Annotated in this window: 218 protein-coding genes, 4 tRNA genes and 1 pseudogene (1 of these 223 cut by a window edge); 116 read left to right on the plus strand and 107 right to left on the minus strand. The window is 66.4% G+C overall.

The annotated features are described in order from the left end of the window. Nucleotides 1-114: 114 nt before the first annotated feature. Nucleotides 115-831, plus strand: a complete 717-nt coding sequence (locus QNN98_RS13215; RefSeq protein ID WP_283997741.1) for an EAL domain-containing protein — start codon at nt 115-117, stop codon at nt 829-831. A 42-nt stretch (nt 832-873) separates the two neighbouring features. Then, nucleotides 874-1440: a GrpB family protein gene (locus QNN98_RS13220; RefSeq protein ID WP_283997744.1), complete on the plus strand. Its 567-nt coding sequence runs from the start codon at nt 874-876 to the stop codon at nt 1438-1440. Nucleotides 1441-1453: 13 nt separating this feature from the next. On the opposite strand, the gene QNN98_RS13225 is transcribed toward QNN98_RS13220, so the two are convergent. Further along, the gene (locus QNN98_RS13225; protein WP_283998009.1) at nt 1454-3343 is read right to left on the minus strand and encodes an AfsR/SARP family transcriptional regulator; all 1890 of its coding nucleotides are present in this window, start codon (nt 3341-3343) and stop codon (nt 1454-1456) included. A 104-nt stretch (nt 3344-3447) separates the two neighbouring features. Here QNN98_RS13225 and QNN98_RS13230 point away from each other — a divergent pair, with 104 nt between their 5' ends. After that, nucleotides 3448-4239, plus strand: coding sequence for an SDR family NAD(P)-dependent oxidoreductase (locus QNN98_RS13230; RefSeq protein WP_283997745.1), 792 nt, complete (start codon nt 3448-3450; stop codon nt 4237-4239). A gap of 52 nt (nt 4240-4291) precedes the next feature. Here QNN98_RS13230 and QNN98_RS13235 read toward each other — a convergent pair whose 3' ends face one another. From QNN98_RS13235 to QNN98_RS13250, 4 genes are all read right to left on the minus strand, one after another. Next, entirely contained in the window at nt 4292-4750 is a 459-nt protein-coding gene (locus QNN98_RS13235) for a MarR family winged helix-turn-helix transcriptional regulator (RefSeq protein WP_227913026.1), read from the minus strand. 138 nt (nt 4751-4888) lie between these two features. Further along, nucleotides 4889-5962: an alkene reductase gene (locus tag QNN98_RS13240; RefSeq protein WP_283997748.1), complete on the minus strand. Its 1074-nt coding sequence runs from the start codon at nt 5960-5962 to the stop codon at nt 4889-4891. A gap of 105 nt (nt 5963-6067) precedes the next feature. After that, nucleotides 6068-6808, minus strand: coding sequence for an SDR family NAD(P)-dependent oxidoreductase (locus QNN98_RS13245; RefSeq protein WP_283997749.1), 741 nt, complete (start codon nt 6806-6808; stop codon nt 6068-6070). A gap of 150 nt (nt 6809-6958) precedes the next feature. Further along, nucleotides 6959-7981 carry a CE1758 family FMN-dependent luciferase-like monooxygenase gene (locus QNN98_RS13250; protein WP_283997751.1) on the minus strand — a complete coding sequence of 341 codons (1023 nt, stop codon included), beginning with the start codon at nt 7979-7981 and terminating at the stop codon, nt 6959-6961. A gap of 207 nt (nt 7982-8188) precedes the next feature. On the opposite strand from QNN98_RS13250, the gene QNN98_RS13255 reads away from it, so the two are divergent. Continuing rightward, complete coding sequence (locus QNN98_RS13255) at nt 8189-8803, plus strand: CE1759 family FMN reductase (protein WP_283997753.1); 615 nt, start codon at nt 8189-8191, stop codon at nt 8801-8803. A 159-nt stretch (nt 8804-8962) separates the two neighbouring features. Here QNN98_RS13255 and QNN98_RS16545 read toward each other — a convergent pair whose 3' ends face one another. From QNN98_RS16545 to QNN98_RS13265, 3 genes are read right to left on the minus strand one after another with little or no spacing between them, the layout of a single operon-like run. Then, a complete protein-coding gene (locus QNN98_RS16545) occupies nt 8963-9118 on the minus strand; it encodes a class I SAM-dependent methyltransferase (protein WP_502864744.1) in 156 nt (51 codons plus the stop codon). Further along, nucleotides 9072-9641: a YdeI/OmpD-associated family protein gene (locus QNN98_RS13260; RefSeq protein WP_283997755.1), complete on the minus strand. Its 570-nt coding sequence runs from the start codon at nt 9639-9641 to the stop codon at nt 9072-9074. Before QNN98_RS13260 ends, QNN98_RS16545 begins: the two co-directional genes overlap by 47 nt. Further along, nucleotides 9634-10602, minus strand: coding sequence for a helix-turn-helix transcriptional regulator (locus QNN98_RS13265; RefSeq protein WP_283997757.1), 969 nt, complete (start codon nt 10600-10602; stop codon nt 9634-9636). Before QNN98_RS13265 ends, QNN98_RS13260 begins: the two co-directional genes overlap by 8 nt. 108 nt (nt 10603-10710) lie before the next feature. On the opposite strand from QNN98_RS13265, the gene QNN98_RS13270 reads away from it, so the two are divergent. From QNN98_RS13270 to QNN98_RS13285, 4 genes are all read left to right on the plus strand, one after another. After that, nucleotides 10711-11178 (plus strand): VOC family protein, encoded by a 468-nt coding sequence (locus QNN98_RS13270; RefSeq protein WP_283997759.1) that lies wholly within the window; start codon nt 10711-10713, stop codon nt 11176-11178. Between the two features lie 57 nt (nt 11179-11235). Next, nucleotides 11236-12072, plus strand: a complete 837-nt coding sequence (locus tag QNN98_RS13275; protein WP_283997761.1) for a PhzF family phenazine biosynthesis protein — start codon at nt 11236-11238, stop codon at nt 12070-12072. A gap of 82 nt (nt 12073-12154) precedes the next feature. Next, nucleotides 12155-12496, plus strand: a complete 342-nt coding sequence (locus QNN98_RS13280) for a PadR family transcriptional regulator (RefSeq protein WP_283997763.1) — start codon at nt 12155-12157, stop codon at nt 12494-12496. Continuing rightward, a complete protein-coding gene (locus QNN98_RS13285; RefSeq protein ID WP_283997765.1) occupies nt 12493-12960 on the plus strand; it encodes an HAAS signaling domain-containing protein in 468 nt (155 codons plus the stop codon). The genes QNN98_RS13280 and QNN98_RS13285 overlap by 4 nt, the downstream gene beginning before the upstream one ends. On the opposite strand, the gene QNN98_RS13290 is transcribed toward QNN98_RS13285, so the two are convergent. The 5 genes from QNN98_RS13290 to QNN98_RS13310 all read right to left on the minus strand — a co-directional run bounded on the left by QNN98_RS13290 (nt 12953) and on the right by QNN98_RS13310 (nt 16113). Further along, nucleotides 12953-13741 carry a hypothetical protein gene (locus QNN98_RS13290; protein WP_283997767.1) on the minus strand — a complete coding sequence of 263 codons (789 nt, stop codon included), beginning with the start codon at nt 13739-13741 and terminating at the stop codon, nt 12953-12955. The two genes, QNN98_RS13285 and QNN98_RS13290, sit on opposite strands and share 8 nt — an antisense overlap. A 223-nt stretch (nt 13742-13964) precedes the next feature. Continuing rightward, nucleotides 13965-14537, minus strand: a complete 573-nt coding sequence (locus tag QNN98_RS13295; protein WP_283997769.1) for a Clp protease N-terminal domain-containing protein — start codon at nt 14535-14537, stop codon at nt 13965-13967. 4 nt (nt 14538-14541) lie between these two features. Then, the gene (locus QNN98_RS13300) at nt 14542-14757 is read right to left on the minus strand and encodes a helix-turn-helix domain-containing protein (RefSeq protein ID WP_283997770.1); all 216 of its coding nucleotides are present in this window, start codon (nt 14755-14757) and stop codon (nt 14542-14544) included. Nucleotides 14758-14963: 206 nt separating this feature from the next. Next, complete coding sequence (locus QNN98_RS13305; RefSeq protein WP_283997772.1) at nt 14964-15608, minus strand: MBL fold metallo-hydrolase; 645 nt, start codon at nt 15606-15608, stop codon at nt 14964-14966. 145 nt (nt 15609-15753) lie between these two features. Further along, nucleotides 15754-16113 (minus strand): winged helix-turn-helix transcriptional regulator, encoded by a 360-nt coding sequence (locus tag QNN98_RS13310; RefSeq protein WP_283997774.1) that lies wholly within the window; start codon nt 16111-16113, stop codon nt 15754-15756. A 134-nt stretch (nt 16114-16247) separates the two neighbouring features. Between QNN98_RS13310 and QNN98_RS13315 the strand changes: the two genes are divergently transcribed. Both QNN98_RS13315 and QNN98_RS13320 read left to right on the plus strand, forming a co-directional pair. After that, nucleotides 16248-16730: a nuclear transport factor 2 family protein gene (locus tag QNN98_RS13315; protein WP_227913042.1), complete on the plus strand. Its 483-nt coding sequence runs from the start codon at nt 16248-16250 to the stop codon at nt 16728-16730. Nucleotides 16731-16800: 70 nt separating this feature from the next. Further along, nucleotides 16801-17244, plus strand: a pseudogene (locus tag QNN98_RS13320) (DinB family protein); the annotation flags it as partial. Nucleotides 17245-17448: 204 nt separating this feature from the next. Here the strand turns inward: QNN98_RS13320 and QNN98_RS13325 are convergent. From QNN98_RS13325 to QNN98_RS13340, 4 genes are all read right to left on the minus strand, one after another. After that, nucleotides 17449-18921 carry an amino acid permease gene (locus QNN98_RS13325; RefSeq protein ID WP_227927168.1) on the minus strand — a complete coding sequence of 491 codons (1473 nt, stop codon included), beginning with the start codon at nt 18919-18921 and terminating at the stop codon, nt 17449-17451. Nucleotides 18922-19125: 204 nt separating this feature from the next. Then, nucleotides 19126-19695 carry a TetR/AcrR family transcriptional regulator gene (locus tag QNN98_RS13330; protein ID WP_283997777.1) on the minus strand — a complete coding sequence of 190 codons (570 nt, stop codon included), beginning with the start codon at nt 19693-19695 and terminating at the stop codon, nt 19126-19128. After that, on the minus strand, nt 19688-20521 hold the full coding sequence (locus QNN98_RS13335) for an alpha/beta fold hydrolase (RefSeq protein ID WP_283997779.1): 834 nt from the start codon (nt 20519-20521) through the stop codon (nt 19688-19690). The genes QNN98_RS13330 and QNN98_RS13335 overlap by 8 nt, the downstream gene beginning before the upstream one ends. A 117-nt stretch (nt 20522-20638) precedes the next feature. Beyond that, the gene (locus tag QNN98_RS13340) at nt 20639-21697 is read right to left on the minus strand and encodes a hypothetical protein (protein WP_227927165.1); all 1059 of its coding nucleotides are present in this window, start codon (nt 21695-21697) and stop codon (nt 20639-20641) included. Between the two features lie 64 nt (nt 21698-21761). On the opposite strand from QNN98_RS13340, the gene QNN98_RS13345 reads away from it, so the two are divergent. After that, nucleotides 21762-22346, plus strand: a complete 585-nt coding sequence (locus QNN98_RS13345; RefSeq protein ID WP_283997782.1) for a TetR/AcrR family transcriptional regulator — start codon at nt 21762-21764, stop codon at nt 22344-22346. A gap of 13 nt (nt 22347-22359) precedes the next feature. Here the strand turns inward: QNN98_RS13345 and QNN98_RS13350 are convergent, their stop codons facing one another. Then, nucleotides 22360-23052 carry an SDR family NAD(P)-dependent oxidoreductase gene (locus tag QNN98_RS13350; protein WP_283997784.1) on the minus strand — a complete coding sequence of 231 codons (693 nt, stop codon included), beginning with the start codon at nt 23050-23052 and terminating at the stop codon, nt 22360-22362. A 101-nt stretch (nt 23053-23153) separates the two neighbouring features. On the opposite strand from QNN98_RS13350, the gene QNN98_RS13355 reads away from it, so the two are divergent. Continuing rightward, entirely contained in the window at nt 23154-24020 is an 867-nt protein-coding gene (locus QNN98_RS13355; protein ID WP_227927162.1) for a helix-turn-helix domain-containing protein, read from the plus strand. Between the two features lie 31 nt (nt 24021-24051). Here the strand turns inward: QNN98_RS13355 and QNN98_RS13360 are convergent, their stop codons facing one another. From QNN98_RS13360 to QNN98_RS13375, 4 genes are all read right to left on the minus strand, one after another. After that, nucleotides 24052-25125, minus strand: coding sequence for a DNA polymerase IV (locus QNN98_RS13360; RefSeq protein ID WP_442860337.1), 1074 nt, complete (start codon nt 25123-25125; stop codon nt 24052-24054). Nucleotides 25126-25195: 70 nt separating this feature from the next. After that, the gene (locus QNN98_RS13365) at nt 25196-25924 is read right to left on the minus strand and encodes a GAF and ANTAR domain-containing protein (RefSeq protein ID WP_227927161.1); all 729 of its coding nucleotides are present in this window, start codon (nt 25922-25924) and stop codon (nt 25196-25198) included. 178 nt (nt 25925-26102) lie between these two features. After that, on the minus strand, nt 26103-26231 hold the full coding sequence (locus QNN98_RS13370) for a hypothetical protein (RefSeq protein WP_269439735.1): 129 nt from the start codon (nt 26229-26231) through the stop codon (nt 26103-26105). A gap of 131 nt (nt 26232-26362) precedes the next feature. Beyond that, complete coding sequence (locus QNN98_RS13375) at nt 26363-27379, minus strand: NADPH:quinone reductase (RefSeq protein WP_227927160.1); 1017 nt, start codon at nt 27377-27379, stop codon at nt 26363-26365. Nucleotides 27380-27512: 133 nt separating this feature from the next. Here QNN98_RS13375 and QNN98_RS13380 point away from each other — a divergent pair, with 133 nt between their 5' ends. Continuing rightward, nucleotides 27513-28061 carry a hypothetical protein gene (locus tag QNN98_RS13380; protein ID WP_227927159.1) on the plus strand — a complete coding sequence of 183 codons (549 nt, stop codon included), beginning with the start codon at nt 27513-27515 and terminating at the stop codon, nt 28059-28061. A gap of 83 nt (nt 28062-28144) precedes the next feature. Further along, nucleotides 28145-28750, plus strand: coding sequence for a class I SAM-dependent methyltransferase (locus tag QNN98_RS13385; protein WP_227927158.1), 606 nt, complete (start codon nt 28145-28147; stop codon nt 28748-28750). A 21-nt stretch (nt 28751-28771) separates the two neighbouring features. Here QNN98_RS13385 and QNN98_RS13390 read toward each other — a convergent pair whose 3' ends face one another. Next, entirely contained in the window at nt 28772-29008 is a 237-nt protein-coding gene (locus tag QNN98_RS13390; protein ID WP_227913055.1) for a YbjQ family protein, read from the minus strand. 542 nt (nt 29009-29550) lie between these two features. Then, the gene (locus tag QNN98_RS13395; protein WP_227927157.1) at nt 29551-30480 is read right to left on the minus strand and encodes an RHS repeat-associated core domain-containing protein; all 930 of its coding nucleotides are present in this window, start codon (nt 30478-30480) and stop codon (nt 29551-29553) included. 231 nt (nt 30481-30711) lie between these two features. Between QNN98_RS13395 and QNN98_RS16550 the strand changes: the two genes are divergently transcribed. Continuing rightward, a complete protein-coding gene (locus tag QNN98_RS16550; RefSeq protein WP_227913339.1) occupies nt 30712-30915 on the plus strand; it encodes an Lsr2 family DNA-binding protein in 204 nt (67 codons plus the stop codon). A 176-nt stretch (nt 30916-31091) separates the two neighbouring features. Beyond that, a complete protein-coding gene (locus QNN98_RS13400) occupies nt 31092-31823 on the plus strand; it encodes a DUF2511 domain-containing protein (protein ID WP_283997790.1) in 732 nt (243 codons plus the stop codon). 1221 nt (nt 31824-33044) lie between these two features. Here the strand turns inward: QNN98_RS13400 and QNN98_RS13405 are convergent. Beyond that, nucleotides 33045-33866 (minus strand): DUF1883 domain-containing protein, encoded by an 822-nt coding sequence (locus QNN98_RS13405; protein ID WP_227913058.1) that lies wholly within the window; start codon nt 33864-33866, stop codon nt 33045-33047. Nucleotides 33867-34009: 143 nt separating this feature from the next. On the opposite strand from QNN98_RS13405, the gene QNN98_RS13410 reads away from it, so the two are divergent. Then, entirely contained in the window at nt 34010-34720 is a 711-nt protein-coding gene (locus QNN98_RS13410; RefSeq protein ID WP_227913059.1) for a DUF3800 domain-containing protein, read from the plus strand. 469 nt (nt 34721-35189) lie between these two features. Here QNN98_RS13410 and QNN98_RS13415 read toward each other — a convergent pair whose 3' ends face one another. Continuing rightward, nucleotides 35190-35531 (minus strand): helix-turn-helix transcriptional regulator, encoded by a 342-nt coding sequence (locus QNN98_RS13415; protein WP_227927156.1) that lies wholly within the window; start codon nt 35529-35531, stop codon nt 35190-35192. 427 nt (nt 35532-35958) lie between these two features. On the opposite strand from QNN98_RS13415, the gene QNN98_RS13420 reads away from it, so the two are divergent. After that, a complete protein-coding gene (locus QNN98_RS13420) occupies nt 35959-37464 on the plus strand; it encodes an MFS transporter (protein WP_227927155.1) in 1506 nt (501 codons plus the stop codon). Between the two features lie 61 nt (nt 37465-37525). Here the strand turns inward: QNN98_RS13420 and hxlA are convergent, their stop codons facing one another. The 4 genes from hxlA to QNN98_RS13440 are packed head-to-tail and all read right to left on the minus strand — an operon-like array spanning nt 37526 to nt 40962. Next, nucleotides 37526-38149 (minus strand): 3-hexulose-6-phosphate synthase, encoded by a 624-nt coding sequence (hxlA, locus tag QNN98_RS13425; protein ID WP_227927154.1) that lies wholly within the window; start codon nt 38147-38149, stop codon nt 37526-37528. 45 nt (nt 38150-38194) lie between these two features. Next, entirely contained in the window at nt 38195-38770 is a 576-nt protein-coding gene (gene hxlB, locus QNN98_RS13430; protein WP_227927153.1) for a 6-phospho-3-hexuloisomerase, read from the minus strand. A gap of 5 nt (nt 38771-38775) precedes the next feature. Further along, nucleotides 38776-39441 carry an SDR family NAD(P)-dependent oxidoreductase gene (locus tag QNN98_RS13435; protein ID WP_227913064.1) on the minus strand — a complete coding sequence of 222 codons (666 nt, stop codon included), beginning with the start codon at nt 39439-39441 and terminating at the stop codon, nt 38776-38778. A 36-nt stretch (nt 39442-39477) separates the two neighbouring features. Continuing rightward, the gene (locus QNN98_RS13440) at nt 39478-40962 is read right to left on the minus strand and encodes an MFS transporter (protein WP_283997796.1); all 1485 of its coding nucleotides are present in this window, start codon (nt 40960-40962) and stop codon (nt 39478-39480) included. 55 nt (nt 40963-41017) lie between these two features. Here QNN98_RS13440 and QNN98_RS13445 point away from each other — a divergent pair, with 55 nt between their 5' ends. Then, entirely contained in the window at nt 41018-41602 is a 585-nt protein-coding gene (locus tag QNN98_RS13445; protein ID WP_283997798.1) for a TetR/AcrR family transcriptional regulator, read from the plus strand. Between the two features lie 103 nt (nt 41603-41705). Here QNN98_RS13445 and QNN98_RS13450 read toward each other — a convergent pair whose 3' ends face one another. The 10 genes from QNN98_RS13450 to QNN98_RS13495 all read right to left on the minus strand — a co-directional run bounded on the left by QNN98_RS13450 (nt 41706) and on the right by QNN98_RS13495 (nt 53350). Beyond that, the gene (locus QNN98_RS13450) at nt 41706-43823 is read right to left on the minus strand and encodes an FAD-dependent oxidoreductase (protein WP_283997800.1); all 2118 of its coding nucleotides are present in this window, start codon (nt 43821-43823) and stop codon (nt 41706-41708) included. Between the two features lie 65 nt (nt 43824-43888). Then, nucleotides 43889-44107 (minus strand): Sec-independent protein translocase subunit TatA, encoded by a 219-nt coding sequence (tatA, locus tag QNN98_RS13455; RefSeq protein WP_283997802.1) that lies wholly within the window; start codon nt 44105-44107, stop codon nt 43889-43891. Next, nucleotides 44104-45093 (minus strand): alpha/beta hydrolase, encoded by a 990-nt coding sequence (locus QNN98_RS13460; RefSeq protein WP_283997803.1) that lies wholly within the window; start codon nt 45091-45093, stop codon nt 44104-44106. The genes tatA and QNN98_RS13460 overlap by 4 nt, the downstream gene beginning before the upstream one ends. After that, nucleotides 45090-45767 (minus strand): N-acetylmannosamine-6-phosphate 2-epimerase, encoded by a 678-nt coding sequence (locus QNN98_RS13465; protein ID WP_283997805.1) that lies wholly within the window; start codon nt 45765-45767, stop codon nt 45090-45092. Before QNN98_RS13465 ends, QNN98_RS13460 begins: the two co-directional genes overlap by 4 nt. Continuing rightward, the gene (locus QNN98_RS13470) at nt 45760-46716 is read right to left on the minus strand and encodes an ROK family protein (protein WP_283997807.1); all 957 of its coding nucleotides are present in this window, start codon (nt 46714-46716) and stop codon (nt 45760-45762) included. Before QNN98_RS13470 ends, QNN98_RS13465 begins: the two co-directional genes overlap by 8 nt. A 5-nt stretch (nt 46717-46721) precedes the next feature. Continuing rightward, the gene (locus QNN98_RS13475; protein WP_227927147.1) at nt 46722-47654 is read right to left on the minus strand and encodes a dihydrodipicolinate synthase family protein; all 933 of its coding nucleotides are present in this window, start codon (nt 47652-47654) and stop codon (nt 46722-46724) included. A 55-nt stretch (nt 47655-47709) separates the two neighbouring features. Beyond that, on the minus strand, nt 47710-48528 hold the full coding sequence (locus QNN98_RS13480; protein WP_227913074.1) for an ATP-binding cassette domain-containing protein: 819 nt from the start codon (nt 48526-48528) through the stop codon (nt 47710-47712). Continuing rightward, the gene (locus QNN98_RS13485) at nt 48525-50702 is read right to left on the minus strand and encodes a dipeptide/oligopeptide/nickel ABC transporter permease/ATP-binding protein (RefSeq protein ID WP_283997810.1); all 2178 of its coding nucleotides are present in this window, start codon (nt 50700-50702) and stop codon (nt 48525-48527) included. The genes QNN98_RS13480 and QNN98_RS13485 overlap by 4 nt, the downstream gene beginning before the upstream one ends. A 3-nt stretch (nt 50703-50705) precedes the next feature. Next, a complete protein-coding gene (locus QNN98_RS13490; protein WP_227913076.1) occupies nt 50706-51665 on the minus strand; it encodes an ABC transporter permease in 960 nt (319 codons plus the stop codon). A 71-nt stretch (nt 51666-51736) separates the two neighbouring features. Further along, complete coding sequence (locus QNN98_RS13495) at nt 51737-53350, minus strand: ABC transporter substrate-binding protein (protein WP_283997812.1); 1614 nt, start codon at nt 53348-53350, stop codon at nt 51737-51739. Nucleotides 53351-53561: 211 nt separating this feature from the next. On the opposite strand from QNN98_RS13495, the gene QNN98_RS13500 reads away from it, so the two are divergent. Together QNN98_RS13500 and QNN98_RS13505 are read left to right on the plus strand one after the other, a co-directional pair. Next, nucleotides 53562-54299, plus strand: a complete 738-nt coding sequence (locus QNN98_RS13500) for a FadR/GntR family transcriptional regulator (protein ID WP_227913078.1) — start codon at nt 53562-53564, stop codon at nt 54297-54299. Next, entirely contained in the window at nt 54296-55027 is a 732-nt protein-coding gene (locus tag QNN98_RS13505) for a glucosamine-6-phosphate deaminase (protein WP_283997815.1), read from the plus strand. The genes QNN98_RS13500 and QNN98_RS13505 overlap by 4 nt, the downstream gene beginning before the upstream one ends. A gap of 165 nt (nt 55028-55192) precedes the next feature. On the opposite strand, the gene QNN98_RS13510 is transcribed toward QNN98_RS13505, so the two are convergent. Beyond that, nucleotides 55193-56215 carry an isopenicillin N synthase family dioxygenase gene (locus tag QNN98_RS13510; protein ID WP_283998012.1) on the minus strand — a complete coding sequence of 341 codons (1023 nt, stop codon included), beginning with the start codon at nt 56213-56215 and terminating at the stop codon, nt 55193-55195. A gap of 159 nt (nt 56216-56374) precedes the next feature. Here QNN98_RS13510 and QNN98_RS13515 point away from each other — a divergent pair, with 159 nt between their 5' ends. After that, nucleotides 56375-56875, plus strand: coding sequence for a glutathione peroxidase (locus QNN98_RS13515; RefSeq protein ID WP_283997817.1), 501 nt, complete (start codon nt 56375-56377; stop codon nt 56873-56875). A gap of 25 nt (nt 56876-56900) precedes the next feature. Here the strand turns inward: QNN98_RS13515 and QNN98_RS13520 are convergent, their stop codons facing one another. Then, complete coding sequence (locus tag QNN98_RS13520; protein WP_229960365.1) at nt 56901-57800, minus strand: Cof-type HAD-IIB family hydrolase; 900 nt, start codon at nt 57798-57800, stop codon at nt 56901-56903. A gap of 136 nt (nt 57801-57936) precedes the next feature. On the opposite strand from QNN98_RS13520, the gene QNN98_RS13525 reads away from it, so the two are divergent. The 3 genes from QNN98_RS13525 to QNN98_RS13535 all read left to right on the plus strand — a co-directional run bounded on the left by QNN98_RS13525 (nt 57937) and on the right by QNN98_RS13535 (nt 59725). Continuing rightward, nucleotides 57937-58236, plus strand: a complete 300-nt coding sequence (locus QNN98_RS13525) for a type II toxin-antitoxin system VapB family antitoxin (protein ID WP_227904874.1) — start codon at nt 57937-57939, stop codon at nt 58234-58236. Then, nucleotides 58229-58921 (plus strand): LytR C-terminal domain-containing protein, encoded by a 693-nt coding sequence (locus QNN98_RS13530; RefSeq protein ID WP_227927140.1) that lies wholly within the window; start codon nt 58229-58231, stop codon nt 58919-58921. Before QNN98_RS13525 ends, QNN98_RS13530 begins: the two co-directional genes overlap by 8 nt. 87 nt (nt 58922-59008) lie before the next feature. Then, nucleotides 59009-59725: a 4'-phosphopantetheinyl transferase superfamily protein gene (locus tag QNN98_RS13535; protein ID WP_283997822.1), complete on the plus strand. Its 717-nt coding sequence runs from the start codon at nt 59009-59011 to the stop codon at nt 59723-59725. Here QNN98_RS13535 and QNN98_RS13540 read toward each other — a convergent pair. Next, on the minus strand, nt 59722-60897 hold the full coding sequence (locus QNN98_RS13540; RefSeq protein ID WP_283997824.1) for a heparan-alpha-glucosaminide N-acetyltransferase domain-containing protein: 1176 nt from the start codon (nt 60895-60897) through the stop codon (nt 59722-59724). The genes QNN98_RS13535 and QNN98_RS13540 overlap by 4 nt on opposite strands. 303 nt (nt 60898-61200) lie before the next feature. On the opposite strand from QNN98_RS13540, the gene QNN98_RS13545 reads away from it, so the two are divergent. From QNN98_RS13545 to QNN98_RS13570, 6 genes are all read left to right on the plus strand, one after another. Beyond that, a complete protein-coding gene (locus tag QNN98_RS13545) occupies nt 61201-65388 on the plus strand; it encodes a Pls/PosA family non-ribosomal peptide synthetase (protein WP_283998014.1) in 4188 nt (1395 codons plus the stop codon). Beyond that, nucleotides 65385-66365: a 4-hydroxy-tetrahydrodipicolinate synthase gene (gene dapA, locus QNN98_RS13550; protein ID WP_283997826.1), complete on the plus strand. Its 981-nt coding sequence runs from the start codon at nt 65385-65387 to the stop codon at nt 66363-66365. The genes QNN98_RS13545 and dapA overlap by 4 nt, the downstream gene beginning before the upstream one ends. Before the next feature lie 25 nt (nt 66366-66390). Continuing rightward, a complete protein-coding gene (locus tag QNN98_RS13555; RefSeq protein WP_283997828.1) occupies nt 66391-67848 on the plus strand; it encodes a heparan-alpha-glucosaminide N-acetyltransferase domain-containing protein in 1458 nt (485 codons plus the stop codon). Next, the gene (locus tag QNN98_RS13560) at nt 67848-68906 is read left to right on the plus strand and encodes a hypothetical protein (protein ID WP_283997830.1); all 1059 of its coding nucleotides are present in this window, start codon (nt 67848-67850) and stop codon (nt 68904-68906) included. Before QNN98_RS13555 ends, QNN98_RS13560 begins: the two co-directional genes overlap by 1 nt. A gap of 76 nt (nt 68907-68982) precedes the next feature. After that, entirely contained in the window at nt 68983-69162 is a 180-nt protein-coding gene (locus tag QNN98_RS13565; protein WP_283997831.1) for a hypothetical protein, read from the plus strand. Between the two features lie 119 nt (nt 69163-69281). Further along, nucleotides 69282-70679 carry a M1 family metallopeptidase gene (locus tag QNN98_RS13570; RefSeq protein ID WP_283997833.1) on the plus strand — a complete coding sequence of 466 codons (1398 nt, stop codon included), beginning with the start codon at nt 69282-69284 and terminating at the stop codon, nt 70677-70679. On the opposite strand, the gene QNN98_RS13575 is transcribed toward QNN98_RS13570, so the two are convergent. From QNN98_RS13575 to aceA, 3 genes are all read right to left on the minus strand, one after another. After that, the gene (locus tag QNN98_RS13575; RefSeq protein WP_227913090.1) at nt 70676-71329 is read right to left on the minus strand and encodes a DsbA family oxidoreductase; all 654 of its coding nucleotides are present in this window, start codon (nt 71327-71329) and stop codon (nt 70676-70678) included. The two genes, QNN98_RS13570 and QNN98_RS13575, sit on opposite strands and share 4 nt — an antisense overlap. Before the next feature lie 125 nt (nt 71330-71454). Next, nucleotides 71455-73086, minus strand: a complete 1632-nt coding sequence (aceB, locus tag QNN98_RS13580) for a malate synthase A (protein ID WP_283997836.1) — start codon at nt 73084-73086, stop codon at nt 71455-71457. A 98-nt stretch (nt 73087-73184) separates the two neighbouring features. Then, nucleotides 73185-74483, minus strand: coding sequence for an isocitrate lyase (gene aceA / locus QNN98_RS13585; protein WP_227927132.1), 1299 nt, complete (start codon nt 74481-74483; stop codon nt 73185-73187). Nucleotides 74484-74630: 147 nt separating this feature from the next. Here aceA and QNN98_RS13590 point away from each other — a divergent pair, with 147 nt between their 5' ends. After that, complete coding sequence (locus QNN98_RS13590) at nt 74631-76148, plus strand: helix-turn-helix domain-containing protein (RefSeq protein ID WP_502864746.1); 1518 nt, start codon at nt 74631-74633, stop codon at nt 76146-76148. A 31-nt stretch (nt 76149-76179) separates the two neighbouring features. Further along, nucleotides 76180-77064 carry a DNA-formamidopyrimidine glycosylase family protein gene (locus tag QNN98_RS13595; RefSeq protein WP_283997838.1) on the plus strand — a complete coding sequence of 295 codons (885 nt, stop codon included), beginning with the start codon at nt 76180-76182 and terminating at the stop codon, nt 77062-77064. Nucleotides 77065-77102: 38 nt separating this feature from the next. On the opposite strand, the gene QNN98_RS13600 is transcribed toward QNN98_RS13595, so the two are convergent. After that, nucleotides 77103-77360: a transposase gene (locus tag QNN98_RS13600; protein ID WP_283997840.1), complete on the minus strand. Its 258-nt coding sequence runs from the start codon at nt 77358-77360 to the stop codon at nt 77103-77105. 240 nt (nt 77361-77600) lie between these two features. Between QNN98_RS13600 and QNN98_RS13605 the strand changes: the two genes are divergently transcribed. Then, entirely contained in the window at nt 77601-78068 is a 468-nt protein-coding gene (locus QNN98_RS13605; RefSeq protein ID WP_283997842.1) for a nuclear transport factor 2 family protein, read from the plus strand. A 70-nt stretch (nt 78069-78138) separates the two neighbouring features. After that, a complete protein-coding gene (locus tag QNN98_RS13610) occupies nt 78139-78696 on the plus strand; it encodes a TetR/AcrR family transcriptional regulator (protein ID WP_283997844.1) in 558 nt (185 codons plus the stop codon). Nucleotides 78697-79311: 615 nt separating this feature from the next. Here the strand turns inward: QNN98_RS13610 and QNN98_RS13615 are convergent. Together QNN98_RS13615 and QNN98_RS13620 are read right to left on the minus strand one after the other, a co-directional pair. Next, on the minus strand, nt 79312-83130 hold the full coding sequence (locus QNN98_RS13615) for a S8 family peptidase (protein ID WP_283997846.1): 3819 nt from the start codon (nt 83128-83130) through the stop codon (nt 79312-79314). Between the two features lie 332 nt (nt 83131-83462). Continuing rightward, nucleotides 83463-83585, minus strand: a complete 123-nt coding sequence (locus tag QNN98_RS13620) for a ribosomal protein bL36 (RefSeq protein ID WP_227927128.1) — start codon at nt 83583-83585, stop codon at nt 83463-83465. 286 nt (nt 83586-83871) lie between these two features. Between QNN98_RS13620 and QNN98_RS13625 the strand changes: the two genes are divergently transcribed. Next, nucleotides 83872-84366, plus strand: coding sequence for a carboxymuconolactone decarboxylase family protein (locus tag QNN98_RS13625; RefSeq protein WP_283997849.1), 495 nt, complete (start codon nt 83872-83874; stop codon nt 84364-84366). Nucleotides 84367-84501: 135 nt separating this feature from the next. On the opposite strand, the gene thiD is transcribed toward QNN98_RS13625, so the two are convergent. Then, entirely contained in the window at nt 84502-85347 is an 846-nt protein-coding gene (gene thiD, locus QNN98_RS13630) for a bifunctional hydroxymethylpyrimidine kinase/phosphomethylpyrimidine kinase (protein WP_227927126.1), read from the minus strand. A 116-nt stretch (nt 85348-85463) separates the two neighbouring features. Continuing rightward, entirely contained in the window at nt 85464-86117 is a 654-nt protein-coding gene (locus QNN98_RS13635; protein WP_283997851.1) for a TetR/AcrR family transcriptional regulator, read from the minus strand. Nucleotides 86118-86386: 269 nt separating this feature from the next. On the opposite strand from QNN98_RS13635, the gene QNN98_RS13640 reads away from it, so the two are divergent. From QNN98_RS13640 to QNN98_RS13650, 3 genes are all read left to right on the plus strand, one after another. Then, complete coding sequence (locus tag QNN98_RS13640) at nt 86387-87124, plus strand: queuosine precursor transporter (protein WP_227927124.1); 738 nt, start codon at nt 86387-86389, stop codon at nt 87122-87124. An 83-nt stretch (nt 87125-87207) separates the two neighbouring features. After that, nucleotides 87208-87414, plus strand: a complete 207-nt coding sequence (locus tag QNN98_RS13645; protein ID WP_227927123.1) for a hypothetical protein — start codon at nt 87208-87210, stop codon at nt 87412-87414. Nucleotides 87415-87426: 12 nt separating this feature from the next. Further along, nucleotides 87427-87651, plus strand: a complete 225-nt coding sequence (locus QNN98_RS13650; RefSeq protein WP_283997854.1) for a hypothetical protein — start codon at nt 87427-87429, stop codon at nt 87649-87651. Here the strand turns inward: QNN98_RS13650 and tgt are convergent. Continuing rightward, nucleotides 87648-89033: a tRNA guanosine(34) transglycosylase Tgt gene (gene tgt / locus QNN98_RS13655; RefSeq protein ID WP_502864748.1), complete on the minus strand. Its 1386-nt coding sequence runs from the start codon at nt 89031-89033 to the stop codon at nt 87648-87650. The genes QNN98_RS13650 and tgt overlap by 4 nt on opposite strands. 119 nt (nt 89034-89152) lie before the next feature. On the opposite strand from tgt, the gene QNN98_RS13660 reads away from it, so the two are divergent. After that, nucleotides 89153-90178: an FUSC family protein gene (locus QNN98_RS13660; RefSeq protein ID WP_283997856.1), complete on the plus strand. Its 1026-nt coding sequence runs from the start codon at nt 89153-89155 to the stop codon at nt 90176-90178. Here QNN98_RS13660 and QNN98_RS13665 read toward each other — a convergent pair. Then, the gene (locus tag QNN98_RS13665; RefSeq protein WP_227913102.1) at nt 90159-91025 is read right to left on the minus strand and encodes a DUF6707 family protein; all 867 of its coding nucleotides are present in this window, start codon (nt 91023-91025) and stop codon (nt 90159-90161) included. The genes QNN98_RS13660 and QNN98_RS13665 overlap by 20 nt on opposite strands. A gap of 84 nt (nt 91026-91109) precedes the next feature. Then, entirely contained in the window at nt 91110-91649 is a 540-nt protein-coding gene (locus tag QNN98_RS13670; RefSeq protein ID WP_227913103.1) for an NUDIX hydrolase family protein, read from the minus strand. Nucleotides 91650-91776: 127 nt separating this feature from the next. On the opposite strand from QNN98_RS13670, the gene QNN98_RS13675 reads away from it, so the two are divergent. Together QNN98_RS13675 and QNN98_RS13680 are read left to right on the plus strand one after the other, a co-directional pair. Continuing rightward, on the plus strand, nt 91777-92403 hold the full coding sequence (locus QNN98_RS13675; protein WP_227913104.1) for a YdeI/OmpD-associated family protein: 627 nt from the start codon (nt 91777-91779) through the stop codon (nt 92401-92403). Between the two features lie 67 nt (nt 92404-92470). Next, on the plus strand, nt 92471-93343 hold the full coding sequence (locus QNN98_RS13680; RefSeq protein WP_283997860.1) for a class II glutamine amidotransferase: 873 nt from the start codon (nt 92471-92473) through the stop codon (nt 93341-93343). A gap of 34 nt (nt 93344-93377) precedes the next feature. Here the strand turns inward: QNN98_RS13680 and QNN98_RS13685 are convergent, their stop codons facing one another. Then, on the minus strand, nt 93378-94505 hold the full coding sequence (locus QNN98_RS13685; RefSeq protein WP_283997862.1) for a glycoside hydrolase family 76 protein: 1128 nt from the start codon (nt 94503-94505) through the stop codon (nt 93378-93380). 135 nt (nt 94506-94640) lie between these two features. On the opposite strand from QNN98_RS13685, the gene QNN98_RS13690 reads away from it, so the two are divergent. The 4 genes from QNN98_RS13690 to QNN98_RS13705 all read left to right on the plus strand — a co-directional run bounded on the left by QNN98_RS13690 (nt 94641) and on the right by QNN98_RS13705 (nt 97694). Further along, on the plus strand, nt 94641-95414 hold the full coding sequence (locus QNN98_RS13690; RefSeq protein WP_283997864.1) for an SDR family NAD(P)-dependent oxidoreductase: 774 nt from the start codon (nt 94641-94643) through the stop codon (nt 95412-95414). Between the two features lie 5 nt (nt 95415-95419). Further along, complete coding sequence (locus QNN98_RS13695; protein ID WP_283997866.1) at nt 95420-96631, plus strand: acyl-CoA dehydrogenase family protein; 1212 nt, start codon at nt 95420-95422, stop codon at nt 96629-96631. 229 nt (nt 96632-96860) lie between these two features. After that, nucleotides 96861-97313 (plus strand): hypothetical protein, encoded by a 453-nt coding sequence (locus QNN98_RS13700; RefSeq protein WP_227913109.1) that lies wholly within the window; start codon nt 96861-96863, stop codon nt 97311-97313. A gap of 75 nt (nt 97314-97388) precedes the next feature. Then, nucleotides 97389-97694: a hypothetical protein gene (locus QNN98_RS13705; RefSeq protein ID WP_227913110.1), complete on the plus strand. Its 306-nt coding sequence runs from the start codon at nt 97389-97391 to the stop codon at nt 97692-97694. A gap of 44 nt (nt 97695-97738) precedes the next feature. Here QNN98_RS13705 and QNN98_RS13710 read toward each other — a convergent pair whose 3' ends face one another. After that, entirely contained in the window at nt 97739-98641 is a 903-nt protein-coding gene (locus tag QNN98_RS13710; protein ID WP_229960493.1) for an RluA family pseudouridine synthase, read from the minus strand. 79 nt (nt 98642-98720) lie between these two features. Between QNN98_RS13710 and QNN98_RS13715 the strand changes: the two genes are divergently transcribed. Then, nucleotides 98721-100262, plus strand: a complete 1542-nt coding sequence (locus QNN98_RS13715) for a SulP family inorganic anion transporter (RefSeq protein ID WP_227913111.1) — start codon at nt 98721-98723, stop codon at nt 100260-100262. A 41-nt stretch (nt 100263-100303) separates the two neighbouring features. Here the strand turns inward: QNN98_RS13715 and QNN98_RS13720 are convergent, their stop codons facing one another. The 4 genes from QNN98_RS13720 to QNN98_RS13735 all read right to left on the minus strand — a co-directional run bounded on the left by QNN98_RS13720 (nt 100304) and on the right by QNN98_RS13735 (nt 103048). Continuing rightward, nucleotides 100304-101221 carry a serine/threonine-protein kinase gene (locus QNN98_RS13720; RefSeq protein WP_283997868.1) on the minus strand — a complete coding sequence of 306 codons (918 nt, stop codon included), beginning with the start codon at nt 101219-101221 and terminating at the stop codon, nt 100304-100306. Nucleotides 101222-101329: 108 nt separating this feature from the next. Beyond that, nucleotides 101330-101878 carry a MarR family winged helix-turn-helix transcriptional regulator gene (locus QNN98_RS13725; RefSeq protein ID WP_229960322.1) on the minus strand — a complete coding sequence of 183 codons (549 nt, stop codon included), beginning with the start codon at nt 101876-101878 and terminating at the stop codon, nt 101330-101332. Nucleotides 101879-102054: 176 nt separating this feature from the next. Further along, the gene (locus QNN98_RS13730; protein ID WP_283997871.1) at nt 102055-102447 is read right to left on the minus strand and encodes a GNAT family N-acetyltransferase; all 393 of its coding nucleotides are present in this window, start codon (nt 102445-102447) and stop codon (nt 102055-102057) included. A gap of 4 nt (nt 102448-102451) precedes the next feature. Beyond that, nucleotides 102452-103048, minus strand: a complete 597-nt coding sequence (locus QNN98_RS13735) for a LysE/ArgO family amino acid transporter (RefSeq protein ID WP_283997873.1) — start codon at nt 103046-103048, stop codon at nt 102452-102454. A gap of 69 nt (nt 103049-103117) precedes the next feature. On the opposite strand from QNN98_RS13735, the gene QNN98_RS13740 reads away from it, so the two are divergent. After that, complete coding sequence (locus QNN98_RS13740; protein ID WP_283997875.1) at nt 103118-103984, plus strand: LysR family transcriptional regulator ArgP; 867 nt, start codon at nt 103118-103120, stop codon at nt 103982-103984. Between the two features lie 5 nt (nt 103985-103989). Here QNN98_RS13740 and QNN98_RS13745 read toward each other — a convergent pair whose 3' ends face one another. The 4 genes from QNN98_RS13745 to QNN98_RS13760 all read right to left on the minus strand — a co-directional run bounded on the left by QNN98_RS13745 (nt 103990) and on the right by QNN98_RS13760 (nt 111140). Next, nucleotides 103990-104787, minus strand: coding sequence for an Fpg/Nei family DNA glycosylase (locus QNN98_RS13745; RefSeq protein WP_283997877.1), 798 nt, complete (start codon nt 104785-104787; stop codon nt 103990-103992). A 35-nt stretch (nt 104788-104822) separates the two neighbouring features. Beyond that, nucleotides 104823-109721 (minus strand): ATP-dependent helicase, encoded by a 4899-nt coding sequence (locus QNN98_RS13750; protein WP_283997879.1) that lies wholly within the window; start codon nt 109719-109721, stop codon nt 104823-104825. Nucleotides 109722-109789: 68 nt separating this feature from the next. Continuing rightward, nucleotides 109790-110455 carry a DUF4232 domain-containing protein gene (locus tag QNN98_RS13755; RefSeq protein WP_283997880.1) on the minus strand — a complete coding sequence of 222 codons (666 nt, stop codon included), beginning with the start codon at nt 110453-110455 and terminating at the stop codon, nt 109790-109792. A 112-nt stretch (nt 110456-110567) separates the two neighbouring features. After that, complete coding sequence (locus QNN98_RS13760; protein WP_283997882.1) at nt 110568-111140, minus strand: TetR/AcrR family transcriptional regulator; 573 nt, start codon at nt 111138-111140, stop codon at nt 110568-110570. Between the two features lie 46 nt (nt 111141-111186). Here QNN98_RS13760 and QNN98_RS13765 point away from each other — a divergent pair, with 46 nt between their 5' ends. Next, nucleotides 111187-112248, plus strand: a complete 1062-nt coding sequence (locus tag QNN98_RS13765) for an NAD(P)-dependent alcohol dehydrogenase (RefSeq protein WP_283997885.1) — start codon at nt 111187-111189, stop codon at nt 112246-112248. A 63-nt stretch (nt 112249-112311) separates the two neighbouring features. On the opposite strand, the gene QNN98_RS13770 is transcribed toward QNN98_RS13765, so the two are convergent. The 3 genes from QNN98_RS13770 to QNN98_RS13780 all read right to left on the minus strand — a co-directional run bounded on the left by QNN98_RS13770 (nt 112312) and on the right by QNN98_RS13780 (nt 114311). Beyond that, on the minus strand, nt 112312-113040 hold the full coding sequence (locus QNN98_RS13770) for a YcnI family copper-binding membrane protein (RefSeq protein WP_283997887.1): 729 nt from the start codon (nt 113038-113040) through the stop codon (nt 112312-112314). Between the two features lie 66 nt (nt 113041-113106). Then, entirely contained in the window at nt 113107-113733 is a 627-nt protein-coding gene (locus tag QNN98_RS13775; protein ID WP_283997889.1) for a hypothetical protein, read from the minus strand. A gap of 122 nt (nt 113734-113855) precedes the next feature. Next, complete coding sequence (locus tag QNN98_RS13780; protein ID WP_227913123.1) at nt 113856-114311, minus strand: 23S rRNA (pseudouridine(1915)-N(3))-methyltransferase RlmH; 456 nt, start codon at nt 114309-114311, stop codon at nt 113856-113858. A gap of 155 nt (nt 114312-114466) precedes the next feature. Here QNN98_RS13780 and QNN98_RS13785 point away from each other — a divergent pair, with 155 nt between their 5' ends. After that, the gene (locus QNN98_RS13785; protein ID WP_283997891.1) at nt 114467-115333 is read left to right on the plus strand and encodes a patatin-like phospholipase family protein; all 867 of its coding nucleotides are present in this window, start codon (nt 114467-114469) and stop codon (nt 115331-115333) included. A gap of 27 nt (nt 115334-115360) precedes the next feature. Here QNN98_RS13785 and QNN98_RS13790 read toward each other — a convergent pair whose 3' ends face one another. Further along, nucleotides 115361-115675, minus strand: coding sequence for a hypothetical protein (locus QNN98_RS13790; RefSeq protein ID WP_283997893.1), 315 nt, complete (start codon nt 115673-115675; stop codon nt 115361-115363). Nucleotides 115676-115828: 153 nt separating this feature from the next. Between QNN98_RS13790 and QNN98_RS13795 the strand changes: the two genes are divergently transcribed. Beyond that, the gene (locus QNN98_RS13795; RefSeq protein ID WP_227927102.1) at nt 115829-116710 is read left to right on the plus strand and encodes a manganese catalase; all 882 of its coding nucleotides are present in this window, start codon (nt 115829-115831) and stop codon (nt 116708-116710) included. A 114-nt stretch (nt 116711-116824) separates the two neighbouring features. On the opposite strand, the gene QNN98_RS13800 is transcribed toward QNN98_RS13795, so the two are convergent. From QNN98_RS13800 to tadA, 4 genes are all read right to left on the minus strand, one after another. Further along, entirely contained in the window at nt 116825-117139 is a 315-nt protein-coding gene (locus tag QNN98_RS13800; RefSeq protein WP_283997895.1) for a hypothetical protein, read from the minus strand. Nucleotides 117140-117260: 121 nt separating this feature from the next. Continuing rightward, a tRNA-Ser gene (locus tag QNN98_RS13805) sits at nt 117261-117350 on the minus strand. Nucleotides 117351-117424: 74 nt separating this feature from the next. Continuing rightward, nucleotides 117425-117910: a pyridoxamine 5'-phosphate oxidase family protein gene (locus QNN98_RS13810; RefSeq protein WP_227913128.1), complete on the minus strand. Its 486-nt coding sequence runs from the start codon at nt 117908-117910 to the stop codon at nt 117425-117427. Between the two features lie 75 nt (nt 117911-117985). Further along, a complete protein-coding gene (gene tadA, locus QNN98_RS13815) occupies nt 117986-118456 on the minus strand; it encodes a tRNA adenosine(34) deaminase TadA (protein WP_227913129.1) in 471 nt (156 codons plus the stop codon). Nucleotides 118457-118544: 88 nt separating this feature from the next. On the opposite strand from tadA, the gene upp reads away from it, so the two are divergent. The 3 genes from upp (at nt 118545) to QNN98_RS13830 (ending at nt 121206) form a co-directional block, all read left to right on the plus strand. Next, complete coding sequence (gene upp / locus QNN98_RS13820; protein WP_227913130.1) at nt 118545-119177, plus strand: uracil phosphoribosyltransferase; 633 nt, start codon at nt 118545-118547, stop codon at nt 119175-119177. Nucleotides 119178-119728: 551 nt separating this feature from the next. After that, nucleotides 119729-120598: a winged helix-turn-helix domain-containing protein gene (locus QNN98_RS13825; protein ID WP_283997899.1), complete on the plus strand. Its 870-nt coding sequence runs from the start codon at nt 119729-119731 to the stop codon at nt 120596-120598. Between the two features lie 83 nt (nt 120599-120681). Further along, on the plus strand, nt 120682-121206 hold the full coding sequence (locus QNN98_RS13830; RefSeq protein ID WP_229960277.1) for a SixA phosphatase family protein: 525 nt from the start codon (nt 120682-120684) through the stop codon (nt 121204-121206). Between the two features lie 31 nt (nt 121207-121237). Here QNN98_RS13830 and QNN98_RS13835 read toward each other — a convergent pair whose 3' ends face one another. The 4 genes from QNN98_RS13835 to QNN98_RS13850 form a co-directional block, all read right to left on the minus strand. Next, complete coding sequence (locus QNN98_RS13835; protein WP_283997901.1) at nt 121238-123313, minus strand: YhgE/Pip family protein; 2076 nt, start codon at nt 123311-123313, stop codon at nt 121238-121240. Next, the gene (locus QNN98_RS13840; RefSeq protein WP_283997902.1) at nt 123310-123960 is read right to left on the minus strand and encodes a heme ABC exporter ATP-binding protein CcmA; all 651 of its coding nucleotides are present in this window, start codon (nt 123958-123960) and stop codon (nt 123310-123312) included. Before QNN98_RS13840 ends, QNN98_RS13835 begins: the two co-directional genes overlap by 4 nt. Before the next feature lie 152 nt (nt 123961-124112). Then, nucleotides 124113-125534: a dihydrolipoyl dehydrogenase family protein gene (locus QNN98_RS13845; protein WP_283997903.1), complete on the minus strand. Its 1422-nt coding sequence runs from the start codon at nt 125532-125534 to the stop codon at nt 124113-124115. Nucleotides 125535-125660: 126 nt separating this feature from the next. After that, nucleotides 125661-125736 (minus strand) — tRNA-Arg (locus tag QNN98_RS13850). Nucleotides 125737-126067: 331 nt separating this feature from the next. Here QNN98_RS13850 and QNN98_RS13855 point away from each other — a divergent pair. Then, nucleotides 126068-127951 (plus strand): phosphoenolpyruvate carboxykinase (GTP), encoded by a 1884-nt coding sequence (locus QNN98_RS13855; RefSeq protein ID WP_283997904.1) that lies wholly within the window; start codon nt 126068-126070, stop codon nt 127949-127951. 102 nt (nt 127952-128053) lie between these two features. On the opposite strand, the gene QNN98_RS13860 is transcribed toward QNN98_RS13855, so the two are convergent. Next, nucleotides 128054-128506 (minus strand): hypothetical protein, encoded by a 453-nt coding sequence (locus QNN98_RS13860; RefSeq protein ID WP_227913207.1) that lies wholly within the window; start codon nt 128504-128506, stop codon nt 128054-128056. A gap of 4 nt (nt 128507-128510) precedes the next feature. Next, complete coding sequence (locus QNN98_RS13865) at nt 128511-129917, minus strand: phosphomannomutase/phosphoglucomutase (protein ID WP_283997905.1); 1407 nt, start codon at nt 129915-129917, stop codon at nt 128511-128513. 160 nt (nt 129918-130077) lie between these two features. On the opposite strand from QNN98_RS13865, the gene QNN98_RS13870 reads away from it, so the two are divergent. Next, nucleotides 130078-132228, plus strand: coding sequence for a RecQ family ATP-dependent DNA helicase (locus tag QNN98_RS13870; RefSeq protein ID WP_283998018.1), 2151 nt, complete (start codon nt 130078-130080; stop codon nt 132226-132228). Between the two features lie 18 nt (nt 132229-132246). Here QNN98_RS13870 and QNN98_RS13875 read toward each other — a convergent pair whose 3' ends face one another. The 3 genes from QNN98_RS13875 to QNN98_RS13885 form a co-directional block, all read right to left on the minus strand. Next, on the minus strand, nt 132247-133824 hold the full coding sequence (locus tag QNN98_RS13875) for a phenylacetate--CoA ligase family protein (protein ID WP_283997906.1): 1578 nt from the start codon (nt 133822-133824) through the stop codon (nt 132247-132249). Further along, nucleotides 133821-134861 (minus strand): nitroreductase family protein, encoded by a 1041-nt coding sequence (locus QNN98_RS13880; protein WP_283997907.1) that lies wholly within the window; start codon nt 134859-134861, stop codon nt 133821-133823. The genes QNN98_RS13875 and QNN98_RS13880 overlap by 4 nt, the downstream gene beginning before the upstream one ends. A 127-nt stretch (nt 134862-134988) precedes the next feature. Then, the gene (locus QNN98_RS13885) at nt 134989-135831 is read right to left on the minus strand and encodes an alpha/beta fold hydrolase (protein WP_283997908.1); all 843 of its coding nucleotides are present in this window, start codon (nt 135829-135831) and stop codon (nt 134989-134991) included. A gap of 97 nt (nt 135832-135928) precedes the next feature. Between QNN98_RS13885 and QNN98_RS13890 the strand changes: the two genes are divergently transcribed. Beyond that, nucleotides 135929-136498: a TetR/AcrR family transcriptional regulator gene (locus tag QNN98_RS13890; protein WP_227913217.1), complete on the plus strand. Its 570-nt coding sequence runs from the start codon at nt 135929-135931 to the stop codon at nt 136496-136498. 102 nt (nt 136499-136600) lie between these two features. Further along, a complete protein-coding gene (locus QNN98_RS13895) occupies nt 136601-137188 on the plus strand; it encodes a hypothetical protein (protein ID WP_283997909.1) in 588 nt (195 codons plus the stop codon). Here QNN98_RS13895 and QNN98_RS13900 read toward each other — a convergent pair. After that, nucleotides 137173-138003 carry a crotonase/enoyl-CoA hydratase family protein gene (locus tag QNN98_RS13900; RefSeq protein WP_227913221.1) on the minus strand — a complete coding sequence of 277 codons (831 nt, stop codon included), beginning with the start codon at nt 138001-138003 and terminating at the stop codon, nt 137173-137175. The genes QNN98_RS13895 and QNN98_RS13900 overlap by 16 nt on opposite strands. An 88-nt stretch (nt 138004-138091) precedes the next feature. Here QNN98_RS13900 and QNN98_RS13905 point away from each other — a divergent pair, with 88 nt between their 5' ends. Then, complete coding sequence (locus QNN98_RS13905; RefSeq protein WP_283997910.1) at nt 138092-138598, plus strand: hypothetical protein; 507 nt, start codon at nt 138092-138094, stop codon at nt 138596-138598. Nucleotides 138599-138611: 13 nt separating this feature from the next. Here QNN98_RS13905 and QNN98_RS13910 read toward each other — a convergent pair whose 3' ends face one another. The 4 genes from QNN98_RS13910 to QNN98_RS13925 all read right to left on the minus strand — a co-directional run bounded on the left by QNN98_RS13910 (nt 138612) and on the right by QNN98_RS13925 (nt 142661). Next, the gene (locus tag QNN98_RS13910; RefSeq protein WP_283997911.1) at nt 138612-139643 is read right to left on the minus strand and encodes an aldo/keto reductase; all 1032 of its coding nucleotides are present in this window, start codon (nt 139641-139643) and stop codon (nt 138612-138614) included. A gap of 35 nt (nt 139644-139678) precedes the next feature. Then, the gene (locus QNN98_RS13915; protein ID WP_283997912.1) at nt 139679-140227 is read right to left on the minus strand and encodes a GNAT family N-acetyltransferase; all 549 of its coding nucleotides are present in this window, start codon (nt 140225-140227) and stop codon (nt 139679-139681) included. A 112-nt stretch (nt 140228-140339) separates the two neighbouring features. After that, a tRNA-Ser gene (locus QNN98_RS13920) sits at nt 140340-140430 on the minus strand. Nucleotides 140431-140537: 107 nt separating this feature from the next. After that, nucleotides 140538-142661, minus strand: a complete 2124-nt coding sequence (locus QNN98_RS13925; protein WP_283997913.1) for a prolyl oligopeptidase family serine peptidase — start codon at nt 142659-142661, stop codon at nt 140538-140540. A 91-nt stretch (nt 142662-142752) separates the two neighbouring features. Here QNN98_RS13925 and QNN98_RS13930 point away from each other — a divergent pair, with 91 nt between their 5' ends. Then, on the plus strand, nt 142753-144762 hold the full coding sequence (locus QNN98_RS13930; RefSeq protein WP_283997914.1) for an FAD/NAD(P)-binding protein: 2010 nt from the start codon (nt 142753-142755) through the stop codon (nt 144760-144762). Nucleotides 144763-144880: 118 nt separating this feature from the next. On the opposite strand, the gene QNN98_RS13935 is transcribed toward QNN98_RS13930, so the two are convergent. Beyond that, nucleotides 144881-146374: an aldehyde dehydrogenase family protein gene (locus tag QNN98_RS13935; protein WP_283997916.1), complete on the minus strand. Its 1494-nt coding sequence runs from the start codon at nt 146372-146374 to the stop codon at nt 144881-144883. 213 nt (nt 146375-146587) lie between these two features. Between QNN98_RS13935 and QNN98_RS13940 the strand changes: the two genes are divergently transcribed. Both QNN98_RS13940 and QNN98_RS13945 read left to right on the plus strand, forming a co-directional pair. Further along, a complete protein-coding gene (locus QNN98_RS13940) occupies nt 146588-147277 on the plus strand; it encodes a hypothetical protein (protein WP_227913234.1) in 690 nt (229 codons plus the stop codon). 78 nt (nt 147278-147355) lie between these two features. Further along, entirely contained in the window at nt 147356-148258 is a 903-nt protein-coding gene (locus QNN98_RS13945; protein WP_283997918.1) for a DUF2382 domain-containing protein, read from the plus strand. Nucleotides 148259-148344: 86 nt separating this feature from the next. Here QNN98_RS13945 and QNN98_RS13950 read toward each other — a convergent pair whose 3' ends face one another. The 5 genes from QNN98_RS13950 to QNN98_RS13970 form a co-directional block, all read right to left on the minus strand. Then, on the minus strand, nt 148345-149229 hold the full coding sequence (locus tag QNN98_RS13950) for an alpha/beta fold hydrolase (RefSeq protein ID WP_283997920.1): 885 nt from the start codon (nt 149227-149229) through the stop codon (nt 148345-148347). A gap of 123 nt (nt 149230-149352) precedes the next feature. Continuing rightward, a complete protein-coding gene (locus tag QNN98_RS13955) occupies nt 149353-153849 on the minus strand; it encodes an ExeM/NucH family extracellular endonuclease (protein ID WP_283997922.1) in 4497 nt (1498 codons plus the stop codon). 351 nt (nt 153850-154200) lie between these two features. Next, nucleotides 154201-154647 (minus strand): septum formation family protein, encoded by a 447-nt coding sequence (locus tag QNN98_RS13960; protein ID WP_227913241.1) that lies wholly within the window; start codon nt 154645-154647, stop codon nt 154201-154203. A 120-nt stretch (nt 154648-154767) separates the two neighbouring features. After that, on the minus strand, nt 154768-156666 hold the full coding sequence (locus tag QNN98_RS13965; RefSeq protein ID WP_283997925.1) for a glycoside hydrolase family 2 protein: 1899 nt from the start codon (nt 156664-156666) through the stop codon (nt 154768-154770). 118 nt (nt 156667-156784) lie between these two features. Next, nucleotides 156785-157777 carry a LacI family DNA-binding transcriptional regulator gene (locus QNN98_RS13970; protein WP_283997927.1) on the minus strand — a complete coding sequence of 331 codons (993 nt, stop codon included), beginning with the start codon at nt 157775-157777 and terminating at the stop codon, nt 156785-156787. 169 nt (nt 157778-157946) lie between these two features. Here QNN98_RS13970 and QNN98_RS13975 point away from each other — a divergent pair, with 169 nt between their 5' ends. The 5 genes from QNN98_RS13975 to galK are packed head-to-tail and all read left to right on the plus strand — an operon-like array spanning nt 157947 to nt 163560. Beyond that, nucleotides 157947-159269: an extracellular solute-binding protein gene (locus tag QNN98_RS13975; RefSeq protein ID WP_227927077.1), complete on the plus strand. Its 1323-nt coding sequence runs from the start codon at nt 157947-157949 to the stop codon at nt 159267-159269. Nucleotides 159270-159279: 10 nt separating this feature from the next. Then, the gene (locus tag QNN98_RS13980) at nt 159280-160227 is read left to right on the plus strand and encodes a carbohydrate ABC transporter permease (protein WP_283997930.1); all 948 of its coding nucleotides are present in this window, start codon (nt 159280-159282) and stop codon (nt 160225-160227) included. A 1-nt stretch (nt 160228) separates the two neighbouring features. After that, complete coding sequence (locus tag QNN98_RS13985) at nt 160229-161185, plus strand: carbohydrate ABC transporter permease (RefSeq protein ID WP_227927075.1); 957 nt, start codon at nt 160229-160231, stop codon at nt 161183-161185. A 45-nt stretch (nt 161186-161230) separates the two neighbouring features. Then, nucleotides 161231-162331 (plus strand): galactose-1-phosphate uridylyltransferase, encoded by a 1101-nt coding sequence (gene galT, locus QNN98_RS13990; protein ID WP_442860341.1) that lies wholly within the window; start codon nt 161231-161233, stop codon nt 162329-162331. Beyond that, nucleotides 162328-163560, plus strand: coding sequence for a galactokinase (gene galK, locus QNN98_RS13995; RefSeq protein WP_283997933.1), 1233 nt, complete (start codon nt 162328-162330; stop codon nt 163558-163560). The genes galT and galK overlap by 4 nt, the downstream gene beginning before the upstream one ends. A 42-nt stretch (nt 163561-163602) precedes the next feature. Here galK and QNN98_RS14000 read toward each other — a convergent pair whose 3' ends face one another. Then, nucleotides 163603-164073, minus strand: a complete 471-nt coding sequence (locus QNN98_RS14000) for a MarR family winged helix-turn-helix transcriptional regulator (RefSeq protein WP_227927072.1) — start codon at nt 164071-164073, stop codon at nt 163603-163605. 228 nt (nt 164074-164301) lie between these two features. On the opposite strand from QNN98_RS14000, the gene QNN98_RS14005 reads away from it, so the two are divergent. The 6 genes from QNN98_RS14005 to QNN98_RS14030 all read left to right on the plus strand — a co-directional run bounded on the left by QNN98_RS14005 (nt 164302) and on the right by QNN98_RS14030 (nt 170182). Then, the gene (locus tag QNN98_RS14005; RefSeq protein WP_283997936.1) at nt 164302-165279 is read left to right on the plus strand and encodes an NAD(P)H-quinone oxidoreductase; all 978 of its coding nucleotides are present in this window, start codon (nt 164302-164304) and stop codon (nt 165277-165279) included. A gap of 168 nt (nt 165280-165447) precedes the next feature. Then, on the plus strand, nt 165448-167742 hold the full coding sequence (locus tag QNN98_RS14010; RefSeq protein ID WP_502864756.1) for a carbon starvation CstA family protein: 2295 nt from the start codon (nt 165448-165450) through the stop codon (nt 167740-167742). Continuing rightward, nucleotides 167739-167939: a YbdD/YjiX family protein gene (locus QNN98_RS14015; RefSeq protein ID WP_283997938.1), complete on the plus strand. Its 201-nt coding sequence runs from the start codon at nt 167739-167741 to the stop codon at nt 167937-167939. Before QNN98_RS14010 ends, QNN98_RS14015 begins: the two co-directional genes overlap by 4 nt. 158 nt (nt 167940-168097) lie before the next feature. Beyond that, nucleotides 168098-168769, plus strand: a complete 672-nt coding sequence (locus tag QNN98_RS14020; protein WP_283997940.1) for a bacterial proteasome activator family protein — start codon at nt 168098-168100, stop codon at nt 168767-168769. Nucleotides 168770-168779: 10 nt separating this feature from the next. Beyond that, the gene (locus QNN98_RS14025) at nt 168780-169241 is read left to right on the plus strand and encodes a hypothetical protein (RefSeq protein WP_283997942.1); all 462 of its coding nucleotides are present in this window, start codon (nt 168780-168782) and stop codon (nt 169239-169241) included. Between the two features lie 104 nt (nt 169242-169345). Continuing rightward, nucleotides 169346-170182, plus strand: coding sequence for an aldo/keto reductase (locus QNN98_RS14030; RefSeq protein ID WP_283997944.1), 837 nt, complete (start codon nt 169346-169348; stop codon nt 170180-170182). Nucleotides 170183-170257: 75 nt separating this feature from the next. Here QNN98_RS14030 and QNN98_RS14035 read toward each other — a convergent pair whose 3' ends face one another. The 4 genes from QNN98_RS14035 to QNN98_RS14050 are packed head-to-tail and all read right to left on the minus strand — an operon-like array spanning nt 170258 to nt 173438. Next, a complete protein-coding gene (locus tag QNN98_RS14035) occupies nt 170258-170644 on the minus strand; it encodes a flagellar assembly protein FliW (RefSeq protein WP_227927068.1) in 387 nt (128 codons plus the stop codon). Next, entirely contained in the window at nt 170641-171528 is an 888-nt protein-coding gene (gene flgL / locus QNN98_RS14040; protein ID WP_227913257.1) for a flagellar hook-associated protein FlgL, read from the minus strand. The genes QNN98_RS14035 and flgL overlap by 4 nt, the downstream gene beginning before the upstream one ends. A 4-nt stretch (nt 171529-171532) precedes the next feature. Further along, complete coding sequence (flgK, locus tag QNN98_RS14045) at nt 171533-172933, minus strand: flagellar hook-associated protein FlgK (protein ID WP_283997948.1); 1401 nt, start codon at nt 172931-172933, stop codon at nt 171533-171535. 19 nt (nt 172934-172952) lie between these two features. Next, entirely contained in the window at nt 172953-173438 is a 486-nt protein-coding gene (locus tag QNN98_RS14050) for a flagellar protein FlgN (protein ID WP_283997950.1), read from the minus strand. Between the two features lie 282 nt (nt 173439-173720). On the opposite strand from QNN98_RS14050, the gene QNN98_RS14055 reads away from it, so the two are divergent. From QNN98_RS14055 to csrA, 30 genes are all read left to right on the plus strand, one after another. Beyond that, a complete protein-coding gene (locus tag QNN98_RS14055) occupies nt 173721-174602 on the plus strand; it encodes a sigma-70 family RNA polymerase sigma factor (protein WP_227913264.1) in 882 nt (293 codons plus the stop codon). 136 nt (nt 174603-174738) lie between these two features. Next, entirely contained in the window at nt 174739-175575 is an 837-nt protein-coding gene (locus tag QNN98_RS14060; RefSeq protein ID WP_283997953.1) for a flagellin N-terminal helical domain-containing protein, read from the plus strand. 184 nt (nt 175576-175759) lie between these two features. Beyond that, nucleotides 175760-177094 (plus strand): flagellar filament capping protein FliD, encoded by a 1335-nt coding sequence (fliD, locus tag QNN98_RS14065; RefSeq protein ID WP_227913267.1) that lies wholly within the window; start codon nt 175760-175762, stop codon nt 177092-177094. A 2-nt stretch (nt 177095-177096) separates the two neighbouring features. Then, the gene (gene fliS / locus QNN98_RS14070) at nt 177097-177534 is read left to right on the plus strand and encodes a flagellar export chaperone FliS (protein ID WP_227927061.1); all 438 of its coding nucleotides are present in this window, start codon (nt 177097-177099) and stop codon (nt 177532-177534) included. Then, nucleotides 177524-177868, plus strand: a complete 345-nt coding sequence (locus tag QNN98_RS14075; protein ID WP_227913270.1) for a hypothetical protein — start codon at nt 177524-177526, stop codon at nt 177866-177868. The genes fliS and QNN98_RS14075 overlap by 11 nt, the downstream gene beginning before the upstream one ends. A 187-nt stretch (nt 177869-178055) precedes the next feature. After that, entirely contained in the window at nt 178056-178397 is a 342-nt protein-coding gene (locus QNN98_RS14080) for a flagellar basal body rod protein FlgB (RefSeq protein WP_227913271.1), read from the plus strand. Continuing rightward, nucleotides 178397-178789: a flagellar basal body rod protein FlgC gene (gene flgC / locus QNN98_RS14085; protein WP_227913272.1), complete on the plus strand. Its 393-nt coding sequence runs from the start codon at nt 178397-178399 to the stop codon at nt 178787-178789. The genes QNN98_RS14080 and flgC overlap by 1 nt, the downstream gene beginning before the upstream one ends. After that, a complete protein-coding gene (gene fliE / locus QNN98_RS14090; protein ID WP_227913273.1) occupies nt 178789-179094 on the plus strand; it encodes a flagellar hook-basal body complex protein FliE in 306 nt (101 codons plus the stop codon). The genes flgC and fliE overlap by 1 nt, the downstream gene beginning before the upstream one ends. Next, a complete protein-coding gene (gene fliF / locus QNN98_RS14095; protein ID WP_283997958.1) occupies nt 179094-180683 on the plus strand; it encodes a flagellar basal-body MS-ring/collar protein FliF in 1590 nt (529 codons plus the stop codon). The genes fliE and fliF overlap by 1 nt, the downstream gene beginning before the upstream one ends. After that, nucleotides 180680-181756: a flagellar motor switch protein FliG gene (gene fliG / locus QNN98_RS14100; RefSeq protein ID WP_227913276.1), complete on the plus strand. Its 1077-nt coding sequence runs from the start codon at nt 180680-180682 to the stop codon at nt 181754-181756. The genes fliF and fliG overlap by 4 nt, the downstream gene beginning before the upstream one ends. Then, nucleotides 181746-182351 carry a FliH/SctL family protein gene (locus QNN98_RS14105; RefSeq protein ID WP_283997960.1) on the plus strand — a complete coding sequence of 202 codons (606 nt, stop codon included), beginning with the start codon at nt 181746-181748 and terminating at the stop codon, nt 182349-182351. Before fliG ends, QNN98_RS14105 begins: the two co-directional genes overlap by 11 nt. Continuing rightward, nucleotides 182348-183679, plus strand: a complete 1332-nt coding sequence (locus tag QNN98_RS14110) for a FliI/YscN family ATPase (protein ID WP_227913282.1) — start codon at nt 182348-182350, stop codon at nt 183677-183679. Before QNN98_RS14105 ends, QNN98_RS14110 begins: the two co-directional genes overlap by 4 nt. Next, entirely contained in the window at nt 183679-184110 is a 432-nt protein-coding gene (locus tag QNN98_RS14115; RefSeq protein WP_283997962.1) for a flagellar FliJ family protein, read from the plus strand. The genes QNN98_RS14110 and QNN98_RS14115 overlap by 1 nt, the downstream gene beginning before the upstream one ends. After that, entirely contained in the window at nt 184110-184763 is a 654-nt protein-coding gene (locus QNN98_RS14120) for a C40 family peptidase (RefSeq protein ID WP_227913284.1), read from the plus strand. The genes QNN98_RS14115 and QNN98_RS14120 overlap by 1 nt, the downstream gene beginning before the upstream one ends. Continuing rightward, a complete protein-coding gene (locus QNN98_RS14125) occupies nt 184760-186307 on the plus strand; it encodes a flagellar hook-length control protein FliK (protein ID WP_283997965.1) in 1548 nt (515 codons plus the stop codon). The genes QNN98_RS14120 and QNN98_RS14125 overlap by 4 nt, the downstream gene beginning before the upstream one ends. Before the next feature lie 14 nt (nt 186308-186321). Beyond that, complete coding sequence (locus QNN98_RS14130; RefSeq protein WP_283997967.1) at nt 186322-186798, plus strand: flagellar hook assembly protein FlgD; 477 nt, start codon at nt 186322-186324, stop codon at nt 186796-186798. Between the two features lie 38 nt (nt 186799-186836). Then, a complete protein-coding gene (locus QNN98_RS14135) occupies nt 186837-188039 on the plus strand; it encodes a flagellar hook protein FlgE (RefSeq protein WP_227913289.1) in 1203 nt (400 codons plus the stop codon). 177 nt (nt 188040-188216) lie between these two features. Continuing rightward, nucleotides 188217-188528, plus strand: coding sequence for a flagellar FlbD family protein (locus QNN98_RS14140; protein ID WP_227913290.1), 312 nt, complete (start codon nt 188217-188219; stop codon nt 188526-188528). After that, a complete protein-coding gene (locus QNN98_RS14145) occupies nt 188528-189331 on the plus strand; it encodes a motility protein A (RefSeq protein WP_227913291.1) in 804 nt (267 codons plus the stop codon). Before QNN98_RS14140 ends, QNN98_RS14145 begins: the two co-directional genes overlap by 1 nt. Continuing rightward, entirely contained in the window at nt 189328-190140 is an 813-nt protein-coding gene (locus QNN98_RS14150; RefSeq protein WP_283997971.1) for an OmpA/MotB family protein, read from the plus strand. The genes QNN98_RS14145 and QNN98_RS14150 overlap by 4 nt, the downstream gene beginning before the upstream one ends. A 128-nt stretch (nt 190141-190268) precedes the next feature. Then, on the plus strand, nt 190269-191084 hold the full coding sequence (locus QNN98_RS14155) for a flagellar motor switch protein FliM (protein WP_502864757.1): 816 nt from the start codon (nt 190269-190271) through the stop codon (nt 191082-191084). 2 nt (nt 191085-191086) lie between these two features. Further along, a complete protein-coding gene (fliN, locus tag QNN98_RS14160; protein ID WP_227913296.1) occupies nt 191087-191788 on the plus strand; it encodes a flagellar motor switch protein FliN in 702 nt (233 codons plus the stop codon). Further along, entirely contained in the window at nt 191788-192276 is a 489-nt protein-coding gene (locus tag QNN98_RS14165) for a FliO/MopB family protein (RefSeq protein ID WP_283997975.1), read from the plus strand. Before fliN ends, QNN98_RS14165 begins: the two co-directional genes overlap by 1 nt. Beyond that, nucleotides 192273-193124 (plus strand): flagellar type III secretion system pore protein FliP, encoded by an 852-nt coding sequence (gene fliP / locus QNN98_RS14170; protein WP_502864758.1) that lies wholly within the window; start codon nt 192273-192275, stop codon nt 193122-193124. Before QNN98_RS14165 ends, fliP begins: the two co-directional genes overlap by 4 nt. Further along, nucleotides 193124-193399: a flagellar biosynthesis protein FliQ gene (fliQ, locus tag QNN98_RS14175; RefSeq protein ID WP_227913300.1), complete on the plus strand. Its 276-nt coding sequence runs from the start codon at nt 193124-193126 to the stop codon at nt 193397-193399. Before fliP ends, fliQ begins: the two co-directional genes overlap by 1 nt. Next, nucleotides 193400-194158 carry a flagellar biosynthetic protein FliR gene (locus QNN98_RS14180; protein ID WP_283997978.1) on the plus strand — a complete coding sequence of 253 codons (759 nt, stop codon included), beginning with the start codon at nt 193400-193402 and terminating at the stop codon, nt 194156-194158. Next, nucleotides 194159-195286, plus strand: a complete 1128-nt coding sequence (locus QNN98_RS14185; protein WP_227927051.1) for an EscU/YscU/HrcU family type III secretion system export apparatus switch protein — start codon at nt 194159-194161, stop codon at nt 195284-195286. After that, nucleotides 195283-197340 (plus strand): flagellar biosynthesis protein FlhA, encoded by a 2058-nt coding sequence (locus QNN98_RS14190; RefSeq protein WP_227927050.1) that lies wholly within the window; start codon nt 195283-195285, stop codon nt 197338-197340. Before QNN98_RS14185 ends, QNN98_RS14190 begins: the two co-directional genes overlap by 4 nt. After that, the gene (locus tag QNN98_RS14195; RefSeq protein ID WP_283997980.1) at nt 197315-198331 is read left to right on the plus strand and encodes a hypothetical protein; all 1017 of its coding nucleotides are present in this window, start codon (nt 197315-197317) and stop codon (nt 198329-198331) included. The genes QNN98_RS14190 and QNN98_RS14195 overlap by 26 nt, the downstream gene beginning before the upstream one ends. A gap of 101 nt (nt 198332-198432) precedes the next feature. Further along, nucleotides 198433-198684: a carbon storage regulator CsrA gene (gene csrA / locus QNN98_RS14200; protein ID WP_227913311.1), complete on the plus strand. Its 252-nt coding sequence runs from the start codon at nt 198433-198435 to the stop codon at nt 198682-198684. Between the two features lie 118 nt (nt 198685-198802). Here the strand turns inward: csrA and QNN98_RS14205 are convergent, their stop codons facing one another. From QNN98_RS14205 to tmk, 6 genes are all read right to left on the minus strand, one after another. Continuing rightward, a complete protein-coding gene (locus tag QNN98_RS14205) occupies nt 198803-199138 on the minus strand; it encodes a hypothetical protein (protein ID WP_227913313.1) in 336 nt (111 codons plus the stop codon). 148 nt (nt 199139-199286) lie between these two features. Then, nucleotides 199287-200090, minus strand: coding sequence for a hypothetical protein (locus QNN98_RS14210; RefSeq protein WP_283997983.1), 804 nt, complete (start codon nt 200088-200090; stop codon nt 199287-199289). A 241-nt stretch (nt 200091-200331) separates the two neighbouring features. Continuing rightward, nucleotides 200332-200407: transfer RNA gene (locus QNN98_RS14215), tRNA-Thr, on the minus strand. 109 nt (nt 200408-200516) lie between these two features. Next, nucleotides 200517-202094, minus strand: coding sequence for an alpha/beta hydrolase (locus QNN98_RS14220; RefSeq protein WP_227913317.1), 1578 nt, complete (start codon nt 202092-202094; stop codon nt 200517-200519). Nucleotides 202095-202170: 76 nt separating this feature from the next. Then, nucleotides 202171-203313, minus strand: a complete 1143-nt coding sequence (locus tag QNN98_RS14225) for a DNA polymerase III subunit delta' (protein WP_227913318.1) — start codon at nt 203311-203313, stop codon at nt 202171-202173. Then, entirely contained in the window at nt 203310-203957 is a 648-nt protein-coding gene (gene tmk / locus QNN98_RS14230; RefSeq protein ID WP_227913319.1) for a dTMP kinase, read from the minus strand. The genes QNN98_RS14225 and tmk overlap by 4 nt, the downstream gene beginning before the upstream one ends. A gap of 97 nt (nt 203958-204054) precedes the next feature. Here tmk and QNN98_RS14235 point away from each other — a divergent pair, with 97 nt between their 5' ends. Together QNN98_RS14235 and QNN98_RS14240 are read left to right on the plus strand one after the other, a co-directional pair. Beyond that, nucleotides 204055-205200 carry a trans-sulfuration enzyme family protein gene (locus QNN98_RS14235; protein ID WP_283997986.1) on the plus strand — a complete coding sequence of 382 codons (1146 nt, stop codon included), beginning with the start codon at nt 204055-204057 and terminating at the stop codon, nt 205198-205200. An 18-nt stretch (nt 205201-205218) separates the two neighbouring features. Then, a complete protein-coding gene (locus QNN98_RS14240) occupies nt 205219-205539 on the plus strand; it encodes a DUF2516 family protein (protein WP_227927238.1) in 321 nt (106 codons plus the stop codon). Between the two features lie 39 nt (nt 205540-205578). Here QNN98_RS14240 and QNN98_RS14245 read toward each other — a convergent pair whose 3' ends face one another. Then, nucleotides 205579-206373 carry a class I SAM-dependent methyltransferase gene (locus QNN98_RS14245; protein ID WP_231708776.1) on the minus strand — a complete coding sequence of 265 codons (795 nt, stop codon included), beginning with the start codon at nt 206371-206373 and terminating at the stop codon, nt 205579-205581. Between the two features lie 137 nt (nt 206374-206510). Here QNN98_RS14245 and QNN98_RS14250 point away from each other — a divergent pair, with 137 nt between their 5' ends. Then, nucleotides 206511-207263 carry a phosphoglyceromutase gene (locus QNN98_RS14250; protein ID WP_227913321.1) on the plus strand — a complete coding sequence of 251 codons (753 nt, stop codon included), beginning with the start codon at nt 206511-206513 and terminating at the stop codon, nt 207261-207263. Between the two features lie 108 nt (nt 207264-207371). Here the strand turns inward: QNN98_RS14250 and phoU are convergent, their stop codons facing one another. Continuing rightward, on the minus strand, nt 207372-208034 hold the full coding sequence (gene phoU, locus QNN98_RS14255) for a phosphate signaling complex protein PhoU (RefSeq protein WP_227913322.1): 663 nt from the start codon (nt 208032-208034) through the stop codon (nt 207372-207374). 185 nt (nt 208035-208219) lie between these two features. Between phoU and QNN98_RS14260 the strand changes: the two genes are divergently transcribed. Next, nucleotides 208220-209380 carry a sensor histidine kinase gene (locus QNN98_RS14260; protein WP_227913323.1) on the plus strand — a complete coding sequence of 387 codons (1161 nt, stop codon included), beginning with the start codon at nt 208220-208222 and terminating at the stop codon, nt 209378-209380. Then, nucleotides 209377-210057 carry a response regulator gene (locus QNN98_RS14265; protein ID WP_283997992.1) on the plus strand — a complete coding sequence of 227 codons (681 nt, stop codon included), beginning with the start codon at nt 209377-209379 and terminating at the stop codon, nt 210055-210057. The genes QNN98_RS14260 and QNN98_RS14265 overlap by 4 nt, the downstream gene beginning before the upstream one ends. Nucleotides 210058-210145: 88 nt before the next feature. Here the strand turns inward: QNN98_RS14265 and QNN98_RS14270 are convergent, their stop codons facing one another. Beyond that, nucleotides 210146-210730 carry a hypothetical protein gene (locus QNN98_RS14270; RefSeq protein WP_227927044.1) on the minus strand — a complete coding sequence of 195 codons (585 nt, stop codon included), beginning with the start codon at nt 210728-210730 and terminating at the stop codon, nt 210146-210148. A gap of 245 nt (nt 210731-210975) precedes the next feature. Here QNN98_RS14270 and QNN98_RS14275 point away from each other — a divergent pair, with 245 nt between their 5' ends. From QNN98_RS14275 to glgX, 6 genes are all read left to right on the plus strand, one after another. Further along, nucleotides 210976-211458: a CarD family transcriptional regulator gene (locus tag QNN98_RS14275; protein ID WP_227913326.1), complete on the plus strand. Its 483-nt coding sequence runs from the start codon at nt 210976-210978 to the stop codon at nt 211456-211458. Between the two features lie 87 nt (nt 211459-211545). Next, entirely contained in the window at nt 211546-212322 is a 777-nt protein-coding gene (gene ispD / locus QNN98_RS14280; protein ID WP_283997995.1) for a 2-C-methyl-D-erythritol 4-phosphate cytidylyltransferase, read from the plus strand. 1 nt (nt 212323) lies between these two features. Next, nucleotides 212324-212812, plus strand: coding sequence for a 2-C-methyl-D-erythritol 2,4-cyclodiphosphate synthase (gene ispF, locus QNN98_RS14285; protein WP_227927042.1), 489 nt, complete (start codon nt 212324-212326; stop codon nt 212810-212812). A gap of 52 nt (nt 212813-212864) precedes the next feature. Then, complete coding sequence (gene cysS, locus QNN98_RS14290) at nt 212865-214295, plus strand: cysteine--tRNA ligase (protein WP_283997997.1); 1431 nt, start codon at nt 212865-212867, stop codon at nt 214293-214295. A 95-nt stretch (nt 214296-214390) separates the two neighbouring features. After that, nucleotides 214391-215380, plus strand: a complete 990-nt coding sequence (gene rlmB, locus QNN98_RS14295; RefSeq protein WP_227913330.1) for a 23S rRNA (guanosine(2251)-2'-O)-methyltransferase RlmB — start codon at nt 214391-214393, stop codon at nt 215378-215380. Between the two features lie 34 nt (nt 215381-215414). Continuing rightward, complete coding sequence (gene glgX / locus QNN98_RS14300; protein ID WP_283998001.1) at nt 215415-217565, plus strand: glycogen debranching protein GlgX; 2151 nt, start codon at nt 215415-215417, stop codon at nt 217563-217565. 50 nt (nt 217566-217615) lie between these two features. Here the strand turns inward: glgX and glgP are convergent, their stop codons facing one another. Continuing rightward, nucleotides 217616-220243 (minus strand): alpha-glucan family phosphorylase, encoded by a 2628-nt coding sequence (gene glgP, locus QNN98_RS14305; RefSeq protein ID WP_283998003.1) that lies wholly within the window; start codon nt 220241-220243, stop codon nt 217616-217618. 171 nt (nt 220244-220414) lie between these two features. Here glgP and QNN98_RS14310 point away from each other — a divergent pair, with 171 nt between their 5' ends. Next, complete coding sequence (locus QNN98_RS14310; protein ID WP_283998005.1) at nt 220415-222466, plus strand: alpha-1,4-glucan--maltose-1-phosphate maltosyltransferase; 2052 nt, start codon at nt 220415-220417, stop codon at nt 222464-222466. Next, nucleotides 222466-223741, plus strand: the 5' portion of a protein-coding gene (gene treS / locus QNN98_RS14315) for a maltose alpha-D-glucosyltransferase (protein ID WP_227913333.1). Its footprint extends 494 nt past the window's final position; the window shows 1276 of its 1770 coding nt (coding positions 1-1276); its start codon is at nt 222466-222468; the stop codon falls past the right edge of the window. The genes QNN98_RS14310 and treS overlap by 1 nt, the downstream gene beginning before the upstream one ends.

The following is a 223741-nucleotide window of genomic DNA, read 5'->3' on the forward strand; positions in this document are numbered from 1 at the left end:
GGGGGGGGGGGGGGCGAAATCGCCGTACTATTCGGAGGACATATTCACTGAGGGGGAAACCACATGGCCTGCGCTGGCTGCAGTACAGCTTCGAAACTCGACTTCGATTTCAGTATGGCTTTCCAGCCGATTTACGACGCCGACGCCGGCCGCGTCTGGGGTTACGAGGCACTGGTGCGGGGACTGGCGGGCGAAAGTGCGTACGAAGTCCTATCCAGGGTGTCGCCGGAGCAGAAGTACCGTTTTGACCAGGATTGCCGGGTCAAGGCCATCGAGCTGGCCGCGCGCCTTTTCCCTGCCGGCGAGGAGCTGATGCTCTCCATCAACTTCATGCCGAAGGCGGTCTACGAACCGTCCGCCTGCCTCCGCGCGACCTTGAATACCGCCCGGCGGTGCAATTTCCCGATGTCCTCGATCATGTTCGAGTTCACCGAAAACGAGGAAGTGTCGGACACCGCCCACCTCACGAACATCATCACCGAATACCGCAAGCATGGGTTCACCACCGCCGTGGACGACTTCGGCGCCGGACACGCGGGGCTGGGCCTGCTGGTCGACTTCCAGCCCGACCTGATCAAAATCGACATGAAGCTGGTCCGGGGAATTGATACCAGCCCGGCCCGCCAGGCCGTCCTGGCCGGCATCATCGGCATTGCCCGGGATCTGGACATCACGCTGCTCGCGGAAGGAATCGAGACTGAGGCCGAGTTCCGGGTACTCAAGGCGGCGGGCATCCGCCTGTTCCAGGGTTACTGGTTCGCGAAGCCGGCCTTTGAAGAACTTCCGCCGGTACGTATGCAGCCTGTCCCCGAGGCCGCCGCAGGGTTCTAACGACTGCACAGAACAGGTACTTCGTCCTGAGAGGATGAACCGGTGAGCATCAACCGAAAACCGCGACGGCCCGACGTGACGACAGTGGAGCTGGTCGGCGGCCCTGAGCGACTCGAGCTTGAGCTGCACGACTACGACGACGGGTGGCCGGCGGTGTATCTGACCCACCGTCACCGGATCGAGGCCACCCTCGCACTAATCAGCGTCGACATTGAACACATAGGCTCGACGTCGGTGCCTGGGCTGGCCGCGAAGCCGATCATCGACATCGTGGTTGGCGTGGAGGACATCACCGCCGAAGAGGACTACCTCGAGCCGCTGCTGGCAGCCGGATACGACCTGCGGGTACGTGAACCGGGGCACCGCCTGGTCCGCACCCCTGACCGGGATGTGCATGTGCATCTGTACGAACGGGATGATCCCGCCGTGGAGGAGTACCTCCTGCTGCGCGACCATCTGCGGGCGGATGCGGAGGACCGTGCCCTTTACGAGGCGACCAAAAGAAAACTGCTCAACAGGCGGTGGGATGACATGAACGACTACGCCGACGCCAAAACCGACGTCATTTCCGCGATCAAGGCCCGGGCGCGGGCGGCCCGGGCGGTCTAGCTGCGGCGCCCGTCTAGCGGAGCCGCGCCAGCAGAAGACGAATCGGTCCCAGATCGATTGCCGCGCTGCCCGCAGCCCGTTCCCCGGCCGCCGGCAGGAGGGCGCGATGGGCGCGGCGGACCGCATCCCGGTGACCCGTTTCCACGGCCGCGAGCCCGGTCAGGAACCAGAACACTTCCAGGAGCAGGCCCCGCGGAGGCTCGGGCAGGACGTCCAGGGCAGCACGGGCCTGGGCCAGCCGGCCGGAGCGGGCCAGCAGCAGCGCACGGACCCACGGTTCATACGGCCCGAAGTCCCCGTCCGGCAGCTCGGTTCCCGCACGGACGGCAGCAGTAAGTTCCGCCAGGGCAGGCAGACCGGTCCGGAACCCCGGCATCTCGTCTCCATCCGGTGGCGGCGGGCCCTGACGGAAAGTCCAGCGGAACCAGCCGGTAAACACCATCGCCAGGCCCCGGTCGAAACGGACGGCCAGCGCATCGATCAGGTCAGCCTCCTGCTCAGCCGCCGCAAGGTCATCGAGGGCGCAGAGCGCCTGCATCCGGATCAGCCGTCCCTGGATCTCGAACGTTGGCAACTCCGCCTCCACCGCCAGCGCCGCAATTTCGGCGCCGATCCGGGCCCGGGCAGCGGCCAGCCCGGCGGTGGAAAACGTCTGCTGGTACCGGGCGCTCAGTGCGAAACACAGCAGGGCGGGATCGTTCAGCTGCCGGGCGATCTGTTCCGGTTCAACGGCCTCCGCCAGCCGGTCCGCCGTGCCGCGGGATTCCATCGCAATGGTGGCCAGCAGCCGCGCCCGCACCCGGGCAGAGGCCCCGGAGGGCAGGATCCGCAGCGTCCGCAACGCGGCGTCGACGACGGCGGCCGACTGTGCCGGATCGTCAGAACGGGTCCAGCTCCCGGGCACCTCAAAGCCGCCGATCACGCGCGCCGCCAGCTCCGGATCGCCGAACTGCTCGGCGGCGGCAATGGCCGCCAGCCGCTGCTCCGCCGCCAACCGGACAGATCCGGACACCGCCAGCACCGGCAATAGGCCGGCCACACTCTCCAGCTGTGCACGTGTGCCGGTTCCCGAAGCGGCGGCGGCGGTCCGCGCCAGGAGCGAGCCGCCGTCGTCGGGCGCCGCGTCCGCACCGGGCACCGGCCCGGACGCCAGATCCAGCGCCGGATCCTGGCGCAGGATGCGCTGTTCCAACTCGGCCAGCCGGTGCCCGGGGTCCAGGCCCAAATCCTGCCGCAGCGCCGCGCGGGCCCGGGACAGCAGGGCGAGGGCGTCGGCCTGCCGTGCCGTGCGGTAGAGCGCCAGCGCGAGCAGCCGCCATCCCTCTTCGCGCCACGGATGCTCGCCGATATGCGCATCCAGCAGGGCAAGGACCTCCTGCGGCCGGTCGAGCTGCAGCCGGGCGTCCGCCAGCTGCTCCACCGTAGTTGCCCGCAATTCCGCGATCCGCGCCCGCTCGGCCATTGCCCACGGACGGGTGCCGAACTCTTCGAAGGCGGTGCCGCGCCACTGCCCCAGCGCCGCGGCCAACACTCGTTCGCGTGCTGCCGGCTCCAGTCCTGCCGCGGCCTCCGCATCCTGTTCAACCCGCCAGAGGTCGACGTCGTCCGCCCCCAGCCGCAGCGAATACCCGCCGCCAACGGTCAGCAGGACCGTCGGGGGAGTGCGGGGCGGGCGGTCCGGCTCCAGGATCCGGCGCAGCTCGCCGATGAAGGTGCGGACGGCCCCCACGGCGCCGGACGGGGCGTCCTCCCACAACTCATCGACCAACCGCTGGGTGGAAACGGTGCGGCCGCGGGCGGCGGCCAGGATGCCGAGCAGTTCGCGGTGCCGTGACTTGGACAGGCGCAACGGGGTGCCCGCGAGCTCGGCGCCGATGGGGCCAAGAACGCGGATCCGCAGCATACTCACCAGCTGATTCTAGTCGGCAGGGCCGCGCTGATCGGGTGCTGATCCGGGCGGGGGAGTGTGGTTGTATCCACCCCGTACGGCACGAAGGAGCACCACCCATGGATCTGCAGCTGACCGGAAAGACCGCGTTCATCAGCGGTTCCACCGAAGGGATCGGCTACGCCGCCGCCAGGACGCTGGCCCGCGAGGGTGTGGGCGTGACGCTCAACGGCCGGGACGCCGCACGGCTGGCCGCCGCGGTTCAAACCCTGCAGCGCGAGGTCCCGGGAGCGGCGGTGGACGGTGTGGCGGCCGACTTCGCCGTGCCCGACGACGTCGAGCGGCTCTGCGCGGAACTGTCCGACGTCGACATCCTCATCAACAATGTCGGCCTCTTCGAACTGAAATCGTTTACGGAGATCACCGCCGACGAGTGGCATCGGTATTTCGAGGTCAACACCCTGAGCGGGGCGCAGCTTGCCCGCCGGCTGATGCCGGCCATGCTGGCCCGCGGCTGGGGCCGGGTGGTCTTCATCAGCAGCGAATCCGGCGTCAACGTGCCGGCCGACATGATCCACTACGGTGCGTCCAAAGCCGCCATGCTCGCCCTGGGCAACGGGCTGGCGAAACTCACCAAAGGCACCGGCGTGACTGTGAACTCGGTCCTGGGCGGGCCCACGTATTCCGACGGCGTGGCCCGCACCGTTCAGGCCCTGGCCGCCTCGACCGGGCAGTCCGAGGAAGCCATGAAGCAGGCGATCATCGGGACGAACTCCACCTCGCTGCTGGAGCGCTTTATCGAGCCCGAAGAGATTGCCGCGATGGTGGCGTTCCTGGCCAGCCCGGTCGCCTCCGCAACAAACGGCGCCGCGGTGCGCGTGGACGGGGGAGTGCTGACCACGGTGGTCTAGTGCGTGCGGCGCGGGTTTCTCCGCTACTCACGCATTAGTGGCAGCCGGATGCCTACTCAAGATTGGGGAGGATCTTCGCAACGAGTGACACAAGCTGATTCTTCTCGTCTGCCGACAATCCCTCCACCGTCCGGCGCTCCAACTCGGCCCAGATCTCCAGGACGGGTTCCTTAAGAGCCCGTCCGGCGTCAGTGAGGAAAACCAATGTCACCCTGCCGTCCGCGTGGGATTTCTCCCGCCGCACCAGCCCGGCATTCTCCAGGCGCCGGACCGACTTGGCGATCGTGGAATGGTCGAACCGCTGGGTCTGGCCAAGGGCCTTCTGCGATTGACCGTCCTCATCCCACAACTGCATGAGAATTAGCTCCTGGCTGGGGAAGAGCCCGACTGCAGCCAACTTGGAAGCGGCCAGCGCGCGGTGGGACCGCGCGACGCTGAAGATGGCCCAGCTCGCGGGGAAATCGATCGCCGTCGAGAGCTCCGTCTCCGCAGTTCGTTGTGAAGCTTTCATGTCTCACTCTCTGGTGGGTGGTCTCGAGAGAAACAGCTTCACGCCGCATCTCGTGCGCGGCCCGAGCGCATCCACTGTACCAGTGGCACGCCTGGAGGTCCCGGACCGGGCCGACCCGGTCCGGGACCTCCCAAGGCGTTAACCGACAGCGGCCGGGTGCACGGGGGGGGAGTCCGGGTTTACCGCTGCGCCTCCGCCGTAGAAGGTCGTCCGGTCTCCTTCGTTGAAGTCCGCTCCGGTTCGGAGACGTTCCACAACGTCCGGGTTCGCCAGCGCCCATGATCCAATCGGGGCAATGTCAGCCAAACCAGCTTCAACGTCCTTGGCCAGGTCGGCACGTGCTCGTCCGGGCCGCAGCACTAGGAGTGCGTTGGGCCAGATCCTCCGGATGTCCCGGAGCAGCTCTTCGTCTCCGGAGTGCATCAGGTGAACATAGGCGAGGTTGAGCGGAGCAAGCTCCCTGACGAGGTGCCGGTAAAGATCCGCGCTTCCCGGCCCTTCATTCAGCCCTCCGATCTTTGCAGCGGGAGAGATGCGGATGCCGGTTCGTTCCGCCCCGATTTCCTCCACCACTGCTGCGGCCACTTCAAGGGCGAACCGGGCCCGGTTCTCGACAGAGCCCCCGTACTCATCGGTCCGCTCGTTGGCGTTGGGCGCGAAGAACTGGTGGAGCAGGTAACCATTTGCGGCATGGATTTCGACGCCGTCGGCTCCCGCGCGGATTGCCGCTGCAGCGGCGGTTCGGAAGTCCTGCACCGTTGACTGGATCTCTGTAACGGTGAGTGCCCGAGGGGTGGGGGCGTCCTGCATCCCCTTCGCAGTGAACATTGCAAGGCCGGGTGCGATCGCTGAGGGAGCCACGGGGGTGCGGTGGTGCGGCGTGTTGTCCGGGTGGGACATGCGGCCCACATGCATCAGCTGCAGGAAGACCGCCCCTCCCGCGCTGTGAATTGCGTCGGTCACGGGCTGCCAGCCCGCTACATGCGCGTCGGTGTAGATGCCGGGGGTATTGATGTACCCCTGCCCGTCATCCGAGGGCTGCACACCTTCGGTGATAATCAGGCCGAGCGAGGCGCGCTGGGCGTAGTACTCGGCCGTCAGCTCCCCCGGGGTTCCATCGGCCTGAGCACGGCTCCGGGTCATTGGAGCCATGGCGAGACGGTGGTTGAGGTGGACATTGCCGACGGTGATGGGGTCCCAAAGAGTGGTCATGATTTTTCCTGTTCTTGTTTTTGGGTGGTGCATTTTTCTGCTGGTTGCAGCGGTGGCCGCGGGGGTTGCCCAGACGGCCGCCGGGATAGCGAGGGGGACTGGAGGTCAGTACATGTATGCACCGCCGTCCACGTTGAGGGTCTGCCCGGTAATGAAGGCCGAGTCCTCCGAGGCGAGGAAGAAAGTCGGCCCGACGAGATCCTCGGGGGTTTCGTCGCGCTTGAGCGCACGGGCATCGCGCTGTGCCTGGAGGATCGATTCGGGGAAGCTGTCGCGGACGGCCTTCGTGACGGTCAGCCCCGGGGTAATGACGTTGACGGTGATGCCGTAACCGCCGATTTCCCGCGCCAGGGACCGGGAAAACCCGACAACCCCCGCCTTGGCAGCGACATAGTGGGCTTGTCCCGCTGTGCCGTCAAACACGGATCCGGAGCCGTAATTGATAATCCGCCCCGAACCGCTCTCTTTCATCAGGGGAAGAAGTGCCTGAGTGACAAGGAAGGTTCCGGTGAGGTTGACGTCGACGATTCGTCGCCATTGCGCGGCGGTCATCTCCTCCACCCGGGCGAAAGGGAAGAATCCGGCGGCATTGACCAGTACATCGACGCGTCCCGTGCTCGTGCGGGCGAACTCGGCCAGACGGGCAACGTCCTCGTCGGTGGAAATATCGCCCGCAATAGTGAACAGTCTTGCGTCGGCATCCCACCGCTCACGCCAAGCCGCCAGGACGTCCTCACTGGCGTCAGCGGCGATGACGGCATCGCCGTTGGCGAGGAACCGTTCAACGAGGACGGATCCGACTCCACCGGCGGCGCCGGTGATAACTACTACTCGGTTAGAGTTCATCATTTCTCCCTATAAGTTGCCGACCACATTTTGAATGGTCGATTTGGGTTGGTTACTCCGAATGCATGCCCTGCCTTCGGGGTGCCGGCTCAGCACCGGCGGCGGCGGCCTGCGATTACTCAGCGCAGCCGTTCGTTCAGATGGGAATAGTCAGGCCGACGCGGCGGCCAGCTCTTTCCGGAGGACAGGAACGACGTATTCCCCCAGCATGTCGATCTGCTCCAGGGTCGTCTTCAAGGGAACCCCTCCGACTTCGAGGGCGAACAGGATGCGCTGCACGTCACCTGTGTAGCTCCGGAAAGACAGGGTCTTCTCAATGACTTGCTGCGGGCTTCCGACGATAGTGGGGGTCTGCGACATGTAGTCGGACAGTGCCGAGCCGCCCGGGAACATCGGCGCATTGTCAAAGTACGGCAAGAACTCACGGACTGCGTCCTGTGAGTTCTTGCGGATAAATGCGTGCGCACCGATGCCGACTATCGCCTGGTCTGCCGTGCCGTGTCCGTAGTGTTCGAACCGGCCGCGGTACAGGTCAATCATGCGCGCCGTGTGCTGGGGAGGGCCGAAAATATGGTTCGCGAAGTACCCATCACCGTAGTAGGCGGCCTGCTCGGCGATTTCCGGGCTGCGCACCGAGCCGTGCCAAACAAAGGGGGCTTTGCCGTCCAGGGGCCGAGGTGTGGATTGGAAGTTCTGCAGCGGTGTGCGGAACTTTCCCGCCCATGTGACACGCTCCTCGTCCCACAGGCGGCGCAGCAGTGCATAGTTCTCAACCGCTAGATCGATGCCGTGGCGGGGTTCCTTCCCGAACCAGCCGTAGACGGGGGCGCTGTTGCCGCGCCCGAGCATCAGGTCAAGACGGCCGTCGGACAGGTGCTGGAGCATCGCATAGTCTTCGGCAATTCTTACCGGGTCGTTCGTTGTGATCAGGGTCGTCGACGTCGACAGACGTAGGGTGCTTGTCCTGGCTGCGATGAAACCGAGGAGGGTCGTGGGTGAGGATGCGATGTATGGAGGGATGTGGTGCTCGCCGGTGGCAAACACGTCAAGCCCTGCCTGTTCGGCCCGAAGCGCCAGTTCAACGGTTCCTTTGATCCGTTCCTGTTCAGTAGGTGCCCGGCCCGTTGCCGGGTCAGCACTGCGGTCGCCGACGCTGAAAATGCCTATCTGCATGATCTCTCCCCTCGAAGTAGCTTCATCCCTTTCGCGGCCATGGTCACGGTGGGTGGAGCAGTATGAATTTATGTTGCCAACCACGTAACTGGGTGGAAATGAAATGTATTCCCACCACCTGGATGCTTCGGGCTGGGAATGAACGGACCGGAGGTACCGTTCAACTATGTGCCCGGCAACATAAAATGGCAAGTAGAAGGATTAGCAATGACACAACTAATGGTCGTAACCGCTGGCCTGGGAGATCCCTCCTCGAGCAGGATGCTGGCAGATCAACTGTCGGAGACCGTGGTCCGGATAAGCCCACCGGGCACTTCACCCGAAGTGGACACCGTGGAACTGCGTGATCACGCCCTGGACGTCGCGGGCAATTTCATCACCGGATACCCCGCACCCAAGCTCGCAGCGATCATCGATCGGATCAGCCGGGCTGACGCCCTCATCGTCGTCAGTCCTGTGTTCTCCGGATCCTACAGTGGGCTCTTCAAGTCCTTTTTTGACCTTCTGGATACCGCAGCCCTTGCCCGCAAGCCCGTCCTCCTCGCAGCAACAGGAGGCAGCCCGCGCCACGCACTCATGTTGGAGCATGCCATGCGGCCCCTGTTCATCTACCTGCGTGCCGCCGTCATGCCCACGGCGGTCTACGCGTCGCCTGAAGACTGGGGTGCCGGCTCGGCTACGGAACAATCCCTTGAAACCCGTGTTCAACGAGCCTCCGCCGAACTAATCGCAGCACTTCAAAGCATCCCGGAGGGGCCTGCCGCACCAGCCAACACCGCCCCGGACTTCGATACGCTCCTCCACCCGCCAACCCACCACTAGACCTATATCTTCCAGGGGCGGAGCCGCGTTGATCCCGGCCCATAGGTGGCGGGCTGCTGCAGCCCGCGCGCGACAGCATCAAAATGCGGCATTGTGATTGCGGGCTTCAAGACTCATCACCTCGAAGCGGACGTGGTCAAGGCCCTCCTCCGCCGACTTTTACCGGGCCCGCTCGATCATGGCCGGCGTGCTGTCAACGCCGATGATCTCGAGGTCTGATCGGGAGCGCGCCAACACCAACGCCGGGTGTCCAGTTCCGCAGGCCAGATCAATCACCTCCCAGCCTGCCAACCTCGCGGGCGATGCGTGCTGCACGCACGGCGTCGTTCGGCGCGGTGACAATCCGCAGCAGGATCGGATAGCGGGCGGCCCGGCTGAGGCCGGCGAACGCAGCGGCAGCCGCTGGCACGGCGTCGAGCGCTGCGGCCAGATCAGCCGGGACCTCGACGGTTCCGGCCCCGGCGTAGGCCCGGTCCCACCGCCCGTCCGCCTGCGCGCGGCTGATTTCGGCGAAGCCGCGCTCGCGCATCCGCCCGGCGTCGATGAGCCGGCCGACGTGACCGATGTTGCGCTGCGACCACAGCGACCGTGCCCGCCGGGGCGTGAAGTGCTGGCGGTACGTGGTGGCGTCCACGCTTTGCTTGCGGCCGTCAATCCAGCCGCTGCACAGCGCTTCATCCAGGGCCTGGGCGTACGTCAGCGAGGTCGGCAGCAGCACGCCCTTCTTGGCGAGGATCAGCCACACCCCGTTGCTGGTGGATTCGTGCTCATCCAGCCAGGCCCGCCAGGCGGCGGCGTCGGCAACCAGGAGCTCGGGCGGTCCGGGTGTGTCAGGCATCGGCGGTGCTCCTCGGGTCGGCGTGGGCGGCGGTGATCCGGGCGGCGAAGCCGGCGAGCGAGTTCCGAAACGCGTCCGGGCCAAGGACGGTGAACGGAGTGTCGAAGCGCAATGCCCAGGAGATCAGCCCCGCCCATGACCACGAACCTACCCGCACGCGGCAGGCAGTGTCGGAGACCTGCTCCAGCTGGCCGTCACCCAGCCACGGCGCAATCCCGGTGGCAGGGAGTTCGATGAGCAGCTCCCCGTAGCAAGGCCAGGCGTCGCCGTCGTCGGAGCCCTTCATCCGGGCGGCGAGGAACGTGGCCGCACTGCCGGTGGGAATGGGCCGCGGCGCAAACACCGCCCCTCCCGGGAACTTGGGCGTTATGCGATCCAGCCGGAAGATCCGCCAGTCGGCCTTCTCCGGGTCCCAGCCGATCAGGTACCAGCGGCCCTGCCGGGCGACGACGGCGTGCGGCTCCACGCGCCGCGGCGGCCCGGACTCGTCCCCGCCGTAGTCGAAGCGGAGGATCCGCCGGTCCCGGGCGGCGGTGCTGACCGCTTCGAGGACCTTCGGGTCCACCCACGCGGAAGAGCCGGTGTCGGTGAACCGGATTCCCTCAATGCGGTGCCGCAGCCGGGAGGGCATCACCTGCTTCACCGTGGTCAGCGCCCGGGCCGCGGCGTCGTCGAGCTCCACTCCGCTGGAGGGTGCGCTCTGCAGTGCAACGGCAATGGCCACCGCCTGCTCGTCATCAAAGAGCAGCGGCGGCAGTTCCGAGCCGGCCGCCAGCCGGTAGCCGCCGTCGGGCCCCTTGATGGCGGCGATGGAATAGCCGAGCTCGCGCAGCCGGCCAACGTCGCGGCGGACGGTCCGGGCGGTTACGTCCAGGCGCTCGGCCAGGACCTGCCCCGGCCAGTCCCGGCGGGACTGCAGCAGCGAGAGCAGGGCGAGCATTCGGGACGAGGTTCCGGGCATGGTCCGAGTATGCCCGAAGTAGAGGACACAACCTGTCCGCTACCGGGTCCAGTGTGTTCCCAGAGCCGCAAACAGCGGCTCTCGCCGTTACTGAAAAGGACAGATCCCATGAGCATCACCACCACAACCCACCTGAACTTCCGCGGCACCGCCGCTCCTGCGCTTGAGTTCTACCAGTCGGTCTTCGGCGGCAACGTCGCTGCCGCCACGTACGGCGACTTCGGGATGCCGAAAGACGTGCCGGGGGCGGACAAGATTGTGTTCGGCCAGCTTGAAACCGCGGACGGCTTCCGTCTGATGGCCTACGACATCCCCGGCCAGGACGGTACGGACACCGCCGGGGCCGCCGGCACTACCCGCCGGGAAAACGGCACCACCGTTACCGACCGCACCTTCTTCCAGTCACTGCGCGGGCAGAGCATGGAGGAAGTGGAGAAGCTCTGGGGCGCACTGGCCGACGGCGCGCAGATCATCGAGCCGCTCGCGGCTTCGGCGTGGAGCCCGGGGTTCGGAATGCTCACGGACCGTTTCGGCGTGACCTGGGTGATCGACGTCGAAGCCCCCTACAACGGCTGAGCTGTAAGCACGGTCCCCGGGCGCCGAGGTGTCCGGGGACCTTGTTAGAGTGGCGCGATGAGAACGCGCCCCTACAGCGAAGTCGATGTCTTCTCGGATGAGCCCTACCGGGGCAACGCACTGGCGGTGGTCCACGATGCCGACGGTCTCAGTGCCGAGCAGATGCAGCGCTTCGCCGCCTGGACCAACCTGTCCGAGACAACGTTCCTCCTGCCCCCGAGCAGCCCCGGGGCCGACTACCGGGTGCGGATCTTCACCGGCAAGGAAGAACTGCCGTTCGCCGGCCATCCCACCTTGGGAACGGCCCGGGCCTGGCTCGACGCCGGCGGGCGCCCCGGGGTGGACGGAACGGTTAGGCAGGAATGCGCCGCGGGACTGATCCCGGTCCGGGCTGAGGGGGATTCACTGGCTTTCCAGGCGCCGCCGCTGACCCGCTACGGTCCGGTTGACGAGCCGCTGATCCGCCGGCTGGCGGACATCCTGGGGATCCAGCGGGAGAAAATCCTTGCGGCGTCGTGGCTGGTGAACGGTCCGCAGTGGATTGGGGTCCGGCTTGCCTCGGCCCGGGAGGTCCTGGACCTGCAGCCCGATCCGGGGAAAGCGGGCGAGCTGGAAATCGGTGTTGTGGGACCCTATGACGCCGCGGGTGAGGCTGCCTTTGAGGTGCGTGCCTTTGTGGGCGGAGACCCCGTATGGGAAGACCCGGTAACGGGCAGCCTCAACGCGGGCCTGGGGCAGTGGCTCACCGACACGGCTAACGCGGCACCGCCCTACACGGCGTCGCAGGGAACCGTCCTCGGCCGTCGGGGCCGGGTGCATATAAGCCAGCGCGACGGAAAAATCTGGGTGGGCGGCCAGGTCACGAGCTGCATCAAGGGAACCGTCCAGCTGTAAATCCGGCAGGTCGAGGCGCGTCCGGCCGTTCACCACCGAAGACCGGTTGCATGCACTGCAAGATACCGGTACCGTGCAGTGCATGACACCTACCGCTGAGTCCATTCTGACTCAACTTCGCAAAGGCACAGTGGACTACTGCGTCCTCGCCTGCCTGCGCTCCGGGCCCGCGTACGGGCTGGAGATCGCGGAGCGTCTCGGAGAGGGCGAAGTGCTGTTCGCCAGCGGGGGCACCCTCTATCCGTTGCTTTCGCGTCTGCGGCAGCAAGGCTGGGTAATCACAACGCTGGAGCCGTCACCGGTTGGGCCGCCCCGCCGCTACTACCACCTCACCGATGCGGGCGAGAGCGCACTGAAGGTCTTTACCCGGACCTGGCACCTGTTCGCTGCAGACGTTACGACCATGATTAAGGAAACCTCATGACCACCACTGAACCGATGCCGGCACTGCTGGAGGCCTACTTCGCCGATCTGGACCGGGCGCTGATCGGCACTGACCCGCGTGAGCACGCAGAGACGGTCCAGGCAATGCGCGAGGATGCAGCGGAGATGCTCGGCCGGTTCGGATCTTCGGAGAAGAGTGCCGAACGCATCATCGCCGAGTTCGGTCCCGTCGAGCAGATTGCCGCGGCCGCCACACCCGCACCCGCAGCACCTGCTCAGCCGCGTTCCTCGGGCGACATTTGGCTGCTCGCGGGCTCCGTCCTGAGCCTCATCTTCTACGTGTTCCCGTTCATTGCGATCGCGATGCTCGTCTGGACCACTGTGAGGTTGAGGCGCAGTGCCGGGAACCGGTCACTGCAGCGGGCCGCTTTTTGGGTCTCTGTTGCGGCGGTTGTGCTCTCAGTTGGGATATTCATTCTCCGCGCCGTCGGCTCGCTTACTTAATGCCGAAGTCGTAGCCGCCCTGACGGTATCCAAACCGGTCCCGCAGGAAGTTGCCGCTGGTGGTCAGGTCCGCCGAAGAGCGGCGGTGCCGGCTGGCGTGCAGCGTGCTGGCCTGCCCGGACAGGAGCTCAAGCTGCTCAACGAGTTCCTGGTTGGGGGTCCGCCCGCTCGCCTGCTTGCTGTCCAGCATGTTGGCCGGGATGGCCAGATAGCTCCGCAGGACACTGGGCAGGTAGTCGCGCACGGTGGCCGAAAGTTCGTACTCGAACTGCGGATCGCCCGAAGGCTGCCGCGTTTCGGCGTCGATCACCGAGTCCAGCGTCCGGCATATTTCCAGGATGCTGGCATACGCCTCGGCCGGAAGCCGGTTCCTGTTCTGTTTGGCTACTGAGGATGTCCATTTCAGGGCCGGTGACAGTCCCAGCGTTGAAGAAGCTGCCCCAGCCGGGGTGTCGGCGGACTGCTCGGCTGCGGGGAACGGGGCCATGCCGTCGCGTTGCCATGCGCGGACCCGGCGATGCAGCCAGAGATCGCGAAGGTTGTAGGACCGGATGCCCGACACGGCAATCATCCCAAGGACCACGAAGGTGGTGAGAAGGAAGGACGTGGTGTCCGCGGCGGCGACGGCGGCCAGGACCAGGCCGACATAAAGGGCACCCTCGAGAATCACTTTGATGTTCCTCCTGCGCACGCCGATCATCAGCACCAGCAGCGGCAGGAACGGGAAGAAGAAGAGCGCGACGGCGACCTTGAAGATGTTCCCCAGAGTAAGACGAGACATCATGATCCTCTCGTGAGATGAGTGCCTGCAGGGCTGCCGGCGTCGCCCGGATTCTGCGGGCGGTGGGGTGGCTGCACTGTTGCCAGGCTCCATTTCAGTCTAGCCGCGAACCTGCCGGCGTGGGCGGGCGCGGGCCTTGTGTTCGCTCCCAGCCTCGCCCCGACCCGCCCCGCCCAGCACTAGCACCGTCCCGCCCCGCCGGCCCCGTCCCGGCGGCCGTTGCTCAGGCCGCCGCGTCCATTGCATCCAGAATCCGCGCCCGGAGTTCGTCCGGCCCTACGTGCCGGCGGACCAGGGCCAGGGCGGCCGGATCGGCGCCGCGCAGCAGCCCCAGAAGCAGGTGCTCCAACCCGATGTAGCCGTCCCGGCGTGCCGTCGATTCACGCAGGCTGGACGTCAGGACCGCTTTTGCCGCGGCAGTAAACGGAATATGCCCGCCGCCCAAGCCGAAACGGCGGCGCCGCGGAGCATCGGCGGGTCCGGCAGCGTCCAGGGTGCCCTCGCCAAACTGTGCGTCGACGGCGCGGCGCACCTCCTCCAGGTCGATGCCCAGGGAACCGAGCGCTGCGGCGTCGTTGTGCTCCTCACCCTGCCCCTGCAGTTCCGAGCGCAGCTGGGTAGAAGTGAGCCCGTACCCGGCCAGCAGGGCAGCCAGGGGCGGTGCGGATTGTTCCGCCGCCGCAACTATGCCCACCAGCAGATGCGCCGGAAGGATCTGGGTTGCGTCCAGGGAGCGGGCTTCCTCCTGGGCGTTGATGACGCCCTGCCGGGCCTGTTCAGTAAACCGTTCAAACATGGCGCTACTTCGCTTTCCGGTTGTATTTCTGGTGGACGGCCTGCTTGGTGATGCCCAGCTGGTCCGCGATTGCCTGCCAGGACCAGCCCTGTGCGCGGGCGTTGGCCACCTGAACGGCTTCGAGCCGGTCACGCAGCCTGCCGAGGGCGACGACGGCGCGCAGGCCGGTTGCCGGATCGGGGCTTGCCGCCGCGGCGGCCGTTTGTGAATGGTCTTCCATGCCGTCAACTGTGATTGACGGCTTCGGCCGTGTCAAGAGGGATTGACGATCTTTTCCGCGAACGACGACGGCGCCGGCGGCTGGGGGTCGCGAAATGAGAAGGCAAAAATTACCGTCGTCGCGCTCGAAAAGGCACGATTTACCGTTTTCCGGCCGGAAAACGGTAAATATTGCTTTTTCGTGGGGGCAGCCGGCAGGTCGCAGCCCTACAGGTACACGGTTTCACCTACACCCAAGCGCCGGATCTCGATCCCTGCGCGCCGGGCCTCGGCGTCCAGGACGGCGTCCAGCACCTGAAGGCCCGCCTCGTTCAGCAGCCCGTCATGAACCGGATAAATCCGCTCACTCTCCGCACCCCGGAGATAGCCAATCAGGTCCGGCACCGTCAGCCACGGAGCCTGTCCGGGAGCGAGGAGCACCGGCGCCGGCATGGCGGTGAAGGCGTCCCCGGGGTGCAGCACGGTGTCATTGATGAGGAACCCGATGTTGTTGACGGGCTCCACATCCGGATGGCTGTAATTGTGCAGCGATCCGACGGCCGCTACGGCCAAGTTCCCAACCGTGGCGGCCTGGCCGTCCTTCAGCACCTCCACATGCTCACGCAGGTGCGGGGCGGCGTCGAGCTTTCCAGCCACCCCGGCGCAGGTGAGGATGCGCAGGTCCGGAGTTTCAGCCAGCGCGGCATCAAGGAGGCGCGGGTCGAAGTGGTCAAAATGCTCATGCGTGATCAGCACCGCCCGGGCGGTGCGCCACGCCTCCGGCTGCGGGGTCAGGCCGCCCGGGTCGATGACCACGGTGTCGGAACCCGCCGTGAGCCGGACGCAGGCGTGCCCGTACTTGGTCAGTTCCATGAGAGCCTCCCGGATGCCGCCGTGAATCCTGTGACCGTACTACCACTGCCCGACGGCGGCACCAGGATCTTCACCGCAGTTTCCTTGCGCCGTGGTTCAGCACCAACACATTTCACGCTGGGCCGGGTGCCCTGCCGGTGCGGGGTTACCGCAGGTGCTCTTCGGCCCAGCGTGTGAGTTCGAGAAGAGCCGGGCGCATGGCAGCTCCGTGCTCGGTCAACTCGTACTGCACCCGGACAGGGCCGGCGTCGACGACGGTGCGGGTGACCAGGCCGAGTTCCGCCAGCTCGACCAGCCGTTCATTGAGAATGCGGTCACTAATCCCCGGAATGCCGCGCTTCAAATCGTTGAAGAACACCGGCCCCTGCATGAGGGTGCTGAGCACTACGCCCGTCCAACGCTTTCCCAGCATGGTCATGACGCGGGCCAGGGGCTCACTGAGTACGTCGCAGGCGCTCGCCTGCTCCCCAGGGGAGAACAGATCCGGTGCTGGTGTCCTTGACATTCCCGTCCTCCACGCTTACTTTTTACGAGTAACCAACAATAAGTAGCCAACCTACTTGCCTGCAATCTATTCTGCCTCTTTTTCCCGGAGCATGCAGGCCCCAACGTACTGGCCCCCTCAAGAAGGAAATCCCCATGACAACAGCCGATTTGTCCCTCCGCATCCAGCGCATCGAAGACCGCCAGGAAATCACTGACGTGGTGATCCGTTACGCCATGTCGATTGATGCTGCGGACTGGGAGCGGTACGCGGAACTCTTCACCGATCCTGTCCACATTGACTTTTCCGAAGCGGGCCTTCCAGCCGCAGACTTCGCACGGGACCAGTTCGTCGGTTTTGCCGAAGCTGGCCTGGGCGCCTGGGATGCCCGTCAGCACCTGAGCCCCAACCATATTGTGGAGTTCGACGACCAGGACCCGGACAAAGCGCTCTGCACTTCCTATATGTATGCCCAGCACTACAAGGAAGGGGCTCCCGGCGGGGAGTTCTACCTGATGCGCGGATCGTACGAAAACCACATGGTCCGGACTGCCGAGGGGTGGAAGATCAACCGCCTCAAGCAGCGCATCTTCTGGGTTGAGGGCAACGCGGACGCCGCGCGGGTGATGACCTCTTAGCCGGATCGGTTTCGCCCTAGCAGCCTCGCCCGGAGCAGTTCCTTCAGACGGCGTATGGCAGGATGTGCGCATGCCGATAACCCCCGACACCAAGAACTGGACCTGGGTCCTGTACCGTCCCTGCCCGGAATGCGGTTTCGATGCTGCGGCCGCGGCCTTCGATGACGTGCCGGACCTGCTCCGCGACAGCGCGGACCAGTGGCAGGGCATCCTCGCCGACCCGGCGGCTGTGCAGCGTCCGGACGACGCCACCTGGTCGCCGCTGGAATACGGTGCGCACGTGCGGGATCTGTGCCGGGTCTATCGGACGAGGTTAGGCCTGATGCTGGAGAACGACGGCGTCGGATTCGCCGACTGGGACCAGGACGCCACCGCAGTGGCCGAACGGTACGCGGAACAGGATCCGGCGGTGGTGGTTGCCGAGCTGGGTGCGGAAGCGGAGTCGACGGCGGCAGCCTTTGCCGCCGTCGGCCCCGGCCAGCTGGCCCGGCGCGGGCTGCGCTCGGACGGCAGTGCCTTTACCGTCGACTCCCTGGCCCGCTATTTCATCCACGACGCACTCCACCACCTCTGGGACGTGCGGCCCCCGGGGGGGCGCCCCCGGGGCGGCCGGGCCCCGACCACCCCGTGCAGGCCCGGGCCCCCCCCCCCCCCCCCCCCGGGGCCCCGCCGGCCCGCCCCGCGCCCCCCCGGGGGCCGCACGTCCCGCTACAACCGCTTACTCGCCGTCGCCCCCGCGGGAGGCGGCGATTTCCAGGACGCGGTCGCGGCAGAGCCGCCAGCCGAGCATCAGCGCAGGGATGATGACCACCAGGGAGGCGATGGTCCAGGTGCCCACAGGTGAATCGAAGGCCATCAGGATCAGCACTGCGAGCAGGAACGCCAGCGTGATCCATCCGGTGACGGGAGCGCCGGGCATCCGGAATGCCGGGCGCTCCAGGTCACCCTTCTTAGCCCGCTTGGTGAGCTCCATCTGGCACAGGACGATCATGGCCCAGGTGCTGATGATGCCCAGCGACGCCACGTTCAGCACAATTTCGAAGGCATCGGCCGGGACCACGGCGTTGAGGATGACGCCGAGCAGGGCCACCACGGCGGTCATGGCGATGCCGCCGTAGGGGACGCCTGCCTTGTTCATCCGCGCCGCGAACTTCGGGGCGGAACCGGCCACGGACATGGAGCGCATGATGCGGCCGGTGGAGTACAGGCCGGCATTGAGCGAGGACAGCGCCGCGGTCAGGACCACCAGGTTCATGATCGCGTCTACGCCGCCGACGCCGATGGAGCCGAAGAAGGTGACGAACGGGCTTTCCCCGGCGTGGTAGGAGCTGTAAGGCAGCAGCAGCGAGAGCAGGACCAGCGTTCCGACGTAGAACACGGCGATACGGATAACCACCGTGTTGATGGCGCGGGGCATGATCTTTTCCGGGTGTTCCGTCTCGCCGGCGGCGGTGCCGATGAGTTCGATCGAGGCGTAGGCAAACACCACACCCTGCATAACGACGACGGCGGGCAGCAGGCCGTTGGGGAACAGGCCGCCGTTGTCGGAGATGAGGCTGAAGCCAACCTGCTGGCCGTCCACCGGAGTACCGAAGATCACGAAGCAGATGCCCACGATCAGGAAGGCAACCAGGGCCACCACCTTGATCAGGGCGAACCAGAACTCCAGTTCACCGAACACCTTGACGCTGATCAGGTTCAGGCCGAGTACCAGCAGCAGGGCGGCCAGCGCCCAGCTCCACTGCGGCACCTCGGCGATGGGCGCCCAGTATTTCTTGAAGAAGTTCATGTACAGCGCGACGGCGGTGATGTCCACGATCGCGGTCATCGCCCAGTTCAACCAGTACAGCCAGCCCGACACGAAGGCGGCCTTTTCGCCGAAGAACTCGCGGGCATAGGAGACGAAGGAGCCGGTGGTGGGCCGGTGCATGACCAGTTCGCCCAGGGCCCGCAGGATCATGAAGGCGAAGAAACCGCAGACGGCGTAGCTGATGACCAGGGACGGCCCTGCCGTGGCCAGGCGCCCGCCGGCACCCATGAACAGGCCGGTGCCGATGGCGCCGCCAATGGCGATCATCTGCACCTGGCGGGGTTTGAGGCCCTTCTGGTACCCCGCATCCTCGTGCTCGATGCTGGTTTCGGCCGTGCGGTCGGGAGCCTTTTGCTCCGGGCTGGCCGCTTGCTGTGTCATCGGTCGTTGTCCTTTTGTCTATGTGATCCGGCCGGGTTGCCGCCGGAGTTAAAAGCCGCAGCGGCAGGCGTTGAAGGGCGTTGGCATGCGCTTAGTTGTGCCCTCTGGTTGTTCGGGGCACTAACAAATGCACCCGTAGACTATGGCACCGGTCACAGCTCAGCGTCAAAACGGAAGCATGGTGACTATTTGCCGCAGTGGCGTTTACGGGCGCCCCCAGCCGTCCAGGGCGGTGGTGATGCTCTCCACCAGGCGGTTGAAGCTGCGTTCGAGGCTGTTGGGCAGCTCAAAACTGCCCATGGTTTCGAGGGAAACGAAACCGTGGAGCGCCGCCCGCAGGAACCGGATTCCGTCAACGGCATCCTCCCCCGTCAGCCGGTAGCCCGCCAGGACACTGTTCATGACCTCCAGGAAAGCGGCTGCGACCTCAGCTTCCTCAGGGTCCTCGCCGGCCAGGGGCAGCATTGTCAGGGGGTACTGTCCGCGGTGCTGCAGTGCCCATCCGCGGTACGCGTCCGCAATGCCGATGATCGCCTCGTCCCTCGACCGGCCGATGGCGGCCTGGGTGATGGCGCGTGTCAGTGAACGCTTCGCCAGGAGGATAACGCCGCGCTGGAGGCCGGCCACGCCGTCGACGTGTTTGTACAGCGAGGGCACCCGGACGCCGAAGCTTTCGGCAACCGCCGCGAGGTTCAGGCCCTCACTGTGCGGCTCGTCCAGCATCTGTGCCGCGCGTTCGACGACGGCGGCCGTACTGAGCCCGGCCCTAGGCATGATCGGGTTCCCCGAAGATGCCGGCAAGGAACGGCAGCATCAGGTCCAGAACCTCATTGGGCGTTTGCGCATGGGGGTAGTGGCCCGCTCCCTCGATGACCTCGAGCCGGCCGAGGCCGGCGGGGAGGTCGGCGATGATGCGTTCGCCCTCGGCGCGGGGGTCCGCCCAGTCCGGGTCGGCGGAGCCCTGGATGATGAGGACGGGGGAGGCGACATCGGCGAGGCGGGCACCGGCGTCGACGGGCGTGGTCTTCATCATGGCCTGCAGGACCTTCATATGCCCCGGGTCCTGCATGGTTGCGGCGATCCGTGACCGTTCGGAAGCCCAGTCGGCGGGCTTCACGGGGATTGCGGTGTCGAGGTACTTCAGCCAATTCGCCACGTTCCCGCGGAGCATGGTGAGCATCAGCTGGACCGAGGCGGCGCGGTAGGGCTGGACGCTGAGCATGCCGGCCAGGTCCATGGACTGTTTCCGAGTGAACGGGGCAAGCTCAACGACGCCGGCAATCAGGTCCGGGGCATCAGCGGCCGCGATGGTGCCGGCGCCGCCGCTGATGGACTGTCCCACGAGAACCGCCGGCCCGCCGAGGTGTTTCACCAGCGCCACGAGGTCCCCGGCGATGTCCGTTCGGCTGTAGCCGGGCCAGTCGGTGCTGGACTCGCCGCAGCCGCGGATATCCAGGTTGGCAACCCGGTAGCCGGCGGCGACCAGCGCCGGCATAACGAAGCGGTAGGAGCGGCGGCTGTCGCCCATGCCGTGGGCGAGGACCACAAGCGGGCCGTCCCCCTGCAGGTCGTAAGCGAGGCGGTGTGATCCAATGCTCATGTACTCGGTCATGATGTGCCCTCCGGCTAGGTGTGTACGGCAAAGCTAACATCCTTAGCTACAAAGCACAACGGGTTAACCATTCAGCAAACGGCAGCTGTTGCTGCCGGGCCGTGGTCAGGCCGGTGACGCAGTGGCTGCCCCCAGATGCAGGGTGTCGGCCCGTTCCGCCGTCGACGCGGCACCGGACTTGCGCCGGCCGCGTGCCGCATGCAGGCCCAGGGCGCTGCCCGCTGCAAGAACCCAGCACAGGAGAATGAGGACCGGCGCCAGAGTGCCGCGCCCGCCGAAGTAGCTCGTGTCGGTGATGGCACGGAATGCGGCACCCGGCGGTAGGCCGGCGCCGATGCGGGCGATCGCGGCCGGCATCAGGAAGGCGCTGACGGTGGCGCCGCCGGCGGCGTTGCCCAGCGTGGTGAACAGGAGGGTGGAGATGATGTTGCCGAAGGGGCCCAGCAGGCTGGCGAAAGCCAGGGAGGAGAATGAGACCCCGATGCCCAGCAGCGTCAGTATCGGGATCACCGCCACCGCAGGGGAGGGGACGGCCCCGTATACCGGCCCGGCGAGGATGGCGGCTGCTGCGGCAATCGCCACCGCGCCGGCCACGAGGGTTAGGACCCGCCAGCGGAGCCGGACGAGGGCGGCAACCGAGTACATGATCTGCGCCAGGATGAATGAGGCGAGGGTGACACCGAAGACGAGATAGAAGCCGGACAGTCCCTGCAGGTCCTGCCGGGCGAGCGGTACGGCGTCCGTGGTGGACACGATCGGCAAATGTGCCGCTTCAGCCACCCCTGCGGCCATGGCGCTTGCCGCCCCCACCGCACTGCGCCCGTTAGCCCCGGCCGTGATCAGATCCAAACCCGCCGCATCGGAACGGGGTATCAGCGCCGCCACGGCCTGATGCTCTTGGAGCAGCCGCCGGGCCGCCGCCTCGTCAGCGGCCGGAACCACGGCCGCGCTCGCGCCCAAGGCACGGGAGGCGCCGTCGGCCAGATCCGTGCCCACCACCACCAGGGGCAGATGATGCGGCTGCGGGTCCCGTTGAAGCCCCACATATAGGCCGACAAAGGCGGCGGCAACTAGGGCCGTGACGATGATCTGGCTCCCCAGCATGGCCACCAGGCGGCCTCCGGTTGGTCCCGGCGATGGCGTGGCGGGCTTGGATAAGCTCATGATGTCCCCTTTAGGTTGTAATCAACTGATTACTTAACAAGTAATCGAATGATAACCTCAATGCATGGATAAGCAAGCCCCCCGCCAGACTGTTCCCCGTTTGTCCGCGGCAGAGCGGCGCCAGGAGACCCTGGGTGCGGCAGCCGAGGTCTTCGCGCAACACGGCTACCACGGTGCGACGACGGACCGGATCGCCCGTGAAGCGGGCATCAGCCAGGCCTACGTGGTGCGGATGTTCGGGACCAAGGAACAGCTTTTCCTCGCGGTTATTGGCCAGTCCCTGGATTTCATCCTGGACGAATTCCGCAAGGCCCTGCCCGGGGATGAGTCGTCAAGGTCGGAGCGCCTGGGTGCCGCGTACATCCGGCTGGCTGAGCAGCGCGGCGTCCATCTTCCCCTGATGCATGCCTTTGCGATGGGCTCGGATCCCGTGATCGGGGCCGCAGCACGTGCGGGTTTTGTTCGGTTGCTGAAATTCCTGCTGGAGGAAGCGGAGCTGGCCCCCGATGAGGCCGACGGCTTCATTGCCCGTGGCATGCTCGTCAATACCCTGATGGGCCTGCGGATGGAGATGGACCCGGACCCCGCAGGCAATCAGCTGGCCGAGCGGGTGTTAAGGAAACCCCGCCCGGCCACGCATGCACGATGATGCGCCGGTAATACTAGAAGGGGGCGGCACCGGACCTGTCGATGAACGTGCCGGTGGGGCCGGAGCCGCCGCGGGTGGCCAGCTCCACGATGGCGTCCGTTCCCTGGCGTACCGTCTGGGTGCCCTGCTGCCGGTTGAAATCAGTGGCGGTGTAGCCCGGGTCCGCCGCATTAATGCGCAGCTCCGGGAACGCCTTGGCATACTGCACGGTCAGCATGGTCACCGCGGACTTGGAGGAGGTGTACAGCGGCATCACCACGGTGGACTCGACACGCTCCGGGTCGTGCGCAAAGCCGAAGGAACCCACTCCGCTGGTGACGTTCACAACCGTTCCCGCGGCGGACTTCCGCAGGAGCGGCAGGAAAGCGTGCATCATGCGGACAATGCCCACCACATTGGTGCCGTACACCGCCTCTGCATCGGCTGCCGTCAGTTCCTCCGCCTTGGCGTAGGGTCCGGGAATGCCCGCGTTGTTGACCAGGATGTCCAAGCCGCCGGCAGCTGCCACCGTCTTGGCGGCGGCCTCCACGGAGGAATCACTGGTGACGTCGAGCTGGACGAACATGCCGCCGAGTGCCTCGGCCGCTTCCCGCCCGCGGACTTCATCGCGCGCCCCCATCCAGACGGTATGCCCCGCTTCGAGGAGACGGCGTGCTGTTTCATAACCCAGGCCCTTGTTGGCGCCGGTAATCAGTGTTGTTGTCATGGCCTTAGTCTTGATCCGCTGCGGACTGATGTCGTGGCACGGGCCAGCATAGGGACTGCCAATGCCACCCAGAACCGGTTTGCGGCTGTCACACTCTAGCCATGCAGGATTCTGACTTGGGTGCCCTTCTCCGTTCCTGGCGGAACCGGCTGCAGCCGGCGGACGCGGGCCTGCCCGTTTACGGGTTCCGGCGGGCGCCGGGGCTGAAGCGGGAGGAGCTGGCCCAGCTGGCAGGTGTCAGTGTTGATTACCTGGTGCGCCTTGAGCAGGGCCGTGCCCGCCGGCCCTCCGCCCAGGTGGCGGCGGCACTGGCACGTGCGCTGCAGCTGAGCGACACCGAACGCTCGCATCTCTTCGAGATTTCCGGGCTGCTTCCGCCCGGGCCCGGAGAAGTTCCGACGCATATCCCGCCCGGCGTGCAGCGGCTGGTGGCGAGGCTTGGTGAAGTACCGGTGGCCGTGTTCACCGCCGCCTGGGACCTGCTGTCCTTCAGTCCGCTGTGGGCGGCCCTTCTCGGGGAGCCCATCCCGCCCGACAAGGGGCGTCCCAATCTCCTGCGCTCGCACTTTGCCGGGCGAACGCTGGGCAGCAGCGGAATTCGGATCATCTGTCCGAAGGACAGCTTGGAGCTTTTTGAAGCATCCCTGGTGTCGGACCTGCGCCGCGCTTACGGACGGTACCCGCATGACCGCAGGGTGCAGGAGCTGGTTACTGATCTGGCTGCGTCCAGTGAACGGTTCCGTACACTGTGGGACAGCGGAACCGTCAGCGAGCACCAGTCCGAAATGAAAGTGGTGCAGAACGCCGTCGTCGGGGATGTGGAGCTGGACTGCGACATTTTCACCGTGGCCGGCACGGACCTGCACATTGTCGCCTACACGGCTGCCGCCGGATCCGAGGCGGCAGGAAAACTCGATTTCCTGCGCGTCTCGGCTGTCACGGCGACGGCACTTCAGCTGGACGGTTGAGCGGAGGCCCCCGCGCCGGCCGCGGCCGCGCTCACCAACCGCCGCGGGTGGGCGTGTGTCCCTTCCGCGCGTCATCGGGCATCGGCATTTCCGCACGCAGGCCCAGCAGCCGGATGGGACGACCGGGCTCAATGGCGCCGGCCAGGTCCAGCGATCGGGCCAGGACCTCGTCCCGGTCAAAGGTTTCCGGGATTTTCCGCGCGTGCGTTTTGGTGGTGAACGGTGCGTACCGGACTTTCAGGGTCAAGCCGATCACCGGACGGCCCTCGGCCGCGACGTCCTTCAGGACATTCGCGGCCAGCTCCCGGACGGCGGCTTCCACCTGTGCCGGCTCGGTAAGGTCCTGCTGGAAGGTGGTTTCCCGGCTGTGCCCGCGCGCCACCCAGGGCGTGTCATCCACCGTGCTGGACCCGTCGCCGCGGCCCAGCTCCGCGTACCACGGCCCCATCTTCGGGCCGAACTCCGGCACCAGGGCCTGCGGATCGGCAGCGGCCAGCTCCGCAACGGTGCTGATGCCGAGTTTGGCCAGCCGGCCGGAAATCTTGGCGCCGACACCCCACAGCTCCCGGGTGGGGCGGGCACCCATCACCTCCAGCCAGTTCTCCCGGGTGAGCCGGAAGACGCCGGCGGGTTTGCCCAGGTCGGTGGCGTTTTTGGCCCGGACCAGGGTGTCGCCGATGCCCACGCTGCAGTGCAGCTGCGTCTGCTCCAGCACGGCGGACTGGAGGTGCCGGGCGTAGGCTTCCGGATCTTCCGTCTGCGTGCCGACAAAGGCTTCGTCCCACCCCAGCACCTGTACGACGGCGCCGGGTTGGGCACGCAGGGTGGCCATCACGACGTCGGACGCGGCCAGGTAGGCTTCGGTGTCCACGGGGAGGATGACGGCGTCGGGCACCTTGCGGGCGGCGACCCGCAGCGGCATCCCGGAGCCCACGCCGAACGCCCGCGCTTCGTAGGACGCGGTGGAGACCACGGCGCGTTCGGTCGGGTCGCCCCGGCCGCCCACAATCACCGGTTTGCCCGCCAGTTCCGGGCGCCGCAGCACTTCAACGGCCGCAATGAACTGGTCGAGGTCAACGTGCAGCACCCAATGGTTTCCGCTCACGCGACCAGTGTGCCGCAGGCGCGGCTGCCGCGACCAGCAGAATCACCGGATGCTGCACTCCGAAAGACGCCTAGGCGAAGTGGGTTGCCACCTTGGAGGCGGTGACAGATTCCACCAAACGCTCGGCCAGTTCGCGCAGCTTGATGTTCTGGTTGCTGGAGGCGCGGCCGAGGATGGCGAAGGCCTCCTCCTGGCTGCAGCGGTTCTGGCCGGCGACAATGCCAACCGCAACGTCAATGGCGGTGCGGGATTCCATGGCCTTGCGCAGGTTCTCACCCATGTCCTGGTGGTTGGCGATCTGCACGGCAACCTGAAGGGTGATGGCAGCTTCCTCCGCATACTCCTGAACGCGGCCGGTCAGCTCTTCCGAGAAGATCCCCTTGGCCCGGGCATAGAGATTCAGGGCGGCGCCGCCGTCGTTCCCAATGAGCAAGGGCACAGCAAGCATCGAGTGATAGCCCCGGCTGCGGATCTCTTCGAAATACTCCCGCCAGCGGGGGTCCGTGCCGGTGTCGTCCACCAGGCTTCGTTCATCAGTCTCCGCCGCGTGCAGGCAGGGCCCGTCGCCGTACCCGTACTGCAGCTCGTCCAGTTCGATCGCCTCCGGCCCGCTGGTGGCCACGGTCTGGGCGTGTTTGTCCCGCTTGAGGGTAATGCTGCAGAGAATCTTGGTCGGGTCACTGAACAGGTCAGCCGCATGGACGGCAAAGGCCTCCAGGAACGGACTCACTACCGGGTGGTCGAGAATAAGCTTCTGCAGTTGCGCGGCGACTGAGGTTCCCGGGGTATGGACTGACATGTTCTAAGCCTATCCAACACGCCGAAAGCGAGGAGGCCGGGCCCTCCCGGGGGGGTGGGGCGGCCGCCTGCCGGCCCCGAGATATGCGCGTCGTGCGTATTATACTCCCCAACCACCCCCCGCCCCGGGGGGGGGGGGGGCCCCTGGTGGGGGGGCGCCCCCGGCCTCCTGCCTGCAGCTACTTCTGCTCGTCGTCCTTGTTGCCGCTCATCTTGTCCTTGACCTTGTCTTTGGCCTGATCAACCTGCTCGGGATGATCCTTGGCCGCGTCCTTGGCCTTGTCTGCCATGCCGCCCAAATCTGCCATGGGATTCTGCCTTTCCTCACTGGGGGTTGAGGCTCAGGTCCAGCTGCCTCGGTGGGTATCACCCATCCTGCACCCGGCCGCGGCCGGGCGTAACCCCCGCACGGTCCGGCACCGGACCTTACTTCCCTTGACTAAGCGTTTTCCACGCGGATGAGGATCTTTCCGGTGGTGCCGTTCTCGACAGCGTCGTGCGCGGCAGCGGTTTCCTCCAGCGGGAACCAGGTGAGCGGGAGCCCGGCGGATTCACCCACCGGCAGGACGCCGTCGCGCAGAGCTGCGGTGATGTCCTCTGCCGCGGCGTGCTGGGCCGCTTCACCGACGGTGTAGATGAGCACACCCTGCCAGCGGACGTTCTTGGCGAAGCTGGCGACGATCGGAGCGGTGAATTCCTCGCCGTTGTTGTTCGCGTAGTAGGCGATGCTGCCGTGGTTGGCGATTACGTCCACGTCGAGTGCCGCGTTCTGCGCGGGGGAGACCTCCACGATCTGGTGGACGCCGTCCGGGGCGATCTCGCGGATCCGGTCCGCCTCGGCGTCGTCCGGGTAGCGGACAATGTGCTGGGCGCCGGCAGCGCGCGCCAGCTCGGCCTTCGCATCGCTGCTGACCGTGGCAATCACGGTGGCACCGGCCCACACGGCAAGCTGGATGGCGGCGTGCCCGACAGCGCCGGCCCCGCCCTGGACGAGGACGGTCCGTCCGGCGAGGGCGCCCGGGGCGAGCCGGGTGGGACCGTCTTCATGCACGGTCAGCGCGCGGTGCGCAGTCATGGCCGGGACGCCGAGGCTGGCCGCGACGTCGAATCCGATGCCCTCGGGCAGCTTCACCGCACGGTCGGCCGGCAGGATCGTGAATTCCTGCGCGGTGCCGGTGGGGCGGCCGTGCGCCGCGAGGTAGATCCACACCCGGTCACCGGGCTGCAGGTCAGTAACCCCTTCGCCGACGGCGTCAACGGTGCCGGCGCCGTCCTGGTTCGGCACCACCTCGGGGAAGGCAAGGTTTCCCGCGGCGCGGGCCTTCCAATCGGTGGGGTTTACGCCGGAGACCGCGACGCGGACCCGCACCTCCCCCGGACCGGGCGAGGCGACGTCGCGCTCCTCGAGCGTGAGGACGGATGAGGGGCCTGTGGTGGAGTACACGATTGCTTTCATTGGCGGTACAAGGCACGGCGTCCTTCTTCTATTCCCGCCCGGAATGAAAAAGTCAGCACACTGTCCGTTATGCTACCTACCGATGCGGCGGATCCGCCGTTGAATACGTCAGTTCTATGGGGGGAAAGAGAACGTGTCTCAAGAGACCAGTTACAGCAATTCCGGAGGATTCCAGCCCGCAACTCCGGCACCAGCCAAGGCCATGGCTCCGGCACGGGCGAAGACGGTGGAAACCGCCTTCTGGCTCCTGCTGGCTGCAGCGGCTACGGTGCTGATCCGCATTCCGGTGGCGATCGTGACCGCTAACCAGGACCGGTACAAGTCCCAGATGGAGCGCTCCCTCGGGCCGGAAAACGCTGAGATCTGGGCCAATAACCAGATCGAAGGTTTTACCACGGCGGGCATCATCACCGCCCTCATCCTCATCGCGTTGGCACTGCTGTCCCGGATGGGCCACGGCTGGCCGAGGATTGTGCTCATTGTGGTTGTGGTCCTGACCGCGCTGAACACCCGGGTGCAGTTCTCCGGGAGCCTCGTGGATGTTTACGAGGTTGCCTGGGTGACGCTGGTATCCGTTGTCCTGACCCTGGCGGCAACCGTGCTGTTGTTCCTGAAGCCGTCCAGTGACTACTTCAAGGCCAGGAAGCAGCACCGCAAGAGCAAGGCAGCGGCGCAGGCCTAGGCCGAGCGTGGACTGCGGCCGTCCGGTCAGCCTGCGCGGCTGCCCGGACGGCCGCGTCCGTTCTGCGGACGTAGGCTGGAAGCATGCGACACGAAACCCTGTGGGAAGCCAAGAAGCGACAGAATCCGGGACACTCGGCCTGGTACATCTCCCGGTTTGAGCAGATGCGCCGCGATGGCGCTGATCTGCACGGCGAGGCCCGGCTGGTGGATGCAATGCTGCAGCGGGGTGCCCGGATCCTCGACGCCGGAGCAGGTCCCGGACGGGTGGGCGGGGAACTGGCCCGGCGCGGCCACACGGTCGTGGGCGTGGATGTGGACCCGGAACTGATCGACGCCGCCCGGCAGGACTTCCCCGACGTGCAGTGGTTCGTAGGCGACCTGGCCGAGCTGGACCTGCCCGCCGCGGGCGTGGCCGAACCCTTTGACCTGATTGTCTGCGCCGGAAACGTCATGACATTCCTGGCGCCGGGCACCGCCGTCGACGTGCTCACGCGGATGCGGAACCATCTGGCCCGCGACGGCCGGATTGTGGTGGGCTTCGGCGGCAACCGCGGCTACGCGTTCGACACGTTCTTCGACGACGCCGCCGCGGCCGGACTGCGGGTGGAGCAGCGCTTCGGCACGTGGGACCTGCGGCCGTTTACGCCGGAGTCTGATTTCCTGGTGGCGGTGCTGGGCCGGGCCTAACCGCCGGCTTTGCCCGGACTGCTAGTTCTTTTCGAGCACCACGGCGGTGCCGTTTGCGGTAACCGCAAAGAGGAAGGGGAGATACAGGGTGCCGCCGGAACTGGTTGCGGTCTCGGGATCCATGGTCAGGTAATCGAAATCCACGCCGATCACGGCGTTGCATCCGAGTGCGTAGGCCTCCTCCTTCAACTTGGCGAGGGCGGTTTGCCGGATATCGGACAGGCCGGCCAGCAGGTCCGCACCGACACTCTTGTTCACGCCGCTAAACCAGCCGTGCCCGAAGCCGGGTAGATAGAAAGGCCGGGGGGAGAGGGGCCGGATCGCAGATCAAGGGATTCCGGGCCCTTCCGTCGTGTGCCCCGAAATTCCCTGGGTGCGCGTGCGGCGGCCTCCGCCGCGCGCTCCCCGGCCGCCGCAAGGACACGCTGCGCGTCCACCACACCCAAGCCAAGGTCACCGGGCCGCCGACAACGCGCCCCCGTCAGAAGATCGTTGGCCAACACGGTAATGCGGCCTTTACCAGCCAGAAGGACACCGCCGGTATTTTGGGAACTTATGAGGACGCGAGAAAGGGGCCGAGTCCTTCCGCGGAAGACTCGGCCCCTCACCGGTAATGCTAGTGAAGAAGCGTCACCAGTTTACCGTCGCTAGGAGGAGGGCGGCTCCTATGAGAGTGCAAACCACGGAAGCGGCATAATATTTTCGTCGTTGCGATGGTGTCCCTCCCATATGGGAGGGAAGAACCGCGAGCGATAGTGCTGTGAGGCACAAAAGGGCAGCGGGTATTAGATACCACCAGATCACGGCTGTGCCGCTCCCGTCACCTTGCCAATACCTGCCCCCACGAGTCCTCCAGCAACGAATGCCCCTGTTCCTACAGCACAGGCGGCACCTACGTCTCCTAGAGACGTTGACTCCCCATCGATGGCATTGCCGATTCCTTCACCTAGGGCACCGGCTAAACAACTGCCGGCAGCGCCGGCGACCCAGCCACCTATAGAAGTTTTCAAACCTACACCTATAGCAGTGCCTACAGCGCCCACTACGGCGTCGGCTAGTCCTCCAACAGCGTCTCCCAGTGAGAAGAGACCGAGTGGGTCAGAGTTGTTGACGGGATCGTTAGCTGCGTACGCATGGCGGTTGGCATTAGCCGGGTTAAGGGGGGTGTCCAGGGTGTCCATTTGAGTCCACCGTCCGATGCCGGGGTTGTACCAGCGTTGGCCGTATTTCACCCACCCCGTGGCCCGGTCTTGGAGCCCGATCTTGAAGGTGTACGGGTTCTGCGGCACGCCCAGGCCCCCAGAGTCTTCGGTGAGGGCGGGCCTGCCGTAGGGATCGTAGGCATAGGCGAAGGCCACATACTTGCCGCTGGTGATCAGGGCGGCAGGGTTACCGGTGCCGTCGTAAACATACAGGGACTGCATGCCGGAACTGGTACGCAGCATCAGCGGCTCACCGGTGACCGGATCATGTTCCACATAGGCGGTGAGGTTGTCCTTCTTCAACTGCTCAATCACCGGTAGTCCCTGCGCGTCCGTGCGGCCGTAGGTGAGCTGATAGGTGCCCTGAGGCGTGGTCTGGGACAGCAGCTCGTTCTGGGCTGGGCCTGCGTACTTGTAGGTGTAGGCCTCCCCGCCAACAGTGGCCGTCGTCATCTGTTCGGCCCCGTTGTACCTGTACGTCCCGGAGGGGTCGGCGGTGAGGTTCCCGGCGCCGTCCTTTTTGGGCACGGCGGGATAACGCTATGGACATGATGACCCCCGAAGAAATCGAGACTGACGCGGAGGCTGATTGCTCCGGTGAGTGCACGCTAAACCCGGCGTTATGCGCTTGTCTGCGGCGAGACAGTACCTGTCTTTGCGAATAGAAACAGGTGTTTTCCCCATGGTGGTCTTCCGCCCCTCTCAAGAGGCACTAACACGGAAACACGGAAATCTGTGTTCCTGTGGGATGGCGATCAGGTGTTCTGGTGCGACGAGTTGAGCGTTTACTTGGAAAAGGGTCGTAAAGTTCGTGGCAGGGCGGGGCCCCAGCAGCGCTCAAAGATTTCTTCTCGGGATGAAACCCACCGTATCCGTGAGGCGGAGAAGAACGGTTACAGCCCCAGCAGTCGGGGCCGGATCAGCAAAGTCATCGTCGAGGCCTATCAAGCAGCCAGCTCCTAAACAGGCCGGCCCGCTTCCGCCCTTACGGATAAGCTCGGAAAGCTTTCCCCGGAGAGGACTGACATATGCGCTGTTATCGGCTTTTAATCACATCTCCGGAAAATTCATCCAGATACCCCCAAACCGTACGAATGGTTCAGAGCGGGTGATCCCAATGGTCTCGGTACAGTGAGCGCATGATTACTTCTGGGTTTAAGGCCCTTTCCGGTGTCGCTCTTTCCGCTCTGCTTCTCGCCGGCTGCGCCGCGCCGGCTCCCTCAACCGCCGCAGAGGAGACTTCCGCCCCAGCGGTTCCGACACCGTCGGCACCAGCGACTCCGGCCGTGAAGATGACTGATACGGAACGTGTGGCCGCGGCAGAGGCCGCAGTTCAGGCTGAACTCCCCGATGCTCCCATTTGGAAAGGTATGAGCTTTGAGGGGGTCATCGTCAATGAATCCGAGGTCTGCGTTGACCGCACCTACGAGCCAGGAGGGGGCCTGGATGGTCTTGGTGGGAGTGCTGGCTATGTTGTCGTCAGGTTCCCAATGGTCACCCTGGGAGAGCCTCAGGACGGACTTTGCGCAAGCTATCTACCAACAGACGAAAAAGTACAGGCCCCTGTCGACGTGCCCTCTGAGGTGGCTAAAGATCCCGGTCTGATGGTCAGCACCACATTCGGAGATGAGTGGCCGCTGACCGTTCCTTATGTAGTTGCACACTGTGAGGACATCACAGTGTCAGGACGATCCCTCCAAGTGGCGACCGTAGATGATTCAAATGGCAAGACCTACGCAGTAAACGGAACAGCCAAGGATCACGGCAACTTTCTCGACATTGATCCGATTTGGGCGTCGAATCCAGATGTTTCCGGGCTAAAAAAAGACATCAGCCCGGTCATTGATGCCGCTCTTGCGCTCTGTGATTAATCTTCCCAAGAGCAGGACTCGTGTGGGCCGTATCGGAGGTTGAAGCGTCGTGCGTCGGCGAACGGTCGTTTTCCAACATCGGGAAATGGCATAGTCCGACCGTGCCCGGAAGCCCCTGCAGTATGTTTTGCTAAGCGGTCCAGTCGCGAAGCAGGTAGTAGGAGTCAGGTTGGATCCGCCTCTCTCGACGAGAGGCAGCTCCAACCGGTACGGATCAGCCCATCCCCACGGTGGATCCTGCCTTTGACTTGGTTGCTTTGCTCGTCGAGTTTGAAGGGAGCTTCGCTCCCAGCTCTATTGCTGAAGCTCGACGCGTCATAGAACCTTTTCACAACCTCTGCCTCCTGGTGGGAATTGTGATCATTGTTGCTCATTGAGCTAGGCCGGTGCGTCACATACGCCATAGAGGGATCCCTGTACGGTCGGCCTGGGAGTCCTCGGCTTGCGAGAGCTTTGCTCAAGCGTCAGCCGTCGTCCCCGGCAAAGTAATGTTCGACGATTGGCCACCAGTGTCGGTCGGCTAGCTCTAATCGGGCACGGTCAACTCCAATCCACTCTCCAACAGCAATCGGTTGTTCGGAGCTGGCAACTAGAAATACGGGCACGTGAGCCCAGGGCACAGGGTAGATGTAGTTGGAGTTGGGAGTCGAGACCACATTTCGAACAAAGCCAATGCAGTGGACCATGACGTCAGCTTTCTCGAAAATCTCCCATATCAGTCGCGAAGTACCTAAAGATAGGGACTCGCGGCTAGATCGGTCGTACAAATAACGGGTCGGGAGATTTAGTCCTCTGGTAGTTGGAACACAGAAGAATTCCGGCTCCTGGCCTAGGATCCGTCGGATGATGAGCAGCCGCGTGACCACTGCTGGCTCTGCGGCAGGACAGTTGCTTCCCACCCATGTTTCTGCTGAGCAGCCAGGCGGCAACCAATCGGTCCCGACAGTAACGCCAATCTTCTGCAGCTCTGTCATGAATTCATGCTACGGGTGGCTGCGCCTGCATTCGAGGCGACATGACGTCCCTCCCGCCGAAGTGTCCGCAAGCCGGTCTAAAGGTCAAGTGAGAGTCCGTTGAAAAGTGTGCTGTCAAGGATCCCTAAGCGGGACAACTGGCCAGTTTCGCCACCTTCCCCGGCTCTTGTCAGGTAGATCGGCGGGGCACAATAAGGCCGTTGTTTCGTCACATGCTCTGATCGGGTTTGGACTCAATGTCACACGCCTACAGGTCCTCTTTGAGGAGCTGCTCAGAGTCATCAAACAGGTCCGGCCGTACCCGACGCGCAATCTCTTCAGCTATTGCGGCCACAGTGTACTGACTAGTGGACCTGGCGACCTTGTCAGCTAGCGAGGGGCTTTCCGCCATGACCTCGTCTCTTGTTACTTTGTGCCAGATCGGAAGAAGATTCTGCTCGCCTGAAACCGAGCGAGTTACCATCCCGTCCAGCTCGTATTGAGGCCATCCTTTTGAGAAGAAGTGCTCAGATAAAATGACTACTCCGAAAGCGCTCCGAGCTAGACCTTGGTCAATTTTCCTTCGCAGGCTGTCACCGATTCCCATCTGAAACTCGTCGAACCAAACTCGTACGCCGAATCCTTCAAGCGCCTCTCGTAGGGGACGGGCTACGGCGACTTTATCCTCACTGGCGTGGGAGATGAAAACATCCCACACCTCGAGAGAGGCGTTGGATGTTACAGCCGGCGGAAGCTCCGCCCGTACCTGAGAAAGCGTAGATGGCTTCGCGCTACGTGCGACAGGCAATGGTGGCGGATCTACAGACACTGATGACTTCACCCGAGCGTTCGCGGCCATGCCGATGAGGTCAACTGTCACGTACCAATGTCCATCACGAGGCACCGTCATCCGGTGGGGGGACCTTTTGACGAGCCCTCCGCCGTGTAGACGGTGCCGCCTTCCTGCTTTATAAGCGGAGAAATTGGACGAATTAAGTAGGCGCACGTTAGCGGCGCTGCCCTTTAGGGTGACCACAACCGTGGATCCGCGCTTAACCTGCTTCAGATCGTAGCTTTGAAAGTTTGCCATACTGGTCCCCCTGATTGCGTTGAACCCAGTGTATGAGCAAAAACTGACACAACTGGAGATGGCGACGCCGGACCTGATGAGTAAATGGTTCTTGGAGTTTGCATGAGAACGCCCGTAAGCCGGTGGCCAAATGCGAATAGAGTATGACGGTGCCTTCGCTTCTCAACCGGCTCATCTATGTTGATGACTCCGGCAACCCTCGGTCAGGACTAGTCGTATATGGATGGGTGGAGTTCACTCCCGACCATTGGCCCTCCGCCCTAGGTAACTGGCTGCAGATGCGTAAACGCCTTTGGCGAGAGCACAGGATCCCTCTCACTCAGGAGCTGCACACCACTGAGTATGTAAACGGGCGCGGCCGTATTTCCACGCAAATCCCGGATCGGCATATCCACAACGGAGTCGAGTATTGGAAAGACTTCGGACGGGAGGTTGCTTTGGAGTGTCTGGAAACGCTACGAAACACCGAGGGACTGAGTCTTGGAGCGGTGTACCGAAAAGGGAAACCCGAGGACATCGCGCACACGCGCCAGCAGGCCTATGCGGCACTAGTTGATCGTCTGGAAGCGGAACTGGCACGATCCGATTCATTGGCGCTTGTTTTCATGGACGGTGACGGAAGCGACACCTCATACCGCAGCACCCACCGGAACCTGCGGCTCAGTCAGCGGCGCGTGATCGAAGACGCGATCCACCTGGACTCCCGAAGCTCACAGCTCGTGCAGATGGCGGACCTCGTGGCTTGGTGCGCCAACTCTTCGATAGACCGGCATCCGAGGAACGAGTTTGCCTGGGAGTGGTTTGAGAAGTACCTCAGCGAACGGGATCCCAGACGCAGCCCGCAAGAAATATGAGTCGGTTAAACAGCTAGACCCCCTGATCCACGTGTGTGGGGGGGTCTGCGCTTATGACTATAGCTGTATAGAAAACTTGTTACAAGCCAAAATATAAACCTAGAGTTCGCTGAAAAGTTAGATACGGATTCCTGGAGGTCCCCAGCACTAGAATTCATGAGACGTGTTCTACGTGCCCCTTTAGCGTAGGGATTGCCCGTGCCGCGGTGTGAATCGCCCCCGGTTCCGTTTCAGGGTCGGCAATGCCGGCTCTGTTCCCCCGGAGCGCACGCCAGCTGCAGACTACCTTCAGGATCTAAGTCACCAGCCGTCGCCCCAACCTATGTGTAGCAGCGGGGCAGCGGTAAAGTTCCGCCGGTGCGGGGCTGTCCTCGTACGAGCCGCAGGCGAGAATGTCTCCGACATCCTCGAGGGCCTGCCCGATGGCTTTCCAGTTCTGGTCGTATGACTCCCAGCGGGGCACGCGGGCTCACACATCCGGATCCGCCACTCGCGGAGCCAATTGATCCAATTGATCCGGTGTTGCCCGCCACCAGGTGAGCGGGCGGTGTATGTCGATACTTAACCACGGCATGGTGCTGTCCTCCAGGCCTTTATTTGTGTTGGCGAATGCCACTGCGGGGAAATCATGCCAGCGTGCGTTGGCGGGGTCGCGGAACCATTGGTCGACGTTTTCGGGCAGGTAGCGGATGACCCGCTTACCCAGCAGATAGTAGTCCGGGCCGATGTTTCGGCCTCGCCATTCGGCCAGCTCCTGGACACTGACACCGTATTTACGGGATACCTGTTCCGGGGTGATGAGTTGCTTCACGGACTTGCTCCTTTTCTCTTTGCCACCGTTCCTTTCGGCAACGCCGTCAAGACTTGCCCGCGAAGTGAATTGGCCAGCCGGAGCCGGGGGACTGTGGAATACCGGAGGGCGCGAAGCGAGTGAGGATATGCCGCGAAAGCTCCCGGCGCCGGCTTGCCAAGAGAAGGGCGGGCAGTACCATCCAAAGCCGAAACGGAACGGCGCAGCCGGTTAAAGTCTCAGGAGCGAAGCTCCCCGCATACAGTAATGGCCGTGTGCTCCGCGCCGCTTGCTCCGCGACCGCCCGCCGGGTAGTTTTTGGAGCCGTTGCGCCCCAACGCTGCACGGCAGTACGCTCCTCTCACCGGAAGTAAAAATACGGACCTGTTGCCCGTACGCATACGCCGCCCGCCGGGCAGCCACTTCTCCCTAATCAGAGGAGTGCGCTATGGATAACCGCCCACCTGCTTCCGGACCCGGCCAGGCACCTGCCCCCGGGACCGCACCCGGACCCGCCGGACCGCCCGGGAAATCCCCGCAGTCGCTGCGCGCGGCGTGGCTCGCCCTGACCGGGCTGTCCGCGGTGTTCCTCTTCGAGATGCTGGATAACTCGGTCCTGAACGTCGCGCTGCCCACGATCGGCCGCGACCTGGGTGCGTCGACGGCGGCCCTGCAGTGGGTGACCAGCTCGTATTCCGTGGTCTTCGGCGGGCTGATGATCGCGCTCAGTGCGCTCGCCGACCGGGCCGGCCGCCGCAAGGTCATGCTGGCCGGGCTGGTGCTCCTGGCCGCAGCGAGCTTGGCCACCGTGGCCGTAACCTCCGTAGGGCAGCTGATTGCGGTCCGCGCCGTGATGGGCGTTGCTGCCGCCATGACCACCCCGGGTTCGATGGCCCTGGCCTTCCGCCTCTTTGACGATGAGAGGCTGCGCGTGCGGGCCCTGACGCTCATCTCGACCGTGGGGCTGGTTGGCCTGGCAATCGGCCCCGCAGCCGGAGGGTTCCTGCTGGCCGCCGCCCCGTGGCAGGCGCTGCTGCTGGTCAACGTGCCAATCGCCGTCGTCGCCGTCATCTGCATCCGCGCCGCAATCCCCGCGGACCGCGCCGACGAACTCCACGCCCAGCCCCTTGACCTGATCGGTGCCCTCACCGGCACCATCACCATCGTGTCCGTGCTGGCCGTGCCCGCGCTGCTGGTCGGAGACGGCGCAGCTTCCGGGCGCCCGGAAGCCGTGGCCGCGCTGGCCGTCCTGGCGGGGGCGGGCTTCGCGTTCCGCCAGCGGCATGCGGCCAACCCGCTGCTGGACTTCGCCCTGGTGGCCCGACCGCTGGTGTCCAGCGGCCTGGCCTTCAAAGCCGCGGCGGCACTGGCCGTTGCCGGCCTGGGCTACATGGTGACCCTGCAGCTGCAGCTCGAGTGGGGATGGACCCCGGCCCAGGCAGCTCTGGGGCTGCTTCCGCAGGTTGCGGTCCTTATTGCCGGGGGTGCGCTGATTGGCCCGCTTATCAAGCGGATCGGTCTTGAGCACGCCGCCCGGCTGAGCGCTGCCGCCGTGGTGGCCGGGCTTGCCGTCTACACCGTGTTCGGCCAGCGCAGCTATCCCTGGACTGCCGTGGCCATGGTACTCGTCGCGGCGGGAATGCGCGTGGTGGGCGTGGTCTCCGGCAACAACGTGATGCGCGGCTTGCCGGCGGACCGCACCACCGTGGGCGCGGCCCTCGTTGACACGGCCGGGGAGTTGGCCACCGGCGTCGGCATCACCCTTGCCGGCACGTTCATCGCTGCCGCCTTCACCGGCAGCATTGCCGCGGGGGAGTGGACAGCCGCCCAGGCCGGGCAGTTCCGGGAAGGAACCACGCTCGCCGCCTGCACGCTCACCGCGCTGGCGGCCCTGCTGGTGGGGTTCGGCATCTTCCGCGCCCGCGCGAAGAACGGCGGGCCGGAGAACGGATAGCGGCTCCGGACACGGAAAGAGGCCCGGTTTCCCGGGCCTCTTTCCTGCGGTGCTTGTCCTGCTAGCTGATGGCGGCGCGCAATTCCTTGGCGGCCATAGCGGGGTCATCGGCGCTGTAGATGCCGCCGCCGACGACGGCCACGTTCGCACCCGAGGCCTGGACATCAGCGAGGGTAGCCAGCTTGACGCCGCCGGCGATGGAGAACGCGACACCGGATTCCTTGCCGGCGGTCAGCAGGGTGTTGAGGTCATAGCCGTCCTGGGCCTGCTCGTCGAGACCGGCGTGGAACTCTACGAACTCGGCACCAAGATCGGTGACCTCCTTGGCGCGGGCCGCCTTGTCATCGACGCCGATGAGGTCCACCACAACGCCCTTGCCGTGGGCCTTGCCGGCCTTGATGGCTCCGGTGATGGTGGAATCGTCGGCGACGCCGAGGACAGTCACCAGGTCTGCGCCAGCCTTGAAAGCGATGTCGGCTTCGAGTTCGCCGGCGTCCATGGTCTTGAGGTCCGCGAAGACAATCTTGTCCGGGTGGGCTTCCTTGATGGCCGTGACGGCGGACAGTCCGGCGTTCTTGACCAGCGGTGTGCCGAGTTCAATGATGTCGACGTACTCGGCGACCTTCCCGGAGAGCTCGAGGGCATCTTCGACGGTCAGTACGTCCATGGCGAGTTGAAGCTTCATGGTATTTCCTTTGCTAACTGGGGATGAAGGTAGAGGGGGCACGCGTTATTCGAGGTTCGCGTGCCGGGGCCAGAGGTCCTCGGCGGGGGTGCCGTCGATTTTCCAGAGGGTGTGGAAGACGGCGTCGAGCACCAAGAGCAGTGCCTGCTCGAAGAGGCTGCCGGAGTACTGGCGCGAGGCTGTGCCGCGGTGATCGGTCTTTTGGGCTGCGGGGATGAGGACCACATGGTGCGCTATCCCGGCCAGCTTCGACTCGCCGTCGGTGGTCAGCGCGGCCACACGGGCGTCCACGGAGGCGGCTGTTTCCGCAGCGGCAACTGCGCCGGCAGTGGTCCCGGATCCCGAGGCGACAATCAGCAGGTCACCGGGGCCGATGGCCGGCGTCGTTGTTTCGCCTACGACGTGCACGGTAAGTCCGAGGTGCATGAGGCGCATGGCGTGCATGCGCAGCGCAAGGCCGCTGCGTCCGCCGCCGGTGACGAAGACCCGCCGGGCCTGCCGGATCTCGTTCACCAGACCGGCAAGCTGGTCTTCCTGCAGGCCATCCGCCGCCGCAGCAAGCTCGTCCTGGAGCAGGCTCAGGCTGGCGGGAACGGAGGGCTGCCCTGAAATCTCAGTCACCCGGATCAGTCCGTGCTGATCTGGTGGCGGAACGTGTCCCGGCGGGTGTGGAGGTCCCACAGGACGCCTGCGAGGACGTCGGGATCCTTTTCCGGATCGCCCTCGATGATGCGTCCGCCGATGATGAGCTGGGACACGTGAATGCCCTCCTCGCCGAGGACCTCATTGAGGAGCTGCGCGTAGGCCGCCTGGCCCGCGAACGCCACCGAGGTTCCGGTGACGCCGCGTCCGGGCTTAACGGCCGATCCGCCGTTGACGAAGAGGATGGTGCCGCGGTTCCCGCCCAGGAACCGCATGCCGGGCAGCACCTGGTGGACTGCAGCCACCGGTCCGTAGATGGAGAACTCAACGGGACCCACCAGGTCCGCCGGGGTGGTCTCGAGGACGGGCCGCATGAAGTCCTTCTGCGGCAGCGGACTGTACTGCAGCACCTCTACCGGGCCGAGGGTTTCGGCCGCAGCCTCAAGGGCCGCAGCGATCGATTCCGGGTTGCGGACGTCGGCAGCGAAGCCGCGGGCCTGGACACCGGCCTTGCCGAGGTCTTCGGCTAGCGCATCCAGCTTGGCCTGGTTCCGGGAAATCAGCGCAACGGAGAATCCCTCCGCGCCGAACCGTCGAGCGACGGCAGCTCCGAGGCCGCGTCCTGCACCAATGATCGCGATTGTAGTCATGGTGCTTACAACTGGTTAGGGTGCCGAATAATTCCGTTAGCCCACGTGCGCCACGTCGGGAACCTTCAGCAGGTCCTCCTTGGCCGGGCGGATCATAAAGAACCCGATGGGCGCGGCCAGGAACAGTGCGACGCCGGCCCAGATGAACGCGGTGGAGTAGCCGCTGACCAGCGCCTCCAGGTGCGCTGCTGGCTGCGCCGCGTCGGCGCCGCTCAGGTAGGCGGTGATGGCAGCGGTGTAGACGGCGGTGAACAGGGCGGTGCCGATGGACCCGCCGATCTGCTGCGTGGCAGAGACAGCGGCACTGGCCACACCGGCGTCGTGCTCATCAATCCCGGCCAGCGCCACGTTCTGCAGCGGCACAAAGATCATCGCCAGGCCCAGGCCCAGCAGGATCAGTCCGGGCAGGACCTCCAGGGCGTAGTTGCCCTCCACCGAGATGAAGGACAGCCACACCAGCCCTGCCGCACCCACAACCGGGCCCACGGTCATGGGCAGGCGGACGCCGGTGCGGGGCAGCAGGTTGGACAGCACACCGGCGCCCACCATGATGGCCAGGGTCATCGGCAGCGACGCCAGGCCGGACTTCAGCGGCGAGTAGCCCAGCACAATCTGGAAGTAGAAGATGAGGAACAGGATGCCGCCCAGCAGCGCGGCGCCGGTCAGCGCCGAGGCCAGGAACGCGCCGCCGCGGACCCGATTGGCCAGCACACGCAGGGGCAGCAGCGGATTCGAGACGCGGCTCTCCACCCATACAAACAGCGCCAGGATTATGGCGCCGGCAGCCAGGAAGGCAATGGTTTCCACGCGGGCCCAGCCGTTTTCGGCCTGCGAGAAGCCGTACACCAGGGACGCCAGGCCGGCCACCACCAGGATGGCGCCGGGCAGGTCGTACCGCGTGTTGCCGTGCGCCTTGCTCTCGCGGATCAGCGGCAGGCCGGCGGCCATGGCGACGACGGCGATGGGCACGTTCACCAGCAGGCACCAGGTCCAGCTGGCGTACTGGGTCAGCACGCCGCCGAGCAGCAGGCCGATGGCCGCGCCGCCGCCGCCGATGGCGCCGTACACGGCGAAGGCCTTGATCCGGTCCTTGCCGGTGGGGAATGTGATGGTCAGGATGGCCAGCGACGCCGGGGCGAGCAGGGCGGCGAAGGCGCCCTGCAGTCCGCGGGCGGCCAGCAGCATTTCGGTACTTTCCGCGAAGCCGCCAATGGCGGACGCGACGGCGAAACCGGCCATGCCCACCATAAAGGTGCGCTTGCGCCCCCAGTAGTCGGCAATCCGGCCGCCGAGCAGCAGCAGCGAACCGAACGCCAGCGCGTAGATGGTCACCACCCAGGTGCGGTCGCCGTCGGACATCCCGAGCTCACGCTGCGCGTCGGGCAGGGCAATGTTCACGATGGTGCCGTCCAGGACCACCATCAGCTGGGCCAGGGCCAGCACGGCCAGCAACAGCCAGCGGTGCGGATGCGCGGAGTGGTCGTGCGCTTCAGGGGCGCCGGCAGGGGTGGTGCGGTCCATAAAGGGGAATTCCTCATCAAACGAACTGGTTGGTTGGCTTAGCTAGACTACAGGGATGAGAAGCGACGGCGAAGCTACCCGTGCCAGGGTCATGGCAGCGGCACGTAAGGAGTTTGCGCAGTACGGGCTGGCCGGTGCCCGGGTGGACCGCATCGCGGCAGAAGCCCGGGCCAGCAAGGAGCGGATCTACGCCTATTTCGGCAGCAAAAGCGGCCTTTTCACCGCGGTGCTGGAAATGAACCTGCAGGAAACCACGGACGGAATTCCCCGGGATGCCCTGGACCTGCCCGGTTTTGTCGGGGCCATGTTTGACCACGCGACGGATTATCCAGAGCACCTGCGCATGCTGGACTGGGCGCGGCTGGAAGGAGCGCAGGAGCTGCTGCCGCAGCGACCGTGCGGCCGCCCGGGGCCCGCGGTTGAGGACGTGGCCCGCGCCCAGACAGACGGAATCATCGATCCGTCCTGGGATCCGCATGACCTGGTCACGCTGCTGTTTTCCCTCGCGTCGGCCTGGGCGCAGTCTCCGGAAGTCCTCTTTACCGGCGAAACGGCAGCAAGCCACACTTCCCGGGAACGACGCCGGGAGGCCGCCGTCAACGCCGCCTGCAGGCTGCTGGCTCCGGCAACCGGGTCCTGAATCAGCCAGGGGCGGTTACGCGGCGGGCCCGTCGGTGACGCTTCCGACCTTGTTTAAGAGGCAGGGCGGCTGCACCCACGCGGGGCGCAGCCGCTCCTACGGTCTAGAGCTCCGTGGTGACCTTCCACGAGGAGTGGATGGCGCCGTGGATGTAGTTGACCGCACCCGCGTCACCAACCACGTCGACGTCGATGCCCAGGTTCGCGGCCCGCAGTTCATCCGCCAGCGGCGAGGCCGACGTCGTGCCGTCTGCGTAGACCACCATGTCCGCAGGAGCCGAGAAGCTTTCGCCGTCCTCAGTCCACTCCACGCTCTTGGGCGTGATGCGCGTGACTGAGACGTTGCGGTGGATCTTCACGCCGTGCTTTTCGGCGTCCTTCACCGCGGTCCAGCGCCGCGGCATGGCCAGCGGCAGCCCGAGCTGCTGCTTTTCGTGCAGCAGCGTGACATTGCGGCCGCGTTCAGCCACGAATTCGGACAGTTCCAGGCCCACGAGGGACCCGCCGATCACGACGATGTTCTTGCCCATGGGCAGCCAGAACTTGGTGAACTGGCGGACGAACTCCGGGCTCTTCGTGACGCCGGAGAGCCGGCCGAGCTTGCCGAGGGTGCTCAGCAGGGCGCCGGCCTCTTCAGCGGTGGCGGTGCCGAGCATCATGGCCCGCAGGGTGTCGCCGGTCTGCACGTTGGGCAGGTCGCCGCCGGGGAAATCCGGCTTCGGGCGCACGGCGCCGGTGGCGATGATGACGTGGTCCGGGTGCAGGGCCTTGATGGATTCCACCGTGGCCTTGGTATTCAGCTTCACCGCGATGTTCAGCCGCTTAATTTCGGACTTGAACCACTTCAGCAGGCGCTCGTTGTCCGGGGTGGTCATGGTCGAGAACCACATGGTGCCGCCGAGGCGGTCGGACTTGTCGACAACGGTGACCCGGTGGCCGCGCTCGGTGAGCACGCGCGCGCTTTCCAGCCCGGCCGGACCGGCGCCCACAACTACCACGTGCTTGGTGGCGGAGGCCGGCTTCAGCGGCAGCAGCGCTTCATTGCCCAGCGCCGGGTTGACCGCGCAGAACGGGGTGTCGTCGAAGAAGTTCTCAGCAACGCAGAGGTAGCAGTTGATGCAGGGGCGGACCTGGTCGAACTTGCCGTCGCGGAGCTTGTTCGGCAGTTCCGGGTCGGCCAGCAGCTGGCGTCCCATGGCCGCGAAGTCGATCTGTCCGGCGGCCAGCGCCTTTTCGGAAACCTCCGGCAGCATCCGGCCGACGGCAATGACGGGAACGCTGACGTGCTTCTTGATTTCGGCAGCGTTCTCCAGGTAGGCGCCCACCTTGTTGGGCAGGGGGCCGTCGGTGAAGTTGTCGAACGGGTTCCGTCCCCAGCCGGTGACGTGGATGGCGTCTGCGCCGGCCTGTTCGAACAGCTTGGAGGCCTCCACGGCTTCTTCGAGGGAGAGGCCGCCTTCCTGACCGTATTCCTCACCGGCAACACGGACCAGCACGGCCAGGCGGTCGCCCACCCGCGCCTTGACTGCGCTGATGACCTCGCAGGCCAGCCGCGCGCGGTTTTCCAGCGATCCGCCGTATTCGTCGGTGCGCTTGTTGTCGCGCTGGTTCAGGAACACGCCGAGGATGTAGCCGTGAGCGACGTGGATCTCGATGGCGTCGGCGTCGGCCTTGGCGATGCGCTCGGCGGCGTCGGCCCAGGTGGAGACGAGCCAGGCGATGTCCTCGCCGGTCATGTCGCGGTATTCGGTCTTCTTACCGGCCGTGGCCGCGCCCATCTTGCCGAGCTCTTCGCGGGTGCTGTCGGCCAGGGCGGACATGTCATAGATGTAGTCCGGCTGGTTGGGGGCGAGCACCGGGCGGTCATTGGCCACATCCACGCGGGCGACTTTGCCGTGGTGGGTGGACTGGATGCACAGCTTGCTTCCGGCGGCGTGGACCGCGTCTGCGAGGGCCTTCAGTCCGGGGATGTACTTGTCATCCGAGAGTCCGGGCTCCTTCATGGAAGCGGCGCCGTGCGGGAAGGCGATGGCACAGGCACCGGTGATGATCAGACCGGCGCCGCCGGCGGCGCGGGAGACGTAGTGGTCGATCTCCGTCTGTTCAATTTCACCGTGCTCGGAAACGTTCATGTCCATGGCGGGCAGGACAATCCGGTTGTGCGTGTCCATGGGGCCGATGCGGCCCGGGGACATCAAATGGGGGAAGGTTTTTGTACTCACAGTGGTACTTTACAGCTGATGTTTACACTGTAAACATCTGCGGAAAGAAGGCTGGGTTTTCTGCCTTATTTCGGCAGCGCAGGGCCGTCCGCGTCACGGGCGCCGGGCAGGGGATCCGCTCCGGTTGCGGGCTCGTTGTTTTCATCCCTGAGCTGTTTCACCTCGGACTTGAAGATGCGCATGGACTGGCCCAGGCTGCGGGCCAGGCCGGGGAGTTTGGGTGCGCCGAACAGCACAATCGCCAGAACAACAACAACTAGGATTTGCCAGCCTTCGAGCCTCATAACAGGGAACCTTCCGCGGGGGTGGAGATGGATGAAACGGGAGATGTAACGGGATCCGCCGGCTGGCCATGCAGCGCCCGGATCAGGGAGCGGTCACGGTCGCGCAGGCTCTGGCGCCCGACGGCGGACTCCGGACAGTTCAGTTCGAAGCCGTGATACGCGCCGGGATACACGTGCAGCTCGGTGGGCACGCCTGCCTGCAGCAGCCGGGACGCGTAGGTAATGTCCTCGTCCCGGAACAGGTCCAGTTCGCCGGTCTGGATCAGGGTGGGCGGCAGGCCGGACAGATCCTTGGCCAGTGCGGGGACGGCATAAGGAGAAAGTTCTGCAGCAGCGCCCAGATAGCACTTCCACGCGAACTCGCTGTGGGCCCGGTTCCAGGTGGGAATGGCAGCAAACTCCCGGGCGGAGGGGGAGGTGTGCGTGGCATCAAGCATCGGGTACATCAGGTAGGCGAAGGCAAGGGCCGGTCCGCCGGCGTCGCGGTTCTGCAGAGTGAGGGCCGCGGCCAGGCCGCCGCCGGCGCTGGAACCGGCCACCGCCACCCGCGACGGATCCACGGACAGTGCCGCAGCCGAGGCGAAGAGCCACGCGAGCCCCGCGGCCGCATCATCCATCGCGGCAGGGTAGGGATGTTCCGGTGCCAGCCGATAGTCCACGGCCACCACCACTGCAGCTGTCCGCAAGCACAGGGCGGCGCAGTACGGGGTGTCCAGATCCACGGTGCCGGCAATCATGCCGCCGCCGTGGAGCCAGTAGATGGCCGGATGCGGACCCGCACCCGGCGGCGTGAACACCCGCAGGGCCAGTCCGTCCACGGTGCAGTCGCGGACAGTGACACCCTCCGGCAGGGCGGTTCCGGCCGGAGCTGCGGCGTTCGCGCGGAAGGCTGCCAGTCCCGGCAGTGTGGTGGGCGGGGGGTGCATTAGCGAGTACTCCAAGCCGGGGAGCAGCTCCGGATCCACCCGTGCCAGGAAGGGTTTCATGAGGCCAGCGCGTCCGCGAACCAGCCGGTGATGGTGGCCGGATGGGTGATGGCCGTACCAACCACCACCGCGAAGGCTCCGGCGTCCAGGGCGGCACGGCCCTGTCCCGGGCTGTGGATCCGTCCTTCGGCAATGACCGGACGGCCGCCCAGGTCCAGCCCGGCCAGCTCGTGCAGCAGCTCCAGGTCGGGTCCGTCTGTTTTGGGCCGTTCCCCGGTGTAGCCGGCCAGCGTGGTGCCGATGATGTCCGCCCCGGCCTCGGCGGCAGCAACGGCGTCGGCCGCCGAACCGCAGTCGGCCATCACCAGTGCCGGGGACTGCCGGTGCACCCCGGCGACGGTCTCGGCCAGCGTCAACCCGTCCGGCCGTTCCCGGCGGGTGCCGTCCAGCGCCACGATGTGCGCCCCGGCATTTGCGCAGGCCAAGGCGTGGTGCAGCGTTGGAGTGATGAAGACGCCGTCGTGCCCGTCCTTCCACAAACCGATCACCGGCACCTCCACGGCCGAACGCACCGCCTGGATGTCGACGATGCCCTGCACCCGCACGGCCGCTGCCCCGCCGATCACTGCCGACTGCGCCACCTGCGCGGTGGTGCGCGGATCACGCATCGGCTCGCCGGGGTAGGCCTGGCAGGAGACGATCAGACGGGAGCGGAGGGAATCAAGGTCAAACATGGGAACCTTCGGGAACGGTAGTGAGGGACAGCGCGCGGCGGGCTGCACCGCGGATGGCCGCGGTTTCGCCCAGCTGCGCAGGGACTATGGGCAGCTCGGTGAGCGGGCGGAGCAGTTCGCGCCGTGCGGTGCGCTCCATGGTCTCCCACCAGAGCGGCCCGGCGAACGCCAGTCCGCCGCCCACCACAACGACGGCGGGGTCCAGGATGTTGGCCAGCCCGCCGATGGCGGACCCGGCGGCCGATGCACCGCGGTGCATGGCCTCGGCAGCAACCGGATCGCCGGCAGCGGCCAGCCGGTAGACCTCGCGGGTGTCCCCGGCCGCGCTGCCGCCCAGCCGGGCATACAGCGCAAAGATGCCGGGCCCGGAGGCAATCGCTTCCACATGTCCGGCGCCGCCGCAGCTGCAGGCCAGCGGAACACCGGCCTCGTAGGCGAACGGGGAGGCGAAGTGCCCCACGTGGCCGGCGGTGAAGGTGGCACCCTCGACCGGCTCGCCGTTCAGCACGTAACTGCCGCCCACACCCGTGCCCAGCCCGATGAACAGGACGCTGTCCACACCGGCCCCGGCGCCCAGCCAGCTCTCGCCGAGGGCATGGGCGTGGACATCATTCAGGGCAGTGGAGGGCAGCCCCGTCCGGGCGGTGAGCTCAGCGGTCAGCGGCGTGCCGGTCCAGCCGAGGATCGCGTCGGTCGCGGATACCACGGTGCCTTGGCCGGAGTCGATCACGCCGGCGGAGCCGATGCCCAGCGCGTCCACGGCCAGGCCGCGCCGGGCCGCTTCGTCCTGCAGGGACCGGACCAGCCGTGCGGCGGTCTCCACGACCTCCTCCGCACCGGACTGCGACGGGGTGGCTACGGAGAAGGAGAAGACCACGTTTCCTTCAGCGTCGACAATCCCGCCCGCGGTCTTGGTGCCGCCCAGATCGATCCCGATGACGTGCCGCATGGCGATCAGAGCAGGCCGTTGTGCTCGAGGACCACGCGGATAGCCGCGGTTTCGGCCTCGTTGAGTGCGGTCATGGGCGCGGACATCACGTTGGTGTCAATGACGCCCAGCAGCATCAGCGCGGTCTTGAAGGCACCCAGTCCGGCGGCGCCGGGCGAAACGCGGCCCGGGGTGGGCGCGTACACAATGTTGAACAGGTTGGCCAGACGGTCCTGGATCCGGGCGGCTTCGGCGAAGTTGCCGGCCTGCGCCGCGGCGTACAGTGCCGCGTAACCGGCCGGGTCAACGTTGCCCAGTCCGGGAACCACGCCGTGCGCTCCGCCCAGCAGGGCGCCGTCGACCACTACCTCGTGCCCGGTGAATACGGCGAAGTCCGGCAGGTCCCGGGTGGCCAGCAGAAGCTGGCGGAAGGAGACGTCGTCGCCGGAGGAGTCCTTCACCCCGGCCAGGACGCCGTCCTGCGCCAGGGTTACCAGCATGGGCAGCGGCAGCTTGAAATGGGTGCGGACCGGCACATCGTAGGCGAACAGCGGCACGTCGAAGGCGGCGTGCAGGGCACGGAAGTGGGTTTCGGTCTCGGCCATGTCGGAGATGGCGTAGAACTGCGAGGTGGCCACGATGGCGTCGGCGCCAAGGCCGATCAGCCGCAGGCCCTCCTCGATGACGCGGGGCGTGGTCTGCTCGCTGGCCCCGGCGATCAGCGGCACTTCGCCGGCATTGACCCCGGCGATGGTGCGCATCACCGTGTCGCGCTCGCTGTTGGTCAGGTAGGGGACCTCGCCGGAGGAGCCCAGCACGAACAGGCCGGAAACGCCGCCGTCGAGCAGGTACTTGGTCAGCTTCTCCAGCGAGGCGGTGTCAATGGCGCCGTCCGCGGTGCGGGGCGTGACAACCGGCGGGATAACGCCGTGGAAGCGGGGCTGTGGTGCGTGTGACAAAAACTTCTCCAGTGCTTGGTGTTGGTGCGGGGGAAAGATAAAACGGTCTGGACGCTCAGGTGTGCAGCAGGCTGGGCGCGGCGCCGAGCAGGCTCTTGGTGTAGTCATTGGCGGGTGAGTCGAAGACCTGCCGGGCGGGACCTTCCTCGACGATGCGGCCGAAGTACATGACGCAGATCCGGTCCGAGACGTAGCGGACGGTCTGGATGTCATGCGAGATGAAGACCATGCCCAGGTTCAGGTCCTTCTTCAGGTCCGAGAGCAGGTTCAGCACCTGCGCCCGCACCGACACGTCCAGGGCCGACGTCGGCTCGTCGGCCACGATCACCGACGGGTCCAGGCACAGCGCCCGGGCAATCGCCACGCGCTGGCGCTGGCCGCCGGAGACCTGGTGCGGGGTGACCTCGGCGGCGGACTGCGGCAGGCCGACCAGGCTGAGCAGCTCCTTCACCTTCGCGTCGCGGGTCTGCTGGTTGCCGATGCCGTGCACCTGCAGCGGGTCGGTGAGGATGTCATGGATGGTCATCCGCGGGTTCAGGGCGGTGGCCGGGTCCTGGAACACCACGCCGACGTCGCGGCCGAAGGTTTTCTTCGAGACGGAGGCCCGGGTGCTCACCTTCTGGCCATGGAACAGGACAGAGCCAGACGTCGGCTCCTGCAGCCCCACGAGCACGGAGGCGAGGGTGGACTTGCCGCAGCCGGATTCGCCCACGATGCCCACGGTTTCGCCGCGGCGGACGGTGAAGTCCACGCCGTCCACCGCTTTGACGATGTTCGGGCGGAACAGGGAACCGGAGCGGGCCCGGTGGTGGACCTTAACGTCCTTCAGTTCCAGCACCGGGCTGGTGTCGGCGTGGATCGCGTTGCTGCTCATGAGTCCTGCCTTGCTGTAGTGCCGGAGTTCGCCAGGGCGGCCGGAGCCGGTGCTTCCGTGCCGGTTTCGTGGCTGGCCCAGAAGTGGTCCTTGGTGCCCACGCGGACAAACTGCAGCACCTGGTTCGGATCGGCATCCGGGCGCAGCGAGCGTTCGGCAAACCGGTCCCCGGGAGCGAAGTCCTTGGGGGAGGGGACGGTGCCCCGGATCTGGTGCAGCCGGTCCGCGCCGGCCTCGATGGAGAGCACCGCGCCCAGCAGGCCGCGGGTATATTCGTGCCGCGGGTTGCCCAGCAGCTCGGGGACATCGGCGGATTCCACCACCTGCCCGGCGTACATCACGGTGACCCGGTGGGCCAGGGAGGCGACCAGGGCCAGGTCATGGCTGACAAAGACCATGGCGAAGCCGAGCTGTTCGCGCAGCTCGTTGAGCAGGTCAACCACCTGCTTCTGCACGGTGACGTCCAGGGCAGTGGTGGGCTCGTCCGCCACCACGATCTTCGGGGACCGGGAGAGGGCCATGGCAATCAGCACGCGCTGGCGCTGTCCGCCGGAAAGCTCGTGCGGGTAGCTCTTGAGCGTACGGTCCGGGTCCAGCTTCACCATCTCCAGCAGCTCGCGCGGGCTCTTCCGCCCGCCGCGCCGGGTCAGCTGCAGCATCTGGTCCTTGATCAGCATGGACGGGTTCAGCGAGCTGAGCGCGTCCTGGTACACCATGGCGATCTGCTCACCGCGCAGGCCCCGGTAGAGCTTGTCGCGGTCCTTGGGGTTGTTGGTGAGCAGTTCCTTGCCGCGGTACTTAATGGAGCCGGTCAGCCGGGCGGTGGCCGGAAGCAGGCCCATGATCGCCAGGGAAGTGATGGACTTGCCGCAGCCGGATTCACCCACCAAGCCCATGGTTTCGCCCTCGCGGACGGTGAAGCTGACCCGGTCCACAATGGCGGTGTCGCCGTAGCGTTCCGGGAACCGGATGGAGAGGTCCTTCACTTCCAGGATCACCGGAGCGTCGTCGCTGACCGGAGGCAGCCGGTCGGAGCGGCGGGCTTCCGCCGCGGCCAGCAGTTCCAGTTCCGCGGCCAGCGCCTCAAGGGAACCGGCTTTGGTGACGTTGGCTCCGGCGTCGGACCGCGGCTGCCCCGCCGCGGCACCGGCCGCCGCGATACCGGCTGCAAGGTCGGCGTCGGTTCCGGTGGCGGCAGACGCGGTGAGCGGAGAGTCGGCCAGCGAGGTGCCGGCAGGATCCAGCACGGAGGGCTGGGCGGTGGTCGCCACGGCTTCGGCGGCCCGCTTCTTGGAGCGCCGGGTGCCGGGGTTGACCATGGCGTCGGTGAGCCCCTCGGCGAGGACGTTCAGCGCCAGGACCGTGAGCAGGATGGTGATGCCGCCGAAGGTGGTGGGCCACCAGGCGCCGCTGAACACCACGTTCCGGCCGTCGGCCATCACGTTGCCCCAGGACGCGGCGGGCTGCTGCACGCCGGCACCGAGGAAGGACAGGGACGCTTCGAGGATGATTGCGTCCGCCACCATCACGGTGGCGAAGACCAGCACCGGGGCAGCACAGTTGCGGGCAATGTGCTTGAGCAGGATGTAGGTGCGGCCGGCACCGATGACGCGTTCGGCGCGCACATAGTCCTCGCCGTATTGGGCCAGGACGTTGGCACGGACCACGCGGGCCAGCTGCGGGGTGTAGACAATGGCGATCGCGAGGATCAGCACCGGAACGGTGGACCCGAAGAGGTTCAGGGAGTGCTCCCGGAGGGCGAACAGCAGGGCTGCTGCCAGGGCGATGCCGGGGAAAGCCATCATGATGTCCAGGATCCGCATCACGGTCTCGCTGACGGCCTTGCGTGAGGTGGCGGCAATGGCGCCGAGGATGGCACCCAGGATGAGGGCCAGTGCGACGGCGCCCAGGCCGATGGAAATGGACACCCGTGCCCCGTAGAGCATCCGGGAGAATACGTCATAGCTGGAACCGTCCGTGCCGAAGAAATGCTCTCCGGTGGGGGAGAGGACGGGAACGCTGGATTCGTTTTCGCCGAAGGGGGCGAGGAAGGGTCCGAAGACGGCCACAAGCACAATGAAGGCCAGGAATCCGAGGGCGAGCTTGGAGTTGATGCTCAGCGCGGTGAAGCGGGCCCCGGTGTTGCTGAGCCGTTCGGTAAGTCCGTTGCGCATGGGTTACACCGTCCGGATTCGAGGGTTGATGAGCAGGTACAGCAGGTCAACCACAATGTTGACCAGCACAAACGCGACGGCGATGGTGAGTACGGCACCCTGCACGAGGTTGGTGTCCGACGTCGTCAGGCCCACCACAATGAGGTCGCCCATGCCGTTGAGGCTGAAGATTTTCTCGATGACGACGGCGCCGCCCAGCAGGTAGCCCACGCGCAGGCCCAGCACGGTTACCGGGGTGACCAGCGCGTTGCGCAGTACGTTGCGGGCCACCACGGTGCGGTAGGGCACGCCGTTGCCGATGGCAGTGCGCACGTAGTCGCGGTCCAGTTCCTCAACCATGGAGGTGCGGACCACGCGGATCAGGGAGGCCGAGACGGGGATGCCCAGGGCCAGGGCCGGCAGCGCCATGGAGTAGAGCCAGCCGACAAACCCGTATTGGTCCGCCCAGGCCAGGCCGCCGGTGGGGAATATGGAGCCTTCCGGCAGGGCAAACCACTGGATCAGCAGGATCGCCAGCCAGAAGGAGGGGGTGGCAATAGCAGCGATCGAGAAGATGCGGATGGCCTGGTCCGGCCAGCGGTCCCGGTAGAGGGCAGCGGCCACACCGAGGGTGAGTGAGAGGACAACAGCCAGCAGGATGCCCAGGAAGGTCAGTTGCAGGGTGACGGGGAAAGCCGCGGCAATCTTGGCTGCCACGGACTCTTCCGGCGGGTTGGTGGTGCCGAAGTCCAGCCGGATAACGCCGCCGAGGTAGCGGAAGAACTGGATCACGAGGGAGTCGTTGAGTCCCCGTTCCTCACGCCAGGCGTCTTTGGCGTCCTCGCTGGCGTTTTCACCCAGGACGGCCGTGGCGCGGTCCGCGGGGACCACGGAGAGCACCACAAAGACCATGATGGTTACGCCCAGCAGCATGATCGGCAGGGCGGCCAGCCGGCGGCCCAGCAGGCGGAAAAACGTTGTCACTCAATAGCTCCAATGCAAGGGGAGGTGCTGGCGGGACGCCCAGGGGCAGGCGTCCCGCCAAGTGTGCGGTGCTACTTGCGTCCTACCCCGATGAAGGACACGCCGGTGGTGGGCAGCGGCTGGAAGCCGTCCAGCGCATTGCTGTCCCAGGCGGTGGGCAGCTTGCGGTGGAACAGCGGGTACAGCGGGGCCTCCTCGGAGACGATGTCGACCACTTCGGCGTGGATCTTCTTTGCCTTGTCGTCGTCCACCTGCACGGCCTGATCCAGCTTCTGCTGCACGGTGGCGTATTCGGGGGTGGTGTTCCAGCCGGCGCGGCCTTCCATCCAGGTGGCGCCGCGGTAGAACCAGCTGAGCAGGATGTCGCCGTCGTTGCCGAAGACCGAGGGGTCGCCGGGAGCGCAGAGGACGTCGAAGTTCTTGCCGCCCACCTTTTCCGGGGCGTACACGGCAGCGGACTGCAGGATTTCCAGGGTGGTGGTCACGCCGATGGCGTCCCAGTATTCCTTGATCAGCGGCACCACGCGGGTGACCCAGCCGGTGTCGGTGGAGGTCAGCGTGATGGTCATGTCTTGCATGCCTGCCTCGGCCAGCAGCGACTTGGCCTTGGCGGCGTCGAAGCCGTAGGTGGTGGAGGCCTTGGTGTAGGACGGGTGCCCCTCCTGGAAGTACGACGACGCCGCCGTGGCGTTGCCCAGCAGGGCCTTGGAGATCACCGCGTCGGTATCGATGGCGTAGTGCAGTGCCTGGCGGACACGCTTGTCTGCGAACTTTTCAGACGCACAGTTGAACATCAGGAACAGCAGGCCGAAGGACTGGACGGATTCCACGTCCACCTTGGCCGCAAGCTGGTCCACGTCCAGGTACGGGACGTCTTCGATGGCCTGCGTGCGGGAGGGGACCGCCGCCACGCGGGCGGCCGGGTCGGCCAGCAGCAGCCAGGTCATATCCGCCACGCGGGCCGGGTACTTGCCGTTGTAGTCGTCGAACTTCTTGAACACAATGCGGTCTTCCTTGACCGCCGAGACCAGGCTGTAGGGGCCGGAGCCGATGGGCTTGAGGTCGAAACCGGCCGGGTCGGCCTTGACCGCGGCTTCGGGCACTATCTTGATGACCGAGATGCGGGAGCTGAAGCCCGGGAACGGGTACTTGAGCTTGAACTGCACGGTCGAGTCGTCCTTGGCGGAGACCGAGTCAATGAAGGGGATGAATCCCGCGAACAGTGATTTGTTGGCCGGATCCATGACCCGCTGGAAGGAGAAGACAACGTCGGCGGTGGTGACGGGTTCGCCGTTATGGAACTTCGCGCCGTCGCGGAGCTGTACTTCGTACGTGGTGTCATCCACCTTGACCGGGTCCGCCTTGGCCAGGGCCAGGTAGGACTCCCGGGTGGCCGGGTGCAGCTCGGTGAGGCCTTCGAAGATGTGCAGGTTGGCGGCCTGCGGAGTGGCGCCGGTGGAGAGCATCGGGTCAAAGCCCGTGGAGAGCTGATAGGAAATACCGGCTTCGATGGAACCGGTGCCCTCTGCGGCGGCACTGCCGGCGGGAGCAGGGTTACCGCCCGGGCTGCAGGCGGAAAGGGAGCCGGCAAAGGCTGCCGCCGTGCCCAATACGCCGGCCAGCTTGAGGAAATTCCGCCGGCTGGAATCTTTCAAAAGCCCGCTGGATTCAAACGAAGTGCTCATCTACTGCCTCACATCCGGAAGTCACTTATCGGACGTAGGATGTCCGATGGCTGTCCCGGAAACTGTAAGCTTCGTCACATCGCTCCGTCAACCCTTCACTTTGGAAAAACCAGGTCCCCTTCCGGATAGGTAGGACATCCTATATCGTTGGCGGCAACCCCACCGGGTTCCGCTTGTGCACCACCTGCAACTCTGTCCCAGGAGGATCTCAATGAGTCTGCCCGACGCATCACTGCCGCCGGCGCGGTTCAGTGCCCAAAACCGTTCCCGTGCCCTGCAGGCGGAGATCATGGAGCTCATCCTCGACCGCGACTTAAAAGCCGGCGACGCCCTGCCCACGGAAGCGGAACTGGCCGGGGCGCTCGGCATCGGCCGGAACACGCTGCGGGAGGCGCTGAAGGTGCTGCAGGCGCTGGGTGTGGTGGAAATCCGCCACGGATTCGGTATGTTCGTGGCTCCGGCCAATTTTGACGCGCTGGCGGACGGACTGACCTTCCGGGGGCGGCTTTCGCTCCGCCACGAAGGCAAGGAAGCCCTGCAGCTGGTGGACGTGCGGCAGGCGCTGGAAGCAGGTTTGGTGGGCGAGGCGATGGACCTCTTCACACCCGAACACCTGGCCGACATCGAAGCCACCGTCCGGCAGATGGAGGCGCTGGCCGAACGCGGGGAAATCTTCACCGAGGTGGACGAAACCTTCCACTACCAGCTGTTCGAACCCCTGGGCAACGAACTGCTATCCAACCTGATGTCCGTGTTCTGGAAGGTCTACGGGAAGATCCATTCCGAACTTGGGGTGGATCCGCTGATCAACCTGCGGGAAACAGCGGCCGTCCACCGAGACATTTTCGAAGCGGTGAAAGACGGGGACAAAGAGCTCGCCTCCGAACGGCTCCGCCGGCACTTTGACGGCATCCGCGCCGAACTCGCCAAGCTGCACGAGGCCTCATGAGCTCCCGCACCTTGAACCTAATCCGCTGCTCCGATCCTGCCGCGCTCGGGCAGGCCGCGGCCGACGTCGTCCTGGCCGCCCTGGCCGCCGCACCGGAGCCGGTGATCGGCGTTGCCACCGGTTCCTCGCCGTCGCCCCTGTACAAGGCGCTGGCCGCCAGCGGGGCGGACTTCAGTTCCGCCGCCTGGTTCGCCCTGGATGAGTATGTGGGCCTGCCGCCGGGACATCCGGAAAGCTATGCCGAAGTGCTTCGCCGGGAAATCGTGGAACCGCTGGGGCTCGACCCGCAGCGTGTCCACCTGCCGGACCCGCACCGGGTGGACCTGAAGGACGCCGCCCGCCGCTATGAACGGCAGATTGCCGCCGCGGGCGGAATTGACCTGCAGATCCTGGGCCTCGGCCGCAACGGTCACCTGGCCTTCAACGAGCCGGGGGCGCCGCTGGACTCCCGCACCAGGCTGGAAACCCTGACCGAGGACACCCGCCGGGCCAACCAGCGGTTCTTTGCCTCCCTCGACGACGTGCCCACGCACTGCCTCACCCAGGGGCTCGGCACCATCCTGGAGGCCCGGCACCTGCTGCTGATTGTCCGCGGCGCAGGGAAGGCCGAGGCGCTGGCCCGGGCACTGACCGGACCGGTGGGCACGGACTGCCCCGCCTCGGTCCTCCAGACCCACGGGCACGTCACCGTCCTGGCCGACGACGACGCCGCCTCCCGGCTCCCGTAACTGCCCCGACCGCACTCCGCTGCGGCGGACCCGTGCCGCCGGGGCTGGACCGGCGGGCCGGAGGACTGGTGCAGGACGCTGCCGGGGACCGGGCGGGTTCCCGCAGTTTGTGCCGGTTCCCGCGCCGCGCGGCGCGGGAATTACCCAAACCGCGGGAATTCCCGCTTAGGCCCCGGGAAGCAGCTCCGGGTGGTGCAGCTTGGCCACCTGCGGGTGCGCCCGCAGCCAACCCTTCAGCACGTTGGCACCGTAGGAGGCGAGCATGGGGTTCTCCGGATCATCGGAGATCCCGCGCGACTGCGCGGCCAGGGCCGGCGGCAGCTGCACCGGGTCAATCACGGTGTCCAGGCGCGGGGACCAGAAGAACGGGATGGCGTAGCGGTCCACGCCCGGAGCCGGTGCGGATACACGGTGGATGGTGGCCGAAAGGTATCCCTGCGTGGCCACCTCCAGCATCTCGCCCAGGTTGACGACCAGTGCGCCGGGGATCGGTTCCACCGGCAGCCAGGTGTCGGATTCATGCGGTTTTACTTCCAGGCCGCCCACTGAATCCTGCAGCAGCAGGGTGATGAAACCGTAGTCGGCATGCGCGCCGACGCCCTGGGTGCCGGCTTCCTGCACGACGCCGCCCACATAGTGGATGAGCTTGGCCATCCACGCCGGGGTGCCAACAAACGGTTCCGTGAAGTGGTCTTCCGGCAGCTCCAGGGACACGGCGATGGCGGAAAGCAGTTCCGCGCCCACCAGTTCCATCTGCGCGGCCCAGGCCATGGAGGTGCTGCGCAGTTCCGGCAGTACGTTGTCCGGAAACAGGTTGGGCCCCTGCACCAGCCAGTACGGCTGGTCTGCGGGGTAGCCGGCAGCAGGTGCGCGTTCGGGGCCGAAGTCGATCTGTTCACGCGAATCCGGGCGCCCCCGGGTGATTTCGGTGCCCAGCCGGGTGTAGCCGCGGAAGTGCGGGGACTTGCGGTTATCCAGTGCCAGCCGGTCCTCCAGCGGCAGGTCGAAGAACTGCTTGGTGACGTCGAACAGCTTCTCCACCATCGCCTCACCGGCGCCATAGCCCACCAGCTGGAAGAAACCGATCCGATGCGTCGCGTCACGCAGCCGGTCAATAAATTCGGGGCTGAAGGAGCCGTCCGGATTGCGGGCGGTACTCAGGTCCAGGACGGGAATTGCCTCGGGAATCTCGCTCCTTCCGGCAAGCTACCACCGGGCCTTGTCAACTATGAACCAATTGTTACGAAGTGCGGTGGAATAGGTCCCCTTAAAAAGCGGCGGCCGCCGGATTGGGCGTTCCGGACGCCCATGGGATGCAATGGAGATACGCCAAGCGAAAGGTTCACCGTGGAAACCGCCAACCTGTACGACATCCCGCTCACCCTGCTGGACGGCACCGAAACCACCTTCGGAGAGCTGTTCCGCGGCAAGGCCGTGCTGGTAGTCAATGTCGCCTCCCGCTGCGGGTTCACTAAGCAGTACGAAGGCCTGCAGTCGCTCTACGAGACATACCAGGAACGGAACTTCACCGTCCTGGGCGTGCCCAGCAACCAGTTCAACGGGCAGGAGCCGGGCAGCGCCGAGGAGATTGCCGAGTTCTGCAGCACCAACTTCGGCGTCACCTTCCCGCTCGCGGCCAAGACCGACGTCAACGGACCGGACCGCCACCCGCTCTACGCCGCCCTGACCCAGTTCCGCGACGGCGAACTGGGCGAAGACATTGGCTGGAACTTCGAGAAATTCCTGGTCACCGACAGCGGCGAGGTGGTGGGCCGCTTCGCCTCCGACGTCGCACCGGGCTCGCCGGAAATCCAGGAGTCCGTCGAGGCGGTCCTGCGCCTGGAGTAGCGGCCGCAGCAGGGAGCCGGCCGCGCTAGAGGACGACGGCGTCGTCCGCGGCCTGCCCCGCAGCCATGGCCTCCCAGCGCTCAAAGTAGGCCGCGCCGGCGTCGTCGTGGGTCAGTGCGCCGACCGGAAGCACCGGATACGGCGTGGCGGGCACGCCGTCCGCCGGCCGCACGTCCACGTGCGCCACGTCGAAACCGAGCCGGAACAGCTCATCGGCCATGGCGTAGTCGGTGCGCGAATCACCCATGGTCCGCCACCCGCGCGGAACCGGCGTGCCGTCGGCCTCCAGCATGGCCAGGGCGCGGCGGGCGCCGAGGTCCTTGCCGACCCCGACAGCTTCAATGTCGGTGGAAATGATCGTGGGATCGATCCGGTACGCCACCGTGCCGGCAGCGTCCGGAATGGCATGGTCCAGCCGCTGCCCGCCCAGGCCGGCGAGGGACAGCTGCTCCAGGGCGTCGGCGTCGAACCTGCGCTGCTCGGTGAGGTACTCAGCGTTGTCCGCGGCCACATGCTGCTCCACGGAGAGCATGGCGAGCTTGGTTTCGTCGAAGAACATGGTCCGCGAGTATTTGGCGTCCACCAGGCCGCGGATGGTCTCGGCATAGTCGCCCGGGACCTTCAGCTCCGGATCCACCTGCGGCTGCCCTGGCCCCGTGCCGTCGAAGGAGAACCACACGGCGCCTTTTTCGCACACGGCATGCACCCGGACGCCGGCGGGAAGCCCTGCTGCCATCATTGGCTGCATCACCTGCTCCCGGATGAAGGCATCGGAGCGCCCCGTGTTGAAGACAACGGGCCAGCCGGCGGCCGCCAGTGCCACCAGGCTGCGGATGATGGCCGGACGAACGGTCCGGGAAACGGGGCTGGCAACGGGTCCGTCGACGTCGAGCAGCAGGCCAAAGCGCGGGGCAGGGGTATTCACCCCTCCAGTATTCCAGTGCCCGCGGACCGCCCGGACGGCCCTGGCGGGTGCCGGAAGGACCGATTCAGCCGTTTAACCCCGCCCCGCACCGAGCGGCGTTGTTTCTTTGGCCCCAGATGTTCTTTACTCTGTACTAGTGATCTTCAAAGCTGTTGGCGACGTACGCCCCTACCCCGACCATGGATATGTCACACCTAAGGACTGGGCAGCGGTACCTCCCCGGCAGGTTCGCCTGGATGAACTGGTGACCACGAAGGCCACACTGGACCTCGGTGCGCTGCTGGCCGAGGACTCCACCTTTTTCGGAGACCTGTTCCCGCACGTCGTCCAATGGAAGGGCACCATGTATCTCGAAGACGGACTGCACCGGGCTGTGAGGACGGCATTGCACCAGCGGACCATTTTGCACGCACGCGTGCTGGTCCTCGATGACTAAGGAACCTCCCGACGGAGCTCCGGGCGGCCTGGCCGCCATGGACGATCGGGACGATTCGAGGCAGTGGCACGGGCACCGGATTGTTACCGGCGGCGAGCTGGGCGCGGTTTTCGCGCCCACCGACGAACCGGAGATGGTCCGGCGGGCACGACGCCGGCGGCGGCTGCACAACTCGGTGATCGGCGTCTTGGCGCTGCTGTTGCTTTCAGCGGTGATCCTCGCGCAGGGACTGGTGTCCGGCTGGGTGAAGCTGCCCGCCGCAACAGAGATCAAAGCACCTGCAGGTCCGGCGGACGAATGTCCGGCCGGGCCTTTTCCGTATCTGGATCCGGCCACGGTGACCATAAATATCTACAACTCGACGGCGTCTGCCGGGCTGGCCAATACGGTGGGGGCCGAGCTGGGCACCCGGGGATTCCAGATAGCGCAGGTGGGCAACAGCAGCGTCAACCGCGTCGGCATGACCGCGCTGATCCTGTCCGGGCCCTCGGGATTCGCCTCCGCCTACACGCTGCAGCAGCACATTCCGGACACCGAGTACGTCCGCGATGACCGCACCGACGCTTCCGTGGATATGGTCATCGGGGCTGGCTTCACGGAACTGCAGCCGCCGGAGCAGGCGGCAGCAGCCGGCCCCGGAGCACTGAGCTGTCCCGGGAACGCCACGCCCGCGGACGGGCAGTAGCCGGCAGTGGGGGCAGTGGGGGACGATGCCACGGCAACCGGGACAGGGGAAACCGGGGCCGGGGATGAAAGGGCCGGGGCCGGGAGCATGGCGGTCCGGATTGCCACGCGGTGGCTGGATGCGGCGGATATCAGCGCTGCCGGCAGCCTTGCCGAGCCGGTGCGCGCCCGTGCATCCGCCATGTACCGCGAGGCAGACCGGCACCGCTTCCTGGCCGGACGGCTGGCAGCCCGCGCCTTGGTGGCCGGACTGCTGGGGGTACCCGAAACAGCTGTCACCGCCACCGCGCACTGCCCGGACTGCACGCACGGCAACGACGGATCACACGGCCGGCCGCTCTATTTCGTGGACGGGCAGCCGGCGCCCCTGCAGTTCAGTTTCAGCCGCAGCGGCGGGTGGCTGGCCGCGGCGGCGGCGCCGGCCGGCGTCGGGGTGGACCTGGAGGACGCGGGCGCGGAGGCCTTCCAGGGGGCCGGTCTGGAAGATGTAATGGCCACTGCGGCGGAAAAGGCGGCCATCGCCGAGCTCGCCGAACCGGACCGCCCGCGGCTGCGCGCCCAGCTGTGGGTGCGCAAGGAAGCGCTGCTCAAGGTGGCCGGCCACGGGCTGCGGGTGGACCCGCGCACGGTGGAGACGGCCGAATCCGCCGTTCCGGGTGAGTCTCTGCGGGCGTCCATGCGGGCGTACGACGTCGGGCCGGAACAGTTGGGTCTTCCGGCCGGATTTGTGCTGTCCTACGCCGTCGGGGCGCTCGGGCACACGGTGGAAGTCCTGGCCCCGGCGGCGGGCGCCCAGCCGGCCTAGTGTTCGGGCTGGGGATCCGGATAGCGTCGGAGCGCCGCCTGCCGGGCCGCTCCGGAGCCGCGCGAAATCCACTTCTCCAGCGGCCCCTGTTTCCCTGCCCGCTGCCAGAACACGGCAAAAACGATGAACACCGCAATCTGCAGCCAGAGTGAGAGATACGGAAGGACGGCCAGGGCGCCCGTGCCCAGGAACAGCAGGTGGGCGCAGTACAGGGTAAGCGTCATCCGGCCGGGCGCGGATAACACCAGCAGGGCCTTGCCCGCGTGGCGGGCCAGGAACAACAAGGCGCCCAGCACTGCAACGGCAACACCGGTGGTGTGCAGCAGGTCCAGGGGAGTGGTGGTGTGCGGGGATACAAGCGCCAGCCACCACCAGGAGGACGTCGGCAGGTAGCCCTCGGGACCCCAGACGGCGGCGTCGCGGATCTGCTCGGCCACCAGATCCGGATCCACCTCCACCAACCGGTCAAAACCCTGTCCCGGGCCGTCCAACAGCAGGACCGAGGCGAGCCAGGCACCGGTAGCCAGCGCCGTGCCCCCGGCCAGCAGCTTCAACTGCACCGCGGATTCATTCAGCCGGAGCCGGCCCACGGCCAGGCCGGTGCAGATGTAGGCCATCCAAGGGATGGCCGGGTACGTGCCGGTGAGCAGCAGCTGGCTCAGGAAAACGCCGGGCTCGGTCAGCACCGTGCTGAAAGTCGGGTCGTAACCGGGTTCGGGGAGCGAATCCCGCAGGGCCTGCATAAGGACCGGCCCGAGCAGGGCAAACACGCCGGCCGCCGCCAGCAGCGTTCGAGTGGAAACACCCAGGAACGGTATAGCCAAAGCAAACATGGCCCCGTAGTACGCGAGGATGATGAACGCCGGCATGTCCACGTAGGCAATGGTCAGGCCCAGGGCGCAGATCATTCCGGCGCGGGCCGCCACTGCCCACCGGACCGCCGTGAGGGCGCCGCCCCGCTCAACCCGTGCCGTCCTGGTGATGAAGGACAGGGAGACCCCGGCAAGCACCGCGAAAAGAGCTGCGGCCTTTCCCGCGAACAACAGCCAGGGCAGGGTCGGCTCCAAATCACTGCCTGCTTCGGGCAGGACATGGACGGCCATCATCCCGAAAAGAGCGAGCCCTCGGGCTGCGTCCACCCCGGCGAACCGCGGCGATGCTGCAGGTGACATGTGGAACATCCCATCCGGCGAAGTTTCCGGTCCCGGGCCCGTCAGGCGCGGGGCGCCGGGAAGACACACGCAATCAATGCCACCTGTTCGTAACCTGTTTGAAATCTGAGTCCAGCCTGTGAGCTTTCTGGGCGGCGAAATACCTGCGGCCTCCCGGCCCAGCCGCTCACGGCACCTGCCCATCCGGCCGCTATGAGGTCAGGTAGCCATGCGAGTAATCCCGGCCCCCACGGGAGTGATTAACGCCGGTCCCGAGTGCTTCCCGCGGCTGCGGTACTCGTGTAAGGCGGCCGCTGGTTGCCTATGTTTCTGCTCGGTCCCAGCCTTCTGCAGGGACGGATGCGCGGCCCGAACGGCCGCGGTTTTGAGCAGCACCAGCAGGGAGAACCGCTCTACATGAATATGCCCGAAATCCCCCAGGGCTCGGCGGCCGAATTCGAAACCGTCCGGACCCCAGCAGGACCCGGCAATGACCCTTCCCTCCACGCCACGGCGCAGGAAGCGGTGAATGCCGGCAGCAGCAAAGGCGGAGCCGCCACCCAGGTGATCACCAATCCGCCTCCCGCACGCGACGGCTTGGCGGTGTTCCACGGAGACCGCACTCCGGAACAGCGCACGCTCATGGACATCCTTAACGAAACCGTTTCCGCCTATCCGGGCGCACCCGCCATCGACGACGGCGCCGTATCGCTGAGCTACGCGGAGCTGGAGTTCCAGGTGCAGGCACTGGCCCGCAGGTTGTGGGCCGGCGGCATCGGGGCCGGAGACCGGGTGGGAATCTATGTACCGTCCGGCTCCGTGGACCTCTACGTGGCCATACTCGGTGTGCTTTATGCCGGGGCCGCCTATGTCCCGGTCGATTCAGACGAACCGGCCGGCCGAGCAGACCTGGTCTGGGCCGAGGGCGGGGTATGCGCCGTCGTCGAGGCAGGACTGGAACTGAACCTGCTGCAGGGCGTGCCCGTGGGCGGACACAGCCCCCACCCGCACCCCGAAGACGATGCGTGGATCATTTTCACCTCGGGTTCCACCGGGAAACCCAAGGGCGTGGCCGTCACGCACCGTTCCGCCGCAGCCCTGGTGGATGCTGAGTCTTCGCTCTACTGCGTGGATGCGCCGCTCAGCCCCGGGGACCGCGTGCTGGCCGGCCTGTCGGTCAGCTTTGATGCCTCCTGCGAGGAGATGTGGCTGGCTTGGGCGCACGGCGCCTGCTTGGTCCCGGCACCGCGGTCGGTGGTCCGTTCCGGCGCGGACCTGGGGCCGTGGCTGGTGGAACGCCGGATCACCGCCGTCTCCACGGTGCCCAGCCTCGCCGCGCACTGGTCCACGGAGACCCTCCAGCGGGTGCGGCTGCTGATCTTCGGCGGAGAGGCCTGCCCCGAGGATCTGGTCCGGCGCCTGCTCGGGCCCGGGCGGGAAGTGTGGAACACGTACGGTCCAACCGAAACCACGGTCATCGCCTGCGGCGCGCTCCTGGACGGGAAACCTCCGGTCCGCATCGGGTTGCCCTTGGCCGGCTGGGATCTGGCCGTGGTCGGGGAAGACCGGCAGCCGGTGAAGTGGGGCGAGGTAGGCGAACTGGTGATCTCCGGAGTAGGAGTATCCCGCTACCTGGACCCGCAGAAGGATGCAGAGAAGTTCACGCCCCTTCCCGCGCTGGGCTGGGAACGGGCCTATTTCAGCGGGGACCATGTCCGGGCTGAACCCGAAGGCCTGGTTTTCGTGGGGCGGGTGGATGAGCAAATCAAGGTTGGCGGCCGCCGGATCGAACTGGGGGAGCTCGACGACGCGCTGAGCCGGCTGCCGGGGGTGGCGGCCGCGTCCGCTGCGGTTCATGCGACGAAATCCGGCAACAAGGTCCTGGCCGGATATCTGGTTCCGGCTGCCGGAGCGGCACTGGACCTGGCCGCGGCTCGCGCGCAGCTGGCCAAGCAGCTGCCCGCTGCCCTGGTTCCGTCCCTCGGTATTGTGGACGAGCTGCCGTTGAAGGCCTCCGGCAAGGTGGACCGCAAATCGCTGCCCTGGCCGTTGCCCATGGTCGATACACCCGCCGACGTCCGGGTGGAGCTCAACGCCGACCTCCGGTGGCTGGGACAGCGCTGGACGGACCTCCTCGGCCCGCTGCCGCTCACCGAGGAGAGCGATTTCTTTGCCCTCGGCGGTGCCAGCCTCGCCGCGGCCCAACTGGTTTCGGCCCTGCGCGAGCGGTATCCAAAGGTTTCCGTGGCTGACATCTACGAGCATCCAACCCTCAGCGCCATGTCCGAGCATCTGGCGTCCCTGCGCGATTCAGAGCTGGATGTCCGGCCCACGCCGCAGTCACCGTGGTGGCTGGGCCTGGCCCAGACCCCGCTGATTATTGCGCTCTACGGGATCACCGGCCTCCGGTACGTCACCGGCATCGCCGTGGTGTGCATGGTCATGACCCACACGGTGGGCAGCCCGTGGACACCGGATCCGCCGCTGATTCCGACCCTGGCCGCCTGGCTCGCCCTGTACAGCCTGCCGGCCCGGATGCTGGGCGCGGTGGTCTCCTGCCGGCTCCTGCTGGTAGGCGTGGGTCCCGGGATCTACCGCCGCGGCGGCAGCACGCACCTGCGGCTGTGGGCTGCTGAACGGATTGTGACGTACTGCAAGCTGGAACCCATCATGGGCACACCCCTGGGCACTTGGTACGCCCGCGCACTGGGATGCCGGGTGGGTGAGGACGTGCACCTGGACGCTATGCCGCCGGTTACCGGCTTCGCCTCCTTCGGCGACCGGTCCTCCATCGAGTATGAAGTGGACCTGGCCGGGCACTGGGTGGAGGGCGGACAGCTGCACATTGGTGCGGTGCACGTGGCCGACGACGCCCGGATCGGCACCCGCTCCACGCTGATGGGCGGCGCGAAGGTCGGCCGGGGAGCCGAAACCGAGCCGGGAACCCTGGTCGCCGGGGAAGTCCCCGCCGGCGAGCTCTGGGCGGGATCGCAGATGCAGAAGGTGGGCACGGCCGGCGGCGGCTGGCCCGCGGACCCGGCAACCGCACCGCAAACACGCGGTGTGCGGCTGCTCTACTCTGCGGCGCTGGGCGGACTGACCCTGCTTAACCTGGCCTCCCTGGTCCCCGGCTCTGCCCTGATGCTGTGGCTCCTGAACGGGGTTGGTTCCTTGACGGAAGCCCTGTGGATCCTTGCCCTCTGGTCACCGGTTTTTGTGGTCAGCGCCATGGTCACCTATCTGATGCTGATAGCCGCCGTGGTCCGCTCCACGGCCAGGCTGATGCCCCCGGGCATGCACCCGGCTAACGGCGTGTCCGGGTGGGCCTCCTGGCTGAGCACCCTGCTGCTGAGCCGCTCCCTGATCACCATGTACCCGCTGTACGCCAGTGTGCTTACCCCCGCATGGCTGCGCCTGCTGGGAGCCAAAGTGGGCCGGCACGTGGAAATCTCCACCATGGAAACCGTTCCGCACCTCACGGACCTGGGCGACCGGTCTTTCCTGGCGGACCACTCCATGGTCTCCATGCGGCGGGTCCGGAAAGGCTGGCTCCACCTGGGGCCGGCGGGTGTGGGTGAAAAATCCTTCGTGGGTAACTCCGCCATAGTGGGGCCGGACACCCGGGTGCCGGAGAATTCCCTCATCGCTGTCCTGTCCTCGGCGCCTGCGCAGATGCCTGCAGGTAGCTCGTGGTTCGGCCGCCCGGCCGTGGAACTGCCCCGTCCGGTGCAGGTGGGGGACACCTCACGGACCTACGAACCTCCCCGCCGGTTACTGGTTGCCCGCAGCGCCGTGGAAGCCTGCCGGATCCTGCCGGCGGTGATCACCGCCTGGCTGGCCCTGGTCACCGTGTGGGTGCTGTCCGCCCTGTGGGACACCTTCGGTTTCCTGGCCGCCGTTATATGGTCCGGGCCGGTGCTGCTGGTCAGCGGTATTGCCGCGGCGCTGCTTGCCGTGGCAGCGAAATGGCTCCTGGTGGGCCGCTTCGAGGCCACCGAACATCCGCTGTGGAGCTCGTTTGTGTGGCGCAATGAACTGGCCGATGTGTTCTCCGAATCGCTGGCCGTACCGGGGCTGGTCCGGATGAGCCTGGGCACCCCCATGCTCAACGCCTGGCTGCGCTGGATGGGCGCACGGATCGGCCGCAGCGTGTGGTGCGAAACGTGGTGGCTTCCGGAGTTCGACCTGATAGAAGTGGGCGACGGTGCCAGCATCAACCGCGGAACCGTCCTGCAGACCCACCTCTTCCACGACCGCATCATGCGGCTGGACGAGGTGCGGCTGGAAGACGGCTCCTCCCTTGGCCCGAACAGCATCGTCCTGCCGGGCAGCGCCATCGAAGAAGGCGGCACCGTGGGCGGCTGCTCGCTGCTGATGCGGGGCGAGAGCGTCCCGGTCAACAGCGCCTGGTGCGGAAACCCGCTGGCGCACTGGGACCAAAGCCGTCCTGCCCAGCGGCGGGCACGGCACCGCAAAATGAACCAGTACAAATCCGCAGGAGCAAGGGTATGAACACTTATACGGGCAGCACCGGGGAAACCGCAGCGGACATGGTCTGCCGCCGGTTCGGGCGGATCCTCACCGCCATGGTTACGCCGCTGGACGAGCACGGCCAGCTGGACCAGAACGGCGCCGAGGAACTCACCCGCTGGCTCCTGCGGGACGGCTGGAACGATGCCGTGGTGGTCAATGGAACCACCGGCGAGTCCTTTGCGACCTCGGACTGGGAAAAGGCGTCCATGGTCCATTCGGCCAAACGCGTCACGCAGGGAACCGGGCGGCGGGTCATCGCCGGCGTGGGGTCCACCGACACCCGGCACAGCATTGCGCTGGCGCGCGCCGCCGCCGAGCAGCAGGCGGACGGGCTGCTGGTAGTGGCTCCGTACTACTCACGCCCGTCGCAAAAGGGCCTGCTGCGCCACTTCGAGGCCATAGCCGACAGCACCGACCGCCCGGTCATGCTCTATGACATCCCTGTCCGCACCGGCGTCGCCATTGCACCGGAAACCCTGGTGGCCGCCGGGAAACACCCGAACATCGTGGCGGTCAAGGATGCCAAGGGAGACCTGGCCTCCTCCTCATGGGTCATGCAGCACAGCTCCCTGGTCTACTACTCGGGAGACGACGTCCTGAACCTGCCCCTGCTCTCCATCGGCGCCGTCGGCATGGTCTCGGTGGTGGGGCACGTCGCCGCTGACCGGCTGCGGGCGCTCGCCGCAGCCTTCGCCGGGGGCCGGGTGGACGAGGCGCTTCGGATCCACCGCGAACTGCTGCCTATCTACACCGGAATGTTCCGCTGCCCGGGGGCTGCGTCCGCCAAGGCCGCACTGCGGAAACTGGGTCTCCCGGCCGGTCCTGTGCGCGGTCCGCTTGCAGACCTCGATGCGGATGAAACCGCGCTGCTGCTCGCAGACCTCTCCGCGGCTGGGTTGCCTACTACGCTTGCGCGCGGCACGGCGGTCCCTGATGCTCTAGCTCCGACGCATTGACTGTGGCGGAGGAAGGGGGGTGGCGGTGAGTGAACCGACCCGGACAGGCGCGGCCAAGCGCCGCATAGGGGGCGTCGACGCAGCCAGGGGGGCGGCGTTGGTGGCAATGATGGCCATCCACGTCCTTCCCGGCTGGAACGAAGACTTTGAACCCACCTTCACCTGGCTGGTATTTGCAGGACGGGGCGCTGCACTGTTTGCCCTCCTGGCCGGGGTATCCCTGGCCTTTATGTCCGGAGGGCAGTATCCGCCGCGCGGCGAGCGCATGACGGCGGCGCGGCTGGGGCTTGCCGTGCGCGCAGTCCTGATCACCGTCATCGGGCTTTTGCTGGGATTCCTGGTGATCTACGCGCAGGTCATCCTGGTCTATTACGGGGTGATGTTCCTGCTGGCGCTGCCGTTGCTTCGGCTGCGTGCGCGGACACTCCTGATCCTGTCAGCGCTGATCGCCCTCACCGCTCCGGTGCTGATGCAGGCAACCCGGGACTCACTGGCCGACATGGGCGGGGTGGAACCGAATTTTTCCACGCTGGTGCAGGCGCCGGGGGATGTCTTGGGCCAGGTGCTGCTCAGCGGCACTTATCCGGCCCTGCCTTGGATGGCCTATGTATGCGCGGGACTGGCGATTGGGCGGCTGGACCTCGCCGAGCGCAAGGTCCAGCTCCGGCTGGTCGTGGCCGGAGTGGGCCTCGCCGTAGCCACAGCGGCCCTGTCGGCATTTCTGCTGGGACCGCTGGGCGGCCGGGACCAGCTGGTGGACGCTGCCTCTGTGTGGTCCTCCACCCCCGAGGAGACCGTGTACGACACCCTGATGTGGGGCCCGGATCCCACGCTGCCAACGGACACGTGGTGGTGGTTGGCTTCCTTGACGCCCTACTCCAGCACGCCGCTGGTCCTGCTCAATACAATCGGCACGGCGGTGGCGTTCCTCGGAATCCTCCTCCTGCTGGGCAAGGCAGCCTCCGCAGTGCTTGCCCCACTGGCCGTCCTGGGGAAAATGACCCTGACCCTGTACTCACTGCATCTGTTGCTCCTAGCCACCGGCCTGTTCGAGGACCGACCGCCCCTGTCCCTGATTGTGCAGCTCATGATCGTGGCCGGCTTCGCCTACGCCTGGCAACGGTTCAACGCGCAGGGCCCGCTCGAACGGGTTGTATCCGAAGCGTCTAAACGGGTCCGCAGCACATATCTGGAACGGGCGGGCAGAAAAGCGGCCGCTCAACGGACTGCGGAATACGGAGCGGAACGGAAGCCCGGCGAGGCCCGGCTCCCCTCCGGGACGCCGGCCGGGACGGAAGGGCAGCCGTTTTCGATCCGCAGCGCGGCGCCACCGCCGCCATCCACTCCGCCGTCCATCCAGCCGGACAGAGTTTCCCCTTCCGCCGCTTCCGCCTCGACTGCACCACCGCCGCCGCCCATGGGGAGGCGGCAGGCGCTGGAAGCAGAGGCCCGGGACAGGCACCGTAACCGGCAGCGCAGCTGATGCCTTTAACCCCCCGGCAGCGGATGCTGAGGGCTGTGCTGGGCGCTGTGTTCGGCTCGGCGCTGCTCGCGGCGCCAGCTGCTGCCTCTCCACAGGAAGCGGACCCGTGCGCCCGCCTCACCGCAGGGGAGGTGCGGTACGACGTGGCCGACGCCGAGCGCGTCACCTTCGCAACGGCGGAAACATACGGCGCCACGGAGACCCGCCTGATCGGCTGTGTACGCCAAGGGGACAGCTACGTGCAGGAGTGGAAGTCGTGGGGGTTCAGCGGCCGCAACGGGTTCGCCCCGCCGGGAAGCATGTGGGAGAACACGCTGTATTCGCCGACCGGGTCCTTCACGATAACGGAGGCCCTGGGACGTGCCAATCCCGGAACGCAGCTGACCTATTACACGCTGAACCCCGCCTCGCGGTGGGGCGGGGAACACGGTCCCAGCTACAACCAGTACTTCGAGGGCACGGGCGGGCCGGCGGATGAAAACCTTTGGGGGTACATGCAGCAGGGACTATACGAGCAGGCGGCCGTCATCAACTGGAACCGCCCGCCGGACATGCCCACCCGCCAGGGTGCCTCTTTTGCCATCTTCTTCCACGCCGGGTACGCGCCCACCTGGGGGTGCATATCCACGGATTTGTCCACGGTGGTGCGGTTGCTGAAAACCGCGGTCCCCGGGGATCGCATCGTGATGGGCACGGTGGATGACGTTTTCACTACCTCCACGGCAGCTGCCGACGGCGTGGCCTCCGTGGCGGCCCGCGCGGAAGAAAAAGCAGAAGCCGCGCAGGACCGGGCCGAGACCATGACCACCGGTGCAGCCACCCTGGCGGTGGTTGCCGCGATGGCGTTTGTGATCCGGCTGGCCTTCCGGAGCGCCGGCCGCAAACACAGGCCCGACGGCGGCGCGGGCGGCACCCGGCCGGAGAAACCAACGGAGCCATCAACGGAGAAACCAACCGAGAAACCAACGGAACGACCGCTGCCGGAGGGACCGCCGGCGGAAGGGTCTGCTGCGGAAGAATCCCGGACGGGCTCTTCCGTTCGCGGCACCAGCCGGTGAGCCGGGCCTGCATTGGGCTGCAGGATTGAATAAACTGCTGGGGTGAACCGAATTTCCGCCGCCCCGGGCTACCTGAATGGACGCTGACGCAGCGGAAGCAGGCCGGCGGCTGTATGAGGAACGCATGGCGTTCCTGCCCGGGCTATGGATGCCCGAAGCCCCGGCATGGGACAGCCTGCCGGAAGAAGACCGGTTGCGCTGGATCCGATACGCCTCAGAACTCCCGGCAGAGGGCCTTTCCGGCTCCGACGACTAGTTTGCCCCCCGGACGGGAAAACTCCAGAGGGGAAAACTTCGGACGGGAAAACCAGTCGGGGCAGCCCTGACCCCGACTACGCGTACCTGCCGCCCCGCCGCCGTGGCATGCTCTCCGGCATGCAGCAGGCCGGAGAGCAGCGGAGCGCCCCTGATCCTTACACCCCCACCCACGGCAGCGATGAGGTGAACATTCACCACTATGATCTGCGGCTGGACTACAGCGTCAGGTCCAACCGGCTGGCGGCCGTGGCCCACCTGGCCGGAACCGTCCGAAATCATCCGGACCGCACCGACCGCGCCGACCGGATCGTCCTGGATCTGGACCGGCGGCTGCGGGTGGAAGAAGTGCGGCTGGTGTGCCGGCACGGCACCGATGCCGGCTTCGCCCCGGCGGACCCCACGGCCGGGGATCCGGTGGCCGTCCGCAGTTTCCGGCAGCGCCGGGCAAAGCTGGAGGTGCTGCCGGAACGTCCGCTGGCGGGCGGCGAAAACTTCGTGCTGTCCATCCGCTACCGCGGAAAACCGCGGCCCGACGCCGGGCAGTGGGGGGACATCGGCTGGGAGGAACTGACCGACGGGGTGCTGGTGGCAGGGCAGCCAACCGGGGCGCCGTCGTGGTTTCCCTGCAATGACCTGCCTTCTGAAAAGGCGCAGTACCGCCTCAGCGTGACCGTTGAGGAAGGCTACCGGGTGGCCGGCAACGGCGCCCTGGCATCGCGGACCGCCGGGAAGGGGCGGGAAACCTGGGTATTTGAGCAGACCGAGCCGATGGCGACGTATCTGGCCACCGTGCAGATCGGTCGGTATCGGAACATGGATCTGCCGGGGCGGGTGCCGCAGTCCGTTCTCGTACCGCCCTCGCTGGCAGGCGCAGCCCGGACCGCGCTAGGCCGGCAGGAAGCCATGATGGATCTGTTCACGGCCCGGTTCGGACCGTATCCGTTCAAAACCTACACCGTGGTGGTCGCTGATGACAGGTTGGAGATCCCCCTGGAAGCCCAGTCGGTGTCCGTTTTCGGCCGCAACCATTTGGACACCGCGGGGGAGCCGCTGGTGGCCCATGAACTGGCCCACCAGTGGTTCGGGAATTCAGTGACTGCACGTAGCTGGAAGGACATCTGGCTGCACGAGGGTTTTGCCACCTACGCGGAATGGGTGTGGGCCGAAGCCGCCGACGGCGAGGATACCGACGAGCGGGCCCACCGCGAGCTGGCGTGGCTGCGGGGCCAGCGGCAGGACCTGCAGCTGGCCGATCCCGGCCCGGCAGCCATGTTCGACGAACGGGTGTACCGCCGTGGTGCCGTGGCCCTGCATCTGCTGCGCCGTGCCGCCGGGGACGGGGCCTTCTTTTATCTCCTGCAGGAGTGGACGTCCCGATACCGGCACGGTTGTGCGGATACCGGGAACTTCCTGGACCTGGCCGAGCGCATTTGCGGTTCAGCCGGCGTTTCGGCCGCCGGGCTGCTCACTCCATGGCTGTACGAACCGGCGCTGCCGGCCGCCCGCCCCGCCTAGGCCGGATGGGATTCCTGCCAGGCCTGGTCCAGCGCCGACGCGAAGAGGTCAGTGGGCTGGGCACCGGAAATGCCGTACTTGTCATCCAGCACAAAGAACGGCACGCCGCTGATGCCGAGTGACCGGGCCTGGGCAATGTCGGCGTTGACGTCCTCGGCGAACTCCTCGGCGGCCAGCATGGACCGCACCCGCTCCGGATCCAGGCCTACCCGGCTGCCGATCTCGGCAAGGGTGTCCACCGCTCCGATGTCCTGCCCCTTCTCGAAGTGGGCGGAGAGCAGCGCCTCCTTGGCGGCGTCGGCGGCGCTGTTGCCGCCCTCGGCGCGGGCCAGATGGATCAGCCGGTGTGCGGAGAAGCTGTTGGCAACTACCAGCGAGTCGTAGTCATAGGACAGGCCCTCACCGGCGGCCTGGACAGTGACCTGCTCCAGCATTCCGGCCAGCTGCCCGGGATCGATGCCCTTGCGCTCGCTCAGGTACTGGGCCTCGGTGCCGTCGTAGTGTTCGGGCAGGGAGGGGTCGAGCTGGAAGCTGCGCCACTGCACTTCCACCTCGTCCCGGTGCGGGAAGGCGGCCAGTGCGGCCTCGAAGCGGCGCTTGCCGATGTAGCACCACGGGCAGGCAATGTCGGACCAGATATCAATCTTCATACCGGCTCCAACGCAGAAAGGACCGGGAGGCATTCCCGCACTGTCGAAACAGTGCAGAACGCGCTCCCGGTCCCTGCCTGCGCGGATACTGAAGCGGTATCCGCACTAACCCCTACCCCCAGGGGTTAGGCCGGCGCCAGCTCCTGCGATTCGTGCAGGAAGCGGGCGTAGGCAGGCACGGTGAGGAAGGTCGGGAAATGCTCCCCGCACGCCACTTCCTCAAAGAGTTCACGGGCGTCCTTGAACCGGTCACCGTCGAAACGCTGCAGGTTGCCGAACTCCTCGTCGAGCAGTTCCTCCACCCACTGGTGCGTCACGATCTCGCCGTCGTCAGTCACGGCCGAGGTGTGGATCCACTGCCAGATCTGCGAGCGGGAGATTTCCGCTGTGGCGGCGTCCTCCATCAGGTTGTTGATGGCCGCTGCACCGTTGCCGCGCAGCCAGGACTCGATGTAGCGGATGCCCACCTCGATGTTGCTGCGGATGCCGGCCTCGGTGATAACACCCGGGGTGGAAGCAATGTCCAGCAGCGCCTTGTCATCGGGCACCACGTCCTCGCGGGTCCGCTCCAGCTGGTTCGGGCGCTCGCCGAGTACGCCGTCGAACACCTCCATGGCCACCGGCACCAGGTCCGGATGCGCCACCCAGGAGCCGTCGAAGCCGTCGCCGGCCTCGCGGGTCTTGTCGGCGCGCACCTTCTCCATGGCGACGTCGTTGGCCGCGGCGTCCTTGCGGTTCGGGATGAAGGCGGCCATGCCGCCGATGGCGTGTGCCCCGCGCCGGTGGCAGGCACGCACCAGCTGCTCGGTGTAGGTGCGCATGAACGGCGCCGTCATGGTCACCATGTTGCGGTCCGGCAGGACAAACCGGGGGCCGCGGGTGCGGAAGTTCTTGATCACCGAGAAGATGTAGTCCCAGCGCCCGGCGTTCAGGCCGGCGGCGTGGTCTTTCAGTTCGTAGAGGATTTCCTCCATCTCGAAGGCCGCGGTGATGGTTTCGATCAGCACGGTGGCCCGGATGGTGCCCTGCGGGATGCCCATGAGGTCCTGTGCCAGCACAAAGATGTCATTCCACAGGCGGGCCTCCAAATGGTTTTCAATCTTCGGCAGGTAGAAGTAGGGGCCGCGGCCCTGCGAGATCAGACGCTGCGCGTTGTGGAAGAAGTACAGGCCGAAGTCCACGATGCCGCCGGCAATGGGGGTGTTGTCGATCAGCATGTGCTTTTCGGGCAGGTGCCAGCCGCGGGGACGGACCACAATGGTGGGCAGGTCCGTCAAAGAGGAACCGCTGAGCTTGTATTCCTTGCCTTCCGGGGAGGTGAAGTCGATCTTCCGGTCCAGGGCGTCGCGCAGGTTCAGCTGTCCGTTGACCACGTTGGACCACGACGGCGTGGAGGAGTCCTCCATGTCAGCCAGCCAGACCTTGGCACCGGAGTTCAGTGCATTGATGGTCATCTTGCGGTCCACCGGACCGGTGATTTCCACCCGGCGGTCCTCCAGTCCGGGGGCCGTGGGAGCCACCCGCCAGGTCCCGTCTTCGCGGATGCTGCGGGTTTCGGCCCGGAACGTCGGGTCCGCGCCGTTGGAGATCTGCGTCCGGCGGGCCTGGCGCTGCTGCAGGAGTTCCTGCCGGCGGCTGGCCGTGGCCTTGTGCAGCGCCTTGACGAAGTCCAACGCCTGCGGGGTGAGGATCTCTTCCTGACGCCGCACGGCGGGGGCGGTCAGGGAAATTCCGTTCAGGGTGATCGGGTCATTCATGGCGTTCTCCTTGGGGTAATTCAAAGCAGTGGGGTGATTCTGCGGGGGCGGGGCCGGTGCGGCCGGCGCCCCCGCAGAATCCGGCTGAAGAGCCGGGGTTAGTGGAACTGGCTGGATTCCGTGGAACCGGCCAAGGCCAGGGTGCTGCCCTCGGGGTTCAGCGCGGTGGCGATGGCGTCGAAGTAACCGGTGCCAACCTCACGCTGGTGCTTGGTGGCGGTGTAGCCGCGGGACTCGGAGCCGAACTCCTTTTCCTGCAGTTCCACGTAGGCACTCATACCGTTGCGGGCGTAGCCGTGGGCCAGGTCGAACATCGAGTAGTTCAGGGCGTGGAAGCCGGCCAGGGTGATGAACTGGAACTTGAAGCCCATGGCGCCGAGTTCGCGCTGGAACTTGGCGATGGTGTCATCATCCAGGTGCTTCTTCCAGTTGAAGGACGGCGAGCAGTTGTACGCCAGCATCTGGTCCGGGAATTCGGAGCGGACAGCCTCGGCGAACTTGCGGGCCAGCTCCAGATCCGGGGTGCCGGTCTCCATCCAGATCAGGTCCGAGTAGGGCGCGTAGGCCTTGGCCCGGGCGATGCAGGGCTCAATGCCGTTGCGGACCTTGTAGAAGCCTTCGGCTGTGCGCTCGCCCGTGATGAACTCGGCATCCCGCTCGTCGACGTCGGACGTGATCAGGGTGGCTGCCTCGGCATCGGTGCGGGCAATAACCACGGTGGGGGTGCCGGCGACGTCGGCCGCGAGGCGGGCTGCGTTCAGGGTGCGGATGTGCTGGCCGGTGGGGATCAGGACCTTGCCGCCGAGGTGGCCGCACTTCTTCTCCGAGGCGAGCTGGTCTTCCCAGTGCACGCCGGAGGCACCGGAGGAGATCATGGACTTCATCAGCTCGTAGGCGTTCAGCGGGCCGCCGAAACCTGCCTCGGCGTCGGCCACAATCGGCACCATGTAGTCATCCACGCTCTGGATGCCTTCGGCGAACTCGATCTGGTCGGCGCGCAGCAGGGCGTTATTGATGCGGCGGACAACGGTGGGCACCGAGTTGGCCGGGTACAGGGACTGGTCCGGGTAAGTGTGGCCGGAGTTGTTGGCATCGGCCGCTACCTGCCAGCCGGAAAGGTAGATGGCCTTCAGGCCGGCCTTGACCTGCTGCACGGCCTGGTTGCCGGTGAGGGCGCCCAAGGCATTGGTGTAGCCCTCGTCGCCGGCGTTGCGCAGCTGGTCCCAGAGCTTCTCGGCACCGCGGCGTGCCAGCGTGTGCTCTTCCTGGACGCGGCCGCGCAGCTTCACAACGTCTTCGGCGGTGTAGTCGCGCTCGATGCCTTCCCAGCGGGGGTCGCTGGCCCATTCCTGGGTGAGCTGCTCGGCCGTGGGGGCTGTGTTCTGGTCCTGGCTCATTGCTAAGTCTCCTCGAATTCATTTCCTTCGAACCGGTCCGCTTCAAACCGGAATTTCCTGCTGTGAACCCAGCCTGTGCCAACAACAACCCCTCTTCTAGGGTTTTTCTATGGAAAGAAATGCATTTCTTCGCGTATCGTGAAAAACGTGACGAGTACAACATGGAACCGGCCCAATCCCACGCCCCGGAAGCCCGGTGCCGCCACCGGCAAGCAGTCCGCAAGCGACACCGATAGCACCCTGGACGTCATCAGCCTGGGGCGCCGTGTACGGCATCTGCGTAAGGCCAAGGGCATGACCCTCGATGACCTGGGCGCCGCCGTCGGAACCGTGGCATCGCAGTTGTCCCTGATTGAAAACGGCAAGCGCGAACCCAAGCTCGGCATGATGCAGGCGCTGGCGGCTGCGCTGGATGTCAGCATCGATTCGCTGCTGGGCTCGGAGCCGCCAAGCCGTCGGGCAGCGCTGGAAATCGAACTGGAACGTGCGCAGCGCGGGCCCCTCTATGCCTCTTTGGGTCTGCCGAAGGTGCGCATCGGCTCGCGGCTGCCGCTGGACGTGCTCGAATCCCTCGTGGGGCTGCAGGCCGAACTGGAGCGCCGGCTGGACGAGCAGGTGGCCACACCCGAGGAGGCCCGCCGGGCCAACGGTGAACTGCGGGCCATGATGCGGGAGCGGAACAACTACTTCCCGGAGTACGAGGCCGAGGCGCAGAAGGTGCTGAAGTCCGTGGGGCACACCTCCGGGCCGCTGTCCCAGCACGTCATCGCTGACATTGCCGCCCACCTGGGTTTCAGCCTGCACCACGTGAACGACCTGCCGCACTCCACCCGCTCCGTGACCGACCTGAAGAACCGCCGCATCTACCTGACCCAGTCGCAGCGTTCGGAGCACGATCCGCGGTCCGTGCTGCTGCAGGCGCTGGGCCACTTTGTCCTGCAGCACCAGACGCCCAGCAGTTACGGCGAGTTCCTCGGCCAGCGGGTGGCTACCAATTACTTCGCTGCGGCGCTGCTGTTGCCGGAGAAGGCCACAGTCGATTTCCTGCAGCGGGCCAAGGCAGCCAAGGAAATTGCGGTGGAAGATATCCGCGACGCGTTTGCGGTGTCCTATGAAACGGCGGCGCACCGGTTCACCAACCTTGCCACCGAGCACCTGGGCATCCCCACGCACTTCCAGAAGGTGCACGAGAGCGGGATTGTGTACAAGGCCTATGAGAACGACGGCGTGACGTTCCCTGCGGACCACACCGGCGCCATTGAAGGCCAGCCGATTTGCCGGTACTGGACGTCGCGGGAAGTGTTTTCGGTACCGGACCAGTTCAGCGCGTTCAACCAGTACACGGACACGCCGGCCGGGACCTACTGGTGCACCGCCCGGGTGGAGCGGGGCTCGGCCGGCAAGTTCTCCGTGAGCATCGGGCTGCCGTACCAGCATGTGAAGTGGTTCCGCGGCCGGGACACCGCCGAGCGGTCCAAATCCCGCTGCCCGGATCCGGACTGCTGCCGCACGCCTCCCGGCGAGCTCTCTTCGGAGTGGTCCGGCTTCGCGTGGCCCAGCGCCCGGGCACATTCGCATCTGCTGGCCGCACTGCCGCCCGGCGCCTTCCCCGGTGTGGACGAGACCGAGGTGTACTCCTTCCTGCAGTCCCATTCGGAGCAGTGACGCGTCCGTGACCACCGCATAGGGTAGGGCCATGCCTGAGATGCCCGAAGTGCAGGGACTTGCCGATTTCCTGCGAACCAAGCTCCTCCCGGCCGAGGCGCCGCCCGCCGTCGTTTCCGACGTGGAAGTGCTTTCCTTCGCCGTGCTGAAGACCGCCGGGGTGCCGCTGGACGCGCTCCACGGCCAGACGGTGGAGGCGGTGGAGCGGCGGGGCAAATTCCTGGTGGTCACGGCGGGCGGCCTGCATTTGGTGATGCATCTGGCCAAGGCCGGCTGGCTGCGCTGGTCCGACGCGCTGAAGCCGGGGCGGCTGCGGCCAGGGAAAGGCGCCATGGCACTGCGGGTGCGGTTCGCGGCCGGCGACGACGGCAAAGAGCCCGGCTTCGACCTCACCGAAGCTGGAACCAAGAAGTCACTGGCCGTGTACCTGGTGCGGAACCTGGAGGAAGTGCCGGGGGTGGAGCGGCTGGGGCCGGAAGCGCTCGACGTCGGATTTGATGCCTTTGCTGTGCTGCTTTCCGCCCACCGCGGCCAGATCAAGGGCTTGCTCCGGGACCAGTCGGCCATTGCCGGGATAGGCAATGCCTACAGTGACGAAATCCTGCATGAAGCCCGCCTTTCACCGTTCGCCAACGCCTCCAAGCTGGACGCGGACGAGGCAGGCCGGCTGTTCGTTGCCATGCGGACCACGCTGGCGGCGGCCATTGCCGCAGCCTCGGGCCGCCCGGCGTCGGAGCTCAAGGACTCCAAGCGGCAGGCCATGCAGGTCCATGCCCGCACGGGCCAGCCGTGCCCGGTGTGTGGAGACACCGTCCGGGAAGTCTCCTTCGCCGATTCGTCGCTGCAGTACTGTCCCACCTGCCAGACCGGCGGCAAGATCCTCGCGGACCGGCGGATGTCCAAACTGGACAAGTAGATACCCCCTGCGGGGCCTGGTAAAGAGGCTCTTCGTGGTTAGTGGGGAAGTTGGTTCCGGGATGAATGTCCTGCCGCCGTCCGGACGGCACTTCTCATGAGAATAACTGACTTGTAGTTATCCGAGTTTCGGTATCCACGCGCTGTCCATTTGATGTGTTTGATGCTGGTGTGGTTGGCCTCGCCCTTGCCCGTGGTGGCGCCGGTAACAATGAGGACCTCGATCTCCTTCCACCACCGGCAAATGGTCCGCCAGAGCCGTGTCGTTTGCGCCAAGGAGCAATGCAGTACCCGCATGTATCAGGATTCGAGCTGGTAGCTGCGAGTGAGCGCGGGAATCAACCGGGCCGCCACCAATATGAGCGTGCAACGAGCGGTTGCAACCGCTAACCGTGATCTTGGGCCTGGATCGCCATTCGGACGACCGATGTCTGTTACGGCTCGGCTTTGACGGCCCTTGCCCTTGCCCTTGCCCTTGCCCTTAGACAGCCTCCCTGCTAGGTTTGTTATTGATCAATCACTAACCAAGGAGTAATCATGACCGTCATCCCCGCCCGCGAGCTCACCCCCGCACAGCACGCCCTGGCAGAGCACCTGCGGCTGGTGTCCTCCGGCCAAATCGACGAGTGGATCGAGCTGTACGCCGCGGACGGCACGGTCGAGTTCCCCTTTGCACCTCCCGGTGTGCCTACCCGGGTGCAGGGACGCGAGGCGCTGATCGCCCACATGCGCGGCTTCCCGCAGACCTTCGATGTGAAGTTCGTCGACGTGAAGTTCATCGAGACGACCGACCCCCGCACTGCGGTCGCCGAATACCGCTCGGAGGGAAGCGCCGTCAGCACCGGCAAGCCGTATGAGCAGACGGTCATCACGGTGATCCGCCTCGACGAGGCGGGCCTGGTCGCGCAGTTTGTCGACTACTGGAACCCTCTCGTGGTCATCGAGGCCATGACCCCCGACCAGGCGGCCAGTGGCCAAGAGGTGTCGTGGCCCGCAGGGCGCTAGTCCCGCGGGGGCGGGGTGGGGCGGGTCACCTAGCCGTCCCACCCCACTCCGCAATGAGAGAATGAGAGACATGCCTGCCACCGGCTCCCGCGTAAGGAGCGATCAACGTCGTCAAGTCGTACTGGACGCTGCCGTGGCCTGTTTCGCGCGCAAGGGTTACTACGGCACCGCGACCAGCGAGATCGCCGTACGGGCCGGAATATCTCAGCCCTACGTTTACCGCCTCTTCGCCAGTAAGGAGGCGCTGTTCGCCGGTGCCGTCCTCCACGTGTCCGAGCTGCTCTCGGATGCTTTGACCGGAGCTGCCGAAGAAATCGGTCCGCCCCGGGAGGCGGAGGCGGTCATGCGCGCGATCCAGTCCGCCTACAGCACTCTGATCGAGGACCGGGACGTCATGCGATTCCTCATGCAAGCCAGTTGCGCAGCTGACGAGCCGCTCGTGGCAGAGGCCGTGCGCACGTGCTACGCCAGGCAGGTCGAACTCGTTAGTGAGCTTCTGAACCACGACGACGCTGCAGTCCGGCACTGGTTCGGCGCCGGCATGCTCGAAAATGTCACGCTGATCTTGGGCCTGTCCGACGTCGACGAGCCGTGGGCGCGGACCCTCAGCGGACAGCGGTCTCGATAGGACGACGGTAGCTTCTCCCGATCGAGGAAGCCGTAGCAGCGAGATTGGCAACCTACTCAGCTGAAGTCTCGCCAGCATCTGGAGCAAGTGGAAACCTCTGGCCGTAAACGGTTCCAAAACTACGTGCCGATTGAACCTGCTCGTTACGCTTTTGATATCCGAGTTTCGGTATCCACGCGCTGTCCGGGCACCCACCCCGGTTTGGTCCCGTCCGTCGACCACGCCCGGGATCTGCCCGGTGTCCAGGTCCACGATGGTCGTCATCCACTGCTCGCCTCGTTCAAGGCCGCACGCACCCGGATCACGGCCTGCACGACCCAGCTGCGCAGTCTGCCGGTGGCACGGGCCCGATACGGGATCTGGGAGGTGGATTCAAAGAAGGATGTCCTTGACGCGTTGGAGGCGGCGTTCCTTCTGGCGGGAGGAGACAACACCACAGGTGGGGCAGCCCGGCGGCAGATCGGTCTCGATCACGACGTGGCGCCGACCATCGGCATCGGTGCCGGCGGAGATGACATGGAAAAAGCAGCGGACCCCGGCGTGTGCCGGAGTCCGCTGCTGTCTAACCAGGGGTTGTATCCCGGTGCGGAGTTACCTCCGCACCGGGATTACGGGTTAGCTGCGGCCGTGGCCGTGGCCACCACCGTGTCCGCCCTTGCACTTCTGGCCTTCGAACTTGGCCTTGTAGCTTGCCTTCTCGGTCTTGCCCTTGCCGTTGAAGGTGTAGTTGGCCGTGACTTCGCCGCCCTTGATGGAGGACTGCTTGGTCTTGATGGTCACGGACTTGCTCTTGCCGGCCCCCAGGTTCTTGACCGTCACGGTGCCGTAGCTCGACTTCACCGTGATGTCAGCCTGCTTGGTGCCGGTGTTCTTGACCGTCACTGCAATCTCCGCGCCGGAGCCGGAGCACTTGCTGACCGCGCTGACCGGGTTGGCCGGCGTGGGCTTGGGTGTGGCGGTCGGCTTGGGCGTTGCGGTCGGCTTTGGCGTGGCAGTGGGCTTAGGCGTAGACGTCGGAGTCGGCTTGGGTGTAGCCGTCGGCTTCGGCGTGGCCGTCTGGGTAGGCGTCGGCGTGGGCGTAGGCGTTGCCTTGGCCGGAACCTTGATGGGCAGGATTTCTGCACGCCCGCCGTCGCCGTTGGTGCCGCTGAGGTCACCGGTAGCGTTGTGCAGGTGCAGGAACAGCGCCTTGGCATCGGTGGTTCCCGCACGGCGGGTTACATCGATTTTGCCGCCGTTCACGTCCGCAAACAGGGCGCTCGGCGTGGCACCGTTGAAGGTCAACGCCGGGTTGGCGGCGTCGAACGCCACGTATCCGGTGCTGTCCACGGCCACACTCTGACCTGCGTCATTCACGTTGTACGGGCTCCATGTGGTGACCCGGTACTGGAGCGGCGCCGATGCGGCGTTGACGTCCAGGCCCAGGGCTGCAGCCCGCACCGGCAGGGTCACTGCGTTGGTGTCGAACGTGTTGGTGTCCGTGTTGCCCTGGACCCCGTTGGCTGCGGTCTGGTCCACCTGCACCGCAGTTCCGTCGGCGTTCAGGCGGTAGGTCGAGATGAGGACAATGTCCACGTCGTCGGCGCGGCTCGTGAACGTCACGAAGTCGGGAACCGAGTCACCGTTGGTGTCGATCTCCACATCAATCTCGGTGGCGCCGCCCAGGATGGGCCAGTTATCCCATGTGCTTACGCCGAAGTTGACCAGGGACTGCTGCAGGTCACCGCCGGCGGCCTTTACGGTCGGGACAGTGGAAGAAGCGCCCACTGCCTGCACGTCGAGGGCGTACATGGAATCCATCTTTACAGATGCCAACCGCGGGCTCTCGGCACCCAGGACCAGGGGCGAGACCAGGGACAGGTAGCGTGAAGCACCCGTGCCCTGGTTGAGGTCGCGTCCCTGCAGGGTGACCGTGCTCTTCAGCGCCTCGGAATCTGCGAAGGCAATTTCCTTGCCCGCGCTCATGTCCGAGGTCGGCTTCGGGGCAGAGTAGACCGGGACACGCAGGGTAGGCGTGCCGTTGGCGGTCAGCTGCACCCGCCCGGACACATCGGCCAGGAACTGCCGGGTGATGCCCAGCTGTGTGGCGTCAGCGGCCGGGTCCATGGTCTTGGCCAGGGCTGCCGGATCCGAAATGCTCAGCGTGACATCCACGGAGGCCTTGCCGTTGGCCGGCACGTTCACCGAGGGGGTGGTGCTGATGACGACGCCGGGCATGGCCGAGGCCTGCAGGTAGCTGACGTTGTAGGACATAGGCCGGTCGGACCTGTTTTCCACCGTGATCTGCTTGGTGAGGACAAGTGCTTCCTTGCCGAGTTCCAACACACCGAAGTTCACGCTGGTCAGGGCGGGATCCTCAGTGGCGTAGGCCAGCACCTTGGTGCTGACGGCATCCAAGGCATCCACACGGCCTGAACCGACGCGGTTCGGAGCGTGGACGGCTCCGTTGGCGGCGATCACGTCATGGGTTGCGGTGTTCATGATGGCCGTCTTCACCTGATACGGGTTCAGGTCCGTGGCGGCGTAGACCAGGGCGGCAATGCCGGCCACATGGGGAGTGGCCATGGACGTGCCGCTGTTGACGGCGGCGCCGTCGCCCGAGCCCACGGCTACGGAGCCGATGGCAGAGCCGGGAGCAGCGACGTCGGGCTTCACCACGCCGTTGGAGCCGTGCACGCCGCGGGACGAGAAGGAGCTGACAGTGTCACCGACTCCGGAGGGACCGGATGTGGTGGCCTTGTACGCGGGGGACAGACGCAGGGTCAGGGTGCCCGCCACCGCGGCCGGACGCAACCGGTCGGAGGAGGCAGCGTTCAGCTGGATACCGGGGATGGTGGCGTTGCCGCCGATTCCGGCGTCAAAGACCGCCCGCGGGGAATCCAAGACGACACCGGTGGCACCGGCAGCCTGGGCGTTGTTGAAACGGACGCCGGAGCCGCAGGGGAACGCACCGTCCGCTTCCCACTGGAGCCAAACCCATTTGCCGGTCAGTGAGCCGGCCGGGAACGGGTTGCAGCCAAAGGCGTTGTCCGCCGGGGCGGCGACCACGGTTCCGGTGAGCTGGGCTTCCGTGACGTCCGGGTTGGAATAGTTGAAGTTCGACGAGTACTGGCCGGAAGCCGTCCCTGCGAGCTCGGCGGGGGCGAGGACATCGGCGCGGTCCAGGGTGACCTGGGAACCGATGGTGCTGGCCACCGTCAGCGCGGATTTGGCATTGCCCGGGGAACCGCCGACGTCGTAGACATCTCCGGCGTTGCCCGATGCGACAACAGAGAGGATGCCCTGCTCGGTGAGCTTGTTGACAATGTCATTTTCGGGATCGTCCACGGGGGAGTAGTCAGAGCCCAGGGACATGTTCACAACCTGCGCGCGGTCGGAGAAGTCACCGTCACCGTTGGGGTCGAGTACATAGTCCAGGGCCTGGCCCACCACGTCGGAGGAGCCCTCACAGCCGAAGACGCGGATGCCCACCAGGGACGCTTCGGGGGCGGAACCGGGTCCGATCCGCATCGAATTGACCTGGTCCGCCGTCAGCTTGGAGTAGTCGCCGCGGAAGGTGGTGCCGTCATTGTTGGTGCCGTAGCCTGCTGCGGTGCCGGAGACGTGGCTGCCGTGACCGCCGCAGTCCAGCGGGTTCAGGTCAGGCTTGGGGACAGGCTGGTACGTGGGGGATCTTGGATCAGCGTTGTAGTCGTCGCCCACCAGGTCATAGCCGCCGATGAACTTGGCCGCATCCAGCAGGCCGCTGTCCGCGGTGGGAATGATGGGCGATGCCTGCGCTGCTGCGTAGGCCTCCAGCGTGCCGGGACCGCCGAAATCGCTGTGGGTGTAGTCAATGCCGGTGTCCAGGACGGCGATGGTGATGCCCTTGCCCGTCTGCTGGCGCTCCACCCAGGTGTTCAGTGCACGGGTGTCGATGTCCGTTCCCTTGTTGTCCACGGACTTCGACACAATCTTGGTGATGCGCTGGACATCGTCACGCCCTGCCAGGGCACGGATGGCCTCAGCGTCACCCACGATGGCCGTGCCGGGAAGGGTGTTGGTGGTGGTGTAGAGGGTGCTGGCCTCGGCTTCCTGAGCCACGGATTCAGCCTGGGAAGCGATGTTGCTGCGGATTTCTTCGACCAGCGGCTTGTTCACCACCGGCTCCGCTTTGCCTTCCTTGACCTCTTGGGGCTGCGTCTGTTCAAAGGCGCCTTCACCGGTGAACTGGACGTAGACGGAGACCTGGCCTGAGGCGTCGCGCAGGCTCGGGGATACCTTCTGCGCCTGGAACTGCTCAAGCGATATGCCCTGGGCGAGTCCGTCGTTGTTGGTAGGTGCCTCTGGTACCGCGGTGGCCTGGGCCGGCAGGCCCAGGGACGCTGTGAGTGCGATCCCGGCGAATGCGGCAGTGAGAACCGCGCCGGGTTTGTGGTGGATGGACAATCTCATTGCGCTCCTTGAACATTCCGCCGAGCGCTACCGGGCATGTCCAAGAGACTTTGCACCGGCTGCTGACACACTGCGGCAGGTTTCCGTTGTGCCTCCAACCCCCGTCAGGAGTGTCAGCGTGCACGTAACGGCCCCCAAACCAAGCAGCCGTAGGCACACAATAGACGAGCAATCCCGCCCTGCAAAGGTTGGTGTCCCACAATGCGAATTACCTGCCGGCCTATTGTTTTATGCCCGTTGAGCAGTTATCTTTCGCGCTATTCTCCGGAAGATTAATGCCGGTGCTGCGGCGGACCCCGAGGGGCGCCGCAGCGCCGGATCATCCCCTGTGATTAGCCTTGGCGGGCCTTGATCCGCGGGTTCTTCTTGTTAATGACAAAGAGCCTCCGCCGACGGCGCACCACCTGGCTGCCGGGAAGGGCCTTGAGCGAGCGGAGCGAATTACGGGATTTCATGATTCCTCGTTTCCAATAGGCGGATGGAAGCAGGTAAGCGGGCTCTATCCGGCCCCTTGCCCGGTGATTGAACAGCACACCGTGTGGCGTTATTCCGTGCCCCTGTCCGAAGCCGGTTCGGCGGGTATGCGGTGCAGGCAGAGATTCAAAAACCCAGGACGCCCCCGGCCATGGGTTGTCATGGATGCAACCGATAAGCGGACATACGCCAGACTTAGGGGCAACAGCAATGAGACCCTCAATGTGCCGGAACCGGCCGCCGGGTTGAAGGACACCAAGGAGCACGATGCCAGGGTTTTTTCTTGATAAGTCGGACCCGGCCAGTTGGCGGGCCTTAAATGGACTGGCCCTGAAGGTCGCTGAGGCGGCCGAGCAGGCGGGGCTGCCCCGGTCCGTAATGGAGCTGCTGAATGTCCGCACCTCCCAGCTCAACGGATGTGCCTACTGCCTGGACCTGCACGTCCGGCTGGCCCGTGATGCCGGCGTCAGCGGGCAGCAGCTGGCGGTGCTTCCGGCCTGGCGGGACGCTGCGGTGTTCAGTGAGGTGGAGTGCGCTGCCCTCGCCATCGCCGAAGCGTCCACCCTGCAGTCAGGAACCGAGGCACTGCACCAGGAACTGCAGACGGCGCGGAAAGCCCTGACCGATGATCAGTACTCCTGCCTGCAGTGGGCCGCCGTGGCCATCAATGCCTTCAACCGGGTTTCCATCCTCAGCGGCTATCCGGTGCGCCCGCGGACTGAAAACGCCGCACGGGAACCGGAGACATCCAGCCGTGAGTAATCTCGATCCGTCTCCCGGGCAAAACGAAAGGGCACGATTTACCGTTTTCGCAGCAGAAGCAGCAGAAAACGGTAAATCGTGCCCTTTCGACGCTCCCAACGGTAACTTTTGCCCACGGCAGGGGTGGGGCTGGCGCTAGAGGGCCGGGCCCTGGCCCGCGTTGCCCTGCCACAGGGCATCAAACGGTGCGTTCGAGGAGACTCGGTTGCGGATGCCTTCGGTGACGAATGCCTTGGCGGTCTTGGCCGCTTCCAGCGGGGTGGCGCCCTTGCCCAGTTCGGCCGTGATGGCGGCGGCCAGCGTGCAGCCGGCACCGCTGACGGCGACGTCGCCCACCTTGGGAGCGCGCAGCACCTCCATGGTCTCGCCGTCGTAGAAAACGTCCACCGCGTCCTCGCCTTCCAGCCGGACACCGCCCTTGGCCAGGACCACCGCGCCGCTGGCCTCGTGGATGCGGCGGGCTGCTTCCTTCAGGTCCTCGACCGTTTCGATGGAGTCCATGCCGGAAAGGGACATGGATTCAAAGTGGTTGGGGGTGACGAACGTGGCCAGGGGAAGGATCTGTGCCTTCAGCGCCTGGTCGGTGTCCAGCGCAGCGCCGGGTTCCTGGCCCTTGCAGATAAGCACCGGATCCAGGACCAGGTTCTTCCAGTCCTGGGCCTGCAGGGCCTTGGCGACGACGTCGATGGTGGCCGGGGTGCCGAGCATCCCGATCTTCACCGTGTCCAGGTCATAGGCGGTGGTGATGGCTTCGAGCTGGTCGGCGATCACCTGCGGGTCCACCGGCACAAAGCGGTGGTTCCAGGAGTCCTTGGGATCGAAGGACACAATGCAGGTCAGGGCGGTGATGCCGTAGACGCCCAGTTCCTGGAAGGTCTTCAGATCAGCTTGTGCGCCGGCGCCGCCGGTGGCTTCGGAACCGGCGATGGTGAGCGTGACGGCCGGAGCTGCGGCCGCGGCAGAGTGTGTGTTTGCAGACATGGCTCTATCTTCCACCTAAACCGGCGGAACCGGCCACCCTGATAAATCGCGCCGTAACCGGGCGCCTTGGAGCCGCCCGCCGCCGCCCGCCGTCGTACTGGTTGTCCGTCCCGGGGTTAGCCGTCCCGGCGGACGCCGCGCAGCAGACGCACCACGTCTTCGACGATGTTCCGGACCACGGGCAGGCGGGAAAGGATCACCAGCTTCGCCACCAGCGGGGCAAGGCCCGCTGCCAGGCTGTGGGACCTGCGCTGGCCAGGGGAACGGTCGTAAACCCAAAAGAGGGTGATGCCCATGTACATCAGCCACAGCAGTTCCGGCAGGTCGTCGCGGATGGCCAGCGGCGGCTGCGGCCGGGCGCTCGTGACGGCCTGGCGGAACAAGGCGATGGACTTCCCGCGGCCGACGGCGGCGTCGGCGCGGCGGTTCGAGGCCATGGCGTCGCGCAGGAAGTGGCTGCCGAAGGCATGGTAGGGGGCCATGGTGGCCAAACCCGAGGAAAGGATCACCATCAAGTTCTCACCGAGGTTTTGCCCCTCGCGGATCAGCGGCAGTGCCAGGGACCGGTGCTCGTCCTGCAGCGATGAATAGAGCTCGTGGATGAGGTCATCCTTGGAGCGGAAATAGTAGTACGCGTTGCCCACGGAGACCCCGGCATCCTGCGCAATGGCACGCATGGTGGTCTGCTCGTAGCCCTGGACGGAGAACAGTTGAAGTGCCGTTTCGATGAGGAGCCGGCGCGTCTGTTCGCTCTTGACGGTGACGGCCAATGATGCTCCCTTTTGCAGTAATTTCAGCGTTTAGTAGACCACAGAATTGAACGCGTTCAAAAAGGCGCGCCGGAGGGGAAAGCCGCAGGGGGAAAGAGGCATTCAGCGGGCCGGGATGCCGGGGAATCAGCGGGAAGCGGGGCGGGCCCGCGACGGCCTCCGGGGCATGGCAGAATGGATGCGGTCCTGAAGGGCCGCCCGGGGCAGCGGGCACAGTGCTAATACAGCCGGCGGAAGCCAGGCGAACCACTACCGAAACGGAAAATGCCATGACTGCACAGCCACGGGCAGCTGCGAAAACCGCTGCAACCTACGCCTCCCGCGGGAGCTCCCAGTACGACTTGATCCTGACGCTCATGTGCGTGGTCATCGTTATCTCCAACATCGGCGCCACCAAAGGCGTGCAGTTTGCCCTCCCGGGCGGCTGGGAGATTGTGACCGACGGCGGGTTCTTCCTTTTCCCGCTGGCCTACATCCTGGGCGACGTGGTCAGCGAGGTGTACGGCTTCAAGGCCGCCCGACGAGCGATCTTCACCGGGTTCGCCATGGCGCTGCTCGCCGTCGTCAGTTTTGCCATCATCATTGCGCTGCCCGGGTTCACTGACGCGTACGGGCTCCAGAAGCAGGCGGCGCTGGAGGTAGCCCTCGGCCCGGTCTGGCAGATTGTGGCCGCCAGCCTGCTCGGGTTCCTGGCCGGGCAGCTGCTGAATTCCATGGTGCTGGTGCGGATGAAGGAACGGTTCCGCGAAAAAGCCCTGGTGGGCCGGCTGATGGCCTCCACCGGGGTGGGTGAATTCGCCGACACACTCATCTTCTGCGCCATCGCCGCACCGGTGATCGGGATTACCGACGCCGGCGGGTTCCTCAACTATGTGGTGTTCGGGTTCCTGTACAAGACACTGGTCGAGTTCCTGTTTGTGCCGGTGACCGCCATGGTCATCCGGGTGATCAAGAGGCGCGAACCGACGTATGCCGGACCGGAGCTGGAACCGGCGCCTGCCGGATAACCGCGGGGCGAAATCTGCACCGGTTTGTGCAAGGGTGGACAGACGCACGCGTTTCACTTCCCCACTACGGCAGGAGAAAAAACATGAGCAGTTCCGAACAGGTCCCCAACCCCGGAGCCCGGGCAGTAGACGAGAACCTTGCGGGAACCCGCGACGAGTTCAACGACGAAGTCACCAAGGTGCTGCTCGAGGATGCGCAGGAGGACAAGAGCCCCGCCGACGAGGAACGTGATTCCCAGCCCGCCCTGGAAGAGGATGAGCAGACCGTAGCCAAGCCGGACAATTCCTAATTGGAGGACAGCATGCCCGAGGACAAAGATTTCGAACAGAACGAAACCAAGGCCGAAGAACAGCTGCAGATTGTCGATCCGCCGGAGCCTGACGGGTCCGGAAACCAGCAGGCGGGCCAGCAGTCCGGAGCCGGTGCCCCTACCGGCGGCCCGGAAGATCCCACCGCCGAGCAGCAGAACGTCACCGGACAGCCGGATGAGCAGGAGAACGAACCGCTGCCGCGCACCTGGAACTAGGCGCTGTAGTACTTCCCCAGCACCTCGGCCTTGAAGTCGAAGAAGGACCCGTCCTCGATGGCCAGCCGGGCGTCATCCACCAGCTTTACGGTGAACCGTTCGTTGTGGATGGAGATCAGCGTATGGCTGACCATCTCGTTGGACTTGAACAGGTGCTGGATGTACGCCCGGGTGTAGTTGGTGCAGGTGTAGCAGTCGCAGCCGTCCACCAGCGGACCGAAGTCCTTCTTGAACTTGGAGTTTGAGAGGTTCTTGCGCCCGTACGGCGTGTAGAACGCTGAGTTGCGGGCCACCCGGGTGGGGGAGACGCAGTCGAAGGTGTCGGCACCGTTCTCGATGGCCGTGAAAATGTCATCGGGTTCGGAAATGCCCAGCAGGTGCCGGGGCTTATTCTCCGGCAGTTCCTCCGTGCACCAGCGGACAATGGTGCCCAGGTTCTCCTTTTCGAAGGCGCCACCCAGGCCGAAGCCGTCAAAGTCCATGGCACCCAGGTCCCGGGCAGCCTTGCGGCGCAGGTCCTCGTACTGGGCGCCCTGCAGCACCCCGAACAGTGCCTGGTACGGTTTTCCAGCCCGCTCCTTGGTGAGCCGCTCGTGTTCGGCCAGGCAGCGCAGCGCCCACAGGCGGGTGCGTTCCAGCGACATTTCCTGGTAGCCGCGCGAATTCATCAGGGTGGTCAGCTCGTCGAAGGCGAACATGATGTCCGCGCCGATCTTGTGCTGGACCTGCATCGAAATTTCCGGGCTGAACCGGTGCTTGTCTCCGTTCAGGTGCGACTTGAACCAGACTCCGTCGTCGTCAATGTGGGCCAGGCGTTCCTTGCCGGGCGCGACGTCGTCGTCCGCTCCCGTGGCATGGGTGGTGCCGTCGGCATTCATGTTGATGACCTTCTTGAACCCGGCACCCAGGCTCATGACCTGGAAACCGCCGGAATCGGTGAAGGTGGGGCCGGACCAGTTCATGAACTTTCCCAGCCCGCCGGCCTCATCCAGGATGTCCGGGCCGGGCTGCAGGTACAGGTGGTACGCGTTGGCCAGCACAGCCTGCGCGCCCAGCTCCGCAACCGACTCGGGCAGCACGGCCTTGACCGTGGCCTTGGTCCCTACCGCGATGAACGCCGGGGTCTTGATCTCGCCGTGCGGAGTGGAGATGGTGCCCGTCCGGCCTTGGAAGCCGCCTCCGTTCGCCTCTACGCGGGCTTCGGCCGCTGCGGGGGCGGTTTCGCGCAGGCGCTTACCGAGGGTGAAGGAGAAGGCTGAAGAAGACACCCTTCCATTTTGCCCTACCCCGGGCGGCTCGGTTTCCGGGGACGACGCCGGGCCGCTGGGGGCGCCGCGGGGGCTGCGGGCGGCGGAGGGGACGGTGTGGGACGTTCCCCACATTTATTTCAGCCCGAACTTCTCCGGGGATACGTTGGAAGGTGCGGGTTCGGAAGGCACATCCGGGTCACCGGCCCACTCCTTCTGCGATGTCCACGGCAAGAAAGGCTGTGTCTGCCCCCTTGACGCACCTGAAAGAAATGTTCCGGATTGCTCCGGCCAACAATGACCACCACGTGGCCATCCGCTGTGCCATCGGTATTGGCCTGCCGCTTCTGCTGGTGTTGTTCCTGGGACGCATCGACCTGGCGATCTTTGCCTCCTTCGGTGCCTTCACCGGCATTTACGGGCGCAACGAACCGCACCGCCAGCGCCTTGGCCACCAGGTCCGCGCCGGAGCGCTGATGCTGGCCGTCATCCTGGCCGCAGCCCTGTGCGCACGGCTGGACCTGGATGAGTGGGGAACCGTTATAGGCACCACCCTTGTGGCGGGGCTGGGCACCGTGGTCACCGGATTCTGGCGGCTGCGGCCGGCCGGCTCGCTGTTCCACATCTTTGCGTTTGCGGCTATCTCCTCGGTGCCGAACCAGCCGCCGGTCTGGCAGGGCATGCTCGTTGCGGTCCTGACGGTGGCGTTCTCCATCCTGGTTGGCCAGTCCGGAATGCTTGCCCGGCACTACCGCACGGACTGGAGCCGTCCGGTCCGTCCCCGGTTCTCCGCTGCACAGCGCCGCCTCATCTATATAGACGGGCTGCAGTACGCGGTGGCCGCGCTTCTGGCCGGATCCATTGCCACGATGCTGGGCATCGGCCACAATTACTGGGCGATGGTGGCCGCCACGGTTCCGCTGGTGGGCCAAACCGCCCGCCACGGGGTCTACCGCGGTCTGCAGCGGATCCTGGGCACGTTCGCGGGCCTGGTCCTAACGGCCCTGATCCTGTTTCCCGGCCTGGAACCCTGGCAGATGGTGCTGGTCATCGCAGCCTGCCAGTTCGGCGCTGAAATGCTGATTGCCCGCCAGTACGCGCTGGCCCAGGCGGTGGTCACGCCCCTGGCGCTGGTCAGCACGGAACTGGCGCATCCCAGCAATCCCGTGGAACTGCTGCGGGACCGGGGGATTGAGACCCTGATTGGTGCCGCCGTCGGCATGGCCGTGGTGGTTGTTGTGCACCTGCGCCGGAAGCGCCTTAGCCCCGGACGGCGATAAGTTCGGTCTGGATCCGGCGGTCGATTTCCGCGTCCGTGAGGGTCTGCGAACCGCCGTGGGCCCGCAGGTACAGCAGGGCGTTCAGGCGCAGGACCCGCCATTCCTTCTCGCTGTCCTCGTTGCCTGCCTCAGCGGCACGATGGATTTCCCGGTCATACAAGTTGGGTTCATTCAGCTGGCGCTGCAGCAGTTCGGCTGCGACTTTCGCCCTCAAGGGGTCCGTCTCGGTTGCGTCCGCCGCGCGCACTGCTTGGCTGTACGCGGCAGCGCTCTCGTCGTCGCCGGCCTCGTGGGTGATGTGTGCGGCCAGGCTCAACGCACCCTGGATCCAGTTCCACCGCCCGAAGTTCCCGTCAAAGGGCAGCCCGGTGATGACGTTGCAGACCTTTAGGGCGTTCCCGGAATCGCCCAGGTCCACGAACAGCAGATAGGCCAGGTCGCGGACATCCTGGAGATTGCTGCCGGACTTCACGTTCAGGCCGCGTTCCAGCCGGCCGGCAATCTCCTGCACGGCGGCATGACCGGGATGCGCTGCGGCGGCTTCGGCGATGATTTCGGCCGCGTTGTCCTCTTCGGAGGGCACCTGGCGCACGGCGTCCGACGGCGCGCCCTCCGGTGCCGGGGCTTGTACCCGGACGGATGATCCGTGCGCCAGCCGCAGCGAGCTGCCGTCCTCAAGCTTCACGATCACCAGCGCGGGAGTGCCGAAGTCGTCTTCCTCCACACTGGTGCCGGCGACCGGAGCCAGCGGTGCCGCGGGCCCGTCACCGGGAACCAGTTTCTGGCCGGGGGCTAGCAGTTCCGCATTGACCCGGAACGTATACGTTTCCGGCGCACTCTCAGACATGGCGATTCCTTCGTGGTTGGACCTCGGCTCCCCAGACCTCCCATTATATAAAGCTCCGGTAACGCCGGTTCGTCAGCGTCCCGGTCAGCGGCCCCAGCCGGCCGAGGCCAGCGCCTGGCGGAGCAGGTCGCCCCGCCCGCCGGAGAACTCGGCGTAGATGGCCGGGCTGAGGGCCTCCTCCGGCGTCAGCCAGGACAGCTCCAGGGCATCCTGGCGCGGATCGCATTCACCGGTCACGGGAATCAGGTAGGCCAGCGCGACGGCGTGCTGGCGCTCGTCAGTGAGCCCGCTCTGGGAGGGGGAGGGGAAGTACTCGGCGACGGCGAACGGCACCAGAGTGGGCGGCAGTTGCGGCAGCGCCATGGGGCCAAGGTCCTTTTCCAGGTGGCGCAGCAGCGCGCCGCGGATGGTTTCGCGGTACATCACCCGCCCGGAGACGAAGGAACGCACCATCCGGCCCTCGGGTGTGGCCTGCAGCAGCAGCCCCACCTCCGTGACGTAGCCCAGCGGGTCGCACCGGACCGGGACGGCTTCAACGTAAACCATGGGCAGGCGCTGCCGGGCTTCGTAGAGGTCTTCCTCGGAAAGCCAGCCTGGATAAGGGTCAGGAGTACGAACGTTCATAGCAGTGTTCTACCCCAAACAGGCCCTGCCAGTCATTCGGCACGCTGCGCTTCGGCCATCGGCTGAACGGCTCCAATACAGCCCCGGGGCCTTTCGGGCCGCGCCGCGGCCGCCCTACGCTTGATCCATGACACGGGAGCTCCCGGAGCTCCTCCTGCCGGATGCCGGGGCTTGGCGGGAGTGGCTGGAGCACAACTATGCCCGATCTTCCGGCGTACGGCTGGTGCTGGGCCGCAAGGGCGGCACCGTAACGGGGCTGACCTACAAACTGGCTTTGGACGAGGCCCTCTGCTTCGGCTGGATTGACGCCCAGGCGGACAAACGCGACGAGCAGAGCTATGTTCAGCGGTTCCAGCCGCGGGGAGCGCGCAGCGTCTGGTCGCTGCGGAACGTGGGGCACATCAACCGGCTGGAGGCAGAGGGCAGGATGCACCCGGCCGGCCGCGACGCGGTCCTCAGCGCAAAAGTCGACGGACGCTGGGACGCCGCCTACGCCGGACCTGCGGCGGCGGAGCTCCCGGCGGACCTGCAGGCAGCCATTGCCGCCGATCCCGAAGCCCAGCGGATGTTCGACGTACTGACCGCGCAGAACCGCTATGCCATGTATTTCCGGCTCAAGAACCTCAAAACGCAGCAGGGCAGGGAACGCCGCATTGAGGCCTTTGTCCAGATGCTCCGGGAACACCGCAGTCCCTATCCGCAGAAACGCACACCCCCGCCCCCGTCCCCGGCGGACACGCCGTCGGACGCATAGGGGCATCCCACCGGGCCGGGACAGAAGCAGCAGCCGGCCGTCCAACCGGTTCCACCAGGAGGTCCAGATGTGCCGGCTCTTCGGTATGCACGCAGGAAAAACCCCGGTCGCGGCCACCTTCTGGCTCCTCACGGCACCGGACAGCCTGGCCCGGCAAAGCCGGAAGGAAGCGGACGGTTTCGGCATCGGCACCTTCGGCCCCGACGGGAAGCCGCACACGGACAAGGCACCCATTGCGGCCTACGAGGACGTTCAGTACGCCCAGGCCGCACGGGACCTGGAGAGCACCACGTTCATTGCCCACGTGCGTTACGCCAGCACCGGCGCTGACACCGCCGTCAACACCCACCCCTTTGAGCAGGACGGCCGGCTGCTGGCCCACAACGGCGTGGTGGAGGACCTGGACAAGCTCGATGACCGGCTGCGGCAACTGGATGTGTATGGCCTGGTGAAGGGGGACACGGACAGCGAACGTGTCTTCGCGCTCATCACCGCCGAAGCAAGGGCCAACGGCGGCAACGTCACCGAAGCCATCGGCACGGCCGTGGCCTGGGTGGCGGAAAACCTCCGGCTGTACGCGGTCAACCTCGTCCTCACTACCGCCACCGATCTGTGGGCGGTCCGCTACCCGGACACCCATCCGCTGTATGTGCTGCAGGTGGCCTCCGGAAACCAGCACGGGGACAAACGCACTGACCGCATCAGTGTCCACAGCGACCAGATGCGGCAGGAAAACCGACCGGCCGTGATGGTGGCCACCGAAAAAATGGACGAGGACCCCAACTGGCGGCTGCTGGATTCCGGCGAAGTGCTGCACGTGGACAGCAGCCTCACCATGGACCGCCTGTTCCTGCTTCCACAGCACCCGGAACACCTGATCACCCTGGCAGACCTGGATGGCAAGGCCGCGGCGTCGCAGCATCCACTGAAAGTCAGCTGACCCCGGCGTACCACCGGTACGGTGCCGGGCCGGGTTACCCGTCCAGGTCGGCCCGCCGCACCCGGGCCGACGCTTCCAGCACCATCCACGCCTGCAGCTGGGTGGAGAGCTCCACCGTGGAGCCGCCCGGATAGGTGTTGGCGGCCGGTTGCAGGGGATGGGTGGAGAACAGCTCCCATTCCCCGCGTTTGGCCCGCCCCTCCCACAGGGCCTGCGCGGTGGCGTCCACCAGTTCCGACGCTGTGCGGCGGGATGGTTCGGGCAAGGCGGGCGACACTGCGGCCTGGGCAAGGTACCGAGCCAGGATTCCCGTGAACAACCCGCCGTCCCCGGTACCGTGGGTTCGCAGCACCGGCGAGGGGCCGCCGTCGTCGGTCAAATGCTGCCGAACGGCAGCCACCAGCTCCTGTGCCCGGGCGAGGTTGGCGCTGCCGCCCAATTCCAGCAGGGCAGCCAGCACCGGCCCCTGGTTGTAGGTGAAGATCCGGGATTCGAGCTGCGGGCGGCCGCGGACCACCTTCACCCCGTCCATGTACAGGCCGGTTTCCGGATCCAGCAAGGTGGCGTTAAGCCAGTCCACCAGCGCCTGAGCCCGGTCCCGGGACCCGGTCCGAACAAAATGCAGGGCAGCCGGGGCGGTTGCCGGCGTGTTCTTGAAGTTCCGGTCACGGTTCCAATAGATGCCGCCGCCCAGATCGTTCGTGTGGGCCGATACCAGGGCCGCGTCCAGGGTCTGCAGAACCTTGCGGTAGGGACGCTGCCGGTCGCGGGACCCGGACAGGGAGTTCAGGCGTCCCACGGACAGTGCCAGCCAGGCCATGTCGTCGTAGAACCGGTTGGTGTACCGCATCCGGTTGCGCAGCCCGATGGTACGCACCAGCGCGGGGGCCAGCTCGGCGGCGGCGGGATGCTCCGGTCCGCGGAACGGGGTGCCGGTGCGGCGTTCCCGCAGAGCCGCATCCACCAGTGAGTCCAGATAGTGTGCCTGCCACCAGTAATGCCAGGGCTGGCGCAGCTCCGCCAGCCGGGACAACGGGTGCCGGGTGGCAGCCAGATGGGTGCCGGGCAATCCGGCCAGCTGCCGGCCGAAAGCCGCACTAACCGTGCGTGCGGCTGCCTCGGCGCGGTCGTCGGCGTCCAGGGCAGGGTCCTCGAAGAGCATGCGCCAACCCTAGACCAGCCGCGGAGGATGCGGCACCAGCCGACGCACAGTAGGCTCGGATCCTGCCGTGTGAGCTGCACTACAGTTGCTGCGGCAGATGGATCAGCACGGGGAATTGGCAAGCAGGAGGAACGCATGGACATCGCAGGCGCATCAGCAATAGTCACTGGAGGAGCGTCCGGACTCGGGCGCGCAACGGCGCGGAAACTGTACGACGCCGGTGCGTCCGTGGTGCTGGTTGACCTGCCGCAGTCCAACGGCCTGGCCTATGCCGGGGAACTGGGCGACAACGCCCGCTTCGTGCCCGGCGACGTGACCGACCCCGAGCAGATGCAGGCCGCCGTCGAAGCCGCCATGGCCGCCGGACCGCTGCGGGTGGCCGTGAACTGCGCCGGCATCGCGACCCCCGGCAAGGTGCTGGGCCGCGACGGCGTGCTGGCGCTGGAGGACTTCGCCCGCGTGATCAGCGTGAACCTGATCGGCACCTTCAACGTGACCCGGCTGGCCGCGGCCGCCATGGCGGAAACCGAACCCGTAACGGCCAACGGCACCGAGGAGCGCGGCATCATCATCAACACCGCGTCCGTGGCGGCCTTCGACGGGCAGATCGGCCAGCCGGCCTACGCCGCGTCCAAGGGCGGGGTGGCTGCCATGACCCTGCCGCTGGCCCGCGAGCTGGCCCGCCACCTGATCCGGGTGGTCACCATTGCCCCGGGCATCTTCGAGACACCCATGATGGCCAGCCTGCCGCAGGCTGCCCAGGACTCCCTGGCCGCGCAGGTGCCGCACCCCTCCCGTCTGGGCCGCGCCACCGAATACGCCTCATTGGCCGCGCACATCATTGAAAACCAGATGCTGAACGGGGAAACCATCCGCCTGGACGGCGCCATCCGGATGGGACCTCGCTGAGCCTGATGACGGAAACGAACCCGTTCCCGGCCGAGGCCCTGCCGGATCTGCCGGACGCCGACTTTTACGCCTTTGAAGACTTGCTCTCCGATCCCGAAAAGGACAAGCTGGCGCAGCTGCGGCGCTTCCTTGCCGCGGAAGTGCTTCCGCACGCGGGCACCTGGTGGAATGAGGCCCGGTTCCCCGCCGAGCTGCTGCCAAAGCTGGCTGAACTGGACCTGTCCACCCCCGTGCAGCAGGGCCACTCACCGCTGTTTGCGGGTCTCGTCATTGCGGAAATGACCCGTGCGGACACGTCCCTGGCCACCTTCTTTATGGTCCACCATGACCTGTTTGTGGAGGCCCTGCACGCCTTTGGGTCCGAGGAGCAGAAGGCCCGGCTGCTGGAGGACGCCCGCGCCCTGCGCATAACAGGCGCGTTTGCCCTCACCGAGCCGGAGCACGGCTCGGACGTGGCTGGCGGCATGGCCACCACGGCAGTGCGCGACGGCGACACCTGGGTCCTCAACGGTGCAAAACGCTGGATCGGCAACGGTACGTTCTGCGACTACATGGTGCTGTGGGCACTGGAACCGGAAACGGGCCGCACCCGCGGTCTCCTGCTCAACGCCAACCTGCCCGGGGTGACCCGGACCCGGATTGAAAACAAGACCGCGCTGCGCACCGTGCAGAACGCCGACATCTTCCTCGACAACGTGCGGGTGCCCGCGGCGGATCTGCTGGCCGGAGTGGAAAGCTTCGACGACACCAAGCAGCTGCTGCGCGGGTCCCGGATCATGGTCGGCTGGCAGGCCGTGGGCGCACAGCTGGCGGCGTTCGACGTCGCCCGGGCCTACGCCGTCGAACGCCTCCAGTTCGGCCGCCCGCTGGCTTCCTTCCAGCTCATCCAGCAGCAGCTGGTGCAGATCCTGGGTAACGCCGTGGCCAGCACGGGGATGCTGGCCCGGGTTACGGAGCTTGAGCACGGGGGATACGCGGGCGGTGAAGTGAGCGGAGGCATGGCCCGGGCAGCGCTGGCCAAGTCCTACGCCAGTGCCCGGATGCGCGAAAGCGTGGCACTGGGCCGGAGCATCCTGGGCGGGAACGGGATTGTCACCGACTACCGGATGGCCAAGATCTTTGCCGACGCCGAGGCCATCTACACCTACGAGGGAACGTACGAGATCAACACCCTGATTGTCGGCCGGGACGTTACTGGGGTGTCCGCGCTGCGTTAGGGCTCTGGGGGCGGCCCCTGCGGGGGCGGGCGATTTCCCTACGGCACGGGAAAAATCGACCGGTTTGGGAAATCCCTGCCACTGCAAACCGGAGGGATTTCCCAAACTGGCAGCAGATTGTCCGGCAGCCCGGAAGAGGCCGGGTGGCAGAGTGCGTAAAGGATCAGTAGGCTTACTAAATGGGTCGCAGCAACGGCGGCCCGGTTTACCGGACCGAAAGGCATGGTTTATGAGCGAGCAGAGCATTCCTGACCCCGAGCTGGGCGACGATCCGGTCCTGGCCGACGACGTAGCCGCGGTTGCCACCCCCGACGAGCTTTCGGTGGTCTCCGAAGACGAACTGCTGGAGCAGGACGAACTGGTGGACGCCGAAGACCTGACGTACCCCGGCGCCGCAGAGGACAACCCGGACAACTGGCAGGAAGATCCCCTGATCCGCGGAGAGGAGCCCCTGAACGAACCGGGCGAGCTCTCCGATCAGACCCTGCGGGACGAGACCGCCGAGGAACGCTTCCTCACCGGCGCCGACCAGGTTCCGCCGGAGGAGCCCACCATCGGTGAGGCAGCCAACGACGTCGACTTCGGTGACCCGACTGTAGGTGATGAGGAAGACGCAAGCGATGATCCCTCCCACCGCGGCGGCGATCCCCTTGCTGACTTCAATCCCGAAGAGCAGGTCTAGCCAGCATCAACCTGCGGGGTCCGGCAGCCCTGGTCCACGGACCGGCACCGGGCCCCGCGGCACTAGGCTGGAGCTATGCCTTCCTTCCGCGTCCAGCTGAATATCCTGGGACTAAAGCCGGGCAACCAGCCCGAGGCCGTCATGGAAACCGCGGTTGCGGCGCTGGGCACAGCACACCACGTGGAAGCGAATCAGCTCGACATTGTGTCCGGGGTTCCGCGGATCACGCTGCGGTTTACGGTGCCGGATGACGAGTTCTCCGTGGAGAATTCACGGGCGCGCCGGGCAGCCATCAACATGCGTGCCGCCGTGGAGGAAGTCGCCAACGGGCAGGACCTGCGGGTGCTGCGGCGGATGCGCGGGCGCTGGACGGTGTTGTAACCGGCTCTTCGGCGGGAAATGCCAGGGACAGCCCGGCAGCGTCCTCAGCCCGGGAACGCATCCAGGGTGAGGCGGCTGCGGTATTCCACCGGCTCCCGGGTCAGCGGATCGGTAAACCGCACGGATCGCGCCAGCAGCTGCAGCGGCTTCGAATAGTCGTCCGCCGCCTGCGGAAGCAGCTCCGGATAAAACGAATCGTTCAGGATCCCGATCCCCTGCGACGCCATGTGCACCCGCAGCTGGTGGGTCTTGCCGGTGTGCGGCAACAGCCGGTAGCGGCCCAGCCCGCCGGCACGTTCCATCAGCTCAATCCGGGTCTCGGCGTTCGGCTCGCCCTCGATTTCCTGCGCCAGAAGATACGTCCGCGACTTGATCATCCTGCTGCGCACAATCCGCGGCAGCTCAAGGTCCTCCCGCACCGGGGCCACGGCTTCATACTCCTTCTCGATGCGCCGCTTCTCGAACAGCACCTGGTATTTGCCCCGGCTGGCGGGGTTGGTGGAGAAAAGCAGCACGCCGGCGGTCATCCGGTCCAGGCGGTGCATGGGAATCAGGTCCGGAATGCCCAGCTGGACCCGCAGCCGCACCAGTGCCGACTCGGCCACGTACATACCGCCCGGCGTCGTCGGCAGGAAATGCGGCTTGTCCACCACCAGCAGGTCCTCGTCCTGGTGCAGGATGCCGATCTCCACCGGAATCCGCTCCTCGGGCGGCAGTTCCCGGTAGTACCAAATGAACGTGTGCGCGTTCAGGGGCGTGGCCCGGGTCAGCGGAATCCCGCCCAGGCCCACCACCTCGCCCCGCTCAAAGCGGTCCACAATCCCGTCCGGATCCACATGGCCGAAGCGCTCCAGGACATAGTCCATGGCGGTTTCCCAGGGACCCTCGTCGGGCAGGCGCAGGCGGGTGGCATTAACTCCGTTGCGCACGGGTAGCGGGGATTGCATCACCATTTCAGGATATCCGGTGCCCGGACGTAAATTGGGTTGGGCGATTCCGCCCGCAGACCCCTTGGAACGGAGCCCGGTGGCCGCTAAACCAGTTCGTGCAGCACAGAACCCGCAAACCTCTTCCGTACCGGCACTCACACCGGAGGAACGCCAATCGGTGCGGCGGACGCTGCGAACGCCCAAGCTGCTCAAGACCGAGGTGCTTGCCGGATTGGTGGTGGCCCTCGCGCTCATTCCCGAGGCGCTGGCCTTCTCCGTCATCGCCGGTGTGGACCCGAGGATAGGGTTGTTTTCTGCCTTCACCATGGCTGTCACCATTTCCTTCCTGGGCGGCCGCCCGGCCATGATTTCCGCTGCGACCGGCGCCGTCGCCCTGGTTATCGCCCCGCTCGTGGCGTCCCACGGTGTGCAGTACATGATTGCCGCAGTGCTGCTGGCAGGGGTTTTCCAAGTGTTGCTCGCGTTGCTCGGTGTGGCTAAGTTGATGCGTTTCATCCCGCGCCAGGTCATGGTGGGTTTCGTCAACGCGCTGTCCATCCTCATCTTCATCGCCCAGGTGCCCGAGCTGCTGGGGGTGCCGTGGCTGGTGTATCCGCTCACGGCCCTTGGAGTGCTCATCGTCTTCGGGCTGCCGCGGCTGACGACGGCGGTGCCCGCGTCGCTGGTAGCGATTGTCGTCATCACGGCGATCACGGTGGCCGCTTCCATCGCTGTCCCCACCGTGGGTGACAAAGGCGACCTGCCGGACAGCCTCCCGTCGCTGCTGCTGCCGGATGTTCCCCTCAGCCTGGATACGTTGCAAGTGGTCTTTCCGTACGCGCTGGCCGTGGCCTTCGTGGGACTCCTGGAGTCGCTGATGACGGCGAAACTGGTGGATGACGTCACAGATACCCGGTCCAACAAGACACGGGAAGCGTGGGGTCAGGGGGTTGCCAACATCGTGACGGGCTTCTTTGGCGGCATGGGCGGCTGCGCGATGATCGGCCAGACCATGATCAATGTGAAGGGCTCCGGCGCCCGGACCCGGATTTCCACCTTCCTCGCCGGCGTTTTCCTGCTGCTGCTCGTGGTGGTCCTCGGGGACGTTGTGGCGCTCATTCCGATGGCCGCCCTGGTGGCCGTCATGATCTTCGTCGCCGTGACCAGCTTCGACTGGCACAGCGTCCGTCCGTCCACCCTCAAGATGATGCCCAAGAGCGAAACAGCCGTCATGCTGTCCACCGTGGTGGTGACCGTCTGGACCCACAACCTGGCCGCTGGCGTCGGCGTCGGTGTGCTGGTGGCGATGGTGCTCTTCGCCCGGCGGGTGGCGCACTTCGTGACGGTGGAGCGCAGCGTGGCGGAGGACGACGCCGGCAACGCGGCCGCCACCTATACGGTCAACGGCGAGTTGTTCTTCGCTTCTTCGAATGACCTGTACTCGCAGTTCGAGTACGTCCAGGATCCGGCGCGCGTGGTCATTGACCTCAGCAGCTCCCATGTATGGGATGCCTCCACGGTGGCGGCACTGGATGCGGTGGCGGAAAAGTACCGGCGGCGCGGCACTGAAGTGGAAGTAGTGGGGCTGAACGCGGCCTCGGGCAAAATGCGCGACCGGATGGCAGGCCGCCTGGGCTGATCTGGTAGCCGCATGACCGGTTCGCAGCCGGCGACCGCGGTTCAGGCGGCGTTGAGGTCCATGTCCCGGAATCCTGCCGGGGCGTCCTCAAACAGAGCCGACAGGGCGCGCCGGCACTGCTCCGCCGTCGGGCGTTCCTGCGGGGACAGTGCGGTCATAGCGGTGATGAGTGACCGCCAACCGGCGGGCAGCGTTGAAGGAATCTCCGGTGCCCGGACGGTCCGGGCCACCATGGATTCAACCTGCGGCAGGTCAAATGCCCGCCGTCCGGCCAGCGCTTCCAGCAGTACCAGGCCCAGCGAGTAGATGTCCGTGGCGGGGGTTAGCCGGGAACCGGTGACCTGCTCCGGGCTCATGTACGGCAAGCTGCCGTAGGACGAAGCGCTGCGGGCAGGCAGGAGCGTGCTGACGGCGGTGCCGAGGTCGGCGACTTTCGCGCCGGTTCCGGGGGCCAGCAGGATGTTCGAGGGTTTGATGTCGCGGTGGAGATAATCCGCGGCGTGGATAGCGGCCAGGCCCTCCGTAAGGTCGGTGCCAAGCTGTGCAGCGGCCGTGGGCGGCAGCGCACCGCTCCCGGCAAGGTGCTGGCGGAGATTGGGTCCCGGCACCAGTTCGAGAACCAGATACGGCGTCTGCACCCCGCTTGCGGGATGCCCGACGGTTCCGGTGGCAATCACCTGGACCACATGCGGATTGCTTACCGCGCCCAGGGCCTCGGCCTCGCGTGCGGCTTCGCGGCCCGACGGCGAGTGGCCCAGCGGAGAGGAAAAGATCTTTACGGCAACTTTGTCCAGGGTCGCCAGATCGGTGGCCCGCCATACATAGGCGGCCGTACCGCGGCCGATGGGCTCATCCAGGCAGAAGCGGCCGTCAATGAGTACGTGGGGGCTGAATCCGGAGGTATCCGTCCGCGGCAGTGACGGTGCCTGGGACAGGTGTCCGAGCGCGCTTGCCGCCATGCTTCCCCCGATGCTTTAGTTAGCCTATCTAGCTACTAGCTCAGCTAACCATAAATGGGTATACGCGTGCTGTCCAGCGGCACGTGGCGGTGCGGACTACCTGGATAGCTACTGGGCGGTACCGGCGGCCTCGGCGGAACCGTCCGGAGCGGGTTCGCCGGGCGTCCCGCCCAGAGCCTGCCGGAGCCGGGCCATAAACCGGATCACGGTATCGGCCTCCTCCGGGGATAGTTCTGCAGCTGCCTGCAGCATCCGCCCGTGCATGTCGCCTACGGTCTGCCGGACTTCTGTGTCGGAGACCTCGGTGGGGACAATCTCCCAGGCCCGGCGGTCATTGGGGCGGGCGCGCCGGCGCACATAGCCGCCCTTCTCGAGCCGGTCGATCAGTGCCGTGGTGGAGGCGGTGGAAATGCCCAGCAGCCGGCTCAGGTCCTTCGGGCCAAGACTCCCGCCGGACTGCCGGGCCTGCATGAGGTGGCGCATGGCCAGCAGGTCATTCTCGTTCATCCCCATGGCGTCCTGGGTGTGCCGGCGGACCCGGGTTTCCGCTGCCCGGTAGCTGCGCACTGCATCCAAAACGTCGCGGGCCCGGGGGTGTTCCGGGTCCGGCGAATACCAGTACCCGTTGCGTTCGGGGTCCTGCTGCGGGGTGTCCATTCGAATAATCCTAGCCCTGCTGGAAGGTAGCCCGCCTAGGGATCGCTGCGACACATTTCGGTTGTCCTGCCGCTTTGCGTTTCTGCTGCCGGTTTAAACCGGCAGCAGAAACGTGAATGGGCAGCAGAAACGTGAATGGGCAGCAGAAACGAGAGCCGGCAGCAGGTTCGCCGCAGCTACAGGGTCAGGGCCATGGCCAGTGCATCCGGGGCGAATTCGCGGAATCCGTGCCGGGCGTAGAGGCGGCGCCCCGGAGGATCGGCCATGAGCGTGACCCAGGCCCCGGCGGGTGCCTCGGCGCGGATGGTTTCCAGCAATGCCGTGAGTACGCGGTCGCCCAAGCCCTGCCGCTGGTGCCCGGGCAGGACGGCCATGTCTGCGATAAGGAAATACCAGCCGCCGTCACCGACCACCCGTCCCATGGCCACCGGCTGTCCCGTTTCGGCTTCCACGATGTGAGCCGCGGCCCAGCTGCCGGCAAGGGCCGCTGCTGCCTGGTCCGGCCGCTTAGGTGTCAAACCGGACTCGGTGCGCAGCCGCAGATAAGCGTCCACCGGTGGCGTCGACATAATGTCAGCGCAGGAGCAGGAGCACGGCCAGCGCCAGCATCACAATGCCGATCAACACATCAAGGATCTGCCAGGTGCGGGGGCTTTTGAGGAACTTCGCCAGCGACCGGGCGCCGTAGCCCAGGGCCGAAAACCACAGGACGCTGCCGGCCACTGCCCCGGCCGCGAAGATCCAGCGGCCGCTGGTGCCGTATTGGTTGCCAAGGCTGCCCAGAAACACCACCGTGTCCAGGTAAACGTGCGGATTCAGGTAGGTCAGGGCCAGCGCGGTGCTGACCACCGATCCGCGGGAACGGGGTTCCTGTGCGCCGAGCGAGGACGGCTTCAGTGCCGAGCGGATGGACCGGATGCCGAACCAGGCCAGATAGGCGGCGCCGGCCCAGCGCAGCAAATCCAGTGCCTGCGGGAACCTGGAGACCAGTGCACCGATACCGGCTGTGCCGCCCAGGATCAGGATGGCATCACTGAGCGCGCACAGCAGCACCACCGTGCCGATGTGTTCCCGCCGGATGCCCTGCCGCAGCACAAAGGCGTTCTGCGCGCCGATAGCCACGATGAGTCCAAGGCCGGTGACCATGCCGGTTGCCGCGATGCTCCACATATGTTCACCGTAACCAGCACACTGAATTCAGGCCAACGAATTATTCTTCGGATGCATTAGCTTTGCTTCATGAACCTCGAGCAACTACGGGCCCTGACCGCCGTCGTGGACGAAGGAACCTTCGAAGCGGCTGCCGAGCGCCTCCATGTCAGTCCGTCAGCGGTCAGCCAGCGGATCAAGGCCCTGGAGAATGCGGAGGGGCAAATCATGGTCCGGCGCGGCATTCCGTGTACTCCGACCGAGGCGGGGGCGGTCCTGCTGCGGATGGCGCGGCAGATACAGCTGCTGGAATCCGAGGCCCGGACGGCACTGTCCACAGGCACCGGAGCCGGAACGTCGACGCCGGTGGCCGTTAACGCTGATTCACTTGCCACCTGGTTCCGGCCGGTCCTCTCCGAAGCTGCCGCGTGGACGGACGGCACGCTGGAACTGCAGGTAGAGGACCAGGACCACAGTGCCCGGCTCCTGCGCAGCGGCGACGTCATTGGTGCCGTCACTGCCGATCCCGTGCCGGTCAACGGATGCAGGGCCGAGCTGCTGGGCGCCATGCGGTATCTCCCGGTGGCCACGCCGGCCCTGCGGCAGCAATACGCCGGGGCGGACGGGGTCAGCTGGGACACCATGCCCGTGGTTCGCTTTAACGCCAAGGATGACCTGCAGGGGCGGTTCCTGGCGGCCCGCGGCGTCACCGGCCTTCCGCCGCGGCACACCATCCCGTCTTCGGAGGCGTTCCTGGCCGCGGTCCGCGCGGGGCTGGGCTGGGGCATGCTGCCGGAACTGCAGTTGGGTTCGGACCTCGACGACGGAACGCTGGTGCTGCTGGACGGGAGCGCCTACGAGGATGTGCAGCTGTACTGGCAGGCCTGGAAGCTCGATTCGGAACGCCTGCGCCGCATCAGTGCCGCCACCCGGCAGGCCGCCGCCCGGCTGCGGTAGAAGACCTAACCCCGCAGCGGCTGGCAGTGCGGGCAGTAATACAGGTCCCGGAGTTCCAGCTCGTTATCGCCCAGCAGCTCATGGGCCACCTTGGTGCCGCAGCGCAGGCACCCCCGCCGTTCCCGGTTGTACACCCAAAGCTGGTCCCGCCCCATGGCGCCGGTGGTGATCCGGCGGGGACGGGCTTTATTGACCTCTAGAAGCCGCTTGGACAGGTCCACCAGCCGCGGCAGGTCCGGCACGTCGGAGACCGGGGTCAGCGGGTGGACGCCGGCCAGGAAACACAGTTCGCACCGGTAAATGTTGCCGATCCCGGCCATGATCCGCTGGTCCAGCAGCGCCAGGCCGATGGGCCGCTCCGGCTCGGCCCGCAGCCGGCGCAGCGCCTCCTGAGCGTCCCAGCCCGGACCCAGCAGATCGGGACCGAGGTAGCCCACGGCGTCCTCCTCATCCTTGCGGGCCAGCACCCGCAGGAAACCGAGGTCGAACCCGACCACCTGGTGCGTGGCGGTTTCCAGGACGGCGCGCGCCTTGAAGGCCGGACGCCGCCACTTCTCGCCGCGGGCGTAGACGTGCCAGAGCCCCTCCATTTTCAGGTGCGAATGCAGGATCCAGCCGTCTTCGGGATCGCCGCCGCGGATCAGCAGGTGCTTACCGCGGGACACCACGTCCTGCACCGTGTCGCCGGTGAAGTCCGTGGTGGCGAATTTCGGCACGCGGATATCGCAACGGGTCAGCTCCTGGCCGGCCAAAACGGCGTTGAGGTCCCGGGCTGCCCGCCAGATGGTATCGCCCTCAGGCACGTCCCCTCCGTTCGCCGCGGACGGTGCCGCGCATCTCAGACACGGTACCGCAGGCCTTTGGGGGTGGTGTAAAAACCGGCGGCGGTCAGCGCCCGGGCGGCCTCGGTGTCCAGGATGTCGGCGCCGTTAACCTTCTCAATGGCCATTTTCTCCGCCGCGCCGCGCCGGATAATGCGGACCAGGGCGGCGGCGGACAGTTCCAGCGCCGCCGGATCCTCCGTGAAGGTCAGCAGGGTCTTGCCGCCGCGCTCGGCGTACAGCGCCAGGTCCCCGTCGACCAGGACCACCAGCGCGCCGGCCTTCCGGCCGGGCCGGTGCCCGCCGTCCAGGGCCGGCCAGGGCAGGGCCGCGCCGTAGGGGTTGGCGGGGTCGGTGGCGGCCAGGGCGACGGCGGTGGGCTCCGGCTGCTTCAGTTGCGCGTCTTCGGAGAAGGAGCGCAGCCGGTCCACCGTGGCCGGGACCGCGAACTGCGCGGCCCCGAGCTGTTCAATGAAGTAGCCGCGCCGGCACCGGCCCATCTCCTCCAGCCGGGCCAGCACCCGGTAGAGCAGGGCGAAGCCGCCGGCCGTACCCTCGCTGGCAACGGAGCCGCGGGTGACCACACCGTAGCGGTCCAGCATCAGCTCCGCCGTGGCATGGGCGTGCAGGGTAGTGTCGGTTTCCACCGCCGGCAGCATGCTCCACCGGCCCGCCACCATGGGCGGGGCGTTGCGCAGCGTGGCGGCTGCGGTGCCGCCGCCGGCCAGCCGCAGGGAGTTGCCGGTCAATGAAGCGCCCGGCGCCCGGCCCAGCCGCCCCATCCGGGCGGTGCGGGCGCGTGGGGTGGCGGCCCGCTGCTTGTGCGCTGTTTTCCCTCCGGAGAGCAGGGAGCGCACCGGGGTGAAGGTGTCGTTGCTGATCCGTCCGGCCCAGACCAGTTCCCACAGCGCGGACACCACATTGGCATCGGTTTCCGCGGGACCGTTTCCGGCCAGGCCGTCGCTGAGCTGGCGGAAGAAATACGCGCCGCCGTTGCCCAGGACCTCCAGCAGCCGCAGGTGCAGGGCGCCCGGCTCGAAGTCCGGGGACGGAGCAAGAGTCAGGGGAGCGTTTTCGGCCAAGTGCAGGGAAATCCAGCCGTCGTTGCCGGGCAGGGAGCCGCTGCCGGACCAGATCACTTCGCCGGTGGCGGTCAGTTCATCCAGCATGGCCGGCGCATAGTCCCGCACCCGGGAGCCCAGGATCAGCGGTTCCCACGCCGACGCCGGGATGGGCACCCCGGAGAGCTGGTCAATAACGGTGGCCACGCCGTCGAGCCCGCGCAGCCCGGAACCCACGTTCTGCCAGGCAGGTAGGAACCGTCCGTAGGTGGCCGGGTCCACCGGTTCCACTTCGGAGCGCAGCGCCGCCAGCGAGCTGCGCCGCAGCCGCCGCAGCACCTCCACGTCGCACCATTCGGTGCCGCCGGGCGCGCCGGGCACTGTGACGGTGACCGGGGGAGTGGAGTCCACGCCGTCGTTCGCGTCCAGCAGCAGGGTTTCCGCGGGGCGGAACTCGCCCTCGGCCACCCGGCCTTCACCGGCCAGGCGCTGCAGGGTGCCGGTGACGACGGCGACGCCCAGTCCCAGCCGGGCCGCCGCCTCCGCCGCGGTGAAGGGCCCGTGCGTGCGGGCGTAGCGGCCCACCAGGTCACCGAGCGGATCGGCCACCGGCTCGATGAAGGCCAGCGGCACACCCATGGGCAGCGGGACGCCCAGGGCGTCGCGGAGCCGGGCGGCGTCTTCGATGGCGGCGTAGCGGGCGGTGCCGGCCATACCGATCCGCAGCGCGCGGTTGGCGCGGACCAGTTGGTCCAGCAGCTCTTCCGCGTAGTCCTGGGATGCCGGTTCCGGTGCGGTGCCCTCCGGTGCGGGTTCGGCCGGCTGCAGCCTTGCGGCGACCTCGGGGACGGAGAGCGGGCCGAGCAGGCGCAGCAGATCGGCCACGCCTTCGAGCCCGCGGACCTTCCGGTCCGGTGCCAGGCGCTGCAGCTCCTGCTCGATGCGGCTGATGATCCGTGCATCCAGCAGCTCGCGCAGCTCGGCCCGGCCCAGCAGTTCATTGAGCAGCGTGGGGTCCAGCGACAGGGCCGCGGCCCGCCGTTCGGCCAGCGGGGAATCACCCTCGTAGAGGAAGGCCCCCACGTAGCCGAACAGCAGCGAGCGGGCGAACGGCGACGGCGAGGGCGTGGTGGTTTCCACCAGGCGGATCTCGCGGCGCTCGATGCCGGACGCAATGTCCTTCAAAGCCGGCAGATCGTAGACGTCCTGCAGGCATTCGCGCACCGTTTCGAGCACGATGGGGAACGTAGGGTACTTTTTGGCGACATCCAGCAGCTGCGCCGAGCGCTGCCGCTGCTGCCACAGCGGGGTGCGCTTGGAGGGGTTCTGCCGCGGCAGCAGCAGGGCGCGGGCCGCACATTCCCGGAAGCGGGAGGCGAACAGGGCGGAGCCGCCCACCTCGGCGGTAACGATGGAGTCCAGTTCCTCTGGGTCGAACAGGAACAGTTCGGCGCCGGGCGGTTCGTCTTCCATCAGCGGCACCCGCAGCACAATGCCGTCGTCGGAGGCCATCGCGGAGCCGTCCAGTCCGTAGCGGGCGTGCAGCCGGGCGCCCACGGCCAGCGCCCAGGGCGCGTGGACCGGCATGCCGTAGGGGCTGTGGAGGACGACCCGCCAGTCGCCGAGTTCATCGTGGAAGCGTTCCACCACCAGGGACTTGTCATTGGGGACCACATCGGTGGCCTGCTGCTGCTCGCGCAGATAGGTGATCAGGTTCCCGGCGGCCCACTCGTCCAGTCCGACGGCGGCCAGCCGTTCGCGGGCGGCGTCGTCGTCGGAGCCGGCCATCTCGCGCACAAACGCGCCCAGTGCCCGGCCCAGTTCCACCGGCCGGCCCAGGGAGTCCCCGCGCCAGAACGGCAGTTTGCCCGGCTGGCCGAAGGCGGGGGAGACCAGGACCCGGTCATGGGTGATGTCTTCGATCCGCCAGCTGGTGGCGCCCAGGGCGAAGATGTCCCCCACCCGGGATTCGTAGACCATTTCCTCGTCGAGTTCACCGACCCGGCGGCTGTTCTTGCCCTCTGAATCGCCCACCAGGTAGACGCCGAAGAGTCCGCGGTCCGGGATGGTGCCGCCGGAGGTCACGGCCAGGCGCTGGGCTCCGGGCCGCCCGGTGATGGTCCCCTCGGTGCGGTCCCAGACGATCCGCGGGCGCAGTTCGGCGAATTCGTCCGACGGGTAGCGGCCGGAGAGCAGGTCAAGGGTGGCATCGAACGCAGAGCGCGGCAGGCCGGCAAACGGTGCCGAGTTGCGGACGACGTCGAACCATTCCTCCACGTCGATGGAGCCCAGGGCGGCGGCGGCCACGGTCTGCTGGGCGAGGATGTCCAGCGGATTGGCCGGAATGGACAGCGGTTCGATCTGCCCGGCCAGCATCCGTTCGGCGGTGACAGCGGAATTGAGCAGGTCACCGCGGTGCTTGGGGAACATCACGCCCTGGGAAATTTCCCCGACCTGGTGCCCGGCACGGCCCACCCGCTGCAGCCCGCTGGCCACCGAGGGCGGGGACTCGACCTGCACCACCAGGTCCACCGCACCCATGTCGATGCCCAGTTCCAGGGAACTGGTGGCCACCACGCAGCGCAGCCGGCCGGATTTCAGGTCATCCTCAATCAGGGCGCGCTGATCCTTGGACACCGAGCCGTGGTGGGCGCGGGCGAGCAGCGGAGTGTCGTCCTCCACCGCCAGGTCTGCGCGGCGCAGCACGGACACTCCGGCCTGCGCCATGATCTGGGCCGGCGGGCGGGATATCCCGGGTCCGACGGCCGGCACCGGCGCGGCGTCGTCGGTCCCGGTGGCCGCGGACGCCGCTTCGAGCCGGAAGGCATGGATCTCGTTGAGCCGGGCGGTCAGCCGTTCGGCGAGGCGCCGGGAGTTGGCGAAGACGATGGTGGAGCGGTTGGCCTCAATGAGGTCGACAATCTTCTCCTCCACATGCGGCCAGATGCTCGCCTGCGGGGCGTAGCCGCCCTCCGCGGTGTCTTCGGCGGCCGGAGCCCCGCCGAGGTCCGTCATGTCCTCCACCGGGACGGTGACGGTGAGGTTCCAGTTCTTCTTGGATTCGGGCGCCACAATCCGCACCGGCGCGTTGCCGCCCAGGAAGCGGGCCACGGTTTCGTGCGGTTCCACGGTGGCGGAGAGCCCGATCCGCTGCACGGGCTTTTCAAGCATGGCGTCCAGCCGGGCCAGGGTCACGGCCAGGTGTGCGCCGCGCTTGGTGCCGGCCACGGCGTGGACCTCGTCCACAATGACGGTTTCCACCTCGGCCAAGGTTTCCCGGGCCTGGGAGGTGAGCATCAGGAAGAGGGATTCAGGGGTGGTGATGAGGATGTCCGGCGGCCGGGTCAGCAGCGCGCGGCGCTCATTCTGCGGGGTGTCGCCGGAGCGGACGCCCACAGTGATGGACGGCGCGGGCAGGCCCAGCCGCTTGGCGGTCTGCGTGATGCCGATCAGCGGGGAACGCAGGTTCCGTTCCACGTCCACGCCCAGGGCCTTCAACGGGGAAATGTACAGGACCTTTGTTTTGCGTTTCGGTTCCTTGGCGCGCCGGGAGCCGGACGCCTTTCCGGCCGCCGGCAGGGGAATGTCCAGGGTGGGATCCGCCGGCGTGGTCTGCGCGGCAGCGGCAATGAAGCTGTCCAGCGCCCACAGGAAAGCGGCCAGCGTCTTGCCGGAGCCGGTGGGGGCTACCACCAGGGCATTGGCGCCTTCGCTGACCGCATCCCAGGCGCCCAGCTGGGCGGGGGTGGGCGCAGCGAAGGCACCCTCAAACCATTCCCGGGTGGCGGGGGTGAATTTGCCGAGCACGGACCGGGCCTGCCGGGAAAGGGCCTGCACCGAGGACGCCGATGTCATGCCACTATTCTTCCCCACACCGCTGACAGTTTTCCCGCAGCCGGCCAGGTTTGGCTGCAGGCCGAATATCAGCGGGCCTGCAGTGCGCCTACCTGCAGCAGTTCAATGTCACCGTTCAGGCACCCCGTGGAGGGGTAGGCGACGGTCAGGGACGTGGTGTCCTCCGGCGGGTAGACCAGCAGGGAGGCTGTGTCCTGTACCTGGCATTCACCGTATTTCTGTGCCACGGTTTCGCGCAGTTCCGCAGCAGCGGACTGGCCGGGCTCCAGCGTTACGGGGGTTGCGGCAACATCGTCGAGCCTTCCGGCGGCAGCCCCGACCTGCTGGCCCGCAGCATCCAGGTAGGAGACGCCGGGGTAACCCATCATGGTGCAGGCGCCCCCGCCGGACGCATTGGTCAGCACCAGGGCACGGGCCACTCCGCCGGCAGACGCGCCGCCGGGGATGTCTTCCACCGTTCCGCTGAGCATGTCAGCGGTGCACAGCGCCGGTCCCGTCGCAGCCGCCCCGCCGGTGCCGGCGGGAGAGGTTGCCGGAGCGGGCGTGGCGCCAACGGTCGGCGTCGCGCTTGCAGAGGGTGAGGCCGACGACGACGCCGTCGCGTCGCCGCCGCCGTCGTCATCCCGGGATCCGCAGCCGGCCAGCGCGGAGCCGGAAAGGGCCAGCAGGGCCAGAAGGGACAGTGCCCGGCGGGAGGCGGAGGCGGGACGGGAGGCGGCGTTTCGGTTGTTCATGCTCTCACCCTGTCCCTGCGGACGGGGCGCGTCAATCCGCCCCGCTGGGCGGGGCGGAAAGACGCATAACCGTTACGGGTTTGCGCGGCCGTCGGGCGGGCCGCGCTGACGATTACGGAACGCACAGGCCGGATTTCACCACGGCGGCCAGTGCTGCCCGGCGCCTCTGATGGACGTGGGCGGGATCCCCTCCGCCGGCGACAGCGGTGATTGAAGCCTGAGCCCAAGTGGAGGCCATTGAAATCAGGAGCGACCAGACATCCTCCACCTCGATATCCGAACGGATTCCCCCCGTTCGTTGCTCTTGCTCGATGTCGCGCAGGTGTGCCGCATCATTCTCCTGCAGTCCGGGGTATAGATAGCCCGCGGATTCACGTTCGAGGCGCTTCCAGGCAATCAGCCGGACAAGCGCCGGATCTGCGACATAGTCGTCATACAAGCGCAGCGCATAGCCGGCAAGGTCATGCGCAGTAAACGGAACCCGGTTGCTGTTGGCTAGCACGTGCGAGGTGAATACTGCCTCGAACAGTTGCTCCTTGGAGCCGAAATAGGCGTACAGCATGGGCTTGCTAGCCCCAGATGCGGCGGCGATCCGGTCTACCCTGGCTCCGGCGATGCCCCGGACAGCAAATTCCTCGGTGGCTGCATGGAGGATGCGGCGGCGGGTTTCCTCAGCGTTTGGCATGGGAAGAGTATATCTTTACTACCAACTAGTAGGTAGTGTGGCGGGAATGGAAACCATAGCCCTTCAGGCAATTACTCCCGGCGGTCCTTTGCAGACGGCTGTTATCCGGCGCCGTCCCTTGCGCGACGACGACGTAGACATCCGGATTACCTTCTGCGGGGTCTGCCATTCAGACCTTCACGCCCTGCACGCGGGTGCCGGGGGCACCTATCCGCTGGTGCCGGGACACGAGTTCATCGGGGAAGTAGCAGCGGTCGGTCCCGCCGTGACGCGGTTCGCACCGGGGGACACGGTGGCAGTAGGCAATATCGTTGACTCCTGCGGGGCCTGCAGGATGTGCCGGGCCGGGCAGGAGAACTTCTGCGAGGAATTTCCGACTTTGACGTACGGCGGGCAGGACCGCGTGGACGGGAGCACAACCGCGGGCGCGTACGCCGGGCGGTACGTGGCCCGGGAAGACTTCGTTTATGCGCTGCCCGACGGACTTGATCCGGCCGGTGCCGCACCGCTGATGTGTGCCGGGGTGACCGTGTGGGAGCCGCTTCGGGCAGCCGGTGTTGGGCCCGGTACCAGACTCGGTGTCGTCGGACTGGGCGGTCTCGGGCACCTCGCCGTGCGGCTGGGCCGGGCGCTTGGAGCAGAGGTCACGGTCTTTACCACCACCCCGGCCAAAGCTGCAGATGCCCGGGCCCTGGGTGCCGGGAAGGTAATAGTTTCAACCGATGCGCGGGCCATGCAGGAGAGCCGGGGCACCCTCGACGTTGTCCTGGATACGGTAGCTGTTGAGCATGACCTGGCCCCGTACCTGAGGGCGCTGGACCTCGACGGCATCCTGTACTCCCTCGGCTATCTCGGCCCATTCACTCTCGCCACTACAGATCTACTGATCGGGCGGAAGCGGTTGGCTTCGGCGGGGAGCGGGGGACACCGGCGCACACGTGAGTTATTGGACTTCTGTGCCCGGCACGGCATTGTTGCCGACGTTGAGACCCTTCCGTGGAAGGAGGCGGACCTCGCCTTGGAGAGGCTGGCGCGGAACGATGTCCGCTACCGTTTCGTGCTGGACCTCCGCGGCATAGATGAAGGTCTGGAGCACAAAGCCGAATAACAGCGATGCCCGTCCCTGCTCAGGGCTGGGACGGGCATCGCTCAAACCCCGGAACGCAGCGCGCTAGGCCTTGCTGCGGCCCCGGGTCCGGACCAGTGCGGTGACGCCGGCGGCCAGGCCGAGCAGGCCGGCACCCAGACCCACGTAGCCTGCGGTCTGCGCGGCTTCGACGTCGCCGTCATCATCGTCCCGGTCCGAGTCCGTGGCCGACGCCGGTGCGCCCTGGTCGTGCCCGTCGCCGTGGTCGCCGTGGTCGTCATCGGCCTCGGTGACGGTCAGGGCCGGGGCGGGGGAGTCCAGGTCGTGGGCGGTCTGGCCCTCGGCGGGCACCTGCGACCAGTCGGTCTGGCCTTCCGCGCAGGTCTGCAGCACGGGGAACGCCAGTGTGGCGCCCTCTTCCCCGGGCAGGGTGACGCTGAGCGTGAAGCTGTCCCGGACGCCGTCGGCGAGCGGCTGCTGGGCGGTGTAGACAATGGCGCTGGTGCGGGAACTGACCTGCGACCCGTTGGACAGGGTGCGCGGTTCGGGCAGTTCCTCGGTGACCTTCTTGACGTCCCAGCCTGCGTGGGCGGTGGGGGTGGCATCGGTCAGCTCATCGGGCAGCGTGAAGGTCAGGGCCGTGGTGGGGGAGCCCTCGCAGCCGTGCGAGAGGTCGAATGTGAGCAGTGCCGTCTCGCCGGCACCGGTGGTGTCCGGGGTGATGTGGACGTGGGCGGCGGCCGGGCCCAGGCCAAGGGCCATCAGGGCGGCGGTGCCGCCGGCAGCGAGGAGGGCAGAGGTGGAGGTACGCATGGGAAAACCTTTCAGTGGCGCGAAGGCGCCGGCAGCCGCGGAGCGGCACGGATGAAGAAAAAGGGATTAGGCCAACGCGTACGACGGCGGTCCGCGCACCGGCCGTGAAGGGCAGTGCCGGGACCGGACCCGGCCGGGAGCCGGAGAAGAAATGGCGGCGGGCCGGGCGGTCGGGAAGGAAACGGGTGACGGCGCCGTGAACAGGGGGCGCAGCCAGGCCGCCGCGGCGTGCAGTGCGTCCTCGCCGCGGGCCAGCGCCAGCGTGCTGAGGACCACGGCGGCGAGGTGCGCCAGGAGCAGTGCGGGGCCGGCGTCGTGCAGGCCGTGTTCAGCAGCGGCCGGAAGGGTGGCCGGCAGGCACTCCAGCGCCGTTGCGTGGTGGCTGGCCATGCCGCTGTGGCCAGCGGCGGCGCCGGGCGCGCAGGACACCGGGGTGGCCGGTGCCAGGACGGCAAGGGCGTGGTGCAGGACGAGTTGGGCGGAACCGAGCACCAGGAACAGGCGGCCCGGACGGAACCGCCGCCCCGTGGTGACGGTGACGCCGGCCAGGGTGAAGGCGCCGAGGGCCAGTAGGAGGACCGGCGCCGGGAGGCTCCCTCCGCCGGCCGTGTGCGCGCCGACGGCCAGGGCCAGGATTGCCGCGGTGGCAGCGGCGGCACGCAGCATGCGAAAGGGGTCAGCGCGCTGGGGCATGGCTCCCTTTCCGGTCCCGCCGGCCGCGGCGCAGGGCCTGCCGGACTGCTGAAAAACTGCTCCCACTTTACCGTGCGCGGTTGACCGGCTCGGTTGGGCCATCCGGTGCAGGGAGGGAGAGCCTACTCGTGGTGATAGGGGCGGCCGCCGGCAATCTCCTGGGCCCGGTACACCTGTTCGGCCAGGATCAGCCGGACCAGCTGGTGCGGGAAGACCAGCGGGGAGAGGGACCACACAAAGTCGGCCCGGTCATGCACGCTCTGGTCCACGCCGTACGCCCCGCCGATGATCAGGGTGACGTTGCGGGAGGAATCCAGCGGTTTCTGCAGGGTCTTTGCCAAGGCAGGGGACGTGATGGCCTTGCCGCGTTCATCCAGCAGGACCACGTAGTCCGAACCAACCTTGCCCAGCAGCCGCTCGGACTCTTCCTTGCGGGCGGCGTCCCCTTCCCGGGCGGAATGCGGAATGGGCACCCAGGTCAGGTCAAAGGGCTTCTTCAGCCGCTTTTCATACCGGCGGATCCCGTCAACCACCCAGTCCTCGTGCTTGCGGCCCACCATCAAAACTCTCAATGCCATGGAACCATTCAAGCCCGGAACCCTGCCCCGGAGCGAACCGTACAACCAACCGCCGGTATGTCCCGGCGACGGAAGATCGGGCTTACACTGCCCAACAAGGAAAGGCCGGACCTCTCCGGCTTGTCTCTAACGGCGGAAGCCAAGGAGGAACAACCATGCGTTCAACGCGTGCTGTGGTGCTGGGCGGCGGCGGAGTGGCCGGTATTGCCTGGGAAATCGGATTGCTGGCGGAGCTGCTGGACCTGGGGGTGGATCTGAATGAGGCGGACTTGGTGGTGGGAACCTCCGCCGGTTCCGTGGTGGGCACCGCGCTGCGGTTCGGTCAGGTGCCGGCCGCCGTGGCAGCGCAGGAAACCGCGGAGGACGGGGCCAGTGCGCCGGACTACCAGGAGCCGGACTCGTTCGACGGCGAACGGTTCATGAACATCATGGGCGCGGCCGGGATGGGCGGCGGCGGGGAAAAAGCGGCCCGGGCCCGGCTGGGGCAGCTGGCGCTGAAGGCCGATACCCAGCTGACCGAGGAAGCCTGGGTGAACAGCATCCGGATGCTGGTTCCGTATCCGGTGTGGCCGGAAAAGGCCCTGGGCGTCACCGCCGTGGACGCAGAGGACGGCCGGTTCAAGGTCTTTGACGGCAGCTCCGGCGTGGATCTGGGCCTGGCGGTGACGGCCAGCTGCACGGTGCCTACTGTGTGGCCGCCGGTGCACATCAACGGCCACGTCTATATGGACGGCGGGATGCGTTCGGGGACCAACGCCGACGTCGCGGCCGGGCATGGGAAGGTCCTGGTGATTTCCTGCGGGCTCGAGGCGCCGCAGAGTCCGTTCGGACCGACGCTGCCGCAGGCATTGAAAACCATTAATAAGGAAGGTGCGTCGTTCCTGATCGAAGCGGATGCGCAGGCCCTGCAGGCCTTCGGCACCAACATGCTTCTTGATTCGACACGCAAGCCCTCCCTGGCCGCCGGCCGGCGGCAGGCAAAGGAGATCGCCGACGACGTCCGGCGGTTCTGGGAGGGCTAACGGCCGGCGTACCGGACGGCGGGCCGCTTAGCGGTTGTCGCGGGCGACGTCGTCCGCCAGATTCGAACCGGGCTCGATCACGACGCCGTCTTCCCGCTGTCCGACGCCTGCGCCCTGCGCTTCTGCTGCGCGCTCTTCGGCAGGAGCGGTCTGCTGGGGTGCTGTGGCGGTTCCGGCCGCTTCGGCTTCCTCGCGTTCCTGGATGTGCTTAACCAGGAACTCGAGTTCGTCGCTGTACTGCTGCAGCCGGTCGGACCGGGTTTCGTTAGCCAGGGCCAGCACCAGCTCGGTCTGGCGGTTGCGGAGCTGGGTGAGTGTGGGCTGTGATCCGTTGTTGTCCATGCTTCATCCTACAAAGGCGGCTGCTCATCAGTGCTTATTTGGAGATAATAAGTTTGCTTATTAGTTATCTTCTGGGCTAGGTTCTAGCTACAGGCGCGCGGTGTCGGCAAAGCGGCGACCATTCGATGCGGGCCAGATATGCGGAGGTGAATAGTGTTCTTTCACAAACAGGAACTTCAGTTCAAGGCCACACCGGATAAGCCGGATGCCGTCTACGCACGCAAGCTCCAGGAAGTGCTCGGCGGCCAGTACGGTGAAATTACCGTAGCCATGCAGTATGGGTTCCAGTCCTGGAACTCGCACCTTCCCGGCAAATACCGGGATCTTCTTTACGGCATTGCCGCCGAAGAAATGGGCCACGTCGAGATGCTGGCCATCATGATTGCCCAGCTGCTGGAAAAGGCTCCGCTGGGAATTACCGACGACGCAGTCCAGTCGGACCCCACGATTGCGGCCGTTGTTGGCGGCATGGATGTCCAGCACGCCATTGTGGCCGGTGCCGGCGCCCGTCCCGTGGACAGCAACGGCAACCCGTGGACGGCCGGTTACGTGACTGCTTCCGGCAACCTGCTGGCCGACTTCACGTCCAACGCCAATGCGGAGATGCAGGGACGCCTCGCCGTCGCCCGCCTCTACCACATGACCGATGACAAGGGCGTCCGGGACCTGCTCTCCTTCCTGCTGGCCCGCGACACCATGCACCAGAACATGTGGACCGCTGCTGCGAAGGAACTGCAGGAAGAGGGCTACGAGCTCCTGCCGGTCCCGAGCAACTTCCCGATCAAGAAGGAAGAGCGCGAAGTGTCCTACCAGTACCTGAACTTCTCCGACGGCAAGCACGCCTCCGAGGGCTCCTGGGCTTCCGGCCCCACCCCGGACGGCAAGGGCGAGTTCAGCTACCACGAGGGCCCGACGACGACGGCCCCCATGCCGGACGTCACCCGCCCGGATGCGCGCTACTACGGCACCACCGACATCCCCAACGTAGTGGAGAAGGTTGCAGGCACGGTCCAGGACAAGCTCCACCGCGAGTAAGCCTGTGAACCGGGAGTAACTGCCCGCAACAGAGAGGCCCGGATACCGGGCGTGGAATCCACGCCGGTATCCGGGCCTTTCTGCGCGCTTATCGAACCCGCGATAGGGTCGATGTCAGAGGATGCTTGACCAGAACAACAGCGCCATTCCGGAAGCGCTGAGAATGAAGGTGGTGGCAAGTGTCTTCCGTGTGAGCAAGTACCCGGGATCGCGGTCCCACCTGCCCATACCCTGAAACACAATTCCCGAGATCCCCGCAACACAGACCGCGCCGCCGGTCAGGGCCGCGAGCGGTGCAGGGTCCATACGTGCGCCGGCTGCGGCAATCACCCCACCAGCCAGAAGGATCACGCCGCCGATCAGGACCACCCTGATAAACCTGCTGATGGTGTGGCGGGAAGGCCGGGCTGCGGTGCTCTGAGGCTTCACCTGGCCGAGGCTAGCGAGCTTCTTGACCCCGGACAAGGAGTATTAGGCGCACAGCTTCTGAGTCGAGCCGGTCCAGATAAAAAGAAAACCCCGTAGATCCGAAGATCTACGGGGTTTTCATTGGCGGTGACGGTGGGATTTGAACCCACGTTGGCTTTTACACCAAACAACATTTCGAGTGTTGCACCTTCGGCCGCTCGGACACGTCACCAACGCGTCAACCTTACCGGGTTAGAGGCCCAACACCCAAAAGCGGCCCTGCCGCCGCCGCCGAAGCCGCCGGAACTAGAGGTCGACGACGTCGTTCTTGCCGACGTTGGGCGTCCCGCCGGTCACCGCAGCCTTGCCGATCTTGAACATGCTGGCGATCTTCGGTTCGTCCGAGGCCCAATATTCGGCCGTGTGGGAATCCACCTTCAGCAGCGCCACCGCCGGATCCTCGCGGCCCTTTTCGAACCAGCCCTCCACCGAGGTTTTCCAGAGTTCGTCGATCTTCTCCACGTCCCTGGTCATGGTGGCGGTTCCGCTGATGGACAGGAAGCCCTTGGAATCCTGGATGGCTACGTTCACATGAGGATTCGCCCGGACTTCGTCAGCCTTGGGGGAGGGGTCCGGGGTGAAGAACCACAGGTTCCCGTCCTTGTCCGCCTCCTGCAGCTGCAGCGGCCGGCTGACCAAGTTTCCCTGCAGGTCCACGGTGGTCACCGTGGCGATCTTGGCCTTCTCGAGGATGCTGACAACAATGTCTCGTCCGTCCTGCTCTGATGCCATTGCGGAAACTCCTTTGCTTGTCGCGTTCCGGATTTAGTAAGCCTACGTATAAACGCAGGCAGACGGAACGGCGGCTCAGACGTTTCGCTTGGAGCCGAAGAAGTCCCGCAGCAGCCGCGCCGCTTCCTCCTCGCGGACGCCCGGGAAGACCTCCACCCAGTGATTCAGGCGACGTTCGCGCAGGATGTCGAACACGGAACCGGACGCCCCCGCCTTCTCATCCCAGGCCCCGAAGACCACCTTCGGCACCCGGGCCAGGACAATCGCCCCGGCGCACATGGCACACGGCTCAAGGGTCACCACCAGGGTGCAGCCGGCCAGCCGCCACTCGCCCACCTTCGCCGCGGCGTCGCGGATGGCCAGGACCTCCGCGTGCGCCGTCGGGTCCCCGGTCGCCTCGCGTTCGTTGCGCCCGGTGCCCAGCACCTCGCCGTCCGGCCCCAGTACGACGGCGCCGATCGGCACGTCCGAAGTGTCCAGTGCCAGCCGGGCCTGGTCCAGGGCAAGATCCATCCAGGCCTCGTGCCTGCGGGAAAGGGACTCCATGCTTCCATCGTCCCGCATCCGCGCACCTGCGGGCGAACGCGGTAAGGGCAACGCGGTAAGGGCAGGGCCGGAATGGTAGTTTTGAAGTATGCGCGTACTTGTAGTGGATCACCCCCTCGTTGCCCACAAACTCACCGTTCTCCGCGACAAGGACACCCCGTCTCCGATCTTCCGTCAGCTGACCGAAGAACTGGTTACCCTGCTGGCCTATGAAGCCACCCGGACCGTCCGCGTGGAGCCGGTCCCCATCGAGACCCCTGTCACCTCCGCCATCGGCACCGGACTGGTTAAGCCCACCCCGCTGGTGGTGCCGATCCTGCGTGCCGGACTGGGCATGCTCGAAGGCATGACCCGTCTGGTGCCCACCGCCGAGGTTGGTTTCCTCGGCATGGCCCGCAACGAAGAGACCCTCGAAGCCATCACGTACGCCGAGCGGCTGCCGGATGACCTCACCGGCCGCCAGGTCTACGTGCTGGATCCGATGCTGGCCACCGGCGGCACCCTGCGCGAAGCGATCAAGTTCATGTTCAACCGCGGTGCCGCAGAAGTGATCTGCATCTGCCTGCTGGCCGCCCCGGAGGGACTCTCCGTGCTTCAGGAGGAACTCCAGGACGCCAACGTCACCGTGGTGCTGGCCTCCATCGATGAGCGACTCGATGAGAAGGCCTACATTGTTCCCGGCCTGGGCGACGCCGGCGACCGCCTCTACGGCGTCGTCTAACCTGCCGTCCCGGGTTATCCGGGACGGGACGGCCACTCCTGGCCGGCCCTGCAATCTCCGTCCATTATGTGGACAAACACTTTCAGTTTGATGGCGCCTGCTCCCTGACCTACGGTTCGGGGGCGGGCGCTTTTTTGCTCCTTCATGTGGAAACTAGTCATCGGTCTCATCGTCTACGTGCGGAATCCGCTTAGGTCTTATGCATATTTATGCATAGCTATTCATTGTGTCTTTATGTGAAGTGCGTCACAAAACTACGCAATCTGTCCACTATGTGAGACAAGAGTGGCATTGTTACTTGCGCGCTACCCTTTGTTACATGCAATAATCCGAAGCGTGAACACCAACACGGCAGCACCAGTCGCAGTCTTCCCCGGTGGCGCCCGCGCTACGCAGGAGACGTGCTGTTGTCGAATGCATACCTCTGGAACCACCCCCATCCTCAGGTAAGACTCAGGCCCAAGCATTGGGCATAATAGCCGCCATCTCGACCGGGCACACCCCCCGCTTTCGAGCCGTGATGACGGCGATTCACGATGAGTAGGTCCCACATGTCAGTAGCATCCGGTTACGTCCACATCTCCCTGCGCGCCGCGCAGAACCGCGCCGGATCAGGTTCCCAGCGCTCCGCCTCCGGCGGTTTCCCCCGCTCCTACGGTGCACAGCCGTTCGGGAACCAGTCCTACGGTGTCCAGCCGTCCAGCAGTGCCGCAGCGCGTCCGCTGCGCGCCGTCACCGGCCAGGACGCCAACCCCGTCACCGCCCCCACCCCGGTGGTCACTCCCAACGGCATTCCCGGACCCCAGGCGGTCAGCAATGACACCACGGCCCGCGGATTCGTTATCTATGTTGGCCTTGATGAGGAAACCGCCGCAGCCAACGGCACCTCGCTGAGCAAGCTGGCCGCCGAAATCCGGTCACACGTCCAGACCCTGGTGCCCGGCGCACAGAGCCACGCCGCCGTCGCCCTCGCACCGGCCGGTGCCACCGGCACGGACATCGAGGTGGTCCGCCAGGCACTGGGAGACCCCACGGTCGCCCGCCGCCAGCCCGTCCAGCAGCCCACCCCGGCGCCGCCGGTTCCGGCAGCGACCCGGCCCTCCGGCGTCCTGATCGACCTGTCCCGCCGCGAAGTGCACCTGGACGGCGACACCCTGAACCTGACGTTCAAGGAATTCGAGCTGCTGAACTACCTGGTGGAAAACGCCAGCCGGACCGTCGGCCGCGAAGAGCTGCTGGCCGGACTGTGGCGCAACGCCGAAGAGGTGCCCAACGAGCGCACCATCGACGTCCATATCCGCCGCCTGCGCTCCAAACTGGGCCGCCTGGCCAACACCGTGCGCACCGTGCGCGGACAGGGGTACCGCTTCTACGAGCACCCCGAGGTTGTTGTCTGGGCTGCACCGGAATACAGCATCTAGCCAGCGGCGGGCCCGCAGCCCCGAAGTGACAACCGCAGCCGCGGACGGAACGCGTTCATTCCGTCCGCGGCTAAGCTGAATTAATGACCGGCCACCACCTCAAGAAACTCCAGCTCCTGCGCCATGCCAAGGCCGACTGGCCCCGCGACGTCGCAGACCACGAGCGTCCGCTCTCCGGCCGGGGGCACCGGGACGCACCGCTGGCCGGCGTGTGGATGCGCGAGCACGGCAGCATCCCGGACTTCATTCTCTGCTCCTCCGCACTGCGGGCACGGCAGACCTGCACCTGGGTGTGCAAGGAACTCGGGGACAAGGCACCCACCGCAAAACTCGAGGACCGGCTCTATGACGCCAGCCCCGAGCGGATCCTCAGCCTGATCAACCACGTGCCGGAAACGGTAACCAGCCTGCTGGTAATCGCCCACCTGCCCGGCGTCCAGGACCTGGCCATGCGCCTTGCCTCGGCCGACTCGGATGAAGAGGCCGTCATGGAGATGGCCACCCGCTATCCGACGTCGGGCCTCACCGTGATGGAAACCGCGCTGCCCTGGGCGGAGCTGGACGGCCGAGACGCGCGGATCACCGACTTTGTGGTGCCGCGCGCCTGAGGCAGCACGCGGCACCTAGGTGCCGGCGAGGCTAGATGTCGATTTCCGGCTGCAGCGTCTTCAGCGTCCACAGCCGGTGCTTGCGCGCCGCCAGCAGGGACAGCAGGAGCCCGACGGCGGTGTAAGCCAGCAGCCCCGCCGCCACCGAGGTGACCTGGGCCAGTTCCCCGCCGTACAGCAGCTGACGCAGGCCGTTCACCATGTAACCCATCGGCAGCAGGTCGTGGGCCACGTGCAGCGGGGCGGGAATGGTCTGCCAGGGGAAGGTGCCGCCGGAGGAGACCAGCTGCAGCACCAGCAGGATCAGCACCACGAACTTGCCCACTGAACCCAGCAGCGCCACGATGCCCTGGATCAGGGCCGAGAATGCCATGGCGGCCATCAGCAGCAGTACCCACGCCAGGACCGGGTGCGCCGGGTCGAGTCCGAGGCCGAACCGCACCACCGCGTACAGCAGGGTGGCCTGGACCAGGGAGACCACCAGGAACGGCAGCCAGCCGCCCAGGGCTATCTTCCACGCCGGAGCGTTGGATGCCAGGGCGCGGCGGCTGATGGGCCGCATGGCCTGGGCGAGCATAAAGATGCCCACCCACATGGCCAGGGTCAGGAAGTACGGGGCGAGGCCGGCGCCGTAGGTGCCCGCTTCGGCCTGGTCCACGGTGCTGACCGTTAGCGGATCGGCAATCACCGAGGAAGCGTTGGCGCGTTCCTCGTCGCTGGGGTTGGGCACATTTCCGGCGCCCTCATCGAGCTGCTGGGCCAGCTCCGCGGAGCCGTCCTTCAGCTGGGTGAGCCCGTCCTTCAGGGTGCCGGCGCCTGCGGCAGCGGAGTCCGCGCCGTCGGCCAGCTGCCGGGAACCGTCCAGGGCCTGCTGTTCGCCGGCTCCCAGGTCACCGGCACCCGCAGCGAGCTTGTCCGCACCGGCGGCCAGATCCGACGCTCCGGTGGAAAGCTTGGCGGCGCCGGTGTTGGCGGCGCTGATGCCGTCGGTCAGCGGCTGCGCGTTGGCGGCCAGTTGCTCTGCGCCGGCAGCGACGTGCTCAGCGCCCGTGGCCAGCGTCTGCAGCTGTGCCAGCTGGTCTTGGCCGGCGGTTCCGGTCTGCGCGCCGGCCAGCTCCTGCTGGAGTGCGGCGGCCTGTGCGGGAGTGAGCACGCCGCTGGCCACCAGCCGGGTCACGCTGTCCGTGACGTTCTGCTGCGCGGCCTGCGTGGCTGCGGTGATTTTGCTGTTCAGGCCGGCCGTTGCATCTGCAACCTGCCTCGCCCCGTCAGCCAGCTGCCGGGTCTGCTGCGGCAGCGCAGCCGTGGAGGAGGAGAGCTGGCCCAGTCCGCTGGACAGCTGCCCCGCACCCGTGGACAGCTCATTCGCTCCGCCGGAAAGCTGGGTGGCGCCCGTGGCCAGGCTGTTGGCGCCGGTTGCCAGCTGCTCCTGGCCGGACACCAGCGAATGCGCCCCGGTGGAGAGAGTGTCCAGGCCGGACTTCAGCTCCGCCGCGCCGGAATCCGCTGAGCCCGCGCCGTCGGCCAGCTGCCCCGCGCCGTCGGCGGCCTTCTCCAGCTGCGTGTGTACGGTGCTGAACCCGGTGAGCAGCTGGTTGGCCGTCTCCTCGCCCACTTCGGCCGCCACGCTGTCGTGCACGGAGCCCGTGAGTTTGTCCACGATGCTGCTCAGCAGGTAGTTGTTCGCGTCATTGGTGGTCACATGCAGGCTGGCCTGGCGGGCGTTCCCGAGATCCGACGCAGAGGCAAGGTTCGCGGAAAAATCCTCCGGGATGGTCAGCGCAAATTCGTAGGTGCCGTCCCGGACCCCGGTCTCGGCGGCGTCGGCACTGTCCACGATCTCCCAGTCGAAGGTGCCGTCCTCCAGCAGGTTCTCCTGCACGGTGGCACCGACCTCCAAGCGCCCGTCAGTGGTGTCGGCACCGTCGTCGTCCACCACCAGGGCGGCCTTGATGCCGTCCAGGTTCCCGTACGGGTCCCAGTTCGCATACAGGTAAATGGCGCCGTACAGCAGGGGCACCAGGGACAGGGCGAGGATGGCCAGCTTCGGCAGGATGCCGCCGGTCATGCGTTTAAGCTCGCTCAGGGCGAGGCGGAAGACGGTCACGCGGACACCTCCTGGGCGGTGGCGCCGGCCGATGCGCCGGCGGAGGCTGCCGGTCCGGTCCAGTCTGCAGGAATCTGCGCCAGGACAGCGACGGCGGTAACCAGCCGTTCAGCGGACGCCACACTGTCCGTGAGGATGGGCAGCCAAACGTACGGATCCGCCAGGTGGCGGTCCGGGGAATCAAAAACCAGCAGTTCGACGGCGAAGTCCGCCAGCGCCAGCCGGACCAGCAGGTCCAGCCGGGCCGCCGGTTCCAGTTCCTCGATCCACAGCGGGCCCAGTTCCGCGAGGCCTTCGGCGGCAAGCCAGGCCCCGGCGTCGGCGTGCGGCCGGCTGCGGCGCGGGATCAGGGCCAGGTCCTCAGCCACCAGGTCGCGCACGCGGAAATGCCGCTCCGGTTCGTTTACCTCCGGCGAATCCACCAGGGCTGCGTGCCGGCGCAGGTTTTCCAGCCGGTCGCTGCGGCCCCAGGCCACGGTGCCGGAGGTGGGACGCATCCTGCCGGAGAGCGCCAGGGCCAGTGCGGTGCGGGTGGACTGGTCATCCCCCTGGATCAGCAGCAAACCGCCGGCTTCCAGGCGCAGGGACGTCGGCGGCAGGAGCGCACTATGGCGCCCCTTAATAAATAGGTCTTCCGCACTGAGCATGGTGTCTTCGCCTCTTTGTCCTGGGATGTAGCGAGATGTCGCGCGCCTGGCACGCAGAGAGGCGCATCTGCCAACCTAGGTGAAACTGACTAGTCAGTGCAAATGACGGCGGCGAGAGGTTTGCCACACCGGCGGAGCCGAAGCCATCCGGGTCAGAGGCCGTACTTTTCCAGCAGCCGGAGCCACACCTCGCTGATGGTCGGGTAGGCGGGGACGGCATGCCACAGCCGGTCCACCGGCACTTCCCCGACAATGGCGATGGTGGCCGAGTGCAGCAGTTCCGAAACGCCCGGACCCGCGAAGGTCACTCCCACCAGCACCTTGCGGTCCTCGTCCACCACCATCTGCGCCCAGCCCTTGTAATCGTCGGCAAAGAGGGATGAACCGGCGACGGCGATCTCCAGCGATGTCTCCGAGGCGTTGATGCCGTCGGCCCGGGCCTGCTCCAGGGTCCGGCCCGCCATGGCCACCTCCGGATCGGTGAACACCACCTGCGGGACGGCGTACTTATCCGCCGTGGCCGTAAAGCGGCTCCACGGTGCCGGGTTCACGGCATCCGTTCCCGCCCGGGCCACAATGGCATCACCGGTGGCGCGGGCCTCGTACTTGCCCTGATGGGTCAGCAGCACCTTCCCGGCCGCGTCGCCGACGGCGTACAGCCAGTCGCCGTCGACGCCGGTGGCCCGGCCGGTATCGTCGGTGTCCAGTTTCCGCGGATCCAGGCCCAGTTCTTCCAGTCCCAGCCCCGCCAGGTTGGCGTGGCGTCCGGTGGAAACGAGCAGCCTGTCTCCGCTGACCGTGCCGCCGTCCTCCAGCGTCACCTCCACGCCGCCGTCGTCGGACTTCCGGACCGAGGCAGGGGAGGTGGAGGTGCGGACATCCACGCCGGCCGAGCGCAGGCCCTCTTCGACCAGGGCGCGGGCGGGTTCGGGAAAGGACTTCAGCAGCGGCCCGCGGGCGAGCAGTGTAACGGTGGAGCCCAGCCGGGCGTAGGCCTGCGACAGTTCGACGCCGGCGACCCCGCCGCCGATAACCACCAGCCGGCCGGGAATTTCCTGTGCGGAGGTGGCTTCCCGGGTGCTCCAATAGTCGACCGCGTCCAAGCCGTCGAGCGGGGGAGCGGTGGGCGTGGATCCGGTGGCCAGGACGACGGCGTGCCGGGCGGTGATCTGCAGGGTCCGGCCGTCAGTGGCGGCCACTTCCACCTCGCGCGGCCCGGTAAGGCGGGCGCGGCCCCGCGCCAGCTCGATTCCGGCACTGTGCACCCACTCGACCTGGCCCTCGTCGTTCCAGTGCGAGGTGAAGGAATCCCGGCGGGCCAGCACGGCAGCGGCATCAAGGGTGCCGGTGACGGCTTCCCGTGAACCGGCCAGGGAGCGGGCCTCGTTCAATGCGGTGCCCGGACGCAGCAGCGCCTTGGATGGCATGCAGGCCCAATAGGAACACTCCCCGCCCACCAGATCCGCCTCCACGAGGACGGCGGACAGCCCGCCTTGAACAACGCGGCCGGCCGCGTTTTCGCCCACGGCGCCGGCGCCGATGACAACTACGTCTGTATGCATGGTCTCAGTCATGGATTGAGCCTTGCATCACGTGCCGGGAGGGGCAACCCGGCGGCGGTATGGGGAGGCACCGTGATTCGCACCGGGAAAACAAAAGACCCGGTCTGATCAAGTTTCCTTGATCAGACCGGGTCTGAGTGGTGCGCGCGAAGGGATTCGAACCCCCAACCTTCTGATCCGTAGTCAGATGCTCTATCCGTTGAGCTACGCACGCATAAGAACTATCCTATCAAACCTCTGGAGCCGATTTTCACCGGTGATTCTTCAGTTCTTCAAGACTCTTTCAAGTTCTTTCGTGGCTGTTTGGCCGTAGATAACTATAGCGGGCTTTCCGGGGCAACGCCAATTCGAGGAGGTGTCAGCTGCGTCACTAGACCGGTCTATGTGACGTTAGTCACACTGGAGTAGGGTGGGAGCCACATTTCTCTTGGATTTCAGGGTCCGTCTCTTCCGGCGGCGGTAAAGGTGAGATCTTTGCCGCCGGAGCGGTCGGTACGGCGCACTTAGCATCAAAACACACCACTGACCCAACGAAGGGAAGAGTCATGGGCGATGACGCGCGTCAGCTAGTTCTCGATGAGAGCGGCGAAAACGCTGCCAGCCAGCCGCTGGACACAAAGGGTGGGGCAGCCGCCCCAACCACCCACCAGGCCCTCCTAGCGTGGGTGAACGAAGTTGCCGAGCTGACGCAGCCGGACCGCGTGTACTGGGTAACCGGTTCCGAGGAGGAAAACCGGTCCCTGACCGATGAACTGGTGGACGCCGGCACCCTGGTCCGGCTCAACCCTGAGACCTTCCCGAACTCGTTCGCCGCGTTCTCGGACCCGAAGGACGTGGCACGGGTGGAGGAGCAGACCTTTATCTGCTCCGAAAAGCGGAAAGACGCCGGCTTCACGAACAACTGGATGGATCCGGGCGAAATGCGGACCAAGCTGGACGGGCTCTTCGCCGGGTCCATGCGCGGGCGCACCATGTACGTGGTCCCCTTCGTGATGGGCCACCTGGACGCCGAGGACCCCAAGTTCGGCGTCGAAGTCACCGACAGCGCCTACGTGGTGGCCTCCATGCGGATCATGGCGCGCATCGGCACCGACGTGCTGCGCAAGATGGAGGAACTGGACGCTTTCTTTGTCCCGGCCCTGCATTCGGTGGGCTATCCGCTGGCCGAGGGCGAGCAGGACGTGCCGTGGCCGTGCAGCGACGAGAAGTGGATTGTGCACTTCCCTGAGGACCGTTCCATCTGGTCCTACGGATCCGGGTACGGCGGCAACGCGCTGCTGGGCAAGAAATGCTATGCCCTGCGCATTGCCTCGATCATGGCCCGGGACGAGGGCTGGCTGGCCGAGCACATGCTCATCCTCAAGCTCACCAGCCCGGAGCAGAAGGACTACTACGTTTCCGCGGCGTTCCCCTCGGCCTGCGGCAAGACCAACCTGGCCCTCCTGGATCCCACGATCGAGGGCTGGAAGGTCGAAACCCTGGGCGATGACATCACCTGGATGCGGTTCGGCAAGGAAGGCGAACTGCGGGCCGTGAACCCGGAGTCCGGCCTGTTCGGGGTCGCCCCCGGCACCGGGTGGAGCACCAACCCCAACGCCATGCGCGCCATCGCCAAGGGCAACTCCATTTTCACCAACGTCGCCCTGACCGACGACGGCGGTGTGTGGTGGGAAGGCATGACGGATGAGGCACCGGCGCACCTGACCGACTGGCTGGGCAACGAGTGGACCCCGGATGCCGGGCACCCCGCCGCGCACCCGAATTCGCGTTTCTGCACCCCGATTGACCAGATCGACATGCTTGCGGACGAGTACCACTCGCCCAACGGCGTGCCCGTTTCCGCCATTCTCTTCGGCGGCCGGCGCAAGACCACCGTCCCCCTGGTCACCGAGGCCCGCGACTGGGCCAGCGGCATCTTCATGGGATCCACGCTCTCCTCGGAAACCACGGCGGCCGCCGCCGGCGCGGTGGGTGTGGTCCGGCGCGACCCCATGGCCATGCTGCCCTTCATGGGGTACGACGCCGGGGATTACCTGCGGCACTGGATTGAGCTCAGCGGCAAGGCCAACCAGGAGAAGCTGCCCAAGATCTTCCTGGTGAACTGGTTCCGCCGCACCGCCGACGGAGGGTTCGCCTGGCCCGGCTTCGGCGACAACGCCCGGGTGCTGAAGTGGGTCATTGAACGGCTCGAAGGCACGGCCGGCGCCGTCGAAACCCCCATCGGCTATGTGCCCACCGGGGACTCGATTGACCTCACCGGCCTGGACATGACCCCTGAGGACGTGGAGCAGGCCGTACGGGTGGACCCGCAGGAATGGGCCACCGAACTGGACGGTATTGACGAGTGGTACGCCCGCTTCGGTGCCACCCTGCCGCAGGAACTGCAGGACCGCCTCGACGAGCTCAAGGAGCGCTTCGCCGCAGCCTGAGACCGGTCAGCAGTACCAAAAGCAAAAGGGTGGCCCCGCCGGAACCGGCGGGGCCACCCTTTTGTTTTGCTGCTTTGACCCGGCGTGATCCGGATCCGTTAACTAGGCTTCGGGAGCCCAGACAATCCGGTCGCCGGATTCCCAGGTGGGCTCATTGAAGGTCCACTCGTCGCCGTCGTTGGAGTAGGTCTGGATGGCCGAAATGCATACACCTTCGGAGTGCTCGGTCACCACGTGGATGGCGTCCGTGTTTTCCTCCGGCAGGTGGATGTCGGAGAACACGGCCACGGCACGGTTCTCACCCTTCTGCTCGGTGAGCACCGTGTAGAGGTCATCGATCATGGCATCGGCATCGAGGTCTTCGTCGCTTTCTTCCGGCGAGACGGCGATCATGCGCAGCTCGCCGTCGTTCTGGACCACCAGTGCGGCGGGCAGGAAGGCGCCCTGCGCCTCGAGCTGCTCCTGGGTGACGCCCAGCGCGGTGCCGAGCAGGGAGTTCAGGTCCTCCTGGACCTGTGCGGACGGTTCGCTGCCGTTCAGTTCAACATCAGCCATGTTCTTATTTCCTCACTAGTTCAAGTACGTGGTCGCGGACGCGCTCCATGGTGGGCAGGTCCTCTGCTTCAGCGTTCAGCCGCAGGAAGGGTTCGGTGTTGGAGGCGCGCAGGTTGAACCACCAGGCGCCGTCATCGGAAGTGAAGGTCAGCCCGTCCATGGCATCAACCGTGACGCCCTCGCGCTCGTATTCGGCGCGGACGCGGGCGACGGCGGCCGGAACGTCTTCGACCCGGGAGTTCACCTCGCCGGAGGAGAAGTACGGCTCATATTCGCGGGCCAGGTCCGAAAGGACGCGGGTCTGCTCGCCCAGGGCGGCCAGGACGTGCATGGCAGCCAGCATGCCGGTGTCCGCATTGTAGAAGTCGCGGAAGTAGTAGTGCGCGGAGTGCTCCCCGCCGAAGACCGCCCCTTCGCTGGCCATCACGGCCTTGATGAAGGAATGGCCCACCCGGGTGCGGACGGCGCGGCCGCCGTCGTGCGCCACCAGCTCCGGAACGGCGCGGGAGGTGATCAGGTTGTGGATGATCACCGGGGTTTCTTCGCCGGACGCCTTGGCGCGGGCGATTTCCCGGCGGGCCACCAGGGCGGTGACGGCGGAGGGGCTGACCGGCTCGCCCTTCTCATCAATCACGAAGCAGCGGTCGGCGTCGCCGTCGAAGGCCAGCCCAATGTCTGCGCCGTGTTCGACGACGGCGGCCTGCAGGTCGCACAGGTTTTCCGGCTCGAGCGGGTTGGCCGGGTGGTTGGGGAAGGACCCGTCCAGTTCAAAGTACAGGGGGATGATGTCCAAGGGGAGGCCCGGGAGGATGGTGTTGCCCAGCACGGCGGGGGTGGTCATGCCGGCCATGCCGTTGCCGGCGTCCACCACTACTTTCAGCGGGCGGATGCCGGAGAGATCCACCAGGTTGCGCAGGTAGCCGGCGTAGTCGGCCAGCACGTCGCGGACCGAGATCTGCCCGGTCTGCGCCCCGGCGGGAATGGCGCCGTCATTCAGGTACTTCTCAGCGAGCGCCTGGATGTCCTTCAGTCCGGTTTCCGAGGAGATGGGTACCGCTCCGGCCTTGGCCATCTTGATGCCGTTGTACTGGGCCGGGTTGTGGCTGGCCGTGAAGGTCACGCCGGCGGCGTTCAGCACACCGCAGGCGTAGTACAGCTCATCGGTGGAGATGAGGTCCAGCAGCAGCACGTTGGCGCCGCGCGCGGTGGCCCCGCGGGCAAAGTCGCGGATGAACTCCGGCGACGACGGACGCATGTCACCGCCTACCAGGACCGTCTGCCCGGCCAGGCCCTGAACGTCAACAAACGCGGCCCCTACGGCCTCGACGATCTGTTCAGTGATGGTCTCGCCTACGACGCCGCGGACGTCGTAGGCCTTGAAGGACGCGGAGAGGTCGAATGCATTGTTCACGTGGGCCAGTCTATAGGGGGCGCCCGACGCGGCGGTCTTGTCCACAAGCCGATTCCTGTGCAGAAAACAGTCAGACGGGGCTGGGATAGTGGAAGGTATGGAACGCACGGATACGCACGGCACCCCCTTCAAGTCGGAACAGAATACGGCACAGGACTCGATGCAGGACTCGGCGCAGGACGGGGCGCAGGACCGTGCCCCGGAATCCTCCGCACTGCACGCGGAGGCCGTGGAGTTGCTGCGCGCGCTGGTGGGCAATGATTCCGCGCAGTTCCACCAGGACCAGTTCGAAGCCATCGAAGCGCTGGTGTCCGGCGGCCGTAGGGCCCTGGTGGTCCAGCGCACCGGCTGGGGCAAATCCGCCGTTTACTTTGTGGCCAGCCTGCTGCTGCGCGCCCGCGGGGCCGGACCAACGCTGATTGTGTCCCCGCTGCTGGCCCTGATGCGGGACCAGGTGGCAGCCGCGGCCCGTGCCGGGGTGCGCGCCGAGGCCATCAACTCCGCGAACCAGCTGGAGTGGCAGGACATTTCCGCCAAGCTGGAAGCCGATCAGGTGGATGTGCTGCTGGTCTCCCCGGAACGGCTGAACAACCCCGGGTTCCGGGAACAGCACCTGCCCGAACTGATCCGCCGCTCGGGGCTGCTGGTGATCGACGAAGCGCACTGCATTTCCGACTGGGGCCACGACTTCCGCCCGGACTACCGCCGGATCCGCAGCCTAATTGAGCAGCTGCCCTCCTCCGTGCCGGTCCTGGCCACCACGGCCACCGCCAACAGCCGCGTGGTGAAGGACATCGAGGAGCAGCTGGCCTCCGGCGGCGAAGACGTGTTCACCATCCGCGGTCCGCTGGCGCGGAAAAGCCTGCGGCTGGGGGTACTGCGGCTGCCCAATGCCCGCTCCCGGCTGGGCTGGCTGCTCACCCACCTTGACGACCTGCCCGGCAGCGGCATCATCTACGCCCTGACCGTCTCCGCCGCTGAAGACACCGCCAGGCTGCTGCAGAAGGCCGGCCACCCGGTCCTGGCCTACACCGGGCGGACCGATCCGGCGGACCGGGAGGAAGCCGAAGCGGCCCTGAAGGAGAACCGGGTCAAGGCGCTGGTGGCCACCAGTGCGCTGGGCATGGGCTTTGACAAACCGGACCTGGGGTTTGTCCTGCACCTGGGCGCCCCGTCCTCCCCGGTGGCCTACTACCAGCAAGTGGGACGTGCCGGCCGCGGCACCCCCAATGCCGACGTGCTGCTGCTGCCCGGTGCTGAGGACCGCGACATCTGGCAGTACTTCGCCACCTCCTCCATGCCCGCGGAAGGACCCGCCAGCGCGGTGCTCGCCGAGCTGGCCGGCGGCACGGTGCTTTCCACCGGTGTGCTGGAGACCCGGGTGAACCTTAAGCGCTCGCCGCTCGAGCTGCTGCTGAAGGTCCTGGCCGTGGACGGCGCCGTGGAGAAGGTGTCCGGCGGCTGGCGGGGCACCGGCCAGCCCTGGCATTACGACCGCGAACGCTACGAACGCATTGCCGCCGCCCGGGTACGCGAGCAGCAGGCCATGCTCGATTATGAAAGCACCGCCGGCTGCCGCATGCAGTTCCTCTCCGAACAGCTGGACGATCCGGCAGCGGCGCCGTGCGGGCGCTGCGACAACTGCGCCGGGCGCTGGTTCGCCGACGACGTCGCTGCCGAGGCCACCGAGAACGCCGGCAGCGCGCTGAGCAAAGTGGGCGTGGAAGTGGATCCGCGCGGCATGTACCCCTCCGGCATGGACCGGCTGGGGGTGCCGGTCAAGGGCAAGATCAAACCCGCACAGGCGGTGTCCTCCGGCCGCGCGCTGGCCCGCCTCACGGATCTGGGCTGGGGCGGACGGCTGCGGGAGATCTTCGCTCCCGGCGTCGAGGATGCCCCGGCCGATCCCGCCCTGGTCAACGGCTGCGTGCAGGTGCTGGCGCAGTGGGGCTGGGAGCAGCGGCCCGTGGCCATAGTCAGTGTTCCGTCCCGGTCCCACCCGCAGCTGGTGGACTCCCTGGCCCGCGGCCTGTCCGAGCTGGGCCGGATCCCGTATCTGGGCGCGCTGCTGGCCCCGCACGGCGGGCCCACGGGCGGCCCCGGCGGCAACAGTGCCTTCCGGCTGGCCGCGGTCTGGGACCAGTTTGCTGTTCCGCCCGAGGGCGCAGCCTGGTTCGCGGCCAACCCGGGACCGGTGCTGCTGGTGGACGATTTTGCGGACAGCCGCTGGACCCTGACCGAAGCGGGCCGGGTGCTCCGCGAGGCCGGGGCTGAATCCGTGCTGCCCTTTGTGCTGGCGCTGAAGGCCTAGGCGGGTTGCGGGAATCGGCTAGGGCTGCGCCGCGTAGGACAGATCCAGGTCCCACTGCGTGGCTTCATCCCCGTCCAGCTGCCATACGTACTCGTTCTTGAGCTTGCGCCCGTCGGCGGTGAAGGGGCCGGTCCGGAAGTCGTAGAAGGCCACCGTGGGCAGGGATGAAGCGGGGGAGGTGCGGATGGCGTTGTTGAAGTCCCCGTTCATCCGGCGCAGCTCGGCGAGCACGTGCGGACGGAACCGCTCCGTGTCGAGCGCCCCGGATGCGGTTGCCTGTTCGGTCAGCTGCAGCGCAATGTGCAGCTGGCGGTTGCCGCCGTCGTCCTCATAACTGATGAGCCGGTGGTTTTCCACGGCGTCGAGCAGCGCCGGCTCGTTGTAGATGACGTCCCGCAGGGCATCAGGGGCCACCACGGCCCCGTTGAAGTCCACCGACAGGTCCGAACGGCCGTAGTGGAAAAGCAGTGGCAGGTCCAGCAGCTGCTCGCGCAGCACGTCGTGGAGGCCGTACTCGCGCAGCACCGGCAACAGGTCCCGCACCCGCATCACATGGCCGCGGTCATGGATGTTGTAGCGGATCCGGGGGTTGATGTTCTCCCGCCGGGCAATCGTCACCAGCAGTTCCCCGGCGTCGTTGGTCTCGATCAAATAGCCGTACGGGTTGAACTGGAAGATCATCGGCAGGACGCCGTACTCGTGCTGCTTGGTGATGCGCGCGGCCAGTTCCGGATGCCGGGCCACGGCCTGGCGCAGCGCCACGGAAAAGTCCGTTTCAATGGCCAGGTTGATCTCCAGGTCGGACGCCCCGTAGGAACCAAAGGCACCGTGCGTGTAGCGGTTAATGTGGGCGCGCATGTTCTCGCTGATGCCTTCACCGCCAAAGGCGGCAACTATGTCGTAGTCCTGCCAGTCCAGCCGGGGGTCCTCGAATAGGGCCTTCAGGAAGGGCGGGTAACTGAGGATGATGTAGGTGAAACCCGGGCCGAACTCCCGCATGGTCTGAATGATCTTGTCCTTGTCCGGACCGATCGACTTGATCATCGTGACGTCGGTCAGCGACGAGGTGACGTTCATGCCGGTGGCCCACGCACCCAGGGAGAACGCATTGAGCACGAAGGGCTGCTTGTCCAGCTCGGCGGCGGTCCGGGCAAAGCCCAGCTGCAGCAGCTGCCGGGTGGCCTCGCGCTCGTCGGGACCCCGGACCCAGCTGGTGGGCACCCCTGAGCTGCCCGAGGATTCGTCAACCACCACGCCGCGGCGGGGGAGTTTGCCGCCGATGCAGCGCTCGGCGGTGGTCCACGGGCGGATGTAGCTGTCCTTATCCATTTCCGGGATCTGCGCGAACTCGTCGCAGACCTTGCCGTTGCCGGTGAGCCGGCCCGGGAAGTCCTGCTTGGCCAGGAACTCCCGGTAAGCGGGAACCTTGCGGGCCGCCAGTTCAAAGGTGCGCCACGCCCGCCAGCGGCCCATGGTCCAGCGGAACGATTCGATTCCGGGCAGCAGGAGCAGCTTGTGGGTGGCAACCCGAGGCATAAAGAGGCGCACAAAGCGTTCCTGCAAGGCAACAAAGGAGAAGATCAACAGCTTTTTCACGGATGCAGCTCCTGGACGGGGTCAACGATCATGGCAGAAGCAGGGCGCCGGTGCGCCGGGGGTGGCGGGGTGCTGTGGCCAAACCGGAAGAGCATCCAGGCCATCCGCCCGTTACCCTCGGTTGCTCCTGCAGCTTGTACGAACTCGGTGTGCGAGCGAGGGTTGGTGATAACGGTGCCGAACGGATGCAGGTATACATTCCGGCGGGTGAAACCCAGCCAGATCTGCATAAACGTGCGCCCCGCCGCCACGTAGTCGGCGGGTCCGTTGAAGGGCCCCTCCAACCAGCCCAGCTGGCGCACGCCCCGCATGGTGTTCAGGTAGATCCGGCGGATGAGCGCCCCGATCACCGGTGCTTCCCACAGGCCCCGGTGGTGCATGGCGAAACGCAGCACCGGCCCGGGCATCAGCATGGTTTCCGCACTGAGGCCGTCACCGCTCTCCCGGGCTTCGGCGCGGGAGAAACGCAGCCACGTGAGGATTTCGCGGTGCACGGCGTCTTTGCGCAGATCGTCGAACAGGGTGGCTTGGTTGATGTGCACCACCTTGCGGACGAGGGCGGCGTCGCTGGTGCTGCGGAATTCCTGCCCGTGCCGGCGTGCCGTGGCCTCGGCCTCCTCGACAGCGGCGGGTGCCACCACGGTGTTGTCATACGGCCGGCGGGAGGTCTGCCGTGCCTGGAAGGCCTCGAAGGAGGCCACATCCTCCGCGTCGGGAGGCCGCGGCACCAGGGTGAGGTCACCGATGAGGTGAAGCCGGTCCGCGGCCCCGAAGTCCATGTCATTGTGGTGGAGGTCTTCACGGACGTCATATCCGCGGACCCGCGCGCACACACGGACAGATTCCAGGAAAACCCCTGCGCATACATGGCCGAACGGTATGCCAAAGGACTCCGCGGGCAGCCCCAGGTCCAGGTCGTAGTAGACCGTGGCCTCGGTCGGGCTGCGCAGCTGGATCTTCATCGGCTGTGAGTTGTGCGGTGACGGATATCGGTGGGCGTCCTCAATGATGGCCCCCCATGCATCGGATGCGAACATGCCCACACCATACTGTGAGCTGCCCCATGCCGTGCTTTATTCGGTGGGCGGTTCGGCCAAAACGGCGGCAGCGGGCCGCAGACGCGTCCCGCTGCCGCCGCCGGTCAGAGCCGGGTTTGGCGCTGCGCTACTTGCCGGCGAAGCCCAGCAGTGCCTCGTTGACCTCGGCAGCGTGGGTCCACAGCAGGCCGTGTGGTGCGCCGTCGATCTCCACGTAGTCCGCTTCCGGCACCAGCTTGCGGAACCGGCGGGCAGTGGCGTCGATCGGGAGGATGTTGTCCGCCGTGCCGTGCAGGATCAGCACGGGCTTGCCGCTCTCGCGGACGGCGTCGACGTCGGCGCGGAAGTCTTCGATCCAGGTGGGCACTACCGCGTAGGCGGCAACCGGTGCGCTGCGGGTGGCCACGTTCCAGCTGGCGGTGACGGCCTCCTGGCTGATCCGGCTGCCCAGGTTCTCCTCCAGGTTGTAGAAGTCGGAGAAGAAGTTGGTGTACCAAGCGAAGCGGTCTGCCCGGGCGGCTGCTTCAATCCCGTCGAAGACTTCCTGCGGGACACCTTCGGAATTGTCCTCCCGGGCCACCAGGAACGGTTCGAGGGAGGCGAGGAAGGCAAGCTTGGCGATGCGCTCGGACCCGTGCCGGGAGACATAGCGCGCGAGTTCGCCGGTGCCCATGGAGAACCCGACAAGAATCACATCGTTTAGGTCCAGGGTTTCCAGCACGGTATTCAGATCAGCTGCGAACGTGTCGTAGTCGTAGCCCGAGCCGGCCTTGCTGGACTGGCCGAAGCCACGGCGGTCGTAGGTGATGACGCGGTAGCCGGCGGCGAGCAGTTCGCGGGTCTGGCGCTCCCAGCTGGAGCCGTCCAGCGGGTAACCGTGGATCAGCACAACCGGCTGGCCTGTGCCCTGGTCTTCGTAGTAGAGGTGGGTGGTGGTGCTGTTCTCGGTGCCTGCGGCGATGTAACCCATGATGGACTCCTCTTTTCGGTACCGCGAGAACGATCGTTCTCACGGTGTGAACTAGACAATAGAGAACGTTCGTTCTCGCGTCAAGTAGACTGGAGATATGACGAACGAAGACATTGCGGAGCGCGTCCTTTCGGCAGCCGATGACCTGTACTACCGCAAGGGATTCGCTGCCGTCGGGATGGACGAGCTGCGTACTGCCGCGGGCGTTTCACTACGGCGGCTGTACTCCCTGTATCCGTCGAAGGACGACATTATTTCCGCAGTGCTCCGGCGTAAACACGAGGAATGGGAATCAGCGGTTGAGGCACGCGTAGCCGTGGCAGGGGAGGCCCCGAGAGAGCGGCTGCTGGCCGTCTACGACTACCTGCAGGACTGGTTCTGTACCGGGAATTTCCGCGGCTGCGCGTTCATCAACGCCTTCGGTGAACTGGGCGGGACCAATCCTGCCGTGGCCGCACTCGCACGGGAACACAAGCAATCCTTCCAGCGGTACATGGCCGGCCTGGCCCGGGACCTCGGCGCCACGGAAACCCTGGGGGCACAGCTGGCGATCCTGGCCGAAGGGGCCCAGAGCACGGCTGCCATAGCGGGGGATTCCGCAGCCGCGGTGCAGGCCCGTGCCGCCGCGGAAGTCCTGATCGACGCCGCCCTGCGGCCTGCCGCCTGACTGTTCCGCTCTACGGCCGGGGTTCCGGCGGGGCACCAGGCCGGGGCATGCTAGATTTCCCGGAACCCCGGTATCCAACCGGGCCGCAGACCGGGGGACGGCATGGCCGCAGCATCTAACACGCGCATCGTCACGGCAGGCACAGCGGATGCGCGTCCGGCGGACCGACGGGCGGGCCGGCACCTGTCCGCAGCGACCGGAATAGGCGCGCTGCTGGGCACGGCCTGGCAGCTTGCCGGGGCCGGCAGGCTGCCCTTCCTCCCGCAGAACTGGGCCGGTACGCAACTGATGAGTTTCGGCGCCGGCATCCTGGCCGCGGCACTGCTTCTCGCCGCCTGGTTCCTCACCGCCCGGGCGGAAACCCGGCAGGGCATCCGGGTTCAGCGGGGAGCCATGGCCGCACTGGCTGCACTGGCCGTCCTGTGCATTCCCTTTACGCCGGACCTGGTCTTCAGCCCGGTGTTCGGCGGAGCGCTGATTCTCCTGGCCCTGCGTACGCGGGAGGCACTGACCGCCGCGCTCGGCCTGACGGCACTGGCTGCCGCCGTGGTCCTGGCATTTTGCCCGTCCCTGACCGGCGCGGCACTCATCCCGGCCCTCACCGCGGCGGCCGCCGTCGCCGTCGTTGTGCGGCTAGGAAGCACCCGTGACGAGCCGCGCCGGGACCGTGCCGGCTACTCCCCGCGGTAGACCGGCGGGCGGCGCTCAGCGAACGCGGCGGTGGCCTCGCCGAAGTCGCGGCTGGCCAGGAACGCGGTGTTCCAGACCTGGACATAGTCCAGGCCGTCCTGCACCGGTCCCTGCGTCCGCCGGTTCATCACCTGTTTGACGCCCTGCACTACCAGCGGGGGATTGGCCGCCACAGCGGCGGCCAGTTCACGGCCGCGTGCGACGACGTCGTCCGCCAGTTCCGTGACCAGCCCCAGTGCATAGGCGCGGGCGGCATCAAAGTCCTCGCCGGTCAGGGCCAGGTGCCGGGTGGCTCCCTCGCCGATGATGGCCGGCAGCCGCTGCAGGGAGCCCAGATCCGCAACAATGGCCACTTTGACCTCCCGTACGCTGAACCGTGCGGCAGGGGAGGAAATGCGGATGTCCGCTGCCGCAATCACGTCAATGGCGCCGCCAATGCACCAGCCGTCCACTGCGGCAATGACGGGCTTGGCGCAGCGGGCCAGCGAGCTCACCGAGTCCTGGAGGGCCTTGATCCGGCGGCGGAAATCCTCGCGCAGTTTCGCGTCCATCCCGCCGGCAGCCAGCATCGGGGCGAAGACCGGGGCCATGGCCGGGAGGTCCAGGCCGTAACTGAACGTGCCGCCGGAACCGTAGAGCAGCACGGACCGGACGCCGTCGTTGGTGCTCAGCGCATCAAACACCTCGGGCAGTTCGGTCCAGAAGTCCGGCCCCATGGCGTTTCCCTTGGACGGGCCGATCAGCTGCACTTCCGCCACCCCGTCCCGGATATCGACTCGGAGGGACCGTAACTGGGTGGTGGTGCTGGCTGTCATGGCATCTCCGTTGATAGGCCGTGGCTGTGGTGAACGTCAATATACCGGCCGTTTTAAGGCGCGGAGAAAGCGAAGCTAGGATCGAGGTATGGAGCTCGCGGTGATTCTTCTTTTTGTCCTCTCAATAGCAGTTGTCAGCGCGCTGGTGGGCAGGATCCAGAAGCGCCGGGCAGCTGAAGCTCCGGGCGGCGACGGGGACAGTACCGGCAAGACCCGGCCTGCAGCGCAGCGTCCCGCCCGGCCCCGTTCCACGGCGGAAACCGGCACCTCCCCCCAGGCGGCCAAGGAAGCGGCGTCGCTGCTGAACGCGGCCCAGCACCAGCAGGTGTACGCCGCGCTGGCGCAGGGCCAGCCCGTGAAGGCACTGAAGCTTTACGCACAGTTCACCGGCGCCGGCATCCGCGCCTCGGGGGCCGCCATCCAGAACATGGCCGCCCACCCGCAGCCGTACGTGCGGCCGATCCCGGAGACCGACGGGAAGCCTGCACCGAGCGCCGAAAACCCGACGCCGGCGGCGAAGCCGGATGAGCTGCAGGAAGAAGAAATCAGCAAGTGGGCGCAGCAGCTGCGCCCCGAGGACTTCCTCAAACCCTGAGGTTCAGCGGTTTTTAGCGGCCGCCCTCGAGTAGCCGGGCGCGCTGGTTCAACCCGTCCGGGCCGTACGGATAGTTGCCCACCTGCGGCATGCTCAGCTCGGTCAGCCGCTGGGTTTCCTCCTGCGTGAGCGTCAGGAAAGCCGCGCCCAGATTGTCGGCCAGCTGGTCCGTGGTGCGGGCGCCCAGAATCACGGACGTCACCCCTGGGCGGTCCGCCAGCCAGGCCAGTGCCACCTGTGCCGGCGTCGCCTGGTGCACCTGGGCGACGGCGCGCAGCTCGTCGATAATCCGCCAGGTCCGCTCGTTGTGGCTGCGCAGGTCCCAGCCCTGGAACTGCCGGGTAGGGTTGTCGCCCACCCGGGTGTTGCCGGCGGGCACCGTTTCGCGGTCATACTTGCCGGTCAGCCAGCCGCCTGCCAGCGGCGACCAGGGCAGCAGGCCCAGGCCGGCGTCGAGCGCTGCCGGAACAATTTCGGACTCGATTTCCCGCTCCAGCAGGTTGTACTGCGGCTGCAGCGTAACCGGCAGTTCCCAGCCGTGCTCCCGGGCCGTGTAAACCGCCTTGGTGAGCTGCCAGCCGGTGAAGTTGGACAACCCGTAGTAACTGATTTTCCCGGCCGTTACCGCGTCCTGGAGGAAACCCAGGGTTTCCTCCAGCGGCGTGTAGGGGTCCCACGCGTGCAGTTGGTAGAGGTCCACATGGTCCACCCCCAGCCGGGTCAGGGAATCCTCCAGCGCGCGGCGCAGGTGCCGGCGGGACGTGCCCAGGTCATTGGCGCCGGCCCCCATCGGGAACCGGCCCTTGGTGGCGAGTACGACGTCGGCGGCGGCGCGGGGATTGGCATGCAGCCAGCGGCCGATGATTTCTTCGGAGGCGCCGGAGGTGTACACATCAGCGGTGTCCACGAAGTTGCCGCCGGCGTTGACGTAGTCGTTGAGGATGGCGTGTGAAGCCCGTTCGTCGGACTCGTTGCCAAAGGTCATGGTGCCCAGCGCATAGTTGCTGACTGCGGTGCCGCTGCGGCCCAGAAGACGCATTTCCATGGAGACTTCCTTCACGGTAGGGGGTGGCTGCCAGCTTATCCGCGGGGCCGGTCCGAGGGCAGTGCGGCGAACAACAACGAATCACGGCGCGCTCCGTTGACTTTCTTATGCGCCCGCAGCCTGCCCTCGAAGACAAAGCCGTTCTTCTCCAGCACACGCACCGAACCGGTGTTTTCCGGATGGCAGGTGGCTTCCACCCGCTCCAACCCCATGGGTCCGAATGCGTGGGCCAGCAGCAGGCCGGCGGTTTCGGTGCCGATGCCCCGGCCCCACATGTCCTGGTGCAGGGTGTAGCCGAGCTCGCCGGTGCTGTCGGCGGCACTTTTTCCCCAAACACCGGCGGTGCCGACCACTCGGTCCTCGACCAGTACGGCGAGGGTAAATAGGTTCCGCCCGGGCTGGCCGGCTTCAGCGGCGGCTGCGGCGATAAAGGCGCGGGTTTCGGCAAGCGTGTTCGGTCCCCAGGTGGACCACTGAGTGACCGTAGGGTCGGACGTGAAGGCGTGCACGGCGTCGAGGTCGCCCGGCTCAATATCCCGCAGGGTGACGCGCGGGCCTTGGAGCCGAATGCTGTTGTTGGTCACAGAGGCGAATCTACCCGACCGCGGCGCTGTCATTTGTCCGGAAGCGCTGGGGGATAAAACCGGCATCTTGGGGGATAGACGCAAAAAGTCCCCCGGAAAACCGGGGGACTAGTGGCGGAGACGGGGAGATTTGAACTCCCGGTGGGCTTTAGGCCCACACTTCATTAGCAGTGAAGCCCATTCGGCCGCTCTGGCACGTCTCCAACATGCGTCAAACCTGCAGATTTAACCTGCATATCCAGCATGGCCCGCAGCTTCCGCTGCCAGCCTGACAAGACTACCGGCAACTTGCCGGTTAGGGCAAAACGCCTCAGCCAAGTCCGCCGGTGAGCGCTTCCCAGAGAAATTCGTAGGACCTGGCGTGCATCCGGGCGGACTGCCGGTTGTCCGCCGCACCGGCGTGGCCGCCCTCCAGCGACTCGTGGAACCAGACGTTGTCCACGCCCAGCGCCTTCATCCGGGCGGCCATTTTGCGGGCCTGCACCGGCCCCACCCGGTCATCGCTGGTGGCGGTCCAGATCAGGGCGGGAGGGTAATCCGCGTCTTCCTTCAGCAGGTGGTAGGGGGAGAACGTCTTTACAAAGTCCCACTGCTCGGGATCGTCCGGATCGCCGTATTCGGCAATCCAGGAGTATCCGGCGGAAAGCTTGGTGTAGCGGCGCATGTCCAGCAGCGGCACGCCGCAGGAGACGGCGCCGAACAGGTGCGGATAGGTGGTGAGCATGTTGCCCACCAGCAGGCCGCCATTGCTGCGGCCCGTGCAGCCCAGGTGCTCCCGTGACGTCACGCCGCGGGCCACGAGGTCCTGCGCGACGGCGGCGAAGTCCTCATACGCCCGGTGCCGGTTTTCCTGCAGGGCGGCACGGTGCCAGGCCGGACCGTATTCCCCGCCCCCGCGGATGTTCGCCAGCACGTACACGCCCCGGCGTTCGGCTCCGCCGGCATCCGTGGTGCGCCGCTCCAGCCACCCGCGGCCCACTACGCCGCTGTAGGCCGGGGTGAGCGAAGCTTCGAACCCGCCGTACCCGTTGAGCAAGGTGGGGTTGCCGCCGTCGAGCACCAGGTCCTCCGGGCCCACCTGGAAGTACGGCACGCGGGTGCCGTCTGCGGATACGGCAAAGTGCTGCTCCACCGCGAGCCCGGTGGTGTCGAAGAACGCCGGCGAGGATTTTACGGCAACCGCCTCAGAGCCGGCCTCCCCGCCGACGGGCAGGGTGCCGCGGGACATGGTGGACGGGGTCAGGAACCCGGTGCTGACCAGCCAGTAGTCATTGCCGGCTTCCTCATCCTCGTCGTCCACCGCAAAGGCGTCCACGGCGTGCAGCGGCGGGCAGGCATCCAGGATTTCCGCGGTCCACCCGTCAGCCGGGTCCAGCACCAGGATCTCGGAGCTGACATCGCGCAGCACATTCAGCAGCAGCCGGTCCCGGGTCCAGCTCCAGGACTGCAGTGCGGCGGCGGCATCCGGGGTGAAGATCCGGTGCACCCGCCGGGTTCCGCCGGTGAAGTCCGCCAGCGACGCGGCCAGCAGGGACCCGGCCGGGTGGGTCTCGCCGTCGAGCTCCCAGTCATTGCGCGGGCGCAGCAGCAGCCACTGCCGGTGCACGTCCACAGTGACATCCAGGGGCACGTCCAGCTGCACCCACTCGCCGCCTTCGCGCAGGAAGGTGCGGCTGTTGTAGAAATCGATGATGTCCACGGCAATGTCGCGCTCGAAACCGGGTGTCTGGTCACGCTGCACCACCGCCATCATGTGGTCTTCGGGGACCTCGAAGTACGGTTCGGCGTCCTGCAGCTCCTGCCCCCGGCGCAGGACCCGGCTGGTGCGGGGGTAGGACGAGGTGGTCATGGAACCCGGACCGAAGTCCGTGCCCACGTACAGACTGTCCTCACCGGCCCAGCTGATGCGGCTTTTGGCTGCGGGAATGTCGAAGCCGCCGGGCACAAAGGCCTTCTCGACGACGTCGAACTCCCGGTACCGGGAGGCGTCACCGCCGTCGGGGGAGAGGACCACCAAGGCACGGCGGTAGGAGGTGCCGTCCGCGGGACGCAGGAACCGGGCGCCGGCCCACACCCATTCGGTGCCCTCGGCGGCGCTGAGCGCGTCCAGGTCCAGCAGCACCTCCCACTCGGTGTCCGCAGCGGTGTAGCTCTCCCACGTGGTGCGGCGCCAGAGGCCCTTGGGGTGCCCGGCGTCACGCCAGAAGTTGTAGTAGTACCCACCCCGCTTGGACACCATGGGAATGCGGTCCGTGGAGTCCAGGACTTCCAGCAGCCGCTCCTGCGTCCGCTCGAAACCGGTGCGGGACAGGAGATCCTCGGTGATGCTGTTCTCGGACCGCACCCAGTCCAGCTGCTTGTCTCCGTAGATGTCCTCCAGCCAAAGGAACTCGTCGGTCTCTGCGGAATCCACGTTGCGGTTTGCCGGTGTCATGGGCCCCATCCTAGTTCCCGGCCGGCCCCGGCCAGCCCCGGCTGGCTCAGCCGGGGCATAGAGGGACTCTCCCTGCCGATACCCTAGATGCATGGATCACACGCAGAGTTTCCGGGTAGCTGTTATCGGCGCAGGCCCGCGCGGACTCTCCGTGGTGGACCGCCTGCTCAGCCGCCGCCGTGCCGCTGGGACGCCGGGACCGCTGACTATTGAGCTGATTGATCCGTTTAATCCCGGCCCCGGGCATGTGTGGCGGACCGGGCAGTCCCGGCTGTTCCTGATGAACACGCCGGCGCTGTTCCCCACCGTGGTGCCGGCCGGAGACACTGTTCGGGACCTGCTGCCCTCCCCGGCGGGGCTGTCCTTTAACCAGTGGCGTGAACTGATGTCCGCCGGCACCCGCGCCGCCGCCGGCCTTCCGGCCGGTGACCGTGCCGAGCTGGCGTCCCTGGGCCCGGCGGATTTTCCCAGCAGGGCACTATACGGACGGTACCTGGAGTGGACCTACGGGCAGCTGCAGGAAACGGCCGCTGCGGACGGAGTGGAACTGACCCACCGGCGAACCGAAGCCCTGGGCGTAACCCGGGCGGCGGACGGACGACTGGTGGTGGAAGTGGAGGGCCGGGAGGTTCTGGCCGCTGACGCCGTCGTCCTGGCCGTGGGCCACCTGCCGGCGCTGCTGTCCGCAGAGCAGGCCCGGCTGCAGGACGCCGCCGAGCGGCACGGCCTTACCTACCTGCCGCCTGCGGTTCCCGCCGACGTCGACTTCTCCCGCCTGCCCGCCGGTGAGCCGGTGCTGATCCGCGGACTCGGCCTGAACTTCTTCGACGTGATGGCGGCGGTGACACTGGGCCGCGGCGGCCGGTTCGTGCCCACCGGCCTGCCCGCCGGGCGCGCGCTGAGGTATGAGCCCTCAGGCCGGGAACCGAAGCTGGTAGCCGCCTCCCGACGCGGCACGCCCTACCGCGCCAAGGCCCGGCTGGAGTCCTACATTCCCCACAGCATCCGGCTGCGTTGGTTCACCCGCGAAACCGCGCTCGCGTTCCGTGCGGACGGACTGTTGCCGGGCTTCGACCACGACCTGTGGCCGCTGCTGCACCGCGATGCCGTGTGGGCGTACTACTCCACGCTGGCCCGGGTGGCCGGCACGGAGCTCCGGGGGGAGCCCTCAGCCTTCCTGGGCGACCTCGAAGCAGCGCTGTACCTGCCGGGTCCGGAGTGGGACGCGGCGAAGGAAGCCGTGTTGGACCGCTACGTGCCCGCGGACCGGCGGACAAACCTCGAAGCACTGGCCCAGCCGCTGGGACGGCGTCCGTTCGCGGGCGCCCAGGACCTCGACGACGCCGTCCTCGCATACCTTGAAGAGGACGCCGCCGGTTCCGCCGCCGGTGAGGACGATCCGCTGAAGATGGCCATCGGTGCCCTGAACGCCGGGCGGACCCTGCTCAAGTCGGTAGTGGCCGACGGCGGGCTTGCCGAAGCATCATGGCTTGCGGAACTGCGCGGCTGGTTCGAGCCGCTGGTGGAAGGCCTCGCAAGCGGCCCGCCGCCGGAACGGATTGAGCAGCTGGCCGCCCTGACCCGCGCAGGAGTGGTGCATTTTGTGGGCCCGGATCCGCGGTTCGACGTGGACGAGGCAAGGGGTGTGTTCACCGCATCCTCGCCCTGGGTCGGTACCGAGTACGCCGGACGCACGCTCATGGAGGCCATGATGCCGCCCAACCGGGTAGACCGCAGCGTTTCGCCATTGCTGGCCGGGCTCATCCGGGACGGCCTGGCCCGGCCAAAGGTCATGATGTCCGCGGACGGCACCCCCGTGCTAACCCCCGGCCTGGACGTCACTATGCCGCCCTACCGGACAGTGGGCGTCAGCGGCGAACCGGTGGAGAACCTCTTTGTGCTGGGCCTGCAGCTGTCCTCGGTGCAGTGGGGCACGGCCATCGCGGCCGAAGCGGGGTCATCCGCCGCGGAAGGCTCGCGCACGCTGCAGGATGCCGACGACATTGCTGCCGCAGTGCTGGCAGCCGCATCCGGTGTGCGGCGGGAGGGGGCTGGACGGGACGACGCCGGGCGTGCCGCCGTGCCCCTGCCAAGCTCTTAGTTCCGCCTCGTCCGGAACCCCGCCGCTGGGTCGGTCAGTCCCGGTGACTCCGGGTCGAAACGACGGCGGCCCCGCACCGGAAAGGTGCAGGGCCGCCGTCGTTAGGCGTGTGTTCCGCTTAGAACGGGTACTCGCGCGGAGCGTGCTGGACGCTGATGGAGTGGTCGGTGGTGAACTCGTCAATGGCCCACTCGCCGTTGAACCGGCCGAGGCCGGAGTTCTTCTCGCCGCCGAAGGCAATGTGCGCCTCGTCCTGGACCGGGAAATCGTTGACGTGGGTCATGCCGGCCTTGATGCGGCGGGCGAAGCTAACACCCGTCTCCAGGTTGGAGGTGAACACGGCGCTGGACAGGCCCAGATCCGTGTCGTTGGCCAGAGCCAGCGCATCCTCGGCGTCCTTGGCGCGCATGATGCCCGCAATGGGACCGAAGATCTCCTCGCGTGCCAGTTCCATGTCCTTGGTGACGTCGGCGAAGACGGTCGGGGACAGCACCTGGCCGCGAACCTGGCCTTCGAGCACCAGGCGGGCGCCTTCGGACTTGGCGGTCTCAATCTTGGTCTTCAGGCCGTCAAGCTGCTTGGCGTTGATGATCGGGCCCACCACGTTCTTCGGGTCGGTCGGATCGCCGGCGTTCAGCGTCTTCACGTGTGCGGTGAACTTCTCCACGAACTCGTCGTAGACGGCGTCTTCAACGATGATCCGGTTCACTGCCATGCAGATCTGTCCCTGGTGCAGGAACTTGCCCATGGCGGCGGCACGGACTGCCTGGTCCACGTCGGCGTCGGCGAGGACAACAAACGGGCTGTTGCCGCCGAGCTCCAGCGCCGTGTACTTCAGGGTGGCGCCGGTGGCGGCCAGGGCGCCGATGTTCTTGCCCACCGGGGTGGAACCGGTGAAGGAGATCATGCGCGGGGTGGGGTGCTCCACAAACGCGTCGCCGATTTCGGAGCCGGCGCCGACGACGGCGCTCAGCACGCCGGCGGGCAGGCCCGCCTCTTCGAAGATCTTGGCAATGATCAGTGCACCGGTGACAGGGGTGTCACTGGCCGGCTTCAGCACCACGGCGTTGCCCAGGGCCAGCGCCGGGGCCACGGAGCGCTGGGAAAGGTGCAGCGGGAAGTTCCAGGGGCTGATCACGCCGACGACGCCGAGGGGGCCGCGGTAGACCCGCAGCTCCTTGTTGGGGGTGTTGGAGTCCATGATCTTGCCCGAGACACGGTGCGGGAAGGTGGACGCCTCACGGGTGATTGCAGCCGCGGAAGCAACTTCAATGTTGGCCTTAATCATGGTGCTGCCGGACTCGGCGTTGAGCCAGGCAACGATTTCATCGCGGCGCTCGTCGAAGATTTCGGCAGCGCGGGCAATCACGGCGCGGCGCTCATTGGGGGTCCGGGCCGCCCAGTCCTTCTGCGCTTCCTCGGCGGCGGCGTACGCGTCGTCGAGGTCCTCGCGGGAGGCCTGCTGCATGGTCAGCAGCTGGGATCCGTCGAAGGGGTTGGTGTCGGTGAGTACCTTTTCAGAGCGTCCGTCCCGCCACTGGCCGCCAATGAACTGCTTGGCGGGAATCCAATCGGTGAGGGCCGGGGAGGTTGCTTCGAGCTGCGTTGTCATGATTTCTCCTTGATTAATCTTGACGTGTGTTGGTGATGGTAACGCCGGTATATGCCCGTTCCATTCCCGAACCCGGGGGCTCCGCCAGGTCAAGACAAAAATTTAGTAAGCAGTCTGTCTTTTCTGGCTGCAGACGCTTACCGTAGCCATACCGGGGGTACTTCTGTAGATATTTCTGTCACTGAGGAAGTTCCAGCGGGAAGGACACAGCTCATGAGCACAGGTGCCAGCGCGGCGGGAGACCGCGCACGGGGATCCGGGACCGGACCGGACCGGCCTCAAGCAGGGCAGCGGCCGCGGGCAGGGGCGAACCCAGCGCCGGACGGACTCCGGACCGGCGCGGACGGCGAAGCGGACACCAGCAGACAGGGTGTGGTTGAGCGGGAAAAGGCCAGTTTCGGCGGTGTGAAGATCGGCTCGGCCTTTTTCGGCTGGCTTACCGCCATCGGCACCACGGTGTTGCTCAGCGCGCTGGCAACAGCATTCGGCGCGGTGCTTGTGGCCAACAACAACGACGCCGCATCCGCTGACTCCACCACGGTGAGCGTGGCCGGGACCATTACCTTGCTGGTGATTCTCTTCATCGCCTACTACTGCGGTGGCTATGTGGCAGGCCGGATGGCCCGGTTCAACGGCATCAAACAGGGAATTGCGGTGTGGGTGTGGGCCGTCGTCATCGCCATCGTCGCGGCGATTATTGCCGCCATTGCCGGCAACGAGTTCAACATTCTCGTCCAGCTCAACGGCTTCCCACAGATCCCGGAGATCGGCGGCAACGCCACGGCATCGGTGATTATCGCCGCGATCATTGCCGCGGCAGTGGCACTGCTCGGGGCCATCCTGGGCGGCCTGGGCGGCATGCGCTTCCACCGCCGCGTGGATAAGGCGGGGCTCGGCGACTAACGCAACAGACTAAGTCTCGAGGGGGCCGGGGAATACACAACAGCACCAGCGCTTTCCGCGCAGAAACCGGAGACAACTGTGATCACCACCGAACAGATCGACATCATCCTGAACAAGGGCACCGTTGAAGGGCCCAACGGAGAAAAGATCGGCTCCGCCAGTGAGGTCTACCTGGATGACGAAACCGGGCAGCCGGCCTGGGTCACCACCAAGACCGGGCTTTTCGGTTCGTCCGAAACCTTTGTCCCGCTGGCTGAAGCCACCCTCGAGGGATCCGTGGTTCACGTGCCCTATTCCAAGAGCATGATCAAAGATGCTCCCCGGGTGGATGAGGACGGACACATCAGCGAGCAGGAACAGGACGAGCTTTACAGCTACTACTCCATCGGTACGTCTTCCGGCGGAACCGGCAGATCGGGAACGGACACTTCGAGGACCGCCGGAACGTCGGGGACCACGTCAGGGACCACGTCAGGGACAACGTCAGGGACCACCACGACGTCGGGCACCAGCGGCAACTTTGCGGATTCCAACCCCGGTCAGCATGCCCCCAAGGTGGGCCACGATACCTCCGGTCCCACAACCGATGACGCGATGACCCGGTCCGAGGAGCAGCTGCACGTGGGCAAGCAGAGCCGGGAATCCGGCCGGGCCCGCCTGCGCAAGTACGTCACCACCGAAAACGTCACCAAGACGGTCCCGGTGAGCCACGAGGAAGCCAGGATCCAGCGCGAGCCCATCACCGATGCCAACCGTGATGCTGCGATGGACGGACCGGCTATCAGCGAAGAGGAGCACGAGGTGACGCTGCACGCCGAAGAGCCGGTTGTGGATAAGAAGACCGTCCCGGTGGAGCGTGTCCGGCTGGATACCGAAACCGTCACCGATGAGGCAACGGTGAGCGAAGACGTGAGCAAGGAAGAAATAGAGATGGAGGGCGAAGGCGGTTCCTCCGGCAAGGACCGGCGCCGCCGTTCCTGACACCGGCGGGTGCCAACCCGAAAGCGGCAGCCGCGCCGGCTGCCGCTTTCGGTGTTTTCGGGGCTCCGATCAGCCCGGGGCTCCGATCAGCCGCCGGTTCCGGGATGGCGGGCGAGCCAGCGATCCAGCAGATCGGCAAATTCGCTGCTGTTCTGCTCGGGCCACCAATGGCCGGCGTCTACCTCCACCGTCTCCACCCCGGGGAAGCGTTCCTGCAGCCCGGAAACCAGCTTCGGCGAGAGGAACGGGTCCTTCAACGGGACCACCACCTGAACCGGGCCGGCATAGCGTTCCTCCGGCGGACGGGCGGCGGTAAACATGTTGGCCCGGTATAACTGCAGTCCGCGGGCGGCGTTGTCACCGATGCGCCGGCCCGCGGATTTTTCATACCGCGGCGTCAGGACGTACTTCCACGCGGCCTCGGGCAGGACCGGCAGTTGGAAAGCCGCCACATAGCTGCTGCGCAGCGCCTGGTTCAGCGCCTCGGGCCATAGCCGGGAACGCAGCCGCACTTTCAGCCAGTGCCGGAAATGGGCCAGATCAGGCCCGGAGATGCTGGTGTAACTGAGGATCCGGTCCGCGGCACGGGGATCGGAGATGGCAGCCCAGCCCTGGATGGACCCCCAGTCATGCCCGACCAGGTGAACCGGCCCGGTTCCGGTTGCGGCCAGGACGGCATACAAGTCGTCCACCAATGCCGGCAGGCGGTAGGGGGAGAGCCCGGAAGCGGCGCCGTCGTCCACCCGGGAGGCACCGGCGTTGCGGGTGTCATAGGTGATGACGTGCCGTCCGGCGGCCAGCCGCCGCACTGCGGCGTCAAAAACCAGGTGGTCGTCGGGATATCCGTGCACCAGCAGCACGCTCGGGGACCCGGGCGACGGCGGCGGACCGTACTCGTACACCGCGAGCTCCGCATCGCCGCTGCGCACTGTGCGGTGCCGTTCCGGCGGAAAGTCCTGGCGGTGGTCCATGTGCCTTCTCCTGTTCCAGCCGTTGTCACGGCCTGCACGGAACCCCACCATAACGGCAGAAGCGCCGCCCCGGGTAAGGGGACGGCGCTTCTGGTTTACGGCCGCCGGGTCATGCCCGGGCGGTTACCGCCGCCCGGTCAGGCACAGGATGTACTGCGCCAGCTCGTAGGCGTACCGTGCCCAGCCGCGCACGTCCCACCAGTGCTTGGGCGCCACCGGTGCCTTGCAGACCGGGGCGGGAGCAGCGGCTTTCTCCACGGTGACCGGGAGGGTCACCGTGGTGCCGGACTCAGCTGCCGTGAGGACGAGCCGGCCGGCCCCGGACGCCGACGCCGGAATGGTCACCGTTACGGCAGCGGATCCTGCGGAGACCGGAACGGTGCCCAGGGCGGTGGCCGTGCCGGCCGCGTCGACAAAGCTGACCGCCAGTGAGGTGTTGGCGGGGCTGCCCAGCGAGGTCAGGTTCAGCTGCGACACCGTAAAGCTCACGGCCGAACCGGCCTTTGCCGTAGCCGGTGCGCCCTTGACCGCTACGCCCTGCCGGGCGAAGTCGGGAGAGAGCGGGCTGTTGGCCGAGATATAGCTGATCCAGGCGTCACGGTCCACCAGGCCGGTATCCCGGGTGTTTGTGCCTTCCCGGAAGACCGTGAAGTTGTCACCGCCCTGCGCCAGGAAACTGAAGGTCCCCACCCGGTAGTCGCGGGCCGGATCCATGGCGGCGCCGTTAATGGTGACGCTCTGGATCCGGGAACCGCGCGGCTGGTCCGGATCGAAGGTGTACGTGATGTTGTCGGAGAGTCCCAGGGCCAGGAAAGCCCGCGAGCTGCCCTCGGGCTGCCACTGCTGTTCAAGCATCGTTTTCAGCTGGGCACCGGTGAGAGTGGTGGTCCAGAGGTTGTTGACGAACGGCAGGACGGCATTGGCCTCGGCATAGGTGATTACTCCGTCGGGCCCGTAGTAGAGCTCGGCGCGCAGTCCGCCCGGGTTGGTGACGCCGATTTCGGCGCCGCCTCGTTCGGGTGCGGAGAGCGTGGACAGCAGCGAGTCTGCCACCAGCCCGCCGAGGGTCGACTCGGAACTGCGGTCGTCGCGGGCAGTGCCCACGAAGGCGGTGGTGATGTCCGCGGTGACGGATCCAACGGGCTGGTTGCCCACCTCGGCCGAGTACGCCAGGGCTGCGTCGACAATCCGCTTCACCTCGGCGACAGCCGGATAGGCGGCGACCAGGTCCGCCGGGGCCGTTTTGGTGCGGGCCACGTTGGCTGCCGAGTAGGACATGACCTCATCAGTGCCGGCGTTGTATTCGAGCTTGATCTGGCCGATGAACTCGCCGTAGGAGCCGGTCTGCACCACCGGACGGGTCTTGCCGTCCGCACCGGGGACGGGGGCGTCCCAGGCGTACTGCTTATGGGTGTGGCCGGTGTAAATGGCATCCACCAGCGGCGTGGTTTCGTTGACAATTTCAGCGAATGCGCCGCCTTCCCCGAGTTCCTGCTCCAGGGTGGCGCCGTCGGGGGTGCCGCTGCCGGCGCCCTCGTGGTACTCGGCCACGATCACATCGGCCAGGTCCTGCTCCACCAGCTGCGCGGCCACACGGTTCACGGCCTCAACCGGATCACCGAAGTCCAGGTTGCTGATGCCGCCGGGGCTGACCAAGCTGGCGGTTTCCTGGGTGATGGCGCCGATGACGGCCACCTTCACGCCGTTGACGTCAAGGATCTCGTACTCCTGCAACGCGGGAGTGGTAGTGCCCTTGGTGTAGACGTTGGCGCCCAGATAAGGGAACCGGGCGGCCGGGGCCACGCGCCCGGTCAGGTCCGCGAAGCCGCCGTCGAACTCGTGGTTGCCCACTGCCGAGGCCCGCAGCCCGAGGGCGTTGAGGACGTCAATGGTCGGCTGGTCCTGCTGCACCGAGGAGGCGAACAGGGACGCACCGATGTTGTCTCCCGCGGAGAGGAACAGTGAACTGCCGGCAGGCGCACCAGCCTTCAGTTCCTCCACGGTTCCGGCAAACGGCACCGTGTTGGCGTCGATCCGGCCGTGGAAATCGTTGATGTTCAACAGGTTCAGCGTGGCGGTGCCGGTACCTTCGGGAGTGAGGTCCATGCCCACGAGAATCGGGTCATGATCCGAGGACCGGTAAGGATCCGGTGCGTAGAAGTTGGTGGCGTTGTAGTTGTAGCGGCTGTATTCCAGCGCCACGGATTCCACCGAGTTGATGTTCCAGATGTCGGTGCCGGTGACGGCGTCGCTGGCCGCCGGGGAAGCCAGGACGTGGTCCAGGCTGCCGACCGTGCCGCCGAACGCGTAGGAATGCTTGCCGGTGGCGGCACCAAGATCAACGTAGCCGGCGTCGGCCAGCACCTTGATGGGGTCTTCCGCGTGGTAGGCGTTGAAGTCGCCCAGCAGGAAGACCTTGTCAGTTCCGGCGGCCTCGGATGCAGTTGCGGCAAAGGCCACCAGGGCCTGCGCCTGGCGGACGCGGTCCGCGTTCCAGCCGCCCTGCCCGGTGTCGGCATTCTCGCCCGAGGACGGTGCGGAGCCCTTGGACTTGAAGTGGTTGGAAACAGCCAGGATTTCGGTGCCCTCTTCGCCGCCGGCGGGCCGGAAGGCCTGGGCCAGCGGTTCACGGGCGTTGGAGAAGACGGTTTCGTCATCGAGGATGGTGGATTCGCCCACGGGCTCGGCCGTTGCGGTGCGGAAGATAAACGCGGTGCGGATGACATCTTCGTCGGCCGGCAGATCGGCAGGGGAGCGGACGTAGTCCCACGTTCCCGGCGCCTGCGCATTGAGGGCAGCGACGAGGCGGGAAAGTGCCTCGTCGCGGTCCTTGCCGAAGGTGGCGGAGTTCTCCACCTCCATCAGCGAAACCACGTCTGCGCCCAGGGCGTTGATGGCGGCCACGATTTTGGCCTGCTGGCGTTCCAGGTTGGCCGCATTGGCGGCACCGCGGACGTCGCAGCCTCCTTGGACGGTGACGGGTGCGCCGGCGCGGTCCTTGTAGAAGGTGCAGCCGGGCACCGTGTCGCCGGTGGTGGTGAAGTAGTTCAGCACGTTGAAGGAGGCGAGCTTCAGGTTGCCGCCCACGCTCTGGGGTGCCGGTGTGCGGGTGTTCTCGAACGACGCCGGCTGGACCGTGGCCGCATTGGCGGGGGTCAGCTCCGTAAGCGGCTGGAACTTCCAGCCGCTGTTGCGGTAGTCCAGGATCACGCCGGTGCTGAAGGTGGCTGCAGCGCCCACCCGGACCGGGTTCTCCGGGGTTAGGTACGGGAGCGGCTTGCCCTGGTTGGCGGCGTTGAGGAAGTTGGTGCTGGCGCCGTCGTCGAGCTTGACGGCACGGGCAGTGTTATCCGCGACGACGGCGGCGTGCTCGGGAGTGCCGACGGCGGCCACTGCGGTGGGCTGGACCAGCGCGGTGTCGCCGGCGGCCAGGCCGATCTCCGCGTACTGGTTCAGGGAGAAATTGTCCGTGACGGTGAAGTTGCCCTGGGGTGCCAGCAGCATGCCTTCGAGGGTTTCGCGCTGTGCTTCGGCGGCGGGCCAGGCCACTGCCGCAGGCTTGACCTCGGGTGCCGCTTCGCTGAGCTTGGTCAGGGCGCCCGCAGCGACGGTGAGCTGGGTCAGCCCGTTGTACTCGCCAACGGTGCCGGTGACCTCCACGTACTCTCCGGCGGCAACCTGTCCGGCCGTGGCCGCCGAGAAGACGAAAATGCCGTCTGAGGCGGTGTGTGCAGCGGGATCAAGGTCTCCGCCGGTCCCGGGAGTCTGGATGTAGTACCCGTTGAAGCCGCCGGTGGGATAAACGCCGGTGACCTTGCCGCGGGTCGTCACGGTTTGGCCGATCAGCGGACTGGCCTCCCCGGTGCCTTGAATCGCGGCGATCGGCACGGTCCCGGCTCCGGGAGTGCCCGGCGTCGTGGGCGTGGGCGTGGGTGTAGGCGTGGGGGTCGGCTCGGTGGGGACGGAACCGGCGGTGGAGGTGGGGGTGACCGAGGCGTTCAGCGTGAAGTCAGCGGCATTGTTGTTTGAATCCGCAAAACCGGTGCGGTTCAGCGACTTCGGGTCTGAGTTGCCTGCCGGTGCCGCGGCGGCGGCCGTTTCGAACGTGTTGGAGGTGCCGTATCCGAGCAGGTCCACCACCCCGGGCGCCCCGGTGACCGAGCCGGTGGGGAGCGGATCCACGCGGGTGCCCTGGTTCGAGAGGATCAGGGTGCCGCCTCCGCCGCCGAAACTGGCGCCGATGGTGGCGTCGGCAGTGGGCAGGGGTGCTCCGGTGGTGCCGTTGCTCGCGCCGGAGACCAGATAGTAGCCGCCCGGTGCGATGGTGCCCGAGAGGGTGCCGATGCCGGTGGGGGCGGTTGTGGTGCCGGCTGCGCGGTACTGCAGGGACCAGCCGTCCAGGCTGACGGGTTCGCTGCCGGGGTTGTAGAGCTCCACGAACTTGGTGTTGAAGGGGGCGTTGGCGCTGCCGCCGGACAGGTACGCCTCGTTAATAATGATGCCGGGAGCGGCGGGATCGCCGCCCTCCTCGGCGTAGGCCGGGAACGCGGTCAGCGGCGCGGCGAGCAGGCCGGCTGAGAGGGTTGTTCCCAGCACAGCCTTCCGGATTGAAGGTCTCATGCCTCATACTCCTTGGTCGGCCGTGGCGGCCGACGGGTTATGGCCGCGCCCAGGGGCGGCGGCAAGGGGTGCGCAAGTGATGGCGAACAGTGGTGATCAGGTAACGGGTGCGGTTGTACGGAGATGACGCTAAACGGTGCAGGTTACGTACAGATGACCGGAGGGTGACGTGCTGCGCTGCACGTCACCCAAGTTCTGCCAAACCCCCCGGAAAAGCAGAAAAGTGATCGCCAGCACAGTGTACGGGGTGGCACCCCCACTACTTGCCAACCGGTCCCGGACGTAACAAAAGGGCACTGCCGGCCCCAGAGGCCGGCAGTGCCCTTTCAGTTAACGCGAAAGGTGGTTGCCCTAGCGGCTCGAACCCTTGTAGGACTCGGAGACCTCGGGGCCGTTGGCGGCACCGAGGGTGCAGGTGATGTCCCGGTCATCGTTCTTCCAGGAATCCTCGGTGGGAACAATGTAGGAGGCTTCCAGCTCCGACAGGTCGAAAGACGTGCCTACGTAGCCCTGGAACTCTTCGGCGCAAAGTTCCTGCGCCTTCGCCTCCAGCTCGGATACGCCTGGGTAGTCACCCTCAGCCTGTTCCTCGACAGCGAAAACTTCCTGCTTGTGTGCCTCTTCGCACTCGACCACGTCAACGTCGAAGATTTCCCGGGTTTCGGAGTCCGGTTCCGGAGCGGAGAAGCAGTCTCCAACTTCCAGGCTGCCCGGGGCCGTGCCGCCGGAGCAGCCAGCCAACAGTCCGGCAAAAATAATCGGAAGTGCCAGACGGCGAAGCCGCGCTGTGGTGCTCATATGTATCTCCTGTGGAACTAATGGTGTGGCGGCGCACCCCCATGGCGGCCAGGAACCACGGGCCTATCCTACGGGGCCTGCCGGCATGCTGTGTCCACCACCACACCGCCGGCGGGAGGGTCAGTCGGTGCGCTCTTCATACGCGGCCGGGCGCTGCTGGATGCGGCGCAGGCGTTCGACGTCGAACTTTTCGCCGCGCTTGAAGTCGTACACGCCGTTCTTTTCCTGGAAGACATCGGTCAGCTGGGTGTAGCAGTAGCCGAACATGTTCGGGTCATCCAGCAGCACGTTGGTGAGGCCTTCGAAGCGGGCGTAGAACTCCTCTTCGGAACGGACCCGGTCTCCGTAGCCCCACGAATCGGCCTGGTCGCTGCCCACGGCCGCCCGCTCGGCGCGCTCGGCTTCGGAGGCCTCCTGCTCGTTCCACCAGATGCCGCCGTACTCGGAGATGAAGAACGGCTGGCCGGCGTAGGGCAGCGAATACTCGGTCTTGCCGTGCGGCAGTCCGATCTCGCCCAGCGTGTCCGGGCGGTTAAGGTAGGGCTTCCCAACGGACAAGCCGGCCTGCTCTGCGCGGAAAGCTTCCGGGCTCTGCTCATAGGAGTGCGAATCGTAGACATCGGTCTCCAGCACCCGGTGGGAGTACCCGGAGGCATCAATCACCGGACGGGAGGGGTCCGCCAGCTTGGTGGCCAGGAACATGGCCCGGGTGACGTCGTCGAGCACGGTCACCCGGTCATGCATCACCTGGTGGGTCTCGTTCAACGGGCACCAGCCCACAATCGAGGGGTGGTTGACGTCGCGCCGGACCGCTTCCAGCCACTGGGAGACAAACGACGCGTCCGGCTTCTGGTTTTCACCCATCGGGCCCTGTCCGGAGACGCCCCAGTCCCCGAATTCAGCCCAGACCAGGTAGCCGCGGGTGTCGGCGTGGTAGAGGAACCGCTCTTCGAAAACCTTCTGGTGCAGGCGGGCGCCGTTGAAACCGGCCGCAAGGGAGAGCTCGATGTCATCGATCAGGGCCTGGTCGGAGGGCGCGGTCATGAGGGATTCGGGCCAGTAGCCCTGGTCCAGGACCAGGCGCTGGAAGACGCGGCGGCCGTTGAGCCGGAACGAATTGCCGTCAATGCTGACCGAGCGCAGCGCCGTGTAGCTGCGGATCCTGTCTACTTCGGTGTCTCCGGAACGCAGGGAAATCTCCACCCCGTAGAGCTGCGGGTCGCCCACGTCCCACAGGCGTACGTCCGCTTCTGCCAGGCTGAGGACCAGGGCCGGAGCAAGGTCGTAGGCGGTGCTGACCGAAGACTCGGCCACTGTGGTGCCGGCGTTGTCGGTCAGACGCACGGTCAGGACGCCGTTGGGTAGGTTCGCGGTAAGGGGTGCGGTGACGGCGAAGCTGCGGGCGGCCAGGTTTGGGGTGATCTGGACCCGTGTTACTGCCACCGGCGGTACGCCTTCGAGCCATACGGTCTGCCAGATGCCGGTGGTCCGGGTGTATTGGCAGTGGGTGTTGGCGAACCAGGTCGCCTGTTTACCGCGGGCCTGGACCTGATGGTGCAGGTCCCGGGCCCGGACAGTGATTTCGACGTCGTCGCCCGGCCCGGCGACCGCTGAGAGGTCGGCTTCGAAAGGGGTGAAACCGCCGCGGTGCCGGACCACTTCGATGCCGTTCGCCCACACGGTGGCGTCATAGTCCACCGCACCGAAATGCAGGACCGGGCGCAGGCCCGTCCAATCCGCGGGAATCTTCACGGTCCGCCGATACCAGACGGCATCCAGGAAATCAGTGTCACCAATGCCCGAAAGCCCGGACTCCGGGGCAAACGGAACCGTGATGGTCCCGGACAGGGCGCGTTCCAGCAGGCCGCGGTCCAACCCCGAATCGCTGCGGTCGATTTCGAAATCCCAAGTCCCGTTGAGGTTGAGCCAGTGGTCACGGACAAACTGGGGCCGGGGATGCTCGGGGCGGGGGATGTCCGTTGCGGTCACAGGAGGGTCAAACGCGGGGAGGGTCATCATTGGTCCTTCGGGCGGAGAGGTGAAAATTGTGATCCCAGTCAACCGCAGCCGTCCCAGAATTGCAACGTTAGAATTCATCGGCAAAAATACCCGGCACACCGACCCTGCTCCGCCCTGCCTATACTGCAGGCGCCGAGGACTCCCGTTCGACGATGCGGTGCGGGATCACCACTTCGCCGTCCAGTTCGCCCAGCACGGAGGAGACCGCCGCTTCGGCCAGGGCCTCCAGGTCCGGTGCCACGGAAGTAATGCCCGGGGCGGTATAGGCAACTTCGTCAATGTTGTCCCAGCCCACCAGCGCAAGGTCCTGCGGGACACGGCGTCCCAGCCCGCGTGCCGCCGTCAGGGCGCCGACGGCGAGGAGGTCATTGGCGCAGACCAATGCGTCCACGCCGGGTGCGGCGAGGATCTGCTGCGCCATATCGAAGCCCTCCTTGCGGAACCAGGAGCCCGTGGTGCCCACGAGCGCCGGGTCATAGGGCAGGCCGGCAAAGCGCAGGGCTGCCCGGTAGCCCTCAAACCGCTGGCTGCCGGTGGAAATCCCGCCGGTGCCGTCTGCGCCAAGGAACCCGATCCGGCGTCGTCCGCCCTCCACCAGGTGCCGGACCAGATCCATGCTGGAGGCCACATTGTCGATGGCCACATGCGGTACGTCCGCACTGATAATCCGTTCACCCAGCAGCACCATGGGTGTGGGGTCGGTGCGTTTGGTGATGGCTTCGGCGGTGACGGCGGAAGGAGAGAAGATCAGCCCGTCAAACAGCCGGCCGTGCCAGCCGTGCAGGTAGTGCTGCTCCAAGTCCACGGTTCCGCCGGAAATTTCAATGGAGACCGTGTAACCGCGGCGCTTGGCAGCGGATTCCAGAGTCTCCGCAAGCACCCCAAAGTACGGGTTGCGCAGGTCCGGGACCACCAGGGCGATGGCGCGGGTGGAACCCTGGCGCAGCTGGCGGCCGATCAGATTAGGGGTATATCCCAGTTCCTCCACGGCCTGCAGGACCCGGGCGCGCGTTTCCGGATGCACCACCGGGCGGTTGTTCATCACGTTGGAGACGGTCTTCCATGACACGCCGGCTCGCTCTGCGACCTCCTTGACGCCCACTCGCTTCACGTTCCCGACCCTTTCCACTACCTGTCAGCGGCCGAGGCCGTGTACTTGCAATTACCAAGAATAGGCGGTGACCGATTGCTAACGTTAGAATCCTGCCCATGTGGTTCAGCTCACCAGTCACACTGACCTCAATGATGAGTTCACGTCCAGAGCCCGGAAATGGAGCAGAATGAACACCAAGTACAGAACTCCGAACCGCAGGCAGTTCCTGCGGGGGGCGCTGGCGGCGGCCGTCACGGCAGGCGCCGCCGGCACGCTGGCAGGTTGCGGCGGCACGGCCGCTTCCGGCCGGGCGCCCGTCACGGTCTGGGACCCGTTCCAGGGTGCCGACGGTGCCAATATGCGCGGCATCATCAGCGATGTGGAAGCCCGAACCGGGCTGAGCATCGAACCCACCACGTTCTCCTGGGGGCCGCCGTATTACACCAAGCTGGCGATGAGCTCGGCTTCGCAGCAGCCGCCGGACACCGCCATCATGCACATTTCCCGGATGCCGGGCTATGCGCCAGGTGGCCTGCTGGAGCCATGGGACAAGACGCTGCTGGCCGAAGTTGGCATCCATGAAAAGGATTTCGCCCCCGCGGTGTGGGAGTCCTGCCACTACGACGGCGAGCTGTACTCCCTGCCATTGGACACCCACCCCTTCATCACCTTCTTCAACCAGGACCTGGCCGAAAAGGCCGGCGTGCTCGCCTCCGACGGCACCCTTCCGATCTCTTCGCCCGAAGAGCTGCATGAGGTGGGCAGCAAGCTGGCGGAAGTCACCGGAGGCTACGGCATCAGCTTCGGCTACCTGATGGACACCGCCCAGGCCTGGAGGCTGTTCTGGGGCCTGTACCGGCAGACCGGCGGCGAGTACCAACTCGAACCCGGCTCGCCGGCAGCCATTGATGAGGATCGGGCGGCAGGAGTGATCGGGGCCGTCGCATCCTGGATGGACGGCAAGTGCCTGACCGAAAACATGGACTACGAGAGCGGGCTGGCCGCCTACAACGGCGGGCGCGTGGGCATGATCCTGTCCGGCGTGTGGGAGGTGGCAGGCCTGCAGAAGGCGGTGCCGCAGACCGGTGGCATGCCGATGCCCACCATGTTCGGCACTCCGGCCGCCTACGCGGACTCGCACAGCTATGTCCTGCCGCAGCAGCGCTCCATGACGGACGAACGCCGCCGCGCCATCTACGAATTTGTCGGCTCGGTTATCCGTGAGGGCGGCCCGCAGTGGGGCACGGCGGGCCACATTCCCGCCTACCTGCCCGCACAGCAGACCGCCGAATACCAGGAACTGCGCCCGCAGGCCGACTACGCCGCAGCCGGTGAACGCGTGGTCTTTGACCCGGCGGTCTGGTTCGCCGGTGCCGGCACCGATTTCCAGAACCAGATGTCGCAGGCGCTCTCAAGTGCCTTCCGGGGCCAGACCAAGCCGATGGACGCCGTCGGCGGAATGCTCACCGCCATGGACCGCTTCCTCGCCGCCCCGAACCCGACCGCCTGAGGAGCCAGCCATGACCACCACCACCAACACTCCTGCCAACTCTCCGGGCCTTCCGGCCGTCGCCGGTACCAGGCTGAATTCCCGCGCTCCGCGCCGGCGTCCGACGTCGCGCACCGGCTACTGGTTCCTGGCCCCCTACCTGTTCTTCTTCGGGCTTTTCCTGATCTGGCCGATCATTTACGGGCTGTGGATGAGCCTTACCAACCGGTCCCTGGTCACCGAGGGCGCCAAGACCGTGGGGCTTTCGAACTACTCCGAGGCCCTCACCGACCCGCAGATGTGGTCCTCGCTGGGGAACACCCTGTTCTTCACCGTGATCTCCTCCGTGCCGCTGGTAGTGGTCTCCTTCGTGATGGCGTACCTCGTCTACACGGGACTGAAGGGCCAGTGGCTGTGGCGGCTGACCTTTTTCGCCCCGTTCCTGCTCCCGGTTTCCGTGGTGACCGCCATCTGGGCGTTCCTCTTCACCAACGACTTCGGCCTGGTCAACGGAATGCTGGACCGGCTCGGTTTCAGCCAGGTGGGCTGGCTGAGCGACGAGCACGTGGCCATGTGGTCCATTGCCCTGGTGACGCTGTGGTGGACCGTCGGATTCAACTTCCTGCTCTACCTCTCGGCCCTGCAGAACATCCCGGACCACCTTTATGAAGCCGCCCAGCTGGACGGCGCCGGGTCCTGGCGGCGGCTGTTCTCCATCACCCTGCCCATGATGAAAAGCACCACGGGCCTGATCATCCTGCTGCAGGCCCTCGCCTCACTGAAGGTCTTCGACCAGATCTTCCTGCTGACCCAGGGCGGACCGAACGGCGCCACCCGCTCGATCCTGCAGTACATCTACGACTCCGGATTCATCGGGTACCGGCTCGGTTACGCCTCCGCTACCTCCTACATTTTCTTCGCGCTCATCGTCCTGGTCTCCCTGGCCCAGATGTGGTTCGCAAAGCGGAAGGACTCCTGACATGGCTACTGCAACTGCTCCTGCACCCGCATCCGAAACCCGGCCGGAGGACGAAGCCGCCCTGAGCCGCCGGGTCCGTGCCCGCGCACAGAAAAAGCGCGAAGCCGAACACCTGCGCAGCCTGACCCTGGGCCCCGGCCGCAAGGGACGGGTGGCGGCGTACGCCGTGGTGGCGGTGCTCGCCGTCGTGTGGGCCGTGCCCCTGCTGTGGGCTGTGCTGTCCTCCTTCAAGGCGGAGGCGGATGTTTCCGCCGCACCGCTGAAGTTCTGGCCGGACAGCGGCTGGACGGCGGAGGCCTACCGCAACGTGCTGGCGGCCGGCGACATCCCGCTCTGGATCTGGAACTCCGTGCTGGTCTCCACCATCGTCACCGTGATCACCGTGGCCATTTCCGCCATGGCCGCGTACGCGTTTTCCCGGCAGAAGTTCCGCGGCCGCAAGTGGCTCTTCGGCCTTACCGTTGCCGCGATCATGGTGCCGCCGCAGATCCTGATTGTGCCGCTGTTCGACCAGATGATCGCGCTGCGTCTCTCTGACACGATCCTGGGCGTTGCCCTGCCCCAGGTGGTGATGCCGCTGATGGTCATTGTCATGAAGAACTTCTTCGACCAGATTCCCGTTGAACTGGAGGAGGCGGCCCGCCTGGACGGGGCCGGCGACTTCCGGGTGTTCTTCGCCGTAGTGCTGCCGCTGTCCCGGTCCATCATTACCGCCGTATCGATCTTTGTGTTCATCAGTGCCTGGAACAACTTCCTTTGGCCGTTCATCGTGACCAATTCCCCGGAAATCATGACCATCCCCGTGGGACTGGGTACGGTGAAGAATGCCTACGGAGTCCAGTACGCCTCCGAAATGGCCAGCGCAATGATCGGTGCGCTGCCGCTGCTGATTGTTTTTATGCTGTTCCAGCGTCACATCATCAGGGGTTTCGCCACGTCCGGTATGGGAGGCCAGTAAGTGTTCAGCACGTCCGGCGCAGCACGGGAAACCGTGCCGCTGCCCATCGTCCACCGGCGGCACAGGCTCGCCGACGGCCGCGAATCGCTGTTCTTCACGGACCGCGGCGGCCGGCCGGTGGACTCCGTCCATGACGCCCGCCCGCTGGATCCCCGTTCCGGCAACGGAGAAGTGCGCTTTGACCGGCTGACCGGGGAATGGGTGGCCGTTGCCGCACACCGGCAGGCCCGCACCTACCTGCCTCCCGCGGACCAGTGCCCGCTGTGCCCCACCACCGCGGACCGGTTCTCTGAAATCCCCGCCGGAGACTTCGACGTCGTCGTGTTTGAAAACCGGTTCCCCTCCCTCGGGCCGGCCCTGGGCACCCTGCCGGAGCCGGGGGAAGCGGGCGGCCGGGAACTGTGGGGCCGTCCCGATCCCGCGTTCGGCCGCTGCGAGGTAGTGGTCTTCACCCCCGAGCACACCGGGTCCTTCGCGTCGCTGTCCTATAACCGGGCACGGACGGTGGTGGAAGCCTGGGCGCAGCGCACGGAGGAACTGTCCGCGCTGGAGGGCATCGCACACGTATTTCCGTTCGAAAACCGCGGCCAGGACATCGGCGTCACGCTGCACCACCCGCACGGGCAGATCTACGCCTACCCCTACGCCGCGCCGCATGCCGCCCGTCTGGCCGAACGCTCCCGCCTGCACCTCGCTGAGCATGGCCGGCCCCTGATGGGAGAACTGCTCCGCGCCGAGACGGAGGCCGGGGACCGGATGGTCCTGGCCGGCGAGCATTTCTCCGCCTACGTCCCCTACGCGGCCCGCTGGCCCCTGGAAGTACACCTGGTGCCGCACCGGCAGGTTCCGGACCTGGCCGCGCTGACCGGGGCGGAACGTGACGAGCTCGCCGCCGTCTACCTGGACCTGCTCCGGCGGGTGGACGGGTTGTACGAAACTCCCACCCCGTACATTTCCGCCTGGCACCAGACTCCGGTTACCGCCGCGGACCGCGAGGCGGGCTGGCTGCACCTGCAGCTGACCAGTCCCCGCCGGGCGGAGGACAAGCTGAAGTTCCTCGCGGGCTCGGAGGCTGCCATGGGTGCTTTCGTCAACGACACCACGGCGGAGCAAACCGCCGCCAAGCTCCGGGAGGTCCGGGTATGAGCACCGCAACCAGCGCCACTAATTTGGAGGAACGGGCCGGTGCGTTGGCCCGCCGCTTCGCCGGGGTCTTCGGCGCGGAGCCCGACGGCGTGTGGTGCGCCCCGGGGCGGGTGAACCTGATCGGTGAGCACACGGATTACAACAACGGCTTCGTCCTGCCGTTCGCCATTGACCGCAGCGCCTTGGTGGCGGTGCGCCTGCGCCGTCCGGGACAGGACCCGGAAGCGGACACCGACGTCGTCCGCCTCGCCTCCACCTATGCGCAGAAGGGTCTCGGACTGACGCGGGCGGAGTTCTCCACCGGTGGGCTGGAACCGGGCCTGGCAGCTGATTGGGCCGCTTATCCTGCCGGTGTGGTGTACGCCTTGGCGCAGCATGCCGGTGCGTCCGTACCGGGATTCGACCTGCTCCTGGATTCCACCGTTCCGGTGGGTGCCGGCCTGTCCTCATCGCATGCCGTGGAAGTGGCGGTGATCGTGGCGCTGAATGACCTGCTCGGTCTGGGGCTGGACCGTCCCGGGATGGCCCGCCTGACCCAGTACGCGGAGAACGAGTTTGTGGGTGCACCCACAGGCATCATGGATCAGTCTGCGTCCCTGATGGGCGCCGAAGGCGGCGCCCTGTTCCTGGACTGCCGGAGCTTGGACTCTGAAATTGTGCCGCTGCCGCTAGCGGAGCACGGCCTCTCAGTGCTTGTGATGGACACCCGGGTGGAGCACAGCCACTCCGACGGCGGCTACAGTGCGCGCCGGCAGTCCTGCGAGCGGGGCGCGGCAGCGCTGGGCGCGGAGTCGCTGCGCGAAGTGCCTGCCGACGCGGACCTGTCCGGCTTGGACCGGCAGACGCAGCGGCGGGTGCGGCACATCCTGAGTGAGAACCAGCGGGTGCTGCAGGTGGCGCAGAAGCTGCGCGACGGCGCGGTGGACTCCATCGGTGAACTGCTGACCGCCTCGCACATCTCCCTGCGGGATGACTTCGAGGTCTCCTGCCCGGAACTGGACCTGGCCGTGGACGCCGCCCTCGCTGCCGGCGCGATGGGTGCCCGGATGACCGGAGGCGGGTTCGGCGGTTCGGCCATTGCCCTGGTCCGGCACGACGACGAGGACGCAGTCCGTGCCGGGGTGCTGTCAGCCTTCGCCGACAAGGGGTTCCGTGAACCTGCCCTGTTTACCGTCCTGCCGGCCGACGGCGCCGGACACGTTCAGCTCACGGCGCCCGGACGGCAATGACGGCCCTGCCGCTGCGGCCCCGGCGCTGCAGCGGCACGGTAGTCATCCCGTGGCGTGCGCCCTGCGGGTAACCTCGGCGGAGATCGCCCGCAAGCCCTGCTCAAGCGCCTGCAGGTCAGCAAGCGGCAGCCGGTCCAGGATGTCGGAATTCAGTTCCGGACGTCCTGCGACCAGGCGGCGCACCACGGTCCGGCCCAACGGGGTGGCCTTCACCCTGCGCACCCGGGCGTCCACGGGATCTTCCGAGCGGACAGCTACGCCCTGAGCCACAAGCCGGTCCACCAGTCCGGACATGGAGGCCATGGAAACGCCGAAGGATTGAGCCAAACCACTGCCCGTCGCACCCTCCTCGATGGTGACCAGCACCGTGAGGACCTTGAGCTGCCGAACAGTCAGGTCCGTGGCGAGCAGCGGATCGAGGAACGAGGACAGGGCCGAGGACTGGAGTGAATCGGTGATGTCTTCCAGGGCGCGCAGGATCCGCGTCCGTTCCTGCTGCTCCACCCCGGTCATGGGATCACCGTAGTGCCCCGGGAGGTGCCGGCAAAAGGAAAAGCGGGCCCCGTGCCCGGGCCGCGGTTGCGGGTGGGCCCGGCCCGGGCGGGGGTCGGACCCCTGGTACGGGGTTACCGCACACTGGTTTTCAAGACCAGCTCCATCGGCCGCTCGGACAACCTTCCTCACTAGTAGTCTGGCAGAAGGGATGAATTCACCAAAATTCCCTGAACCAGGAAGGACAGCATGAAAGCGATCGTTATTGGGACGCCCGGGGGACCGGAAGCGCTTGAACTCCAGGATGTACCCACGCCCGCAGCCGGACCGGGAGAAGTGCTGATAGATGTCATTGCCGCCGGCATCAACCGCGCCGACGCGATGCAGCGCCAGGGACACTATCCGGTGCCGGCCGGAGCCTCCGAATATCCGGGGCTGGAAGTTTCGGGCCGCATTGCCGCCCTCGGCGAAGGCGTGGAGGGCCCGGCAGTGGGAACCGAAGTGGTTGCACTGCTGTCCGGCGGCGGCTACGCCGAGCAGGTGGCCGTGCCCGCCGGCCAGGTCCTGCCCCTGCCGGACGGCTTCGACGCCGTCACCTCCGCCTCCTTGCCGGAAACGGCAGCCACCGTTTTTTCCAACCTCTTTATGGCTGCCGCAGTCCAGGAGGGGGACTATGTCCTGATCCACGGGGCCACCGGCGGCATCGGCACCATGGCCATCCAGATGGTCGCGGCCTTCGGCGCCGTTCCCATGGTGACCGCCGGGTCCGCGGAAAAGCTGGAACTGGCTCAGTCGCTGGGCGCCAAGGTGCTGATCAACTACAAGGAACAGGACTTCGTCGAAGCGGTGCGCGAAGCCACCGGAGGCCACGGGGCCGACGTCATCCTTGACGTGGTGGGCGCCAAGTACCTGCAGAAGAACCTGGATGCGCTCGCCGTCGCCGGCCGGCTGGTGATCATCGGGCTGCAGGGCGGTATCAAGGCCGAACTGGACCTGAACCAGCTGATGATCAAACGCGCCGCCGTCATCGGCACCACCCTCCGCGGACGGCCGGTGGAGGAAAAGAGTGCCATCATGGCCGCGGTGGGTGAGCATGTCTGGCCGCTGCTGGTCTCCGGGCAGATCCGGCCCCTGGTGGACCGCACCTTCCCGCTGGCCGAGGCGGCCGCCGCCCACGAGTACTTCGACTCCGGGCAGCACGCGGGCAAGATCCTGCTCACCCTCTAGTTCCGGAGTCCCCAGGGGCACAACGACGGCGGCTGCACTTGTGCGGCCGCCGTCACGTGTATCTGTGACGTGCGACTCACCCGCTGATAATCTCTAGGAGCAGGGTCACTCCCTGCCCATCGGTTGAAATGTCAACGCAGACAAGCCACCGCAGATAGAGGGATCATCATGAGCGAGAACCATCGGCACCGGGCCGAAACTGAAGGAATACCGGACGGCGACGTCCTGGAACAGGACCCGGCACTGCCGCCGGTAGCCGTGGACCCGGAAATGCTGGCGGCGGAAGACCGCCGGTGGACGCCGGGAAAGATTGCCCTGTGGGCGGGCATCGCCCTGCTGGGCGGCCTGAGCTGGACCATGCTGGCCGTGGTCCGCGGCGAAACGGTCAACGCCATCTGGTTCGTGTTCGCCGCGGTGTGTACCTATTTCATTGGGTACCGCTTCTACTCCAAGCTCATTGAAGCCAAACTGCTGAAGCCCAATGACCGCCGTGCCACTCCCGCGGAGTACCTGGCGGACGGCAAGGACTTCGCCGCCACCGACCGGCGGGTGCTTTACGGCCACCACTTCGCCGCCATTGCCGGCGCCGGCCCGCTCGTCGGCCCGGTCCTGGCCGCGCAGATGGGCTACCTGCCCGGAACCATCTGGATCATTGTGGGCGTGGTGCTGGCCGGCGCTGTCCAGGATTACCTTGTCCTGTTCTTCTCCATGCGCCGCGGCGGCCGCTCGCTGGGCCAGATGGCCCGCGACGAACTCGGGTTGATCGGCGGCACCGCAGCACTGATCGCCACCCTGGTCATCATGATCATCATCGTGGCCATCCTCGCCCTGGTGGTGGTGAACGCCCTGGCCGAAAGCCCGTGGGGCGTCTTCTCCGTCAGCATGACCATCCCCATCGCCTTGTTCATGGGCGTCTACCTGCGCTTCCTGCGGCCGGGCAAGGTCACCGAGGTGTCCATCATCGGCTTCGTCCTGCTGCTGGCCGCGATCATCGGCGGCGGCTGGGTTGCCGGCACCCCGCTGGGCGACGCCCTAACCCTGGAACCGACAACCATCGCCTGGGGCATCATCATCTACGGCTTCATTGCCGCCGTCCTGCCGGTCTGGCTGCTGCTGGCCCCCCGCGACTACCTCTCCACCTTCATGAAGGTGGGCACCATCGTGATGCTCGCCGTCGCGATCATCATTGTCCGCCCGGAAATCTCCGTTCCCGCGGTCAGCGAATTCGCCGGCCGGGACAACGGCCCGGTGGTCGCCGGCCCGCTCTTCCCGTTCCTGTTCGTCACCATCGCCTGCGGTGCATTGTCCGGCTTCCACGCCCTGATCTCCTCCGGCACCACCCCCAAGATGCTGGAGAAGGAACGCCAGACCCGGTTCATCGGCTACGGCGGCATGCTGATGGAATCCTTCGTGGCCATCATGGCGCTCGTCGCCGCCGTCTCGATTGACCGCGGCATCTACTTCGCCATGAACGCCTCCGCCGGCGCCACCGGCGGAACCGTGGAGGGCGCCGTCGCCTTCGTCAACAGCCTGGGCCTGACGGGCGTGAACCTCACCCCGGACATGCTTTCCGGCCTTGCCTCCAACGTGGGGGAAGAGTCCATTGTGTCGCGCACCGGCGGCGCGCCCACGCTCGCCGTCGGCCTGGCCACCATCATGCATTCCCTGATCGGCGGGCCGTCCATGATGGCTTTCTGGTACCACTTCGCGATTATGTTCGAGGCCCTGTTCATCCTCACCGCCGTAGACGCCGGCACCCGCGTGGCACGGTTCATGCTGCAGGACACCATCGGCAACGTCGCCCCGAAGTTCAAGGACATGTCCTGGCGGCCCGGCGCATGGATCAGCACCGCCATTATGGTGGCCGGCTGGGGGTCGATCCTGATCATGGGGGTCACGGACCCGCTGGGCGGGATCAACACCCTGTTCCCGCTCTTCGGCATCGCCAACCAGCTGCTCGCCGCCATTGCGCTGGCCGTCTGCATGGCCATCATCGCCAAAAAGAACGCGTTTCGGTGGCTGTGGATCGTGGCGCTGCCGCTGGCCTTCGCCGCGGTGGTGACCATTACGGCGTCGTTCTACAAGATCTTCTCGCCGGTTCCCGCCGTCGGCTACTGGGCCAACCATGAGGCCTTCTCCGCGGCCCTGGCCGAAGGGAAGACCAGCTTCGGCACGGCCAAGACCGTGGAAGCCATGGAAGCGGTGGTGCGCAACACCTTGATCCAGACCACGCTGTCCGTGGTGTTCGTGACGCTGGCAATCATCGTGATCATCACGGCCATCATCGCCACCATCCGCTCCTACCGTTCCGGCGGCGCCCCCAGTGCTGAAGACCCGGCGATCCCGTCCCGGAAGTTCGCGCCTGCGGGGTTCCTGACCACTCCGGCGGAAAAGGAGATCCTGGCCCAGTGGGATGCCCTGTCGGACGCCCAGCGGCCGGCGAAGAAAGCCGCGCACTCATGAGTGCCGCCGTCGCCGTCGGGCAGGGGGTGCGCAGCTTCGTGCGGTTCTTCCGCGACGTGATGGGGGAAGACGCGTACCGCAAGTACGCGGACTTCCACGCGGCGTCGGGCTGTGCGTCCCCGCTGATGAGCGAGAAGGAGTTCTGGCGGGACAAGATGGACCGCCAGGATGCCAACCCGCAGGGCCGCTGCTGCTGAGCCTGCACCCGCCAGGACGGAACCACTAACGACGGCGGCGCCGCACCTACCTGCGGCGCCGCCGTCGTGCGTATATGCGTCGCTTTGTTGCTGCCAATACGGCCGGAAAGCCGGCCGGACAGGAGGCAACCGTCACTAAGCGTGAGAGCATTAATGCCATGACTGATCAGAACGGATCCTCCGACGGCCCCGGCGCGGCCCCGGACGCTCCTGCCCAGAAGTCACAGACCCCGGCGGAGGACGGTACTGCCCGAGCGGGTACAGCGGGAACAGAAAGCGGCGCCGGTGAGGTGGACAAGGCAGCGGACGCACCGAACGGGCAGGGCAAAGGTAAAAGCGGCCCCGCCAAACTGAACGAGCTGGTGGATGAGCCGGCGAAGGTCATGCGCATCGGCACCATGATCAAGCAGCTGCTTGAAGAGGTGCGCAATGCCCCGCTTGACGACGCCGCACGCAACCGATTGGCGGAGATCCACGCCCGCTCCATTGGCGAGCTTGAGGACGGGCTTGCACCCGAACTCGTGGACGAGCTGCACCGGATCAACCTGCCGTTCCTGGATGATTCAACCCCCACCGACGCGGAACTGCGGATAGCGCAGGCCCAGATGGTGGGCTGGCTGGAAGGTCTCTTCCGTGGTATCCAGACCGCCATTGCCGCGCAACAGACGGCCAGCCAGGCGGCCGGGCGGCTTCAGTTGCGCCAGCTGCCGCCCGGGACCATGCTGGCCCCTGGAATTGTTGTTGGAGACGACGGGGAGCCGCGCCGTGCTTCCCAAGGGACGGGCAGCCCGCGGCAGGAACCGCACGCGGGCCCCGGCCAGTACTTGTAATAGGACGTAGATGGCACTTTTTGCAGCCGCCCGGCAGGGGCGGAAGGATGACGCGGAACTGGGCAAGGGAGTGTGGCGCCGTGCCCATGACCGGTTTACCCGGGGCCTGGACCGGTATTACCAGATGCTCGAAGGCGTGGAAGACGACGCCGTCTACAACGAACTGGTCACCGTCGCCAACGAACTCGCTGCGCTGCTGCCGCGGATCCGCGAGGTCTGCGTCCGCGCCCAGCAGCAGCTGCCCAGCAGCGGGCAGAACATTCCGGGCGCCCTGACGACCGTGCACCGGGCACTGTCGCGCAGCGGGAACTCGCTCGCCGCAGCGGCCGAAGCGGCCGCCATGTCCCGGCTGGAGTCAGAGCGCTGGGGAGTCGCCTCGGCGGGCCTGGACAATGTGCGACGCCGCGCGGAGCTGGTGGCCGAAGACGTTACGGAAGCCGAGCGTGCGCTGGCAGCAGCCCCGCAATTGTAGTTAGCCGCCCAAAACACTTCGCGGAATCGGGAATAGGCTGCCGCCCGTTTTCGCGCAGAGCATATCGGCTTTGTCCTCGGCGCATTCCGGACAAGGATGAGACCATGACTACATCACCGGTTGTGACTTTTAATGACGGCAATACCATTCCCCAGCTCGGCTACGGCGTGTGGCAGGTTGAGGACGAGGTTGCCGAAAAGGTAGTGGGACAGGCCTTCGAGGTTGGCTACCGCCACATCGATACGGCCAAGATCTACGGCAATGAGGCCGGTGTCGGCCGCGCCATTGCCGCCACGTCCGTCCCCCGCGAAGACATGTTCATCACCACGAAGGTGTGGAACGCGGACCAGGGCTACGAAGAAACCCTGAAGGCCTTTGACGCTTCCATGGAGCGCCTGGGCCTGGAAACCCTGGACCTGTACCTGATCCACTGGCTCCAGCCCAAGCAGAACAAGTACTTGGACACCTGGAAGGCGCTGGTTGAACTGCAGAAGCAGGGCCGCGTGAAGTCCATCGGCGTCTGCAACTTCACCAAGGAAGCCCTGCAGGAAATCATCGACGCCACCGGCGTTGTCCCGGTCCTGAACCAGGTGGAAACCCACCCGTACCTGAACCAGGCCGATCTGCGCGCCTTCGAGGCCGAGCACAACATCCTGCACGAGTCCTGGTCCCCGCTGGGCTCCGGCAAGGGCCTGCTCGAGGACCCCAAGCTCGTGGAGATCGCTGCGAAGTACGACGGCGCCACCCCGGCCCAGGTGGTCATCGCCTGGCACCTGGCCCTGGGCAGCATTGTGATCCCCAAGTCCGTGACCGAGTCCCGGATTCGGGAAAACTGGGAGGCCCTGGACCTTCGGCTCAGCGCTGAGGACATCGAGGCCATCAACGCCCTGGACAACGGCACCCGTTACGGCGCCGATCCGGCAACGGCCGACTTCGCCTAAGCCTTAGCTTTTCGCGAAACATAAAAGGCGCACACCCCGCGGGGTGTGCGCCTTTTGGTTTATCAGTGCGTGCGTTCAGGCGGCTACCGGGTCCAAGGGAGCACGGACCGGCCAGTCCTGGCCTTCGAGGATCACCTGCGCACAGCTGCCGGTGTTCACATTGACCACAATCGGTGCCAGCAGGTTGACGGTGGTTCCGTCCAGGGCGGGGTTGGCAACCACCAGGACGGCGGCGTCGGCCGCGGTTTCCAGCTGCAGCTGGTGGCGCTGGTCATCGGTGATTTCCGGGTGGTAGTCCGGCAGGTACACGGAGGCGTCCAGCACGTAGAGCCGGGCGGTGCCCCCGTTGCCGGAGGTGCTCAGGGCGAACAGGCCGGCCGCGCCGTCGATCTCCTCGAGGTCGAAGTGGACCTCGGGAGCCAACCCGGGAGGGGGCGTCAGGAAGGTGAGGCCGGTGCTCATCGCAGGAAGTCCATCAGTGTGGGCTGCAGTGCTTTCGCCGTGACCGCCAGAGCCGCCTGGTAGGCGACTTCCTGGAGCTTCATGTCCATGATGACTTTGGCAGTGTCCAGGTCCTCGATGCCGGAGCGCCGGGATTCGAGGCTGATCGACTGCTCCGCCAGGGTGTCCTTGGCCTTGATCGTGGCGGCATGCCGGACGCCAAGGGCGGAGTGCTCCATCCGAACCGTTTCCGCGGCGGAATCGATCTTGGTCAGGTATCCGCTGGCATCGTTATTCTCGTTCAGATCCTTTACCAGGTCATCCACCAGGCGAAAGACTGATCCCTCTCCGCTGCCGAACACTGCTTCACCATCGGTATCAACGCGCATCAGGGTACTGCCGTCCAATCGACGCGTAGTGGGGGTGCCGCTTCCGCTGTAGTTGTAGGAGCCCGCGTCTTCGGTGAAGGCCTTACCGGTGTCCGAGGTCCCGGCAAACACTGTCCGGCCCAGGTAGGTGGTATTGGCTTCGCGCAGCAGGTCAGTCTTCAGGCCGGCAAGTTCCGTGGCAATTGCCTTGCGGTCGCTCGGTGACATAGTGCCGGTAGTGGCGCTGAGGGCAAGGTCCTTGACCCGGCCCAGGATCTTGGTGGTATTGCTCAATGCGCTGTCGGTAACGCTGAGCCAACCCTCCGCGTCGCTCTGGTTGGAGCCGTACTGAACGTTCGCACGGATTTCGGACCGGACCTTGAGCGCATTGGCCGTGCCGGTCGGGTCATCCGAAGGGCGGCCAATGGTGGCGGAGGAGGTGACCTGTTCCTGCAGTTTGGCCATGCGGGACATGCTGGCCTGCAGGTTCTGCTGGGCCGTCCGGGCCATGGTCTGGTTGGTGGTGCGGCTGATCACGGGGTTACCTTCCGACAATTCCGGTGCGGTTAATGAGGGTGTCGAGCATTTCGTCAATGGCGCTCATCACGCGGGAAGCACCCTGGTAAGCGTGCTGGTACATCAGCAGGTTCACGTTTTCCTCATCCAGGTCCACTGAGGCGTTGGACAGCTGCAGGTCGACAGCGGAGGAGGAAGCCACGCCGGCGAGCGTTGCCTGCTGCAGTTCGGACCGGCTGAGTGCACCAGTGGCTGTCACGAAGGTGCTCCACACTGCGTCAGCGGAGCCGGCCTTGGAACCCAGCTGGGAGATTTTGTCCGCCATGCTGCCGTCCAAAGTGCCTGCGCCGGGCGTTCCCGTGGCAATGCCGGAAGCGTCTGTGGGAATCGCTTTCAGCGTGGTGGCTGCGGGGCTGCCGACGGTGAAGAAGTTTAGCCCGGTGGCGCCGCCGGTGGTGGCGCCCTGGCTGTGCAGTTCGTTGACGGTGGCCGCCAAGGTGGCGGCAACCTCGTTGTAGGACGCGGCGGCGGTTGCGAAGATCCCCCCGGCTCCTGCCGGAGCCAGCAGTGAAACGGCGCCGGCAATTTCGCCGCGGCTGATCCCGGCGGAGCCGGCACGGTCCGTCCAGGAAACGGTGGGTGCCGCGGTGTCATCGATGGATGTTCCGCCGGTGACCTGCAGGGTCCGTACGTTTGTGCCCGTGACCAGCGCGTTGCCGTCGATGAGCACGTCCACCATGCCGTCCGGAGTTTCCCGGACCGTGGCACCGCTCAGGGCAGCGATGGTGGTGGCCAACGAGTTGCGCTGGTCCATCAATTCGTTGGCGGATGCGCCGGAAGCAAGAGTGGACCGGATAGCTCCGTTGAGCGTGGCCAGCTGCGAGGCGCTGTCATTGAGTTCGCTGACCATGTCATTGAGCCCGCTGCGGGTGCTGTTCCACTGGTCGCGGACGTTGTTGTATCCGTCGGCAATCTGGCCTGCCACCGCTGCGGTGTCGCTCAGCAACACGGCAGCGGCGGTATTGTCGCCCGGCTTGTTGGCTACGCCCTGCCAAGCAGCGGAGAAATTCTGCAGTGCGGTGGAGAGCCCGTTTTTGCCCGGTTCGTTGAAGCTGTCCTCCAGGGCAATGAGGGCGTTGGCGCGGACGGCGGAGTAGCCGGCCACGGCGGCGGTGCTGCGCACCCGGGTATCCAGCTGAAGGCTGCCCAGCCGGGCAATGGAGTCCACGGATACGCCCTGGCCGACGCCGGTACCGGTGGAGAACCTGCCCATCGGGGCCAGCGAGGGGGCAGCGGAGGTGTTCAGGCGCTGGCGGGTGTAGCCGGCAACGTTGGCGTTGGCGATGTTCTGGCCCACCACGTCAATGCCCTTGCGGGCCGCGGAAAGGCCGGTGTATGCCGTGTTCAGGCCGCTGAAGGTGCTCATTGTTTAGGAGTCCTTAACGTCAAATGTTCTGGTCAACCAGCCGGGCGGCTGAGGTGGGGGCGGCCGATGTGCCGGACGCTGTGTAGGTGTTGGCCTCGGGATTCATTCCCGCCAGTGTTTCCTGGGCCGACCTGGCTGCCGTGCGGAGGAACTGTTCGTTGATATCGCGCAGTTCGCGGATCTTCACGGTCAGTTCCGTCATGGCCTGGAGGTGGGCGTTGAAGATTTCCGTCCAGGGCCCGGGCGGCGCTGCCGCCACCAGTTCGCGGAGGGTGGCGTCCTCGGCAGTGCCCCATTCGCGGGCCAGGCCGGCTACTGCCACGGCCCGCCCCAGATCGGCCCCGCGGAGGCGTTCCAGGACCTGCTCCACCTCGCGGGTCGCGTGCGTCAGCCATTTGGTTTTTCCGGAGGTGAGCAGCAGTTGTTCTTCTTCGAGCTTGAACACAAGAAGTTCCAATAACTCACGCTCCTCCCAAAGAAGTGCGGAGAGTCTCTGAGTACCCATGCTTGGCTCACCTCCTAGGTAGTGCACTGAATGTCTCTATAACGAAAAGACGTCTGGTTCCAGGCCCCAACCTGCGGCAAAAGTCTTTGGATTGGCGGACGCATTGCAATTTGTCCGTCAAAAAGCACTATCGGCCGGTTGATCCGGAATGTTAGTGGTATGTTTCAGCTAAAGCGCTCACGTGTGGATAGCACAGCGGACTCAGCCACTGACCACGGGCAGGCGCACAACTGGGGGATCAGTTGGGGACAGTTGGGGAACAAGGGCTTGGGGGTCCAAAGATTGAATCGTACCGAACGCAATGCGCTCGTGGTGGAAAACCTGCCGCTGGTTGGCTATCTCGTATCCGAAGTCTGCGCCAAGGCCACGCACCTTTCGCGTGATGACCTGGCCTCCGCCGGCTCCATTGCCCTGATAACGTCGGCCGATTCCTTTGACCCGAATCTTGGGGTTCCTTTCGGTGCGTATGCCCGCCGCCGCATCGTCGGTGCTTTCGCTGATGAAATGCGTTCCAGCGATTGGGCCACCCGATCCGCCCGGCGCCGGATCAAGGAAACACTGGCGGTCAAGGAAACCCTTACTGCAGCGCTTGGGCGCACGCCCAATGTGGATGAAATTGCCTCGGCTCTGGGTGTGGACCGCACCGTCGCCGAAGACGCCCTTTCGGATGCTTCCCGCACGGTATCCAGCTTGGACGAGTCGGTGACCGACTTCCTGGTCGCTGACATGCCGTCGCCGGAGGGCTCCCTGCTGGCTACCGAACGGTTGAAGTACCTCAATGCAGCGGTCGCTGCCCTGCCGGAGAAGATGCGGTACATCGTGGAGGAAATCTACTTCCACGACCGTACGGTTAAGGAGATTGCCGAAGAACTCGGCAGCACGCACTCGGCTGTCTCACAGCAGCGTGCCGAAGCGGTCCGCCTGCTCCGCGACGGATTGGGCACGCATTACTCGGACGAGGGCAATGCCCCGCAGATTTCCTCCCGGATTGCCCCGGCCCGCCGCAATGCCTACCTCACTTCTGTGGGGGACCGCACGGCCGGCGGGATTACCCGGCACCACCTGGCGCCGGTGCTTCCCGGGGCTGCGGGTCTTCCTGGATTTCCGGTGGGGCTTCCCGGCATTCCGGGGCGGCCGGCAGTATTTAATCCTGCCGCTTCCTAGCGGCGTTCCTGGCAGACGGAAACGAATAAAAAATTCTTTTCCGAATCGCTAACACTCTTTGATGCTCCGCCGATAGCTATGGTTGCAGGCCCACGGACGGGCCGGTTAGTACAGCCCACTCACGGAGGAATACATCATGGGTTTCACAATTAACACCAACGTTTCATCGCTCAACGCCATGCGTAACCTGACGCTCAACCAGAGCTCGCAGGCCAAGTCGGTGGAGCGCCTCTCCAGCGGCATGCGCATCAACCGTGCAGCTGACGACGCCGCCGGCCTGGCGATCTCCGAAGGCCTGAAGAACCAGGTTTCCGGTCTCACCGTTGCCGGCCGCAACGCCCAGGACGGCATCAGCCTCATCCAGACCGCTGAAGGCGCCCTGACCGAGGTCCACAACATCCTCAACCGTATGCGTGACCTGACGGTTCAGGCTTCCAACGATACGAACAACACCGAATCCCGCACCGCTATCCAGACCGAAGTCACGGCCCTGACCTCGGAACTGGGACGGATCAAGGACACGACAAACTTCAACGGCATCCAGCTGCTGGACAATACCGTGACCTCCGGCGCTACTGCAGGCACGCTGAAGATCCAGGTTGGTGCTGATGCCAACGAGACCATCGACGTCACTCTGGCCAACGTGGCCGCCACGCTCACCACGATGGGCGACCTGACCGTTGATACCCAGGTAAACGCAGCCGCGTCGACCACCAAGCTGGATGCTGCCATCAAGTCCACTTCGGATCAGCGCGCCACCCTCGGTGCACAGCAGAACCGCCTGGAGTCCACCTCGCGCTCCATCGCGGTGTCCGTGGAGAACCTCTCCTCGGCCAACTCCCGTATCCGCGACACGGACATGGCAGCGGAAATGGGCAGCTTCACCAAGTCCCAGATCCTGTCCCAGGCCGCTACCGCCATGCTGGCCCAGGCCAACCAGATGAACTCCGGCGTTATGTCGCTCCTGCAGTAGCAGATCGGGCAGCACGGATTTATCAGCAGTGACCGTATGACCGGCAGGTGAATGGCCGCTGGCGGCGGGGAAACATGACTTGGACCTCACGCTTCCCGCCGCCAGCCCATTCCCTGCCTTCGCTTTTTCACCGCAAACCTTTTCGGCAGAACCTTTCCAGCAGGACTTCTCAAGGAGCATTTTCATGGCGCTAGGCATTGACGGGCTGATCAGCGGCATCAAAACCACCGAGATGATCACCGAACTCATGAAGGTTGAAGCCCGTCCCCAGGCGCTGCTGAAGCAAAAGGTCGAGACCAATAAACTATTCGCTACCGCCCTGCAGAACCTGAATAGCAAGATCGCGTCACTGACCGAGGCGGCCGGGAAGATCGCCAAGCCGGCCGGCACGGAACGCTACACCGCAGTCTCCGGCTCGGACAGTATCAAGGCCACCGTCAAGACCGGTGCCGCCGCCGGGTCGCTGGACCTCACGGTGAACAAGCTGGCCACCGCGCAGGTGTCCCTGTCCGGAGCCATGGCCGCCTGGCCCAACGGTGACGCGCTGTCGATTTCCGTCGACGGGGCCATCACCGAGCTGGACACCGCGGGCAAGAGCATGGACGAAGTCATCAGCACGGTCAACAAGGCCAACCTGGGTGTCACGGCCGTCAAGATCGCCGCCGGCAGCGTGGACGGCGTGCAGCAGTACCGTATGCAGTTCACCGCCGCCGAAACCGGTGCAGCAGGAGCGTTCACCGTCTCGCAGAACGGCACCGATCTGGGTGCCATCCGCGCGGGATCCGACGCTGAGGTCACGCTGTGGGCCGGAGTGCCCGGCGCGGAAACGAAAATTACCTCGGCCACCAACACCTTTGCCGATCTGATGCCCGGCGTGGACATTACGGTGTCTGCCGTCTCCGCCCAGCCAGTGACCGTGGCCGTGAGCCGGGACGCCAAGGCGATCTCCGACGTCGCGGCCTCGCTAGTCACCGGCCTCACCGACGTGTTCAATTACATCGACCGGAACTCCGCCGTATCAGTGAACACGTCAGACGGCGTCACAAAAACCACCGGCGGAGTATTTACCGGAGACTCGGCCACCCGCTCGCTGAAGCAGTCAATCATTGATGCCGCCACCGGTGCGCTGGACGGACGCTCTCCGTCGGAAATCGGTATCACCCTCACCAAATACGGCACGGTCGAGTTCGATGCCGAGAAGTTCAGCACCGCCCTGGCCGCGGACCCGGAAAAAACACAGGCCGCGCTTACCGCCATCGCCTCCCGGGTCGAAGCGGCCGGCAAGGCTGCCTCAGATAAGTACGACGGCTCCATAACCAAGCGCATCACCAGCCAGGAAACCGTGGTGAAGTCCCTCAACACGCAGGTTGAGGACTGGGACCGGCGCCTGGCTTCCCGCGAATCCACGCTGAAAATGATCTGGTCCAACCTGGAAGTTAAGCTCGGCACCCTGAACAGCCAGATGGACTGGCTCACCGGCCAGCTCGACTCCCTCTCCGCCTCCTCGAGTAAGAAGTGACCGTGAATTACGGACTTGCAGCCAAGCGTGCCGAATACGCACGCAACGCAGTGCTCTCCGCCTCCCCGGCGCGCCTGCTGACCATGCTCTATGACCGGCTGCTGCTGGACCTGGCCCGTGCCGAAGAAGCCCAGACCACTGCCAACTGGCAAGTAGCCTCGGAAAACCTGCTCCACGCGCAGGCCATCATCACCGAACTGCTGGGCACGCTGAAAACGGACGTTTGGGAGGGCGGGGAAAACCTGCACGCCATTTACACGTACTCGTTGTCCACGCTGATGAACGCCAACATCGGCCGGGACGCGAAACTGACCCGCGAATGCATCGACCTGCTCGAACCAATCCGCGCCGCCTGGCACGAGGCCGCCGCGCAGCTGCCCGCCGCGGGTGTCGCGCCTGCTGCAGCCGGAACTCCCGGAGGAGTCCTCGGTGTCGGCTGAATCGGCAGAGCCCTACCGCACCCCCGCGGAGCTGGAGAACTTCATGCTCTGGGAAACCGTGCTGACCCAGCTCGAAGACAACCTGGAGTCCTTCCTCGAAGGCCAGTCCCTCACCGAACAGGCCCGCGAAGCTGCCGCCGACTGGGAGCCGCCGGCCGAACTGGGCCCGCTGCCGGAAGCCCTCATCACCCGCGCACGGCTGCTGTCCAAGGCACAGTCACGCGCCTACGCCCAGTTGCGGAATGAGTCGCGTACCAACCGCAAGCAGAGCATGTTGATCCGCAGCGTTCCCGGCCCGACGTCGTCGGCCGTTTACCTCGAAGTCGACGGCTAATAAAGCACGGAATTAGACAGGGTACTTAGTACCTATATACCCAGTACTCAAAAAAATCAAAAAATTACCCGGTGATTCCTTACGCGGTTTATTTAACTGCCGATAATCACCATTGAGAGCATGGATCGCTCGCGTAAAAGGCCACGGATCGGCCGCACCGTCCCTTTAGCGAGAACTGGGTCCCACCGTGTTCGATTCCGTTTCCTCCATTGCGCTGCAAAGTGCCTTGGATGGCCTTGCCCTCCGTCAGCGGGCCATCGCGAACAACATCGCGAATGTGAATACCCCCGGCTACAAGGCCCAGCGCGTCAGCTTCGAAGACGCCCTCGCTAAATCAGTGAAAGCCGGCAACGGAGCGGCCGCCGCCACCACCGCGCGCTCCCTGGAACCCACCCGCCTGGACGGCAGCAACGTCAACCTGGACACGGAAACCCTGTCCAACATTGACACTGTGCTGCGCTACCAGTTCGCCACCCAGGCTGTTGGCGGAGAAGCCAGCTCCCTCCGCACGGCCATGAGGACCAACTAATGACTTTTGATGCCATCGGCATTGCCGCCACCGGACTGACCACACACCGCAAATGGCTGGACGCAGTCTCCGACAACTTGGCCAACGCCAACAACGTCTCCAGCACCGACGGCGCGGCCTTCCAAGCCCGCTACGTTGTGGCGCAGGAAGGCGCGGAAGGCACCGGCGTCTACGTCTCCGGTGTCCAGTACGGCGACGCCGAAGGCCGGATGGTCTACCAGCCGGACCACGCCCTGGCCGACGCCGAAGGCTACGTCCGGTACCCCGATATCGACCTGTCGGAACAGATGGGCAACCTGATCCTTGCCCAACGCGGCTACGAAGCCAACGCCGCCGTGGTTGACCGTGCGAAGAGCACGTATGAAGCAGCACTGCAGATTGGACGCTCCTAATGCCCGTTCCCGCCATCGCCGCCGTCAGCGGCACCACGCCCACGGCGTACATTGAGGCGGCCACCCCGGCAGTCTCCACGGACGGCTCGGCCTTCGGCACGTCCCTCACCGGGGCCGTGGACAACGTCACCGAACTGCAGTCCACGTCCAAGACCCTGGCAGTACAGGCCGTGACCGGAGACCTGGATGACATCCATGCCGCCACCATTGCCTCCACCCGCGCCTCCCTCACGCTGGAACTTGTTGCCGCGGTGCGGAACAAGGGCGTTGACGCGTTCAACGAGATTATGCGGATGCAGGCCTGATGCCCCCGGCTATGAATGCGATGGCGGGCCGGATCGGCACCACCCTCCGCGAGTTCACCCTCGCCCAGAAAACCATTGCCATCATTGGTATCGCCGTGGTGGCCCTCGGGATAGCCATGCTTGCCTCCTGGATGACCAAACCGTCCTACACGCCCCTGTTCTCCGGGCTGCAGGCCGAAGACGCGAACAGCATTGTGGAGCAGCTCAAGACGGACGGTGTTCCGTATGAAGTTGCCGACGGCGGCGGCACCATCATGGTTCCGGAAGAAAACGTCTACGACCAGCGGCTCAAGGCTGCCGGTGCCGGCCTGCCCTCCGAATCCACCGGCGGGTACTCCCTGCTGGATGACATGGGGGTCACCTCCTCCGAGTTCCAGCAGTCCGTCACCTACAAGCGGGCCCTGGAAGGCGAAATCGCCAAAACAGTGGGCGCCATCGACGGCGTGAAGAATGCCTCCGTGCAGCTCGCCATCCCCGAAGACACCGTTTTTGTGTCGGAGAAATCCGACCCCACCGCCTCCGTTTTTGTGGAAACCGCCAAGGGCACCACCCTCAGCGCAGACCAGGTCTCGGCCATTGTGCACCTGACCTCGGCCTCGGTGGACGGCATGCAGTCCACCGACGTTGCCGTAATCGACGCCAGCGGCACCGTGCTCTCCGCAGTTGGAGTGGGCGCCACCGGCTCCGCCGATAAGCAGGCCACCGACTACGAAGAGCGTGTGACCGCCTCCGTGCAGACCATGCTGGACCGGGTAGTAGGCCCCGGCAACGCCACCGTGGCAGTGGCTGCGGACATGAACTACGAATCCGCCAACCGGGTGGAAGAGTCCTTCACCGCACCGCAGGACACCCCGGCGCTGAATGAATCCACCAGCACCGAGGAATACACCGGCGCCAACGGCGGTACCGCCGCCGGCGTCCTGGGTCCGGACAACATCGCTGTGCCCAACGGCACCAACGACGACGGATCCTTCAAATCCGAAACGAGCACCAAGAACAACGCCGTGAACAAGGTGACCGAAACCCGGGACATCCCTGCAGGGTCCCTGAACCGGCAGACCGTCTCGGTGGCCCTGAATACCCAGGCCGCCGCCGGACTAAACGTTGCGGACCTGGAAGCCCTGGTTTCCACCGCCGCTGGCATCAACACCGAACGCGGGGATGAAATCACGGTGGAAATGGTGTCCTTCAACGCTGACGGCGCCACGAGTGCCAAAGACGCACTGGCCGAAGCGGAAGCAGCCGACGAGGCTGAACGCCGCGCCGAAATGCTGCGGATGGGTATTATCGTGGCCGGCATCGTCCTGGTGATCATCCTGGCCCTGGTGGCCTACGCCATGCGCTCCCGCCGCCAGAACCGCGAAGCCGTGGACCTGGGCGAGCTGCCCGAACTGGATCCGCTGGCCCCGGCCACCAGCCTGGCCATGCTGGAACCGGAACCCCTTCCCACGGACACCGCCTCCATGCAGATTGTTGCCGCAGCCGTTGGCCAGGACCGTAAGCGCGCCGAACTCGACGCCCTCGCCGCGCAGGATCCGGTACGCACCGCAGACTACCTGCGCAACCTCATGGAGGACAGCCGGTCATGACCGAACTAGCTACCGCCCCGGCCGGGCTGGGGCTCGGCCTGGCTGTCCCGGATGACGTACCGGCAAAGGGCGAACTGACCGGCACCCAGAAGGCCGCCATTGTCCTGATGCAGATGGAAACCTCGCGCGCCGCCGTCGTGATGCAGCAGTTCACCGAAGCCGAGGCCCAGTCCATTGCCGCGGAGATCGTCCGGCTCCGCCGGGTGGATGCGTCCGTGGCCGAAGACGCCATCAATGAGTTCTATGACATGACCGTTGAAGGCAGGCGCCGCGCCCACGGCGGCCGCGACGTCGCCATGGGCCTGCTGGAAGCCTCCTTCGGCGTCGAGCGTGCCTCCGGCGTCATGGAGCGCCTGGCCTCCTCCATGGCCGGCAAATCTTTCGAATTCCTGGAGAGCGCCGAACCGAACCAGGTGATCTCCCTCCTGGACGGTGAACTGCCGCAGACCATTGCCCTGGTCCTGGCGCACATGCGCCCCCAGCGTGCCTCGGCGGTCCTCACCGGATTGAACCAGGACCTGCGCACCGACGTGGCGCAGGCCATTGCCACCATGGCCCGGGCAACCCCCGAAGCCGTACGCGTGGTGGCCGAAACCCTGCGCGCCCGGGCCTCCGCCCTGGGCGCCGCCCGCGAAGCCACCGATGCGATCGGCGGCATCCAGCCGCTGGTGGACATCATCAACCGTTCCGACGCCGTCACCGAACGCGCGCTGCTCGAATCCCTCGAGGAACGTGATCCGGACCTGGCCGAGGAAGTACGCTCCCGCATGCTCACCTTCGCCGACCTGGTCAAGCTCGAGCGCCGCGACGTGCAGCTGGTGCTGCGCGGAATCGATGTGGGCACCCTGGCCCTGGCCATGAAGGGCGCCACCGAGCCGGTGCTGGATGCGATCCGCACCAACGTGTCCGAACGCAACCGGGAACTGCTCGACGACGAAATCAAGGTGTCCGGCCCCGCCCGCCTCTCGCAGGTGGAGGAGGCCCGCGCCAACATTGTCCGGGCCATCCGCGAAATGGAAGCCCAGGGCATCATCGAGGTACACCACGCGGACGAGGAAGAATATGTCTACTGAGACCTTCTCCCGCCTGGTCTACACCGCGCTGGGCGCCGCCGACGAAGACCAGCTCAACGCCCAGGTGGAGGCACGCGGCCACGCGGCCGGTTACGCCGCAGGCCTGCGGGCGGCGGCCGCCGATACCGAACTGCTGCGCCGCACCCTGCAGGAACAGTACGAGGATGAAATGCGCCGCGGCCAGGAACGCGTGAACCGCAGCCTCGCCGCGCTAAACGCCGCGGTATTCAGCCTCGAAGGCCGCACCGTGGCCCTGATGACCGAGATGCAGGACACGCTGGCCACTGCCGCGATGGACCTGGCTGAAGCCCTGCTGCGCCGGGAACTGGCCAACGACGACGCCTCGGCCCGGTCTGCCTTGGCCCGCGCCCTGGAAGGGGTGGACACCGACCTGGTGCAGCGGGTCCGGATGCACCCGGTGGACCTGGCGGCACTGGATGAAGACACCCTGCGCCGCGCCCGCGTCGACTTTGTGGGCGACCCAAGCCTGCCGCGCGGCGACGCGGTTACTGAATTCCCTGACGGATATCTGGACGCTTCGCTGAGCAGCGCCGTCGAACGCGCCCGCGCCGCCCTGCTTGAGGACCGGTCATGACGGCCACCGCGTGGCGCCCGCGCCCCGCGGGGTTCGCCGCCGCCCTGCGCGAAGCCGCACCCCAGCGGGTGGGCCGGGTTTCCTCCGTGCTCGGCCTCAGCGTGGAAATTGCCGGCCTGGACTGCGGCGTGGGGGACCTGGTTTCCATCGGGCACCCCGGAGCTGCCATTGACGCGGAGGTAGTGGCTGCCACCCGCGACGGCATCCGCTGCATGCCCTTTGGCCGGCTTACCGGCCTGACCGCCGGCACACCCGCCCGGTCCAAGGGCACGCCGCTGCTGGTACCCACCGGAGCCGGACTGTTCGGCCGCGTGCTGGACGGGCTGGGCCGGCCGATCGACGGCAAGGGACCGCTGGACATTGAGGCCCTGGTGCCGCTTGACCACGAAACCCCGTCCGCGATGCTGCGCACCCGCATTGACACTCCACTGCAGCTGGGCGTGCGTGCCCTGGATACCCTCACCACCGTGGGCCGCGGCCAGCGCATGGGCTTGTTCGCCGGTTCCGGTGTGGGCAAATCCTCGCTGCTGTCCATGATTGCCCGCGGCACCGACGCCGAAGTGTCCGTGATTGCCCTGGTGGGGGAGCGTGGCCGCGAAGTGCGCGAATTCCTCGAAGACGACCTGGGTGCTGAAGGCCTGGCCCGGTCCATCGTGGTGGTTTCGACGTCGGACGAGCCCGCCCTGATGAGGCTGCGCGCCGCCTTCGTGGCCACCCGAATTGCCGAGTCCTTCCGCGACCGCGGCGCCCACGTGATGCTGATGATGGATTCACTGACCCGGGTGGCCATGGCACAGCGTGAAATTGGCTTGTCCGTAGGCGAACCGCCCGCCACCCGGGGTTACCCGCCCTCCACCTTCTCCCTGCTGGCGCAGCTGCTTGAGCGGGCCGGTACCGGCGAACACGGCTCGGTCACCGGCATGTACACGGTGCTGGTGGACGGCGACGACCACAACGAACCCATTGCCGACAGCGCCCGGTCCATCCTGGACGGCCACGTGGTGCTGGACCGCAAGCTGGCCGTATCCGGCCACTTCCCGTCCATCGACGCCCTGGCCTCGATTTCGCGGGTGGCCTCCCGGGTCAACCCGCGCGAACGCAGCGACGCCGCGTCCACGCTGCGCCGGGTAATGGCAGCCCGCCGGGCCGCCCAGGACCTGCTCGACGTCGGCGCCTACCAGCGCGGTTCCAATCCGCTGGTGGACGCTGCCGTGACCAACGAAGACGCCATCAACGCCTTCCTGCAGCAGCGCATGGATGAGCAGACCCCGGCCGAAACCGCCTGGGCGCAGTTGAACAACCTGACCCGAATGCTGGGGGTGTCCTGATGCCCCGCACCTTTCCCCTGGCCGGCCTGCTTCGCCTGCGCCAGATGCAGCAGGAACGCGCAGCCGGTGCACTGGCGGCCGCCAATGTCCGCGAGAAGGAAACGGTACAGGCCCGCACCGAGGCCTACAGTGCCCTGGAATCCAGCAACAGCCAGGCCATGGACTCAGCCACGCTCATCGCCATTGCCGCCGCCCGGGCCTCGTCCCGGAGCATGCTGGCGGACCTGAACGCGCTGGGCACCCGGCGCACCGCGGAAGTGGAAGCGGCCCGCGCCGAATTCTCCGCCGCCCGGGCCCGCTCCGTGGGGCTGGAGAAGCTGGAAGGCAAGTACGCCGCGGCCGAAGCCGCCGAGGACCTGCGCACCGAACAAAACATCCTGGACGAACTTGCCGGCTCCGCCTGGCACCGCCGGCAGAAGGAAGCCAACTGATGAGCATGACCGACGCCCTGGGGCGGATCGATGAAATCCGGAGCACGCTGACCCAGCTCTCCGGCACCGCGGATGTGAAGAAGGCTGCCTCCGCTTCGGCTTCCTCCGTGGCAGGTTCCGGCGCGGAGTTCGCCTCTACGCTGTCCTCACTGACCGCCGCTGCTTCCACCGGAACCGGTGCGCCTGCCGACGGCAAGGTGCTCGACGCCGTCCAGAAGTACCTGGGCCTGCCCTACGTCTGGGGCGGCAACGACCCGGCGCAGGGCCTGGACTGCTCCTCCTTTGTGCAGAACGTCTACAAGGACCTGGGCTACACCCTGCCGCGGGTGACCTGGGACCAGATGAGCTCCGGCACCGAGGTGGCGTCCCTGGCACAGGCACAGGCCGGGGACCTGCTCTTCAGCCACGACGGCGGCCACGTGGCCATCTATCTTGGCAACGGAAAGGCAGTGGACGCCCCGCAACCGGGCCAGACCATTGCCATCCGCGATGCGTGGGAAACCGACGCGAACCTGACCACCATCCGCCGCATCCTGCCCGCCGCGGCCGCCGGAACTTCGGGAACGGCCGGAGCCATGGACGCCTCGACAGTAACCGACCTGGTGGCCTCCGCCCGGGCCGCGCAGTCTGCCCTGATGGGATCCGCAGCATGAGCGTGACCACCGGGATGCCGCGGCCCGCCGCCCCCGCACCCGCTACGCGGACCGCTCCGTCCGGAGCGCCGCAGGCCGGTGCATCATGGCCCGACGCCGGTGCATCCTTTGGCTCTTCCCTGGAGGACGCCGTGGCGGCGTCGGCACAGACGGCAGCGCCTGGTACCGCCCGGAAGAACGCCCCGGCCGACCAGCCGGGAGCCCAGTTGGAAGCACAGTTGGAAGCACAGCCGGGAACACAGGTAGAAACCGGAAACACAACGGGAGATACAACCTGGGCCCTGCCGGCCGAAAAGCCGGCAACCGGCGGCGACACCCCGGACACCCCTGTCCTCAATCCCGATTCGGCGGCGGCCACGGCAGGGACTGCACCCCTGCCGGTCCCGGTTGCAGCTCCGGCTTCCCCGGCAGCAACCTTCGCAAATCTGGCCGGAACAACGCTTTCGGGCGGATCCGCAGCCGCCGGGAGCGCTTCCGGTGCAGCGATGCCGGTGTCAACCTCCGGCCCTGCCGGCGGCATCGGCAGTGCGGCAGCAGCAACTTCGGCACCGGCCGGGCCGGCGGCCGCAGCAGTTTCCCCCGCTGCAGCCCCCTCCGTTGCCGTGCCCGCAGCTGCTACAGCCATGCAGGCCTCCGTTGCCGGCGCTTTCCGCGGCGCGGCAGGATCGGGGATGTCCGCTGCTCCCACGCAGGGCAGCACGTCGTCCGCAACGGCAGCATCCGCGCACCCGGCGGCAGCAAGCGCTGCGGAAGGTGCCGCTGCCTCCGTTGCCGCCGAACCCGTTTCCGTTCCGCCCGTTTCCGGCACCTCCCTTTCCGGGATACCGGCGGCTGGGAGCCCGGCGGCTGCTCCGGCAGCAGGGCAGGCCCCGGCCGATACTGTTTCCGTCGCCGACGCGGCTGCTGGAACTGGGGCTCCGCTCCTGGCTGGCGCGGCTGCCGCGGCGGTTCCGGCCACCGGGACCGCAGACGCTGCGGCGGCCGTACCGGATACCGCGGCTCCCGCCGTCGGCCCGGTCGCTGCCCCCGCACCGCCGTCGCCGTCCGCTCCCATCGCCTCACTTCCGGTGCATGCATCCGCCGCGCCGCCCGCGCCCGCCGCAACCCCGCTGCTGACCCAGGTGGCCCAGCCGCTGTTCAGCCTGGCCGCGGCACCGCAGGGTGAACACGTCATGACGCTCAGCGTCACGCCGGACAATTTGGGACCGGTCACGGTGCGTGCCCATGTGGGCGCGGACGGTGTCCGGATTGAACTTTTTGCCCCGTCGGAAGCCGGACGTGACGCGCTGCGGACCCTGATGACGGACCTGCGCCGGGACCTGGCCGGTTCGGGCATGAACGCCAACCTGTCCCTTTCCTCTTCCGGCACCCCGGGCGAGGGCGCAGGGGACGGAACTGCCGGCCGCCGCGGCGGGGAAACCCAACCCGGCGCTTCCGCCAATGCCAACGCTGAAGCCCGGCGCCCTGCCGCGGATGACGCACGCCCACGCACTTACCGTCCCGGACTTCCCGGACCGGCCTCAACCATCGACTTCCTGGCCTAGAAAAGGAGACCCCCGTGCCCATCGAAGCATTAGTGGCAACACGCGGTACTGATACCGCCGCCGAAGCCACCCGCGCACCCAAACAATCCATGGACAGCGAGGTCTTTATGCATCTGCTGGTGACCCAGCTGCGCAACCAGGACCCCAGTTCCCCCATGGACACCAACGAAATGATCGCCCAGACCACCCAGCTGGCCTCCATGGAACAGCTCACCTCCATGGCGAAGATGGATGAAGAGAACTTCTCCCTCCAGATGCGCATCGCGGCCGCCGCACTGATCGGCCAGAGCGTCACCTACACCGACGACGCCGGCAAGCCCGTCACCGGAACAGCCAGCTCGGTTTCCTATGCGGCCGGCGTTCCGACCGTCAACATCAACGGCAAGGACGTCCTGCTCGACCGGATCTCCGGCGTCGTCTCCGCAACAGCGGCCGCACCGGATACCGCTGCGCCGGCTCCTGCGCCCGCAACAACACCAGTCTCTGCCTAACCTTCCCTCTGCATCACCCAAGCTGAAAGGCGCCAGCCATGCTTCGCTCTCTTTACTCCGGTATCTCCGGACTCCGTTCACACCAGACCATGCTCGACGTCACCGGCAACAACATTGCCAACGTCAACACCTCGGGCTACAAGGCCACGGCCGTCCAGTTCCAGGACACCCTCTCCCAGCTGACCCAGGGCGCCACAGCCCCGGGCGCCAACAACGGCGGCTCCAACCCGGCCCAGGTAGGCCTGGGCGTGCTGGTTTCAGGTATCACCACCAACTTCACCCAGGGCTCGGCCCAGTCCACCGGACGTGCTACCGACCTGATGATTTCCGGCGACGGCTACTTCGTCACCAAGCAGGGCGACCAGACCACCTACACCCGCGCCGGCGCTTTCGACGTCGACGCCTCCGGCCGCCTGGTCACCACGGACGGCAAGATTGTCCAGGGCTGGACCGGCGTTGACGGAGTCATCAACACCGGCGGTGCGGTTGGCAACGTCACCCTGCCGGAAGGCGCCATTTCCCCCGCCAAGGCCACCGGGAACGTCACCATGGGCGGAAACCTTCCCTCTGAGACCACCGCCGGGGACGCAGCTGCTACGCCGCCGGTGCCGGCAGGCACGATCGTCCGCGACATGACGGTGTACAACAACAACGGCGTCGCCAGCGTGATCCCGCTGACCTTCACCCGCACCGCCGGAGGCTGGTCCGTCTCCGCGCCGGGTTCAACCCCTGAATCAGCGAACCTGAACTTTACCGACGGCAAGCAGGTGGCCGGGAGCGCGGCCTCCATTACCGTGGGCGGCGCGACGGTGGACCTGACCGGCCTGTCCAGCTATGCCGGCGTCAGCACCGCGTCGGTCACCGGCCAGGACGGGCGCGCCGCCGGCACCCTGGAGTCCTTCTCCATCGCCAAGGACGGCACGCTGATCGGTTCCTTCACCAACGGGGCCAAGCAGGCACTGGCGCGTATTGCCGTTGCCACCTTCACCAACCCGGCTGGCCTGGAAAAGGCCGGCAACTCCGGTTTCACCGCCACGGTGAACTCGGGCAACCCCGTCCTGGGCGGCCCCGGCGACCCCGGCATGGGCAACGCGATTGCCGGTTCCCTGGAAATGTCCAACGTGGACCTCTCCCAGGAATTCACCAACCTGATCGTGGCCCAGCGCGGCTTCCAGGCCAACGCCCGCATCATCACCACCTCGGATGAAGTGCTGCAGGAACTGACCAACCTGAAGCGCTAACCGAAGTTTCACGCAGAACGGCCCCGCTGCACGGCAGCCGGGGCCGTTCTGCTTTTAAGGCGCTGCGTTCCGGGCCGTGACGCGCGAAACAGCGGTCTTCCTTACAATCCGGGCGCACCGGCCGAAAGTAGGGGTGAGGGCTTATCGGAGTCCCGTGGAACGAACCAGGGCAGGGCAATGATTGTACTCACGCGTCTGAACGACGCCCAGTTTGCGATCAACCCTGATCTGATCGAGCGGATCCACGCCAACCCGGACACAACGCTGGTGATGGTGGACGGCTCGAAGTACATCGTGACCGAGAGCATGCAGGAAGTGATCGACCGGATCGCCGCCTACCGGGCCCTGGTGATTTCCATGGCGCGGGACACCCCTGCACCGGTCCGTGAAAGACCCGGGTTGGGGCTAGTGCCCGAAGTCTTTTCCGCGGAACCGTCCGGTGTCCCGACCCCCAGCAAGACCGTGCCCCTTCGCCCTAGGAACAACTAATGGATCCAGCAACAATAATCGGCCTGGTGCTAGCCTTCGGCTCGCTCTACGCCATGATCACCCTCGAAGGCGCGCATGTTGGCGCGCTTCTGTTGCCGGCACCAATGATCCTTGTCTTCGGCGCCACCATCGCCGTGGGCCTGGCGGGCGGAACGCTCAAGGACTTCCTCATTGCATTCAAGGCCCTGCCCCGGGCCTTCATGGGCAAAACCCCGCAGCCGCAGGAAACCATTGACCGTGTGGTCCTGCTGGCCGAGAAGGCACGCAGCGAGGGCCTGCTGTCCCTGGAACAGGACGCTGCCGAAGTGGAGGACCCGTTCCTGCGCACCGCGCTGCAGAACATCGCTGACGGCACTGACGGCGACGAACTGCGGATGCTGCTCGAAGACGAAGTGGCCACCAAGACCGCCAGCGACAAGATCCCGGTCAAGTTCTTCAACAGCCTGGGCGGCTACGCGCCGACGGTGGGCATCATCGGCACAGTGGTGTCCCTGACCCACGTGCTGGAAAACCTCTCCACTCCGGACCACCTGGGACCGATGATTGCCACGGCCTTTGTCGCGACCCTGTGGGGCCTGCTCTCGGCCAACTTCATTTGGCTGCCGATCAGCTCCCGGCTCAAGCGCCTCGCAGATCTTGAAGCCGAAGAAATGACCCTGCTGATGGAAGGTGTCCTGGCCCTCCAGGCCGGCAGCCAGCCCCGCCTGCTGGGCGAACGCCTGCGGGCCATGGTTCCCGCCCACGCGCTGGGCACCAAGGCGGATAAGGCGGAGAAGGCCGAGAAGGTCCAGGACGCAGCGTGAGTGCCAGCAAGCGGCGCAAGCCGAAGGTCGAGGAGGAGAACCACCCGGACGAACGCTGGATGGCCTCCTACATGGACATGGTCACCGTGCTGATGTGTATGTTCATCGTCCTCTTTGCCATGTCCAGCGTGGACCAGGAGAAGTTCGATCAGCTCAAGGAATCCCTGGCCACCGGATTCGGTGCCACGGAAACCAATACGGTGGACACCGCCGTCGGCATCATTGTGCCGCCGGACAAAGTGGACAATGAGGAAATCATTGAGCCCGACGCCGCCCTGGCCGCCAAGGAAGTGGACGACCTCACGGCGCTGCAGGACGCCATCTATGCCGGGTTGCAGGAAAAAGGCCTCGAAGACGCCGTCCGGTTTGAAATGGATGAGCGGGGCCTGACCATCCGCCTGGTCAGCTCCGAAATGTTCTTCGCCCCGGATCTGGCGGACCTCACCGAAGCCGCCGCGCAGGTGCTGGACACCGTGGGCCCGGCGCTGGCACCCACCACCTACCAGGTATCCGTCGAGGGGCACACCGCCCAGGTCCGGCAGTTCGCTACCGACGCCCTGGACTGGGAGCTGTCTTCCTCACGCTCCGTCAACGTGCTGCGTTACCTCGTGGCCAAGGGCGGCGTGGCGCAGGGCCAGATCAAGGCCGTGGGCTACGGCGAATCCCGTCCCTTGACGCCGGGCACCACAACTGAGGAGCTGGCCCGCAACCGGCGGGTGGACATTGTGGTCCTGTCCGGACAGAGCGAGGACGTGAGATCGCTGATCCCTGGAATCGTGGCCGAACAGCAAGCTGCGGCGGGCAGCTGACCGCGTCCCTTACGCGCGGGCCTGCGCTGCCGATAGTCCCGGATGTGACGGTCCAAGAATCACCTCCTATAAGCACGCCCGCTAAAGCCAAACCGGTAGAGGTTTACGACTTCAGCAGGCCCACTACGTTGGCCCGCGAACATGCCCGGGTACTGGAAATGGCGTTCGATACGTTCGCCCGCCAGTGGGGAACCCAGCTCACTGCCAAGGTGCGGGTGCTCTCACAGGTAACCTCCGAGCAGGTACAGGTCCTCAGCTACGACGAATACGCCGCGTCCCTGCCGGACAACACCGGCATGGTCCTGTTCAACATGGCCGCTACCTCGGCCAAGGCCGTTATCCAGTTCCCCATGGACGCCGCACTGTCCTGGGTGGGGCATATGCTCGGCGGCACCGGGTTCCAGTCCGCACCCGAACGCAAGTTCACCCACATTGAACAGGCCCTGCTGGGCAAGATCATGGACGACGCCGTCGAGGACCTGCACTACTCCCTGGGCCACCTGCTCACGTCTCCGCTGACGCTGGCATCCGTGCAGTACAACTCCCAGTTCGCGCAGGCGGCCGCCTCCGGTGACCCGATGATCGTCGCGACCTTCGAAATGGTGGTCGGCGAAACCACTGCGCCGGCTACCGTCGCCATACCGGCAGCGGCCCTGCTGCCCCAGCTGGATCCGCTGGGCGCCCAGTCCACCCACGCCAGCCCCGCCGAACTTATCCAGGGGCAGCTGACGCACGTGCCGGTGAAGGTCTGCCTGCAGCTGGAACCCATTGTGGTGAAACCCGCCATGGTCCTTCGCCTGGCCGTGGGGGACGTCCTGAACCTTGGCCACCCCCGCCACCGTCCGCTGAACGTCACCGTTGACGGTCAGACCCTGGCCCAGGCCGCCGTAGGAGCCAGCGGGTCCCGCCTTGCCGGCAGCATCGTCAGTATCGAGGAGAAGTAGTTATGACCAGCCCCCACAGCCTGCACGCGGACGCCGTTTCCGCCCTGGTGCGCGGCCTGCCCACCCCGCTTGTCCTGGAACCTATTGCCCACAACGGTGCGGGGGTGCCGGCGTCGGAAACCGCTGCCGCGGTCACCGCCTCCTTTGTAGGCGCCGAATCCGCCGACCTGGCAGTGGTCCTGGCGAGCTCATCGCCGCTGTCCGCCATCGCCGGCACCGATTCGCCGCTGGTATCAGCCGCAGACGTCCTGCGCCCGTCGCTCGAAGCCGCCAGCGCCACCCTCGGCGTCGGCGTCCTGGGCGAGGCCCGCACGGAAGACGCGTCGGCGCTGTTCGCCGATCCCGCCAGCGTGGTGTTCGAGCTCCGTTCCGCTGAAGGCACGGCCGGCTGGTTTGCCATCAGGCTGCGGGACACCCCGTCTGTGCACGGCGGTTCCGCGGACGATTCGATCGTCGGCAAAATGGGCCGCATCAACAACATTGAGATGGCGCTGACCGTGGAGATCGGACACACGCGCATGTCCGTCCGCGACGTGCTGAACCTCGAACCCGGCCGCGTGGTGGAACTGGACCGTTCCGCGGGAGCGCCCGCTGACATCCTGCTCAACGGACGGCTCATTGCCAACGGTGAAGTGGTGGTTATCGACCAGGACTACGCCGTGCGCATCACCAAGATCCTGGACGTGGTTGAGGGGCTTAATTAGTGGACACCCTGTTTCTGGGACTGCGTGTCCTGGTTTCGCTCGGCGCCGTGCTGGGCCTGCTGTGGTGGCTGCAGCGGCGTTTCAGCAAGGTCGCCGGCACTGACCGCGGCGAGCAGGTCCCGATCCGGGTGGTCAGCCGGCAGCCCATAACTCCCAAGGCCTCCGTGGTTGTGGTGGAAACCGGCGGGCAGCGTTTCCTCCTGGGAGTCACCGAAGGTGCGGTCAATGTGCTGCACACTTCGGACCTTCCGCCTGAACCGGAAACAGCGGACGCCGCGCCGGACGCCGAGTTTGCAGCTTCCCTGCAGGCCGCAGGGGACGGCACCGCGGACGCCGCTGCGGCGCCCACCCGGCGCGCGCACCGCGCAGCCCGCGCCCTGCCCCTGACCGAACCGGTGCCGGCCAAGTCCGTCCTGGGCGGTTCCATTCTGTCGCCGGAGACCTGGCGCCAGACCGGAAACTTCCTGCGCCAGGGGCGAAAAGGGTGAGCACCGCCGTCGCCGTGCGACGCACCCGCAATGCCCTGGGCCTGGCCGCCGCGCTCCTTTTGGCCGTGGCTGCCCTGCTGCTGCTCAGCGCTGCCGCCGGCCACGCGACCACCTTTGACCCGGTGCCGCCCGTGGCGCCCACGGCTCCGGGGGCTCCCGCCGAGCCCGACGACGGCGGCGGGCTGAGCATCGACATCAACGGCCAGGACGGCGCGCCCTCCACGGCCGTGACCACGCTGATCGGCATCACGCTGCTCTCCGTGGCACCGTCGCTGCTGCTGATGCTTACGTCCTTCACCAAGATCTTCGTGGTGCTGGCGATGACGCGCAACGCCCTGTCGCTGCCGTCAATCCCGCCCAACCAGGTGCTCGCCGGGCTGGCACTGTTCCTGTCGCTGTTCATCATGGCCCCGGTCATCAGCGAGATCAACACGATTGCCGTCCAGCCCTATTTGGACGGCTCCATCAACTTCGACACCGCCATCGACACCGGTTCCGGGCCGCTGCAGCAGTTCATGCTCGCGCACACGCGCGAAGAGGACATTGCCCTGATGACCCGCGCCGCGGGGCAGGAAAACCCCGAGAGCCCCGAATCCGTGCCGCTGACTACCCTGATTCCGGCGTTTATGATCTCGGAACTGCGGGCTGCGTTCATCATCGGGTTCGTGATTTTCGTGCCGTTCCTGGTCATTGACCTGGTGGTCTCCGCCGCGCTGATGTCCATGGGCATGATGATGCTTCCCCCCGTGATGATTTCCCTGCCGTTCAAGATCCTGCTGTTCATCCTCGTGGACGGCTGGGGCCTGATCATTACCTCCCTGATCAACAGTTACCAGGGCGGCCCCTAGTGGATACAAATGCCGTCCTGGACATCGCCATGCAGGGCCTCTGGGTGGCGGCCAAGCTGTCCGCACCGGTGCTGATCACGGCGCTGGTGGTCGGTTTCGCGATTTCGCTGCTGCAGTCCATTACCCAGATCCAGGAAGTGACGCTTTCCTTCGTGCCCAAGGCCATCGCCGTGGCCATAGCCCTGCTGGTCTGTGGACACTGGATGATCTCCGAAATAGTGGCCTTCACGCACGAAATGTTCTCAAGGATTCCGTCCCTTCTCGGCGGCGGCTAGATGAACATTCCCCTTGACCAGGACTGGATCGAGGCGTTCCTGCTGGCCTCGGTCCGGATGGTGGCCTTCCTGGTCATCGCTCCGCCGTTTTCCTACAACGCCTTCCCCGCACGCGTGAAGGCCATGATCGGCCTGGGCCTGGCCTTGGCCGTGGCCCCGCAGCTCAGCCAGGGGTACAGCGCGCTGGACACCGGAGCGTTTTTCATGGCGCTGGTGCTGGAACTGCTGGTGGGGGCGCTGCTGGGCTTCCTGGTCATGGTGGTGTTTTCCGCCGTGCAGTCCGCCGGCAACCTGATCGACACCTTCGGCGGTTTCCAGCTGGCCCAGGCCTTTGACCCGCAATCCATGGTCAACGGTGCCCAATTCACCCGCATTTTCCAGATCACCGCCCTGGCGCTGCTGTTCGCCTCTGACGGCTACCAGCTGATCATCGGCGGGCTGCTGCGCAGTTTCACCGCCTTGCCGCTGGCCGGGGGAGTGGACCTGGCCGAGCCGGTCTCTGCCCTGGCCACATCCGTGTCCCAGATGTTCCTTGCCTCGGTGCAGATCGCCGGACCGCTGCTGGTGGTGCTGTTCCTGGCCGACGCCGGGCTTGGCCTGCTTACCCGCGTGGCCCCGGCGCTGAACGCATTCGCCCTGGGCTTCCCGTTGAAGATCCTGCTGACGCTGTCCCTGGCCTCGATGGTTTTCCTGGCCCTGCCGCGCATTGTTTCCTCACTGGTGTCCACCATTGTGCGTGCCGTGACGGGGGTGGGATAAATGCCGGAACAGCCCACAGGCGAACGGACCGAACAGGCTACCGAGAAACGGATGAAGGAGGTCCGGTCCAAGGGCCAGCTCTCCAAATCCGAAGACCTCACCGCGTGGGTGGGGGTAGGCATGGCGGCCCTGATGATGCCGTTCACCATTTCCCGCGGCTCCGAGGCAGCCGGGGAGGTGCTGGCCGGCGTCTCCACCATCATCGCGAACCCGGATCCCCAGGTGGCCGTGACCCTGATGAATGACGGGCTCGGCAGCATGGCCTATATCCTCGGCCCGTTGCTGGGGGTAGTGGCCGGGGCGGTACTGCTCACCGCCGCCATGCAGGGCGGCATCCATATCAAGAAGTTCAAGGGCAAATTCGAACAGTTCAATGTGCTTGCCGGGGTCAAACGCGTTTTCGGCACCCAGGCGCTCTGGAACGGCGTGAAGTCGCTTGCGAAAACAGCGGTGGTGGGCCTGGTCCTGTATGCGGTAATCCAGCAGATGATGCCGGTGCTGATGTCGGCCGGCGGGCTGCCCGTGTCCGCCGTCCTGGAAGCAGCCGGCGGCGGCACCGCCCTGCTGCTGCAGGCGGCGGTCGCCGCGGGCCTGATCCTCGCCGCGGCGGACATCTTCGTGGTGATGAAGCGCAACCGGAAACGCACCCGCATGACCAAGAAGGAAGTCAAGGACGAGAACAAGAACAGCGAAGGAGATCCGCTGGTCAAGTCCCAGCGACGCTCCCGGCAGCTGGCCATGAGCAGGAACCGCATGATGGCTGCCGTGGGGGACGCCGACGTCGTCCTCGTGAACCCCACCCACGTGGCCGTGGCCCTGAAATACGAGCCGGGCAAATCCGCGCCCCGGGTCGTGGCCAAGGGCGCCGGTGTGATTGCCGCCCGGATCCGTGAGGAAGCCGAAAAAAAGGGCGTCCCCATGGTGTCCGACATTCCGCTGGCGCGTGCCCTGCACAGCGCGTGCGAACTGAACGCCGAAATCCCGGCGGAACTCTACAACGCCGTCGCCCGCGTGCTGGCCTTCGTTATGTCCCTGAAGCGGCGCGGATCCGCTGCCGGAATGCACACCATGGCGGCCGTGCCGCCCCTACCCGTGACCACCCCACAACACCGTAAGGCCGCGCAGTGAAACGCAACCGCAACCTCTTGAAACTCGCCGTCCCCGTAGGCGTCATCGGCATCATCCTGCTGCTGGTGGTCCCCATCCCTGCGGCGCTGCTGGACGTGCTGATCATCATCAACATCCTGCTGGCCCTGGTGATCCTGCTGACCACCATGTTCGTGCGCAAGCCGCTGGACTTCTCGGTGTTCCCGTCCCTGCTGCTGGTTGCCACGCTGTTCCGGCTGGGACTGAACGTGGCCTCCACGCGCCTGGTGCTGGGCGAGGGATATGCCGGGCAGGTCATTGAAGCCTTCGGGCACGTGGCAGTGAACGGGTCCTTGATCATCGGCGCGGTGATCTTCCTGATCCTGGTGGTCATCCAGTTCGTGGTGGTCACCAAGGGTGCCGAGCGCGTGGCCGAAGTGGGGGCGCGGTTCACCCTCGATGCCATGCCCGGCAAGCAGATGGCCATTGACGCGGACCTGAATGCCGGCCTGATCACCGACACCCAGGCACGGGAACGCCGTGCCGAGGTATCCGCCGAAGCCGACTTCTACGGCGCCATGGACGGTGCCTCCAAGTTCGTCAAGGGCGACGCCATTGCCGGCCTGATCATCATCATCATCAACATCATCGGCGGCATCGCCATCGGGATGCTCCAGCGCAGTATGTCCGTTGGCGAAGCCGTCAACACCTACAGCCTGCTGACCATCGGCGACGGGCTGGTCACCCAAATCCCCGCGCTGCTGATGGCCGTCTCCACCGGCATGATCGTGACCCGCTCCAATGCCGAAGCCGATATGGGCAGCACCGCGGGGGCGCAGCTGAGCCAGTCCCGGAACGCCCTGATGGTCGCCGGCGGAGCGGCCATTGTGATGGCCCTGATCCCGGGCATGCCCAAGATGCCGTTTATTGTCATCGGCGCGCTGCTGATCTTCGCGTCGCAGCGGATCAAGAAACGGGAAGCGGCGGCGGAGGCGGAGAAGGCCAGCACCCAGGCCGCCCTGGATGCACCGGCCGCCTCGGAGACCACCGAAGACCTGATTGAGCAGATGCGGGTGCACGCCCTGGAGATCATGCTCGCTCCGGATCTGGTGGACATTGTCACCGGCGGCTCCGATGACCTGCTGGCCCGGGTCCGGGCGCTGCGCCGCAAGATCGCCATGGACCTGGGCATTGTGGTGCCGCCGGTCCGCACCCGCGACAGCGTGGACCTGCCGCTGTCCACCTACGTCATCCGGATTGCCGGAGTGGAAGCAGGCCGCGGAGAGGCGCCCTCCGGCAAGATCCTGGCCTTGGGCGACTACCTGGACGGGCTGCCCGGCACCGCCACCGTGGAACCCGTGTTCGGGCTGGCCGGAAAGTGGGTTCCCGCGGAAATGCAGCATGCCGCGGAAATGGCCGGTGCCACTGTTATCGACCGGGTATCCGTGCTTGTGACGCACCTCTCCGCGGTGATCACCGCCAACGCCGCCCGGCTGCTAACCCGCGAGGACGTGCGGGTGCTGACCGAAGGGGTGAAACAGGTGAACCCCTCGGCCGTGGATGAACTGGTGCCCGGGGTGCTGTCCCTGGCGGAAGTGCAGCGGGTGCTCCAGGGCCTGCTGGCCGAGCAGATCCCCATCAATGACCTGCCCCGGATCTATGAGTCCCTGCTGCTGCGCGCGAAGGTCTCCTCGGACCCGGAGGGCCTGATCGAAACGGCCCGCACGGCACTGGGCCCGGCCCTGGCCGCCCAGTATGTTGCCGACAACGTCCTGCGGGTCATCATGATTGACCCGTCTTTGGAACAGTCCATGCTCGAAGCGCTGCGTCCCTCGGACCAGGGCAGCCAGATCCTGCTCGACCCCGCCCGGATCGAAACCGTGCTGGCCTCGCTGCGGAACGCCGTCGCCGGAGCCGAAAATGCCGGCTTCAATGCGGTGCTGGTCTGCGCCCCGGCACTCCGCCCCGCTATCCGCCGGCTGGTGTCGGCGCAGGCGGGCGGACTGCCGGTACTGTCCTACCAGGAAGCGACAGCGGGTAATGTCAGTATCGAGACTGTAGGGGTGGTGCGTGGAACCGAGACGATTTCAGCTTGAAGGGACGTCGCTTGACGCCCTGAAAGCCCAGGTGTTTGCCGAGCATGGGCCGCGGGCGAGGATTATCGCCGCCGAGAAGGTCACCGTGGGCGGGATCGGCGGGTTCCTCTCCCGCCAGCACTATGAGGTGACGGTGGAGCTGCCGCCCAGCGGCAGGCGCCGCGCCGCCGTCGAGCCGGACCTGCCCAGCCGTGCGTCGGAACGCGCAGGCATTTCGGCGCTGCTCGAAGAAGCGGACCGGGCCGAATCCACCCTGCACTCGGCCGCACCCGCTGCTCCGTCCGTTTCTACCGGATCGCATGCCTTCGCCGAGCTGATGGACACCCTTGCAGCCAGTACCGGGGCCCCGGTGCAGGCACCTGCCGCATTCGCCCCGGCCCAGCCGCCGGCTCCCGTACCCCTGAACCGGATCCAGCTGAACCAGCTGCAGGCCGGCCAGCTCCAGGGGAACCAGCAGCCGGGCATGGCGCTGGAACCGGTCCAGCGCACCTCACTGCCCCCGGCGCCGCTCGGCGGCGCCGGGGACCTGGTCATGGTGGTCGGCCTGGGCGATGAAGCCCTGGAGGTCTGCCGGTCAATGGCGGATCTGGCCGGCAGCGGAGCGGCTGCGGTCCGGGTAGCCGGTGTGCTGGAGACGGACGGGGTGGGCCGGGCGGCGGACCGCCGGGCGGTAGCCACGGCGAGGGCCGCCGGTGTCATGGCCGGGCACGCCATTTTCCTCGCCTACGGGCTGGGTCGCTCCGGAACCGAGATGGGCCGGCACTCCACGCTGATTTCCGCTCTCGCCGCTGACCAGGTTTGGGTGGCCGTGGACGCCGGCCGCAAGCCCGAAGACACCGCCGCCTGGGTGGGCGCGGTGCGCTCCGCGGTGGTGGTGGACGCCGCCGCCGTCGAGGGCATCGACACCACCGGGACTCCCCAGTCCGTCAACTCGCTGGGCCTGCCTATCGGCTGGCTCGACGGCTGGCCGTCGCCCACGCCGGTCCTCTAGCCCGCCGCCGGGCCTCGCCGCAGGGCCGGGCCGCCAAGCCCGGAGAACCTGCCGTCCCGCGCTTCGGCGGACAGCGCCCCCGATTGCGGTAGAGTGAGCGGATGCTGGTGCTAACACGCAGGTCCGGAGAGCAGATCCTGATCGGGGATGACATTGTTATTACCGTTCTGGACTCACGCGGCGACGGCGTGCGCATCGGCATCGATGCCCCCCGCGGCGTGAAGATCCAGCGCAACGAGGTTGTGCGTGCGGTGGAAGAAGCCAACGTGGCCGCCACCGAAACCCTTCCGGGCGCCGAAGAGCGGATCAAGGCCCTGCTGGCCGGGCGGATTCCCCCGGCACCTGCTGACTGACCGGCCTTCGCTGCCGGCACCCTTTGGACAGCAGAAACCCCCACCGTTTCTTGGGGAAAACAGCGGGGGCTCCTGGTCAGTTGCCCGGGGACGGCCGGGCATATCAAGGGTCCGGAGGCTAGGCGACGCCGCGCGCTGCGCGTTTGGTGCCCAGCCCCAGGAACCGGCTGCCGGCTTTGGAACGCCGGGCAGACCCTGCGGACTCGCTCCTCGCCGTCAGGCCCGCGGTCGGGTCCTGCTGCGGGAGTCCGAAGTATTCGGGCAGGACACGGCGCTCATGGTTGCTGCAGCGGACGCCGGGGTACTGGAACCCGTTGATAATCCAACGGCCCCGGTCCTCGATCCACCTGGGCACCATGCGGCGGTTGCACTCGGTGCATACCGGTCCTACGAAGGCATCCCGCTGGACGCGCGTGTAGCGGCGGATGGTGTGGCCGCTCATTGCTGTGTCCATGCGAATTCCCTCTTTCCTCCGGCGATGGGCCGCCGGTTGTTATCCTCCCTGTGAGGCTAGGCCCGCTTCCGGCAGGAAACGGTCAAGCCCGGCACAAGGGCGGCCCAATTTATGCACAGTGTTTCCGCAAGGGACTGGGGGAGCGGGCTCAGCTGCGCCGTGCCGCGCGCCGCTTGCCGGCAGCAGCCGCACCTGCCGCCCCGGCAGCCAGGGCGGCGGCCAGGCCGGCCGCGCCCAACGCCGCCCCGGCGCCCGGCGCGGTGTATGCAGCGGCACCTTGGGCCGCCGTTTCCACCTCCACCCCGGCGGCCGCTCCGCCGCGCGGCATACCGTCCAGCTGGGAGGGCATCAGCATGCCGCAGGCTGCGGGCAGGGTTGCCGCCAGCGGAAGCGAAGGATCTTCCGGACTGGTTTTCTGCTGTGCCGCTGCCGGCAGGAGCGCCGGATCCACGCCGTGCATTTCCACGGCCGCGGTTCCGGCCTGCAGGGCTGCCATGGTTTCCGGATCCAGCATGACGGTCCGCTCGTAGCTGTAACTTCCGCCGCCCGGGAACCGGTCGACGGCGACGGCGGACGCCGGGCTGGTGTCTCCGGAGATGGTCAGGGACGTGCTGATGTGCCCGGTCAGGGGAGCGCCTTCGGGCGAGCTGACGACGCCGTCGCCGTCGGAATCCGATTCCGGACCGGCACACACGCCCTGCCCGCCGACATGGATGTGCTGGGTGTGCGGGAAGGGTGCGCCGCGCCAGGTTTCGGCGGCGCCGGTGACGGACATGTGCACCGTGGCCTCGCTGCCGTGGACCTCGACCATCACGCTGCCGCTGGTGCCGCTGTTGTTGGCCGGTGCCAGTTCCGCCTGCCAGGTGCCGTCTTCGGCGGCCGCAGGGCCGGCAGCGACAACAAGGGCGCCGAGCACGGCCGCCGGAATGAGGAGCAGTTTTCGGGTTTTCATGGGAGGGACCTCTCGCCAAAATGGGTGATTTCGCTTGTTACCCCCGGGCAGAAACTGTAAAGCGCTGCCCCTTCGGCGAGGAACATGCACGGGGGCCGACGGCAGCCCCGGGAGCGAAATGGTTCGGCGCCGGAACCGATCATGCGCCCGCCCCGCGGATAGGCGGCGGACTGCTTGTTCCGCTGCGGGTTTTATGCAGGCACGCAAAAGCCCCCGGCACCAACAGGTGCCGGGGGCTTAGTGGAGCCTCCTGCCAGAATCGAACTGGCGACCTTCTCATTACGAGTGAGACGCTCTACCAACTGAGCTAAGGAGGCGGGCTTCAGCTGTCCGTTGCCGGGCAGAATCCACAAGGAACTACTTTATACGCACCTTCGGTGCGGGTCAAAATGGCTGCCTGCCGCGCTCCGGAACCCGGGCACGGGATCAGCTGCAAACCAGGTCCTCCTCGGGCACCGTGCCGTCCACAAAGTAGTCATCCACCACGTCTTCCACGCACTGGCTGCCCCGCCCGTAAGCCGTGTGGCCTTCACCTTCCCAGGTCACCAGCACGGCGGAGTCCATCTGCGCAGCCAGTGCCTGCGCCCATTCGTACGGGGTGGCCGGGTCGCCGGTGGTGCCGATCACCAGGAGGTCCGCGGCACCGGCGGCCTTGATCGGATGCGGCTCGTTGACCGGTGCATGCGGCCACACCTCGCAGGTGATGCCGCCGTAGGCAAGGTACTTGCCAATGGTGGGGGAGGCTGCCTCAAGGTCCCGGGCGTCCGCGGCCATCTGCGCGTCGTCGCTGACCATGGGGTAGTCCAGGCAGTTGACTGCGCTGAAGGCCACGGTGCTGTTGGACTTGTAGTGCCCGTCCTCGTCCCGGTCTGCGCTGATGTCCGCAAGCCGGAGCATCATGGTGGGATCGCCGTCCTTGAGTGCACCCTCCAGTGCCTGGGACAGCACCGGCCAGTTGGCGTCGTCGTAGAGGGGAAGGATGAAGCCGCTAACGAACGTGGAGACGGTGACTACGCGGCCGTCCGCCGCCGTCATCGGGCTGGCTTCAACCGAGGCCAGCAGCTCCTGGATGGTCTGGACCGCCTGGTCGGGGGTGCCTTCAAGCGGACAGTTCCGGCCGGTCAGGCAGTCCTGAACATACGCGCGGATGGCCTTCTCGAACGCGGCCGCCTGGCCCAGGGTCACTTCCTCGTTGCTGGAGGACGGGTCCAGGGCGCCGTCGAGCACCAGCCGGCCCACGTTCCCGGGGAACAACTCGGCGTAGGTGGCGCCGAGGAAGGTGCCGTAGGAGAACCCCAGATAGTTCAGCTTTTGATCGCCGACGACGGCGCGCAGCACGTCCATGTCGCGGGCGGCGCTGGCGGTGTCCACAAAGCCGAGCAGATCGCCGGTTTCGGCAGCGCAGGCATCCGCCAAGGCCTTGGCGCTCAGCCGTGCCTCTTCCAGTCCCTCCGGGGTGCCGGGGTCGACGTACTCGGCGCGTGCCGCGTCCATTTCCTCATCATCCAGGCACTTCACGGGCGAGGAGCGGCCAACGCCGCGGGGGTCGAAGCCCAGCACGTTGTAGTTCTCCCGCAGCCGGTCGCTGGCCACCTGGTCCAGGGACTGGCGGACAAAGTCGTATCCGGAACCGCCGGGACCACCCGGGTTGATGAGAATGGTGCCCTCGGCCTCACCGTCGGCGCTGGCCATGATGGTGGACAGCTCCAACGTGCCGGCACCGGGATCTTCATAGTCCATTGGCACCGTGACGGTTGCGCAGCGGAAGTCCCCTTCGCACTCCTCCCAGGCCACTTCCTGGCTGTAGAACTCCTGCAGCTCTTCGGGCACATCGCCGATGATGTCCGCTGACGCCGTCGTCGCCGATTCCGCGGGCCCGGGCTCCGCCGCCCCGGGGTCCGTCCCGTCTCCGGGAGTGCAGGCGGTGGCAGCAGCCAGCAGCAGCGCCGAGACGGCCGCGGCGGCCATCCGCGGAAAGCGGCGGCGGGCAGTGGCGGTAGTCATTTCTTACTCCTGGTGCGGCTCGGCCTGCGGCGTCCGAAGGCTGGCGGAAGAGGGCGGGAAGGTCCTGCTGTGGACATTACAGCAGGCTCACGGTCATCGCCTCGATGGCCAGCAGCGGCGCCACATTGGTGGTCACCAGACGGCGGCGGACGGTGTTGATCTCTTCCATCCGCATCAGGGTCTGCTCCGGGGACCCGTAGGCGGCGAACTCGTCCAGCTCGCGGCGCATCGCCTCGTTCACCAGCGGTCCGCGGCTGCCGATCTGGATCATCAGCACATCGCGGTAGAAGGACAGCAGGTCCGTCAGCGCCCGGTCGAAGTAGTCGTTCTTGGACCGTTTCGCGCGGCGCACCTGGTCCTCTTCCAGCCGCTTCACCTGGCTGCGCAGCGACGGCGGCAGGGTCCCGCCCTCGGGTGCGCCCAGGGAGGCAAGCAGGGCCTGCTTCTCTGCAGCGTCACGTTCTTCGAAGGAACTGGCGGCTTCCGCCTCGGCCAGGGACACCAGGTCAGCGGCCGCCTTCATGGCTCCGGAGACATTCCGCAGCGACAGCGGCAGCCGCACAATGCTCTCCCGGCGGCTGCGGGCACCTTCGTCCGTGGCCAGGCGCTTGGCCACACCGACATGGCTCTGCGCGGCGCGGGCGGCGTTCATAGCAACCTCCGGGGCGATCCCGTCGCGGCGGATCAGCAGCTGCGCGACATCTTCCACCGGGGGCAGCCGCAGGCCCACCGGGCGGCACCGGGAGCGGATGGTCACCAGGACGTCTCCGGGGCTGGGGGCGCACAGCAGCCAGATGGTGCGCGGCGGCGGCTCCTCGATGGCTTTGAGCAGCACGTTGGTGCTGCGTTCCTGCATCCGGTCCGCGTCTTCCACGATGATGACCCGCCAGCGGCCGGTGGACGGCTTGTCCTGGGCCTTGCGCACCAGGTCACGCGCCTCGTCAATGCTGATGGTGACTTTCTCCGTGGTCACGGACGTGACGTCGGCATGGGACCCGGCCAGCACGGTCACACATGCCTTGCACTTTCCGCATCCGCGCAGGGAAAGGTCTTCCTGCTCACAGACCAGGGCGGCGGCGAAGGCGCGGGCGGCATTGGAGCGGCCGGAACCGGGCGGGCCGGTGAACAGCCAGGCGTGGTTCGGGCGGGGCTCGGCGGCGCCTCGGCGCAGCTGCTCCACCACCGGGTCCTGCCCCTGCAGGTCATCCCACACACTCACGGCAGCAGCTTTTCCACGCGGCGGAGTATGGCCTCGGCCAGTTCGTCCCTGGGGCGGCCGGCGTCGAGCACCAGGTACCGGCCCGGCTCGGCCTGCGCGGTTTCCAGGAAGGCGCGGCGGATCTGCAGGTGGAAGGCGTCCGGCTCGGACTCGAGCCGGTCTTCGGTGCCCTGCCCCGCCGTCCGCCGGTCCCGCCCGCGTTCGGGTTCGACGTCGAGCAGGACGGTCAGGTCCGGTTCCAGTCCGCCGGTGGCCCAGTTGTTCAGGCTGCGCACGGTGTCGGTGCCCAGCCCCCGGCCGGCGCCCTGGTAGGCCACCGAGCTGTCAATGTACCGGTCGCACACCACCACGGTTCCGGCGGCCAGCGCGGGGGCAATCACCTGCTGCACATGGGCGGCCCGGGAGGCGGCGAAGATGAGCGCTTCGGTGCGGGCGTCGATTTCTCCGTTGCCGTGCTCCAGGACCAGTGTGCGCAACGCCTCGCCCACCGGGGTGCCGCCGGGTTCGCGGGTGCGTAGGACGCAGTGCCCGGCGCGTTCCAGGGCCTCGGTCAGCCGCTGCGCCTGCGTGGACTTCCCGGCGCCGTCTCCGCCCTCCATGGCAATGAACAGGCCGCGGGTTTCGGGGAGATTAGAATTGCTCACCCGCCTAGCCTACCTAGTCCGGCTGGGAGCCCATGCAGCACTTTCGCACCGCATCCGGTAGGCGGAGGGGACGCTCCGCCGGACTAGGCTGATCCCTATGAGCCCCTACTCCCCGCACGGACCAGCTGTTTCCCCCGATACCCTCGTTGTCTCGGCCGGCCGGCCGGTGCGCGAGCACGATGCGCCGGTGAACCCGCCCATAGTGCTCTCCTCCACCTACTTCGGCACCGGCAGCCCCGTTGCGGGCGAGCGCGGGTACGGCCGGTATTCCAACCCGACCTGGGACCCGTTCGAAGAGGCGCTGGGCGAACTGGAGGGTGCCGCCCTGCCCGCCCTGGTCTACGGGTCCGGCCTGGCTGCGGTGATGGCCGCCCTGTCCCTGGTTCCGGCAGGCGGGGTGGTGGTGATGCCCCGGCACAGCTACCAGGGTTCGCTGCTGCTGGCAGCCGAGGAAGCCGCGAACGGCCGCTTCTCGGTGCGGACCGTGGACATCGCCGACACCCGGGAGGTGATTGCGCAGCTCGACGGCGCCGCCATGCTGTGGATCGAAAGCCCCACCAACCCCATGCTCGAAGTCGCCGACATTCCGGTGCTGGCCGCAGCGGCCCGCGACGCCGGGGCGCTGGTGGTTGCCGACAACACCTTCGCCACGCCCCTGGTGACCCGCCCGCTCCTGCTGGGCGCCGACGTCGTGGTCCACTCCGTGACCAAGTACCTGGCCGGGCACTCCGACGTGGTCCTGGGCGCTGCGGCCACCTCCGATCCCGGGCTCCGGGACCAGCTGCTCCGATACCGGTCCCTGCACGGCGCCGTCGCCGGACCGTTCGAAGTGTGGCTGGCCCTGCGCGGGCTGCGCACGCTGGCACTGCGGATCGAGCGCTCGCAGGCCACCGCCATGGAACTGGCCCGGCGGCTGCGGGAGGCGCCGCAGGTGGAGAAGGTCCGCTACCCGGGATTGCCGGAAGACCCGGGGTACGCCCGGGCCCAGGCGCAGATGAACGGATTCGGCTCCGTGCTGTGCATCGAGGTGGCTGGCGGCGCGGCTGCCGCGGAAAAGGTGACCGAATCGGTACGGCTGTGGCTGCCGGCCACGTCCCTGGGCGGGGTCGAGTCGCTGATCGAACGGCGGCGCCGCCAGCCCGGAGAGCCGCACACCGTTCCCGAAGGCCTGCTGCGGCTTTCCACCGGCATCGAAAACCCCGGGGACCTCTGGAACGACCTGCAACAGGCACTTACGCGGTAGGCTAGCGCTGTGGCCCTCATGTACCTGATCCAGTACTACCTCTACCTCGCGCTCGGCGTCGTCGCGCTCGCCATTGAGCTGTGGGCGTTCCTGGACTGCGTCCGGCGCAAGCCCGCAGACTTTGAACGGGCCTACAAGCGCACCAAGGGATTCTGGCTTGGCCTGACCGGCGGAGCAAGTGCCGTGGGGGTCATCGCGGTTGCCGTGCCGTCCCTGAGCCTGCTGCTGTTCCAGCTGGCCGCGGTTATTGCCGCTTCCGTGTACCTGGCCGACGTGAAGCCCGCCATCGGCAGCTCCCGCGGCAGGGGCGGCAACCAGGGACCCTACGGCCCCTGGTAAACAACCGGCCCCGGGCAACACCGGGGGACTAAGCGGGCACTAAGCGGGCCGGACGGCGTCCCACGCCACAGTGATTTCGCCCAGGCGCCACCGGGACGGACCAGTCAGCAGCGGTGCGCCGCCAGCCTTCAATGCTGCGCACATGCTGAGCCAGCGCTGCCGGTTCCCGTAGGACGCCATGGGTGCGGCTTCCTCCCATGCCCGGTCCATTGACTGCAGGAAAGCATGGATCCGTTCACCGGGAACGTTGCGGTGGATCAGTGCCTTGGGCAGGCGCTCAGCCACGTCGGAGGGCCGCTCGAAGGCGCCGAACCGCAGCGAAATGCTCAGCGAAACCGGCCCCCCGGCATCAAGTTCCACCCAGGTGGCCCGGCGGCCTATCTCGTCGCAGGTGCCGTCAATGAAAATGCCGCCGGGCGCCAGGCGGGAGCACACCATGTCCCAGTACTGCGCATAGTCCTCTTCCGCATACTGGCGCAGCACGTTGAACGCCCGGACCATCACCGGCCGGCGTCCGTCCACGGGCAGCTCGAACCCGCCCTGCCGGAAGCTCAGCCCCTCCCGTTCCAGCGGTTTGGCGGCCAGCACGCGGGCAGGATCGATTTCGATGCCCATCACCTCGACGTCGGCACGGATGCGGCCGAGCCGGCCATGCAGCTCGACGGCGGTGGTGGGTGCGGCACCGTATCCCAGATCCACGATCAGGGGGTCCGCGGCCTGGCGCAGCCGCCACTTGGCAGGCCCCGCAAGCCACCGGTCCACCCGCCTGAGCCGGTTGGGGTTTGTAGTGCCCCTGGTCACATTTCCCACGGGTTTCTGGGCTTTTTGCACCAGATAATGCTAGCCCTACTGCGGGTGCGTCCTGGACGCGGTTGCGGGCGGAAGGGGCGGCTTGGAATCCTCGGGGCAGCGTGGGGTCCGTGCAGGTGCCGCCCTCCCTGACAGGTGTGCTCTCCGATACCATGGCTTATATGACCTACAAACTGATCCTTCTGCGCCACGGGCAGAGTGAATGGAATGAAAAAAACCTCTTCACGGGCTGGGTGGACGTGGATCTGACGGACCTCGGCCGCGCAGAGGCCATCCGCGGCGGTGAGCTGCTGGTTGAGAACAACATCCTCCCGGACATCCTCTACACGTCCCGGCTCCAGCGGGCCATCAACACCGCCAACCTGGCCCTTGGCACCGCCGACCGCATCTGGATCGACGTCAAGCGCAGCTGGCGCCTGAACGAACGCCACTACGGTGCGCTGCAGGGCAAGGACAAGGCCCAGACCCTGGCCGAATACGGCGAGGAGCAGTTCATGCTCTGGCGCCGTTCCTACGACACGCCCCCGCCGCCCCTGCCGGACGACAGCGAATTCTCCCAGGCCCACGATCCGCGCTACGCGGACCTGAGTTCGGACGTGCTGCCCCGCACCGAGTGCCTCAAGGACGTGCTGGACCGCTTCCTTCCGTACTGGGAGTCGGACATCTCCAAGGACATCCGCACGGGCAAGACCGTGATGATCGCCGCACACGGCAACTCGCTGCGGGCCCTGGTCAAGCACCTGGACGGCATCAGCGACGCCGATATTGCCGCGGTGAACATTCCCACCGGCATCCCGCTGGTGTACGAACTGGATGAAAACCTCAAGCCGGTGAAGGCCGGCGGCACCTACCTCGACCCCGAGGCCGCCGCCGAGTCCATCAAGGCCGTGGCCAACCAGGGCAAAAAGAAGTAGGACTTTCGCAGGTATTGCCCGGCAGCGCTCGGGCAGTGCCGGCAAACAAACAGCAAGGGCGGTCCCGCGCGGGGCCGCCCTTGCTGTGTCCGGAGCCTGCCGCCGGTGCTAGACGCCGCTTTCGGACAGCGGCTGCCATTCTCCCGTCACCAGGTAGTTGACCTTGCGGGTCACCGAGACGCCGTGGTCGGCAAACCGTTCAAAGTAGCGGCTGGCCAGGGTGAGGTCCACCGTGCTGACCGCGGGTACATTCCAGTCGGCGGAGGCGATGGACTTGAAGACCCCTGCATGCAGCTCGTTGATCCGCGTGTTGGCGGCGTAGATGTCCTTGCTCAGTTCCAAGTTGCGGGTTTCCAGCAAATCTGTGAGCCGTTCGGAAATGCGGATGTCCAGCCGGGCCATTTCCCGGAACGTTTCCACCATCGCCTCCGGCACTACGTTGGCCGGGTAGCGCAGCCGGGCCAGCTGGGCCACGTGCCGTGCAAGGTCGCCCATCCGCTCCAGCGACGCACTCATACGCAGCGAGCCCACAATCATCCGCAGGTCACTGGCAACGGGACCCTGCAGGGCCAGGACGTCGATGGCCCGCTCGTCCAGGTCGTTCTGCAGGAAATCGATGCGTGCGTCGGCGGCAATAACATCCTGCGCCAGTTCAATATCGGCGCCCTCGAAGGCAAGGGTGGCTTTCTGCATCGCCTCCGTCACAAGCTGCGATATCTGGGTCAGTTCTTCACCGATCTGGTGAAGTTCGGCCTGGAAAACCTTGCGCACTGAAGCGTCCTCTCGAAAGCGGTGGTTTCTGCGAAAAAATGCGGGGGCGGTACGGCCACGCCGCTCCTGCAGGATGTCAGCCCGGGGTTAACCGCACGGACCCCTTAGATGAACGTTAGTTTAACTAATCGGCCAAAGCCATCAGGAATCGTTCCGGCCGGGAATCGCGTGCCTAAGCTAGGAAGGTGAATCCTGTACTGCTGGCGCTGCTGGCCGGAGCGCTCGGCCTGGCCGTTGGTGCCTTCGGTGTCCTCGCCTACGAAGTGAGCCAGCGGAAGCGCCGGGAATTGGCCGATGTTTCGGAACCCACGGTGCCCGAGGGCGCGGCGGAGGTCCTGGGCGTCATCGGACGTGCCTATATCGTGGCCGACGCCGTTGACGGTGTGGTCCGGGCCAGTCCCGGTGCGTACGCTTTCGGCCTGGTGCGCGGGCACACCATGGTCAACGACAGCCTGCTGGCCATGTGCGCCCGGGTTCGGCGTGACGGCGTCATCGAGGAGGCGCGGCTGGAACTGCCCCGCGGCCCGCTGGGGGAAGGGGCGCTGATCCTGCAGGTGCGCGTTGCCACTGTGGGGGAGGAATATGTCCTGATCCTCGCTGACGACCGCACCGAAATCACCCGCACGGAGGAAGTGCGCAATGATTTCGTCGCCAACGTCTCGCACGAGTTGAAGACCCCGGTGGGTGCCATCTCGCTGCTGTCTGAAGCGCTCGACGACGCCGCGGGAGACGAGGAAGCGGTCCGCCGGTTCGCGGGGCGGATGCACCGCGAGTCCAGCCGCCTGACCGCCCTGGTGCAGGACATCATTGAGTTGTCCCGGCTGCAGAGCACCGACATTGTGGACCGGGCGAAACCAGTGGACGTGAACCGCGTCCTGGAAGACGCCGTCGAAGCGAACCGGTCCAACGCGGAGAACAAGAACATTGAGGTGGTCCTGGGTGGGAAGTCCGACGCCGCCGTTTTCGGCGATGCCCAAATGCTCACCACTGCGTTCCGGAACCTGATCGACAACGCCATACGGTATTCTCCCGAGGGCAGCCGGGTGGGAATAGGCCTGCAGTCCCGGGCCGGGATGGCCCAAGTGGCGGTCACCGACCAGGGTGCCGGTATTGCTCCGGAGGAACAGGAACGGATATTCGAACGGTTCTACCGCATTGACGCCGCACGTTCCCGCCATACCGGCGGCACCGGGCTCGGCCTGAGCATCGTCAAGCACGTGGTGGCCAACCACGGCGGCGAGGTGGACCTGTGGTCCAGGCTCGGGCACGGATCAACCTTTACCGTGCGGCTTCCGGAAATGGACATAGCCGATACAAATGAATCGAAGCAGGGAGCAACCGCTTGACCCGGATCTTGATTGTCGAAGACGAGGAGTCCTTCAGCGACCCCCTCTCCTATCTGCTGGAGCGGGAGGGATTCGACGTTGATGTGGTGGACAACGGGACGGACGCCATCGCCGTCTATGAACAGTCCGGCGCGGACCTGCTCCTGCTGGACCTGATGCTGCCGGGGCTTTCCGGCACCGAGGTCTGCCGCCGGATCCGCCAGCGTTCCGACGTGCCGGTGATTATGCTGACCGCCCGTGATTCGGAGATTGACAAGGTGGTGGGACTTGAGATCGGTGCGGATGACTACGTAACCAAGCCTTATTCCTCCCGTGAACTGCTGGCCCGGGTCCGGGCCGTCCTGCGCCGGCGCGGTGAGGCTGCCGATTCAGGCGGCGCGGCACTGGAGGCAGGACCGGTTCGGATGGATATTGACCGGCATGTGGTGCAGGTCAACGGTGCCGGTGTGCAGCTGCCGCTGAAGGAGTTCGAGCTGTTGGAATTGCTGCTGCGAAACTCCGGCAGGGTGCTGACCCGCGGACAGCTGATCGAGCGGGTGTGGGGAGCCGATTACGTGGGCGACACCAAAACCCTGGACGTACATGTGAAGAGGCTGCGGGCCAAGATCGAGGATGACTCCTCGGCGCCGCGGCACCTGGTGACCGTCCGCGGGCTGGGCTACAAGTTCGAGGCCTGAACCCAGGGGTCGAACCGGCACCGACGCGCGGGAAACAACGAAGGGGGCCGGTGCCGAAGCGCCGGCCCCCTTCGGGGAATGGAATGTCCTAGCCGTTGGAGGGGCTGGTCGGTGCCGTTCCCGTCTCGCTGTTGGTGTCTGTGCCTGCGTCGGTGGCCTCGTCCGAGGGAACCACGGAGGGTGACTCCGACGGCGTGGGGGAGGGCAGGTACTGCTGGTAGAACGGCTGGTCGCCGTTGACCACGGGAATGTTCAGGCCGGTCTTCTCAGCGCCCATCTGCAGCTGGGCGTCGATGCCGTCACCGGCGGGAACTTCGACGGCACTGACGGTCACTCGCTCGGGGGATTCCTCCTCGAAAACGACCTTGTCTCCGGCCGGAAGGTTCCACGTCAGCGTGGAGCCGCCCACGGCAAGCGTGAAGGACTGGGAGTTCGAGGAATCGTTCAGGACGGTGCCGATCAGCCGGCCCGGATCACCGTTGCCGTTGCTGACCACCAACAGGTTGCGCAACTGCAGGTCGCCCACGTTCTCGACAATGCCGTCCGAGGGGGAGTACTCGCGGGTGGTTGCCTGTTCGTTCACAGCGCTGCAACCTGCCGTGCCCAGCATGCCCAGCGCGATGACGCCGGCCGCAGCGGCGCGGCGGACCCGGTTCTTGGGTGTGAATCTCACAGCACAAACTCCTGAAGTATTACGGTCTACAGACCTGAGGCTATCTTTGGTGCCTAGCCTATCGGCTAAACGGGGAAAAACTGGATTCCGAGGTCGGTTCCGGAGGGTGCGGCAGGCGCATCAAACTACCTGCAAGAGGCGGAATACTACCCACCCGGGACGCCAAGAGGTACCTGACCTGCGAAAACTCTACTCGGCGTGTCGCATCTCTGGTAAACTGAGGGCCGGGAAAGGGGAAAGACCACATGGTTTTTGAGGTTGGCGAAACAGTTGTTTACCCTCACCACGGTGCCGCGAAGATCGAAGAGATCAAGATGCGAACCATCAAGGGCGAAGAGAAAATGTATCTCAAGCTTAAGGTGGCCCAGGGTGATCTGACCATTGAAGTACCGGCTGAGAACGTCGACCTCGTTGGGGTGCGCGATGTAGTGGGCAAGGAAGGCTTGGAGCACGTCTTTGACGTACTGCGGGCCGAGCTCACTGAAGAGCCCACTAACTGGTCGCGCCGGTACAAGGCAAACCTGGAAAAGCTCGCGTCAGGTGATGTTGTCAAGGTAGCGGAGGTCGTCCGCGATCTCTGGCGCCGGGACCATGACCGCGGGCTGTCTGCAGGCGAGAAGCGAATGCTCGCCAAGGCACGCCAGATTCTTATTTCGGAACTGGCACTTGCTGAAAAAACGGATGAAGACCAGGCGGCAGTTGTGCTTGACGAGGTACTCGCAAGCTAGGCTACCGATTCATTTTCCTGCAATTGCCGGTCCTTCGGGGCCGGCAATTGTTGTTTTCCGGCCGTTTTCCGCCGCTAAGGTGGAACGGTGTCCCCATCATTTTCCTCCCCACGGCGCATCGGCGTTGTTGTTGTAGCCGGCGGTTCCGGCCAGCGCCTGGGCTACGGCATCCCCAAGGCAGCTGTTCCGCTCGCCGGTGAGCCGATGCTCGCCCACACCCTGCGTGCAGTATCTGCCGCAGGCATCGCCTCCGCGGTTGTGGTTGCCGTGCCTGCCGGCGACACCGTGATGCGCGGCATCTGCGCCGCCCCCGAGTTCACCGCCCCCGGATGCCCGGACCTCCGGGCCGTCGACGGCGGAGCCAGCCGGCCCGAATCGGTGCGTGCCGCGCTGGCAGTACTGCCGCAGGACCTAGACGCCGTCCTGGTCCACGATGCCGCCCGGGCGCTGACACCTCCGGAGGTTTTCCTGCGGGTAGCTGCCGCACTGGCGGACGGCGCGCAGGCAGTCATCCCCGCTGTGCCCGTGGTGGACACCATCAAGGACACCGAGCCCGTCCAACCGGCTGCCGGCGCGGGGGCCGCCCGCCGCGTCACCGGTACCCCGGACCGCTCCCGGCTGCGCGCCGTCCAGACACCGCAGGGTTTCGAGGCCGCCCTGCTCCGCAGGGCCCACGACGCCGCACTGTCCTTCGACGAGGCGCAGGCTGCCTCCGTGACGGACGACGCCATGCTGGCCGAATCCCTGGGTGTCGAGGTCTACGTGGTCGAAGGCTCCCAACTGTCCCTGAAAATCACCACCCCGCTGGACATGGTGCTCGCAGAAGCGATCCTTTCCGGCGGCTACCGGCATCCGGAGAACTGACATGAGCATGCCCCGCACCGGAATTGGCGTGGATGTCCACGCCTTCACCCCCGAATCCGCGCCCCGGCCGCTGTGGGTTGCGGGCCTGCACTGGGAGGATGAACGCGGCCTGGCCGGCCACTCCGACGGCGATCCGGTGGCGCACGCCGCAGCGGACGCGCTGTTCTCCGCTGCCGGCCTGGGTGACCTGGGCACGCATTTCGGCACCGATCGCCCCGAATATGCCGGCGCCGCGGGTGTGGTGCTGCTCCGCGAGGCGGCACGGATCGTGCGCGAGGCCGGGTTCGAGATCGGCAACATCGCCGTGCAGTTGATCGGCAACCGCCCCAAGTTCAGCCCCCGCAGGGCCGAAGCCGAAGCGGTCCTCAGTACGGCGGCCGGTGCACCCGTCAGCGTCTCCGCCACCACCACCGACGGACTGGGTTTCACCGGCCGGGGCGAGGGAATCGCCGCCGTGGCCACCGCCGTCGTCGCCTCCGCAACCCGCTGACCCCCAGCCAATCCGGGACCCGGGCACGGGCGGTTTCGGCTAGCCTAGAGCAGTGAGCTTGAGATTCTATGACACGGCGACAGCGCAGGTCCGGGACTTCGTTCCCCTGGTGGAGGGAAAGGCCAGCCTCTACTACTGCGGTGCCACCGTGCAGGGACTCCCGCACGTAGGGCACATCCGTTCCGCCATCGCCTTTGACCAGCTCACCCGCTGGCTGCGGTACCGCGGCCTGCAGGTCACCGTGGTGCGCAATGTGACGGATATTGACGACAAGATCCTGGCCAAGGCCGCCGATTCCGTCGGCGCGGACCCGGCCCCCGGCGTGGTACCGGACGAGCCGTGGTGGGCGCTGGCGTACCGCTTCGAGCAGGAATTCGCCCGGGCCTATGACACCCTCGGCGTGCAGCGGCCCACCTATGAACCGCGCGCCACCGGGCATATCCCGGAAATGCACGCCTTGATCGCCACGCTGATCGAGCGCGGCCACGCCTATCCGGCCCTGGATGACTCCGGCGACGTGTACTTCGACGTGCGCTCCTGGGAAAAATACGGGTCCCTGACCCACCAGAGCATCGAGGACATGCAGGCTGCGCCCGACGCCGGACCCCGCGGCAAGCGCGACCCCCGGGACTTCGCGCTGTGGAAGGGGCATAAAGAGGGTGAGCCGGACACGGCCGCATGGGACAGCCCGTGGGGCCGCGGCCGGCCCGGCTGGCACCTGGAGTGCTCTGCCATGGTCACCAAATACCTCGGCACCGAGTTCGACATCCACGGCGGCGGACTGGACCTGCGGTTCCCGCACCACGAAAACGAGATGGCCCAGTCCCAGGCCGCGGGCCACGGCTTCGCCAACTTCTGGATGCACAACGGCATGGTCACCTTCGAGGGCGAAAAGATGTCCAAATCCATCGGCAACACCGTCAGCCCGGCTCAAATGCTGGAGGCGGCCAGCCCGCGGGTGGTCCGCTACTACCTTGGCCAGGCCCACTACCGTTCCGTGCTGGACTACCGGCCCACCTCCCTGCAGGAGGCCGCTGCCGCCGTCGAGCGCATCGACGGGTTTATCGCCAAGGCAGCCGCCAAGGCAGCCGCGGCTGATGCCGGGCCACAGGCCGTTCCCGAGGCGTTCGCTGCGGCAATGGATGATGACTTGAACGTGCCGCAGGCCCTGGCCGTGCTGCATGAGACGGTGCGTGCCGGGAACACGGCACTGGCCGAAAACGACGCCGACGCCGCCGGGCAGGCGCTCCGCGCCGTCCTGGCGATGACATCCGTCCTGGGACTGGACGATGCCCGTGAGGCCGAGTCGTCGTCGCCCGCCGACGCCGCCCTGGACGCCCTGGTGCAGGACCGCCTGGCCGAGCGGCGGCAGGCCCGGGCGGAGAAGGACTGGGCCCGCGCCGACGCGATCCGTGACGCGCTGGCCGCGGTGGGCATCACTGTGGAGGACACTGCCGACGGCGCGTCCTGGAGCTTCGCCTGAGCCGAACCCCCGGACCCGGGAGCGGGTGTCCTGCAGCCCGGCCGGACACTGCGTAAACTGAAAGGGAATGCTTTCTTCTAGTAAAGGTGTAACCGATGGCCAACAATGGACGTCCCGGCGCAATGCGCAAAGCCAAGAAGGGCCCCAGCGGCGGTACCGGCGGGCTCGGCCGCAAGGCCCTCGAGGGCAAGGGCCCCACACCCAAGGCTGAAGACCGCCCCTACCACAAGGCGTTCAAGAACAAGCAGCTTTCCGAGCGCTCCGCTGCCAAGCGCGGCGACTCCCGCGCCGGCGGCCGCAGCGGCACCAACGTCCGCGGCAAGGTCGCCGAAGAGGTCGTCACCGGCCGCAACTCCGTGGTGGAAGCCCTGCGTGCCGGCATCCCCGCCAAGGCCCTCCACGTTGCCGTCCGCATCGACATGGACGACCGTGTCCGCGAATCCCTGAAAATGGCCGCCGAACGCGGCCTGCCGGTGATGGAAACGCACAAGCCGGAACTGGACCGCATGACCAACGAGGCCGTGCACCAGGGCCTGGTCCTGCAGATCCCGCCGTACGAATACGCTGATCCCACGGACCTTGCCTCCGAAACCATCGAGGCTTGGAAGAAGGGGCACATCCGCAACGCGCCGCTCTTCGTGGCCCTGGACGGAATCACGGATCCCCGCAACCTCGGCGCGATCATCCGCTCCGCTTCCGCCTTCAGCGCGCACGGCGTGATCGTGCCCGAGCGGCGTGCCGTGGGCGTCACCGCGTCGGCCTGGAAGACCAGTGCCGGTGCTGCCGTCCGCGTTCCCGTGGCCCGCGCAGGCAACCTGAACAACACCCTGAAGACGTTCAAGAAGATGGGCATCTTTGTCCTCGGACTGGACGGCGACGGCGACGTGTCACTGCCGTCGATCGTGCTGGCCAAGGAGCCGATCTGCATTGTGGTCGGCTCCGAGGGCAAGGGCCTGTCCCGCCTGGTCCGCGAGAACTGCGACCAGATCGTATCCATTCCGATCGATTCCGCCATGGAGTCGCTCAATGCCTCCATGGCTGTTGGCATTACCCTGTACGAAATTTCCCGGCAGCGCTCCGCCTAGTCCTCAGGTTCCGCCTCCGGCAGCAAAGGGCACCATGGCACACGTGATTACCGGTACCACCGCGGGCAGCGCACCGAAGCGGGACTCGCGGCCCCTTCCGCTGGGCCTCCGGCACGCGGTGCCCGGTGTGCCGGAGGTGCCCGGAACCGTCAACGTGTCCGTTTACGCTCCGGGCGTGCCCGCGCTGGACATTTACTACGAGACGGCGCCGGGCAGCTGGAAATCGGCGCCGCTCACGGATACGGTGCTGGGCATCCACCACGGCCGGGTCCTCGGGCTGCGGCCGGGCAGCCGGTACGGTTTCTGGCCGCGGGGCGCGGACCTTCCCGCGGAGCCGGGAGGGTTCCAGCTGCTGCTGGATCCCTACGGCCGCGGCATAGAGGAAGCAGACAGTGGCTCCGACCCCGTCTATTTCTCCGTTTACACGGGCTCGGCTTTCGACTGGGGTGATTCAACGCGGCCGTACACCCCGTGGCGGGACACGGTCATATACGAGGCCCATGTCCGCGGCCAGACCATGCTGCATCCCGGAATCCCCGAAGAGCTCCGCGGAACCTACGCCGGCATGGGGCACCCGGTGATGGTCCAGTACCTCCAGGACCTGGGCATCACCGCCGTGGAACTGCTGCCGGTGCACTTCCACGCCGATGAGCTGCACCTGCAGGAGCTGGGCTTGACCAACTACTGGGGGTACAACACTCTCGGTTTCTTCGCCCCGCATGCCGGGTACGCTACGGAGGCTGCCCGCCGGGCCGGTGCCCAGGCCGTGCAGGACGAGGTCAAGGCAATGGTCAAGGCCCTGCACGAAGCCGGCATCGAGGTCCTGCTGGACGTGGTCTACAACCACACCGCCGAGGGCAAGGCCGAACGGCCGGCCTTGAGTTGGCGGGGGCTGGGGGATGAAACCTACTACCGGCACGGTCCCGACGGCGGATACGTGGACACCACCGGGTGCGGCAACACGCTGGATTTCAGCGAGCCCCGTGTGGTCCAGCTGGCCCTGGATTCGCTGCGCCACTGGGTGCAGGAATACCGGGTGGACGGTTTCCGCTTCGACTTGGCACCTACGCTGTGCCGTGACGGTGACGGAAAGTTCAACCCGCGGCACCCCTTCCTGGTGGCGGTGGCGGCGGATGCCGTGCTGCAGGACGTAAAACTCATTTCCGAACCGTGGGACGTGGGCCCGGACGGATGGCAGACCGGCCGCTTCCCGCAGGGCTGGGCGGATTGGAACGACCATTTCCGCGACATCGCCCGGGATTTCTGGCTCCGGGACCAGGCGGCGCTGGCCGCCGGCGGCGAAGGCGGTTCCATGGGCCGGCTGGCCGGTGCGCTGGCCGGCTCCTCTGAACTGTTTGCCGGGTCCGGCCGCACCCCGCTGGCGTCCATCAACTTCATCACCGCCCACGACGGCTTCACCCTTGCCGACCTGACCACCTTCGAGCGCAAGCACAATGAGGCCAACGGGGAAGAGAACCGGGACGGGACCGGCGAGAACCGCAGCTACAACCACGGCGTCGAAGGGCCCACCGACGACGAGCGGATCAACGCGGGCCGCGCCCGCACCGCCCGGAATCTGATGGCCACGCTGACCCTGTCCCTGGGCGTTCCCATGCTGACTGCCGGCGACGAGACCGGACGCAGCCAGCGCGGCAACAACAACGCCTACTGCCAGGACAATGAGCTCTCCTGGCTGCACTGGGACTTCGACGACTCCGCCCGGCGGATGCTCTCGACCACCCGCACGCTCCTGCGCCTGCGCCGCGAATACCTGGCCAGGCAGCCGTACCACTTCCCGGCCGACCCGCGGCAGTCCTTCCTGCTCTGGTTCGACCAGGACGGCTTACCCATGACCCCCGAACGCTGGAATGACCCGCGCACCCGGCTGGTGCAGGTTTTGATCGGGTCCGGCGACGGGGCGCTGAACGGGTCGGTGGTGCTCAACGGCGGGCTGCACGACGTCGGGATCCGGCTGCCGGACGCCGAAGCCCTGTCAGCGGCGCGCCGGGACGCCGGCATCAGCCAGGACGCGGGAGCAGGACCCGACGGTACGGACCTGGGGTACGAACTGGTGTTTTCCACCGCCGATGTCCCGGGCGAGGCAAACCGGCACGGTGCCCGTCTGCCGGCCGGGGAGACGGACACTGTGCCCGCGAATTCCATCAGCCTCTACCGCGCCGCCTAGCCGGTCACGGACGGGCCGCGCCGGTACGGTGCCCGTCCGTGCAACACCGGCTAAGAGGCGTTGGCCACCAGCCCCAGCTCGGCCTTGGACGCCAGGCCTGAATGGGTCGGGAGCACCCGAACGGTGTAGCCGAACGGTCCGGCCTGCTCAATCCGGATGGTGCCCTTGAACATGTGCCGTCCCGAGCCCAGGTCCTCCTCCGGAGACAGTTCCTGGAGCCGGTGTCCGCTCAGGCGGTCATTTTCGGTGACCATGCCGTAGGCCACTTCCACGCTGACATCCTCGGGCCGGAGCGAACCCAGGGAGACGTAGGCCTGTACGGTCAGGCTGTCGCCGATCTGCGGGTTCTCACTGACACCCACCGAATCCACGTGCTCCACCTGCACGGTGGACCAGCCGTCCCGGACCCGGGTGATCCACAGGGCCAGTTCCTTGGCGGCGGAGTATCCCTCCGCCGTCATGGCCCGCCCCGACGAGCTTGCCGGCCGGTACAGCCGGTTCACATAGTCCTTGAGCATCCGCGCGGCGGAGACGTTCGGGCCCAGGTCCGCGAGGGTGTGCTTGACCATTTCCAGCCACTCGTGCGGCAGGGAATCGGCGGGCGGTTCGGAAGGGCCGGCCGCGCCCGCATCTGCGGGGGGCTCGGCACCGTAGAACATGGGTGCCACCGAGTTCTCCAGGAGGTCATACAGTGCTGCCGCCTCGATGTCGTCGCGCTGGTCCGCGCTGTACACCTCCCGGGTGCGGGTGCCCTTGCTGGGGTTGGCGGAGGGAATGGCCCAGCCGTTGTTGCCGTCGTACATTTCATCCCACCAGCCATCAAGGATGGACAGGTTCAGGCCGCCGTTGATGGCCGACTTCATGCCGGACGTTCCAGATGCCTCCAACGGCCGCAGCGGGTTGTTCAGCCACACGTCGCAGCCGGGGAACAGGGTCCGTGCCATGGCAATGTCGTAATTGGGCAGGAACACAATCCGGTGACGCACCGCCGGGTCGTCCGTGAAACGCACCAGGTCCTGGATCATCTTTTTGCCCTGCTCATCGGCGGGATGGGATTTGCCCGCCACCACCACCTGGATGGGCCTGGTCGGATGCAGCAGCAGTGCCTTCAGCCGGGCCGGATCCCGCAGCATCAGGGTCAGCCGCTTATAGGTGGGCACGCGTCGCGCAAAGCCGATGGTCAGCACGCCCGGGTCCAGGACGTGCTCGCTCCAGGCCAGTTCCGCGTCCGAAGCCCCCCGCTTGCGCCAGGCGTTCTTGACCCGCTGCCGCACGTCCTGCACCAGGTTGCTGCGCAGCTTCCGCCGCAGGTCCCACAGGTCCTTGTCGTCGATCTCGTATGCCCGGCCCCAGTCGCGGTCGTGGACGGTGGACACACCGAACTTTTCGCTGGCCAGGGCCGTCACCTCCGGATCAATCCAGGTGGGGACGTGCACGCCGTTGGTGACCGAGGTGATGGGCACCTCGGAGACGTCGAAGCCGGGCCAGAGGCCGGAGAACATTTCCCGGGACACTTCTCCGTGCAGTTTCGCCACGCCGTTGGCCCGCTGCGCCAGCCGCAGGCCCATCACGGCCATGTTGAACTTGGACGGGTCGCCGCCCTCATAGTTCTCCGCGCCGAGCGCCAGGATCCGGTCCGTGGGGACCGACTGGGCCAGCCCGGCACTGAAGAAATGGCGGATTTGGGCCTGCTCGAACCGGTCAATGCCGGCCGGCACCGGGGTGTGGGTCGTGAAGACCGTGGAAGCGCGGGCAACGGTCAGTGCTTCCTCCCAGGTCATGCCCTCATCCATCAGCTCCCGGATCCGTTCCACGCCCTGGAACCCGGCGTGGCCCTCGTTGCTGTGGAAGACCTCAGCCGCGGGAGCATGGGTCAGCCGCTGGAACACACGCAGCGCCTTGGCCCCGCCCATGCCCAGCAGCAGTTCCTGCTGCAGGCGGTGGTCTCCGCCGCCGCCGTAGAGCCGGTCGGTGATGCCGCGGGCGGCGTCGTCGTTGCCGATGACGTCGGAGTCCAGCAGCAGCAGCGGAACCCGCCCGACGTCGGCGCGCCAGATCTGTGCCGTCAGCTGCCGGTTGTCCGGCAGCGGAAGGGCGATTTTGGCCGGGCTGCCGTCCTCCTCCCGCAGCAGGGTCAGCGGCAGGCCGTTGGGATCCAGCACGGGGTAGGTTTCGAGCTGCCAGCCGTCCCGGGACAGCGCCTGCTTGAAGTAGCCGGCCTTGTAGAGCAGCCCGACGGCTATCAGCGGCACACCCAGGTCCGAGGCGGCCTTCAAATGATCGCCGGCCAGGATGCCCAGGCCGCCGGAGTACTGCGGCAGCACGGCGCTGATGCCGTACTCAGGGGAGAAGTAGGCAATGGACTGCGGAGCGTCCTCGCCCAGTCCCTGGTACCAGCGCGGTTCATGGAGGTATTTGTCGAGGTCTTCGCCCAGGTCCTGGATGACGGAGACCAGATGCTCATCCTGGGCAATGCGCTCAAGCTTGTCCCGGCTTACGGTGCCCAGCAGCTTCACCGGATCGCCGCCGCTGGTACGCCAGGCTTCGGGGTCCAGGCTCTCGAACAGCCGGAGCGTGGGCTGGTGCCAGGACCAGCGCAAATTCCAGGCCAGCCGCCCGAGGGGCTCAATGCTGGGAGGTAGGACAGTGCGGACGGTAAATCTGCGGATTGCCTTCACCCCGGTTAGGCTAGCGCACTTCGCGGCGGCATAAACCGGAATAACTGACAAAAGCAACGGAATTTCCCGCAGGCCTTGAAAAGCAGGTGAAACCCGGGCCCACCTGCGGCGATTCCCGCAAAAAGTACGTTGCCTTAGCATTCTGCCCAAAATCTCGCTAACGTCTAGTCTGTGACCACATCCAGCGCATTGACACCAGAAGACCTGCCGCCCAAGGACCTCCGGTTTGGCCGGATACCCGTAACCAATGTGTCCCCCGTGGTTGAGTACGGCCGTTTCCCCGCCAAAGCCGTTCCGGGCGAGGACCTGGTCATCGGTGCCACCGTATTCCGCGAAGGCCATGACCTCGTGGGTGCCAGCGCTGTGCTGTACGACCCCCAGGGCAACGTGGCCGCCCGGAACCGGATGCACCCGGTCGGCCTGGGCCTGGACCGCTGGGAAGGAATGCTTCGCCCCGCAGACACCGGGCGCTGGAGTTTCGCCGTGGAGGGTTGGGCCGACCTCTACGCCACCTGGCACCACAACGCGGAAGTGAAGATCGCCGCCGGTGTCGACGTCGAGCTGATGCTTACCGAAGGCCACCACCTGTTCGCGGCCGCCGCAGCGGAGCGCACCGGGTCCGACGCAGACGTCCTGCGGTCCGCTGCAGCAGCGCTCGCCGATACCGGACTGCCCGTCGAGGAGCGCCTGGCCGCCGCTGCCACCTCCGCAGTGACCGAAGTGCTGGACCGCGATCCCATCCGCGACCTGGTCACCAGCTCTGACCGGTTCCCGATCCTGGTGGAGCGCGAGCTTGCCGGCCGGGGCGCCTGGTACGAATTCTTCCCCCGCTCCGAAGGCGCGGTCCTTGATCCGGCCACACGGGAGTGGACTTCGGGAACCTTCCGCACGGCCGCCCGCAGCCTGCAGCGCGTGGCGGACATGCAGTTCGACGTCATCTACCTGCCGCCGGTGCACCCGATCGGCGCCAGCCACCGCAAGGGCCCGAACAACACGCTGGTCGCCGGCCCGCAGGATCCCGGATCGCCCTGGGCCATCGGCGCGGCCGAAGGCGGCCACGACGCCATCCACCCGGACCTGGGCACCTTCGAAGATTTTGATGCCTTTGTGGACACCGCCCGCGGGCTTGGGCTGGAAGTGGCCATCGACCTCGCCCTCCAAGCTTCCCCCGACCATCCCTGGGTGCAGAGCCACCCGGAATGGTTCACCACCCGCGTGGACGGCTCCATTGCCTACGCGGAGAACCCGCCGAAGAAGTACCAGGACATTTATCCCCTGAACTTCGACAATGACTACGAGGGCCTGGCGCAGGAGATCCTGCGCATCGTGCGCCTGTGGATCAGCCACGGCGTGCGGATCTTCCGCGTGGACAACCCGCACACCAAGCCGCTGCGCTTCTGGGAATGGCTGATCAGCACGGTCAATGACGAGTTCCCGGACGTCATTTTCCTGGCCGAGGCCTTCACCCGCCCGCCCATGATGCATGCCCTGGCCAAAGCCGGGTTCCAGCAGTCCTACAGCTACTTCACCTGGCGGAACTCCCGCAAGGAGATCGAGGACTACTTCACCGAGGTCTCCCATGACTCGGCGGCGTTCTTCCGTCCGAACTTCTTCGTCAACACCCCCGACATCCTCACCGAGTTCCTGCAGTACGGAGGCCCCGGCGCCTTCAAGATCCGTGCGGTGCTGGCGTCCACCGGCAGCCCGCTGTGGGGCGTCTACGCCGGCTACGAACTCTTTGAACATGTGGCCCGGCCCGGGGCGGAGGAGTACATCGACAACGAAAAGTTCGAGTACAAGCAGCGTGACTTCGCTGCCGCCGAAGCAGAGGGCCGCAGCCTGGCTCCCTACATCACCCGGCTGAACGAGATCCGCCGCAGCCATCCCGCCCTGGGCGACCTGGAGAACCTGACGGTCCACTCCAGCACCGACGAGGCGACGGTGGTCTACTCCAAGCACAAGCAGGTCCGGCCCGGTGATCCGTCCAGCAGTGACACGTTGATTATCGTGGTCAATGTGGACCCCCACAGCGCCCGCGAATCCACGGTCAGCCTCGACCTCGATGCCCTTCACCTGACCCCTGCGGACTTCAACGAAGACGGCACCTTCTGGGTGGATGACCTCATCAGCGGCCAGAGCTGGCGCTGGGGAGCCCACAACTACGTCCGACTTGACGCCCATTTTGAACCCGCGCACATCCTGTCCGTTCGGAGGAACTCCTAGTGCCCAACCCGTTTCAACTGCACGCACCCGGCTTGACCAATGATCCGCATTGGTACCGCAAGGCCGTTTTTTATGAAGTACTTGTCCGCGGCTTCGCGGATGCCAACGGGGACGGATCAGGTGACTTCAGCGGCCTGATCGAAAAACTCGACTACCTGCAGTGGCTGGGCATCGACTGCCTCTGGCTGCCGCCGTTCTTCAAGTCGCCCCTGCGCGACGGCGGCTATGACATCTCCGATTACTACGACGTCCTGGACGAGTTCGGCACCATCAGCGATTTCAAGCGCCTGGTGGCCGAAGCGCATGCGCGCGGACTCCGCGTCATCATCGACCTGCCGCTGAACCACACCTCCGACAAGCACCCCTGGTTCGAGGAGTCCCGCAATGATCCGGACGGCCCCTACGGGGACTTCTACGTCTGGTCGGACACGGATGAGAAGTACGAAGACGCCCGGATCATCTTCGTGGACACCGAGGAATCGAACTGGACCTTCGACCCGGTCCGCCGGCAGTTCTTCTGGCACCGGTTCTTCAGCCACCAGCCGGACCTGAACTTCGAGAACCCCAAGGTTGTCGAGGCGATCTTCGACGTCGTCCGGTTCTGGCTGGACCAGGGCATCGACGGGTTCCGTGCGGATGCCATCCCGTACCTGTTCGAAGAAGACGGCACGAACTGCGAGAACCTGCCCGCCACGCACCGGTTCCTCAAGGACCTGCGGACCATGGTGGATGAAAACTATCCGGGCCGGGTCATCATCGCCGAAGCCAACCAGATGCCGCACGAAGTGGTGGAGTACTTCGGCGACGAGACCGGCGACGAATGCCACATGTGCTTCCACTTCCCGATCATGCCGCGGCTGTTCTACGCGCTGCGGGACCAGAAGGCAGCCCCCATCATCCAGACCATGGAGGAAACCCCGGCCATCCCGCCGGGCGCACAGTGGGGGACCTTCCTGCGCAACCATGACGAGCTGACCCTGGAAATGGTGACCAATGAGGAACGCCAGGCCATGCTCGGCTGGTACGCCCCGGATTCGCGGATGCGGGCCAACATCGGCATCCGGCGCCGGCTGGCTCCGCTGCTGGACAACTCCCGTTCCGAAATCGAACTGATCCACGCGATGCTGCTGGCCCTGCCGGGCAGCCCGTTCCTGTACTACGGGGACGAGCTGGGCATGGGCGACAACATCTGGCTCGAAGACCGGGACTCCTCGCGCACGCCCATGCAGTGGAACCCGGACCGCAACGCCGGGTTCTCCACGGCTGATCCGGGAA

It is taken from the genome of Arthrobacter sp. zg-Y1143, assembly GCF_030125565.1.
GTDB lineage: Bacteria > Actinomycetota > Actinomycetes > Actinomycetales > Micrococcaceae > Arthrobacter_B.

Bases quoted from the DNA above. Each gene is read 5' to 3' on its own strand.
- QNN98_RS13465 (WP_283997805.1), bottom strand. From the start codon at position 45,767: ATGTTTGACCTTGATTCCCTCCGCTCCCGTCTGATCGTCTCCTGCCAG.
- QNN98_RS14120 (WP_227913284.1), top strand. From the start codon at position 184,110: ATGAGCATGACCGACGCCCTGGGGCGGATCGATGAAATCCGGAGCACG.
- QNN98_RS13505 (WP_283997815.1), top strand. From the start codon at position 54,296: ATGAGCTCCCGCACCTTGAACCTAATCCGCTGCTCCGATCCTGCCGCG.
- QNN98_RS14145 (WP_227913291.1), top strand. From the start codon at position 188,528: ATGGATCCAGCAACAATAATCGGCCTGGTGCTAGCCTTCGGCTCGCTC.
- tadA (WP_227913129.1), bottom strand. From the start codon at position 118,456: ATGGAGTCCCTTTCCCGCAGGCACGAGGCCTGGATGGATCTTGCCCTG.
- QNN98_RS13335 (WP_283997779.1), bottom strand. From the start codon at position 20,521: ATGAGCATTGGATCACACCGCCTCGCTTACGACCTGCAGGGGGACGGC.
- QNN98_RS13980 (WP_283997930.1), top strand. From the start codon at position 159,280: ATGACCACCACCACCAACACTCCTGCCAACTCTCCGGGCCTTCCGGCC.
- QNN98_RS13775 (WP_283997889.1), bottom strand. From the start codon at position 113,733: ATGCCCCAGCGCGCTGACCCCTTTCGCATGCTGCGTGCCGCCGCTGCC.
- QNN98_RS13845 (WP_283997903.1), bottom strand. From the start codon at position 125,534: ATGACTGAGACCATGCATACAGACGTAGTTGTCATCGGCGCCGGCGCC.
- QNN98_RS13285 (WP_283997765.1), top strand. From the start codon at position 12,493: ATGACCACCACTGAACCGATGCCGGCACTGCTGGAGGCCTACTTCGCC.
- QNN98_RS13440 (WP_283997796.1), bottom strand. From the start codon at position 40,962: ATGGACCGCACCACCCCTGCCGGCGCCCCTGAAGCGCACGACCACTCC.
- QNN98_RS13765 (WP_283997885.1), top strand. From the start codon at position 111,187: ATGGAAACCATAGCCCTTCAGGCAATTACTCCCGGCGGTCCTTTGCAG.
- QNN98_RS13215 (WP_283997741.1), top strand. From the start codon at position 115: ATGGCTTTCCAGCCGATTTACGACGCCGACGCCGGCCGCGTCTGGGGT.
- QNN98_RS13295 (WP_283997769.1), bottom strand. From the start codon at position 14,537: ATGTTTGAACGGTTTACTGAACAGGCCCGGCAGGGCGTCATCAACGCC.
- QNN98_RS13265 (WP_283997757.1), bottom strand. From the start codon at position 10,602: ATGCCCGGAACCTCGTCCCGAATGCTCGCCCTGCTCTCGCTGCTGCAG.
- QNN98_RS14030 (WP_283997944.1), top strand. From the start codon at position 169,346: ATGACTACATCACCGGTTGTGACTTTTAATGACGGCAATACCATTCCC.
- QNN98_RS13315 (WP_227913042.1), top strand. From the start codon at position 16,248: ATGACAACAGCCGATTTGTCCCTCCGCATCCAGCGCATCGAAGACCGC.
- QNN98_RS13245 (WP_283997749.1), bottom strand. From the start codon at position 6,808: ATGAACTCTAACCGAGTAGTAGTTATCACCGGCGCCGCCGGTGGAGTC.
- QNN98_RS13435 (WP_227913064.1), bottom strand. From the start codon at position 39,441: ATGACTACAATCGCGATCATTGGTGCAGGACGCGGCCTCGGAGCTGCC.
- QNN98_RS13260 (WP_283997755.1), bottom strand. From the start codon at position 9,641: ATGCCTGACACACCCGGACCGCCCGAGCTCCTGGTTGCCGACGCCGCC.
- QNN98_RS13670 (WP_227913103.1), bottom strand. From the start codon at position 91,649: ATGAACGTTCGTACTCCTGACCCTTATCCAGGCTGGCTTTCCGAGGAA.
- QNN98_RS14220 (WP_227913317.1), bottom strand. From the start codon at position 202,094: ATGACTACCGCCACTGCCCGCCGCCGCTTTCCGCGGATGGCCGCCGCG.
- QNN98_RS13785 (WP_283997891.1), top strand. From the start codon at position 114,467: ATGCGTTCAACGCGTGCTGTGGTGCTGGGCGGCGGCGGAGTGGCCGGT.
- QNN98_RS13720 (WP_283997868.1), bottom strand. From the start codon at position 101,221: ATGGCGGCAAGCGCGCTCGGACACCTGTCCCAGGCACCGTCACTGCCG.
- QNN98_RS13485 (WP_283997810.1), bottom strand. From the start codon at position 50,702: ATGCGCAACGGACTTACCGAACGGCTCAGCAACACCGGGGCCCGCTTC.
- tatA (WP_283997802.1), bottom strand. From the start codon at position 44,107: ATGAGGCTCGAAGGCTGGCAAATCCTAGTTGTTGTTGTTCTGGCGATT.
- QNN98_RS14205 (WP_227913313.1), bottom strand. From the start codon at position 199,138: ATGGACACAGCAATGAGCGGCCACACCATCCGCCGCTACACGCGCGTC.
- QNN98_RS14060 (WP_283997953.1), top strand. From the start codon at position 174,739: ATGGGTTTCACAATTAACACCAACGTTTCATCGCTCAACGCCATGCGT.
- QNN98_RS13615 (WP_283997846.1), bottom strand. From the start codon at position 83,130: ATGAGATTGTCCATCCACCACAAACCCGGCGCGGTTCTCACTGCCGCA.
- rlmB (WP_227913330.1), top strand. From the start codon at position 214,391: ATGGCCAACAATGGACGTCCCGGCGCAATGCGCAAAGCCAAGAAGGGC.
- QNN98_RS14135 (WP_227913289.1), top strand. From the start codon at position 186,837: ATGCTTCGCTCTCTTTACTCCGGTATCTCCGGACTCCGTTCACACCAG.
- QNN98_RS13325 (WP_227927168.1), bottom strand. From the start codon at position 18,921: ATGACACAGCAAGCGGCCAGCCCGGAGCAAAAGGCTCCCGACCGCACG.
- QNN98_RS13500 (WP_227913078.1), top strand. From the start codon at position 53,562: ATGAGTCTGCCCGACGCATCACTGCCGCCGGCGCGGTTCAGTGCCCAA.
- QNN98_RS13685 (WP_283997862.1), bottom strand. From the start codon at position 94,505: ATGCTCTTCGAGGACCCTGCCCTGGACGCCGACGACCGCGCCGAGGCA.
- QNN98_RS14010 (WP_502864756.1), top strand. From the start codon at position 165,448: ATGAGCGAGAACCATCGGCACCGGGCCGAAACTGAAGGAATACCGGAC.
- QNN98_RS13280 (WP_283997763.1), top strand. From the start codon at position 12,155: ATGACACCTACCGCTGAGTCCATTCTGACTCAACTTCGCAAAGGCACA.
- QNN98_RS14000 (WP_227927072.1), bottom strand. From the start codon at position 164,073: ATGACCGGGGTGGAGCAGCAGGAACGGACGCGGATCCTGCGCGCCCTG.
- QNN98_RS14115 (WP_283997962.1), top strand. From the start codon at position 183,679: ATGCCCCGCACCTTTCCCCTGGCCGGCCTGCTTCGCCTGCGCCAGATG.
- QNN98_RS13760 (WP_283997882.1), bottom strand. From the start codon at position 111,140: ATGCCAAACGCTGAGGAAACCCGCCGCCGCATCCTCCATGCAGCCACC.
- QNN98_RS14105 (WP_283997960.1), top strand. From the start codon at position 181,746: ATGTCTACTGAGACCTTCTCCCGCCTGGTCTACACCGCGCTGGGCGCC.
- QNN98_RS13830 (WP_229960277.1), top strand. From the start codon at position 120,682: ATGACCGGCCACCACCTCAAGAAACTCCAGCTCCTGCGCCATGCCAAG.
- QNN98_RS13445 (WP_283997798.1), top strand. From the start codon at position 41,018: ATGAGAAGCGACGGCGAAGCTACCCGTGCCAGGGTCATGGCAGCGGCA.
- QNN98_RS14125 (WP_283997965.1), top strand. From the start codon at position 184,760: ATGAGCGTGACCACCGGGATGCCGCGGCCCGCCGCCCCCGCACCCGCT.
- QNN98_RS13925 (WP_283997913.1), bottom strand. From the start codon at position 142,661: ATGACACCGGCAAACCGCAACGTGGATTCCGCAGAGACCGACGAGTTC.
- QNN98_RS13625 (WP_283997849.1), top strand. From the start codon at position 83,872: ATGCCAGGGTTTTTTCTTGATAAGTCGGACCCGGCCAGTTGGCGGGCC.
- QNN98_RS13250 (WP_283997751.1), bottom strand. From the start codon at position 7,981: ATGCAGATAGGCATTTTCAGCGTCGGCGACCGCAGTGCTGACCCGGCA.
- glgX (WP_283998001.1), top strand. From the start codon at position 215,415: ATGGCACACGTGATTACCGGTACCACCGCGGGCAGCGCACCGAAGCGG.
- QNN98_RS13270 (WP_283997759.1), top strand. From the start codon at position 10,711: ATGAGCATCACCACCACAACCCACCTGAACTTCCGCGGCACCGCCGCT.
- QNN98_RS13880 (WP_283997907.1), bottom strand. From the start codon at position 134,861: ATGTTCGCATCCGATGCATGGGGGGCCATCATTGAGGACGCCCACCGA.
- QNN98_RS13610 (WP_283997844.1), top strand. From the start codon at position 78,139: ATGCCTGCCACCGGCTCCCGCGTAAGGAGCGATCAACGTCGTCAAGTC.
- QNN98_RS13640 (WP_227927124.1), top strand. From the start codon at position 86,387: ATGACTGCACAGCCACGGGCAGCTGCGAAAACCGCTGCAACCTACGCC.
- QNN98_RS13730 (WP_283997871.1), bottom strand. From the start codon at position 102,447: ATGTCGACGCCACCGGTGGACGCTTATCTGCGGCTGCGCACCGAGTCC.
- QNN98_RS13690 (WP_283997864.1), top strand. From the start codon at position 94,641: ATGGACATCGCAGGCGCATCAGCAATAGTCACTGGAGGAGCGTCCGGA.
- flgC (WP_227913272.1), top strand. From the start codon at position 178,397: ATGACTTTTGATGCCATCGGCATTGCCGCCACCGGACTGACCACACAC.
- QNN98_RS13575 (WP_227913090.1), bottom strand. From the start codon at position 71,329: ATGAAGATTGATATCTGGTCCGACATTGCCTGCCCGTGGTGCTACATC.
- QNN98_RS13710 (WP_229960493.1), bottom strand. From the start codon at position 98,641: ATGCAATCCCCGCTACCCGTGCGCAACGGAGTTAATGCCACCCGCCTG.
- QNN98_RS13595 (WP_283997838.1), top strand. From the start codon at position 76,180: ATGCCTGAGATGCCCGAAGTGCAGGGACTTGCCGATTTCCTGCGAACC.
- QNN98_RS13560 (WP_283997830.1), top strand. From the start codon at position 67,848: ATGCCTTTAACCCCCCGGCAGCGGATGCTGAGGGCTGTGCTGGGCGCT.
- QNN98_RS13420 (WP_227927155.1), top strand. From the start codon at position 35,959: ATGGATAACCGCCCACCTGCTTCCGGACCCGGCCAGGCACCTGCCCCC.
- QNN98_RS13985 (WP_227927075.1), top strand. From the start codon at position 160,229: ATGGCTACTGCAACTGCTCCTGCACCCGCATCCGAAACCCGGCCGGAG.
- QNN98_RS13495 (WP_283997812.1), bottom strand. From the start codon at position 53,350: ATGAGCACTTCGTTTGAATCCAGCGGGCTTTTGAAAGATTCCAGCCGG.
- aceA (WP_227927132.1), bottom strand. From the start codon at position 74,483: ATGAGCCAGGACCAGAACACAGCCCCCACGGCCGAGCAGCTCACCCAG.
- dapA (WP_283997826.1), top strand. From the start codon at position 65,385: ATGAACACTTATACGGGCAGCACCGGGGAAACCGCAGCGGACATGGTC.
- thiD (WP_227927126.1), bottom strand. From the start codon at position 85,347: ATGTCTGCAAACACACACTCTGCCGCGGCCGCAGCTCCGGCCGTCACG.
- QNN98_RS13345 (WP_283997782.1), top strand. From the start codon at position 21,762: ATGGATAAGCAAGCCCCCCGCCAGACTGTTCCCCGTTTGTCCGCGGCA.
- fliF (WP_283997958.1), top strand. From the start codon at position 179,094: ATGCCCCCGGCTATGAATGCGATGGCGGGCCGGATCGGCACCACCCTC.
- QNN98_RS13965 (WP_283997925.1), bottom strand. From the start codon at position 156,666: ATGATGACCCTCCCCGCGTTTGACCCTCCTGTGACCGCAACGGACATC.
- QNN98_RS13620 (WP_227927128.1), bottom strand. From the start codon at position 83,585: ATGAAATCCCGTAATTCGCTCCGCTCGCTCAAGGCCCTTCCCGGCAGC.
- QNN98_RS13545 (WP_283998014.1), top strand. From the start codon at position 61,201: ATGTTTCTGCTCGGTCCCAGCCTTCTGCAGGGACGGATGCGCGGCCCG.
- QNN98_RS13300 (WP_283997770.1), bottom strand. From the start codon at position 14,757: ATGGAAGACCATTCACAAACGGCCGCCGCGGCGGCAAGCCCCGATCCG.
- QNN98_RS13375 (WP_227927160.1), bottom strand. From the start codon at position 27,379: ATGAAAGCAATCGTGTACTCCACCACAGGCCCCTCATCCGTCCTCACG.
- QNN98_RS13755 (WP_283997880.1), bottom strand. From the start codon at position 110,455: ATGAACAACCGAAACGCCGCCTCCCGTCCCGCCTCCGCCTCCCGCCGG.
- QNN98_RS13885 (WP_283997908.1), bottom strand. From the start codon at position 135,831: ATGGGTTACATCGCCGCAGGCACCGAGAACAGCACCACCACCCACCTC.
- QNN98_RS13330 (WP_283997777.1), bottom strand. From the start codon at position 19,695: ATGCCTAGGGCCGGGCTCAGTACGGCCGCCGTCGTCGAACGCGCGGCA.
- QNN98_RS13950 (WP_283997920.1), bottom strand. From the start codon at position 149,229: ATGGACCACCGCCAGGACTTTCCGCCGGAACGGCACCGCACAGTGCGC.
- QNN98_RS13955 (WP_283997922.1), bottom strand. From the start codon at position 153,849: ATGAGACCTTCAATCCGGAAGGCTGTGCTGGGAACAACCCTCTCAGCC.
- flgK (WP_283997948.1), bottom strand. From the start codon at position 172,933: ATGAGCACCTTCAGCGGCCTGAACACGGCATACACCGGCCTTTCCGCG.
- aceB (WP_283997836.1), bottom strand. From the start codon at position 73,086: ATGAATGACCCGATCACCCTGAACGGAATTTCCCTGACCGCCCCCGCC.
- QNN98_RS13355 (WP_227927162.1), top strand. From the start codon at position 23,154: ATGCAGGATTCTGACTTGGGTGCCCTTCTCCGTTCCTGGCGGAACCGG.
- QNN98_RS13235 (WP_227913026.1), bottom strand. From the start codon at position 4,750: ATGAAAGCTTCACAACGAACTGCGGAGACGGAGCTCTCGACGGCGATC.
- QNN98_RS13365 (WP_227927161.1), bottom strand. From the start codon at position 25,924: ATGTCAGTCCATACCCCGGGAACCTCAGTCGCCGCGCAACTGCAGAAG.
- QNN98_RS13870 (WP_283998018.1), top strand. From the start codon at position 130,078: ATGCAGGACTCGGCGCAGGACGGGGCGCAGGACCGTGCCCCGGAATCC.
- QNN98_RS13675 (WP_227913104.1), top strand. From the start codon at position 91,777: ATGACACGGGAGCTCCCGGAGCTCCTCCTGCCGGATGCCGGGGCTTGG.
- QNN98_RS14210 (WP_283997983.1), bottom strand. From the start codon at position 200,090: ATGAAAACCCGAAAACTGCTCCTCATTCCGGCGGCCGTGCTCGGCGCC.
- QNN98_RS13370 (WP_269439735.1), bottom strand. From the start codon at position 26,231: ATGGCAGATTTGGGCGGCATGGCAGACAAGGCCAAGGACGCGGCCAAG.
- QNN98_RS13530 (WP_227927140.1), top strand. From the start codon at position 58,229: ATGACTAAGGAACCTCCCGACGGAGCTCCGGGCGGCCTGGCCGCCATG.
- fliN (WP_227913296.1), top strand. From the start codon at position 191,087: ATGACCAGCCCCCACAGCCTGCACGCGGACGCCGTTTCCGCCCTGGTG.
- QNN98_RS14025 (WP_283997942.1), top strand. From the start codon at position 168,780: ATGGCACTTTTTGCAGCCGCCCGGCAGGGGCGGAAGGATGACGCGGAA.
- QNN98_RS13890 (WP_227913217.1), top strand. From the start codon at position 135,929: ATGACGAACGAAGACATTGCGGAGCGCGTCCTTTCGGCAGCCGATGAC.
- galK (WP_283997933.1), top strand. From the start codon at position 162,328: ATGAGCACCGCAACCAGCGCCACTAATTTGGAGGAACGGGCCGGTGCG.
- QNN98_RS13840 (WP_283997902.1), bottom strand. From the start codon at position 123,960: ATGCTCAGTGCGGAAGACCTATTTATTAAGGGGCGCCATAGTGCGCTC.
- QNN98_RS13405 (WP_227913058.1), bottom strand. From the start codon at position 33,866: ATGGCAAACTTTCAAAGCTACGATCTGAAGCAGGTTAAGCGCGGATCC.
- QNN98_RS13740 (WP_283997875.1), top strand. From the start codon at position 103,118: ATGAACCTCGAGCAACTACGGGCCCTGACCGCCGTCGTGGACGAAGGA.
- QNN98_RS13855 (WP_283997904.1), top strand. From the start codon at position 126,068: ATGGGCGATGACGCGCGTCAGCTAGTTCTCGATGAGAGCGGCGAAAAC.
- QNN98_RS14250 (WP_227913321.1), top strand. From the start codon at position 206,511: ATGACCTACAAACTGATCCTTCTGCGCCACGGGCAGAGTGAATGGAAT.
- fliE (WP_227913273.1), top strand. From the start codon at position 178,789: ATGCCCGTTCCCGCCATCGCCGCCGTCAGCGGCACCACGCCCACGGCG.
- QNN98_RS13770 (WP_283997887.1), bottom strand. From the start codon at position 113,040: ATGCGTACCTCCACCTCTGCCCTCCTCGCTGCCGGCGGCACCGCCGCC.
- QNN98_RS13860 (WP_227913207.1), bottom strand. From the start codon at position 128,506: ATGGCTGATGTTGAACTGAACGGCAGCGAACCGTCCGCACAGGTCCAG.
- QNN98_RS13825 (WP_283997899.1), top strand. From the start codon at position 119,729: ATGTCAGTAGCATCCGGTTACGTCCACATCTCCCTGCGCGCCGCGCAG.
- QNN98_RS14005 (WP_283997936.1), top strand. From the start codon at position 164,302: ATGAAAGCGATCGTTATTGGGACGCCCGGGGGACCGGAAGCGCTTGAA.
- QNN98_RS13240 (WP_283997748.1), bottom strand. From the start codon at position 5,962: ATGACCACTCTTTGGGACCCCATCACCGTCGGCAATGTCCACCTCAAC.
- QNN98_RS13975 (WP_227927077.1), top strand. From the start codon at position 157,947: ATGAACACCAAGTACAGAACTCCGAACCGCAGGCAGTTCCTGCGGGGG.
- QNN98_RS13645 (WP_227927123.1), top strand. From the start codon at position 87,208: ATGAGCAGTTCCGAACAGGTCCCCAACCCCGGAGCCCGGGCAGTAGAC.
- QNN98_RS13290 (WP_283997767.1), bottom strand. From the start codon at position 13,741: ATGTCTCGTCTTACTCTGGGGAACATCTTCAAGGTCGCCGTCGCGCTC.
- QNN98_RS13480 (WP_227913074.1), bottom strand. From the start codon at position 48,528: ATGAGCAGCAACGCGATCCACGCCGACACCAGCCCGGTGCTGGAACTG.
- QNN98_RS14140 (WP_227913290.1), top strand. From the start codon at position 188,217: ATGATTGTACTCACGCGTCTGAACGACGCCCAGTTTGCGATCAACCCT.
- QNN98_RS13725 (WP_229960322.1), bottom strand. From the start codon at position 101,878: ATGGACACCCCGCAGCAGGACCCCGAACGCAACGGGTACTGGTATTCG.
- fliD (WP_227913267.1), top strand. From the start codon at position 175,760: ATGGCGCTAGGCATTGACGGGCTGATCAGCGGCATCAAAACCACCGAG.
- QNN98_RS13410 (WP_227913059.1), top strand. From the start codon at position 34,010: ATGACGGTGCCTTCGCTTCTCAACCGGCTCATCTATGTTGATGACTCC.
- QNN98_RS13605 (WP_283997842.1), top strand. From the start codon at position 77,601: ATGACCGTCATCCCCGCCCGCGAGCTCACCCCCGCACAGCACGCCCTG.
- QNN98_RS13695 (WP_283997866.1), top strand. From the start codon at position 95,420: ATGACGGAAACGAACCCGTTCCCGGCCGAGGCCCTGCCGGATCTGCCG.
- QNN98_RS13400 (WP_283997790.1), top strand. From the start codon at position 31,092: ATGATTACTTCTGGGTTTAAGGCCCTTTCCGGTGTCGCTCTTTCCGCT.
- QNN98_RS13940 (WP_227913234.1), top strand. From the start codon at position 146,588: ATGAGCACAGGTGCCAGCGCGGCGGGAGACCGCGCACGGGGATCCGGG.
- QNN98_RS13700 (WP_227913109.1), top strand. From the start codon at position 96,861: ATGAGCGAGCAGAGCATTCCTGACCCCGAGCTGGGCGACGATCCGGTC.
- QNN98_RS14240 (WP_227927238.1), top strand. From the start codon at position 205,219: ATGTACCTGATCCAGTACTACCTCTACCTCGCGCTCGGCGTCGTCGCG.
- QNN98_RS13680 (WP_283997860.1), top strand. From the start codon at position 92,471: ATGTGCCGGCTCTTCGGTATGCACGCAGGAAAAACCCCGGTCGCGGCC.
- QNN98_RS13540 (WP_283997824.1), bottom strand. From the start codon at position 60,897: ATGTCACCTGCAGCATCGCCGCGGTTCGCCGGGGTGGACGCAGCCCGA.
- QNN98_RS13960 (WP_227913241.1), bottom strand. From the start codon at position 154,647: ATGAGCACCACAGCGCGGCTTCGCCGTCTGGCACTTCCGATTATTTTT.
- QNN98_RS14275 (WP_227913326.1), top strand. From the start codon at position 210,976: ATGGTTTTTGAGGTTGGCGAAACAGTTGTTTACCCTCACCACGGTGCC.
- QNN98_RS13340 (WP_227927165.1), bottom strand. From the start codon at position 21,697: ATGAGCTTATCCAAGCCCGCCACGCCATCGCCGGGACCAACCGGAGGC.
- QNN98_RS14050 (WP_283997950.1), bottom strand. From the start codon at position 173,438: ATGGGTACTCAGAGACTCTCCGCACTTCTTTGGGAGGAGCGTGAGTTA.
- QNN98_RS14180 (WP_283997978.1), top strand. From the start codon at position 193,400: ATGAACATTCCCCTTGACCAGGACTGGATCGAGGCGTTCCTGCTGGCC.
- QNN98_RS13895 (WP_283997909.1), top strand. From the start codon at position 136,601: ATGGCCGCAGCATCTAACACGCGCATCGTCACGGCAGGCACAGCGGAT.
- QNN98_RS13910 (WP_283997911.1), bottom strand. From the start codon at position 139,643: ATGGAAATGCGTCTTCTGGGCCGCAGCGGCACCGCAGTCAGCAACTAT.
- QNN98_RS13275 (WP_283997761.1), top strand. From the start codon at position 11,236: ATGAGAACGCGCCCCTACAGCGAAGTCGATGTCTTCTCGGATGAGCCC.
- QNN98_RS13225 (WP_283998009.1), bottom strand. From the start codon at position 3,343: ATGCTGCGGATCCGCGTTCTTGGCCCCATCGGCGCCGAGCTCGCGGGC.
- QNN98_RS13310 (WP_283997774.1), bottom strand. From the start codon at position 16,113: ATGTCAAGGACACCAGCACCGGATCTGTTCTCCCCTGGGGAGCAGGCG.
- fliG (WP_227913276.1), top strand. From the start codon at position 180,680: ATGACCGAACTAGCTACCGCCCCGGCCGGGCTGGGGCTCGGCCTGGCT.
- QNN98_RS13750 (WP_283997879.1), bottom strand. From the start codon at position 109,721: ATGACATCGGCGTCCTCGGTGCAGGCCCTTTCCCGGCAGGCCCGGTCC.
- QNN98_RS13810 (WP_227913128.1), bottom strand. From the start codon at position 117,910: ATGGCATCAGAGCAGGACGGACGAGACATTGTTGTCAGCATCCTCGAG.
- QNN98_RS13930 (WP_283997914.1), top strand. From the start codon at position 142,753: ATGGATCACACGCAGAGTTTCCGGGTAGCTGTTATCGGCGCAGGCCCG.
- QNN98_RS14110 (WP_227913282.1), top strand. From the start codon at position 182,348: ATGACGGCCACCGCGTGGCGCCCGCGCCCCGCGGGGTTCGCCGCCGCC.
- upp (WP_227913130.1), top strand. From the start codon at position 118,545: ATGCGCGTACTTGTAGTGGATCACCCCCTCGTTGCCCACAAACTCACC.
- tgt (WP_502864748.1), bottom strand. From the start codon at position 89,033: ATGTGGGGAACGTCCCACACCGTCCCCTCCGCCGCCCGCAGCCCCCGC.
- QNN98_RS13570 (WP_283997833.1), top strand. From the start codon at position 69,282: ATGCAGCAGGCCGGAGAGCAGCGGAGCGCCCCTGATCCTTACACCCCC.
- QNN98_RS13255 (WP_283997753.1), top strand. From the start codon at position 8,189: ATGACACAACTAATGGTCGTAACCGCTGGCCTGGGAGATCCCTCCTCG.
- QNN98_RS13470 (WP_283997807.1), bottom strand. From the start codon at position 46,716: ATGCGGCACGTCATCGGGATCGATCTGGGCGGCACCAAGACCGCGGGC.
- hxlA (WP_227927154.1), bottom strand. From the start codon at position 38,149: ATGAAGCTTCAACTCGCCATGGACGTACTGACCGTCGAAGATGCCCTC.
- QNN98_RS13905 (WP_283997910.1), top strand. From the start codon at position 138,092: ATGGAGCTCGCGGTGATTCTTCTTTTTGTCCTCTCAATAGCAGTTGTC.
- QNN98_RS14015 (WP_283997938.1), top strand. From the start codon at position 167,739: ATGAGTGCCGCCGTCGCCGTCGGGCAGGGGGTGCGCAGCTTCGTGCGG.
- QNN98_RS13305 (WP_283997772.1), bottom strand. From the start codon at position 15,608: ATGGAACTGACCAAGTACGGGCACGCCTGCGTCCGGCTCACGGCGGGT.
- QNN98_RS14035 (WP_227927068.1), bottom strand. From the start codon at position 170,644: ATGAGCACCGGCCTCACCTTCCTGACGCCCCCTCCCGGGTTGGCTCCC.
- QNN98_RS13350 (WP_283997784.1), bottom strand. From the start codon at position 23,052: ATGACAACAACACTGATTACCGGCGCCAACAAGGGCCTGGGTTATGAA.
- QNN98_RS14235 (WP_283997986.1), top strand. From the start codon at position 204,055: ATGAGCCCCTACTCCCCGCACGGACCAGCTGTTTCCCCCGATACCCTC.
- QNN98_RS13780 (WP_227913123.1), bottom strand. From the start codon at position 114,311: ATGGCATTGAGAGTTTTGATGGTGGGCCGCAAGCACGAGGACTGGGTG.
- QNN98_RS13600 (WP_283997840.1), bottom strand. From the start codon at position 77,360: ATGCGGGTACTGCATTGCTCCTTGGCGCAAACGACACGGCTCTGGCGG.
- ispF (WP_227927042.1), top strand. From the start codon at position 212,324: ATGAGCATGCCCCGCACCGGAATTGGCGTGGATGTCCACGCCTTCACC.
- QNN98_RS13565 (WP_283997831.1), top strand. From the start codon at position 68,983: ATGGACGCTGACGCAGCGGAAGCAGGCCGGCGGCTGTATGAGGAACGC.
- QNN98_RS13460 (WP_283997803.1), bottom strand. From the start codon at position 45,093: ATGAAACCCTTCCTGGCACGGGTGGATCCGGAGCTGCTCCCCGGCTTG.
- QNN98_RS13790 (WP_283997893.1), bottom strand. From the start codon at position 115,675: ATGGACAACAACGGATCACAGCCCACACTCACCCAGCTCCGCAACCGC.
- csrA (WP_227913311.1), top strand. From the start codon at position 198,433: ATGCTGGTGCTAACACGCAGGTCCGGAGAGCAGATCCTGATCGGGGAT.
- QNN98_RS13665 (WP_227913102.1), bottom strand. From the start codon at position 91,025: ATGTCTGAGAGTGCGCCGGAAACGTATACGTTCCGGGTCAATGCGGAA.
- QNN98_RS13705 (WP_227913110.1), top strand. From the start codon at position 97,389: ATGCCTTCCTTCCGCGTCCAGCTGAATATCCTGGGACTAAAGCCGGGC.
- QNN98_RS13650 (WP_283997854.1), top strand. From the start codon at position 87,427: ATGCCCGAGGACAAAGATTTCGAACAGAACGAAACCAAGGCCGAAGAA.
- QNN98_RS13900 (WP_227913221.1), bottom strand. From the start codon at position 138,003: ATGACAGCCAGCACCACCACCCAGTTACGGTCCCTCCGAGTCGATATC.
- QNN98_RS13535 (WP_283997822.1), top strand. From the start codon at position 59,009: ATGGCGGTCCGGATTGCCACGCGGTGGCTGGATGCGGCGGATATCAGC.
- QNN98_RS13230 (WP_283997745.1), top strand. From the start codon at position 3,448: ATGGATCTGCAGCTGACCGGAAAGACCGCGTTCATCAGCGGTTCCACC.
- QNN98_RS14020 (WP_283997940.1), top strand. From the start codon at position 168,098: ATGACTGATCAGAACGGATCCTCCGACGGCCCCGGCGCGGCCCCGGAC.
- QNN98_RS13735 (WP_283997873.1), bottom strand. From the start codon at position 103,048: ATGTGGAGCATCGCGGCAACCGGCATGGTCACCGGCCTTGGACTCATC.
- QNN98_RS13935 (WP_283997916.1), bottom strand. From the start codon at position 146,374: ATGACAACGCAGCTCGAAGCAACCTCCCCGGCCCTCACCGATTGGATT.
- QNN98_RS14185 (WP_227927051.1), top strand. From the start codon at position 194,159: ATGCCGGAACAGCCCACAGGCGAACGGACCGAACAGGCTACCGAGAAA.
- QNN98_RS13385 (WP_227927158.1), top strand. From the start codon at position 28,145: ATGCGACACGAAACCCTGTGGGAAGCCAAGAAGCGACAGAATCCGGGA.